Genomic DNA, 205,953 nt, shown 5'->3' on the forward strand with positions numbered 1-205,953 from the left:
GCTCGTTGTGACGCGTCAGCCATACCAACGCCAAAACCACGTCGTCCATTTTGCCTTCGTCGATCTCCATTCCGCCAGGTTACCACGCGCGATCGCACAAGTCCTGCGGCCCTGCTCGGATGGATACGCCTCCCCTGGAGGCTCGTGAGATATTTGCAGAACGCGGCCCCTATAAGGTCGACCTTGATGCGGCGATGAAAACCCGCGCGCAGACGACCGCCAAGAAGTGAGCGATCCTCTGCGACACGATACGAGAAAAGGCTACTCCAAAACCTCGATGACAGTATGCGTATTCGGGTCGATAATCACGCGCCGCTCGTTGACGATCGCGTAGCCATACTTGGGTTGATCCGGCACTGGATAGATCTTGACGGTTTCCGGTAGGGGCTCGCCGATCACGATTTCACGCTCGTAAGCCACAGAAGGGTTTTTCTGTTCAAGCACATAGGTCCTAACCTCGCCAGGAAGGACCACAGTCGTCGACGTGGTCTGTGCAAGGGCAGACACAGCGATTGGCAAGGAAATTGCCAGCGCTGCCAGAGCGGTGTTGCGCATATCACTTCTCCTTGTTTTCCATGACGCCTTAAACCACGCGGAGCAAATTTGGTTCCTGTCGGAAGCGGATTTTGTTGAACATTGGTGATCTTTATGGGGGTGCGGAACCAATGGACTACGCGGGCATTTCGATCAGGATGAAAGTGTTCACCAAGGTCCGAAAGGCAGCCCTTCATGCGCTCCTCCCATTCGTTACGAGATCCGCGGTACGCCCCGATCGAGGCAGAGGTTGTAAATCTGATACCGGCACTGCGCGCGTTTGCACGATCGTTTGCAACTTCCCAGTTTGAGGCCGACGACCTCGTTCAAGACACGCTGTTTCGTGCACTGCGCAGCCTCGACCGTTTCGAACCGGGCACCAACTTGAAATCGTGGCTGTTCACGATCATGCACAACGCGTTCCGCACCCAGTACCGGATCCGCCAGCGCGAGCTGCCTGTCAGCGCCGACTATTTTTCAGAGCTGACGCTGCCGGTGGCGCCAACACAGGATTGGTGTGTGCTCAACACGCGATTGCGAACGGCACTGGAGTCGATCACGCCGGAGCATAGGGAGATCCTGATCATGATAGCTGGCTTCGGGTTGAGCTATCAGGAAGCCGCTGCCATCTGCCGATGCCCCGTCGGCACGATCAAAAGCAGGCTAAGTCGCGCGCGAGAAGAACTTGAACTTGAGATGCACGGCAATCCATTGAATTGAGCTTCAGCGGCACCGGTCGCAGCGGGGCCGATCACTCCGGGTGGTAACCGTATTCGGCTTCGACGATCCGCAGCCCATTGAGATATTTCTCCGTCTCCACCCCTGCAACCAGCGCCTGCTTGAGATTGTCCAAGAGATCGGCATGCTTCACCGGAAGCGCGAGAGCGTTAGATGCAGCTCGCCTCACGAAGGCTGCCTCCGCCTCGGCTAGTCTTTTTGTCAGTGCCACGACGGCACTGACGATCTGGGCATCAAACCCACATTCCCGCAATCTTCCAGCCGACCAACCTGGGCCCTTCTCCAAAACATCGTGTAGATAGGCGACCACCTTTGCATCGATCCCATCCACAGCATTTGCAACGCGCTCACAGTGGGTAAAATAGGGCTTCCCCATCTTGTCAAACTGTCCAGCATGGGCTTCCGCAGCAACGTGCCTGGCAACAATCAGTGCCTCTTCTGCCGGCAACACCAAGCCTTGAGGCGAACAGTTCTCGTTGCCACGTGTCTCAATCATCGATTTATTCCTGGTTATGCGCCCCGCCCGGTGCCGTAACACCCTGCAATCCCGCGCCCGCAAGCGCCGGGTCATTGCGCGCCGCGTCAGCAAGGGAGACGACGCCCACCAGTCTTTTCTCGCGATTGAGGACTGGAAGACGGCGGACCTGAATGTCGCCCATATTGCGGGCAACGTCGGATGGGAACCGATGCTGCAGTTTGAGGTTTGGCATGGATCGCGAGGTCCGCTATGCCGACGCTTGTTCGTTTCGTAATCCTGAACATTGGAATGGGCTTTTTGCTCGGGATGGCGACCGTCGGCGTGATTGTAATAATCGCTCCCGCTTCCCTTGGTCATGGTGAGGTCTTCGTACCTCTTGCTTTTGGACTTCAGGCCTATGCTTTCGGTGCCTCGTTCGGCCTCGGCGCCCTTGCGACCGCATTGATTTCGGGCGCCGAGAACTGACATCGTTCAACTGCGATCGACGAATTTATTGAAGCGGCTTTGTGCCCCGTCCGCAGTCTGCTCCTGATGTAGGAACAACAGCTTGTTGTGATCGAAGATGCGAAAGAACTCCTCCCAGGATATCGGTTCGAGCGTCTCGTTCGGTTCGCCGAAATCAATACGAAGAATGCCATCGTCCGACACGCCCTTGACGCGAGATGGACGCCCCCGGCGGGCTTCGACCCATTGTCGTATCCTGCCATGATCGGCGGTGGTTGAAGTGTCGCCCATTTTTACCTCCTTTAGTGAAGAAGGGCTCTAACCGGCGTTAAATATATTTGTTCCGCGCTGTCTCGAAATCGCAGTGGGACCCAACACCGGGCGATGAGGTCCTTAAGCAGCTCATTTTTGTAGGCAATGGCGTTGACACTACCCGGACCGTAGAGCCGGATGAACAAAAGCCACGCGTTCTCTCAAGGTGCCAACACATATCAAGGAACCGGAACCTGGCGAGTTGCCGGACGAAAGGCGGACACCCAACCCTGATGAGAAAGACGGGCGGCCGCTTCATATCCAATACTGAAAGGCATGCCACAGCTGATCGAAACGGCGCACGTCTTGTCGCTGATGACGTCGGCAATGCGACGTCTATCTCCTGGTGCCAGTGGCCGCACCCGGTAACCCTCGATGGCAAAATGCCGTCCATCAAGGCCAAGTGCTGGTGGCCGCCCGCTCGTCAGGCGATGCGCGCGTCGTCGCTTCCGGTTGTGAACTTGACTATATGGAAGTTGATGCGGCGCCGGCACAAGGTGTCAGTACGCTGGATGAAAGCGCGTTTCGGGATGAAGAGCTCTATACGGTCATTGAAGTCGAGCACGCAAAAACCAGGACTGGTGCGCGGCCTGATGGAAGGTGAGATATCGGTCGCGACGATCAAGCCGGTACAGATCTGAGGGGCGCCCTCAAAGCCTAGATCGGCTCGTGGACGGCGGGGCGGCCCGGACCGGGCTGGAGTCGGAGGAGCAGCTACTCGCCTGATGTCTCCGTCTCTGCCGGCGGCTCCCAGCCGAAGATACTGCGTCCACCCAGGGAGGCAGAACGCCTGAATTCGCCGGCAACGATTTCCTTCAAATCAGGGCCGGTCACGTAATGTTCGAGGCGACGCGCCTGTTCATCAAGGCGTCGAAGCGCCTCGAGCTCTTCTGTGTGACCGAGTTTGCCCTTTGAAACGGCCGACTTCATGACCTTGAGTGTTTCGTCATAGATTTTCAGGGGGACAGGGAAAGGGTGGCGATCCTTGCCGCCGTGGGCCAGTGAAAACCGTGCGGGGTCGGAAAAACGGCATGGTGCCCCATGAACGACTTCAGCGACCATGGCCAGCGCCTCTACCGTTCGCGCGCCCACGCCCGGCGTTAGAAGCAGCTCCTGAAAATCCTTGGGCGCCCGCTCGGCAGCGGAGGCGAGCGTTGCATGCAGACGGCTCATGTTGACGTCCTTTTCCCGCACGTCGTGATGAGCCGGCATGATCAGATGAGGGAGCGACAACTGATCAGGAATGTGTGCAAAGACAGGTTCTGCCCGCCGGACGGCGAGTGCTTCGCGAACAATGCGATCGGGTCCCAATTTTGCAAGCAGATCGATCTGTCCCTCTCGCGATCTCTCTGCCCTTCGGTCGGCGAGATTGACAATGACACCTTGAGTGTTTCCTTCAATCGCCGCATGTGGGGAATCGAGAAAGCTCTCCAGGTTTTCCGACAGCCAGTGGTAGCGCCTGGCCTGTCGTTGATCGCCGTTCATGCCCTGCTGGACGACGACCCATTTTCCGTCGTCGGTGACGATGAAACCGTGCAGATAGAGATCAAAGCCATCCTGAACCGCGGCACTGTCGATCTTGGCAACGAGGCGGCTCACGAGCCGCTCCGCGTCAAGGCCAACTCGATCGCCGATGGCAAGGAGCTCCGACGGGGTCTTACGCGACTGCGCGCCGCGCCCACCGCAAACGTGGATGCCAAGCTCTGCAGACCTCGGCAACAGTCCTCGCTTCAGTGCGCCGATGACGCTGGTTGTGATGCCGGAGGAGTGCCAGTCCATGCCCATGACTGCGCCGAAAGACTGAAACCAGAATGGGTGTGCCATTCTTCGAAGAAATTCGTCTCGACCATAGTGCAGGATGATGGCTTCGGTCATGACGCCCCCGAGCTTGGTCAGGCGATCGCCGAGCCACTTGGGCACGCGCCCGCCATGGAGAGGAAGATCAGCACTTCCCGAACGTTTTGCCATGAGCTTATCCTATTGATCCACAATGGCGGATGGTGCGCTATAGCATTTGCGGCACGAGCCTGGAAGTTCGAGACCGGACGGTCGCTGGCTGGGTAAGGAGCTCGACTACCCTTTCGTTGGCCAAAAGGAGAAAGCGGAAAAACCCTGCTGTTCTCCATCCCCATCGCGTCCGCTTGGCACCGACCGGCGTTCTTGTCCTGAGCATGTCGAGCATCTTCTTGAGGGAGCTTGCGTCCTTTTCACTGAACCCGGTTCCGACCGAGCCGACGTAGGCTCAGTCGGCTCCGAGGGGAGGCGACGGCTTCAAGCGCGCCAGGCAGGGCTCGAGGCGTTCCGGCATGGGATCGAGCGGAAGATTGGGCTGCGCGGGTTCGCGGCGCCGGCGTGTCTGGGATTTAGCGACCTGATCCTTCAGAAGCAGCGGCTTGGCGCGCCTCGTCATTTGCGCGATCGGGTTTCGGCAGCGACCGACTTGCGCAACGCATCCATGATGTTGATGGGCGGATTCCATTTTCACATGCAACAGAGACAAATTGGCCCTGGTTTCAGGAGGATGCAAGTGGCCCGCTCTTTTGTGCAGTTGAGTTTGGACGAACGCCGCGTCTTTGCACGAACGCATGAGAAGCAGAGCAGCCAGGCAGCACAAGGACGAATCGCCCACCCGCTCGACAATCGGCCGTGATTGAGGTTCTTCTCGCCCGAGCTGATGATTGTGTATATCCCATTGACATATCCCAGGGAAGAGCCAAAATGGATATGTCCGATGTATATCCAAGAAGGTGTCGATCATGGAACAGGGATCAGTGTTTCAAAGCAATCGGAGTCAAGCCGTAAGGCTCCCAAAGGCCGTAGCATTGCCAGACGATGTGAAGCGCGTCGATATTGTTGCGGTCGGCCGCACACGGATCATAACGCCTGCGGGCGAGGCTTGGGATAGCTGGTTCGATGGCGAAGCTGTAACAACCGACTTCATGATTGAGCGAGATCAGCCCGCTTTGCAGGAGCGCGACTCTCTATGATGCTGAAATACATGCTCGACACGAACATCTGCATTTTCACGGTGAAAAACCGGCCGCAGCAGGTACGTGACGCGTTTAACCGCCACAATGGTCAACTGTGCATCAGTTCGATCAGTTTGATGGAGCTGATCTATGGCGCAGAAAAGTCGGCTATGCCTGAAAAGAATCTATTTGTCGTAGAGGGCTTTGCCGCACGCCTTGAGGTGCTCAGCTACGACCAGGTGGCCGCAAGCCACACGGGACAGTTGCGCGCCGAGCTTGCTCGGGGCGGCACGCCGATTGGCCCATATGAACAGTTGATTGCCGGGCACGCGCGCTCCAGAGGCCTGATATTGGTAACAAACAACCGCCGTGAATTCGACCGCGTACCCGGTCTACGCGTTGAGGATTGGACCGTTTCGCCCGGGTGAGCCGGTTTCGGTCAAGGTTGCGGAATGCGCCGCAGCCAGGACGAACAGCGACTACGTCCGGGCGGGCAGGATTCTCGGCCCCCTATCTAGTTGCGAACATGCTCGAGCGAACGGTCAGAGTGTGGTGATTGATCGGGCCGAACGATCGTCGCGGTGACAGCGCTACGGCGAATGGGCCCTGCCCTGCGAAATCTGACCGACGATATTGACCGACTTGCCGCTCACTACGCGTCGACGCCGACAGCAGGTGCTCGGCGACCTTGAACGGCAAAGCCTTTCCAGGCGGCATCCTGTGGAGGGAACTTTACATTCAAATTAGTGTTTTCTGATTGAATGGAAGGACTTCACGATGATCCTGATCGCACCCGATGGAGATAGACGATACGAACATGGCCGCGGGGCCGGCGCTGCGGGACTGCTGGCGTCAATTCGATGCGCTGTGAGTTCAGAAACGACTTTCAATACCGAGCGTCTCTGCTTCCGTACCTTGGGCAATATGGTCGTGATAGAAGGGGTGCTGCCGGATACAGACGCCGCCCAAATCATTCGCCGAATAGCCAATGAGATCGCCGGAGAAGAGCATGTCATCGTGCGCGTAACTTGCATAAATCCGTTCGCTTCTTCCGAAACCCTAAAATCCATCCCTCATGCGCCTGTGACCCAAAGCATCACGAAGGGATCGGTCATGGAAAGAACGGCACCGCGCCAGGGTCGAGGCACCGGCAGTCCCTAGCGACGTCGGACGGACGCACCCCAAAGGTATCCTATGGCGCCGGCCGCGATCAAAACGGTAGCGAGGTGGTTCCTGATCCTGTTCTGCGTCGCTTCCAGAACGATGACCGCCTCGGTCACGGCCAAGCGGGACGTGCCGGCAATGATTGCGGCCAGCTCTGCGCGCAGGTGCGCAATATCGGTCCGCAGCGCCTCGAGTTGGGCCTGTCGAACCAGTGCGGCAGCGTCGCCTGGAGCCGTCTCCAGTACCTCGTCGACAGCCACGACTTTTGCGACGTCGTCAGCGCTTTCGTTTCCGGTCTGATCCATCATGACTGTCTCCTCTGGCGTGAAGGCGATGCCACCCAACGGTAGAGACGGCGTGTTGTTCCATCGGAAAGGGCATGTCGCCCATTCACAAATGTCGACCACGTTGACGTGGCGCCAGCACCATGAGTGAACATGTGGCTTTCACACGCGTTAGGATAAGCAACTGCATTTACGGCGACGACGATGCCTAAGCCCGAGGAAAAGTCCGATAACGAACCACGTATCGGCGCCACAGCGGAATTTGCCTACGACAGAATGACCGTGGAGCGCTTCCGCGCGGCATTCCCCCGCGCTCGCTGGAACGAGGAGCAACGGCGTTGGTTCGTACCGGGCAAAACGGCCAGCAAGCGCATTGCCCAGTGGCTCGCGCGCGAGAGGGAAAGCCTCGATCTTCATGCGGATGCCAAGGGTCGCGATGCGTACGCTTTTGAGCCGATTGCCAGCCAATATCTCCAGATCGCCGAGGATATTCACGTACGCACACCTTATTCCAAGGACGTTATTGAGCATCTGCGGGCGATCCCTTGGGCCCGCTGGGACGATGAGATACGCGCTTGGCGCGTACCATTTCGATCCTACGAAGCGTTGCGCCGATCCTGGCCCGAAATCGAGGCGGCGGCTCGCCGAAGCGAACCGGCAGAACAAAAGCGCCGACAGGAGCAGGAAAGGCTTACGCCGAAATACGAGCGCGCGAAGTTGCGCTACGGCGAACGTCGCCGCCGCCGCTATCCGGTTCCAACCGAGGGGCTGCCGCCGATCGGTCGAGCGGTGATGACGTCTTCGTACGGCGTGGTGATTATCACTGACGTGACGGGCGAACTCGCCGAGCCTGGTGATATCATGCGGTTTTATCCGCATGTTGCAGGAGATCCGCGCGATTTTGTCTGGGCCCGATGGCGGCCAGCATCATTGGAAGAACTGGTGGCAACCTGGCCGGCGCGAGAACGGCCGAATGACCTCGAAAAAGGCCGCGGCTGGTGGAGGCCAAGTCTGGACGAACTGCGTATCGCCCGCTCGCAGGCGCGCAGCCTGGAACGCAAAAAACAAAGGAGAATATCACGCTCAAACGAGAAGGAAGGTTCTCTGGCGGCACGGCCAGGCACGCGTTGAGCGCCGCCGGCCTAGTGTCGGAATTATCTCAGGGGCGTGCTACGGCGAAACGGAGGATCGCTCGTTGCAAACGGCGCGGGCGGCTCTGTCTCGTCGGGTGCCCCGATCCCGCGGTGGGTTTCAGGAACAATGACGGCTGTTCCGACCTTTCCTCTTAAGCGGAGGTGGAGTTGCATGACGCGCTATTTTTTGATCTTCCCAACGGTGACGAGGCAGACGCTGGACGAGCAGGGTTTGGAGCCTGCTTCGCGCGACGCGGTCATGCAGTAAATACCCGCATTCTCGTGGATGTTGCGCGGGATAGACTGCCTGACGGCAATGGCACTGAAATCTCCGTGTCAGTACGCACTGACACCGTCTCGTTAGCAACGCTGACATTTCAGAACCAATGGCTTGATTGACGGTCGCGGAATGGTTCCCGGGTCGACAAGTTCCGGTCGGGTTCAGGTGACGCGACGCGGACGATTTGTCCGCGTCGCGCACCCTTTACGATTTGCCGCCCTTGCGGCCGGCTTCGGCGGCCCGCTCCGGATCGTTCTTGAAGTTACCCTTCGAACCTTGAGACGCCTTGGCCGATTTGGTGGATGGCTTTGTCGTCGCACTTCGCTTGGAAGCGTCCCCTGATTTTTGACCGCTGTGGCTCTGTGGTTGATTGGGCACGCGTTGGCTCCTTGAGTTAATGACCCTCGATTCATGCAAGGGTCTCCCCAACCGTACGATCGGCCGCCAGTTCCCTACACTTTCGGTTTTTCACCTCGTCGACCGCTTTATCCGAGCTCGGGATCCCGAATTCGGAACCATCTCCATGCGGCCGCGGTTAGAGGCACATTCGGACGGAGGAACGCAACGTGCGATTTCTACGAGACAACGGCCTGACGATCGTCCTCGTTACCGCGACACTCATAACCCTCATGGGCATGTATATAGCCGGTTGGCTGGCGAACAATGACGAATTGACGGCCCACGGATCGGCCCCGCTAACCTTGGCCCACTATGGCCTAACCGGCCATTTCCTATCGGCCGTCTTCGAGAACTGGGAAAGCGAATTTCTGCAGATGTCGGCCTATGTCGTCCTGACTGCCTATCTCTATCAACGGGGTTCTGCCGAATCCAAGGATCCCGACAAGCGATCTCCTCAAGATGAGGAACTTGCGGCCCGAGAAGAAGATCCCGAGGCGCCGTGGCCAGTCAAGGCAGGCGGTGTTGTGCGGTTCCTGTATGCCTACTCGTTGGGAATTGTCCTCACCGGCCTCTTCCTTGCAAGTTTTGTACTCCATCTTTTCTCGAGCGCCAGAGCGGAGAGTGAGACGTCACACCTGCATGGACAACCAACAACGACGTTCGTGCAGCATCTTGGGAGCGCACAATTCTGGTTCGAATCTCTTCAGAACTGGCAATCCGAGTTCTTATCAACCGCGGTGATTGTCGTGCTTTCGATCTTTCTGAGGTACCGGGGATCGCCCGAATCCAAGCCTGTAGGCGCGCATCATCGAGGGACCGGGTCCTGAGCGCAGCTTTGGCCTATCGGACGGTTCGCCGATGTGATGCGGAGACAGGATCGGGCCGACCGCCGTCGTTCGCGAACGCAGAGAGTTGCTCTTTTGCGGTCGGTGGATATGCCGTTGTGCCAGCCCAATTCCGCAGCTTTGTCGGTAATAGCCAGCAAGGAGCGCGCTCACATCTTTATCTGTACCTGGCACCAATCTCAGCGGCCCTTTGCCGACCCTCGCAATGTGGACCGAATTGATGAGCGTCGTCGGGGTGATTTTCTTGCTCTGTGTGGTGCTCTTCCTGCGCTTTCGGAAGGCCGGGTGGCTTTGAGCGTGACGAGCGCTGCGTCAGCGCGCGTGGGTGCCGGCTTGGCGGTGGGCGTATTCCTCAACGGGACAGAGGGAGATGCCGCCGGCTCTCCGGCGCTGCTATGTTTTCACATGACGGCCTCGTGTCTGACAAAATCCAATTTCGTCTAACATCATGTGCTATCCGCCCTCCATTTCAAGCAAGGACCAGCCAGCCTTGGAGCGAGCAACTTCTGACGGAAACAAGTGGCGACGTGCTTGCAAGGCGATATGTCGACAAATATCGATTCTATCGACTCATTCTTTTCATATGTCGATACTGACGACATAGTCGCAACGGTGTGTCTACTTAGCAGGCGGCGAGCCGAACCCCAGTATTGGGGCCTTCAGCCACTCGCGCCGATGAGCCTAATCCCAAGACAGCTGATCGTTAGGGAGCCGCCCACTCGGGTCATGTACCTCCACTTTGTGCGGCAGGCTGGGCCCCCAGTTCCAAAGCACCAAGTTTCGATCCCCTTCTTCGGCGCCAGGTGCAAAACTGTGCACCAAGATACCCGCCGTACCCCTCGCCCTCAGTCGATCGTATATCGACCAGGATGGGGGTCTCCTTCCTTCGGAAAGCGCAGTGGCCCAACTGCAGGCCATTTCCTCCACAGAGACGCCATTCGCGGCCCGACCAACTTCAGAAGTAAGATCCGCGATGTCATCGCAGTCGACATCGTAGGAACAAAGTACACAGGGGTCGATACGATGGGCAAAACCTTGATTGGCTTCCTTAACCGCGGTCATGACACTGAGGGCGAGATAGAGAGCCGGCACGCCTTTTGGGTTGAATCGTGCGCCCCTTATGGCCGCGCCATCTCCTGAAACGGGTTTGAAAGACCAGCGCGGATCATGCGCACGGTAACAATTGCCCACAAACCTCAAGCGAAGCCCCCAAGGGCCATATGATCGAGGTAATCTCGCACTGCCGCAGCCTTGCCGTCTTTTACCAGAGACTCCGCCGTGCGCCCGCCAAAAGCTGGTAGAGGTTGAGCACGGTACCAAGCCATTGCTTGCTCCTTACCACCAGCCCAATCTGAAACACGACTGATAATCTCCAGCATTTCCCGGAGGCGGCTCTGCGTTTTTGCCCCCCGGCTACGCTCGCTTCTATACAGCGTTTCGCGGGCTAGCCCCGCCGTCTCGGCTAACTGGCTCTTAGACATGCCGAAGCCGGTCGCGACCCGTTCCACAGCGATCTTTCCCGCCCGATCCATATAGGACAGGACCAGTGGACCGCTCTGCTCCAAAGATTTTAGACCCTGAGCCATGATCATTCCGCCATATCGAGTAACTCATTTATTGTGCAAAATATATGGCGTCGCCGGCAACAACGCAAGCGCCAACGAAAAATTCACCGAGGCGCGCGAGCAGGTTCAGGTTGCTGCCATTCAAAGAGCCGTCACCTAGGCGCTTCGAGTAACCACCGGATTCACCCGCAACAGAGCCATCAGAACCGGTCCCAGCGAGAACGCCCCTTGCCGCGTCTTTTCCGCAGCATTTCCATTTCTTCGAGAATTGCCTGCAGGTCACCAATGACAGGTCGTGCGCGGAAGCGTTCAGGGCGAGCAGATGCCGAATTAGGCGCGTCACTCATTGAAACGGTGCAGTGCAGCATTATCTTGTGCAATGCAGCAATAAACATCTGCACAAGGGCCGCTATGACAGCCATCCTGGCCGTTACGGCCCGGAGGTAATTCCACCATGCGCTCCCTATCGGATACTGTGGCACGGCTCAAACAATTCCGCTCAATGCAATCTGTGTTTGATGACGGAGGCCGGCTGGCCCCGTTTGAAGCCTTTGGAACGAATCCGGGCGAACTTGAAGCAAGAATTCACGTCCCAGCAAAGCTGGCAAAGTCGCCGGCACTCGTGGTGGTGTTGCATGGCTGTACCCAGACTGCGGCCACATATGACAAGGGCTCCGGTTGGAGCAAGCTCGCCGACGAATGCGGCTTCGTCGTCTTGTTTCCGCAGCAGACGCGTAGCAACAACGCCAATCTTTGCTTCAATTGGTTTCAGCCGAACGATATAGCACGCGATAGAGGTGAAGCCCTTTCAATCCGCCAGATGATCAAGACCGTCGAGACGCGCAACAACATCGATCGTAGTCGGGTCTTTATCACCGGCCTGTCGGCAGGCGGGGCTATGGCAAATGTAATGCTGGCTACCTATCCCGAGGCCTTCGCCGGCGGGGCGATCATAGCTGGCCTCCCCTATGATACGGCGCGCACTGTACCTCAGGCGTTCGATCGTATGCGGGCGCAAGGTATTCCCGACGAACAATCTCTTCAAAAGAAGCTTCGAGCTGGCTCGCAATCAAACGGTCCTTGGCCTGCGATCTCGGTCTGGCATGGTACGCTAGACGCTACCGTCAATTCCGCCAACGCAGGCGCGATTGTGAAACAGTGGCAGGGCATTCACGGCATAAAGGCAGCCTCTCACTCAGACACATCAAGGGGGCGGCTCGAACGCCGGGCGTGGGTAGATTCGGACGGGAACGAACGCCTCCAGCTCTTTCACATCAAGGGCATGGGTCACGGCACGCCCATAGACGTCAAAAGCGGTTACGGGCAGGCAGGGCCCTACATGCTCGACGTCGGCATTTCATCGACCGAGGAAATTGCGCAGTCGTTCGGAATTGTAGCGCCATGTTTGAGACAGGTAAGCCCGGGCGCCAACATTGACGTCCCGGCCCCAGCGTCGCGCAACGCCGGCAGCCAGCGTCGAGGGGGACCTGCAGACGGTATTCGTCGCACTATCGAAGACGCGTTGCGTGCGGCGGGTCTGATGCGCTAGCGGCAGTAACACCTCAATTTTTGGCAAAGCGTCTGAACCGACAAACAAAATCCGGCCCCCCGCGTTGTCCTTAAGCACAACGTGAAAGGAGACGTCGCGATGACAAAATCAGCAACGGCTGCAAAGCAACGGGCCATCCAGAATGAAGTTGCCGAAGACGACGCCAAGGGAAAGCCAAAGGCGGAAACAGCGATGCAGGCGGGCGGGCGAACATACCCCGCACCGCCCTTTCCGAAACAACACCAGAAGAAACCAGGCGATGAGGCCAAGCTGTCGCCGCCTGCCCTCTATGACGCGCCGTTTTACCTTGGCTCGAACAAGCTGCTCGACAAGGTCGCGATCATCACGGGGGGCGATTCAGGAATAGGCAGGTCGGTAGCGGTTTTGTTTGCACGAGAAGGTGCTGATGTTGTCATCCTCCATCTCGACGAAGACAAGGATGCCAAGGAGACATCAGAGGCTGTGGCGCGCGAAGGCCGGCGCTGCCTAGTTCTGAAGGGTGATGTCAAGAACTCGACGTTTTGCAGGAAGGCCGTCCAGCAGGCGGTTTCGGAGTTCGGCAAACTTGACGTGCTGGTCAACAATGCCGCCTTCCAGGTACATTCTTATGACATAGAGGACCTGAGCGAAGAGCACTTCGACGAAACATTGAAGACGAATCTCTATGGCTATTTTCATATGGCCAAAGCTGCCGTTCCACATCTTCGACCGGGGGCGGCAATCATCAACACCGGCTCGATCACGGGTATTGATGGGCAAAAAAACCTGCTTGACTATTCGATGACCAAGGGCGGCATCCACGCCTTCACACGGGCGCTGGCCTCACAGCTTGTCGCCAAGGGCATTCGGGTAAACGCAGTTGCTCCGGGGCCGGTATGGCGCCCTCTCAATCCAAGCGACAAGGAGGCAGAGGATGTATCGAAGTTCGGTGCCAATGTTCCAATGAAACGACCAGCGCAACCCGAAGAAATTGCGCCAGCCTACGTGTTCCTGGCCTCTGCTCATTGCTCCAGCTACATCACCGGCGAGATACTGCCGATCATCGGTGGCTACTGAAAAACGGTGGGTCGCCCACCATTGCCTTTGCCCCCCGGGGGCCATGGAGTGAACTGTGCCTGGAATTTCAGCTGCGCAAAAATCTCGCGCCGGAGGCACGCGTCTAAACAAGAAAAGCCGCCCACATTACATGGACGGCCTTTCGACTTCCTCGATCAGATCAGCGTTCCACGCCTTGTGTATCTTGCGCGTTCTTCTTCAATCTGGGCCGGGCTATAGGGATCGAGCGTCTGGTCGAACCTGTTCCAGCCCTGCGCACGATAGGCCGAACGACGCTCTTCCAGATCGACCCAGTTGGAGCGCTGCAGGATTGCCTCGGCCCGCGCGACGTCGCCGTCGTTAACGCGCGCCGTCACCAATGTACCGCCACGGCGGACGCCCTCGGCGTAGACATGCGCATCTTCCTCCGGCACGCCGGAGTCCGTGAGCGCACCAATAATCCCACCGACGGCACCACCGGCAATGGCACCGGCGGCGGCACCCGCAGCCGTCGCCGCCAGCCAGCCGGCTGCCACCACCGGACCGACGCCAAGGATCGCCATCAACCCGAGGCCGGTCAGAAGACCGCCTGCGCCGCCGACCGCGGCGCCAATGCCGGCACCAGCACCCGCGCCTTCCGCAGCGCCTTCGGTGTCGTCAACCTTGTATCGGCCTTCGGCATTGCTTGCGACCATGCTGATATCGCCATCGGGAATGCCTGCGGCTTTCAGCGCCCGCACGGCTTCTGAAGCTTCATCATAGGTGTCGAAAAGTCCTGAAACAGTTTTCATGTCGATTTTCCTTGGATGGGTTTGTTGACGTTTCCCGACCAGCATCAGTTGACAACGATGTTGCCCTGATAGTCGAGCGCGACAGTCACGGTCTTACCGTCCTTGGTGGCAGAGGCCCGCCAGATACCCTTGTCGTCCAGCTTCAGTCCGGAAATCGCGGTGTAGCCGTTCTCTTCGAGGCGGGCGCGTGCCTGCTCTTCGGTGAAGCTGTTGGCGCCTGCGACAGGTGCGGTCGGATTGGTAGTGTCAGGGGTGGCGACGGCCGGCGTTTCGGGATTTGGCGAGGGGGTCGCCGTCTGTGCATAAGCGCTCAGGGCGCTTGCCGCCATTAAGGCTGTCGCGACAATCACTCGTTTCATTGGTGTCTCCTTGATGCGTTATTGGACGATGCTGGGACAACGCCGAGCCTCCACATCCGTTCCGAAGCGCGTCAAAAGAAGCTAGTTTATTTTGAAATTACAATGGCTTACAAACGCGATTGCACTCCCCGCCTCCCCTTTCGGGGTGCGGCCCAAACTGCCGAAGCGCTCTCGGTGGCGAGATGCTGGAGACAAACCGCATTCCTCGCCAATGGTTCCCGCGTTGGGCGCCGAAGCAGGCCGCAAGTGCTTACGTTGTCCGCCTCGCTATCCATAACCTCAGCGTTTATCCCGCAGTCCCAAGAACAAACCTTCTGACCTTTTGGATTGGCGGTGGATCGCCTCGGCGCTGTTTCGCTCGCTTCATCGCCGATGTTTCCGGGGCAGCAATTATCAAAGAGACCGCGCCCTGCTCCGCAGGCGCGGTCTCTCATTCTTGCTTTCGTCCTGGCTTCAGACTATTTCTGTGATCGCTCCAAAAGGATGCGCATTTCGTCGAACCTCCTTTTTCGCACCGCGTCCTCCTCCTGGGGTGAATAGCAAGTGTTCGATTGGCAGAACCGAACCAGTGCGAAAGGCGGCTTCGCAGCACGGAATTCACACTCAAACATGTCCGACATTTCCGATTTTGCCACTCCGGCGCGCGTCGAATAGGTCAGCCGAACACCTGGCGGTTTCAGTTCCGGAAAGGACTGAACGATTCCGAGCTGCAGCACTTCAGTCAGAAGGAAGTTTTTTGCGACCGTGGCACATACCGCCTCCAGATCCCCGGATTGGGCGAAAGCTGGAAATGCGACCAGGTTCAACAAGAGCGCGTAGCGTTTCATGCAGTTCCTCCAAGGCGTTATCTGCTGAATAACTAGAGGACGCGCAGCAATATCAATCGCCTAACGAGATGAAATCTCGATCTGGCGTCCGCCCCCTTCACCGCGACAACTTTTCGACGATTTGAGGCGTCCATGCCCGGCGGAAATTCGACTGCTGAAGCAGGCTGGGAGTGCGGCGCTAGAGACCGCCGCAACTCTCAAGGTTTGTCCACGAAGCGCGCTTATCCGATGCGAGGACAGCCCGGCCGATTGGCAAATGCCACGGTAACGAACCGCCCGCGCCGCTCGCCGTCGATGATGATCTGCCTGCGCGTAACGGCCTGGATTTCCGGATCACGAACTCCGAGCCTAGATGCACGACGAAGGGCTTGGCGTGCGCTACAGCCAGGCCGTACGTACTCGTCGTCGTAGTATCGACGCTCTCGATCTCTATCGCGGAGCTCCAGGTCTGGGCGTCCGTCGGGCCCGATGTAGAGGTCCAGGGACTGCGCCGATGACGTGGATGAAGCGGCTGAGAGGGCGCCGACCGCGACCAGGCTTGCCGCCAGAAAGTTGTGAATGGACTTTTGCATGTCCGCCTCCTCAGTGGAGTTCAGTTGAACCTATTGAAAACTGAACGAGGAAGGCGGACGAAGGTTCCCCGATATCGACGGCGGTTGCCGCGCGCCCTATTCGTTTGCCGATCACGATGGCGCGGAAGGGCCGACGACCCGCTGCCATTTTTACGGCGATCCGTTGCAATCGCTGCCGGTTGCCATCACCGCCTTTCTTCTGCCCTTTCCTGGACTAATCTCTTAAACGGAACAATTTCGCCGGCAGGAAATGACCCACTCTGCAGACAGCCCAAATCAGACCGATGGTAAAAGTGCCTACTCTTCGACAATGGGAGCCGGACCAGAAAACCTTCAGCCAGTGGACGAACCGGTTGTACGCCCCAACGAAAGCGGCGAAGTGATCGCATCGTCAGGGCAAGGCGATCCACAAATGACCGAGCCGCACCCACCAGTCTTCACAGAAAGCAAGCGTGCGCTTCGCCATCTTGCATCCGCTTTTCGCCGCGATCTCGGCACGGTCGGACGGCGTTGCTTGGCGGGTTCATCCGCGCTGATCAAGACGCTCAAACCAGCCGCGAGCGCTTCGCGCGCCTGGATCCCGCACGGCTTCATACTGAGGGCGGCATCAACCACAGGCTCCCTTCGCAAATTCATATCCGGTGCAATTAGCGTCATTTCCACGCGGGCATGGCTTCATGTCTTGCGACCTGCACCACGGTCATGGAAAGCCGGGATTTTGATGGTGACGTTGACCTTTGCGATCTTCATGACCGGAATGCTGATCTGGGCGCTGAAGGATGTGCCGTGGGAAGAAATCGCCGACGGCTCCCTAAAACCTGTTGCGGTCCTTGAAGCGGCGGACGGCGAGCCAATCGTAAGACAGGGCCCTTTCCAGGGCCCCTATGCCCGATACGAGGAGTTTCCCGTACATTTGGTCGATGCCGTTCTTTCAATAGAGGATCGGCGGTTCATGGTCCATTACGGCGTCGATCTGAAAGGGATCATGCGGGCGGTGCTGAGAAACTTCCAGGCTGGTTCGGTCGTCCAAGGTGGCAGCACCATTACCCAGCAACTGATCAAAGTGCAGTATCTTGAAAGCGATCGCACACTGAAGCGCAAGCTGCAGGAACTGGTCATCGCATTCTGGCTCGAGTGGAAGCTCGGCAAACGCGAGATCCTCACGCGATACTTGAACTCCGTTTACCTTGGATCCGGCGCGACAGGGATGCCCGCGGCGGCCCGTATCTACTTCAACAAGGACATCGCCGCACTCAACGTTCAGGAGGCCGCGATGCTGGCCGGACTGCTGAAGGCGCCGAGCCAATTGAATCCGATCGACAATTTTGAGGCCGCACGTGAAAGGACCACAACGGTCCTCGACGCGATGGTGGCAAACGGCAAGCTCGGAGCGAAGGATGCGTCCGCCGCCAAGGCAGAGTTTGCCGAGTTGCACCCGACCACCCCGATGCCGCGCTCGGGCAGTTGGTTTGCAGACTGGATCTCGCCCCAGGCCGGCGAAATTGCGGGAGCCTCTCCAGGTTCGACAACGGTGCGCACGACGCTGGTACCACGCCTTCAGCAGCTTGCCGAAGATGTGGTCGCTCGCAATCTTGATAAGGATGGGAAAGCGCTGGGTGCGTCACAGGCAGCACTGGTGGCGATGACGCCCGATGGAGCAGTCGTCGCCATGGTTGGTGGGCGCGACTATAAGACCAGCCAGTTTAATCGCGCCGTCGCCGCCAAGAGACAGCCGGGCTCAACATTCAAGCTATTTGTCTTTTATGCAGCATTGAAGAGCGGCCTTACCCTCAGTGATCAGGTCTTCGATGGCCCGATTGAAGTCGACGGCTGGTCGCCGCAAAACTCGACAGGCCGCTATCGCGGTTGGGTGACCATTGCGGAAGCCTTTGCCCGATCTCTCAATGGCGCAACCGTTGCGCTTGCGCAGGAAGTGGGCATCGAGAACGTCGTCGCCGCCGCAAGGGAGCTTGGTATCGACAGCCCACTAAATCCCGTGCCGGCATTGGCGCTCGGATCATCCGAAGTCAGTCTGCTTGACCTGACGGGTGCCTATGCTTCGATCCGCCTTGGCAAATCCCCCGTCGAACCCTGGGGCGTGATCGATTTTCAGGCGTCGACCCAAGCCAAGGCGTTCCGCGTCGGTCCGCTGGTACCCGCTTCGGCCGATCTCTCTTCTTACCAACAGGATCTGGTGAGCCTCCTGCAGCTCGTGGTCGAGCGTGGCACCGGGCGAGACGCTTCTCCGGGCGCATTTGCAGCCGGAAAGACCGGCACCAGCCAGAACAATCGTGACGCCTGGTTCGTGGGTTTTACGGAAGATCTTGTTGCCGGCGTCTGGGTCGGCAACGATGACGACACGCCCATGAAGGGCGTCACCGGGGGCGCGCTTCCGGCTCGCATTTGGCGGGATTTCATGCAAGCGGCAATGGCGCAACCTGCGCCCCAGATCGACCCAGATACGGGGCTCATGACAAGCCAAAGAGCGCCCGCGGCGTCCTGCAATATCAGCGCTTGCGCCCGGAGCTATCGATCGTTTCGAGCTTCCGACTGTACCTACCAGCCATATTGGGGCGAGCGGCGGCTGTGTGAGCGGTAGGTTTGGCCCGCCCGGATAATTCGCATTTCCAAGCCGCGTAATTTTGTCGTCCTTGACCGTCCGCCTCGCAAGTCGAGGGAACAACTGCTCTTCCAGTGCCATCCCGACTGGGCGAACCGATCATCCCGACGCCAAATCGTGATTTTTCGCTTTGACACTCGCTCAGACGGCCCGATCCGACCAACGACAGAAGTGACGCGTGAACATGAAATCCCATCAATCGGGGTCTGCGATCTACGGACGGATGTTACCTTGAGTACTGCAGTGGAAGTTCTGGGAAGGTTCCGTGAGCTCGCACCCGTCGATAGGCGGGAGCTCGTCGGGCTGTGGCGCGGTTCTGGTGTGCCGACAGGCCATCCGTTGGACGGCGTTCTTGAAAACCTCGGCTGGTTTGGCAAGCGCTTTCACCCGAACTTTCGCGCCGATGCACTTTTATTTCAAATCGGACCCGGTCGATTGGTCGCGGTCGAGCCGGCCCATATCCCCATGGGATTGGCATTGCGCCTGGGATCGATGGGGCGCACGCGCATGGCTCGACATTGCTTTGCGTACCTTCAACGACTGCTGCGGGCGCGTGGGCCGACCGCGACAATCGAGATGCAGGACTTTGAAGGGATAAATTCGGCGGCCATGGTCTATGACCGGCAGCCAATCACGGACCTATTTCGGCGGATCGATGATGTTCGCTTGCTTGGGATGATGTCGTACCAACACGATCCTCGACCGTATTTCTTCACATTAGTGCGTCAGGAATACTCACCCATTTGATACCCAGCTTGTGGAGGATCGGGAGGAGAACTTCACATGACTTCCGGGCTATCAAGCCTATGTCAGGCAGGATCAGCCTACGACGCTGATCGTCTGGGACCGGAAAACGATTACATGCCCGCAGAGTCTGTCCACGCTTAGTCGTATGACCTGCCGGAAGCACAGATGCATCTGATCGCCGGTGCCGGTCATTTGCTGCTGGAAACGCACTTTGACGGCGCACTGGCGCGATTTTCTTAGCCGGCTTCGCATGGAATCGATGGCGCTCAAATTGCCGGCAATATTTCTGGCTGCAGCTGCGTCCGCCATCTATGGGGTTTCGTGCCCTGTCGGTTCGTTGCTGCGATCGACCACTTCGGTATCGGGTCGGTCTTCGCCATCGGCGTGTTCCTGACGCCAATTCCCGCTTCCGTCCTGATACTCGATTTCCTCGTCCTTCCCCGCGCTTTGGTGTTCCTGAGCGGCAATGCGGGCCGCCTCAAGAGCCTCGTCATGAGACGGAAAAGCTTCCGAGAAGACACCGCCCGACTTGTATGCCCAGCCGCCGTCGTGGGGGACGACCTCGTATTTCGTTTTCGCCATTTCCACCTCCGATGCACAAATCCCGTTTTGACGACGCCAAGCTGATTTCTGCGACACCTCCGGTTCACGCCGAAACTGATGCTCCGTGTTTCAACAGCCGCAGTGGGCGCCTTCGAGCCGGACATTCATATTTCAGATAGGGCGCCGAGATCGCATTGGTACCATAGCAGAATCTTCACGTGCACGCCTTCACCACGGCTGTCTGCCGGGGTGCTGACCAATGCATGGACAAGTCTTCCAATCGTGGTCTTCCCGCCCCGGTGGCTGATTGGAACAATGCGCGCCGGCATCCGTTGGGCGTCCATGAACAGAGACAAATTTGTTGCAGCACTTATGGTATCGACATTGATCTGCGGCGGCGCCGCCAGCAGCTCCGAACTTCTGCCAGAGACGATCAATACTGTGGTGCTCGGCACCGTTTCAACAGCTGAATCGTCGTCGGTGCGCGCGGCCGGTCCGGACCCTGCCATCGTGCAGCTTCAGGTCCTGTTGGATCGTGCCGGTTCCTCTCCGGGCGTGATCGACGGGTATTTTGGTGAGAATGTCAGCAAATCGGTGGCAGGCTTTGAGGCGATGAACGGGCTGCCCCCAGATGGCAAGCTCGATCCGGAAGTTATCGCCCGTCTCAAAAACGATGCGCCGGTCGTCCAGAGCTACAAAATCACCGGTGAAGATACGGCCGGTTTGGTGAAAACGATCCCGGAAGATTACGGCGAGAAAGCCCGTATGGATCACCTTGGTTATATGAGCGTGGAAGAGAGGTTGTCCGAGCGCTTTCACATGGATATCGACCTCATAAAGGCGCTCAATCCGCAAGCATCCTTTGCCGTTGGTGAAACGATAGCGGTGACGATGCCAGGGCCGTTCAAGAGCGGGAAGGTCAAACACATCGAAGCCAACAGACGGAAGGCACAGCTTTACGCCTATGGTGAAGACGGCACGCTGCTGGCAGTCTATCCAGCCACGATCGGCAGTTCCGAGACGCCGGCACCGTCCGGCACGCACGAGGTCAAGGGTGTAGCGCGAATGCCCACCTACACCTATGACCCTGAGATCAACTTCAAGCAGGGAAACAATACGCGCGTTCTTACAATACCGAGTGGCCCGAACGGTCCGGTTGGGACCGTGTGGATTGATCTGTCGAAGCCGACTTATGGTATCCACGGAACACCCGAGCCTGCGCTCATTGATAAAGTCGGTTCGCACGGCTGTATCCGCCTTGCAAACTGGGATGTGGAGGAACTGGCCGCAATGGTCGAACCGGGGGTTACCGTCGAATTCGTGGAGTAGTGGCTCACCGCCTGGAACTTAAAACGCGCGCCTCGCCTGCTCACCTTAGCCGTGGAAAAGGAACATCGGGCCGATAATACCGCCGCAACTGTGGCTTTGAGTGCCGCATGGTCCAGTATCTGCGCTCTCATCTCGTGCCTTGGCAACAACCCGCCCGCAGTCTAGCATGGGTCGACCGTGGAGGAGGCTTCGATGACCTCAAGCTTCAACGTTCATGACGCGGCCGGCTATGAGCAACTCATGGGCCGCTGGAGCCAAAAACTCGCGCCGTTGTTCATCGATTTCGCAGGAATTGCCGACGGGGAGAAGGTCCTCGATGTCGGTTGCGGAACGGGCAGCCTTACCTTTGCGCTGAGCAGGGCTGCCGAACTCAGTGAGATCGACGCGATCGACTATTCGCCTGTCTTCGTCGAGGAGGCGGCCCGGCGCAACACCGATCCACACATCAAGATCGGGCAGGCAGATGCCTGCGCGCTTCCCTTCGAGGACGGCGCCTTCGACCGCGCCTTTGCACTGCTCGTACTTCACTTCGTGCCCGAGGCCGACAAAGCTATCGCCGAGATGCGCCGGGTTGTAAGGCCGGGCGGCGTGGTCGCGGCGGCCGTGTGGGACCATTTCGGCGGCATGCCTGGAATGCGCATGATGGTCGATACCGTAGCCGCGCTGAGCGAGGGCGGTCGACAGCTGCGCAACCGGTACTTTTTTCAACCAATGATGCAGCCGGGTGAAATGAAGCGCGCTTTCGTCGCCCAGCATCTTGTAGACGTTGTCGAAACGCAGCTGATGATCCGAATGAACTATGGAAACTTCGACGACTATTGGGCGCCGATAGCCGCCGGCGAAGGGCCGCTTGGAAAGTTTGTATGTTCGCTCGAGGGCTCGGACCGGGTGCGCGTGGACACAGCCGTTCGTTCTGCCTCTGAGGCGGGCCAACGCGATGGGCCAAGATCATTCGCCAACATCGCTTGGGCCTGCCGGGGCGTTGCCCCCTGATCTTGCGACAGTTGGCGGCGGAACACTTCCCCGAAACCGCCATCACCTGGGCGGTTGGCTATAGAGGCGGATGATCGACAGGCTGCAGCCCGGCGCGGGCAGAGCAGAAATGGCCGATTGTGTCAGCAGAAATGCCGCCACACTTGTTACTCCCGTCGTTTGGTTTCCGGTGCAAGACTATCTCTTGTTCAGCAACGAGCGAACTCGCAGCAACGAGGAGGTTGCAATAGCCATGACGACGTCAACGGACAACAGCGAACACGCAGCCATGCAGAGACCACCAGTCGTCTCGGCGCAGGCATGGGAAGAAGCCCGCCAGCAACTGTTGGTCAAGGAAAAGGCTCAGACCCGCGCCCGGGACGCACTGGCGGCAGAGCGTCGGCGAATGCCGTGGATAGCGGTGGACGCCGGTTATGTCTTCGAGGGGCCTACAGGCAAGGCCAGCCTACTCGAACTCTTCGCCGGTCGGCACCAGTTGATCATCTATCGGGCCTTCTTCGAGCCGGGGGTATTCGGTTGGCCCGACCACGCCTGCAGAGGGTGTTCCATGGTCGCAGACCAGGTTGCTCACCTCGCCCATCTGAACGCCCGTGACACCACGCTGGTTTTCGTTTCGCGAGCTCCGCAGGCGGACATTGCGCGGCTGAAGGCTCGGATGGGCTGGCAGATGCCCTGGTACACCATTACCGACAGTTTCGACGCCGATTTCGGTGTGGCCGAGTGGCATGGCACCAACGTGTTTTACCGCGACGGCGGGCGCGTGTATCGCACCTACTTCATCAACAACCGCGGCGACGAGCAGATGGGGAGCACATGGAACTACCTCGACATCACACCGCTCGGCCGCCAGGAAGTCTGGGAGGACTCGCCCAAGGGCTACCCACAGACGCCGACATACAAATGGTGGAATTGGAATGACAGCTACGTCGCGGACGCCGCACCCGACCAGAAGTGGGTCGAAGTGTCGGACGCCGGCGAAGCGGCGTTCCGGGAGAAACAAACCAACACGAAGCCCTGAGTACGTCTACGGAGGAAGCATCCTTTCCTCTCGGCCGCCCTCTTCGTTTCGCTAGTTGCCTGTAACAATTGCAGGGATTCCAGCTGGGGCCAGCTCTGGTCCCGGCCCAAATGCGAGAATGCTGAGCGCGAGAGCGACCAGTACGCAGATGAGTATGAGGAAGGCGAGACCGGCTTTGTCCATCATCATCAGGACCTTTAATATCGGATAATAGACGCAAGAGAAATATGTCAGACCGCCTGGCTGAGGACTGGTGACGTGACTTCCGACTTCACCCGCATCGGAGTTGTCGGGTGCTTGCTCAAGGCGTTCACGAGTCTCCCAGCCACAGCGCCCCGCAGACACCCTACCACCTTCATTGGGCACGGACAGCGGCCGCCGTTCACGTGGCTTTCGACTGCCGCTACCGGAAGCTCAGCCGGTTCCTGGCCGGGATCAGAGTTGCTTGCGACAGCGACAGCACCCGCCTTGCGGCGGGTACTGTCTCATAGGGGCGCATTCCGGTCACTACCGGGAATAGCCTACTGCTGCGCCGGCGCTGCCGTTTGAAGTTTTTCCTGAACCTTCTTGGCAACTGCCGGATCGCTCTGCGCGGCCGATAGGATGGCGGAATACTCCTCGATTGAGACCGGCGAAGCTTCGACGGCCTCCACCATTTGCTTGCTTGCTTCTGTCTGCAGCTTTTCCTTGGTCGCCGCGTCCTTGGTCGCTTCTATTTTCGCAGAATATGTCTGTCTGACCTTGTCGACCTGAAGATAGGCAACCGCGAACGCCTCGATCTTTTGATCGCTGATGGTGCCAGTGCTGTCGGCCTGTCCCTGGGTTGTCGTCTTTTCTTGCATCTGAGCAATCTGCGCAGCGGAAGCAGGCGCGACCGTCATGAAACTGAAAGCCGTGGCAGCCAGCGATGCAGCGAGTGTGTAGCGAGTGATCATATTCATTCCTTCAAGACTTGGACGACGTGGGGCAGCGATACCCTGCCGTGCTCAATCGCTCCTTCCACCGTGCGGAAGGGCAGCGCGTCATTGACAATGGAAGGCTTGAAAGGGGCTGGTGCGGCGGCATCGGGGTCATTTGCTGACCATTGGACGGCAGCTTTGTGGCTCTCGCGGGATGCCAAGGCAGGATTCTATAAGCGCGACCCAGTCGCCCAATAGAGGGGTGCCACTTCTGAAGCGATGACCCTGACGCTCGACGAACCGAATTTGACATGTCGCTGAGAAGTCTGCGACACCGGGTGGTTCCTTGAGGGCAACTTGCCGCTTGGCTATAACTACCCTTTTTAGGCCTTGCGGTCGTGCGTTCGCTGGTCTCATGACGCCTGAAGGCCTAGTAAAACTTTACTAAAAGCGATTTCGGAATTCGAGCGGATGTGACATAGTCGCTCGATGACAACAATGGCCCGATGACAACAATGGAATGACGGCATGGTCACTATCAAGGAAATCGCCAAAAGCGTTGGCGTGTCGTCGGCCACGGTGTCGAGGGTGCTCAATTACGATCCCGCCTTGTCCATCTCGCCCGCGAAGCGCCAGGCGATCATCGAGACCGCCGAGGCTCTGAACTATGAGACCCCGCGCAATCGCAACAAGGCGAACGGACAGGTTGCCCCCAGCCTTTTGACCAAGCTCGTCATCGTGCATTTTCTCGAGCCTTCGGACGAGATTGCCGACCCCTATTATGTCGGCGTCCGGCTTGGTATCGAAAGCCGCTGCCGTGACTTGAGGACGGAGATCGTCAAGGTCTTCCATTCCGATGCGCTGCCCGAGGCGTCCCTGCTCGAAGGCGCATCGGGCGTCATCGTCATAGGCAAGCACTCGGACAACGAGATCGACTGGCTGAACAAGCATGCCCGGCATGTCGTTTTTGCCGATTTCGACCCCAGGACCGACCAGATCGACAGCGTATTTTCCGATGTGGGGCTCGCCACTTGCAAGATCCTCGAGGCCTTGAAATCCAGCGGATACAAGCGCATCGGCTTTATCGGAAGCCACGAAAACCTCAATGGCGCCGTGCAGCACTTCGCTGAGCGACGTTGCGCCGCCTATATCGACTGGCAGAAGAAGGGCGGCACCTTCGCGCCCGAGCTTTTGGCGCTCGCCGACTGCTCGTCGGGTCAGAGCCTTCGGCTCGATACCGGTTATCGTCTCGCGCGCGAACTGCTTTCGCTCACTGAGCGTCCGGATGTGATCGTGACGTCCAACGACAATATGGCGATCGGCACCTATCGGGCGATCCAGGAGTTCGGCCTGTCGATCCCGAACGACGTCGGTGTCATCTCCTTCAACGACATCCCCGTCGCACAGTTCCTGACGCCGTCGCTGACTACGGTGCGCATTCATGGCGAACATATCGGCGAGACGGCCGTCGACCTGTTGCTCGAGCGTCTTTCGGGTCGCAGCTACGGCAAGCAGGTGCGCATCGCCACGGAACTCGTCTGGCGCGACAGTTGCCGCAAGCCCTTGGAATCCCAATCGTTGTGAAGCTGCTCCAGGCGCGAAGTAAATATTTACTAAATCGCCCTTGCGTGTTGCCTGAATTTCGGTAACTCTTGCGCGGACGGCAGGAGAGGAGAACCTGCCCTCAGCAAGTTTCTAGGGAGGAAACGATGTATCGCAAAACGAACCTGTCGCGCGTGGCAGCTGGCGCGCTCGCCGCAGCGAGCCTGCTTGCGTCCACCGCCGCCTTTGCCGGTGAAGTCACGATCTGGTGTTGGGATCCCAACTTCAATGTCGCAATCATGAAGGAAGCCGCGTCGCGCTACAGCGCGAAGCATCCTGAGACGACCTTCAACATCGTCGACTTCGCCAAGGCCGATGTCGAGCAGAAGCTGCAGACGGCCCTATCCTCCGGCACCACCGATGCCTTGCCGGATATCGTGCTGATCGAGGACTATGGTGCGCAGAAATACCTTCAGTCCTTCCCCGGCGCTTTCGCTGAGCTTTCCAGCAAGGTCGATTTCTCCGGGTTCGCGCCCTACAAGGTTCAACTGATGACGATGGACGGAGCCGTCTACGGCATGCCGTTCGATTCCGGCGTCACCGGTCTCTACTACCGCAAGGATTACCTGGAGCAGGCCGGGTTCAAACCCGAAGACATGCAGGATCTGACCTGGGACCGTTTCATCGAGATCGGCAAGCAAGTCGAAGCCAAGACCGGCAAGAAGATGCTCGGCCTCGACGTCAATGATGCGGGCTTCGTGCGTATCCTGATGCAGTCCGCCGGTGACTGGTATTTCGACAAGGACGGCAATCTCTCAATCGAGAACAACGCGGCCTTGAAGGCGGCACTCGAGACCGAGCAGAAGATCCTGCAGGCCAATATCCACAAGCCGGCGGCCGGCTGGACGGAATGGGTGGCGACCTTCACCTCCGGCGACGTCGCCACCGTGACGACGGGTGTGTGGATCACCGGTACGGTCAAGGCCCAGGCCGATCAATCCGGGAAATGGGGTGTAGCACCCATTCCCAAGCTTGATGTCGAGGGCGCTTCGCATGCCTCCAACCTTGGCGGTTCCAGCTGGTATGTTACCGCAGGCTCCGCCGAGAAGGACGAGGCCATCGATTTTCTCAACGAAGTCTACGCCAAGGACATCGATTTCTACCAGAAGATCCTGACGGAACGCGGTGCCGTCGGCTCGCTCCTGGCTGCCCGCAACGGGCCGGCTTATTCCGAAGCCGACGCCTTCTTTGGCGGCGAGAAGGTCTGGCAGAATTTCTCCGACTGGCTGGCGAAGGTTCCGGCGGTCAACTACGGCGTCTTCACCAACGAGGTAGACACGGCGGTGACGGCGCATCTGCCTTCGCTCGGCCAGGGTGCCCCCATCGATGACGTATTGAAAGCGGTCGACAGCCAGGCCCAGGGCCAGATCCAGTAACGGCCCAAAGGCAGGCGGCAACCGCCTGCCTCCTTCGCAGGAGCGGCATGCGGCCATTACGTCCGCCTGCCTTCCGCAATGTCGTCCCTTTTCGTTGAGAGCATCCCATGGCTGCCGGCAAAACAGGCGGATTGAAGCGCTATTACGATCTGAACGGCTGGCTGTTCGTCGCCCCGTCATTGCTTCTCATCGCAATCTTCCTCGTCTATCCGATCTTGCGCTCGCTCTACCTGTCCTTCTTCTCGGGCAAGGGCATGATCATGAAGTTTGCCGGCTTCGGAAACGTCGCGCGGTTATGGAATGACCCGGTCTTCCTCCAGGCGCTGACGAATACCGTCACTTTCTTCGTCGTGCAGGTGCCGATCATGATCACGCTGGCGCTTATGCTCGCAGCGGTCTTGAACAACGACAAACTGAAGTTCATCGGCTTTTTTCGCACCGCCATTTTCCTGCCCTGCGTCGCCTCGCTCGTTGCCTATTCCGTGCTCTTCAAAAGCATGTTCTCCGTCGACGGCGTGGTGAACTCCGCACTTTTGGCGGTCGGTCTCGTCTCGACGCCGATCGGCTGGCTGACGGAACCCTTCTGGGCCAAGGTGCTCGTCATCCTCGCCATCACCTGGCGCTGGACCGGCTACAACATGATCTTTTACCTTGCAGCGCTGCAGAACATCGACAAGTCGATCTATGAGGCTGCGAAGATAGACGGCGTACCCGCCTGGGCCCGCTTCGTCTACATCACCGTACCGATGCTGAAGCCGGTGATCCTGTTTACGACGATCATCTCGACCATCGGCACGATCCAGCTGTTCGACGAAGTCTACAATCTGACCGAGGGCCGCGGCGGCCCGGCGAATGCGACGCTGACGCTCTCGCTTTACATCTACAATCTCACCTTCCGCTTCATGCCGAGTTTCGGCTACGCAGCGACCATTTCCTACGTCATCGTGATCATGGTGGCGCTTCTCTCCTTCCTCCAGTTCTATGCGGCGAGGGATCGCTCATGAACGCCCCCCGCTTTTTCTCAACCGCGCTGCAATACGTCTTTCTCGCGACCGCAGCCTTCCTGTCGATTTTCCCGTTCATCTGGATGGTGATCAGTTCGACGAACACGTCGATCGACATCATCAGCGGCCGAACGGGCATCGGCGAGGCGTTCGCCACCAATGTCGCCAACTTCTTCACACAGGTCGATGTGCCATTGGTTTTCTGGAACTCCACGAAGGTCGCGGTACTTGCCACGCTGCTCACGATCGTCGTGTCGTCGCTGGCCGGCTACGGCTTTGAGATGTTCAGGTCCAAGGCGCGCGATCGCATCTACGCGCTGGTGCTTTTGACACTCATGGTGCCGTTTGCAGCGCTGATGATCCCGCTTTTCATGATGATGGCGAAGAGCGGCCTCATCAACACGCATATCGCAATCATGCTGCCGACGATCGCGTCTGCCTTCATCATCTTCTACTTCCGCCAGTCGACGAAGGCCTTTCAGACGGAGCTTCGCGATGCGGCCAAGGTCGACGGTCTCAAGGAGTGGCAGATCTTCCTCTACATCTACGTTCCCGTGATGCGTTCTACCTACGCGGCCGCATTCGTCATCGTCTTCATGACGAACTGGAACAACTACCTCTGGCCGCTCATCGTCCTCCAGTCGAACGAGACCAAGACGATCACCCTGGTCGTCTCCTCGCTCGCGTCCGCCTATTACCCCGACTACGGCGTCGTCATGATCGGTACGATCCTGGCCACCCTCCCCACCCTTCTCGTCTTCTTCGTCATGCAGCGCCAGTTCGTCCAGGGCATGCTCGGCTCAGTGAAATAGGAAAGTCGTCAATGCGCATTACTGAAAACTTCAATGCCAACTGGGTCTTCCGCGACGGCTTCGAGCCCGCCCGTGTCCATGAGCTTCAGCAGGGCGAAACCGTGCGCCTGCCCCACAGCGCCGTCGAACTGCCCTACAACTACTTCGACGAGACCGACTACCAGAAGCCTTTCACCTATCAGAAGCAGTTTGACTGGCGCCCGGAATTCGAGGGCCGCGAAGTCTCGCTCGTCTTCGATGCCGCCATGGCCGACAGCGTCGTCTATCTGAACGGCAAGGAGATCATCGCGCACAAGGATGGCTACACGCCCTTCGAGGCGCGACTGACGCCGCATCTCACGCGCGGCGAAAACCTGATCACGGTGAAGATCGATGGCTCTGAAAACCCGGAAATTCCACCTTTTGGCGGCCAGATCGACTATCTCTGCTATGCCGGCATCTACCGCGACGTCTGGCTGAAAGTGACAAGTCCCGTCTCGATTGCCAATGTGAAGATCGAGACGCCGGACGCGCTCGCGGCGAAGAAGTCCGTCACCGCCCGCGTCTTGTTTGCCAATCCGCTGGGCCTCGCCCTCTCCGGCACCCTCGCTGCAAAGATCCGCCGCAAGGGTGGCGGCGACGTTGCGGCTGCCTCGATCGAGGTCAGTGGCAACGAGGCCACGCTCACCTTCTCCGAGCTCATCGATATCGAACTTTGGGATATCGACAATCCGGTGCTCTACGCCCTGTCGCTCAAACTCGAGACCGAACACGGTGAAGACGCGCTGACGCAGCGCTTCGGCTTCCGCACGGCACTTTTCACGCCGGAGGGGTTTCTGCTCAACGGCGGGCCGCTGAAACTGCGCGGATTGAACCGCCACCAGGCCTTTCCCCACACGGGCTATGCCATGGGTCGGCGCGCGCAGGAAAAAGACGCCGACATCCTGAAATACGAGCTCGCCTGCAATGTCGTTCGCACATCGCACTATCCGCAATCGAAGTGGTTCATCGAGCGCTGCGACGAGATCGGCCTGCTCGTCTTCGAGGAAATCCCCGGTTGGCAGCATATCGGCGGCGAAGCCTGGCAGAAGGAATCGATCGAGAATGTGCGCCGCATGATCGAGCGGGACTGGAACCATCCCTCGATCATCATCTGGGGCGTTCGCATCAACGAAAGCCAGGACAATCACGCCTTCTACACCGAAACGAACCGTCTTGCCCGCGAGCTTGATCCCACCCGCCAGACCGGCGGCGTGCGCTTCATCACCAATTCGGAACTGCTGGAAGACGTTTACACGATGAACGACTTCATACTCGGCAACGAGGAGCTGCCGGGCAACAACCGTGGACGCGTGGTGCTGCGCGATCGCGTGGAAACGACGGGCATCAGCCGACCGATCCCCTATATGATCACCGAATATAACGGCCACATGTATCCGACCAAGCGTTTCGACCAAGAGCAGCGCCAGGCCGAGCATGTGACGCGCCATCTCTTGATCCTGAACGCCGTTGCCGGCGATCGCGACATTTCCGGCTCCACCGGCTGGTGCATGTTCGACTACAACACCCACAAGGACTTCGGCGCCGGCGACCGCATCTGCTATCACGGCGTGCTCGACATGTACCGGATCCCGAAACTGGCCGCCTATGCCTATGCATCGCAAGGTGATCCGAAGGACAACGTCGTGCTTCAGCCGGTGACCTTCTGGGCACGCGGCGAGCGCAACATCGGCGGCGTGTTGCCGCTGATCGTGCTGACCAACTGCGACTATATCGAAGTGAAGTTCGGGGAATGGCCGGCAAAACGGATCTATCCGGACAGGGAGAATTACCCGCACCTGCCGCATCCGCCCGTCGTCCTCGACCTGCGCAGCGTGACGCCGGAAGAATTCGGCACCTGGGGTCGGGTCTGGCGCGAAGGCACCTTCACCGGCTACGTCGACGGCAAGCCCGTCAAGACGTTGACCCTGCCGGCCGACCCGGTGCCGGCGACGCTGGAAGTCGTCGCCGACGACACGGACCTTCGCGCTTCGGAGAAGGATGCCGTGCGGGTGGTCGTGCGCGCGCTTGATCAATGCGGTAACCTGTTGCCCTATTTCGAGGAGCCCGTCATTCTTTCGCTCGCCGGTCCCGGCCGGATCATCGGCCCCTGCGAACACACGCTGAAGGGCGGAGCGACCGGCTTCTGGATCGAGGCCGGCGAAGCCAAAGGCGAACTTGAGCTGACCGTGAAGAGCCGCCGCTTCGACACCCAGTCCCTCACCTTCACCGTTAGCTGAGTAACCGCCATGGCCGAAGTCCGTCTCACCGATATTCGCAAGCGCTTCGGCGCGCTCGAAATCATCAAGGGCGTCGATCTGTCGATCGAGGCCGGAGAGTTCGTCGTCTTCGTCGGACCTTCGGGCTGCGGAAAGTCGACGCTGCTGCGCATGATCGCCGGGCTGGAGGACATCTCTTCCGGCGAGCTCACCATCGGCGGCGCGGTAATGAACGATGTCGATCCCTCCAAGCGCGGCATTGCCATGGTGTTTCAGTCCTACGCCCTCTATCCGCACATGACCGTGCGCGAGAACATGGGCTTCGCGCTCAAATTCGCCGGAATGGCGAGGGAGGAAATCGATAGCCGGGTCAACGACGCGGCACGCATCCTCGAGCTTGAACCGCTCCTTGATCGCAAGCCCAAGGCGCTCTCGGGCGGTCAGCGGCAGCGCGTCGCAATTGGCCGCGCCATCGTGCGCAATCCTCTCGTCTTCCTGTTCGACGAGCCGCTGTCGAACCTGGACGCGGAGTTGCGCGTGCACATGCGGGTGGAAATCGCCAAGCTGCACAAGGAACTGAAGTCGACCGTCATCTACGTTACGCATGATCAGGTGGAAGCGATGACCCTCGCCGACAAGATCGTCGTTCTGCGGTCGGGGATTGTAGAACAGGTGGGCGCGCCGCTTGAGCTCTACGACGACCCGGCAAACACCTTTGTTGCAGGCTTTATCGGCTCACCGCGCATGAACTTTCTTAAAGGCCGTGTCGCCACTATCGCAGACGGCCATGTGACCGTGGCACTGACGAGCCAGCCCGAAGTTGCGCTGACCCTTCCCATTGCATCGACGTCCGTCACCACGGGTGACGCCGTCACCCTCGGAATTCGGCCCGAGCATTTTTTCGCCCAGGGAATGGGTGACGCGGAGCTCGCCGTCGAAGTCGATGTCGCAGAGCACCTCGGCAATACCAGCTATGTCTATGCTCATGTCTCCGACAGCGAGCGGATCATCATCGAACACGGTGATGTCCGCAAAATCGCAAGTCGCGAGACCTTGACCATCGGCATCGCTGCATCGCGGTCATTCCTGTTCGATGATGAAGGTAATCGTATCAGGTAACGGAATTGGGCGCCCTTCGCGCGAGCCGTCAATCGCCGGTCTAGCCAATGAGAAAGCGACGCCTGCGCGCAATGTGGCGAGTTGCGCGCAGGCCGTCGTCAAAATCCGCAATGGACGAAATCCATTGTGTCAGTTCAACCGCGACCCCTGGGACGAGAAGAGGTGGATCTTCGCCAGATCAGGGGCGATCGCTACCGACTGCCCGGGTCGAACATCCACACGATCGCGGATCACCAATGTCGTATCGACAGCGCCGAGCTTGACCACCAGGTGCGTCTCGGCGCCGGTGGGCTCCACCACGCCGACCGTCGCCGGAATGCCGCTCTCGGCGATGGCCAGATGCTCAGGCCGGATGCCGTAGGTTCGCGCAGCACCGCCGGAATAGCCCGGCGGCAGCGGAAGCGCCTTGCCGTCATCGGTGACGAACCGCCCATCCACGATCGAGCCGTTGAAGAGGTTCATGGCAGGCGAGCCGATGAACGTGGCGACAAAGGTGTTTATGGGGCGGTCATAGAGGTCCAGCGGCCGGCCAATCTGCTCGACCACGCCGCCACGCATGACGACGATCCGGTCTGCCATTGTCATCGCCTCGATCTGATCATGCGTGACGTAGACCGTCGTCGTCTTCAGCCTTTGGTGCAGATCCTTGATTTCGGCACGCATGGTCACCCGTAGCTTGGCATCGAGGTTCGACAGCGGTTCGTCGAAAAGAAACACCTGGGGATGACGGACAATCGCACGGCCCATCGCCACGCGTTGGCGCTGGCCGCCGGAAAGCTGCCTGGGCAAGCGGTCGAGCAGCGGTTCGAGCGCCAGGATATCGGCCGCCTCTTTTACACGGCTTTGGATCGCGGCCTTGTCCTGGCCCTTCAGCTTCAGCGCGAATCCCATGTTCTCCGCCACGGTCATATGCGGATAGAGCGCGTAACTTTGAAAAACCATGGCGATATCGCGCTCCTTGGGCGCGATATCGTTGACGACGCGGCCACCGATGCGGATCTGGCCGCCGCTGATGTCTTCGAGACCGGCAAGCATGCGCAGCAATGTCGACTTGCCGCATCCCGAGGGGCCGACGAGTGTGACGAACTCGCCATCCTCGATGTCGATGGAAACATCGTGAATAACAGGAACGGCGCCATATTGCTTTCTAACCTGTTCGATGGTGACAGATGCCATGGTTATTCCTCCCGTTTGCGCAATCAGAGTTCAAGTTGCCAGATCGTGGCGGCAGCAATGTTGCCCGCCGGCGCTGACAGGCGTGCCGAGCGCACGCCGGTGAAGCCTGGCAGACGCTTCGTCCCCGTCCAGCGACCGTTGTCGGCGAAGACCTCAATGGAGCCGACATCGAGGAAGATACGCAGCGTCGACGGTTGCGCACCGACGGCGATGTAGCGCGGTGTCTCCTTGCCGTTCGGCGGGTCGTAGCGGATGACCAGGCCCTCCGGGCCGAGCTGCACGCCGAGGCCGACGGCCGGATGGTCAAGCTCGAGATGGAATGCCGCACCTGGAGTTGCGAGCTCGATTACGATCTCGACCGCTCCGTTGCCGAGGCTGATAGGCGCCTGCCCCTTGAGTTTGCTGTCGTCGATCAGACCCCGGCGCAGTGTTGCGACTGTTTCGACCGGGGGCGTCAGCAGTGCGTTCTGCTCCAGCAGCAGCTGCCGAGGCAGCGTCATTGCCGTTGGAAAGTCGATTTTTTTTGAGACCTCGGTCCAGTTTGCAAGCCAGGCGATGCCGATCGGCCCGGATCGATCCACAAATGCCTGGAAAGCATAGGCGTCGGTCGCGAAATCCAGCTCCTGCTCGAACTCCTTGACGAAGGTGAGGCCATCGAAGCGGCCGACAGTTGCAGCCGTGATGTTGCGGCGCCCCGTTTGCGGATCGCGGCTCGTCAGCAACCCGAAGATGAGAGCCCAGCGCGTTTCCGGATCTTCGGCCGGCCCGTCAAGCGGCACGATGCAAGGGCACTCCGCCGCCGTCATCCCGAACCGGTCCTCCCGGTGCAGAATGCCGATGAAGGTCCAGTCGGAGGCGCCGTCCGGGTCGCCGCTTTCATAGAGCAAAACGACGCCGCCGGCGCGGTCGCGGCTGCCCACAAGCATCTTCCAGCGACCGTCCGGGCCCTTGAAGACATAGGGGTCGCGGAAGTCGAGCGTCAGGTCGAGACCGGCCGGCCGCTCAGGAAGAATGATCTTTTCGGCGCCAGCCGTGATCTGATCCCGCGACACGGCCGTCAATTGGATCTGCTCTTCGGGTTCCCGATCCTTGACCTGCTCGGTGAAGAAGACCCGGATACCGGGTTCACTCGACGACAGCGGAATGGCCGAGCCCGAAAACGCCCCGCCGCGACCATCGGCGCGCACCGAGAGGTCCGCCGAGGGAAACAGGAAGATCGGCAGATGTCGCCAATGAACGTAGTCTTGCGATACCGCATGGCCCCAATGCATGGTGTTCCAGCGCAGGCTGTGCGGATAGTGCTGGTAGAAGAGATGGACATGGTCGCCGAAGCGGCCAAACCCGTTGGGATCGTTCATCCATCCGAAGGGTGGGCGGAAATGGTAGCTCCCGGCGACCGTCGGTGCCGCATTTTCCCGGCTGCTGTGCAGGATCTGAATGCCCTTGCTGAGGACATCCTGCTGCTGAAAGGCATAGGCAACGGAGACTACCGTTGTGGTTGGGTCATAGGCGAGGACCGCTTGACCGCCCTCTTCCAGTTCCAGGCTATGCTGCTCGAACTCGTCAGCGTTGGAAACCACCAGACGGCTGATTTCACGATCGGCCACGCACGCTGAGATCTCGGCCGGTGCTCCTGTCTGTGTTGCCTTCAGCCAGATGTGGATCGTGGTCGCATCCGCAAGGACTGCGCTGATCGTCTCGATTTCTCCGGCGTGAGCGGGAGCGGTATTTGCATGCGTTGTCATTGATCAACCTTTCACGGCCGAGCCAACGAAGGAACTGACGAACCAGCGCTGGAAGGCAAGATAGAGGGCGAGGATCGGCAGCATCATCAATACCGACGCAGCCATGGCGCGATCCCAATAGATGCTGTCCTGACCGAAGAACGTGGCGATCGCGACGGCGATCGGCCGTGCGTAATCGGTTTGGGTGACGAGGATCGGCCAAAGATACTGGTTCCAACTCTCGATCCCCATCAGGATCGAAACGGTGGCAAGTGCTGGCAGGCTGAGCGGCAGGAAAATCGACCGATAGATGCGGAAGATCGACGCGCCGTCGATCTGCGCCGCTTCGAAGAGCTCCTTCGGAAGCTGCGCGAAGAACTGGTAGAAGAGGAAGATATAGAGCGGACTGGCGATCCAGGGCACGATCTGCACCGCGAATGTATCTGTCATGCCGGCGCGCGATACCATGATGACGAGCGGCATGATGATACTTTCCTGGGGGATCACGTAGAGAGCAATAACCAGCGACAGGATCAGCGCGCGGCCGCGCACGGAACCCCAGGCAAGAACGAATCCTGCCATGGAATTGACGATCAGGCCCGAACCGACCGTCAACGCGAGGATGATCAGCGAGTTCAGCAGATAGCGCCCGAAGGCGAGCTCGCCGGAGAAATTGCCGACCTCCGCGAAATTGGCGAGTGTCGGATCGGACACCCAGAACGCCCTGAAGCTCCCCATGTCGGCCAGGATCTGAAAACGATCGTCCTTCAGGCTGGCGATCAGCAGCATGAACAAGGGCGACACGATGACGAGCGCGATCACAAGGATGCAGGCCGTCTGGACGATGCGCAGAGAACCGACAGCCGAGCGGGTGCGGGTCATCTGCGCCTGCGGTGTGGAGATTGCGATATCAGACATCGAAACGCCTCAGAAGTTGACGCTGAAGCAGCGCGATAACGAGAACGATGAGAAAGAGAATGACCGATACGGCCGAGGCATAACCGAGCTTCTGCTCCTCGAAGCCCGAACGGACCATGTAATGGACCACTGTCTCCGTGCTGCTTTTCGGGCCGCCTTGGGTCAGGATGGCAACCTGCGTATAGAGCTTGAATGCCTGGATTGTCGTAATCACCAGCACGAAGACATGGGTCGGCCGCAAGCCCGGCATTGTCACATGCCAGAAGCGCTGCAGCGCGTTTGCGCCGTCGATCCGGGCTGCGTCGTAGAGCTCATCCGGTATAGACTGAAGACCGGCGAGATAGACGATCATCTGGAAGCCGTAGGCCTGCCAGGCCGATAGCAGCACGATCGAGAACATTGCCCAGTTCGGATCCCCGAGCCAGTCGATTGGTTCAATGGTCCCGCCCGACAGGAAACCGATCACCTGGTTGAATGGTCCGGTTGGGTACTGAAACAGCGTTCCCCAGATGACGCAGACGACGACCATCGACGTGATCGCAGGCAGGAAGAACAGCCCGCGAAAGAGATTTTGAAACGGCATCTTCTGGTGCAGCAGCAGCGCGGTGGCAAACGCCAGGCCGCACTGCACCGGCAGGATCCAGAAGGTGAAGCGCGAGACGTTCCAGAGCGATGTCCAGAACAGATCATCTTTAAGGATGCGCAGGAAGTTACCGAAGCCGACGAAGCGGACCGGCGTTGGCCGCGGCACCAGCGGCTGGTTGGTCATCGCCGTCCAGAAAGACAACAGGAACGGGACGATCAGGAAAATCGTCAGCAGCGCCACCGCCGGCGCAAGCATGCCCATCTCCTGAAACAGCCGGCTCTTGTCCCGGCGCCAGGCGGGACGCGCTGCAACCGCCGGCTCGGCTGATTGTTGCAATGTCATACTCTCCTCCTCCTCCTCACATCAATATGCGGGGCCGGTGACGGGCCCGATGGCGGCAGATCCTTTGTGGCCCCGTCATCGTGGCCCGTCTCCGGTTGTTTATTGCTGCTCGTCGAAGGGCGGGTAGCCGTCGTTTTCCTCGATGTCCTCATCGATCTTGGCTGCCGCCGCGGACAATGCTGTCTTGGCGTCACCGCCATTGAAGATCTCATCCACCGCCTGCATGAAGGTAGACGTGATCACGGGATAGGCGGGGTGCGGGGGACGCGCGACCGCGGTCTTGGACGCCTGTTCGAATGCAACGGCGAGCGGACCGCCGGTGTCGTACAAGGGCGATGCCGCCGCGAAGCTCTTCAGACCCGGATAGCCGGAATCGGCCGTCGCATAATCACGATAAAGCTTGTCCTTCAGCATGAAGCTGACGAACTTGCCGGCGATGTCCGGATGCTCGGAGGCCGTGGTGATGCCCCAGATCCAGGTACCGTTGGGGCTTGCGCCCTTCGGTCCGAACTTCGGCAGCGGCATGACGACGATGTCGTCCTTCATCGAGGCGGCTGCTTCCGCATAGAACCAGTGGCCGCCGAGCGCGAGGGCCGCCGGATGGCCTTCGGCGAAGAACTGGTTGGTGCCGGAGGATTGCGGCACGACCCAGCCATTCTTGACCCAGGTCTGCATCATCGTCAGGGCTTTGACGCACGCGTCGCTATCAAGGGTGCCGGTCGATTTCCAGGTCGTGCGATCGATCAGGTCGCAGCCTGCCGACTGCAGGATCGGGCCGTAGGCGTAGGTGATCCATTCGGTCTTGATGCCGTAGCCGCGAAACGTGTCGATCGGCCACTTGACGCCATCGACCTTGGCGAGCTTTTCGAGGTAGCCTTCAAATTCCTCCTGTGTCCAGGCATCGTCCACCGACTTCGGAATGCGGGCGCCGATCGCTTCGAGATACTTCCTGTTGCCGTAGAGTACGACCGAGGAATCGGTCAGGCCGATCGCATAGAGATCCTTGTCGATCGGATAAGTGCCCTGGGCGATGTTCGATGCGGTCATGTCATCGAGCACATCCTGATCGATGAGAGGCTTGATCGGCTGCAGATAGCCGGACCAGACATAGTTGGCGAGAAACGGCGCATCGAGCTCCATGACGTCGGGCAGTTGCTTGGACATGACCGCGGCGCTGAATTTTTCATTGTAAGCGTCGTGCGGCGCGTAGATCAGCTCGACATCCACGTCCGGATTGGCCGCCTCGAAACGTTTGGCGACCTCGCCATAGGTCGAAACCCAACCCGGATCGCCTTGATGCATGACATGAAGGACGGTTTTCGCCTCGGCAGTCACGCCTGCGGCCGCAAGGGCCACCGACGCCATCAACATTGAAAGTAAACGTTTACCCATCATTGTAACTCCTCCTCGACAGGGTTTGGTTTTTCAGTTTGATCAGACGGATGAGCGCTCCACCAACTGGAACGCGAGTTTGCGCACCTCGCCGGGGGCGGCATTTTCTGAAAGCAGAATGTCTGCCGCCATGCGGCCCATGGCACGGTGCGGCAGAGCCATGGTCGTCAACGGTGGATCGAGCCTGGAAGCAATGTCCACCTGATTGTCGAAGCTTGCGACGGCAACGTCATCCGGAATCTGCGCACCGACCCGACGCAGCGCGGCGTAGACTTCCATCGCGACACGGTCGTTACCGCAAAGGATCGCATCCGGACGCTCCGGGCCATCCATCAGCGCGGTTACATGTGAAAGAACAAGGCTGTGGGCCCTATCGCTATAGATCGCCCGGCGGACCGCCGGCAGAACGCGGGCACGATCTCCGTCGAGCCCGGCTTCGCCGAGTGCGCGCCGGAAGCCGGCTTCACGCAACTCTCCCGCCAGAAGCCCCGGCAGGTTGATGAAGGCAATATTCCGCCGGCCAGCCTCAATCAGATAGCTGGTGATCTCGTGAGCCGCACCGATCTCGTCCGGCACCAGCGACGTCACCTTGTCATTGGCCTCACGGCAATTGATCATCACGCCGACCGTCTCTGCGAACTCCGCCGGAAGCGATACCGTCTTGTGATACATCGCCGCGTAGGCAATTGCGCGTGGGCGGAAGCGGCGCACCTCCTCCAGTACCGAGGCCACATCGCGGCCGCCGCCGAGCGTCATGGCAAAGACCGCCATGTCGGAGGCGCGCGCAGCACCGTCCAGTCCACGGATGATCTCGGTGGCAAACGGTGAGGTGATCAGGTCATCGGCAACGACCCCGATCAGCGGCATCCAACCCTGTCGCATGCCGCGCGCGGCCAAGTTGGTGACATAACCCAACTCCTCGGCGATCTCCTTGATGCGTAGTCGCGTTTGTTCCGACATCCGCGCCGAGCCGCCGTGCAACGCACCCGAAACGGTCTTGATGGAAACGCCGGCGCGCTCCGCAATGTCGCTCAATGACGTTGTCACGGGCAGTCCTTGGGTTAACGGTTACCCATCTCTACTCGATCGGTGTCCTTGAGTCAATCTTGGGTGTTGAATGACCTGCAAGAGCGCTTGCGAAAAGGCAATCATCACCCCTGCCCCACCGAGACATATGCGCACATTTCTTTTCGGCACGTCAGGCAAACGAACAAAGGAAAACCCCGAAACTGGGAGGTTCCGGGGCTTCCTCGCCGCGCGACCGGGAGAAAAAGCTACGCGGCGTGAACCTTTCTTGCGCTTCGCGCCCATTCCGGGATCCAGTTGCCGTGAGCGGCGAGCAGGTCATCGGTAAGCGACCAGATCTGGTCGAGATCGAGCTCGGCGGCCGTGTGCGGATCCATCATCGCTGCATGATAGAGGTGTTCACGGTTCTCGGTCATCATGGCGGCGACCGTCAGTTCCTGCACGTTGATATTGGTGCGGATCAGCGCGGTGAGCTGCGGCGGGAGATCGCCGATAAAGGTCGGCTGTATGCCGTTCTCGTCGACGAGGCACGGCACTTCGGCCGCGCAATTGTCGGGCAGGGAGGTGATGCAGCCATTGTTGCGCAGGTTGCCGTAGATGACCGAGGGCTCGCCCGTCCAGACGGAATTCATGATCGAGGAGGCATATTCCTTCGACGGCTTGACCTCGATCTTGTCGGCAGATCGATAGGCGGCCGCCTGCCCCTTCCACCGCTCGACCTGCTCGATGCAGCGCTTGGGATATTCGTCGAGGGGGATGCCGAACTTTTCGATCAGATCGTCGCGCCCTTCCTTGATGAAGTAGGGCGTATATTCGGCGAAGTGCTCCGAGCTTTCGGTGACGAAATACCCGAGCCGCGTCATCATTTCATAGCGCACCTTGTTCGGGCAGCGCGGGTTCCAGCCGGGCTTGGGCGCGCGACCCTCGCGGTAGGCGCGCAGTAGATCGGGATAAAGGTTGCGGTAGGATCCATCCGGCTGGCGGTGCTCGAACTTGAGGAAGAACGCCATGTGGTTGATGCCGGCCGAGCGGTAGCGGATCTCCTCGTAAGGGATGTTCAGATCCTCGGCGAGCTCCATCGCCGTGCCCTGAACCGAGTGGCAGAGACCGACCTGCTTGATATGAGGGTACTTCTCGGCGATCGCCCAGGTGTTGATCGCCATCGGGTTGACGTATTGAAGCAGGATTGCCTCGGGGCAGACCTCGGTCATGTCGGCGCAGATGCTCCAAAGATGCGGCACCGTGCGCAGGCCGCGCATGATGCCGCCAACGCCAAGCGTGTCGGCGATCGTCTGACGCAGGCCATACTTCTTCGGCACCTCGAAATCCGTGACCGTGCAGGGCTCGTAGCCGCCGATCTGAAAAGCGACGACGACGAAATCGGCGCCGTCGAGAGCCTTGCGCTGGTTGGCGTGCAGCTCGATGGTCGCTTTGACGCCGAGCGTCGAGATCAGCTTGCGGACGACGACCTCGCTTTCCTCGAGCCGCTGCGGATTGATGTCCATCAGCGCGATCCTTGCGCCCGACAGGGCCGGACGCTGCAGCACGTCGCCGATGATGTTCTTCATGAACACGGTCGAGCCGGCGCCGATGAAGGTGATCTTGGGTTGTCTCGTCATGAAATGCCTCTTTTTTGCTAGGCAGCCACTTCGAACGCGGCTCTGACGAGCCGTTCCGTGTAGGCGGTCTTGGGATTTGAAAGAACGTCTTCGACCGGCCCCTCTTCAACGATCTTGCCGTGCTGCATCACCACCACCCGGTGGCAAAGTGCGCGCACGACCTTGAGATCGTGGGAGATGAAGAGGTAGCTCAGTCCCTTCTCGTCCTGCAGCTTGCGCAGCAGTTCGATGATCTGTGCCTGAACCGAGAGATCGAGCGCCGAGGTCGGTTCGTCGAGCAAGATGAACTCGGGCTCCAACGCGATCGCCCGGGCGATCGCGATGCGCTGGCGCTGGCCGCCTGAAAACTCGTGCGGGAAACGCGACAGGATGTTGATCGGGAGGCCGGCGCTGTTCAGCGCGTCGCGGACCCGCTCCAGCCGCTCGTTGCGGGTGGCGCCGAGCCTGTTGACGATCAGCCCTTCTTCGATGATCTGGCCGACCGACATGCGCGGATTGAGCGAGGAGAAAGGATCCTGAAAGACGATCTGCATGCGCGAGCGCAACGGCCGCATTTCGTCGCGGGTCTTGTTCTGGATCGGTTCGCCGTCGAACAGGATTTCCCCGCCTTCGGCGCGCAGCAGCTTAACCAGAGCCTGACCGAACGTCGTCTTGCCCGAGCCGGATTCGCCAACAAGGCCCAATGTCTCGTGCCGGTGGAGCTTCAGGCTCAGGCTGTCAACCGCAACCAGCTCCTTGAGCTGCGGCTTGAAGAAACCGCCCGCCCGCAGCATGAAGGAAACACGTACCGAGCGACCTTCCAGAATGGCAGCCGAATCCGGCGGCATCGGGTTGGCGATGCCCTTCGGCTCGGAGTTGAGCAGATGGCGCGTATAGGGGTGCTGCGGGTCTCCAAACAGCGCCGCCGTGGTGTTGTGCTCTTTAACCTCGCCGTTCTGCATGACATAGACATAGTCGGAGAACTGCCTGACGACGGTCAGATCATGCGTGATCAGGATCACCGCCATGCCGAGCGTCTTCTGCAGATCGCGGATGAGGTTGAGGATCTGCGCCTGCACCGTGACGTCGAGTGCAGTCGTCGGCTCGTCGGCAATCAACACATCGGGATTGTTGGCGAGCGCCATGGCGATCATGATGCGCTGCCGCTGGCCGCCCGACAGCTGGTGCGGATACTGGTTGAGACGCGCTTCCGGATCGGGGATCTGAACCTGGCGCAAAAGCTCCAGCGTCCGCTCAGTCGCCTGCTTGCGGCTCAGCTTCTGATGCACCCGGATTGCTTCGATGATCTGTGCGCCGATGGTGTAGACTGGGTTGAGCGAACTCATCGGCTCCTGGAAAATCATCGAGATGCGGTTTCCGCGCAGTGCCCGGCGCTGGCGATCGGAAAGCTTCAGGACATTCTTGCCGTCATAATCGATACTGGAACGCTCCGACACGCTTGCGCGCTTGGTGAGCAAGCCCATAACGGTGCGGGCTGTCACCGATTTTCCCGAACCGGATTCGCCGACCACTGCGATCGTCTCGCCGCGATAGAGCTGGAAGGAGACATCTTTCACGGCATCGACCAGGCCGCCTTCGACCTTGAACTTTACCGCCACATGGCGTGCGTCGATAATCGGAGAGCCGATGGCGGCGGCGTGATCATGTCGCTGTTCGGGGGCAAGTAAGTTCAAATCCATGAGTGCCATGAGCGCCTCCTCAATAGGGGTCGACGGCGTCGCGCAGGCCATCGCCCAGCGCATTGAACGCAAAGACGGTGATCAGCACGAAGGCGACGGGCGACAGGATCCAGGGATAGGACCCGATGACGGAATAGGTGGCCGTGTCCTGCAGCATCAGCCCCCAGGACATCAACGGCGGCTTGACCGCGAAGCCGAGGAATCCGAGGAACGATTCCAAAAGGACCACGTTCGGGATCGCCAGCGTCACCGCAACGATGACATGGCTCATGACGTTGGGAAAAATGTGCTGGAAGATGATCCGGCGATCGGTAGCGCCGATCGCCATGGCCGCACGCACATAATCTATTCTGGCGAGCGCCAGCGTCTTGCCCCGCACCTCGCGCGACATCTGCGCCCAACCAAGTGCCGACATGACGAAGATGACGAAGGCAAGGAAGACGTTGGTCGGTGCCGTCACGGGGATCAGCGACGTCAGCGCCAAGTAGAGCGGCAGTTGCGGGAAGGCCAGCACCAGTTCGACGAAACGCTGCATCCAGGCATCGAAACGCCCGCCAAAGTAACCCGACACCATGCCGATCGTGGTGCCGACGACGGTCACGATGAAGACCACCGTCAGCGCGATCATCAGGGATACGCGCGAGCCGTGGAAAATGCGCGACAGCACATCGCGGCCGAACTTGTCTGTGCCGAGGAAATTCACCGGTGTCCCATCGACGGCGCCGAAGAAATGCCGGTCGGTCGGCACGAGCCCAAAGAGCCGGTAGCTGAAGCCCTTGACGAAGAAGCCGAGGTCCTTCGGATTGGCATAATCCGGCCCGACGATCGGCTGGAAGGTGATCGGATCGAGCTCGGTGCCCTCGCCGACTTGATAAGTGCGAGGCCAGACGAGCTTGCCGTCCTCATCGGTGATGCTGACCATCTGCGGTGGCGCGAAGGCAACGCCGGTGAGCTTTGGATCGACGGGTGAGAAAAACTCAGCAAAGACCGTCATGACCATCAAGAGGCAGACGAGAACGAGGCCGGCCATGCCGGTCCAGGAGCGCTTGAGACGGCGCCAGACGAGCGCCAGATAGGTTTCGTTGCCGTGATGAGCTGCCGGCACGGCAACGGCGATGATGTCTTGAACGTCGGCTTTCATGCGTGGGCACCTCCACCAAGACGCACCCGGGGGTCGAGCATCGCCAGAAGCATGTCGGCGATGATGTTGCCGACGATGAGCGTCGCCGACAACACCAGCATGAAGGTGGCGGTGACATAGACGTCACCGACCCACATGGAGCCGACGATCGCCGGTCCGACGGTCGGCAGCGCGAAGATGATCGCCGTCTCGATTTCGCCAGTCAGCATGTAGGGCAGAACGACGCCCTGATACATGACCAGCGGATGCAGCGCATTCGGCACGGCATGGCGCAGGATGACGGCACCCTCCGAGAGGCCCTTGGCACGGGCGGTCTCGACATATTGGGCATTGAGCGTGTCGAGCAGGTTACCCCGCATCACGCGCATGTTGTAGGCGAGCCCGCCGAAGGTGGCGATGGCGATCACCGGCCAGACATGCTTCAGGAGATCGACGAACTTGTCGAAGGACCATGGCGCGCCACCGTAGCGGGCGGAATGGAAACTGTTGATCTCGGTGACGTTGAAATGGAAGACCAGGACATAGACGATGATCAGCGCCATCAGGAAACGCGGCACCGTCATGCCCAGAAAGGAAATGCCCGACAGCAGGCTGTCGATCCATGAATATTGCCGCGTGGCAGCCAGGATGCCGAAGGTGATACCGATGATCGATGCGAGGATGTGGCATACCAGCGCCAGAGCCAGCGTGCGCGGCAGCCGCTCACCGACCACCTCTGCCACCGGCTTGTTGTAGAACAGGCTATGGCCGAAGTCGCCGCGGGTCAGGATGCCCGTGATCCAATTGACGTACTGCACCGGCATCGGCTTATCGAGGCCATTGGCGATCTTGTAGGCCTGGGCTTGGGCGTCGGCTTCCTCGAAGGAGGCGCCGCCCTGGTTGATCAGCTGCGAGCGAATGTAGTCGCTGTAGTCGCCCGGCGGCGCCTGGATGATCGCGAACGTGACGACGCTCAGCACGAAGAGCACCGGTATGGCGGATGCGATGCGCACAAGCAGAAATCGGAACATGGCTGTTAGGTTCTCTTGTGTGTTTAAGGGATCGTTCCGGCCGCGATCGGCTGCTGCCGGAACGAACTCTGTGAGGGTCAGTTGATCGGGCCGCCTTCACCAGGCTTGCCCGGCAGCTGTTCGGGGAACAATTCGTAATCTCCCTGCTTGTCGGCAGTGACAAAAACCCTCTCCCGGATGATCGTGTCTTCCGCCCAGTTGAACATGAAGATCGGGGCGCCGCTTGGAATGTTGGAGAAGCGCTTGTTGATGACCAGCGCGCCCGGATACTCCGTCAGGCCGACGGTATCGACATTGGTGGTCGACACCTTCTGGTATTGCTTCATCAGATCGGCCCGCTCGTCATTGTCATTGCTAGCGATGAACTTATTGACGATATCGACGAGCTCCTTTTCGAACGGCATCAGATCAAGCTCACCGCTCTCAGGCACGCGGTGATGCCAACTGGTGCGGGGGCCGGTGGCTGCAAGTTGGGGTGTGTTCTGCACGACGGAGGACAATTCGGCTCCGTTGCGATGAACCATCCAGTCGAAGCGGCCGGCATAGTTGGTTGCGTCCCGCTGCTTGCCGTCCAGCGAGTTCAGGACGATGCGAAGCCCGAGCTTTTCCATCTGGCCGACCACGCCTTCGGCGAGGTTCTTGTCGGTATTGTACTCGGAGGTGACGAGAAGCACGATCTCGACATCCTTGCCGCCCAGCTTGTCGGCGGGGTAGTTGACGAAGCCGTTGCCGTCCGTGTCCTTCAAGCCGGCCTTTTCGAGCAGCGCCTTGGCGCCTTCGAGATCAAAGGGATAGTAGACCGTCGACTGGCGATCATAAAAGCTGGTCCCGGAGGACAGCCCGCCGGGATAGATCGCGGTGAAAGGCCCCTTGACGAGTGACTCCCCGAGCTTCTTGCGGTCAATCGCCATTGTCACGGCCCTGCGGAAATCCGCGTTGCGATTGAGCTCGCGCACGGCCTTCCCGCGCTCATCCGGATCACCCCAGCCGTTGCCGGAAAAGTTCATGTGGAGATTGTAGCCGATCAGGCGAGCGCCGAAGGCAAGGCGCGCGGGTGCCGTCTCCGATGCGGCGCGCTTCAGGGATTCGACGAAGTTTTCCGGCTGTTCGAGGTTGGAGAAGTCGCCTGATCCGGCGATCGCCTGCACATCCCGGTCGGCCCAGGTCGACAGCTTGTAGTGCATCTCGTTGAGATAAGGCAGCTGGTTGCCCGCCTCGTCGACTTTCCAGTAGTAGGGATTACGACGTAGCACGATAATGTCGTCGGAGCGGTACTCGACCGGCACCCAGGCGCCCATAACCGGCGTGTTCATGTATTCCGGCGGAAAGCCGTTCTTGTACTGATCGTAGGTCATATCCTTGTTGTATTTGGGGTGCTTGGTCTTGAGGATATGCGCGGGGCCTGGGCAAAAGGTGCCATAGGCCATGGAATAGAGATGCTGGCGCGGGAACGCTTCCTTGAAGGTCCATTCGACGGTGTTGGCGTCGATGGCCTTCAGCGTCGTGCCCTCCCCGAAGGTTTCCGGCGTCGCTCCATTGAGCGGCGATACGTTCGGATCGACGACGTTGTCCTCCCAGTAGAACATGACGTCTTCCGACGAAAACGGAACGCCGTCCGACCATTTTGCGCCCTCGATCAGATGCATGGTCAGCTTGTGACCGTCGGGCGACCACTCCCAGCTTTTGGCAAGGTTCGGCAAGGGTTCCATATCCTTCGCCTCGACCTGATAGAGCGGCGCGGTACGGGTCAGGCATTCGAACATTTCGATATCGATGCCACCCCAGCCTTGCGTCTGCCCGGCCGAGTAATTCCAGCCTTCCGGGCGTCCGCCGACCACATGGCGCATTGTGTCGCCATAGACGCCGATACCATCAGGCATGTTGCCCGTCTTGAAGACCAGGGGTTCCTTTGGCAGGCGCTCGGCCACCGGCGGCAGCTTGCCGGTTTTCACGAATTTCTCCGTGACCCACTCAGGCTCGCGATATTCCGGCAGCGCCTTGTATTCGAGGATGGAATCGCGCGGCACGTAGGTGATCTTGCCCTGTGCGGGGAATGGCGGCTGTTCGGGCACAACAGTCGGCTCGGAGGCCCAGGCCTGCAAGGCAAAGCTCGATACGCCGAGCATCAAGGCGGTTCGCAGTCTAAAATGGCGCATTGCGTTCATTGTTTCTCTCTCCCTCATGCTTCATACCGGGCCGAAACGGCACGGCTTGCTCCTCAAGCATTTTCTTTATCCGAAGACGCGCATGGGACCCGTGGGAGCGGCTCTCCCATGCTGCCGCATCCCCCACCCTCGCCTCGGCCAGTCAGCCGGCCGCGCGTAACTTCGTTGCTTCCTTCTCGGCGCGCAGTTCCTCGATCGAGCGCACTTCACGGCGGGCAACGCCCCTCCACTCGCGGGTCCTGACCGTTGCCTTGCTCAGACGCTCGCGGGCGGCAGGCAAGGCGTCAGCGTATTGGGGAAGCCACTGCGCCTGGGCGACGACCATCTCGTCGACCATTTGCCAAACCTCTTCGGGCGTGCAGACGGCACCGACCAGGGGATCGTGCAGGACTGCAAGCTTCAGAAGGTCGATGTCGCCGGAGATAGCCGCATGGACCGACATGCGCTGGACGTTGATCGATGAGATGCAGGTGGCCGCACACGCTTCGGGAAGCGTGATGCCCGCGACCATGTTGATGCCGAAGCGATCGACGAAACCGGGCGATTCAATGATCGCATCCGACGGCAGGTTGGTGATCACGCCGTTGTTCTTCACATTGAAGTGGCCGCGGTAGACGCGCCCGGTCTCCAGCGCCTCGAGGATATGGCTGGCGTGCTCGTTGGAGCGGCGGGCCGGATCGATCGGGTTGGCGGCGGCTTCGAGGAATTGCGGGAACTCGGTCTCAAACCAGTTGCGTGTCTCGGTCGAGTGACGCAGATAACCGCCGGTCTCACCATGGATCCAGTCTGACATGTCGATCCAGCGGGTCACCTCTTCGGGCCGTTTGCGATACCACGGCAGGTACTCCGACAGGTGCCCATTGCTTTCGGTCGAATAGACGCCGAACCGCTTGAGCACATCGATGCGCAGCTTTTCTTGGCTGGAAAAAACCGGGTGCGCTTCGAAAGCGGCAATAAGTTCGTCCTTGCCGATCTTGCGGCCGCGCAGCCTGACGTCGACAAACCAGGTCTGGTGGTTGATGCCGGAGCAGATGAAGTCGAGTTCGCCGTCCTTGGCGCCAAGGATCTCGGCGATCTGCTCGCCGCCGTGCTGAACACCATGGCAAAGCCCGATTGCATCGACCTTGCCGTACTCGATCGCCGCCCAGGTGTTCATCGCCATCGGGTTGGCGTAGTTGAGGAATTTCGCGCCCGGTTCGGCCAGTTCGCGGATATCTTTGCAGAAATCCAGGATGACCGGAATATTGCGCTGGCCGTAGAGAATGCCGCCGGCGCAGATCGTATCGCCGACGCACTGGTCAACGCCGTATTTCAGCGGGATCTGGATATCGTCGGCATAGGCGCTGAGCCCGCCGACCCGTACGCAGCTGATGATGTAGCGTGCCCCTGCGATTGCCTCGCGACGGTCGGTCGTTGCCGTGACCTTGGTCGGCAAGTTGTTCGCCTCGATAACTTTGTCGAGGATCGATTTGATCATGTCGAGATTGTGCGCGCTCAAGTCAGTCAGCGCGAATTCGACGTCGTGGAACTCCGGAACGCAAAGAATATCGGTAAAGAGCTTCTTGGTGAAACCGACGCTGCCGGCGCCAATGATGGCAATCTTGAAGTTGCTCATGCTGTCCTCGTCGCTGTTCGTTCGGCCGCGTGAAGGCGATTGGGTAAAATTGCTGCGCCGAGAAGGTTGCGCCGAAGCGCATTTTCCCTCCCAGATTTCTTCTCCCCGATCGTTCAGAACCGGCCATCTTGCGTTGTTGAGAGGCATTATGCGTATAATGCTTGGTGTCGCCAGAGAGGTATTGTGCTTTCATGGGTAATTCTATGCTGAAACGCTTGATCGAGAATGGCCCCGCCATGAAGACGGTTTCGCTACCGCGTGGGCGTCATAGCCTGCACACCATGCCGACGAGTACGGGCTATGAGATCCGCACGGATGCGAGTTACGATTGGGATGGTCGCAAGCGTGGCCAGACGCCGTTCACGGTACTGCAATATACGATCTCGGGCGCCGGGAACCTGCGCTACGAAGCGCGCAACCACCGTGTGCGCGAGGGCGAGACGCTGCTCCTCCTGGTGCCGCATAACCATCGCTACTGGCTCGAGCAGAATGGTCGTTGGGAGTTTTTCTGGATCTCCATGAACGGCGAAGAGGCGCTGCGGATCCACAAGGCCATTCTTTCGACAACCGGTCCCATCCTGAACCTGAAGCCCGAGACGATCGAGCACCTGGCCGACTGCAGCCTGCGGCTGATTTCAGGCGGCGGCGAAGCGCCGGGCAGCGCATCGGCTATCGCCTACGAGGCGGCAATGGCGCTCTATGATGACGTCTTTGGCGCCCATCCCGTATTCAGCCAGGAATACCGGACGATGCAGCATGTCATCCAGCACATCATGACAAACCTTGAGCATCCCCTTCCCGTCGAAACGTTGGCCGAAGTCTCGGGGCTCAGCCGAGCACATTTCTCGCGCGTCTTTGCCGCCAGTGAGGGCATGCCGCCCGCGGAGTTCGTGCTGCGCAAGAGATTACAGCGAGCAACGAAGCTGCTCACAAAGGCGGCGCATCTCTCGGTCAAGGAAGTGTCGATCATGTCCGGTTTCGAAGACCCGAACTATTTCGCCAAAGTGTTCCGTCGCTATTTTGGCGCAAGTCCCACGGAGTTCCGCACGACGGGCATGTATTCGAGTGTCGCTGCCAAGAGCCAGGAAGCGGCAAACCTCTCTCGTGCGGAAAATGAATAGCTGCGGTTGCGGTCAGCGCGTTTCACGTCACAACCTCGTTTTATTGTCCAGTGACGAGCCTTATCAAATTACCCGCGAAATTGTCGCGCCGGCAATCGCTTATGGGTTACCTCCCCGCACCGGTTCGGTGATCCGATACGTCGGTTAACCGCATGCAGCTTGCGTGTTGGCCAGCGAAGGCAGCGCTTTGCACCAAGCCTTCGTTCCTCTTGAAAACGGAGAAGCAACGCAGCCTGCGCATAGCTGCATTGCACAATAAATGTTTTCCAAATGATCAAAAAACGATCATAACGCACATAGCTGATGCACATGGCGGCTTCTCCTCCCAGTGCCGCCGCAGCAGCTGTTCCCCTCTGGAGGTTTTATGACCTTCACACTTCATGGGCCGCGGTTTTCCGCAGGCCCATTTTTTTGCCCGGATTTTTGGTCGATCCCCTCAATCGACGCGGCCGCGCAGCGTGGAAATCCCAATTGTTCGCCCGCTCCATCCGAAAGCCGCCCTGTCTGTCGCGCAGGGTGCGAATAGCTGCATCGTAACGGGCTTGTCTGTTCGGGAGATGATGAAGCCCAGCTTCGAGTAGCCAACGGCTTCAGCGATCTGCTGAAGCGACGTATGCGCAAAACCATGTCGGCAAACAATGCCGCCGCGCGATCTATGATTTCGGCGTCCGATTCGACTTCCGGCAGGCTAAGCATTGAACTGGCGGACGTTGATCACGCCGGTCCCATGCGGCTGCCGCGTGCGCCAATGGCCCTGTCGCTCTGCTATCCGAGATATGGCCGGGCCCGCCTGTTCCGCTTGCACCGGCGTGGCGATCCGGCTCGCGAGCCTGAGCCAGTCTGCAATCGGCACGCGCGCGTTCGATCGCTTAGGACCGACCGGTCGCGGCGACTGGCTCCTCAGCCAGAACGGGCTCTGCTTGCAGATCAGGTTCGAGTTTCAAATCCAACTTCCCCCAGATCGATGTCTTTTGTGTATCGGCCTTCGCCTTGCGGGACGGCTTGATCTCAACGATGAACGGCTTTGTCTGCTGACGCATAGATCCTCCAGGCGACGAATCGCGTTCGAACGATAGCGTTTGGTTCGGTGGACGCAACTACCAGATCAGATGGACCCGCCATCATCCGGCAAAAGACGTGCGAGCGGCGTGGTGACGACCTCGTGGTCAGGCTCACCGATCGGCCTCTCAGTTGGTCTCGTTCGAATCAATTGATCGAATCGTAAAAGGAACGGCGATTCTGCCGTTTCGCCTTGTTGTCGGTGTCGGCCGGCGCAAGAAACGGTTGACAACGGCACGTGAGTGGGCTGGCCAAAGCAAGCGATCGCCGAAAGGAATGTTGACGCCAATGTAGCGTCAACATGCTGATAAATATACGAAAGGCAATGAAGAGAAACTGGCGGGGCGCCGCTTTGACTACAACCTTTAAGTTCTTGTTTTCCCTAAAGCGGCTTGTCGGCTGACATAGAATCGTGTCTCTACTTCCAGACGGAAACAATGCGTCAGACGCGAAGAAACCGTTTTGAAGAGCTCACGATGTTAAAAACCGCGAATCCCCAGTTTGAAAACGAGACGACGTCCGAGCGTATCACACGTCAGGCGACTGCGCTTTCGGACCGGTTGCGCGCCGTCGGTGAGATCGCTTTTCCGCCGAAGGCGATGAAAACCCTCAGGTCGTTTACCTCAGGGGAGGTCGCGCAGATCGTTGGGGTCTCGGACGGTTATCTCCGGCAATTGTCCTTGGACGGTCTCGGGCCGATGCCGGAACTGGGGACCGCTGGTCGCCGTTCTTATACGCTGCGCCAGATCAACGAGCTTCGCGCCTATCTTGCCGAAGCGCGCCCGAAGGAAGCGCTGAAGTTCTGGCCGCGCCGCCGCGAAGGCGACAAGCTCCAGATCATCAGCGTTGCCAACTTCAAGGGCGGCTCGGCCAAGACAACGTCGTCGCTTTACCTCGCACAGGGGCTGGCGCTGCAGGGTTACCGCGTTCTGGCGATCGACCTCGATCCCCAGGCATCCCTGTCTGCCATGTTCGGTTATCAGCCCGAATTCGACATTGCCGAAAATACCACTCTTTACGGCGCGATCCGGTACGACGACGAGCGGGTCGGCATGCGTTCGGTGATCCGTTCGACCTATTTCGAGGGCATCGACCTGGTCCCGGGCAATCTCGAGCTCATGGAGTTTGAGCACGAAACCCCGCGCGCCATGGGCAAGCGCTCCGGACCAGAGGATCTGTTCTTCCGCCGCGTCGCAGCCGCGATCAATGAAGTCGAGGCGGACTACGATGTCGTTGTCATCGACTGCCCGCCACAACTCGGCTTCCTGACCATGGGCGCTCTCAATGCGGCAACCGGCATGCTGGTGACGATCCACCCGCAGATGGTTGATGTCGCCTCGATGAGCCAGTTCCTATTGATGACCGCCGATCTGATCGCTGTCATCGAGGACGCCGGCGCGCACCTGAACTATGACTTCATGAAGTTCGTCGTGACCAGACATGACCCGCGCGACGTGCCCGAACAGGAGATCGTCGGACTGTTGCGCGACCTCTTCGGCAGCGATGTCCTCAAGGCCACGGCCTGGAAGTCGACGGCGATTGCAAATGCCGGCCTCACCAAGCAGTCGCTGTTCGAATTGTCGAAAGGTGCCGTCGGGCGGTCCGTCTATGATCGCGCCATGGAATCCGTCAATTCGGTCAACACCGAGGTGATCGACCTGATTTCGCAGGTATGGCAGCGATGAGTGATTGCGTCTTCCCCTTGCTAGAATTCATTCCCCTTGGGCGGGATGCGTTGTCTGCAGACAACACCTCGCCCCTATCGAGGAGGTCCTTCCATTGAGCAAGCGCACCCAGTCCATTCGCTCGATGTTTGCCGGGCAGAGCGAGCACGCCGTTGACAATGACGTCAAGCGGCCGTCGCTGCCACGCGTGAGTTCCGGCGCAGTGCGCTCACTCAAGGACACCTTCTCCGACGTCGAGAAGGAGTATGAAGTTCTTCGCGCGAAGCTTGCTTCGGGCCAGATCGCCGTGGAGATCGACCCTTCTCTGATCGATCCCTCGCCTCTTGCTGACCGCTTCAGCGAGCAGGACGCAGTCAGTTTCGAGGCGTTGAAGACCTCGATCCGGGAAAGGGGGCAGGAAATTCCCGTCCTCGTCCGTGAGCACCCTTCGGTTACCGGCCGCTACCAGAGCGCCTACGGGCATCGCCGCATTCGCGCCGCTCGTGCACTCAATATCCCCGTTAGGGCCTATGTGCGCACGCTGACCGATGAAGATCTGGTCGTTGCGCAAGGGGTGGAGAACTCTGCCCGCGAAGACCTTAGCTTCATCGAACGTGCGGTTTTTGCGGGGCGTTTGGAGGATGCAGGATTTGCCCGAGCGCTGATCCAGTCGGCACTTTCCGTCGACCGGGCTGAAGTTTCCAAGCTTGTCGCTGTTGCGCGCGCGCTGCCAGGTGAACTTGTTGACGCGATCGGGCGTGCGCCGAAGATTGGTCGCGGCCGCTGGCAGTCGCTCGTCGATGCGATCGGCAACGAGGCGGCATTGAAGCGTGCCCTGGCTGTTGCAACGAAGCCCGGCTTTGCGACACGGGAAACGGACGACCGCTTTATGGTTGCGTTTACGGCGGCCACCAAATCAGAAGAGGGGCCGGCCGCTCAGCTTGCGCCTGAGGTCGTTACCACCGGATCAGGCGCCGAAATCGGAAAGGTGGCCACGACCGACAAGCAATGGCGCCTGTCGATCCGGCGCGATCGCAATGACGGATTTGCAGATTATCTGACGGCGAAATTGCCCGAGCTGTTTGAAGCTTACGAGGCTGCGCTGACGGAAAAGCAGAGCAGCGCCGAATAAGGCGCCGTACTGAAGACTGAAAATTTAGAGGAGCAGCACCGGCGAAAGAAAAAAGGCCCCCGAAACACCGTCTCCGAAGGCCCTTTCTCGTCATTTGGCGATTTCGAGATTCGCACTTCCGGGATTCACAGTCAAGACTCTCTCAAGAGATTTGGCACCGTTTCGGTGACCGTTAGTTCTTTGCCTGAAAAAAGGTAAGGCTGAAATGGACAGGTTATCCGTAACGACGCCATTCGGGCGGCGGCCGATGTCGCTTGCCCTGGTGAAGGGACAGATCAGATCGTCCGGCATCAAAGCCGGAAAGACCGTGGACAAGTGGAAGGTCCTTCGCGACGTATGCGGGGCAAGGACGCTTCTTGGTGTCCAGGACCGTGCTCTGGCTGTGCTGAACGCACTGCTGTCGTTCTATCCGCAAAGCGAATTGGCCGAGGGTAAGGACCTCATCGTGTTTCCGTCGAACGCGCAGCTGACCCACCGTGCCAACGGCATCGGCGGCAGCACGCTTCGCCGCAGCCTCGCTACATTGGTCAATGCGGGCCTGGTTTCGCGCAAGGACAGCCCGAACGGCAAGAGATACGCACGCAAAGACGGCGAGGGCGGCATCGAACAGGCCTATGGCTTCGACCTCGCGCCGCTGTTGGCCCGCTCGGAAGAACTGGCAGGAATGGCGCAGGAAGTTGCGGCCGAACGCCGACGGTTTCTGATCGCCAAGGAGCGTGTCTCCTTGTGCCGCCGAGACATTCGCAAGCTGATTACCGCGGCGATCGAAGAGAGGGCCGCCGGCGATTGGGCTCATGTCGAAGACATATTTGTCGCGCTCGTCGCACGAATTCCACGCTCGCCGAGCCTCAAGGACTTAGCCGCCATCGCCGACGAATTGACGCTTTTGCACGAAGAAGTCGTCAACATGCTGGATGATAACGAACTTTCCGGAAATATGACTGGCAATGCTGTTCTATTTGAGCAGCACATACAGAATACAGAATCCGAATCCTTTAATGAACTTGAACCTAGCTCTGAAAAAGAGCAGGGCGAAAAGCCGGGTGCAGAGACTGGAGCAAAGCCGAAGGGCTTGCAGCCATTCCCGTTGGAGATGGTCTTGCGGGCCTGCCCGGAGATCAAACCGTTCGGGCCAAACGGCGAAGTTTCGAGTTGGCGCGACCTCATGATGGCGGCCGTGACGGTCCGCTCGATGCTTGCGGTCAGCCCGTCGGCCTATGAGGAGGCGTGCGAGGTAATGGGCCCGGCAACGGCAGCATCTGTGGTGGCCTGCATCTACGAGCGATCAGGTCACATCAATTCGGCCGGCGGCTATCTCAGAGATCTGACGAACCGGGCACGTCGCGGAGAGTTCTCGATTGGGCCGATGCTGATGGCACTGCTTCGCGGGGCGCCGACATCCAATCTGGCTTACGCGTCGTGAGCCGCCGTGCGGATGGGCACAGCTGTTTTCGGCTCGAAGCTTCCCTTTGAGAGCTGCACTTGGTGAGTGTCGGAAACAGCGAAGCCATCGCCTCCACAGGGGGTTGCCGCACCAGGGGGCCGGCCGTCTTTCCGCAAGGTTGGCAGACCGGTCGCGGTACGGCGATCGGTTGTCGTCACTACAGCACCTGACCTCCCCTCCTCCATTTTCGCCGCGGTAGGGAATGCCGTTAGTGCGATGGCTGCGACATCATCGGCAGATAGACTGTCGGAGTTGAGGGCTTGTTGCCAGCAAGCTCGCTTCCGGCAAGCAGATAGGCCGAAAGCGCCAAGACCGAGATGAGTAATATGCCAATGGGCAGGCCGGCGGAGGGGTGACGTTCGGGCTTCAGATAGTTTCTATCATCCATCATAGCGACCTCCATTTGCACGACCGGAACGGGGAAAGGGTGCAGCTGGTTCCCGGGAAACGGGCGGAGCCGAGGGACAGGTTCTTGGAATTTGCGACTGGTGACATTCTAGCACCAGGACCGGCGGATCACCTGAGACCGCAGGTAGCATGAGGACTGGATGTCAGGATTGTTCGCGCTCTGTTCTTAGCTATTTCGGGCGTCATCCAAAGAGGCGAAGCGGAAATGTGTTTACACAGGCAATTCCGCGTCCTGGCCGTTCAAAAGCAGATCCGAAAATCCGCGCGTCGCGTTGCGCTATGCGGAAGCCGGTGTTCCGGCTGGAGGCGCCGTGACCCGTCATCCCAAATGGCTGACGGGTTGCGAACTCGCGGGCGTCTGTTACTTGCGCGGCGCGCATTTATAAACAAGTTGCCCTGTGCCGACGGTTCCCAACAACTGACAAGATTGTACGGCTCGTCCGTGTCACATTCGTTCGCCAGGCAATTGGCTGGTTGGCTTTACTCAACCGGCGATCACCGGATCGGCCGCTTTCGCGAACGTCGAGATGCGTACATCCATCTGCTTCCACCGGCCGGGCGGGATCGGCTTTGGGCTCGAGCCGCGGACGAACGGCACCTTGACGCAATTGAAGGAGACATGGGTGCTTCGCTTCACGAACCCGATATGTTTGAAACGCCAGTTGGAAGGTCCCGGCGTGAGTCGTCAGTGTGCCAACCGTCTGATCGCTGTCGCGGCATAGCCGCTCAAGGATCGCCCGTCGCGCCGGATCTGCGGCGCTTTGAACAGGACTTGGTGCACTAGGTCCGCTCGCGGTCTGTCGATCTAAGTAACTACCGCCGAGCTTTGTGTGAAGGAAATCGGTCGCTGCACAGTCCGATGATCATCGTCACACCAGCGGTGTCGCGCCGGAAGATCTCTTGCCGATCGATGCCGTCATGGTTTCACCATGTGTCGATTTCCGCGTGGATACGACGACCGGGCTGAAAGTACTTACCGATCTCGTTGGCACTTGCACTATTTAGCCCGTTGGTGGCGTGGGGCAGCCTTCCACCGCGACATCGCCGCAAAGCCCGAGGCAACCTGACGCTCGTTGGCGTTGTTACACTCGTGGGCCGCCGAAGCCACCTGGGTTAGAACTGCAGGAAACACAGAAGGTGCAGACGATGACAGAAAGCAACAGGAAAAGTGTCGCGAGAGATTCGCCGAGATGGGCAACGTATCCTTTTGCTCGCGGAATTGTGACGATGCTTGTGCGATAGAATTTCGGCGATGGCCGGCCAGAGATACCTGGCCTCGCCCGGATACCAGGGGGTTGAAAAGTGCGCTCTGACTCGCCGCTTGAAGTCTATGAAAATGGCACCGATCGACCAAGGGTTATCCGTCAATGATCATGAATTCATTGGTCGGCAGCTTTGCCCTCAAGCGCATCCTGGACCGATATCGCGCGCTACAGTTTCGGCAAGTGGCCACCGTGTGCAGCCGCGATTAAATGCGGGCATGGAAATGGCAATGTTGATTTCAGCATGGCCGGCCGATCTACCGGACGCCAATGCGTCAGCGGCGGCCTCGTTTCCATTGACATAAGCTCATCCCATTCGCCCGCTCGACGGGCCAGGTATTTTGGCGACAGGTCGATCTTTGCGCTGCAATTCTTTGAAAGTCGCCGCTAACCGGATTGTTGCGGAGTGATATCTGCTGGCTGCTGCCAGGATTTTGCCGGCGATGCGAAAGCGGTATTGGTCATGTTCCGCGATTTTGGCGTCCAGATATCGCGCAAGGACACTCGTGTGTTGTTGACTGCGCAACGCTAACTATGTGTTTCTGCGAGAAATAAGTTTCGTAACGGAAGTAAATATAGGATTTACTTCCGCCACACGCACGCCGGCGAAACACGGCGGATACTGTAGCGTTTGGCTATGGCAGGCGAATCCGGGCAGAATGCCCTTGAAACAACGTTCATCGGCACCAATTTTCGTTTGTCCCACCCCTGCAACATGGCAGGCCGCGAAGTGCCGGAGGTGCCGTGTTGCATGGACGCAAGCATTTCTCGACTGTTGGTAGTTCGAAAAGATCCCGTCACTACGCGCCGCCGGAGGTGACTTTTCGTTAGGACGTTCCCGCGCCTTCCAATTGGAAGGTTCATCGGTACCATCAGGTAGCGACCTTTCACCCTTGCCACTACAGGCATGATGGTTTCCATTTATTCGAACGAGCCGACAGGACATTGCCCACGCGGCAATCCGGCGCGCGCAGGGGTCAATCACCGGTTTCCGAAAACCCGATATCTCGGCGCATCCGGCTCGAAAGGCCATTCCTCCAGTTGCTCAGCCGTTGGTGCGGCCAAGTCGATAGAACGAGCCAAAGGGCGGTTCTCCAGACGAAAGGACGGCAGTGTTTGTCGAGCGATGGCGGCAGAGTACCGGCGAGCAAGAATTCTTTTCGAAAATTCTTTTTCACGCATGGTGTTTAGTCCGGTGCTGCGGACGCGATCGGATGCTCTGAAGATTTGTGGAGGCTTGGGCGCACGGGATTTCGGTTCCGGCGGCGTCACAAGTGCAAACTGCAGGCGTCGACGTTGGCTACCGGAAGCGGCGCACGCGCTCTGTTGAGCGCCATCAGCCGTCCTCCATTGACATTGACGCGCTGAGTAATGCCCGGGCGGCAGAACCAATCTTGAGTCCAGATTGGAATGCTCCGGCGCGACTCTCAAAAGGCCGGATCCGAAAGTGTCGGATTGCAGCCGCAACACGCGCTGGCTTGCGATCGTGCGTCTCACCAGCATCGTGATTGGACAGCGCCACCGACTAGGAACAGGCTAGTGCCGGGCTGGCTTTCGTAACGTCGTTTGATTGGAGGCGACAATGAAGCATCACACCTTAGAGCAGCTGCAGAACATCGCGCAGATAGAGCCATTCTTCGGTGCGCACGAGATGACGCGCCGCCAGCGACTGGAACGTTGGGTCGAGTTGTTGGAGGATATTCGGCATAGGCACCTCGATACGCTTCATGAAACCGAATTCCAGTTCAGTGACGAGCGAAATGCGCTGCGTAGCGACTACTCTCCGATAACGGTCGCCTTCCGCGATCCGGTTCTCCATGCGGCCGGCATGGAGAACGATACCTATGGCGAGGCGAAACGGTTCTTCGAGATCTGTGACGAAGAGCTGCATGACATCGTCTGCTACTGCCGCTTCGGCACGACAGTGAGCGCGGCCTCCGCGGCGCGGCAGGTCCGGGCTTTGCTTTCGGATCGGCCGAAGAGCTTCTGGTCGGCGGTGGCTGCATTTTTTATCGCCTAGGCCCGCACCGCGGCCGCGGTTTGTAACCGATCGAGGTGCTAGTCGAGTGGCGCCAGCCCTTTCCGTGCGGGGCGTATTGACCCAGTTCCGCGCAAATGTTGTGCGCTTAAATGTATCGTGTGGGAATGGTCAGCGTGCCCTTGGATGTCGTGCCCTGAACTGGGTTCGCGTCAGGCTTCCAATAGGCCGGGCGCCGCGCGGCCTATTGGAAGGGTTGTTCCCGGAATCGGGTCAGTTGCGCAGGTTGTCAGCCGACATCTTGCCTGATTTGCGGTCCTCGACCAGGTCGTAACTGATCTTCTGTCCATCGTTCAGACCGCGCATGCCGGCGCGCTCGACGGCGGAAGCATGGACGAAGACGTCCGTACCGCCATCGTCGGGCTGGATGAAGCCGTAGCCCTTCGTCGAGTTAAACCACTTCACGGTACCAGTCGCCATAACGTTCCCCTTTGTCAGTCAGCCTTGGAACCTGGGGTTCGCTCGGCGTTTGTTGCGCCATCGAAACTAGCCCATCGGGCGGAGAAGGGAAGAGGGTGCTCCAAATTTATGTAGTTTGCGCCGGTTCCTTTTTGCGCTTGCTCTAACAGCGCGACAGATAGCCAGCAAAGCTTCCGGATCAAGTTGGCATCAATGGTTGACTTGTTGTCTGCAGACAACAAATGGCTGGGGCCACACCCACGATTTTTGAGGCATTAACGCGGATGCGTGTACGCTATCGTTCGGAAGGTAGTCCGACCTTCGATGTTGTCTGCAGACAACAAAAGCAAGACCGTGCCATTGCCGGGCCAAATGGAACGTAAGGTTCGCAGCCTTGCTCTGCCCTCTTGGTGCGCATGGACGCGGGGTGGGAGATCATTGGGCGAATCTGCGCCGCGAAGTGTATCAGGAAGGCAAGTGCGATAACGCGTGTTGAGTGCGGTCGCGCTCGACGCTGCTGCTGTATTGCGTGCGTTGAGCGGCGTGCGAAAATCTGTACTCCACTCCACTCCACTCCACTCCACTCCACTCCACTCCACTCCAATCGGTCGAACCGTCGTTGTTCGTTCTTTCACTGATTGACGAACGCGTGACTTTTAGGTTTTCGAGGGCTTGGACCGTGGACGATGTTGTCAGCAGACAACATCGGACGAATCGGACGGTCCCAACGGCAGGCTGATGAAGGGAATTGTTAGCCGGGATGCAAGTGGGGCTATGCGTGCTGCGCGTGCCGATCATTGTCGTCTGCGACGGTCACGGATGAGCTCTAGGTGACCGGTCAAGAAGGAATGTTGTCTGCAGACAACAACGCCACTTCCATTCCTGTAGGTATGCTTTGAGGTGGGCGGACGATGGCCATCTCGCGAGCGTTGTTTTAGATCGCCGTGGAACCTGAGATTCTCGTCTGCGTTGTTTTCAGTGGAAAGGAGGCTTCCAATGCAAGATGACACAGCTAAAACCGTCATGGATCGACGCCTCGCCCCAGGCAGTCAGAAGTATGAGGTTTGCTACTTCGCAAAGAAGCATGGCATCAAGGAAAGCGATGCACGACGCATTATCAAACAGCATGGTCGTGATCGAGACGCCGCTGACAGGGCAGCAAGTCGGCTAAGGGGCTAATTGGCCATGGATCACGGGTTAGTAGCCGGCGTAGCTGTGGGCGCAGTCATCGGAGCCGCTCTCGAAGATATCCCTATCGCTATCGCGATTGGCATCGCGGACGGCGCAGCTGTTCACCGACGCGAGATCTCTCTTGCCGAGGAGACGATTTTGGCGGTCTCGCTACAAGTTGCGAGGGCCCGCGAGCCATTACGGCGATAAAGGATCTTCACGATGGCGGGAGGGGAATGGCCAGCTTGATATCAACCGTGGCTCATCCAAAGGATTGGCATCAGATGGTGCTCGGGGAGGCCATGCCTCGCGAAGTTTCGATATTGATACGCTGTCCTTCCAAAAGAGGCGCGGGATCGTTTGTCAAACTGCTTGCATTTGCGGCCAGTAATGCTGGCATCAGGTCATTGGATCTTCCTCCTGGAAGCGGGACTTCGGCGTTGTCCGTGCATGCGATAGCTCTTCGCTTCATTGGTGTGCGCGCGACGTCATCGGACCGTCTTGCAGAGGCGGGTCGTGAGAAGAGCCTTGGTATGGGCAAAGTCATTTTACGTCGACGCAGTGGTCCCTATTCTGCTGGGATCTGGTCGACAGTGCTTCATTCGACCGCCAGAGACCCTTGTCCCGTCATCAGCCGACTGATCCGGTTCCCCTTTGAAATCTGCTGAACTCTGATGTAGGTTTGTTTCGGCGAAACACGATGATCGGCTCTCAGGTCAACCGGCCGCGACTTCGGAGAGACGAAAGCGAAGGCGTCCTGACCTAAGCTCATTACGGAGCGCCAGTTAAAAATTGGCACTCGTTGCGTCTGTTAGGGCACTGCAAAACTTGCCTCTCGCTCACAAAATGCGAGCTTACGAGGGGGGTTGGGGGCCTTCAGTGGAAGTAATCAATCAACGGATAGCTTCGCGTGTCGTCCGAGTGATGGAAGTGAATGCTATCATTGCTTCCGTATGGGCTTATTTCACTGTTAATTCATATTGTTAATAACGTATGCAATTGCACAAGCAACCTGCAAAAAGGGCACCTTTAAGCATTCACGCTGAACCAATGGTCGATAGAAGCGCGCGCTGAGTGTTAGGCAGGGAGGAGGCTCTGGGTTCACTTGGGCTTTCGACGTCCGGGGCGGTTGGCCTCCTGACAGTAGCCACAACCGCATCCTAGAGATCCGGCGCTCCACGTTCGATCGTTCTGCTGGCTGGGACGCGTTGCCGCTGAAATCGCTGACGCCGCCAATCGTTGGCTCTTTGATGTGGTCGCTGCCCTTTGTCTCCTACAAGCCTTCGATTCCCCTTCAGCGTCGCGCCGCCGTGGTGACCAAGTTCAAGATTCTGGCGCGTCGCTGGCGAGGCGTCTGTGGGTTTCGGCATCTGGCCCAGTCCGAGCGCGGGCCCCGCGGCTTGGTCAGACCCGGTAAGCGGGACGCCGCCTGATCGAGAGGCGCACCAACGCCCCGGAGGTCATGGACGTGCCGGCAGTGGAACAGGTGGTCACCACGACCCCGTCCAAGGCGGCCCAGCTCACGCTGTTCTGATCCTCACGCTGCTGGCATTCTCGCAATCGGTCCCGTTCGGGAACCCTGCTCGGACGGGCCTTTTCGTTGCCATTCTGAGCATGAACACCACGGCGGCCGCAGCGGCGGCCATTCTTTAGCGGTGCGTGCGCGCCGGCGCCCTACAGCATCGCAACCGATGACGGGGTTTCGCCCTGACAACGCGCCGCCCGACCGCCACCAGGTCGCCCATTTCCGTGAGGCCCGCGGAGATCCGCAGCAGCTGGCGCCTCAATGCGAATTCGTGGGGCTGACCCGACCGACAATTCCGCCGGGTTTTCCTCACCAGGTTCGCAAGCCCGCAACGAGGGCGATAGAGCCCGGCAATAATCCGGCGATCGCGCAGCATGAGTAATCGGCTCTTTCAGGGCCGTGCGGCGTAGGGGAGCAGGCTGCTACAGGCCGCGGCGCAGGCAAGGGCGAGCCCTCCTACACGTCCGTTTCGGCCCTGCGGGTGCCCGCGCCGCTCGTGGCCTTCCGCTGCTGGAAGCTCCCGCCGCTAAGGCGGTCCAGAAAGGAGCCACTCATGCAAACCAAGCGCGACACCCATCAGATTATCACCGACACCATTCTCGCGGCCCTCGAAAACTGCGGGCCTTGCGAGCGTCCCTGGGTCGGCCAGGCGCTGACCATGCCGGTCAACGCCGTGTCAGGCCACGAATACCGCGGCACAAATGTTGTCATGCTGTGGGTCGCCGCCCAAGAGGCCGGCTACGCGGAAAATCAATGGGCGACCTTCAAACAGTGGTCCGAGAAGGGCGCGCGCGTCCGTAAGGGCGAGAAAGCTACCCCGGTCATCTGGTTCAAAATGCTCGACCGCAAGGGCGACGACGCCGGCGCCGATGACGAGGATAGCCGACACATTCCCTGCGCCCGCCTGAGCTGGGTGTTCAACACCGCCCAGGTCGATGGCTACCAGCCCGAGAAGGCGCGCTCGCCCAAGGACAACCAAGTCTTCCCGATCGGGTTGGCCGATGCGCTGATTGCCGCAACCTGCGCAAAGATCCGCCACGAGGGCGCGCGGGCCTTCTACCGGCCCAGCACCGACGAAATCGTGCTGCCCCCACGATACCTGTTCACCGGCACGTCCACCAGCAGCGCCACCGAGGCGTACTATGGCGTCGCTCTTCATGAGTTGACGCATTGGACTGCACCGCGCCTCGAGCGCGAGTTTGGCAAGCGCTTCGGGGATGACGCCTACGCTGCCGAAGAACTGGTCGCCGAACTCGGTGCAGCGTTCCTCTGCGCCCGACTGGGCGTTTCGGTCGAGCCGCGTGCCGACCACGCCAAGTACCTCGCCAGCTGGATCAAGATCCTGAAAGATGACCGCAAGGCGATCATCACCGCCGCCAGCAAGGCAGCTGAGGCGAGCGACTACCTCCTGGCCTTTAAAGGCGAAACCGAAGCGAGGAAGGCAACCTAACGGTTGCCTGTCCCTTCGCCTCACATGCACGGGCTTGCCTCCGGTGCGGCAAACTCGCACCGACGATCGTTGAGGGGAATAGCCCGGAAGGGTTCGGGATCGCACTTCATGAGCAGCCGAGAGATTTCGCCCTGCCCGATGCTGGCCCGCATCAATTGGGAGTTTTGCGACGATGGCTCATATCGGCAACAGGGCGTCGGGCTTTACATCTGCCACGGATGCATAGGTATGGGTCTCCCTTACACCGGGCAAGGGCAGTATCACCCGCTCCAGAAAGTCCTGAAACATGGACATGTCGGCAATTCTCGCTTTTACGAGATAATCGAAGCCGCCGATGACCATGTGGCATTCCAGAACTTCCGACGCTTTTGAAATTGCCTCGGAGAACCGCTCGAAAACATGCGGAGCGGTGTGATCGAGGCGGACCTGAATGAAAACCACTGTTCCCCGACCAACCTTTTGCGGGTCGAGGATCGCCCTGACGGCCTTTACGTAACCCTCCCGGAACAGACGTTTGACGCGCTGGCTGGCCCCGGTCGGGGACAAGCCGACCCGGTTCGCCAGTTCGAGCGTGGTACGGCGCCCGTCTTCCTGCAGCAGCCTTAGCAGGTTCCGGTCGATAGCGTCGAGTTCGGCAACTTCGTGTTTCACGCAGACTGATCCAAGATTGAGTGATATTCACTTCAAGAATACCGGAATCAATATATTCAGACACGCATGCTTGAGCAATACGATGTGATCGTTGTGGTTTGGTTCTTTCGGTCACCTACCAATAGCCAGACCGGGTCCCTGCCCTCCCGGAGGCAAGTGTGCGTATTGTGATATTTGCAGACAGTGACGGCAGCAAACGGATTGCGATCGTAGCGGGGGTGGCGTTCGTCGCGATTACCACGGTGCAATTCGTTGCCGCTCGCTTCAGCTTGCGCGAACATCTGGCGGCCGCCGATATCGTGGGCTTGCGATTTGCCGGCGCTCTTTTCGTCTTCCTGCCGGTGCTATGGAAGACCGGCACGGCAAAGCTGAGGGTACTCGGTTGGCGCAAAGCCGGTCTGTTGGCACTGCTGGTGGGGTTACCCTACACCCTGATCATCAATCAGGGGCTTACCCATGCCCCGGCTGCCCATGCTGCGGCCCTGTCTCCCGCCTCCATCGTCTTCTTCTCGTTCCTGCTCTCTCGCGTCGTGTTCAAGGACAAGGTTTCCCGCGCGCGTCATCGGCATTATCGCGATAATCGGCGGACTGCTTTTGTTTGTTTCCCACACAAGCGTCGATTCAGGCGACACACTTCGCGGCGATCTGCTCTTTGCGGGATCAGGGATCATGTTCGCGGCCTATGCCGTGCTGGTGAGGCTCTGGTCCGTCGACGCGATAACGGCGACGATCGCGGTTGTCCTCTTCTCCTGCTTGCCGCTGCCCTTGTTGTACACTGTGGCGCCGAGTGGACTGGGGGCCGCATCCATAGCCGAGATCGCAACGCAATTCGTGATCCAGGGCTTCCTTGCCGGTGCGGTTGCGATCGTTCTCTACACGTATACGGTTCATCAACTCGGCCCGCGACAGGCTTCGCTGTTCATGCCGTGCATTCCAGTGACGACGGCCGTGATCGGCATCGTGGTTCTCGATGAATTACTGACCCTCCCCCAGTTCATCGCGATCGCTGCCATAGCATTTGGAATGGTTTTTCCAATGCTGCAAAAATCCTGAGATTCGCTACAAGATGACGGGCGTGGAGATCTCAAAGGACATCGATCAGCGGCTTTGTCTGACACTTCCTCCCTCCCGGCGACCGGTCGTGACCGAACGTTTTCGTTTGGCGCGATGGACGCAGCCGTCTCGTCAGGTGGTCGACACCGTATTCGCGGACCGTCGCGCCTGCGGAAGCTGATCGAGCCTACCACGCCGATTGGGAGGGGAGATTCGTCAGTGTTTGCCATTGCCATGTCCCTCTCACTTGCTGTTGACGGCGCTCCCTCCGCGGGCTCGATGAGGCATGTCTGACCGGAGATCGGCTGCGCCTCGATCGTCCTCCCGCAACGGCAAGTCGCAGTTTTCTTACCCCTGTCAGCTGCGCCGCCATTCCTTGCGCACTAACAAAACTGCGACTTGCCGCCCTCCATTCCATTCCGGCCCTATGGGTGCGGACCGATCGTCCCCGGTCCTTGCGACAGCCATCGAGGCCGCAATGGTGCGGCCCGACACAGCGAAAGGAACTTGGACATGGCAACCATCGGCACCTTCACCTCCACCGAAAACGGCTTCAACGGTTCGATCCGCACCCTCGCACTCAACGTCAAGGCTCGAATTGCCCGGGTCGAAAACCCCTCCGACAAGGGCCCGCATTTCCGCATCTACGCCGGTAACGTCGAACTGGGCGCGGCCTGGCAGAAGACTTCCGATCAGGGCCGCGACTATCTTTCGGTGAAGCTCGACGACCCGAGCTTCTCAGCTCCGATCTACGCCACGCTCGCCGAGGTCGAAGGCGAGGACGGCTACCAGCTGATCTGGCCCCCCCCCAACCGAGTTGGGGGAGCCGCCGGCCCCGCCGCAAGGCAGGGCCGATGCACACAGCATTTACAGCAGTGCTGTAAATGCTGTATTGCTGGCATAGGCGCTATAGTCGACCTGGCGCAGACACCATGGAGATCAGCATGCCCCGTTCCAGTGGTTCATATTCAACGAGCGATCTTTCCCGAAAATCCGGCGATATTATCGCGGAGGCCTTGCGGCATCCGGTGACGATCACACAGCGCAACAAGCCGCGCCTAGTCCTTCTGAACATCGATGACTATGAGCGGCTGATGCGGCAATCCGACGCGCGGTCGGTGGGCACACTCGACACAATGTCGCGTGAGTTGCTCGACGAATTCGAGGCGGCGGTAGACGCCTATGAGGATAGCGACGAGGCCAGCCGATGAGCGGCTACGACGACATCCAGACCGCGACGGTGATCCGCTATCCCTATCTCTGGGCGAGGGAGGCCGGTAAGGGTGAGACTGAGGGCCGCAAGGATCGCCCGGTCGCAGTTGGCGTAAGACTCTCTCGTCCTAATGGAGATTTGGTAGTGTTTTTCCCGATCACCACAAAGCAGCCGGAGAAAGCTCGCTTCGCCGCGGAAATCCCCGCCATCGAGAAACGGCGGGCCGGCCTCGATGCAGATCTGCGCCTCTGGGTCATCCTCGATGAATTCAACAGTCGTCGGCCGCTCATTTTACCTTGAGCCCGAACCACCTATCGGGCGGTTCAGCAAGGCCTTCTTCCTTCCCCTTCTCCGCGAGTTTATCGCGCGTCGAAAGTCGCTTACCGAGATCAGCCGGTCCAAGTAGTGCCCGAAAGATTGACCCGCCGGAGCGCTGGGTTAGGCTGGATCCCACTCTCCGCCGGGAGGAACCATGTGAAGGAGTGGCGGTGCCGACCTTCCAATCTTTCCGATGAGGTTGTGGCGCTCGAAGCCGGTTGATGGTGGATCGCCGGCATGATGACGCCGAGGCACCGCCCGAGGGCTGCTCGGATCTGTCCGGTGGCAAATCATCGACAGCAGGCGACGAAGGCATATGCGTGAGTGCTTTCCGGACCTGCTGCGGCGTCGGGCGGTCACGAAAGCGGCTAACGGCGAATGGGTCGCCGCTGGACCGTGTCGGGGCGATAAAGTCTGCCGGCGAGGACCGCCATCGTCATGTTCCTCCCATTGCAGTCATGGGCCACGTCCTCCGCGGGCTCGATGAGGCATGTCTGATCGGAGAACGGCTCCGCCTCGATCGTCTACCCGCAACGGCCTTCGCAACTTTCTTCCCCTGTCGGAACCAACCCCACTCGACAAGTCGAGCGGGGACCCCGGGTCGCCGCCATTCCTCGCGAAGCAAGAAACTTGCTCCCGGCCGCCCTCCATTTCATTCCGGCCCTTCAGGTGCGGTCCGATCGTCCCCGGTCCTTGCGACAGCCATCGAGGCCGCAATGGTGCGGCCCGACACAGCAAAAGGAACTTGGACATGGCAACCATCGGCACCTTCACCTCCACCGAAAACGGCTTCAACGGTTCGATCCGCACCCTCGCACTCAACGTCAAGGCTCGAATTGCCCGGGTCGAAAACCCCTCCGACAAGGGCCCGCATTTCCGCCTCTACGCCGGTAACGTCGAACTGGGCGCGGCCTGGCAGAAGACTTCCGATCAGGGCCGCGACTATCTTTCGGTGAAGCTCGACGACCCGAGCTTCTCAGCTCCGATCTACGCGACACTTGCGGAAGTCGAAGGTGAAGATGACCTCAAGCTCATCTGGTCCCGGTTGAACCGGGACTGAGACTTAGGTCATGGCCCCGCTACACAGGCGGGGCCTCCCTCGTTCAAATACAGCATTTGCAGCAATGCTGTATCCATTAGAAGACAAACCCCGATGCAGCACACTTGAGATCAACATGTCCCGCATGGATCGTCCATATTCCGCGAGCGATTTGTCACGGAAAACTGGCGGCCTCATCGCCGAGGCATTTGCGCCACCTCGTGGCGATAACTCAGCGCATGCCGCTTGGCGAGCTTGCGCTCAAGCCTGTGTCGGGAGGGCTCCGCCATCAAGTCCGCACGCACGTATCCGGGTGCGGCGGCCATCGGCGAAATCGGAGGCATAGCCGGATAGCTGCAAGCGATCGAAGGGTTCCCGATCTGCAGCCAGGGTAAGTGCTAGGCTAGGGGCCTGCTGGCCGGCAGCAGACGCGCGTAGACGACGACCCTGCCAGCGCTGTTCAAGGCGAGGGTGTAGGTGGGGTGCGGATCGTGTGGAATAGCGCACTCGCGGCCCTCGCGTATTGTCACGTCCCAGCAAGGCGTTCGCAGAACACGCGGGCCCGCAGTCTGAACATCTGATCGAGGTATGCCTCCGATCCGCCGGTGGCGCTGCCCGGCAATGCCGTAATTCTGATCACCCGTGCTTCCTCCTCGTTACGGCGCGTTGAGGAGTGCGGCGGATCCGTCGACGGTACTAGTCGCAGAAATGCGGGCGAGATTTTGCGACAAAGCGCTCGCAGCCGAGGCTCACGGGAAAAAGCGAATCGGTCTTGCCAACCCGAGTTCGAAGGTGACTCGCACCGATGTCGGTCCTTCGCGCAGGGATTGCTGCTCGTTGCTGCCGGTAGAAGAACGCTCTCCCCCGCAAATCTGCGAGCAGGCTCTGGTGGGACTGATGCGCTCTAAGGCAAGGGATTCAAAGGACAATCTGCCATTTTGCGCGAGGAGATCCGACACCCTGTGGGAGCGACGTTATGCTTCTGTTAACCCTATGTTCCTTGCCAGCATGGCAATTTCACCCATAATAACGCTTAGGCAGTCCTTCCGGCTGAAAAACCGTTATTCGAGAGCTCCCCTGCAATGAACGCTAGTTCGCCCTCTGTGGCCCGTGCGCAGCCAATGCAATTCGAGGATCTGATCCTGGAGCAGGGCGATCTGATCTCGAAGAAGCTCCATCTTCTAAGCATGCAGCAGTTCCCACCGAACGCCAAAAAGCTGCTGCGTCAGTTTTCGCTGAATGAAGTCGCGCAGTATCTGGGCGTGTCGCAGAGCACCCTGAAAAAGCTGCACCTTGAAGGCAAGGGCCCCCTCCCCCAGACGTCGACGTCTGGAAGGCGTTCCTATAGCGCCGAGCAGATGGTGGAACTGCGCCAATATCTCGATCAGCATGGTCGCTCGGAGGCTCGCAACTACATGCCGCGACGCCGAGCCGGCGAAAAGCTTCAGATCATTGCAGTCGTCAACTTCAAGGGCGGTTCGGGCAAGACGACGACCGCTGCCCACCTGGCTCAGTACATGGCCTTGACCGGGCACCGAGTGCTGGCGGTCGACCTCGACCCGCAGGCTTCCCTGTCCTCGCTGCACGGCTTCCAGCCGGAACTCGACCAGACGCCATCACTTTATGACGCGATCCGTTACGACGAAGAGCGTCGGCCGATTTCCGAGATCATCTTGCCGACGAATTTCCCCGGTCTTGATATCATCCCAGCCAACCTTGAACTGCAGGAATTCGAGTACGACACGCCGCTTGCGATGTCGAACAGGAACTCGAATGAGGGCAAGACCTTCTTCACGCGCATCTCTCGCGCGCTTGCCGAAGTGGATGACCGATACGACGTCGTCGTGATCGACTGCCCTCCCCAGCTGGGTTATCTCACGATCACGGCGCTGACCGCAGCCACGAGCGTTCTCATTACAATTCATCCGCAGATGCTCGATGTTATGTCGATGGGGCAATTCCTCTTGATGCTCGGCGGCATCTTGAAGCCGATCCGCGATGCGGGCGCCGAGGTGAATCTGGAATGGTATCGTTATCTGATCACCAGATACGAGCCGACCGACGGACCGCAGGGGCAGATGGTCGGCTTCATGCAGACCCTGTTCCACCAGTTCGTCCTGAAGAACCAGATGCTGAAGTCAACGGCGGTGTCGGATGCCGGCATCACGAAGCAGACACTTTATGAAGTCGACAAGAGCCAGATGACACGCTCGACCTATGAGCGCGCCATGGACGCCTTGAACGCGGTCAATGCCGAAATCACTGACCTGGTGCACGCGTCCTGGGGACGCAAGGTCGCCGGCTGACGATCGCGGCGATATGGGATGACCGCAAATGCGGTACTGACAAATGGAGTAACGAGATGGCGAGAAAGAACCTACTGGCAGGCCTGGTCGACGCAGCCGATATTCCGCAGGGAGACATCGCGCCCGCCTATCCGATGCGCGGAGCATCGAAGAGCATGGTTCGTTCGCTCGATGAACTCTCCCGGCAGGCCGACAAGTTCCTCGAGGGTGAGGCGGTCGTCGAACTCGATCCGGAATCGATCGAGCGATCCTTCGTGGCCGACCGTCTGGAGGATGACCGAGACGAATTCGAGGCTCTCAAGCACGCGATTGCTGAACGAGGCCAGGATACGCCAATCCTCGTGCGCCCTCACCCGTCGGTTTCTGGTCGCTATCAGGTGGTGTTCGGACATCGCCGTGCTCGGGCCGCTCGCGAACTCGGCCGCAAGGTCAAGGCCGTCGTCAAGGCGCTGGATGATCGCACGCATGTCATCGCCCAGGGGCAGGAGAATTCCGCGCGTGCCAATCTCTCCTTCATCGAGCGGGCGAGCTTTGCCCATCGGCTGGAAGCGCTTGGATATGACCGCTCGGTGATCTCTTCATCGCTTGCTGCCGACAAGACCGCGATCTCGAAGATGATGACCGTGACCGAACGGATTTCGCCTGTGGTTATCGAGAAGATAGGCCCTGCCCCGTCAACTGGACGCGATCGTTGGCTTGAACTCTCGCTCCTTGCCGGCAAGGCTGACAACGCCGGACAGATCGGTGGAGTCCTCGGCCAGGCTTGGTTTGGCTCGCTCAGCAGCGACGAGCGTTTCAATGCGCTCTTCAACGCGCTTGCTACATCGAAGAAGCCCGTCAGAAAGGCGGTGCTTCAGGTCAAGGATCGCTGGCAGGCCGAAGATAAGGCTGTGCAAGCTCAGTATTCGAACTCCGGCAAGGCCTTCGCGCTTTCAATGAAATCGAAGAATGCCGGACAGTTCGGCAAATACCTCGCAGACAACCTGGATCGGCTTTACGCCGAGTTCCTGTCAGCGAAGGATCGAAAGGAAGACTGAACGCGCAAAAGAAAAAAGGCCCCGGACGGTATTCACCGTGTGGCACCTCTCTTGGCGCGGGCGAACGAAATCGAGGAGCTTGCCGCCGAGGTCGAACGGGAGCGCTTCGAATTGAGGAGACTGCGCGAGCGCCTGACGATCTGCCGGCGCGACATCGCAAACCTGATCGAAATCGCGCTGGAAGAAGGCGTTGCCGGTAACTGGGACAGCATCCACGAACAATATCGACGGCTGGTTGCTTCCGTTCCGCGTGTCGCGACGGTTGCCGCGATCGAACCGATCGCTGAACAGATGGAAATGTTGCGCGAGGAGATCTCTAACCTCCTGGAAGTTCGAGTAAATGCGCAGAATTTGAGCGGCAATCGCGATCAAACTGAGCGGCACATACAGAAAACAAATCCCGAATCAACCCAAGAACTTGAAGCTGGCTCTGGCAACGAGCCGGGAGCGAAGCCGAGCTCGGGCAATAGGCCACGATACGACCCTATAAAGCCATTTCCGCTGGGAAGGTGATGCAGGCTTGACCGACTATTGCCGACGATGGACCAGATGGCACCGTTGGGAGCTGGCGCGATTGTCGTCAGATTGATGCTTGGCGTCAGCCCATCGGCCTACCAGGATGCTTGCGAGGTGATGGGGCCGCAGAATGCGGCGGCGGTGATGGCCTGCATCCTGGAGCGGGCAGAGCATATCAACTCAGCCGGCGGTTACCTTCGAGAACTGACCGCGAGAACGCGGCGCGGCGAGTTTTCGTCAGGGCCGGTGCTGACTGCGCAGATACCAGCGCAGATTGGCAACGCGCGAGGAAGGCGCCATGATTTTGTGAGGCGGTTTGGTGTGGAGTTGCCGGCCGGCAATATCACGAAATTGGAACCGAGATCCAATGAGATGGGCTATGTCAGTGCAAGGTTGGTGGAGGCACGAGGTCGCTGCTGATGGAGCGAGGCCCATAAGTGAAGTGGGATTGGCGGACGATTGAAGAGGTGACGACCACTGGAATTGGTGACCTCTCGGCGCTTTTGGTCGAAGACGCCGCGCTCAACCGCGGATACAGCGGTATTGTGGCTCCCGTGAGAGTTGCCGGCCGGCAATTTCGCCAAATTACGATGAAAAATCAATGTATTGTTCGCGTTTTGAAGTGCCGAAGTGACGGCGCTGAAGCGGCAGGCGCGTAGGATCCTAAGGCGGCCGAGGAGCCATTTGTGCGTTTATGCGGGCTTGTATTGGTTTTAATCTGGGGGACGTTATCGTCGATGTCGGTGATCTCTATGGGGAAGGGGTCAACATCGCGGCGCGGCTACAGGCACTGGCCCAACCAGGCGGTATGATACTCTCAGAGACGGTACGTGAACATGTAGCCGGAGAACTGAATTCTCGGCAAAGTCGCCTTGCAACGGCGATCTGCTCCGCGTCGACAGCGACAACTTCCACACCCGCTTTGTAGAGCCATAGATCGAGTTCCGCGGCACCCGCCTCGCCGAGGCGAGCCTCGATGACGATGGCCAGTTCAAGGATCGTGGCGGCTCAGATGAAACGCCGTGGAGAGTCGAAGCAATGCAATTGATCCCCGGACAGCCCACGTTCGACTGTCAAGTTATGAGCCTCGCCGCACGTCCCTGTTTGCGCTCTCCATCATTGTAGTAACGAGCCGCCTGCGTCACGGACTTGTGCAACGACTGCTGCATCGCTTCGGGGAGGGGGATGCCACGATTGGCAGCTTCAGTCAGATAGCCTGACCGCAATCCATGTGCCGAGAACAGCGTTGGATCGAGTCCCGCCTGTTTGCACCGGCTTTTCAGGATCAGGTTCACTGACTGTGGCGTCAGTGTCCGCCGATCGATATTCCCCCACTGGTCAATGCGTCGGAACACCGGACCTTCGTTGATGCCCGCATCATCGAGCCAGTGTTTCAGCGCCATCACTGGCCGGCCGATCAGCAGCACCTGTTCGCCGCCATCACTCGTTGTCGTCTTCGTGCGACCAAGGTGGATCGACAGACAGGGGAGGCGAGGGGAGTCTGGAACAGATGGATCTGTCCGCACCGGTTCTTCGTCGGTGAGATCCTCGACCCGCAGTCCTGCCACCTCCGATCGACGCCGTCCGCCGGAGGCGAATGCAGCCAGAAGCAGCGCACGATCGCGCAGATCGACCAGGCGTTCGCCGGCACAGGCGGCCAGCAGCTTGGCCAGGACATCGCCGGTCACCGCTTGTCTGCTCTTGCGTTGCCGTGGCCGCGCACTGGCACGGACGGCGAGGCGCAGTGCGGATTTCAGCGAAGGGCCGTCAAACGAACCGGTGAGGCTGCGCCAACGGGTGAGGATCGACCAGCTCGTCAGCCGTCGCCGCACTGTGTCCGGCGCGTGTGGCCCGGCGGCGCGCAAGAGGCGTTGGGAGCGCAAGCCGCTTTCCACCTCCGCTGGCATGCCATGGCTGGGATCCTCGGCCCGCTTAGCCGGGTCCCAGAGGTGATGAGCGACGAATTTGAGAAGCAGGCTTTCGGGTGCAGGCCAGGGGAGGGGAGCGCCGGTTGCGAGCTGGCACCAGGCTTCGAGATAGCCGAGATCCGAAGCAAGCGCCCGCAGCGTGTTGTCGCCCATGCCCTCGCTCGCGAGGTGTTTCAGTGTCGCGACGTCATCATCGGTCAGCAGGGCCGCAAGTTGGTCGCGCCGATCGAACGGCAGGACCGCATCGAGGGCGTCGAGCTCTTCTGAGCGTTTCAGGACGGCATCCGTTGCTTTCTTTCTGGCCATATTGATTCTCTTGCTGGCGTTGGCATCTTGTAAATTTCCGTAAAGTACGTATTTTACGGAAAAATGGAGGTGCATGATGACATCCACCGTCACCGCCGCTGCGGTCTCCAAGAATTTTGGAGCCTATCAGGACGCAGCCGTGCGCGAGCCGTTGATTATCACCAAGAACGGCCGACCGCGCACCGTTCTGATCGCCTATGAGGACTATCTTCGCTTGATGCGGCGCGAGCGCCGAGTCGAGTTGACGAGCGCGTTGGATGCGGACGAGCTCGCTGCAGTCGAAAAATCCACGATGGATCCTGGACTTGACCATCTCAATGCCGAATTGACGAAGGACAAGAATGCTGCCGACTGAGCCGAAGGTCGGCTGGGTCTTCCGCTATTCCTATCTCTGGCACTGGCAACATTTGGAGGGACGAGAAGAGGGTGACAAGGATCGCCCGGCGCTCGTTCTTGCCATCGTTGCCACCTTGGAAGATGGAACGCCGGTGGTCCGCGTACTTCCGATCACGCATACGCCGCCCTCCGACCCGGCCGAGGCAGTCGAGATTCCGCCGGCGACAAAGCGTCGTTTGGGGCTGGATGACGAACGCTCCTGGATTGTTTTGACGGAAAGCAACCGCTTTGCCTGGCCAGGGCCGGACGTCCGGCCGGAGCAGAATGGGTGGCGGCGACGAAACACAGTTGGTTGATGATGTTGTGGGTAGCTGTTGATCGGCGTTGCATTGGTCGAATTTCGGAGTAACGATCGCTCCGGATGGAGGCCCAGGATGCACAAGATCGACCTTGACGGCTTGAGTGAAGCAGAACTGATCGAATTGCACGATGCGGTCGTCGATCGGCTCCACTTTCTGCATCAACAGAAGACGACGCATGCCTTGCTTGAACTGGCGATCGGCGAGCGCGTGGTGTTCGAAGACAATAGCGGCCAGACGCAGGCCGGAATCGTCATCCGTCGCAACCGCAAAACGGTGACTGTGCACGGCGACAACGCCCGCCAATGGAATGTCTCACCGCAGTTGCTGCGAAAGGAAAAGCGACCTGACGAGGTCCAGAGCGGCAAGCTGGTGCCGTTTTCAAGAAAGGCGTGACTTTAACTCGCCATCATGACGAGTTGCGACAAAGGTGGAATTGGCCGTCCTGAGCGAGGCGATCCCCCAGGAAATGATAGAAGGAGATGCCGAGCTTTTGGCAGGTCTTCATCAGCCCGAGCATGACGTCGCGGGCGATGCGACCGTCGAGGCTTATGGTGCCGCCGGAGATCTTGCGCCTGGTAACGAAGGAACGAATATCGTTCTCCGACGCGTTGGTGTGCAGCGGATATACGGGTGCTCGAGAACTTTGAGCAGTTCAGCCTTTCGTCGATGGAGGCTCTGAAGGCGGAACTCGATCGGATCATCGAGACCTGCCAATGCGGCACGGTCGCCGAATGCCGTATCATCGATAGCCTCTCGCCCGGCGGGAACGATTGACCGTGACGCACCAACCGGCGGCGCGGTTACTGACCTTGCATGAATGCAAGCATCTCTTCCGGGGTCACCTTGCCGTCGTTGTTGGCATCGACACTGTCGAAGATCCGCTTGTGAATGGCTGTGACCTCTTCGAATGACAACGCCCCATCCCCGTCGGCATCCGCGATCGCGAACATGATCTTCATCATATGTCCGTGCATGGGTCCCATTCCGCCCATCATTCGGTGCTGGCGGCCGCCCATCATCATCCCCGGCATCGTCTGCGCCTGATCCCGCTGGGCTTCCGGCGATGGAGCGCCGCTATCCCCAGATTGAGCGAAGATTGGAACAACGAAACCGAGAGGGATGAGCATGGCTGCCACCACCATGCCGGCGAATTTTGTCGAAATCATCATGTCCTCCTTCGACTGCGTGGATCGACTGGCGTGAAGCAGCAACGCCAACGCAAGACACAGATGCTGCGATATACTGAAGGATAGCACCCAAGCAGAGTGGTAGGGTTGTTTTTGGTCAAATCCCTGTCTCGGGTATGTCAATTTCCCTTGAGCCTGTAGTGACTACAGGGATTAGATTAGAAGGCCTGAAAAATCTCACCTCTATGGAAATTGGATGGCCATGGCGAGCGAACCAGTCGAGAAAATTCCAGGATCAGGTCCAGCGGTACAATGAGCTGCGCGGATGTACGCGTTAGATTTCATCAAGACACCGGCAACCACAGACGACGCGACCGCCGACGAAGCAACGATGACACAACCGATCGCATCGGTGCAGCCATGTGTCGTTTTGCACTTATATAATGCGTAAATGCCCCTCTAGAGGCTGCTGCGGGCAATATATATTGCTCGGGAACCGTTGACTGCTCTCCAACGTTGAATATTTAAGGTAGATGAGTTCACCGTTAATCGCCTGTGGGCTGATGATTCCTGGATTTGGATTTCGGCGCGGGGCTGATTTCAACGGTCTTCGAAGGGAGAAGATCATGTCCTTTCGAGATATCGTCGTGTATCTGGATGCGGGCGTGCACTGCACCAACCGGGTCCATACCGCGGTCGATCTCGCCGCGAAGTACGGTGCGAGGCTCGTTGGCGTCGACATTAGCACGAAGGCCGCTCTTGAAGGAGAGAGCCGCGATGCGGCGCTCGCCATTCGACAGTTGTTCGTGACCGCACTGCAGGGAACGAATATCGACTTCGAATATCGAAAGGCGCCACCGGATGCACGGACGGCGGAGGAGCTGTCGTCTCATTGCGCCGACTTCCTGATCGCCACGCAAGCGAACCCCGACGACCGTCATCTCTCCAATCCGGCCGTCCCGGAGGCCGTTCTTCTGAGTGCCGGGGTCCCGATGCTGGTACTTCCCGCCGGCTGGAGAGCCGAGAATCCAATAGGGAACAATGTCGTCGTCGCTTGGAATTTCAGTCGCGAGGCAACCCGCGCCGTTCACGACGCCCTGCCGATCCTGAGAGCGGCGCAGAAGGTCTATCTCTTCATTTTCGCACCCAACTACAGTAACGATAACGCGGACGTGCAGGACATCAAGGCGCACCTTGAACGTCACGGCGTGAGGGTCACTTTGGCGGGTTGGCGCGACGGCGGTGAAACGGATATGACCAGCGCCTTGTTCGCAGGCCTCGATCGGGGAGATGCAGACCTTATCGTATGCGGCGCCTTCGGCCACTCACGCCTTTCCGAAGCCGTGTTCGGTGGAGCTACCAAGGTTCTGTTGAGCAACGTCTCCATGCCGGTGTTCATGTCCCACTGACTGGCGGCTGCCGCTGGAATGCACACTGGCGCCAGCAGTGGCTGTCTCAATCGGCAGCGCGGCGGTCTGTGCGTCGGAACACTCGCGCTGCTGCGCATGTTACTCCGGATCTGATCGACTGCACTGTCGAGGAGATGCACATCTTTGTGAAACGAATGCGCCACGCCTGATTGCCGAGCCCGCTTGCCGATTTGAAGAGGTGACCTATAATCGACGCGCAGATGGGGATGGAGTTCCCCGAAACCGCTCGTCGAGCTGATGACTCCTGCCGCATGGAAGTGATGGCAGGAGCATGTCTGACACGCCCCAAGGGCAGAATCGTCCCTCACGTCAAATTCCATACGCATGACGAAACCGGACCGGCGCAATCGCCGGATGGAGGCGTGCGATGGAAAATGTGTGGATCAAGTTCGCCCGGATTGCAAAGGGTCCCCTCTTCCGCCGTGTCCGCGGGTCTCGATCAGCATGTTCAAGCTCATCAGCAGGCCGAAGGCGTTGCTGCGGCGTTCGTCGTCGATGACGGCGTCGTAGACGATCAGGGCCCCGCCGTTCGGCAGCGCGGCAAAGGCCTTTTCCAAGAGCTTCCTCTTCTCGGCAAGATCCCAGTCGTGCAGGATGTGCCCCATCACGATCACATCCGCATTCGGCATCGGGCCGTCGAAGAAGTTGCCGCTTTGGGGGCTCTGTGGGCATTACTGCACTAATACCCGCTAAGGGAAATTGACTTGTTTGGATTGAAGTGGTTAGCGCGGATTGGCCTGAATCGTTCGAGGGGGCGGTCAATTTCGTTCCAGAGGTAGTCGCCGATGAGCGTGATATAAACCAATGGCAGCGGTGCGACCTGGGACAAAAGCCCGCCGCCCTACCTCCTCTGCGTTCCGGCCGCAAGCGGTGCGGGGTCGATCGCGTCACGGCCGACGCCGAGCCATCGAGACGGGGCGTCTCCCCCTGTTAATCCCTGTCAGCTTGCCGGATTGCGCGCGGTGACGATCCACGCCGCGCCGTCGATCATCACCGACCGCTCGCCGGGGCGGTCCGCGAAGGCGGCACGAACCGCGGCCGAGGCGCGGGCGCGGATGTCGTCGGGCTGATCAGCGAGCGCGCGCGACAGCGGGCCGACCTCGAACGCCAACTCCACCGCGTCGTCGATCGCCGCGTCCCGCGTCCCCCCCTCGCCGAATGGGATGGAAGCATCGAATGGCGCGATAGCGATATCGGTGAAGCCAGCCGCCGTTAGAATACGCGCCACCCGCCCCTGGTCGCCAAACGAGAACGGGCCGGGCGCTTCGGGATCGGGCGGCGCGGTCGGCGGGACGATGCCCTTGATCGCGCCCATCGGCAAGCGCACCCAATCGTTCTCGCCCGCGCCGCGCCAGCAGACGAAAGCGACCCGCCCGCCCGGCTTGAGCGCACGGCGCATATGCGCGAATGCGCCTGTCGAATCGTCGAAGAACATCACCCCGAAACGCGAGAACAGGATGTCGAACGCGCCCTCGGGCAGCTCGGCGCTGCTGGCGTCGGCCACCCGGAACAGGGCCGGCGTATCCTGTGGCGCAAGTGCGCGCGCTCGGCCGATCAGCGGTTCGGATATGTCCACGCCCAGCACTTGGCCCCCCGCGCCGACGCGGGCGGCCAGAGCCAGACTCGACGCGCCCGCGCCGCAGCCGACGTCCAGCACGCGCTCGCCCGTGGCGGGCGCGGCGGCTTCGATCGCGGCCTGGCCAAACGCCGCCAGCATGGCGTCGAGCCGGGCCTGGTAAGCGACCCAGCGCTCCCCGCTTTGGCCATTCCAGTCGGCGATCTGATCGGCATTTTGCTCTGCCATGCCATATCCTTGTTCTGATCCGTTCTTAACTAGGCTATCCGCCCGCGTGGTCGTTGCCACCGTGCGCGGCGATGAACATGGCGACGGCCGACCGGCAATAGGATTCGATTTCGTTGTCGTCCTCTGCTCTCGCCTCATCGAAGCGTGCGATAATCAGGAGATCGGATCCTTTGAAAAGCGCGGCAAACAAGCGGGCGGACCGGAGAGGATCGGGCACGTTCAGAACCGCCTTCGCGTGCAACTGACGCAACAGGGCCTCGATTTGGGCGATGACATGGGCGGGGCCGGCTTCGTAATGGAGCTCGCTTAACGACTTTTGATTCGTCTTGTCGGCCATGATCATGGCTTCGACACTGCGGACGTCCGGGCTCAACAGCGTGCGAAGCAGGGATGATCCCACCGCCATGAGCTGATGTTCGGCCGAACCGTCGACGCCTTCAAAAAGTGCCTGGGGTGCAAACTGATGGCAGCGGGCCGCGATGGCCGCGCTGAACAGCGCCTCCTTGTTCTCGAAGTGCCGATAGATGCTGAGCTTGGATATCTTCGCTCGCTGGGCGACCTTGTCCAATGTCGTCGCTTGAAAACCCAATTCCACAAAGAGTTCGCACGCGGCGTCGACTATCGTTTGGCCAAGCGCCTCGTTGGCGGGCCGGCCGCGCCGGCCCTGGCTGTTTTCGGTCACGACAATTCCAGTCCTTGACAGTATCCTAATTCTTGCATTACGATACCATACAGTTTCTAAAATGTGCAAGCCATTGGGTAGGTTTCAACCATGTCCTCCAAATCCGGGCCGCCCGGCGATATCGAATGCGGCACCGTCCGGTCGATCAACACAGTGATGGGCGACTTTCTCGCCAATGCCGAAGCCCGGCTCGCTGCCCGTCTCGAGCGCGTATCGCTGGACGATATTGCGCGCCAGGCCCAGCCCAACCCCCTCCAACCACAACACGGAGCCCATCACCATGGATGACGTCGTCATCATCGGCGGCAGCTTTGCCGGTCTCGCCGGTGCGCTGCAGCTCGGCCGCGCCCGCCGCAAGGTCACCGTTCTCGATACCGGCCTGCCACGCAACCGCTTCGCCAGCCACTCGCATGGCCTGCTCGGTCACGATCACAAGCCACCGCTGGACATCCTAGCCGAGGCGCGGCAGCAGCTAGCGCGTTATCCCACGATCAGGCTGGTCAGTGCCCGGGCCGACAGCATCTCCGGCGCCATCGACGATTTCTCCGTCCTCACCGGCGATGGCGAAAGCCTTGGGGCCCGCCGCCTGATCCTGAGCTATGGCGTCGCCGACCAGATGCCTGATGTTCCGGGCTTTGCCGAAGGCTGGGGCACGTCCATCGTGCCCTGCCCCTATTGCGACGGCTTTGAAGTCGCCGGCCAGCATTGGGGCCTCGTCTGGTCCGGCCCGCAGTCGCACAATTATGTCAGGCTGTACCACGATTGGACCGACACGTTGACGCTCTTCGCCGATGGTCACGACATTCCACCCGATATCCGGGCCGATCTGGCGCGCCGCAACATACCTGTCGTCGATGGCCGGATCACCGAGATCGCCCATCAAGGGGGCCATATCGCCACCGTCAATCTCGATACCCGCCGCAATGTCGCGGTCGACATCCTGTTCGCGCATCCGCGCAACAAGCCGTCCGCAAGCCTGCATGAATCACTGGGCCTCGCCACGGTCGATACGCCCCTCGGCATCGCCCTCAAGGTCGACGAGCGCCGCGAAACTAGCATTCCCGGCATCTACGCCGCCGGCGACCTCGCCAACCCCCTCATGGCCTCGGTCACCACGGCATCATCGCACGGCGCGATGGCGGGCATCTTCGCCCAGCAGTCGATGCTGGTTTGAGAGCACAAATTCCCTTCTCCGGTTGCCGCGGGCTATCATATTCAGAAGGTTGCGGGCAGCGGACGGACCGGGCGCTCTACCTCGCTAAGACCTCCGGCCGCAATCGTGTGGTGACGGAGGCACCTGCCGAGCGACGCCGCCTAGCCCCGCAACCTTCGTGCACTTAAGCGGAATTATGTAGATCCTATGAGCGGGGTGGATAGCGACGAGCACTGTGGCAGGGTGAGGTTGCTAACCACAAACACCCTACCTTGGAGGCAAGCATGCCGTTTGCAGCTCACCGATCCGAAGCGTCAGCCGCTATCCGAACTGATCTTGGCGCAATCTTCGTCTCTTTAGAACTTAGCCAATCAAAATGGTTGATCACGTCGCTGTCGCCGGGGGGTGGCGAGAAGATGTCTAAGCACGCGGTGGCGACCGGCGACGTCACCGGCATGCTGGCGCTTTTTGGCGAACTCAACAGGAAGGCAGAGGCGCGAACCGGAGAGCGCTTTCCGATCATCGTTATCCAGGAGGCCGGGCTCGACGGCTTTTGGATTCACCGCGTGTTGGAAGCCGAGGGGATAGAAAGCCATGTCGTCGATCCGGCCTCGATTGCAACCTCGCGCCGGCGGCGGCGCGCCAAGACCGACAGGATCGACGGTGAAGCGCTGGTTCGCGCATTGCTCGCTCATCAGCGGGGCGAGCCGCGGGTGTGTGCGATGGTCCGAGTGCCGACGCCCGAGGAAGAGGACCGCCGCCGCCTTTCGCGTGAGCGCCAGGCTTTGACGAACGAGCGCATACGGCACGTCAACCGCATTAAGGGCCTGCTGTTCAGCCAGGGCGTATCCGGCTACGAGCCGCTGCGCCGCGACCGACGCGTGCGACTGGAGGAATGCAAGACTGGCGACGGCCGTATGTTGCCTGCACACTTGAAGGCGCAGATCGGCCGCGAACTCGATCGGTTGGAACTGCTGCTCGAGCAGATCAAGGCTGTCGAGGCCGCCCGCGACGCCATGCTCGCTGCCACACAGGTAGTCTCGCCAGCACCGACGATGCTACTCACCCTTAAAGGCATCGGGCCGGAGTTTGCCGCCGTGCTCTGGTCGGAGGGGCTGTCGCGTCACTTCGACAACCGACGACAGGTTGCCGCCTATGCCGGTCTTGCGCCAACGCCTTGGCAGAGTGGCTCGGTCGATCACGACCAAGGGGTTTCGAAATCCGGCAATCCGAGGCTCCGAACCACGTTGATCCAGATGGCTTGGCTTTGGGTGCGTCATCAATCGCACGCGGCGCTCACCTTGTGGTTTAGAGATCGGGTGAAGAAGAATGGTGGCCGTCTCAAGAAGACGACGATTGTCGCGCTCGCCCGCAAGTTGCTCGTCGCGCTGTGGAAATACGTCAATGCCGGAGTCGTTATCGAGGGCGCGGTTATAAAGACGGCCTGATCGGTTACTCGAACTGAATTCTGCAATCTTCCAGGATCCGATTGGTCCTGGCGGATCCAGGTTGGACGAACCGAGCATTTGCTTGGCCCGAAAATGGGCCGCTATGTAGAAGGGTATCGTCCTCCTGAGCCCTCTCCGCTCGCAAGCGGGATGTTGGTGCCGCTGCTCGAACAGCGACCGTATATAAGTTGGATTTGGCTTGGCAACGAGCCGCGTCGCGCAATCGGGCTCAGACCGTGGATGCTGCAATAACCGACGGAGTGCAACAAATGCCATCCTGACGACAGTTCAGTGTTGACCCCCCTCATATAAGCAAATGCCACCAGCCGGTGATCGTGCGCGGTGGCCGTGATGCTCGGGGAATTCCGGCCCAAAGCCTCCGTTTGCGGGAAGTGCAAATTTGGTGACTGCATTCCTTGACCCATCTCATCTCATCCAATATATATAAATGAGTAACAACTCACTCACTTTCAGCTAGCGGAAATATGGCGCGTCCCCTCAGTGAAGAAAAGCGACAGGCACTGCTCAATGCAGCGGCGGACTTTGTCGCCAGCCTGGGCACTGGCGCGTCCACGGCTAAGATCGCAAAGGCTGCTGGCGTTTCGGAGGGGACGTTGTTCACTTACTTTCCAACCAAGGACGATCTGCTCAACCAACTCTTTCTCGAGATCGAGGCCGACCTCACGAATACGATGCTGGCGCCATATCCCGCGGGCGCCTCCACCAAAGACCGGCTATTCGCGGTTTGGAACCGTCTGATCGACTGGGGGCTGGCTCACGCCACGGCGCGCAAGGCCCTTCGCCAGTTGAAGGTGTCGGATCGCGTGACAGCGGAAAGCCGGGGCCGGTGCCACGCCATGCAGTTGGATGCCCGTGCGATGGTTGAAGAGTGTCTTGCCGGCCATGCCGCGCCTGACAGAATAGCCTTCTACATTGATACCATTCTCTTCGACTTGGCCGACATCAGCATCAACGCGATCACCGCCAAACCCGAGGAAAGTGATGCCATCCGACAGGCCGGGTTCGACCTGTTCTGGAACGGGTCTGCAGCCTAAGTTTTAACTGATAAATGAGTATGTAGTCACTCATAGACAAGGGATAAAAATGTCGATTAGCAAGGGTTTCACCGAAGCCGATGTTCCGGATCAGTCCGGCAAGACCTTCATCGTTACGGGCGCCAATGCCGGCGTCGGTTTCGAGATTGCGCGCGTCCTCGCCACCCGACGCGCACGTGTGTTGCTTGGCTGCCGCGATCAGGCAAAAGGGGAAGACGCGATCGCCCGGATCCGAAAGATCACGCCCGCCAGCGAACTAGCATGGCTGCCGCTCGATCTCAGCGATCTTGAGTCCGTGCGAGCGGCAGTCGAAATCGCTGGAAAAGAGCCGCGCCTCGATGGGCTGATCAACAATGCGGGCGTGATGAACCCCCCGCTTATGCGGACGAAGCAGGGGTTCGAACTGCAATTCGGCGTCAACCATCTCGGTGTCTTCGCGCTTACCAGTCTGCTGTTGCCCAAGCTCGCCGAGACGCCGGGCGCGCGCGTGGTCGTGACCTCGAGCGTCGCGCATCTGAAGGCCAAGATCGAATGGGATGATCTGAACGCCGACAAGAGCTACCAAAAGAATGATCGCTACGGCGCCAGTAAGCTGGCGAACGCGCTGTTCTTCTTCGAACTCGATCGTCGACTGCGCGCGGCGAAGTCACCCGTCACGGCGATCGGCGTCCACCCTGGCATCGCCGCAACGAGCCTTGGTCGTCACATGGGGCTTGCCCAGCTCGCAGGCCCGATCGTCGGTCTGGTGCTCAACAGCGCTGACAAGGGCGCGTGGCCGGCGCTTCTGGCTGCAACCGGCAACGCGGCACCTGGGGGGTATTACGGTCCCACCGGCTTTGGCGGAATCCGCGGTGTAGCCGGCAAAGCAAGGCGCGCGCCGCATGCCGAAGATCCAACACTTGCGAAGCGGCTGTGGGAGGTCTCGGTGGCGATGACAGGGATCGATCCCGGCCTCCCGGCCGCGTGATTTCACTCATTGGGCGGCATTGCGCCGCACCTACCTTACTCTTCAAATGGAAACGGTGATCATATGTCGGAAAAAGTCTGGTTCATCACGGGTGCCTCACGCGGATTTGGCCGCATCTGGGCTGAAGACGCTCTCAAGCGGGGTGACAAGGTCGTCGCAACCGCGCGATCTCTGGCCGCTATCGCGCCCCTTGCCGATGAGTTCGGCGACGCCGTCCTGCTTTTGGCGCTGGACGTGACCAACCGCGATCAGGTTGCCGATGTCGTCGCGAAGGCGCACGCGCATTTCGGCCGTCTGGATATCGTCTTGAACAATGCCGGCTATGCGCTCATCGGCGCGATCGAGGAAGGAAGCGAGGCCGAGGTTCGCGCCGAGTTCGATACCAACGTTTTCGGCCCTCTTACCGTTATCCAGGCAGCCCTTCCGCTTCTGCGCGCGCAGCATAGCGGTCATATCATCGGCGTCTCCAGCGTCGCAGGCGTCTATGCCGGCCCGATCATCGGGTTTTATCACGCCTCCAAGTGGGCATTCGAAGCGCTCCATGAAAGTCTTTCGAAGGAAGTCGCGCAGTTCGGCATCAAGGTCACGCTCCTGGAGCCTGGCCCATACGCGACAGACTTTTCGAGCCAGTCCTCGCTGAAGCTCGCCACGGGCATCGACGCCTATGCCGAGACGCGAGCACAGGTCTTCGCCGGCGGCGCAAGCACGAAATTCGGCGATCCTGCTGCGACCTCGGCGTCTCTGTTCAAGGTCGTGGATTCGGCGGAGCCTCCCCTGCGCATCTTCCTTGGCACGGAAGGGCTGCCGGTGGCGCGCGCTGCCTTTGCCGAGCGTCTCGCCGTTTGGGAAGCCTGGGAGGATGCTGCGAATGCAGCACAAGGCGAGCCCAAGAAACAAGCCCTCGACCTTTGATGGGATGGAGCATGAGACTGGAGCGTCTCCGCCCCAGTCTCATGCTCGCGAACTGCGAACTGGCTGCTTGTGGCCGGAGCTTCTATCAGAAGCGGATCGGCGATGGGCTGAGCGGGTGCGTCCCGCCTTTCCCGAATCCACCCGTCACGGACATACCTGCGATCTAAATGAACCGGCAGCTTGGCTTCTCCCAACGGTCAGCGCGGCCGGCCACAACGGTTTTCAGAGGCGGCCCTTCAGACCTGCCTGACCTTCAAGGTGCTGCTTGGCTTTCCGCTTCGCCAGACGATCGGCTTTGTCTCCAGCCTGCTGTCCCTTTCCGGCCTGGATTGGCCCGTTCCCGATTACACGACCCTGTGTCGGCGCCAGAAGATGCTCAACGTGAAAATCCCTTACCGCACCGGCGGCGGCGCACTCCATCTCCTCATCGACAGCACCGGCATCAAAATGATGGGCGAAGGAGAATGGAAGCGCCGCAAGCATGGCCCCTCCTATCGCCGGCAATGGCGCAAGCTGCATCTTGGTATTGACGCTGATACGCTTGACATCCGGGCCATCGAGGTCAGCGACAACCGAACCGGCGATGCGCCTGTGTTGTCGCAGCTTCTCGCCCAGATCCCGGAAGACGAGCAGATCGGCGCTGTCAGTGGCGATGGAGCTTACGACACGCGCGCGTGTCACGATGCGATTGCCGGACGCAGCGCCAGCGCCGTCATTCCTGTGCGACGCAATGCAAAACCATGGAAAGACACATCACCAGGAGCAAGAGCGCGGAACGAGGCGCTGAAAGCGACACGCCGTTTGGGCAGAACCATCTGGAAGAAGTGGAGCGGATATCACCGACGAAGTCTCGCCGAGACGAAGATGCACTGCTTCAAGCTCTTGTGCGGCAAGGTCTTAGCCCGAACTTTCGACAGGCAGGTCAACGAACTCAAGATCTGCGCCGCTATCCTCAACCGATTTGCTCAGACCGGAACCCCGGTCACCGTGCGCGTGCCACAGCCCAGAACCCTACCTGCCAGCACCTCGCCCTCATCTACATTTATGCAACAGAGCCATTCAGAGACGTGGCAATCGCCTGTTCGCCCAGCCTCCGGTCGACGAAATCCCGGTAGATGTCGCGAACGACTGCGATTTCCTCCGGTGGTCCCGGCACGAGAATGACGCGATCGGTCTGGATACTCTTGTGTTCGAGCCGGCGAAGCTCGAACTTCGGGTTTCCCGTTTCGTCGACAAGGAGCCGGCGCAGGCCGAAGCCAGCAGGGCCACCTTGCCGGAATCCTTTTCTGATCAGGGTCGTCTGGCCCATGTGGACCTTGGTCGACAGCACGCGGCTGTGATCTGCAGCCGAGCTTTGTGAGACGAGGAGCTGGATTCTCGATCCGATGTCGCCGTCATTCTGGAATCGTTCGCCGCAGAACTCGATCCGCACTCCGGCTTTCTTGCAGCGATAGGCGTAATATGTGCTTTCGTCGGCATCCTGGAACCGCCCCCAACGGCTGACGTCATAGACCAGAATGAGCCTGAAATCGCGGTCCCACTCTCTACATCTGCAATCAGCCTCTGAATACCCGGCCGCCCTTCGAAGGTGAGACCGCTGATACCCTCGTCCGCATAGGTGCGGACGATGTCGATGTTGTTGCGGGCCGCATATTCTCGGATGGCGTCCGCCTGATTTTCCGTCGAATACTTCTGATGTTCGGTTGACATTCGCAAATATTGGGCGGCTGGCACCGGGCATTCAGCAGAAATTTCCGCGCTATCTGTTCCAATCATGCACACACCTCGCATGGCCAGAGTGAGGTATATGCGGATGCTTCTAACCGTTGCTCACATAACCTTCCGTCCGCGAAACCGTATTGGAGGATCGAGGAAAGATGTTGCACAAAAACGGAAAGGATATTCAGGTCCGCAAGTCTGGCCGCCCCCCAAGATTCGACTATGCTGAGGTCATCAGCGTTGCCTTGCGGTCAGAGATCCGGGACTACGCGACCGCCATAAGGATCATCTCGAACTGGACCGATGCCTCCGAAAGCACCGTGATAAACTGGTTGAGCGGCAGGACAGGGCCGAACGACCTGTATTTGATCCGTCTTCTACGCAAATCGGATGAAGTGTTGCTGACGGTTCTTGGTCTCGCGCAACGTCTGGAACTACTGGACCGATATTATGCGGAAAGGGGCATGGCGGGCGCATTGATGCTGAATGCCCGGCCAAGGAATGGAGGAGCAACTGGAAGTCTGGACCGAACTGTGCGTGTCCCTGTTGATGACCCTGATGACCCCGATCGTGTCCCTGATGGGCACCCTGGTCTGAATATCAGGCAAAGTTGGTTCATACGTCAGCTCAGGTTGAACCCCGAAGTCCGTGCAACACATATTGCGGAGTTTTTCGGCGTATCGGTGAAGACGGGAAAACGCGATATCGCACTGCTCAAGCGGCAGAAGCTCGTATCCTGGTCAGGATCCGCTCGAAGAGGGTGCTACACGCCTTTGGTCTGATGCAATGATGCAATGCTGGGGCTGCGGTTCGATTCCGTTCAAGGCGAGGGATACGAGACATCCGGACTGGGCGGCATGTTGCCGGCTTCCCGTCACCTCAGTCGGGTGGAGATTTCGCGTTACTGCCCTTGATTTGAACGCCCAGGAAGCGTCAGGAGCGGATACTTGGTCAATGCGACCCGAGGGTCTCAACTGGGGCCGACTGCAGAATGGCCGGATTTCGCGGCAAGAAGCCTGAGGCAGACGTTTTCTCTGCCAGATCGGCCAACTAAAACTGGTCGGGAGGCCGGCAGCGCGTAACGACAATATCATTACAGTACTTGTAAAGATGATGTCATTACGCTATATGGGGTGAAGATAGGAGTTTCCATGCCGACGTCACACACCAGTAAAAGCCCGGAAGCCAGCGTGCCGCTGAATATCCGCATTAAGCCGGCGACACGCAACCTGATCGACCGTGCCGCCGAGCTGCTTGGGAAGACGCGCACGGATTTCATGCTGGAGGCGTCCGAGCGCCGCGCCGAGGAAGTGCTGCTCGACCGTGCCATATTCACGGTCAACCCCGAAATCTTTGCAGAGTACCTTGCCCGCCTCGATGCGCCCGCGCAACCTAATGAACGCCTGAAACGCACCATGACGACCAAAGCGCCGTGGGATGAGGCGTGACGCTCAGCGCACCGGCACCACTTGCCGACCATCACGAACTGACCGAATTCCATTCCGGCGTCTCTGAGCTGGATGACTGGCTGCGTCGTCGTGCTCGCGCAAATCAGGCCGGCGGCGCATCGCGCACCTTCGTCGTGTGCGAGGGCAACCGTGTCATCGCCTGCTATGCGCTCGCCTCCGGAGCGGTGAAGCAGCCGGAAGCACCTGGTCGTTTCCGGCGCAACATGCCCGACCCGATTCCGGTTGCCGTCCTCGGCCGCCTCGCCATCGACCAGACCTATCAGGGACGGGGCATCGGCAGGGCATTAGTGCGCGACGCAGGCCTGCGTCTGCTCAATGCCGCCGAAGTTCTCGGCATCCGCGGCTTGCTGGTGCATGCGATCTCCGATCATGCGCGAGCCTTCTATGAGGCGGTCGGCTTCCTGCCTTCACCGTCCGATCCGATGATGCTGATGGTCGGGCTGCATGATCTCAACAGCGCGCTGAATCCCTAACCACGTCAATTCGCTCGGCCTTTGTGGAAGATGCGGTCCGCTCAATCCCGCGCGGCGGTATCGTGCGCAACGAGGCCAGCTCTTTCTCGAGTCGGGTAACACGTCGTTCAAGGTTCAGAATAACCTCCCCCTGAAGATCATCGATTCCGGCGAGGGCTTCTTCCCATTCTCTCCACTTTTCAAAAAAGCGTTTTAGCATGCTGCTGCCTCTGATGTTTATGATGCTCGCGACTGGCTCGTTCGACTTTCAAGCCTGTTGTTATCCCAGAGCGTGGGCTCCGCCGGGATCGCCACATCCGCCGACCGCCTGAGGCCGGTCGCTATGATCGAAACCTTTAGTTTTTCGCCGAGAGTTTCATCAAATAGGCGCCCAGAGTGATTTCTGGATTCGCGTCGACCTGATCACGGAGGCACCGCGCTGCCTCGTAGACGTCGAACAACGTCAGTCCCCGACGGGCCGCGATCGACACGAGAATGCTTCTGGCACCCCTGAGCGTCGCCACCCCGAAAAGCGGGTTTTATAGCGCTTCATCTTCCGGACCTGTGCTGTTTAGGCCGGTCATTCACTCCAACGCCGGAACAGGGCACTCGCATTCACGCCTCCAAACCCAAATCCATTGGTGATTGCATAGTCCATCTGCACAGGCCTGGATTTGTTCGCGACAAAATCGATTCCGTCGCCAGCGGGATCGGGAGCATTCAGGTTCAGCGTTGGCGGTGCCACCTGATCCCTGAGTGCCAGGATCGTGAAGATTGCTTCCAACCCACCTGCGGCGCCGAGCAGGTGTCCCGTAGCGGACTTCGTGCCACTGACCGCGATCCCTGCTGTCGAACCGAACACTGTCTTGATAGCCTCGATTTCTCCGCGATCGCCGAGCGGGGTCGACGTGGCGTGCGCGTTGAGGTGCTGGATCTCATATGGAGAAACGCCAGCCTGCTTGATGGCAATTTGCATCGCTCTTGCGGCGCCGGATCCGTCTTCAGGACCGGAGGTCGCGTGATAGGCGTCCGCCGTTGTTCCATAGCCCACCAGTTCGGCCAGCGGCTCAGCCGCGCGAGCCAGCGCATGGCTCAGGGACTCGATCACCAGGACTCCGGCACCTTCACCCATTACGAAGCCGTCACGCATCATGTCGAAAGGCCGGGAGGCGAGGGCAGGGGTTTCATTGAAGCCGGTCGAGAGAGCCCGGGCGGCGGCGAAGCCTCCGAGGCTTACGGTGTTGATACATGCTTCCGTGCCGCCACAGACGGCAATGTCAGCCTCGTTCGCCCGGATCATGCGGGCCGCGTCACCAATTGCCTGGACGCCGGCCGCACATGCTGTCACCGGAGCTCCCAGCGGTCCCTTGAGACCATGTCGGATGGATATCTGGCCTGCCGCGAGGTTCACCAGGAACGATGGAATAGTGAAGGGCGAAAGGCGCCGCGGCCCTTTCTGGTCGACGGTTCGTACCGCGTCGGTGATCGCTGGAAAGCCTCCGATCCCTGATGCAATGATCGTCGCCGTTCGGAGGCGGTCCTCTTCCGAGACAGGCTTCCATCGGGCTTGCGCCAAGGCCCCGTCCGCCGCCGCCAGCGCGAAGAGAATGAAGCGATCAACCTTGCGCTGATCCTTTGGCGGTAAGACGCTGGCGGGATCGAAACCAGCTTCGGGATCCCCTTCCAGGGAGGGGACAACACCTCCGACCTTGGCGGGGAGATCGCCGACAACCTCGTCAGAAAGACGGCGGATGCCAGACTCGCCCGCCAGCAGGCGGCTCCAAGAGCTGCTGACGTTGGCACCGAGCGGACTGACCGCTCCCATACCTGTTACGACGACTCGACGCATGATGACTCCAAAAGTAAAATCTCGCATTCTCACGGACAGCGGATGCTGAACCGATTTACGAACTTGTTCGCTCGTTACTCGGCCGGCTCCGTGGCCGCGACACGCCCTGCTTCGGCAGCTGCTGCTTCAAGCAGACGGTCTGCCAGCTTCTCATCGGTCACGATGCGTGACAGAGTGACCGCTCCGACCATGAGCGCGAGCATCGCCATGGCCTTGCGGGACGCATCGTCATCGTCACTACTGGCCGGCATCAGTTCTTCGAGAACCTGCAGGTGGGCTTTGATGCCGTCCTGAAACGGCTTGCGAACGTCGACGCTCTGGCGCGCTGCATCGGCTCCAAGGGCGACCAGCGGGCAACCGTCCCCGGTTTCCCCACGGTGTCCCGCCGATAGATAAAGATCGATGACGCCGTGGAGCGGATCCGGGCTCGAGGCAGCGACCGAGGACCACCTGCGGGTCGCGCTTTCCATCGCGCGCCGCGACGCTAGTGCCGCCAAGTCGTCCTTGGATTCGAACTGCTTATAGAAGCCGCCCTGGGTGAGACCGGCACCTTTCATCAAATCCTTAAGGCCGATGCCATCGAAGCCGCGCTCACGAAAGAGCCTGCTGGCGACGTTGATGACCGTCTCTCGGTTCGCTTCGGCCTGGGCGCGACTGACTCTCATGAATATCTCCTTTTAGATTTCAGTTGACATCTATAATGCTTTTAGAGTTAGATTGCAATCTAAGACTTATGCCGCCACCGTCAAGAAGGCCAGTGTCATGAAGCGAAAAATCCTCCTCTCAACCGTGGCAGTGGTCGCCCTCGTCGGTGTTGCCGCTGCAATTTTATTGCTGCCGCCGACGAGCAAGGAAGCCGAGGCCGCGGATCCCCGTAGTCTGGCTCCGCTCGTCAGCGTGACGAAGGTCAAGACCCCCGACACAGTAAGCCGGAGCTTCACCGGCACGGTTGCTGCCCGGGTGCAAAGCGATCTCGGTTTTCGAGTCCCCGGAAAGATTGTCGAACGGCTTGTCGGTCTTGGCGAAGAAGTCAAAGCCGGGCAGCCTTTGATGCGCATTGATGACACCGACCTGCGCCTTGCCCTGTCGGCAAAGCGCAATGCCGTTGCTGCGGCCCGGGCAACATTCATTCAGGTGCAGGCCGACGAGCGGCGGTATGCCGCCCTCGTCAAGAGCGGCCTGGCAGCGTCTCCACAGAGATACGAACAGTCGAAGGCAGCGTTCGATACCGCGACTGCCCAGCTCGCTGTGGCGGAAGCAGAGGCGAAGGTCGCCGAGAACGAGGCGGCCTATGCGGTTCTCGTCGCGGCTGCGGACGGCACGATCGTTGAGACATTGGGCGAGCCGGGGCAGGTGGTCTCAGCTGGCCAGCCGGTTGTCCGGCTGGCAAAGGCAGGACCTCGAGAGGCGCTCGTTTGGTTGCCTGAAAATCTCAGGCCTGAAATTGGTGCCGTAGCGCAGGCCACCATTTATGGCCGGAGCCCGGCCGAAAAGGCGGCACTCAGGCAAATCTCCGATGCCGCCGATCCTCAAACCCGAACCTATGAAACACGCTGGGTATTGCAGGGTTCTGCGGCGTCTGCGCCGCTGGGGGCAACTGTCACGATAAGCCTGCAGAACGAAGCGGCACAGTCACATGCCGAGGTTCCCGTTGGCGCGCTTTTGGACGACGGCGCCCGCACGGGTGTCTGGGTTTTGGATGAGCGGAATTCCAGCGTTCATTTCCGGGAAGTGAAGGTCGAGCGGCTCGGCGAGGAGAGGGCCATCGTCTCAAACCTGACGGCCGGGGAAGCGATCGTTGCCCTTGGAGCGCATTTGCTTCAAGACGGCGCAAGCGTGCGCACCGGCGTGGAAAAAGCAGAGGCGGCCAACTGATGAGCTTCAATCTCTCAGCGCTTGCCGTCCGTGAGCGAGCCGTCACCCTGTTCTTCATCGTCCTGCTGGCCGCTGCCGGCGCCTATGCCTTTGTCAAGCTGGGTCGAGCCGAAGACCCGTCGTTCACCATCAAGACGCTGACCGTTACGTCCGTTTGGCCGGGCGCGACCGCGCGCGAAATGCAGGATCTCGTTGCCGAGCCGCTCGAAAAGCGCATCCAGGAACTCACCTGGTACGACCGTGTGGAAACAACCACGCGGCCGGGTTATGCCTTCCTGACGGTTACGCTCAAGGACAACACTCCGGCGTCGGCAGTGGAGGGGGAATTCTACCAGGCGCGCAAAAAACTCGGCGATGAAGCTCGAAATCTTCCCCCCGGCGTCATTGGTCCTTTTGTCAACGACGAATATTCCGACGTCAGCTTCGCCCTTTATGCCTTGAAAGCAAAGGGCATGGCGATGCGCGACCTCGTGCGACAGGCCGAGACGATCCGCCAGGACATGCTTCACGTTCCTGGCGTGAAAAAGATCAATATTCTCGGTGAGCAGCCGGAACAGATTTTCGTCGAGTTCTCCTATTCCAAACTGGCAACTCTCGGGGTCTCAGCGCAAGACATCGCTGCTGCCCTGCAACGGCGCAATACCGTGACCCCTGCAGGATCGATCGATACGCAGGGCCCCCAAGTTTTCATTCGGTTCGATGGTGCATATGACAGCGTCGAGTCGATTGCCGATACGCCGATCGTCGTTGCCGGACGCGTCCTCAAGCTGTCGGATTTTGCCGCGGTACGGCGCGGATATCAGGATCCCGCCACCTATCTCATTCGCCATGACGGCGAACCCGCCATCATGCTCGGGGTGGTGATGCAGCAGGGCTGGAACGGGCTGGAGCTCGGCAAGGCGCTGGAAGCGCGGTCCGCGACGATTGCGCAGAGCCTGCCGCTTGGCATGACGCTCGCGAAAGTGAGCGATCAGGCGGTGAACATTCAGGAAGCCGTCGGCGAGTTCATGCTGAAATTCGCCATGGCGCTCGGCGTCGTCCTGTTCGTCAGTCTTGTCAGCCTTGGCTGGCGCGTCGGTATCGTCGTGGCACTTGCCGTTCCGCTCACGCTCGGCGTCGTCTTCCTGATCATGCTGGAGACCGGGCGGTTTTTCGATCGCATCACACTCGGCGCGTTGATCCTCGCGCTCGGTCTACTCGTCGACGATGCCATCATTGCCATCGAAGTCATGGTGGTGAAGATGGAAGAAGGCATGGACCGCATCAAGGCGGCCGCCTATGCCTGGAGCCACACGGCAGCCCCGATGCTGTCGGGAACTCTTGTCACTATCATCGGGCTCATGCCGGTTGGCTTTGCCAGATCCACAGCCGGTGAATATGCAGGCAATATCTTCTGGATCGTCGGCTTCGCGCTGATCGTCTCATGGATCGTTGCCGTGATTTTTACACCCTACCTCGGCGTCAAGATGCTGCCCGCGATCAAGCCGGTGGAAGGCGGTCATCACGCCATCTACAACACCCCGAATTACCGGCGCCTTCGCAGCCTCATCGAGTTCGCGGTCCGTCACAAGTTCCTCACCTGCGGTCTCGTCGGCGTCGTCATGGCCGTCTCCGTCGTCGGCATGGGATCCGTGAAGCAGCAGTTCTTCCCGACGTCGGATCGTCCCGAGGTTCTGGTGGAAGTGCGCATGCCGGAAGGAGCTAGCATCGAGACGACGACTGCAACCGTCGAGAAACTGGAAGGCTGGCTGAAGGAACAGCCCGAAACGAAGATCGCCACTAGCTACGTCGGTCAGGGCGCACCGCGCTTCTTTTTCGCCATGGCGCCCGAACTACCGGACCCGGCATTCGCCAAGATCGTCGTGCTGACACCCGATGCGCATGCGCGCGAGGCTTTGAAGAATCGCCTGCGTGCGGCAATCGCCAGCGGACTCGCTCCAGAAGCTTATGTGCGGGTGACACAACTCGTGTTCGGTCCCTACACGCCGTTCCCAGTCGAGTTCCGCATCATGGGACCGGATGCGGACGAATTGTATAAAATCTCCGAACAAGCCCTCGCTCTCATGAAGACTGTGCCCGACGTTCGCCAGGCGAACCGGGACTGGGGTAACCGCACGCCTGTACTGCGCTTTGTTCCCGATCAGGACCGGCTCAACCTTATTGGCCTTTCTCCCGCAGAGGCTGCCCAACAGATGCAGTTGCTGCTGAGCGGAGTGCCAATCACGCAGGTTCGCGAAAACATCCGTAACGTCCCCGTGGTCGCGCGGAGCGCCGGCGAAAACAGGCTCGATCCGTCGAGGCTGGCGGACTTTTCGCTGATGAGCAGGAATGGCTGGCCGGTCCCGCTCGACCAGATCGGCCACTCCGAGATCCGCTTCGAAGAGCCGATCATGAAGCGCCGTGACCGCACTCCGGTCATCACCGTCCGCTCTGACATCAACGAAGCGACCCAGCCGCCGGAAGTATCGCAGCAGGTTCTGAAGGCACTTCAGCCGCTGATCGCCACTTTGCCTGTGGGCTACCGCATCGAAATGGGTGGCAACATCGAAGAGTCGCTGAAGGCAAACGTGGCACTCGTCCAGATTTTCCCGGCCATGATTGCCGCCATGCTGATTGTCATCATCCTTCAGGTTCGCAGCCTGTCGACTATGACGATGGTGATGCTGACGGGGCCGCTCGGGCTCGCCGGCGTGGTTCCAGTCTTGCTCATATTCAATCAGCCCTTCGGTTTCAACGCCATCCTCGGGCTGATTGGTTTGGCGGGCATCCTCATGCGCAATACCTTGATCCTGACGGAACAAATCAAGGAGAATCAGGCGGCTGGTCTCGATGATTATCATGCGGTTATTGAAGCGACCGTGCAGAGAACAAGGCCCGTCATCCTGACTGCCCTTGCTGCCGTGCTCGCCTTTATTCCGCTGACGCACTCGGTCTTCTGGGGATCCATGGCCTACACACTGATCGGCGGCACGGCCGTCGGAACGGTGATGATCTTGCTGTTCCTTCCCGCGCTTTACGCAACTTGGTTCCGCATCAAGCCGCCTAAGAGGGAGTCGCATCAGCAGTCCGGGGAGGAGGCTCCCAACCTTAAACTGGCGATTGCGGCCGAGTGACCCTCATGTCCAGTCTATGCACTCGCCTGGCTGATCCTGGGAAGGAAAAAGACAGCGGCTCAGCATCGATGGTCTGGGACGCCCATTGGGCGTCCCAGGGACATAAGCCGAATAGTCAAGCGCTCGAGCTATCTTCCACGGATTCGGACGGTGTGGTTTTGGCACGGTGGCGCAAGCTTATTCTGGATGTCGCGGAAGAGCACATTCGCCGTATCGGTCATCGCAAGACAACAGTTGCTGACATAGCGTTCAACCTGGGTGTAAGCCGAGCAAACGTGTACCGCTTTTTTCCGACGAGAGCGGCAATCAATGAGAGTGTTTGTGCCCAGATCGCCAACAGGACCCTCGACGTTGCGCGCGAAATCTCGCGCGAGAGCGCTCCGGCAGGCAGCAGGCTTGCTGATATGTTTGCCGCTCTTCATCGACATACTCAGTTGCAACTAGCGGAAGAACGGCACACTCAGGAGCTGTTCGTCGCCGCCATAGAGGGCAAGTGGGAGGTCGCGAAGTGGTACTTCGATGAAATGACGAAGATATTTGAAGCGACCATTCGTGAGGGCTTGGAGGCCGGGGAACTTAAAAGCCGTGATGCTGGTGATGCTGCTCGGTGCGTCATGGCAGCGATTATCTCGTTCGTTCACCCGGGGCTCATAGAGCAACGGATTGGCGGTGACGAGGATGTGGAGGATGAACTCGAAGCTCAGACCCGCTTTGTATTGCGGGCCCTGGGGAACACGCCTGGCCGCCCCTCGGCGTTGGGGAGTTTGCCCAACAGCCCGCCCAAGGGGCGGCAACCTGATGGCAGTTGCGGAAGGCATGACTCAGTTACTTGAAAGGAAAACAGATGCAACACACCGCTGATACGGGAACACAAATCTCCGTTGTTGAAAACTTGGATGCCGCCTCGGGGAAACGGGCCCTCATCACAGGCGCATCAAGCGGCCTTGGGCTCGAATTTGCCGAACTGCTGGCGGCGCAGAAGGTCAATCTCGTGCTCGCTGCCCGGCGAAGGGAGCCAATGGAAAAGCTCGCCGGGGATCTTCGCCGGAAACATGGCGTCGATATCCTTGTTGAGCCCATCGATCTTGCCGCGCCTGGAGCCGCTGGCCGTCTGAAAAGCAGCCTGGATGAGAGGGCGCTAAAGATCGACATTCTTGTGAACAATGCCGGATACGGATTGCACGGCGAATTTCTGGAAACGCCGCTCGAGCGCACGACCGATATGATTCAGCTCAACATCACGGCGCTCACCGAGCTAAGCTATGTTTTCGGGCGAGACATGGCAGCCCAGGGATCCGGGCAGATCCTTCTCATTGCCAGTCTCTTGGCGTTTCAGCCTGTTCCCAACTTTGCTGCTTACGCCGCGACGAAGTCTTATGTGCTGGCCTTTGGAGAAGCTCTGCACGACGAACTTCGTCCGCAAGGGGTGATCGTCACCAGTCTTTGCCCGGGGCATACTGAAACGGGATTCGATGCAGCGGCCGGCGCCCCGGTCTCGGCCACGCTGCGCCTTCTGACGATGAAACCCCGTCCCGTCGCGGTGACCGGTCTGCGAGCGCTGTCACAAGGGCAGGCGTCCGTGATTGCCGGGTTCATGAACAACATCGTTGCATTTTCACATCGCCTGACGCCGCGTTCCATGCAGCGGGCGTCAATGAAGCGAATTCTGGGGCCATAGAAACGATAACGGTTGCCGCCTCGCACGCTGTCGATCTGGGCCCTGCGACATCATGGTTTCTCATCAGGGGTAGGTTTTTGGACGCTGGGTGCTCGCCTAGACCGGGACCCCGCTAACGACGGCGCCTTAGGTGGAGGTGCGGATCACGAGGGTGCCTGGCAGTGTCACCGTCTCAGGCTCCAGCCGACCCGCAATCATCCCAACGATGACCTGGATCATCTCCTGGCGCGGCTGCTCGTATGTGGTGAGGCTGTAGGCTGGCGACCCGCAGAATTCGTAATTGTCGAAACCGACAACGGCGATGTCTTCGGGGATCCGCAAACCAAAACGGCTGCGGATCTCATCCATCGCGCCGAGCGCCAGGATATCATTTTCGCACATCAGAACGTCGACCCGGTCGGCGCGGGCGGTCTGTTCGAGATAGCTGCGGACCGCTACGGCTCCGGCTTCTGCACTGTATTTTTCCGCTGAAAGGACCGCGATCTCGTCGACGCCCTTCTGCTTCCAGAAGTCGGCGAAGTGTTGCCGTCGCCTCAGGGCGGTGGAGAGCGCTGTTGCGCCTGTCATGAAGCCGGGGCGGCGGTATCCCCTTTCGTGCAGATGATCGACGATCTCCCGCAGCGCCAGTTCGGCATCACACACAACGGCCGGCACGCCCTCGATCTGGCTGTCTCTCGCGAGCACGAACATGGGCGGCGTCCCCCGGCCCAATTGCAGATCGCTCAGCGTCTCGCTGCGAAACGCCGTACCGAACAAGATGACGGCGTCGACTTGGCGCTGGTCGGCGTGAAGCAGCGCGTGCACGTGGTCGAAGTGGGTGTTGATATTGATCAGTACGGCAACCAGCCCCTCGGCCTGCAGTCTCTCGGTCAATGTTTCGAGGAAGGGCAACTTCTGAGGGTTGGAAAAGTCATCGACAAAGACGGCCACCTGATTGGTGGAATTCGTCGCGAGGCTGCGGGCAAGCAAGTTCGGCGAGTAGTTGAGCGCTGCGGCCGCTGCGAGGACCTTGCGCTTGCTTTCCTCGGCAATCGACGCACCCGGAGTGAACGCCCGTATGACCGTCCACTTCGAAACACCTGCGGCATCCGCCACTTCTTTCGCCGTCGCCCGTTTGCGCATGGAGCCCCCTGTGAAATGGAATACACATTCCATTTCGAATTTCAGATGAAATGAATGCTTGCTTTTAAATCATCTCTGCGTAATATGCACCTGTTTGCACCCGGTAGCAAAGAAAATGCACCCGGTAGCATTCGCTATATCGCCACCCGGTGGAGTGGTTGGCGACTGGAGGAGGAACAAATGAAATCCATTCTGAAGAAGCTCGCAGTCGGCGCGGTCGTTATCGGCGTCGCCGCCACGTTGACCGTGAGTGCAAAAGCTCAGGAACCGACCATCATCGCGGTAACGCATGGCCAGGCGTCCGATCCGTTCTGGTCGATCGTTAAGAACGGCATCATGCAGGCAGGCAAGGACAGCAATGTCCAGGTCGACTATCGGGCGCCGGAGACCTTCGACATGGTGGCGATGGCGCAGCTCATTGAAGCTGCCGCGAACCAGAACCCTGCCGGCATCGTGATTTCGAACCCGGATCCGGACGCGCTCGGTCCGGCAATCGAGAAGGCGGTTGCCGCGGGCATCCCGGTCATTTCGATGAATTCTGGCATCTCTGCAGCCGAAAAGCTTGGTATCAAGCTGCATGTTGGCCAGGACGAACTTCCGGCAGGCATCAAGGTGGGCGCCAAGCTCAAGTCGCTCGGCCTCAAGCATGTGCTGTGCGTGAACCAGGAAGTTGGCAATGCCGCACTTGACCAGCGTTGCGCCGGCACGGAGCAGGGGTTTGAAGGTGGTAAGATGACGATCCTGCCGACGACCGCCGACCCGGCCGAGATCGAAGCAAAGATCCAGGCGGCACTCACTTCCGACCCGTCGATCGATGTGGTGCTCGGGTTGTCCGCTCCGCTCGTCGGTGAGCGCGCCGTCGTCGTCGTCGAGAAGATGGGTGTTGGCGACAAGGTAAAGGTTGCCTCCTATGACCTCTCGGCAGGCTTTCTCCAATCCGTTGCCGACGGCAAGGCGTTGTTTGCTGTCGATCAGCAGCCCTACCTGCAAGGCTATCTGCCCGTGACGTTCCTGGCACTCAATGCGCGTTACGGAACCATTCCGGCCGGCAACGTGGCATCCGGTCCGAGCTTCGTCGAAAAGGATGCGGCCGCATCCGTTATCGAAAAATCCTCCCAGGGTATCCGCTAGACGGAACCGTGGCAGCTCTCGCTCCGGCGGGAGCTGCCCTCATCGCCCGACCGCTCCGCGCACAGCGTGAACGGGACGGATCGCGCACGGATAACAACTATACTGCTGAGGTACGACCATGACCCTCGCCAACGAACAGAAGGGGTCTGTTGCCAGATCCGACGAGCGGCTGAAGAAGGTATCGACATTAACCGGAGTTCTACGGCGTCCCGAACTCGGCGCCGTCGCCGGTCTGGTGCTCGTAACCGTCTTTTTCCTGCTGACCGCGAACCCCGCCATGTTTACGCTGGCGGGTGTCGTAAACTTCATGGCGCCAGCCGCCCAGCTCGGCATTCTCGCCGTCGGTGCGGCCCTCCTGATGATCGGCGGAGAGTTCGACCTGTCGATCGGCTCGATGGTCGCCTTTGCCGGTCTCGTCTTCGGCACAGCGCTTGTCGTCTGGCAGGTGCCGCTGAGCGTGGCGATTCTTGTCGCGATTGCTTTTGCAGTCTTTATCGGGGTGACGAACGCGCAGCTCACCATGCGCACGGGTCTGCCTTCGTTCATTGTCACGCTTGCCTTTCTTTTCATCTTGCGCGGTCTGACGCTCGTCGGCCTGAAATGGGCAAGCGGCGGCGCAACGCAACTTCGGGGCATGAAAGAGGCTGTGGCCGGCAGCCCGCTCGCACCGCTCTTCTCCGGAGACGCTTTTCCCGGCCTGTTCACCTGGCTTGCGAAGGTGGGTGTCATTGACACCTTCCCGAACGGCACGCCGAAGGTTCCGGGCATCCCGGTCGAGATCCTGTGGTTCGTCGCCATCGCGCTTCTCGCCACCTGGGTATTGTTGAGGACACGCTTCGGCAACTGGATCTTTGCAGCGGGCGGTGATCCGCGCGCCGCGCGCAAGTCGGGCGTGCCGGTTGCCAGGGTCAAGACGACGCTCTTCGTCGTCACCGCCCTTTGCGCCACCCTGGTCGCCATCCTGACGGTGCTCGACGCGGGCTCGACGGACGCGCGTCGCGGCTTTCAGAAGGAGTTCGAGGCGATCATCGCGGCGGTCATCGGCGGCTGCCTGCTGACCGGCGGCTACGGCTCCGCCATCGGTGCCTTCTTCGGATCGATCGTCTTCGGTATGGTGCTGATTGGCCTGACCTACACGTCGATCGACCAGGATTGGTATCTCGTTTTCCTCGGCGGCATGCTGCTGACCGCCGTCGTCTTCAACAACGTCATCCGCAAACGCGTCACGGGAGAACGCTGATGAGCACATCTCAGACGCCCCTCGTCGAGGTGAGGAACCTCGTCAAGCATTTCGGCTCGGTCATCGCCCTCAATGGTGTGTCCATGAATGTCTATCCGAACGAGGTGCTATGCCTGCTCGGTGACAATGGTGCCGGCAAATCGACCCTGATCAACACACTTGCCGGCGTGCACAAGCCGACCTCCGGCGACTTCCTCGTCGATGGCCAGCCCCGGGTTTTCTCCGGCCCGCGCGACGCGCTCGATGCCGGCATTGCCACGGTCTACCAGGACCTTGCGATGATCCCGCTGATGTCGGTGACCCGCAACTTCTTCATGGGGCGGGAGCCTTTGACCGGTTTCGGTCCGTTCAAGCGCATGAACATGGATGAGGCCGACAATGTGACCCGCGACGAGATGCACAAAATCGGCATCGACGTGCGCGACCCACAGCAGGCGGTCGGCACGCTTTCGGGCGGCGAACGGCAATGCGTAGCGATCGCCCGCGCGGTCTATTTCGGGGCAAAAGTGCTGATCCTCGACGAACCGACGTCGGCCCTCGGCGTGGCCCAGACCTCGATGGTGTTGAAGTACATCAACCAAGTCCGCGCCAAGGGTCTCGGCGTGATCTTCATCACCCACAATGTTCGCCACGCCTATGCGGTCGGCAACCGCTTCACGGTGCTCAATCGCGGCAAGACGCTGGGGACGTACACCAAGGACGCGATCGGCATCGAAGAGCTTCAGAATCTGATGGCCGGTGGCAAGGAGTTGCAATCCCTCTCGGAAGAGCTCGGCGGAACGATCTGATCGAATTCACATTCCAGTCTGTCGGTGCGGCACCCTTTGCGCCGCTCCACCCAAAGTCATGTCCAAAAATATGGAATCCACCATGAGTGCGCCCAAGACTTCTCCCTTCCCACTTGCCGCCTGCGCAGAGATGCTTTGGCGCGACAAACCGATCGAGTGGCGTGCTTCGCGCCTCAAGGAAATGGGTTTCGGCGTCGGCCTCTGGAACTGGCCGGAGCACGATCTCAACAAGCTGGAAGCGACCGGCGCGACCTTCACGATCATGAACGGCTACCTCATCGGTCGCCTCACGGACGATGAGGGCGCCGCAGAACTCTTAAGGACGGCGCGCGAGACCGCGCAGGTTGGAAAGCGGCTCGGCGTTCAGCGGCTCAATCTTCACGGCACGGGCCTCGGAGACAGGGGCCTGCCGGTACAGCCGATCGAAGTCGTCACGGGCGCCATGTGGCTAAAGGCACGCGATACGCTTTGCCGCGTCGTGGATATGGCCGAGGAAGAAGGCGTCACGTTTACGCTCGAGAACCTCAACCTCCCGGTCGACCATCCGGGCGTCCCCTTCGGTCGCGCTGAAGACACGCTGGCACTCGTCTCCAGTGTCGATCACCCGCGACTTCGTCTCAATCTCGATCTCTACCATGCCCAGATCGGCGAGGGGAACCTGATCGAGCTCTGCCGCAGGTGCCTACCCTGGATCGGCGAGATCCAGGTGGCTGACGCTCCCGGTCGCTTTGAGCCCGGAACCGGCGAGGTCAACTGGAACGGCATCGCAAAAGCCCTGAATGCCATGGGCTATTCCGGCCCGATTGGTATGGAGGCCTGGGCCGCTGGCGACCCCGAAGAAGCGCTCGAGGCCTTCCGCACCGCGTTCACCATCTGACATTTTTAACCCCACAGGATCAAATCCCATGCCCAAGAATAAAACCGTCAATATTGGCCTCATCGGCGCCGGTCGCATCGGTTCCTTCCACGGTGAGACCGTGGCGCGTCGCCTCGTCGATGCCGAACTCGTCGCCATCGCGGATCCCGCACCGGGTGCTGCCGCCGCGCTCGCCAACAAGCTCGACGTCGAAAGCTCCTACACCGACGTTGCAGACCTTCTTGCCCACCCGGATCTCGATGCCGTCATCATCGCCACACCGGCGCGGTTCCACACCAATGTCCTTGTCCAGGCGGCAGAGGCCGGCAAGGCGATCTTCTGCGAGAAGCCGATGGCGCTGACGCTTGAGGAGGCCGACCGAGCAATCGCTGCTGCTCGCGCCGCTGGCATTCCCCTCCAAGTTGGCTTCAACCGCCGTTGGGATCAGGCCTTTGCGGACGGGCGTGCCGCCATCGATGCCGGCAAGATCGGGGTGCCGCAGCTCCTGCGATCCCTAACCCGCGATCCCGGTCCGTTTGGTGCCGACCCGGCCAGGATCCCGCAGTGGACGATCTTCTACGAAACGCTGATCCACGATTTCGACACGCTGCTTTGGCTGAACCCAAATGCAAAGCCGGTCGAGGTCATGGCGGTTGCCGACGCACTCGTCCGGCCGGATTTCCGCGACAAGGGTTTCCACGACACGGCCGTTGTCACTATCCGTTTCGACAATGGCTCGATTGCTGTCGCCGAGGCGAACTTCTGCGCAATGTATGGCTATGACATCCGCGGCGAAGTGTTCGGTTCCGGTGGTATGGTCACGATGGGAGATGTGCGCCGCTCCAGCATGACGCTATTCGACAAGAACGGCACCTCGAACGATACCTGGCGTCGTGACACCGAGCACTTCGTGCATGGCTATACCGCGCAGCTTGCTTCATTCGTGAGAGCCGTTCGTCGCGGCGAGATCACCGAGGCACCGGGCGGTCTCGACGCGCGTAAGGCACTCGCGATTGCCCTTGCCTGCATCGAGTCCGTCGAGAGGAAGGCGCCTGTAGCGCTGAAATGAGAAACGACTTTGGAGACATGGTCATGAAGGCGAAAGAGGCGACGAGACGTCCTGGTGATGTAACGGAGCTTAGGGGTATGTTCGCATGCAGGACTCTGAAACTTTCGAAGCAGCTTGAGCGGGTTGCCCGTACGGCATTGGCTAAGCCGGACCTTGTCGCCTTTGGCAGCACCCGCTCAGTCGCTGTCGCCTGCTCCGTCTCACCGACCACGGTTGCACGTCTGGCTACCGTCCTTGGCTTTGACAGCTTCCGTGATTTGAAGCTGTTTTTTCAGCAGCATCTGAGGAGGGTGTCTAACTCCTAGAACTGGTGCACTCCTGATGCGAAATGGTGCGTAGAAGGGTGCGATGTCGCTCAGGAACGAGGTCTGCTGCTCCCTGGTGAAGGCCGCCGACGCATCGTAGATGACGTTGGTGTGATAGCCGAGATCGTGGGCGTTGCGCACGGTCGACTCGACGCATTGCCGCAGCGCGAAGCCCATGACGTAGATGTCGAAGATCCGGCTATTGCGCAGGTAGCTGTCGAGCGTGGTCGCGGCGAAGGCGCTGCTGCCGCCGGTGCGCTCGCTGATGGCATATTCGCCGTCGAGCGGTTCGAAGCCTGGGAAGAATTCGGTCTGCTCGCCGAGGAACGAGCCATAGTCGCGCGCCATTTTGCGCAAGCCGTACTTTCCTTCGCCCAGCACCCGGTAGGTCGGTTCGAGCACCATCCTGACGTGGATGACCTCCATGTTGCGACGGCGCGCCTCTTCGAGAACCTTCCTCGAATTGGCGACCGCGAAGTCGAACTGCTCGCGGTCCTGGAACTGGCCGTTGATGCTGCCGGTGAGGGCGAGCCAGTCGTTCTGATATTCGATGAGGATCAGCGCGCTCTTTGCACCGGCTTCATTTATTGCGTGGTCGGTCATGGTGATACTCTTTGGTTAATGATGTTCGGCCGCTCGACCTTGGGGCCGATGTCAGTTTGCGATCAGCGCCTGTTGACGGCGCAGATGCTGGCGGAAGCGCTCGGAGTAGTCTTCGACCACCGCGCCCTTGACGCTGGGGCGCCCCGCCAGCGCCGCCCGCCACGCCGAGACACGCGGGAAGCCTTCGAAGTTCGCCTGCGACACCGCGGAATCGATGATCGCGAAATAGCGGAAGAGCGGGGCGGAGACCGCATCGACCAAGCCGAAGGCGGGACCAGCGAAATACGGCCCCGACCCCAGCTCCGCCTCCAGCTTCTGGGGTCGGTCGCGGAACGCGGCCCGCTTGGCATCCGCGGTCGCCGGATCGGTGGCGTTGAGAAACTGCCAGCCATCGGCCAAGGTCTGCGTGGCGAACTCGATCCACGCGCGCTGCCGAGCGCGCAGCAGCGCATCGTCGGGATACATCGACGCGCCGCCCTGCGTTTCGTCGAGATACTCGCAGATCACCACGCTTTCGAAGAGGATGGCGTCCTCCTCGTCGGCCTGGTGCACCTTGAGCAGCGGGACCTTGCCGGTCGGCGATAGCGCCAGGAACCAGTCGGGCTTGGCCGAGAGGTCGACGTTGATCCGCTCGAAAGGCACACTCTTCTCGAGAAGGACGATCGCGGCGCGTTGAACGAACGGGCAGAGCGGGTGGCTGATGAGTGTTAGGCTGGGGTCGGGCATGATGGCCTCTCAATGGGACGGCAATTACAGATGAAGGAGCGCGAGCGTTAGATCGCCTGACCGCCCGAGATGTCGAAGGTGGTGCCGTTCGCCCAGCCCATGTCGTCGGACAGGATGGCTGCGACCGCGCCGCCGATGTCGTCGGGCTGGCCGACACGGCCGAGCGCGATGGTCTGCGCGACAAAGGCGTTCACCTTCGCATCGTCGCGGACGACGCCGCCGCCGAAGTCGGTCGCGATGGCGCCGGGCGCGATCGTGTTTACGCGGATCTGCCGCGCGCCCAGTTCGACCGCCATGAACTTGGTCAGCGTCTGGATCGCCGCCTTCGCCGCCGCATAGAGGCCGTAGCCTGCCATCGTGACGCGCACGAAGCCCGACGAAACATTGAGGATGCGCCCGCCGTCCGCGATCAGCGGCAGCAGCTTCTGTGTCAGGAAGACCGGTCCGCGCAGGTGCGTGTCGATCAGCGAGTTGAACTCTTCCTCGGTCGCGTCGGCGAGGAGGGAGTACAGGCCGTGGCCGGCGTTGTTGACCAGGAAGTCGAAGCGCTCGCGGCCGAACTCTGTCTTCAGCGTGTCGGCGACCGTCGCGGCAAACGCCGGGAAGCTCGCCGACACGCTAACGTCGAGGGCGATCATCGCTGCCTTGCCGCCCAGTGCCTCGATCTCCTGGCGCAGCGTATCGGCCTCTGCCGCGCCGCTGCGATAGGTGCCGATGATGGCGACGCCGCGCTTGGCAAGATGCAGCGCCATGTTGCGGCCGAGGCCGCGGCTGGCGCCGGTGATGAGTGCGATCTGCTTGGTCATGATCTGTCCTTTGGGTTGGTCTCGCCGGAAGGCCGCACCGCTGCGGCGTGGTTCCGATGCCAACCAGATAGGCCGAGCAGGCCGCGCCCGCCCGCCCAATGCTCGCAATTCATTGCCCGATTGTCTCAAGGTCTTTGATTGTTCGACAAACAGTGCCATAGAAGGCTTATGACCGAGCATCTCCAGCCACATATCGATCTCGCCCTGCGCCATGCGCGATCGGGGGTGACCGTTACGCCGATCCAGCGACTGGAGATCGGCGTGGGACAAGCGACCTCCGGCACGGCGCCGTGCCTCTACCGCTCGATGATCTGCTTCATCCTGCAGGGGGCGAAGGATGTGGCGATCCACGACAATCTGTTGCGCTACGACTCCGCGCAGTATCTCGTCAGCGCGCTGGATCTGCCGCTGAGCGGCCAGATCCACGATGCCGATGACGGCCGGCCCTATGTCGCGGTTTCGCTCGTCCTCGATCCCGCACTGCTCGCCGAGGTCGCGTCTACCATGCCGCCGGTGCGCGACGATGATGCGCCTGGCATCGGGATCGCGATCAATCCGATGACCCCGCCGCTGCGCGACACGCTGTTGCGCCTGCTGGCGTTGCTCGACACGCCGGGCGACATTCCGGTTCTGGCGCCGATGGCGGAACGTGAATTGCTTTATCGTCTCTTGCAAGGCCCACAGGGACACCTGCTGCGCAATATCGCCCGGCCCGAGGGGGCGCTCGGCCGTATCCGGCGTGCCGTCGAATGGATCCGCGACCACCAGAACACGCGGCTGCGTATCGAGGCCTTGTGCGACGCAAGCGGTATGAGCCGCGCCAGCCTGCACCGGCACTTCGTGGCACTGACGGGGCTCAGCCCGATCCAGTATCAAAAGCAGCTCCGCCTACAGGAGGCGCGACAACTGCTACTCTCCGGTGACCGAACCGCTTCAGATGTAGCCTTTGCAGTAGGTTACGAAAGCGCCTCGCAATTCAGTCGCGAATATCTTCGGCAGTTTGGCGCACCACCGGTGCGCGACGTACGTCAGCTCAGGCAGGCGATCGGCAGCTCAGCAGCGGCGTAATCGACCATCTTGCATCGTCTGTGTGATGCTCGGCGGCCGAACGAACGTCCGCTTACGAGAGTTGATGAGGCGGCCATGGGCGACCGAGATGAGGGCGCGAACTTGCCGCCCCTGCGTAACAAATTGGTGGTCCGCTTAGATCGCGTCCCGAGGCAAGTCCACAGTGAGGGAAGGGAGTCCTTACTTCACGAGCGCGGCGGACGGCTTGTTGCTAGGATTCACGTTTGGGCCAAAAAAATCCTGGCCACGTTTGGCGATCAGTATGGTGGTATGGTGGGCCCGGCAGGACTCGAACCTGCAACCAATCGGTCATGAGTCGACGGCTCTAACCATTGAGCTACAGGCCCCACCAGGACGTTTCTAAGCACAGAAAAACCGATGGATCAGTCGCGCAGCGGATGCTTTGAAGAAGTGTTTTGAACCTTGACGCACCAGTGCGGTTCATCGATAATCAAAGTGAACCAAGGAAGGTTAGATCCCATGACCGCTGCGTTTACCGTGCGTGTAAAAGATGAAACCGCGAGCAAGCTGGATCAGCTCGCTGAGAAGCTGGATCGGTCCCGCTCTTATATGGCTGCAGAGGCCATCGAAGCTTTCGTTGAGCAGCAGGAATGGCAGCTTGCCGAGATTGAAGCCGGGTTGACCGAGGCCGACCGGGGTGAGTTCGCCAGCGATGAAGATGTGGCGAAAGTCGTCAGGAAGTACGTCAAGTCTGCTCGCCAATCATGAGTCGGAAGCGTATTCGTTGGACGCTGCGGGCGTTGCGGCGACTTGATGAGATCGGCGCGTATATCGAGAAAGACGATCCGGATGCGGCGGCTCGCGTCGTGGCGCGGATTGTCACTGCCGTGGATGCGTTAGCGGAGTACCCTGCCAGTGGGCGGCCTGGTCGCATCAAGAGCACGCGCGAGCTCGGGCTGGCCGACATTCCCTACATCATTCCCTACCGCATAAGTCGAGACGTCGAGATCCTCACCGTCATGCACGCTCACCAGCAATGGCCGCAGGTTCTCTAGTCACGACCAACAAAACGCGTCGGCGCGATGATCCGCTCATCAGCCTGCCCGTTACGCCAAGGTGACCTGTTCCCGGCTCCGTCCGAAAAGCACGGCGCTCATGCCACCCCACTCCCCGGGACGTCATCACTGGTCAAAATCAGACGGGAAGTGCAGGTTTTCGACGGAAAACTGGAAGCGGTCAGCCCAATCTTGGTTTCCAGTTGCGAATGGATCGCATGACGTGCCACGTTTGTTCCCGTTCTGTGCGTTCAGGATCGCATAATGTATCGACTGGAATGCGCCGTGCTGGTGCTGGGGCAGTATCCGGCCATGTTGCTCAATCGATTTCCGGGATCAACTCAGTTCGCCATGAAGCGCTATTTCCTCTGTCTTGAGGTTGAAGCTGGTCTGCAACACTGGAGGGACCGATGCAAGTCGCCTCACAGAAATGGGGCTCACGCGCTCGCCGTCGAGCTTGCCGCCGAGCACGGTTTCAAGATCACCAATCCGGAGATGCAGCGATACGCGAACCGTTGATTATCACCAAGAACGGTCGCCCGCGGACGGTTCTGATCGCCTATGAAATTATCTTCGCTTGATGCGGCGCGAGCGTTGTGCCGAGCTGACGAGCGCCTGGGACGCGGACGAGCTCGCCGCAGTCGAACCTTCCGCAGGCGAACGTTCGGCGCTACGTGCGGCAAAGATGGGTAGGGTTTTTGGTTTCCGCAACTGCCGCATTGTTGGGTTGAATAAGATGCCAGGGCCAATCCGGATAAGTTGCGTGTAGACGCAAATTCTGGTTGACAACATATTCCTAAAATATCATAAATTGCAGCAAGGCTCTTGGGGGAGTCAGAACAGGTTTCTGCTAAGCCTCGCTACTTAATTACACATTCATTTCAACAACATGACCCGCTAATACCTGCGGTGCGTCATTCGACGTAACCGCTCGCCAGGAATAAACCAACGATCTCTCGCATGAGCTCGACCGCGAGCCTGTGCGCGTTCAATTCCCCTTTACCTTGGACACCATCCAGGGTTTGGTTTGCACCTATGTGAACTGAATCAGGAGAATTATGCAGTTATGACGCAGTCTCAAAACGCACGGGTCTGGGCTAGCCGCGCTTTCATGGATTCGACACGGATCAAAGGCTTTACTGCCGATCCGCTGCCGTCGGGGATGAGCCTCGGCCAGATGGCTGAGTTAAACGAAACCGGCGAACGGATGTCTGCGGAGCATTTTCCGAAGGAGATCTTCGCCAAGTATCCCGACAAGAAGGAAAAGAAGCAGGCGGATCTCGTGCTTGCGGCAGGGGCAGTGGTGGTTTCTGCGGCTTGTGCGGATGTGCTTCGCCAATTCGATCTCGGCCATTCCTCGCTCTATCCGATTAAGCTCTTCCAGCACGACCGCAAGACACCCGTGGAGGGTGAATATTTTTGTCTTAACATCGGCGAGCGCAAGGATGTTTTTCGCCCTGAGCACTCGCCGCTCGTAAAAGTGCTCGGCAGCGGTCGATTGAAGATGCCGCCCTACCTTCAAGATGATGACATTGCCGTAAGCCCTGCAGCACTATGTGGGCCTGACTTATGGGTCAGCCCGCCTTTGATCCGCATGTTCTTTCTTAGTGATCGGCTAACCGAAGCTTTGCGAGCGGCAAAGATGAGCAGGGTCTTTGGTTTCCGCGCCTGCCGCATTGTTCAAGGCAACTAAAATCACCCGGAGGGGGATCGATGGCAGTACCTTTTGCATTCCAGATACACCATATCTTCCCCGCGGAATTGTTTGACGATCCGAGAATTGCGGAGCAACTGAAATCTTTACTTACGGGCACCAACTTCACAATGGACATGGCTGGCAACGAGATCGCACTATTCAGTGATCCTCAATACGCGGCCTATGTCCGGGCACTTACAGGCGTGGATGGCGGCAATGTCTACTATGACAGCGGCTTTGGTAGCTCGGTTCACCGAGGCAGTCACCCGGGATATACCGAGTTTTTGGTCGACCGAATTGATACGATCCTCGATTCCGGCGCCAGCCCCCAAACGCAGCTCTCTGAAATCTACAAACTTCATTTCTTTGCGGCACAGTTGAGCCAAGGGCTCATCACGTTCGAAGGTCAATCTTTAGGGGTAATGGGCACTACGGTCTACGCGGCCACCCTTGCCAGCGCATATGACAATTGGACAGTAACCGGCGCCTCCTTGCAGGCCTACATTACCGGGCTGGATAGGACATTGACCGATGCCGGGCTCGATCACAATTTGCAGGCGCGTCTTAATGCAGTCGATTCATTCATCGAGACCGCGCATGAGATGGGGCACCTTACTCTTGACCAATACAACTTGGCGGTGTCACGCATTTCCTCGGTGCAGCTTGGTCTTGTCCAATCGGGAGGATATCAGGACAACCTCGTCGGGCAACTCAAGGCCAGCACGGCGATAACTCAGATCAGCATTGCCGCAAATTTTCAGGTCAAGCAAGGTCTGGGCATTCAGGTAAGCCTGAGCGAGTTCCTTTCATACCATGTTTCAAACGGCGTCACAAAATTTGCGATGTCGGAGGACGGCTACCTTAACCTCAGCCAATTCGACAAAACGATGGATGCCGTTTCGAACTTCTCAAAGCTGTTGGGAAGTGTGGCTGACAGGCTACCGAACGATCTCTCCCATCTTGATCAGGCCACAGTCGACAAGATGGCATCCATACTCAACAGCACGCTCGTCGGCGTCGGCGGTGGGGTGCTTGGTGACACCGTTGAATTCCTCAATCTGTCTTATGACGCCATCAAAACCGGCGTCCAGACTGGGGATTGGAGCGATCTGGCCGGAGTCATTGCCAACTACGGCGTCTCCGTGGTTCTAAGTGCTGTGATGATCACAACGACCGTCGCTCTCGCAGGCCAGATTTCTGTCGGCACTGCCGCTGTAGTCGCGGCAGCTTGGGCAGTTGGCGGCGTCATCGATGCGATTGTCAACGGCGCGCAACTGCTCGACAAGATTCTAACGGATCTCGGGTTGCTCGATCCGAATGATTTGCCCACTTGGTATGCGGCCCTCTCCCTGTTGTTCAATCCTCCGTCCTGCGAACCCCTCGTGATTGATCTGGACGGAGACGGCATCGAGTTGACGAGTCTTGGTACCTCAGGAGCCTACTTCGACCTGGATGGCGATGGCTTTGCGGAGCGGACGGGATGGGTTGGACCGGATGACGGCCTATTGGTTCTCGATGAGAACGGCAACGGTCGCATCGACGATATCGACGAACTCTTTGGTTCACAGACGTCTTTTGGGTATCAGGAGCTTAAGCTTCTCGATAGCAACGGGGACAACGTCATCAATGCAAACGATGCAGCATTTGGATCCCTGCAGATCTGGAAAGACGCAAACGGCGATGGCTTGTCGACGTCCGACGAGCTTCGTTCGCTGACGGACTACGGCATCAGATCTCTCAGTCTGGAGGCGTCTGCTTCCGGAGCGAACCTAAGCGGTAATACGGTTCTCAGCACAAGCCAGGTAACCTGGAATGATGGTGCGATTACGCAGTCGGCCGAGATCGTGTTCGCACTGTCGCAGTTTCAAAGCCGTTACGTTGTTCCCGAGAACTTCAGCTATGACGCCGAGGTATACGCGCTGCCAAAACTCGCTGGCTACGGAGACGTGCCCGGACTGTGGGTCGCGATGACCCAGGACGGCGCCCTGAAGGCTGAGGCGAAGGCTCTGATCGAGATCGCGCGCAGCGGCAATTTCGGCGACTTCCTCGGCGGTATGGACGACTTCCTCTTCGATTGGGCTGGCGTCGATAATGTGCGATGGATGGAGGAGATAGACGACCTCTATGTTCATTTTGCCTATGATCCCGAAGAACTGGCCGCTTACGTCGGCGACGGATACGCTTCGTCTGGCGGAACACTTCCGCCGAAACCCAAAGGCTATGTGTTCTCCCTCGAAAATATTGACCCCGCAAAGTTGCAGGATTGGCTGGAGGAGAACAACCTCGCTCTGCCGCAAGGTCCGTTCCTGAACGAAAACGGCCTTCAGGGTGTAAGGCTAAATCCGACCCAAACCTACAGCTCGTCGGGTGGTCGGGGCGGAACGCAGATCATACTTTCACCCAGCAGCACGGAGGATCAGCTCCCATCGATTCCCGCGGCTGCACTGGCGTTCTTGCAGAAGATGATGGGGCAGGACTATCGCATCGCCGGCAATTTCATAGCTCCGGGCTCGATTATGGTCGGAGAACCAAGCGCACAGAATGCCGCCGCGCTGATGAAATCCTTCTCCGAACTGAAAGACCACTACACTAGCCACTTCCTCGCTCAGGCCGCGTGGTCCGTTATCGCACGGGAGGGGAATGACGCGGACCTCGGCGCACTTGCGCCGTTCAAGAATATTTTCCTTAATCCGCTGAACCAGCATATTGGCGGGGATGTTAGAAGCTTTGCTCTTGAAATGATTGAGATGTTTAGGTCTGACGGCCTGGGCTCAGACTCAAGCGTGCTCGCGCTTCTATCTGTATTTAAGGATGAAATGCCATCGCTAGCATCGCAGGTCGTAGACCTATTCGATGACATTGATCGCTCGTTAATAATCGATGCATTCGGCCTGAATTCGATTGTCGAGGGAACGAACAATGGAGAGTCACTGAGTGCGAGCGTCGCTGCCCTTGTGGTAGGTTATGATGGAAACGACAGTCAGACAGGCAGCGGCGGAAACGACACCCTGTCAGGTGGCAAGGGAGACGACAGTCTCTTTGGACTGAATGGCAATGACGCTTATGTCTATGCACGAGGCGACGGCCACGACACCATCACCGAGGGTATCTCCAAGGGTACGGCTGACAAGATCGTCTTTGTCGACGTCAATGCCGATGAGGTGTCGCTGACCTATTCCGGCACGGATCTGACCTTCGTCATTGCAGAGAGCGTGGTCGGCGCCGGGAACGGTGGTTCGATCCTGGTGAAGCAAACGCTCGACAGCTACTATTCACGCGGGGTCGAGAACATCGTCTTTGCCGACGGCACCATCTGGGATGCAGCGACGATCCGGTTGAAAGCCATCGAAGCCAGACAGACCGCTGGCAACGACACCATCACCGGCTTCAACACCAACGACACGTTTAAAGGCGGTCTTGGCAACGATGCGCTGACGGGCAATGACGGCAATGACACCTATGTCTATGCCCGTGGTGATGGTCATGACATCATTACGGAAGGGACAAGCGGTGGCACGGCCGATCGGATCGTTTTCACCGACATCGACACCAATCAGGTGTCGCTGACCTATTCCGGCACGGACCTGACCCTCGTCATTGCAGAGACCGTGGCCGGCGCCGGGGACGGTGGTTCGATCCTGGTGAAGCAAACGCTCGACAGCTACTATTCACGCGGGGTCGAGAACATCGTCTTTGCCGACGGCACCATCTGGGATGCAGCGACGATCCGGTTGAAAGCCATCGAAGCCAGACAGACCGCTGGCAACGACACCATCACCGGCTTCAACACCAACGACACGTTTAAAGGCGGTCTTGGCAACGATGCGCTGACGGGCAATGACGGCAATGACACCTATGTCTATGCCCGCGGCGACGGGGCCGACACCATTACGGAAGGGACAAGCGGTGGCACGGCCGATCGGATCGTTTTCACCGACATCGACACCAATCAGGTGTCGCTGACCTATTCCGGCACGGACCTGACCCTCGTCATTGCAGAGAGCGTGGCCGGCGCCGGGGACGGTGGTTCGATCCTGGTGAAGCAAACGCTCGACAGTTACTATTCACGCGGGGTCGAGAACATCGTCTTTGCCGACGGCACCATCTGGGACGCCGCGACCATCCGGGTGAAGGCCATCGAAGCCAGACAGACCTCTGGCAACGACACCATTACCGGCTTCAACACCAACGACACGTTTAAAGGCGGTCTTGGCAACGACGCGCTGACGGGCAACGACGGTAACGACAGCTATGTCTATAGCCGCGGCGACGGGGCCGACACCATTACGGAAGGCACCAATGGTGGCACGGCGGATACGCTGATCCTCAACGGAATCAACCCGAGTGACGTGACTCTGTCACGCAATGGCAACCACCTCACGCTGATGATCGCGGAAAGCGCCGCGGGGGCGGGCGATGCCGGTTCGATCCTCCTGAAGGACAGCCTCGACGACTACTACAGCCAGGGCATCGATCAGATTGTCTTCGCCGACGGCACGACCTGGACCCGCAACACCCTCAGGCTGATGTTGTTGCAGCAGTCGATTACGCCTGGCAACGACATGGTCACCGGCTTTAATGTCGCCGATGTTATCGATGCTGGTGCCGGCAACGACACGATCAGCGCCGGCGGCGGCAATGATACGATTACCGGCGGTCGCGGCAACGACGTCATCACCGGTAACGGTGACAACGACACCTATTATTATAGCCGCGGCGACGGGGCCGACACCATCACCGAGAGGTACAGCGATGGCACGGCGGATACGCTGATCCTCAACGGTATCAACCCGAGTGACGTGACGCTGTCGCCTAATGGCAATGATGTGACCCTGGTGATCGCAGAAAGCATGGCGGGGGGGGGGGGTGCCGGGTCGGTCCTCCTGAAGGACAACCTCGACGACTACTATAGCCAGGGCATCGATCAGATTGTCTTTGCCAATGGGACCATTTGGACCAGAGCAACCTTACGCACCCTGCTGGTGACTTTTGCGGGGACCATCGGCAACGACAGCATCGTCGGTTCTAATGTCGCCGACGTTATCGACGCCGGTGCCGGTAACGACACGATCAGTGCCGGCGGCGGCAATGATACGATTACCGGCGGTCGTGGCAACGACGTCATCACCGGTAACGGTGACAGCGACACCTATTATTATAGCCGCGGCGACGGGGCCGACACCATCACCGAGAGGTACAGCGATGGCACGGCGGATACGCTGATCCTCAACGGTATCAACCCGAGTGACGTGACGCTGTCGCCTAATGGCAATGATGTGACCCTGGTGATCGCAGAAAGCATGGCGGGGGCGGGCGATGCCGGTTCGATCCTCCTGAAGGACAGCCTCGACGACTACTACAGCCAGGGCATCGATCAGATTGTCTTCGCCGACGGTACGGCCTGGACCCGCAACACCCTCAGGCTGATGCTGTTGCAGCAGTCTATCACGTCTGGCAACGACACGGTCACCGGCTTCAATGTCGCCGACGTTATCGACGCTGGTGTCGGTAACGACACGATCAGTGCCGGCGGCGGGAATGATACGATTACCGGCGGGCGGGGTGACGACGTCATCACCGGTAACGGTGACAGCGACACCTATTATTATAGCCGCGGCGACGGGGCCGACACCATCACCGAGAGGTACAGCGATGGCACGGCGGATACGCTGATCCTCAACGGTATCAACCCGAGTGACGTGATGCTGTCGCGTAATGGCAACCACGTTACCCTGGTGATCGCAGAAAGCATGGCGGGGGCGGGCGATGCCGGTTCGATCCTCCTGAAGGACAGCCTCGACGACTACTATAGCCAGGGCATCGATCAGATTGTCTTCGCCGACGGCACGGCCTGGACCCGCAACGCCCTCAGGCTGATGCTGCTGCAGCAGGCGATCACTGGCGGCAACGACACGATCACCGGCTTCAACACCAACGACACCCTGACGGGTGGCCTCGGTGACGACACGCTGACCGGCTACAATGGCAACGACACCTATGTTTATGCCCGCGGCGACGGTAACGACACGATCGACGAAACCGGCAATTTCCTTGGAACGGCCGACAGGCTCGTCTTCGCCGACATCAATGCTGACGCGGTGAGGCTGAGCTATTCCGGTGCCAACCTGACGATCGTCATTGCCGAGAGCGCGGCTGGGGCAGGGGACGGTGGCTCGATCCTTGTGAAGCAGACCCTCGACAGCTATGTCGAACGCGGGGTCGAGAGCATCGTCTTCGCCAACGGCACGACGTGGGATGCCGCCACCATCAGGGTGAAGGCGATCGAGGCCAGGCAGACAGCTGGCAATGACACGATCACCGGCTTCAACACCAATGACACCCTGACGGGCGGCCTCGGTGACGACACGCTGACCGGCTACAATGGCAACGACACCTATGTTTATGCCCGCGGCGACGGTAACGACACGATCGACGAAACCGGCAATTTCCTTGGAACGGCCGACAGGCTCGTCTTCGCCGACATCAATGCTGACGCGGTGAGGCTGAGCTATTCCGGTGCCAACCTGACGATCGTCATTGCCGAGAGCGCGGCTGGGGCAGGGGACGGTGGCTCGATCCTTGTGAAGCAGACCCTCGACAGCTATGTCGAACGCGGGGTCGAGAGCATCGTCTTCGCCAACGGCACGACGTGGGATGCCGCCACCATCAGGGTGAAGGCGATCGAGGCCAGGCAGACAGCTGGCAATGACACGATCACCGGCTTCAACACCAATGACACGCTTGGCGGGGGGCTCGGCAACGATGTCCTCAACGGCGGCGATGGCGATGACGTTCACAATGGGGGGGCCGGCGACGACCTGCTGATTGGCAACAATGGGACTGACAGGTTCGATGGCGGCGATGGCAATGACACACTCGATTTTTCCTATTATTCGGGTAACGCGTCGTTCGATCTCGCGACACCCTTAGTGACTTTCGCCAACGGCACCACGGAGCAGATTCTCAATATCGAAAATGTGACCGCCGGTTCTGGCAATGACACGATCACCGGCTCCGCTGCCAACAATACTCTGAATGGCGGGAACGGGAACGACGCGCTCAACGGCGGTATTGGCAACGATGTCCTAAACGGCGGCGATGGCGACGACGTTCACAATGGGGGGCTCGGCAACGACCTCCTTATTGGCAACGTTGGTGCGGACAAATTTGATGGGGGAGACGGCAGCGATACGCTCGATTTCACCTATTACTCGAGCAATGCATCGTTCAATCTCGCCGCCAGCGTTGTGACGTTCGCTAACGGCAGCACTGAGCAGATTCTCAATATCGAAAACGCGATCGCCGGCTCTGGCAATGACACGATCACCGGATCGATTGCCGACAACACTCTGAATGGCGGGATCGGGAATGATACGCTGACTGGCGCGTCCGGCAACGACACGTTCGTGTTCAAGCCGGGCTTCGGCAAGGACACGATCACCGACTTCACGGCGGGGGCGGCAAGCGACGACGTGATCGAGTTCGGCAATACGGTCTTTGCCAATTTCGAGGCGGTGCTTGCGGCGGCGTCCCAGGTCGGCGTCGACACGCTGATCACGCACGATGCCAACAACACGATCACGTTGAAGAATATCGCCATGGCCAATCTCCATGCCGACGACTTCAGGTTCGTTGCGTAGGATCTGACGCGTGGGATCGAAGACGATTGATCGGCGGCGACCACTGGTCGCCACCGCCTTGACATCGACCCGGCAGGCCTTCGTTGGCGTGGCGGCGCTCAGCGCGGTCACCAACATTCTTATGCTGACCGGCCCATTGTTCATGATGCAGGTCTACGATCGGGTGCTGGCAAGCCGCAGCGTGCCGACATTGGTGGCGCTGACGCTGCTGGCGATCGGTCTCTACCTCTTCCTTGGTTTGCTGGAGGTGCTGCGCGCGCGGATCCTGACGCAGATCGGCCAGAGACTCGAGGAGCAGCTCGGTGGCCCGACATTTGATGCGGTACTCAAGCTGCCACTTCGCATGTCGAAGAAGGAAGCGATTTCCCAGCCGCTGCGCGATCTCGACCAGATCCGACAGTTTATGAGCGGCCAGGGGCCGATCGCCATTTGCGACATGCCGTGGCTGCCGGTCTATCTCGCGATCCTGTTTCTGTTTCACGCCTATCTTGGATGGCTGGCCGTCGCCGGTGCCATGGTTTTGATCGTGCTCACGCTGGCAAGCGAGTTGGTCCTGCGCGCGCCGATGCAGCGCCTTGCTCAGATGACGTCGTCACGAGCGGAATTCATCGAGGCCGGACGTCGTAATGCCGAGGCGCTCCGTGCGATGGGCATGACGGGGCCCTACGCGGCCAAATGGCATGCTGCCAATTCCGATTATGTCGATGAGCAGCGGCGCACGAGCGACGCGACCAGCAGTTTTGCCACCACGTCCAAGATTTTCCGCCTGGCGCTGCAGTCGGCGGTGCTGGCCCTCGGTGCCTGGCTTGCGATCTACCAGCTGGCCTCACCCGGCGCGATGATCGCGTCATCGATCCTGACGTCGCGGGCGCTGGCGCCGATCGAGCAGGCAATCGCGCAGTGGCGCGGATTCGTCAACGCCCGTCAGGCCCGCCGTCGCCTGGAAGACGTGCTCGCGACCTTCTCGGACTATCGCCGGCCGATGCCATTACCGATGCCGAAGCGCACACTCGACGTCGCCACGCTTACGGTTGTTGCGCCGGGAACAACCGTCCCGATTGTGCGTGACGTGGCTTTCGGGCTTTGGGCCGGGCAGGGGCTCGGCATCATCGGTCCGAGCGGATCCGGAAAGTCGACCTTGGCCCGTGCACTGGTCGGTATCTGGCCACCGGCGCGTGGCACTATCCGCCTGGATGGGGCCGAACTCCACAACTGGGATCCGGAAGCGCTCGGCTCTTCGGTCGGCTATCTGCCGCAGGGCGTTGAACTGTTCGACGGCACGGTCGCCGAGAACATCAGCCGCTTTGCGGACAATGCCGACCCGGCGGCAATCATCGAGGCGGCTACACAGGCTGGCGTGCATGAGCTCGTGCTCTCGATGCCGGATGGCTACGACACGCGCATCGGCGCGGCCGGTGCCATTCTTTCGGCCGGTCAGCGCCAGCGGGTCGGCCTTGCACGCGCGCTCTATGGCAAAGCATTCCTGATTGTGCTCGATGAGCCGAATGCCAGCCTCGATGCCGAGGGTGAAGCGGGTCTCACCAACGCGATCATCGCGGCCCGTCAGGCCGGTTCAATCGTGGTGGTTATCGCCCACCGCCCGAACGCACTCGCCGCGGTGGACCAGGTGCTGGTCATGGCGAAGGGCGGCATGGTCGCCTTTGGACCTCGTGATGAAGTCCTGCGCAAAACCACCGTGCGCGCTGTCCCGGAGAGTGCGTGATGAGGGATCAAACAAGCAAGGCGTCACGCGCAATCCGGCGCTACATGCTGATTTCCGGCGTTTCCGTCACCGTTCTCCTTCTTGGAGCCGGCGGCTGGGCCGCGACCAGTAAACTTTCAGGCGCGGTCGTCGGCATGGGCACTGTCGTCGTCGAGGGCAACGTTAAGCGCATCCAGCACCGGGAAGGCGGCATCGTCGGCGAGATCCGGGTGCGCGACGGCAGCCGCGTCAGGGCCGGCGACTTGTTGGTCCGTCTCGACGATACAGTGACCCGCGCCAACCTCGCCATGGTCAGCAAGCAGATCGATCAGCTGATCGCGCGCTCGATGAGGCTTACGGCCGAACGCGACAATGCGCTTCAGATCATGGTTCCCGAGGAGCTCGAGACCCGCCTCGATCAGCGCGAGATCGCCGATTATGTCCAATCCGAACGCGCGCTGTTCGTTGCCCGCCGAGAGACGATCGAAGGACAGAAGGCACAACTGCAGCAGCGCATCGGGCAATTGCAGCAGGAAGCCGATGGACTGACGGCGCGTCGGTCGGCCAAGGACGACGAGTTGCGATTGATCGAGCAGGAAATCGCTGGCATCTCGACCCTGCACCAGAAGGGCTTGATGCCGTTCTCGCGCCTGGCGGAGCTCCAACGCCTCCGCGCCCAGCTCTCGGGCGAGCGCGGACAGTTGACTGCCGAGGTTGCCCGCACCGCCACCCGCCGGACCGAAACCGAGCTGCAGATCCTGCAACTCGACCAGGATCGCCGCTCGGAAGTGCTGACTGAACTGCGTGACGTCGACAACAAGCTGGCCGAACTCTCCGAGCAAAAGGTTGCGGCTCAAGACCAGCTGAAACGCATCGACCTCTTGGCGCCACAGGACGGCATCGTTCATGAACTGGCGGTGCATACCGTCGGCGGCGTGATCTCTGCGGGCGAGACGGTGATGCAGGTCGTGCCGGTCAACGATAGCCTGGTCGTTGAAGCAAAGGTGCAGCCGGCCGACATAGACCAGCTCCATATCGGCCAGAATGTGGTCCTGCGCTTCTCAGCTTTCAATCAGCGCACGACGCCGGAGATCGGTGGTGCGATCACCACGATTGCGGCCAACCTCAGCACCAACCCGCAGACAGGCGAGGTCTGGTACGGCGTCCGGATCAGGATTCCCAAACTGGAGCTCGAACGGCTCGGAGATCTCGCGCTGCACGCCGGCATGCCGCTTGAAGCCTTTATCCAGACGGGCGAGCGCACCGCCTTGTCCTATCTTGTCAAGCCGCTCGCCGATCAGATCAATAGAGCAATGCGCGAGGAGTAACGGTCGGTCCGAGGCTGGGAGGATCTTTCACAGTGCCGTCCGGTTCCCTTTTCCTCGTTTTCAAACATCGACCTGAACGCGAAGAACTCTCTTAATAGAGAGCGGCAACCCTGCGAGGCATTCGGGAGAAACGTCCGTATCCAACCGAAACTATACACTTATTAAGTGAGTAAATATAAACAATTCGCGCAAAGACTTTAGGCATTTTTGATCGAATTGCGTGTGACATGAATTCAATTTTCCGCGTGACCGGTGGTGCGCAAGTTGATGACCGATGGTTTCCAAAAAACTATTTTCTGGTCTCTATCCTGCTGGTCGGCTTCCTCATCGGGGTCGATTTATTCGATGCACCTATCCACAATGGGGATATCGACGACATCCTGAGGGCCTTGCAAGTTCAAGCACTTCTCCAGGATGGCGGATGGCTCAATCCGACAATACCGGGCATACACATGCCCGAGCCGTACATCTCGCCATGGTCGCGGCTAGTCGACTTGCCTTACGCGCTCATCGCCTTAACGCTTCAGTCGACCTTGGGACAAGACGGGGCGCTCACCGTTGCCTTCTTCGTTTGGCCAGCGATCATGGCAGTCCTATTCTGCATCGGATTTGTTGGAGTTCTGGGGCGCATCGCGCCGGGAAGAGGAGAGCCTTCGCCGGCAATCTCCGTCATCATATTCTTCATGCCCTATGCCGTATGGGAGTTCACCCCCGGGGGCCACACTTCGGATTGACGCCGAAGAAATATCAATCGGGCGAGACCGATCATAGCGGTCGCATCTCGAAGATCGGCGATGGGGGTGTGCGCACCGCGCTCTACGAGGCGGCCAACGTCATCCCGACGCGACCGGTCAAAGGCTCCGATCTGAAGGGCTGGGCGTTGGCGGTCGCCAGACGTGCCGGTCTGAGAAAGGCGCGCGTCGCGCTGGCCCGCAAGCTGGCGGTGGTGTTGCATCGCATGCTCAGGGACCGAACCAACTTCATCGCTCATAAGGGAGCGCCAGCCCTGGCGGCTTGATCGGAGGAGACGACAAGACAGGCTTTCGGACGGGCACAGCCATCAGCCCTCCGCAGCAAGGTCCCTTCGCCGGGACGATGGATGGGTTAGGCCGTTATGCGATCAGCAGCACGCGGTGACTGCGCCGTTCTAGATTGGCCAACCGGTCCTCAGCAGACCCCATAGAGCAGCGGCAAAGCTCCGACTGCGGACAGAAGCAAGCACTCGGCGAGGGATTGAGCGCACAAGGGATTGACGCAAAGCCCGTTACAGAAGGATCGCATAATGTATCGACTGGAATGCCGCCTGCGCGCGGCAGATCTGGAAGCTTCCGAATATCTGCCAGGCGACAGCGTCTGGTGGGATGATCGGGTGGGTATCACCCGTGCCTGGTGGCATTCTCAACCGCTGTCTCTGATCGTTCCGCCCGGCATCCGCCTTGGCTGGTCACTCCGTCTGTCGAGCCAGTATCAGCGCTGCTTCCACGCCCCTTTCCAGAATCTCCTCTGCCAGCGAAGGATCTTTGACCGCCCGCGCGATCTGAAGAGTTCCGACCATCAAGCCGAAGATCCCAAGCGCTCGTCGGTCGCTCAGGTCTGAGCCGGCGTCGGGCAACCGCTTCGACAGTTCGGGCGCGACACACTACACACTCAAGAAATGGCTCTGAGTGGAGGATCGTTGCGAACTTAGGGTCCATGCATAGTGGTGAAAATCTGACGCTTGGCACTCGCGTGCCAGCCAAGCTCAGTTTTTCAACTCCTTCTTCAGTTCGTTTAAGAAACGCCAGTCGGTGCCTTCGGCCAAGAGCTTCTCGGGCGAGCTCTTGAGCATCCCGACCTCGTGGAGGCGCAGAGCGTAGAAGCGCAGGGTGTCCTCAGCGCTATACTCACGCCAACCGTAGGGAAGCGCCTTCATGACCTGCAGGGTATGGTCATAACGCTTGGAATAGCCCTGCTCCACCATGAACTGCGCGGACTGCTCTGGCTCGCTGGCGCAGAAATCCGCCGCTTTCAGGATGGCGCGGAGGGCGCGTTTGGTGGCCACCGGATACGTGCGGACGAACTCCCGGTTCCCAGCCAGCATGCAGCAGAAGTATTGCGACCAGGGCCGGTCCACCGTGCTGCTAATCACCACATGGCCGATCTGCTGCTCCCGCATCTCCTGCGGTTCGGGGGGAAACCCCAGGTAGGCATCGATCTTCCCCTCACTTAGGAGGCGGATGGACTCGGGTCCCGGATGCGTGACGAAGTGTATGTCGTTATGGAGGTTCAGGCCCACATAGGCTGTTATACTGGCGAGAAAAACGTATCGGCTGGAATCTAGCGTCGGCACGGCCACGGTCTTCCCCTTGAGGTCCCGGATCGCCTGGACGCGATCGGTCCCGAACAGCTCAAAGCAGCCGACGTGGAGTCCTGCCAGGATGACGATGGGATCCCCCGCCTCCAGGCGGAGAAGGAGCGGGGCAGCGAAATGCCCATTAAGGTCGGCTTCACCGGAGGCGAGGGCCGGCGCGATGTCTGCGGTCCCCCCTTTTTGGAGGAAGTGCACCTCGGTGAACCCTTCGCTGCGCAGCAGTTCTTCGGCTACATACTGGGGGGCTTGACAGATGCTGGGAATCCGGACGAGCCGGATCCGCGTCGTCTCAGGCGGCGGCTCGGCCCACGCCTTTGTCGCCTTTCCGAAAAAGCTCACAGCGCCGGCCGCCGCGGCGCCCGCGACGAAAGTGCGGCGATTCTGAATGATCTGCATCGGACGCTCCTCTCCCCAAATCGCCAAACAGCAAGTCTGGCCGGAACCGAGCAGAACGTATCCCGATTAGAAGCGCACGCGGCGCAGATCGACGAGCGCCTTTCTTGATACGAGGTTGCGCGCTCTAGATCGCTGGCCCGTGCCATCCCAGCCAGAAATGCGAAAGGATACGCCCTATCTGCTCAGAAAGCGAGGCAATAGCCCTGACCAGCCGGTTGTGCCCAATGGCGACCTCGAGCCTCTTCTGGCGTTCGGCAAAAAGGGGCGTCTGCGGGTCCTTCGCATCGGGTATTAAGCGGCGGGTTTGCACCACTAGAAGGGCGGCTGCTCTTGCGGGCGTGCTTGCGGTCCACGAGACATCAAGCGTCTCGCTTGCGCTAGCGGGTACAGCGCAGGACTATCATCTCGAGGAAAACTGACGGAGGAGCGGATGGCGGAACCGAATTCACCCAAAGCTCAAGCGGACCGGGTAGTTGATGTGTTCGGCGAGACTGTGATTATCCGTGGCGATCCGGCAGGTGCGCTTCTTGACGTGGCAGTAATCGAGGAGATTGTCCCACCTTCGGTTGGCGCACCGCTGCACCGCCACAGCAAGGAAGATGAGGTCTCCTACGTTGTCGAAGGGATGTTTCGGTTCTGGCGTGGCGATGAAGTGCTCGACGTCGGTCCGGGCGGCATCGCATTCCTACCCCGCCATCAGGTCCACACCTTCAAGAACATTGGTACAGGCCCTGGCCGCCTTCTCACCGTCATCCTGCCCGCAGGCTTCGAACGCTTCTTCGAGGTGGTTGCGGAGCGACGCTTCGGAGACGAGGACCTGGAAGAGATTGCGACCATCGCGGCTGAGTTTGGGATGGAAATACTGGGGCCGCCACCTGCCTGAGTTGCGGCAAGCGTGAATTCACTGCCCGCCCCCAAAGCCGCAGGCTGGTGCTCATGATCGTCACCATGACGGTCCAAGCCACCGAACAATTTCATAAGCCGGCATCGGGCGGTGGAAACCCTTCAGAGTCAATTCGCCAACAGGAATGGATTCGATGAGTGGCTCGACCGCGCCGAAGACCCGCTGGCTGACGAGAATCTGACGGGATTTGGCCTCCTCGCACAATCGGGCCGCATGGTTCGGAACGGTACCGATGACCGCATAATCCGAGCGCTGGTCGAAGCCGATCTGTCCGATGGTTGCGTGGCCCCGGTCGATGCCGATTCCGAAACCGAGCACATAGCCGCGCTTGCGCCATCGCTCTGAATGCTCGTCAATGGCGTCACGCATCGCCACGGCCATTGAAACAGCTCTCTCGGTGTGGCCGGCGCAGGGCAGGGGGTCGTTGAAAATCACAACAATGCCGTCACCCACGAACCGCTCCAACGTCCCTTCGTGGCGGGTGATTTGTTCACCGAGACAGGAATGGTACTCGCCAAGAACTGTCATCACCTCTTCAGGCTCGGCAGTCTCGGCAAATGCTGTAAAGCCGCGCAGATCGCAGAAAACGACCGTCACCTCGCGGCGGTGGCTTTGGAGAAGCGCGTCGCCATTGCCGGTCGCAACTATGAGATCGGCAACCTGAGCGGGCAGATACCGTCGGAGTCGAGCCATCCGCTCGATCTCCGTGATCTGCTCCGCCACTTTCTGTTCCAGGGATTGGTTCCATGCTGCCAGTTGCGCCGCCTGGTCCTGAAGGCTCCGCGCCTGGGCTTCGACGGTGTCGTGAAGCGCCTTCTGCCGCAGCATCGAGCGGACGCGTGCCAGCAGCGCCTTGTGCTCGAACGGCTTGGTCAGATAGTCGTCGCCGCCGGCGTCCAACCCCTCGATGACATCTCGCGTGTCGGCTTTCGCCGTCACGAGGATGACCGGGATCGATTGTAGCGAAATGTCCTGCTTGAGCAGGCGCACGACGCTGATGCCGTCGAGCTTCGGCATCATGATGTCGAGAAGGATGAGGTCAGGCTTGACGTCGCGCACTTTAGCAAGCGCCTCTTCGCCATCCGCGGCGGTCACCACTTCGTAGCCATTCGCCTCGAGGCGCATGCGCAGGATTTCGAGATTCTCCGGCGTGTCGTCGACGGCGAGAATGCGGGGCGGATCGTGCATGGTGCAGCCTCCCTCAGGCCAGGAGTTCCCGGACCTTTGCCAGCAGTTGGCGCGGGCTGAATGGCTTGGCGACGTAGCCGTCGCATCCTGCAGCCAGGGCTTTCGCCTCATCGCCCGACAACGCGTAGGAAGTGACGGCGATGATTGGGATGTGCTGGAGCGCCGGATCGGACTTGATGCGGCGAGTCGCTTCATACCCGTCCATCACCGGTAGCTGGATGTCCATAAGGATCAAGTCCGGCCTGTGGGCCGCCGCAGCCGCCACGCCGGCGGCACCATCCGCGGCCTCGATCAGTTCATATTCGGTCGTGGCGATGAGATCGCGGACGATCTGGCGATTGTCTTCAGTGTCTTCCACCATCAGGATTCGTTTGCTCATGCGGCTTGAACGTGCTCCTCTGCATCGATTGGTATCGTCATGCGGAACGTCGCACCGGAACCGGGCACCGATTCCACGCTTATTGTTCCGCCGTGCATTTCGACAAAGCGTTTCGAGATAGCCAGACCGAGACCCGTGCCGCCTTTCTGCCGGGTGCTGCTGTTGTCGACTTGCTGGAATTCCTCGAATATGAGCGCCTGGTCTTTAGGCGCAATGCCCGGACCGGTGTCCCGTACGACGATCTCGAAGTGACCATCGGCTGCGTTGGCGAAGATGTCGACAGAGCCCGATTCCGTGAACTTGATAGCGTTGCCGGCAATATTGAGCAGGACCTGGGTCAGGCGGCGCTCGTCGCCGCGGCCGGTCGGAAGGCCGTTCGCAACTGTCGTTGTGAACGCCAGGCCCTTCTCCCGCGCCAGCGGCTCGACGGCAGCGGCGGCGGTGCGAACGATCTGCCCAAGGGAATAATCGTCAAGTGCCAGTGTCAGTTGGCCGGCTTCGATCTTCGAAAGATCCAGCACGTCGTTAATGAGGCCCAGAAGATGGCGACCGTTGGCCTGCACGCGCGCCACCGTCGCTTTTGCCCTGTCCGGAAGCTCACCGTAAATGCCGTCGACCAGCAGTTCGGTGAAGCCCAGAACCGAGTTGAGCGGCGTCCTCAGCTCGTGGCTCATATTCGCGAGGAACTGAGATTTGTGGCGGCTAGCGGCCTCGAGCTCCCGGCCCTTTTCCTCTATCTCGCGGAACAGCTTGGCGTTTTGAATGGCGAGCACCGACTGGGCGGCAAAGGTTTCCATCAGGTGGACAACCTGCTGGTCGAATTCTCCGGGTTTGCGGCGCCTGACGACGAGAGCGCCGACAATCTTGTTCGGCCTGAGCAATGGAACAATCAGCACGCCGCGATATCCCGCGTCGCGGATAATTTTCTGAACGGGAGTCGGCGTTCCTTCACCGAGTTCGGGCACTTGCACAGGTTCGCGGCGCCGAGCGGCATCACCGATCCCTGGATCATTCAGAGAAATGGTCTGCCCCGAAATGGCGGCAACAAGCTCTTCGCTCATTCCATAGGTTGCACGAGGGCGGAACTCTTGCCTAGTGCTGCTGAACACAAAGATAGTACCTGCATCCGTGTCCGAGAGTTGCACGGCCTTTGCGACGATCGTCTGCAGTACGGTGTCGAGATCAAGCGTCGAATTGACGGCCTTGGTGACTTCGCCAAGCGCTTCCAATTCGGCGACGGAGCGCGCAAGTTCGGCCGTGCGCGCCTGGACCTCTTGGAACAGACGCACATTCTCGATCGCGATCACCGCCTGGTCGGCAAAGGTCGTGAGCAGTTCAATCTGCTTGCGGTCGAATGGCCGAATCTCGACCCGACGGATTATCAGGCTTCCGATGGCTTCGTCTTCCCGTAGAAGTGGGGCAGCAAGGGTCGTCCGATGGCCAAGCCGCATCGCCATTTGTCGGCCCGCGGGGAAATCATCGCCTGCGGTGCTAAGATCGCTTACGTGCACGGTCTTCCGGTCTACAAAGGCGCGACCGGCAACCCAGTCACGGCTGATCGGGTATTTCACGAAATCAATCGGGATCGGGCCGTGATGCGCCCTGATTGTCAGCGACTCACCGTCTTTCAGGAGTATGGCCGCGTCGTAAGCATCGCAGAGCTTTGCCGCGCTCTCGGCAACGGCATTGAGGACGGGTTGAATGTCGGTCGGGGAAGCGGCGATCGTGCGCAGGATCGCGCTCGTCGCTATCTGCTGCTCAAGTGTTTCGGTCAGCTCTCGGTTGCGGGTCTCGATTTCCCGGTACAGCCGTCCGAGTTGCGCTGAGGTCTGGTTGACATTGTCGGCAAGCGCCCCAAGCTCGTCCCGGTTGCCGACCGCAACCTGTTGGGCAAAGTCGCCGGCCGCTATCTGACGCAGACGCGCCTCGATCTTCTTAACGGGGTCGACCAGCGACCAGGAGATGACGTAGCCAAGACCCAATGCCAGCAGGATGCTACCCACAGCAAATGACACTACGACCAGTCGCGAGGTATCGTAGGCTCCCTCCGTCACCTCGATTGCCGTCACCATGTCAGCTTCGGCCATGTTGACCAGCTGGTTTGTCAGCCGTTCGAGGCGGTCGGCCGATGGCATGATCTCATCGAGCTGGACTTTGCGTGCCTCCTCTGTGCGGCCGGAGCGGATGAGCTCCGCGACGCGCATCACGCCAGCTGTAAACCGGTCATACTCGAGCCGCACCTGACCGAGCACGCCCGCCTCGCTTGTGGCGACGAATTCCATGCGATCGAGGTCGTAACCGAACTGGCTGAGCTGGCGTAGCGCCGCATCCAGCATTCTCTCGTCTTGGAGCAAAAGTGCCGTCGAGATGCTGTAGAGCTGGTTGGTCGTGTCGTGCTGGACCTGGCGATAGGCTGCGATCCTACGCTGCAGCTTGATTAGTTCGGTTGTCTGATCGTTGACCCCGCTCAACACCTGCAACCCGACCGCCCCGAGCGCGATCAACAGTCCGACGATCGATAGGAACGCGATCAGGAGTTTGGTCTGGACGCGCACCGGCAGACGCGCAACCCAACTAATCAGCCGGGTCGCGACACTACCGGGCTTCATCCACGAGGCTGAGAAGATCACTCCGGAACTCCTCCAAGTCGAAACCAGCGCCGATATACTGCACGCGCAAGCTGCCGCTACGATCCACAAGCGACGTCAGCAGGGTATGATCGACGTCGCCGCTCGCCGTCTTCCTCGCTATGACGCCATACCTCCGCCCCACATCATGAACGACTGCCGGATCGCCGGTGAGAAACACCCAGCCCTTCACATCGGCGGCGAAAATCTGCGCGTATTGCTTCAGCACTTGGGGCGTATCCCGCTCTGGGTCGACGGTGATCGAAACGAAGCTGATCTGCGGCCCGAATGCAGAACCGAGCTTGTCTTTCACGCGCGCCATGTTGTCGGTCAGCATCGGGCAGATGTCGGTACAGGAAGCAAAGATGAACGCGACGGCGACCACCTTGCCGCGAAGGTCGCGGAGTGACACAGGTACACCGTCCTGCGACGTCAGAGTAAAGTCCGGCGCTGCTCCGATAGTCGGCAAGCGCTGGTCGTGCGATGCATCATGCGCCGGCGCTGGCCCGGCTAGCAGCGCCAACAGCAGAACCTGTGCGGGCCACCTCCTCATGACTTTAACTCACGCCTCAGTTCGTTGACAAAGCGCCAATCCGCACCATTGGCGATGATTTCGCGGGGGCCCGACTTGATCATGCCCGTCTCCTGCAGGCGCAGCGCGTAGAAGCGCAGAGAGGCTTCAGCATCATAGTCGTGCCACCTATCGTAGCGGATGTCGTTCAGAGTCTGCAGTGCGATTTCATAGCTGGGGACGAAACCTCGATCGACCAACTGCTGCGCAATCAATGCCGGATCCGACGCACAGAGATCGGCTGACTTGAAGATTGCCCGCAGGATACGCTTGGTCGCCACCGGGTATCTGTTCACATAATCCTCGGTGGCGGAAATCATACAGCAGAAATGCTGTGACCATGGTGGGTCAATGGTCGAATTGAGGATCGTATGGCCGATTTTCTTGGGGCGCAGCATCTGCGCAACGGGTGGTTGGCCGAGGAATGCGTCAAATTTTCCTTCGACGAAGCTGTTCGCCATCGTCTCATCGTTTGGCACGATGACCCATTCGATATCATTGACGGGATCGAGCCCGACATAGCCGGCCATCAGAGCGACTAACACGTACCCCGCCGTCTCGAGGTCAAACACGCCCACCCGCTTTCCTCGCAGATCCGTAATGCTGTGGACGCTGTCGTTGGCGATCAATTCGAGGCATCCAGAATGCAGGCCGCCAAGCACCTTGATCGGTATGCCGGCGTCGATCGACGAGACATGAACAGGCGCGTAGTTCACACTGAAATCCGTTTCGCCGCGTGCAATCCACACCGACTGATCGACCTTTGGGTCGCCTTGCACGTATCGGACATCGGTGAAGCCCTCGGCGCGCAGCAGCTCTCCTGCGGTGTACAAGCCCGCCCAGCAGTAAGCGCCATCGATCCACCGCGGCAAGCGGACAGAGGTCGTTTCCGGGGCCGGTTCCGCAGCGGCGCTGGACGGCCGGACTTTGAGCAGCTCCGCACTTACGGCCGCCGTCAGACCAGCCAGAAAGGTGCGACGATTTTGAATGATCTGCATTGGCCCCCTCCTTTCGTTCGAAAGAGCGCGCCGGCGACCTGCTTACGTCTTCAGCTCGCGTTTCACCTCATTGAGGAAGCGCCAATCGATACCGTTGGCAATGATTTCTTGCGGGCTCGACTTGATCATGTCGGACTCGTGCAGCCGCAGGGCGTAAAACCGAATCGTGTCCTCGGGATCGTATTCGCGCCATTTGCCGTAAGGCACCTCGCTCATCGTCTGGAGGGCATAATCATAGTTGCCGGTGAATCCGCCATCGACGATCTGGCGCGCGACCCGCCGCGGCTCGGCGACGCATAGGTCTGCCGCCCTGAGAATGGCGCGCAACACGCGCTTGGTGGCGACAGGGTTGTTCCGAACGAAGTCCGCATTGCCAGCCAGCATGCAGCAGAAATACTGCGACCAGGGACGATCGATGGTACTGTTTACCACTACGTGGCCGATGTTGCGGGCGCGCAGTTCCTGGGGCTCGGGTGGAAATCCGAGAAACGCGTCTACTTTTCCTTTGATGAAAAGCTCCATGGGCCTGACGGATGGATCGGTCACCCAGCGGATGTCCCTTTGTGGGTCAAGCCCGACATAGGCCGCCATGCTGGTCACGAACACGTGCGGTGTTGAACCCAGGCCTTGTATGCCTACAGTTTTGCCCTTCAGGTCTGTGATGCCGCGAATGCTTTCGTTTCCGAACAACTCGAAGCAGCCCGGATGCACGCCAGCCAGCAGTGTGATCGGGTGGCCCGCATCGATCGCAAGGACAAGTGGTGCAGCGAAGTTCAAACTGAAGTCCACATCACCGCGTCCGATCTGCTCGGCCTGGCCGTAGCCTGCTTCCGCCGTCACATAGCGGACGTCTGTGAAACCCTCCAAGTGCAGCAGCTCCTCGGCGACATACTGGGGGGCGATGCAGATGCCCCTGATCTTCGCCAGGCGGATAGTGCTGGTTTCCAACGGCGCTTCGGCGGCAAACGATTCCGCTGCGCCGACCAAACCAGCGACGACCGCAGACGTCGCGTTTGCCAAGAAGCGGCGGCGGCTTAGCATAAGGTGCATGGTGCTCTCCTTCCCTGGAAAAGCACATCGTTTGGATCACACCCGAATGTTTCGGCAACGGTTCTGGATGATCTGGATCAGAACGATCCCTCGTCAAACTGAAAAGAAAAGATCCTAGTCAGAATCGCGCTAAAAGTGATTTTCAGAGGGCAGAAACGTCTGTGCGAGGTAATTGTCAATGCAGAGTGCAGCAGCACGTTAGTTCCGGCCAGATAACTATACGCCTGTGCTGCTCAGGTATCGAGAAAAAAGCTCTCGTATCAACTTCGCAACACGGCGGCGCGAGTCTTTAAATCCCTGACCCGTCGAGCTCTTGGTCGTCGTCACCTTCCCAGGGTTGCCCGGTCGCGTGCGCCCCAAGCCTAAAGCCAGTGCGCTTAGATTCGCCAGCGATATGCGTCGACATCGTACCCATGAAGCTGAAAAACTTCAGGGGCCGCGGGTTCGTATCCCATCAAGGCGAGCTAGTGTGTCTGCTCTCGGGCCGTGAGGCCACATTCGAATGCTTTGGCTTTCGTGCTTCCGCCATTGCAAGACAATCAGCGTCGTAAAAAACGGGTGGTGGAGACAAAGTTCCACTTAGGCCCCGAGCCGCGTCTCTGCGTAGTTATCGTTGTAGTCGTCGTTTGCGTGGCCGATCTCATGCTTGGCAGCTCGAACCAAGAAGCCTGATCGGGTCAACCCTTGGGCTTCGGCGAACGCATCGATTGCCTTTAGGACGTCTTCTGGCAGAGTGATATTTACGCGAACCGCTCTTTTGGCTTCCGTCTTGACGCCAACTAGAATTGCAACGCCGTCTTGATTCTCCGCGTCTGCCATCACCGCCTCCAGTGTGGAGGGTTCGGGAATTGCTTCGCCGTCTTCGGCTAGACCTTCGATGTGTAGGGCTAAGGCTTCTTCGGCCATAGCTCGCGCATCGTCGAGGTCGGTTCCAGCAGTGATCAGGCCAGGAAAATCGGGAAAGGACACACCGTAATCACTGTCGGCGTCCTTATGGATCAATCCGATATAATTGCGCATGTTCGTTACCTCAGTTTAAGTCCGGCTTGTTTCTCGATACTCTTCAGTGTTCCGATCGGGATGTCCCGTTTCGGGTGTGGAACAGTGACGCGCCCGGGTTTCTCGGGATGCTTAAACTGAACATGGCTGCCCTTGGTGGCGACCTCGTACCAGCCATCCTTTTGCAAGGCCACAATGATATCACCGCTCTTCATTTCCAGATTATACACACGAATGTGTATGGTGACAAGCGCAACGTAGTATGACTCCGGTTCCTCAGTGATAGGTGAGGTTCTCAAATAGGCCACCAATGCGCGACGGACACTTAACGATCGAAGCATGTTCCCGTTATGTGCTTAGAAAATCACATAATGTATCAGGCCTTTATCAACGAAAGACAGCAATAGCCTTGCTATCCATGGGTTGCCATGCGATTCTTCGGGCATGATCCGAGCGAGATGAGAATGTCGGAAACGATGCTTGCAGCGCTTACCAACATTCGGACCGCGGAAGATATGATCGTGGCCTTTCGCGATGAGGAGCAGTGTCGGAGGTTGCTGGAAAGCATGGTGTGGCCGGCTGGGAGAGTTTGCCCTGCCTGTGGTTACAAACGTTCGATCGCGATAGCCGGCCGCGATATGGGCAAGCGGCGTGCGCGTCCGGGTCTCTATCAATGCTCCAGCGGTGATTGCCGGTTCCAGTTCACGGTGACGACCCACACGCCTCTGCATTCCACAAAGCTTCCTTTGCGTGTCTGGCTGAAGGGCATGTGGCTTATGTTGCAGTCGGATAAAGGTTTGTCCTCGGTGCGCCTGGCCGAGGCTCTGGGGGTGAGCCAACCCACAGCCTGGCGGATGGGACACGCGCTGCGTCTCATGGCGGCGCGCGAGCACATGCTCGATGGCACGGTGGAGATCGACCATTTTCATCTCGGTGGGCGACCGAGAAAAAATCCGGACGATCCACCGCCTGGACGAGGCCGAAAAGGTCTGCCAAATACGCAGAAGACACCGGTCATGGCGATGGTGCAGCGACCAGATGACGTCACACCCGGCACTCCGGCCGGTGACGCCCGTGCTGCGGTGGTGACTGGTCTTTCGCTACGTGCAGCGGCGCGTGCCGTCGAAACGCAGATCGAACCCCATGCCCGTTTGATGAGCGATGAGGCGAAGGCGTTCATGGCCATTGGCGAGAACTATGCCAGGCATGACACCGTGAAGCATTCCAGCCGCGAATACGTTCGCGACGCCGTCCATGTCAATTCGGTCGAAGGTTTCAATTCCCGCGTCCGTCGCACAATTGCCGGCGTCTTTCATCATATCAGCCCGCAGCATGCGGACCTGTATTTCCACGAGATCGGCTTCCGCTGGTCACAGCGCATTGTTACGGGCCAGGCTGTGCGGAAAAGCCGAAATGGCAGGGAACGCATGAAAACCCTGTGGTCACGGGTGCCGCCGGCGCTGCAATTGCTGCAAGTCTTTCGCGCTGCTACCGGCCGTCAAATGCGCAGAAGTCCGGATGGTGGGATCATCGTCAAATCAGCAGTCGCTGTCTTTGGTTGTCTAATCGCTCCCCGCAAAACAAGTCTTTTTTGCATTATTTCACTATGGTCCGTTTGCTCGGCTTGTCGCACGTGGCCGCCCGATTTCGATAAACAATCGCGTAGCATGGTCGTTACGTAGGAATGCGTCTTTGAAGTACGTTTGCCAGGAGCACGGTTGTCTTCGCGGTCGGCAACTGAGGCCGCCGCAGTATGGGTTTCGCTGGATAGGTCTTCCAATGTTGATAACGCAGTTCAAGACGTAACCCTTGCTGCAACCAAATACGCGGAATAACCCGACCCACGTCCCGGCAAGGACGTCTCGATGCATCCGAAGCAATGGACGCAATTCTGATAGCTCCTTGACTTACATCATCTGTGCGCTCCCGACGTTTTTATCATCAGTTCAGGCGGTTGTGCCGATAGTTCTCTCAAAGAGCTGACCAGTCTTCAGCATCGTGTGCATGATGACGACGAGCTTTCTCGCCACAGCAATCGCCGCCCGCTTGAAGCCGATCCTTTCCCTCAGCTTCAGGCCCCATCTGCGAAGTGCGCTGTCGGCCTGGGCTCGGGTCAGGATAACCCCAGCCGCTTCGTACAAGAGAACCCGCAGATATTTGTCGCCGCGCCGCGATATGTGCCCGTCATAATCAACTTCACCGGACTGATAACGCCGGGTGGTCAGACCCAGCCATGCTCCGACAGCGCGGGACGTCTTGAAGTTTTCCGGTGCTTCGATTGCTGCCGTGAATGTTGCCGCTGTAACCGCACCGACACCTGGAATGGACATGAGCAATCGGCATGGAGTGCTCGTTCGCGCGGTGGCAACAAGCTGCCGGTCAAGCTCTGCAGCCCGGGTGCGGATACTGCACCAAGCTTCCAGCAGTGGCACGATGATCTGTTCAAGCATGCCATTGCTGGCAAGCAGCCTGCGCACATGGGCTTCAAAGACGCGTCCTGCTCCTTTCGGAACAATGAGCCCGAAGGTTTTCATGAGACCTCGTATCTGATTGGAAAGATCAGTCACAATTTTGATCAACTGACCGCGGGCACCGACAAGGGTACGGGTCAGCATGCTGTTAGAATCCTTCACCCGGACTGCTTTGTAAAAGCCAACCTCGGCAAGATGAGCCAAGCCGTCGGCATCGTTTGCATCGGTCTTGTTCGTCGCCATATTGAGCGCCGCTTTGGCGTGCCGAGCATCAATGCAGATTGCCGGGACACCCTGTGCAGTCAGCTCATGGTAAAACCAGACCGACAAAGGTCCCGTCTCGAATACCACGCGCTTTGCTTTCGGAGCGCGTTCACGGATAACAGCTGCCAGTAATTGCGGATCGGATGCGCATTTTCCACGCCATACCCGCTTGCCATTTCGCCGCACCGAAATCGCGGTGTCTTTCAACGATACGTCGAGCCCGATATATTCTTCCATGGTTGTTTCCCGTTCGATGCTTGGGACAGGCCCCGCGCCATGATCCCGTTTTTCCATCTTGTCGGGGAACAACCACCTTGGCGACGTCGTGGAAATATCCGTTCAGCAGCCAGTAGGGCACCGCTCCCGCGATTACCCCATGTTGATAAAGGCCATGTATCAGAAGGAACTCGATCCCGGCCGGCTGACGTAAGGTCTTAATCTGCTTCGGCTTCCCGCATGATTTTATAGGGATCGGCGCCGATGCTTTACTCACCTTGGGGAACTCGGCTGTCTCCAGGCGGCGCTCGCCGAGTTCAAAGTTAGAAATAAAACTTTGCAGTTGGCCAATGCGCTGGCCTAACGTCAGATTCGCGGCCATCGGCGAGATCACCCGAGCTCGGTCGTCGAGCGGTTGACAGAGGCATGCAGGTGGGCGTGAGATGAACTGCGGCTCCGCGGCAATCCACGACCACGAGGATTCATCGGGGAAGAGATTCGGCAGGTTTGGGCGGAGTTCTTCACATTCTGCGGAGCGGTATGTCGTGTTTCTTGTTCAACCGAGGTTGGTCAATGAGCCTTTCGGGGATGCAGGCCTCCTGCTTGATTTCAATTTCACGTCGCGTGCTATCCTTTTCGATCTCGGCGACCTGGCCCCCCTTCCGGCTGGTACAATTTCCAAGATCCGGCAGGTATTTGCGGGTTTCGGCAAAGTCCGGACAGGGTTTCCGGTAATCTCCGGACACAGTTTTCAGTAATTCCCGGACAGTGATTCCGCTAAATCCCGGACAGTTTTCCGGCGGCGGTTTGACGGTTGGTTCGCGGCTGCGCCGTCTTGTTGGTTAAGCCTCTCACGACAACGTTGAGAGGGGCCGATGCCGAGACGGAAGCAAGCAAGACGAACGACAGTGAGGGATATCCGGACCATTCTGCGCCTGACCCACGAAGAGGGTCTTTCGGTGCGCGAGATTGCCGAGCGGCTGAAGATCGGCAAGAGCTCGGTATCGACCTATTTGCTGCGATCTCGGGAGGCCGGGCTTTCGTGGCCGTTGCCAGTCGGCGCGGACGAGGATGCAAAGCTGGAGCGGCGGCTGTTCGGCCGAGCCGGTCGACCGCCGCGCGATCTCGGCGAGCCGGACTGGGCGGTGGTGGTTCGGGAGCTGAAGCGCAAAGGGGTGACGCTGACGCTTCTATGGCAGGAATACCGTGCCAATCATCCCGATGGTTACGGCTTCACGTGGTTCTGCGAGCAGGTTGCCACCTTTCGGCAGCGCACGAGTGTAGCGTTCCGCAATCGGCACGCGGCGGGCGCCGTGATGCAGACTGACTATGCCGGGCCGACGGTGCCGGTGATCGATCCGGCGACCGGTGTCATCCATCCGGCCCAAATCTTTGTCGCGGTGCTGGGCGCCTCCAACCTGACCTTCGCCCATGCCAGCTTTAGCCAGCAGTTGCCGGATTGGATCGACGGCCAGGTGCGTGCTCTGACCTTCTATGGTGGGGTCACCAAGGCAATCGTGTGCGACAACCTCAAATCAGGGGTGGCCAAGGCCCTTTGGTTCGAGCCGACGTTGACTGCGACGTTCGCCGCCATGGCGGAGCATTACGACACCACGATCCTGCCGACACGCAGCAGGAAACCGCGCGACAAAGGCCGGGTCGAAGGCGCGGTGCTGATCGTGGAACGCTGGATTCTGGCCCGGCTCAGGAACCGCACCTTCTTCTCGCTTGCCGCCCTCAACACGGCGATTGCCGAATTGCTCGAGGAGCTGAACAACCGGACGATGCGCCACGTCGGCAAAAGTCGCCGCGAACTGTTCGAGGAGATCGAGCGGGCAGCATTGAAGCCTTTGCCGGTGATGCCGTTCGAATATGCGGAATGGAAGTCGGCGAAGGTTCACCCGGACTATCATGTCGAGGTCGACAAGACCTTCTACTCGGTGCCGCATCGGCTGATCGGATGCACCCTGCAGGTGCGGCTCACCCACCGGGTAGTCGAGATCTTCCACGATCACCAGCGTGTCGCCAGCCATGTTCGCCGCTCCCAGCGTTCCGGCCACGTTACCATCAATGACCATATGCCCAAGGCGCATCAGCGCTATGCCAACACCACGCCGGCCAATCTGATCGGCCGTGCGACCCAGATCGGCCCCAATGCCGCTATCCTGGTCGAACGCATGATGCGCGACAGGCCGCATCCGGAACAGGGATATCGCTCGGCCATGGGCATTCTGTCGCTGGCGCCGCGCTATGGATCACAGCGCCTCGATGCCGCCTGTGAACGAGCGCTCACCATCAATGCCGTCACCTATTCCTCCGTCGCCTCCATCCTCAAATCCGGCCTCGACCGGGAAAGACCGCAGGCTGAACATGCGGCCCCCACGCCTGCGCATACCAATATCCGTGGCCGATCCTACTACCAGTGAAGGAAGCAAGAATGCTGACAAATCCCACCCTCGACCAGTTGCATGCCCTCGGGCTGACGGGCATGGCCGCCGCCTGGCGCGAATTGACCGAGCAGTCCGGCACCAATGAGCTCAGCCGCGATGAGTGGCTCGGCCTGATGCTCGACCGCGAAGTCGCCCTGCGCGCCGACAAGCGCATCCGTAACCGGCTCGCCTCCGCCAAGCTACGCTTTCCCCAGGCCTGTATCGAAGATATCGACTTCGCCGCCGCCCGCGGTCTCGACCGGCGCAACACCATGGCGCTAGCCCAGGGGCAATGGCTCACCGCCCATGAGGGCCTGATCATCACCGGCCACACCGGCACTGGCAAGTCATGGTTGGCCTGCGCCTTCGGCAGGCAAGCGGCAAGGCTCGGTCACTCCGTCCTCTATGTGCGCGTGCCGCGCATGTTCGAGGATCTCGCGCTTGCCCGCCTCGATGGCTCTTTCCCTCGCCTCATCGACAAGCTCACCCGCGTCCAGCTCCTCATCCTCGATGACTTTGGAACACATGCGCTCTCCGATCAGCAGCGCTTCCACCTCTTCGAAATCGTCGAGGAGCGCTATCAGAGAAAATCCACCCTGATCACAGCCCAGGTCCCCGTGGCAAGCTGGCACGACCTTATTGCCGACAGCACCGTCGCCGACGCCATACTCGACCGCATCGTGCACAATGCTCACCGCATCACCCTCCGGGGCGAGAGCATGCGAAAGCAAAAAAGCGCTCCCCTCTTGACGGCTGCAGAAAACGGCGAAATCAATCAACCCTGATGGTAACCAGGCTGCCGAGGACCAACCTCGTCAAACTGTCCGGACTTTAGTGAAAGCGCCGTCCGGGATTTAGCGGAATCAATGTCCAGCTTTTGCGAAGCGCGCAGGTATTCGTGTCGCACATGCATATGGATCACTTCGCGGGCTTTGACCGGATACTCCGTTTGCTCCTTAACCGGACGGCAGAGCTGCAAATATTCGGTCCTCCCGGTCTGACAGACGCCGTCGAGGCAAAGCTGCGATCCTACACGTGGAATCTTCTCGATGAGACTTCGGAGGATTTCTCGATCATTGCCGCAGAGTGGAATCTCAAAGACGAGCTGACGCGGTCGCGGTTCAAGGCACGCAATAAATTCGCCCGCGATCCGCTCGGGGTAGAGGCGCTTGCTTCCCGACGTCTCCTCATGGAACCTGACTTCCACGTCGAAGCGATTGAGCTCGATCACGGAATACCATGCCTAGCATTCGCGTTTCAGGAAAGCTTGCGGGTGAATGTGCACAAGGCGAGGCTGGATGGGCTTGATCTCCCGGTCGGGCCTTGGCTGACCGGGGTCAAGCAGCTCGTGCGGTCTCACGCGGACCCGGGCACAATCATCACAATCCCGGGTCGCCGCGACATGAAACTGGGTGATCTTCTTAGTGCTAAGGTACTCGTCACCGGTCCCGGAGAGCGTATCTGCTACGCAACGGACCTAGCATTCACCGAGCCGAACCTGTCACGTTTGCTTGCCTTAGCAGAAGAGTCGGATTACCTCTTCATCGAGGGCGGGTTCCTTGATGAGGACGAGGACATCGCAGCTTCCAGGAGGCACCTGACGGCATCTCAGGCGGGAAATATCGCCGCAGCGGCACGCGCGGCCAGATCCGTTCCCATGCATTTCTCGCCCCGTTATCTCGGCCGAGAGCAATTGTTGTTGGATGAGTTTCAGAAGGGACTTACCGCTGGGCTCGCCATCCGGTTCTCTGGCTAGCAATCACTGTGCGCAAGCGTGGCGTTGTGCCGAAAACCGGGAAGTGTCCGCTCGTGAGTTGTCGCTTGGCACTTTATTGGGGTCTTCCTCGATTTGTGTGGTTCATTCGCCGTTAGCGACGATGCCGCTAACGGGCGGGCATGCGAACGAAAACGAAATGGTCGCCCGGGCGAATAAGTGGTCTTGTCGAAAATGCGCGCGGGCGGAACCGACCATGACTCGAAGTGAGGAACGGAGTTCCAGGCTTCGCGCGGGCTAAGCGCGGAAAAACAGGGCTGCAGACTTCGCGACACTGGGGCTGGATTGTACCAGTCACAAGAGGTACCGCGTTTTTGAAGGTCCGGCCGGCTTTCGCGCCGCGGGGAGCTGTGGTGTTCACCGTGCAAGCCAAAATGTCTGCTGGGCTTCTTGGATTACAGAAGCCGCGGTCGATCCCATCAAGGCGATAGATGGGGGACGCCTCTTTCTGGCGACTCCAAAAAGCGGATGATGTCGTCAACCATGCGGGCGTCCCAAAGATCGTTGTGTCCAGAGCCGTCGTAGACCAGCATCTGCTTGGGCTCGGGAGCGGCTTGATATAGAGCCTCGCCCGAAGGCAGCGGGATGATGGCGTCCCGCCGACCATGGATAAACAGCTTCGGCTGCCTCAGCTTCGCTATTCTTAGATCCGAGCGGAAGGGATCCTTGATGAGAAGGGCGACCGGAAGGAACGGGTAGTGCGTCTGTGCGAGCGAAACAACCGACTGGAAAGCAGACACAAGGATGACGGCGAAAGCCGGCCTTTCCCCCGCCGTATGCACAGCGACACCACTTCCCAGCGACTGGCCCAGCACAACGATCTCGCCGTCGGAGCGAGTTGAAAGCCAATCGAACGCTGCAATGCCGTCGGTCAGTAGCCCGTCCTCGCTCGGCGTCCCGGTTGATCCAGGATAGCCGCGATAGGAAATTGCGAGCAGGCCGATGCCGCGCGCGGCCAGCGCCCGAGCGAGAAAGCCATAGTTGCTGACCCGGTCGGCGTTTCCAAGAAAGAACAACACCTTCGGCTGGCCGGGTTCGCCCTGGCTGTAGAGTCCATGAAGCGTCTCTCCGTCTCGCGTTCGGATGTAGACGTTCTCGCCCCAGCTCGCGTGTTCTGGAGGTCGTGTCGTGCTTGCGCCGGGGTAGAGGAGGGTGCGCTGCGACAGATACATCAGGCCGACAAGCGAAATGTAAGCGAAAGCCGCCGTCAGCGGAACGATCAGCAGGAGTTTCGTGGCACTCACAGCATCATGTCCGCCCGTGCGCTCGCCCAATATTCAGAGCCTGCCCTCGACGCCAAATCGTGCCTCCACCCGGATCTTCGAAACGGTCACGATGGCCAAAAGTGGACCTGCTGTCGCTGCGCCCCTGCCTGGCGACAATCAGGGGATCGTAATCTGCTCTCATCAGCCTACAACAAATAGGGACTCGGGCAACTCTTTCGCTTAAGGCAGTGTTTGGCCCCGTCCCGCAAACGCCCGCTGGAAAGGCGAACAGGACATTTCAGCTGGGCCATCTGGCCCGCAACTCCTCCCGCAGCGTGTCTACTGCGATCGAGAGGTGGTCAGGAGCTTAGGTGGGCGCCGCACCCACGCGACTTAATGGACGCTTCGTCTCACGTTGCTTGTGGCGGTGCACCGGCTCCATAACTGCAGCACTGGCGAGCCTAGTCCCAGGGTTCCTTGCGCAGCCCCTTCGGATTTCCCGACCCTGCCGGGCAGCGCCTTGCCGTCAACCGACCTGCCCGCAACGTAAAACTGTTCTAGGTCTTCCCATAAGGCAAAGCGGGCTTGGATGACCAAGATCACGGTGGCGTCGAACTACTCGCTCAACATGAGCGATTTCGATCTCAGCACAATCTATTACAGGACATCATACGTTGAGACGGGGACGCTGTTTCGGGTGGTGTATTCGAACGGTGTTCATTGAGGAGTTCCGCGGCGCACCGGGCTCACCTACAGCGCCTATGGTGAGCCAATAACGGGGACGATTGCAAGCTTCTCCGCCTGGTTTAACGGACAGCGGCTCTTCAATGTGGAGGGCTCGATCGCCGTCACCAAGATTGTCGCCGCCGCGCAGACCGTCGACACCACCAAGGATTACTTCGTTCTCTAATCCAGATGCTGCGATGCAGGCGCTTTTTGGGCACCTATTCCTCAGGCCGATGATATGTGGGCTTGAAGGCCGCTACCGCGGGAAAGCAGATCGGGCGAACGAATTAAGTGGCCGACAATTACCGCTTGGCAACTCTAACTCTGGGGAGGAGGCGCCGACGCGTTGGTTGCGTTCAACGTCTCCTTTCCGGAGGAAAACCAAACGCGGAGGTTGGCATCGGGTCAGTTAAGGCACACTGAAAGCGGCAGCCCGCATATGGCCAAGACGCCTTCTTGACTCGCAAAGTGGACTTCCGTTCGCGCAGTTGATGTTCACGTTTTGGAGAATCTAAGCGAAGTGTTCATGGCAAATTTGCAGGAAGGAGGCTGAGCCCCTACCCTTCAAAACAGGCATGATGCACTTCGCTGAAGGGCGATTTCCTCTGTCTTGAGGTCGAAGCTGGTCTGCATGTTCATCCAGAATTCGATTTTGTCCGTGAACGCAGGTCGAGCAGTGCGACCAGGAAGTGCAGGTTTTGGATTCGATTTCTTCAAGAGCGCCGTGGTCACGGCGACGCGGCTTGGCACCACGTCCCCTGCCTTTATCCATTCGAAATCGGACCTGGCATGGTGGAACTCGACCGGCCCGGGTTGCGCGCGACAGTTGAGCGGTTAAGATCGGGCGAAGCCGCCTGTAAGCGAAAGTTGCCTTTTGACGATGATGAAGTCCAGCCTTGAACACCTGCCTGATGCCAAGAGGCGGGAACTCGCGCGTGCGGTCGAAATCCTGCGCGAGGAGTTCGAGGATGCGTTGAAAGAGGGCACGGCCGAATTCAAGAAAAAGGGGCGGATCCTCAAGGTCATTCTGTTCGGTTCGTTCGCCCGCGGCGACTGGGTTGACGAGCTGCACACGGCCAAGGGCTATCGCTCCGATTACGATCTGTTGGTGATCGTCAACAACCGCAAGCTCACCGACTTCGCCGCCTATTGGAACAACGCCGCCGACCGGTTGCTGAACGATCGGATGCTGAAGGGCATGCAGGTGTCGTTCATCGTGCATTCGCGACGGGAAGTGAACACAGAGCTTAGAGGCGGTCGGGACTTCTACTGCGACATTCGCAAGGAAGGCATCGTGCTTTACGAACTCGACAGCGAGCCACTGGCCGAGCCGCAGCCGATGTCAATCGAAGAGCAGTTCAAGGTTGCGCGAGGGCACTATGAAAGCCGCCTTCCGCATGCTGTCATCTTCATGAAGGGTGCCGATTTCTATTGGAAGGAAGGCCACACCAATCACGCAGCCTTCGAACTGCACCAAGCAATTGAGCACGCCTATTCAACCGTGCTTCTTGTGCTGAAGAACTACGGCCCACCGACGCACAATTTGCGTTCCCTACGTGGCTTTGCAGAAGAACTCGACCGGAGGCTGGCGGACGCATGGCCAAGTGAACAGCAGCGGTACGTAGCTTGGTTCAACACCATTAATGAAGCCTATGTGAAGGCACGATACTCCAAGCATTATCGGATAAGCGATGAGGCACTCACCTTCCTCGCCGAGCGCACTGCGGTTCTCCATGACCTTGTCAAAACCGTGTGCGAAGACCAGCTGGCAAGGTTAGCCAGCGAAATTGCCAGACGAGATCAGAATTGAATGAGTGGCGACTGTGATTTGCCTGATCCGCTCGCCAGGCCGGACAGGGGATGGGCCCCTGAGGTGGCTCTGGAACCACCCCTCGATCAAGCGGAGCGGCTTGCCGGGCCTAGTCTTCCCGGATCCCGGCCGGTGGCCGTCGCTATGCTGATCCTCCGAGGCGAGGCTTTAACCGGCCAAGCCGCGCGCGAACGGGCTCTGGCAGCGTTGCTGCCGGCGCCTGGTGTGCTCATTTTTCGCAAGCGCGCCGCGGAGCGGCGACCACGACATGATCAGTGTCAAACAGCGCTGCCGCTCCCAACTGAAAAATGCCGCTCGCCTGATTTAGCGCGGCTGATTGTTCCGATTGAGCTGGGGAAGCCCGGATCATGTCCGCACTTCCTCCGCTACGTTCAGCCCAGACCGCGCCCCTTCGATGCTGCGTCGCTTGCCACCGAACAGGTCGATCTCCCAGCTTGCATCGAAGCCGGATCGATACGTCGAAGACGTGTTGGCGCTTAAGTTCTCGCCAGCGGGTGTTCGAGACCTGTTGGGGAAGCTGCGCCGCTGCCTGTCGGAAGCAGATTGGCCGTTTCCTGGCGTAGGCTGGCGCGCGCTTCGCGCACGCGCGCCTTCGCCGCCACGACTGAGCGGTTGTTCTCGATCGCCTGGCTGACAAGCGCAGTCAACAGCGGATCGTTGAAACGGGTCCACCACTGCGACAGCTCGGCGGGTTGCGCGGCAATCTTGCCGGCATTGCCCGACCATGTCGCCGGTATCAGCAGGTTTGGCCGCTCGTAGTCAGGTCCGACGACACAGCCCGCGAGAAGCGATGTGTAGAGGACGGTGGATACCAGCTTGATGTGGAATCCGGGTGATCGTTGAGCATGATTTTTGCAGGCATCGGAACTCCGGCCGTGAATTTTCTCTGTGATGCGAAGGAGGGCACTCCCACCCCTCATGAGGGGTGGGTGGCCTCAGCAGCGAGCGGCGCCGCGGCTGCGTCGTCCTCATGCTGCGGTCGCTTGATACGCAGGACCTTGAGGACGAACACGAAGAAGACCGGCACGAAGAAGATCGCCAGCACCGTGGCCGAGATCATCCCGCCGAGAACGCCCGTACCGATGGCGTTCTGGCTGGCCGCGCTCGGACCCGTCGCGATTGCGAGCGGCACGACGCCTAGCGTGAAGGCGAGCGAGGTCATGATGATCGGGCGGAAGCGCAGGCGTGCCGCCTCCACGGCCGAGTCCAGCAGGCTGCGCCCGCTCGCATAATAGTCCTTGGCGAACTCCACGATCAGGATCGCGTTCTTGGCCGAAAGCCCGATGATCGCGATCAGGCCGACCTTGAAGTAGATGTCGTTGGACATCCCCCGCAGCATGATGGCGAGCACGCAGCCGATGACGCCGAGCGGCACTACCAGGATGACCGAGACCGGAATCGACCAGCTTTCGTAGAGCGCGGAAAGGAGCAGTACGACGAACAGGATGCTGAGCGCGAACAGGATCGGCGCCTGCGTGCTCGACTTGATCTCCTCGAGCGACAGGCCCGTCCATTCATAGCCGAACCCCTTCGGCAGTTCGGCGGCGAGGCGCTCCATCTCGGTGATGGCGTCACCCGACGAATAGCCCGGTGCCGGAGCGCCGGACAGGCGCACCGCCGGATAGCCGTTGTAGCCGATGATCTGTAGCGGCCCCTTCTGCCATTCGATGCTCGCGAAGGACGACATCGGCACCATGCCGCCGTTACGGTTGCGCACGTTCAGCTTCATCAGGTCGTCGGTCTGAAGCCGGCTTTCGTCCTGGGCCTGCACGACGACGCGCTGCATCCGCCCCGCGTTCGGGAAATCGTTGATGTAGGCGGAGCCGAGATTGGCGGTGATGGTGTCGTTGATGTCGGCGAAGGTGACGCCGAAGGTGTTGGCCTTCTTGCGGTCGATGGTCATGACAGCCTGCGCCGCGAAGGGCAGGCCCTCCGGCCGGATGCCGACGATCTTGCCGCCGGCGCCGGCCTTGCCCATCAGTTCGCCCGCCGCCTGCTGCAGCGCCGCCTGGCCGAGGCGGCCACGGTCCTGAAGGCGGAAGGTGAAGCCAGCGGAGGTGCCAAGCCCTTCGATCGGCGGCGGTGACAGCGCGAACGACATCGCATCCTTCAGGCCGAAGAGCTGCATGTTGATGCGGTTCGAGATGTCTTGTGCCGCGTTGCCTGCACCACGCTCGGCCCAGTCCTTCAACGTAACGAACATGATCGCGGAGTTCGCGCCGTTGCCCGAGAAGCTGAAGCCCTGGATGGCGACGACATTGGCGACGCCGGGCTCGTCATTGAAGAACCCTTCGATCTGTTCGAGCGTGGCGATCGTCCGGTTGCGGCTCGCTTCCGACGGGCCGAGGACGTCGACGATGATATAGCCCTGATCCTCATCAGGCGCGAAGGCGCTGGGAAGACGCACGTACATGTAGCCAAGCCCCAGGCAGAACGCGAGGTAGACGATCATGAGGCGGCCGGGCCGACGTGCCATGGCGGCAGCCGTGCCGGCATAGCCGTTCGTCAACCGGTCGAACTTGCGGTTGAACCAGCCGGCAAGACCCTTCTTCTCGTGAAGCCCGTGCGGGATCGGCTTGAGGAAGGTCGCACAAAGGGCTGGCGTCAGGGTCAGCGCCAGCATGGCCGAGAACAGGATCGACACAACCATGGTGATGCTGAACTGGCGGTAGATCACGCCGACGGAGCCGGGGAAGAAGGCCATCGGAATGAACACGCAGGAGAGCACCAGCGTGATGCCGACGATCGCGCCGGTGATCTGGCCCATGGCTTTGATCGTCGCCGCCTTCGGCGACAGGCCTTCTTCGGCCATGATGCGCTCGACGTTCTCGACGACGACGATGGCGTCGTCGACCAGGATGCCGATTGCGAGCACCATCGCGAACATGGTGAGCACGTTGATGGAGAAGCCCGTCGCCATCATGATGGCGCAGGTCCCGAGCAGCGCGATCGGCACGACGATCGTCGGGATGAGCGTGTAGCGGACGTTCTGCAGGAACACGAACATCACGACGAAGACAAGCACCATTGCCTCGATCAGCGTGTGAACGACCTTCTCGATCGACGCCTCGACGAATGGGCTCGTGTCATAGGGGATGGTGTAGCTGATGCCTTCGGGGAAGAAGGCAGAGAGCTCCTCCATCTTCGCCTTGATGGCGGTCGCGACTGCCACGGCATTGCCGGACGACGAGAGCTGGATGCCGACATTGGCGGCCGGCCGGCCATTCAGGCGGCTGGAGATGTTGTAGTTCTCCGCGCCGATCTCGATACGGGCGACATCCTTCAAGAGGACGGTCGAGCCGTCCGGATTGGCGCGCAGGACGATCTCGCCGAACGCTTCCGTATCGGCGAGCTGACCGTGAACGAGCACGGTGGCGGTCAGATCCTGATTGAGCGGATTGGGAGCCGCGCCGATCTGGCCGGCGGCAACCTGGGCATTCTGCGCGGCGATGGCGGCATTGATATCGGCGGCGCTGATATTGTAGCCGACCATCTTGTCGGGATCGACCCAGACGCGCATGGCGCGCTGTGCCGAGAACAACTGGGCACGGCCGACGCCGTCGATGCGGCGCAGCTCGCCCAGAATGTTGCGGCTGAGATAGTCGCCGAGCGCGACCTGGTCGCGCCTGCCGTCGGTTGACGTCAGCGTAACGAAGAGCAGGAAGCCGGTGCTGGCCTCCTCGACGGTGACGCCCTGCTGGACGACCGCGCGGGGAAGGCGCGATTCGATGCGACGGATCGCGTTCTGCACGTCGACCGCAGCCAGCTTGATGTTGGTGCCGGACTCGAGCGTCACCGTGATCGAGACGGTGCCCGACGTGTCGGAGGTCGACTCGAAATACTGGAGATCGGGAACGCTGTTCAGCTCCTCCTCGATCAGACGCGTGACGCCTTGATAGAGGTCGGTCGGGGACGCGCCGGGATAGGTGGCGGTGAGGGTGAGTTGCGGCGGGGCGACCTTCGGATACTGCGAGATCGGCAGGAAGGGCAGCGCGATCAGGCCGCCGATCGCGAGGAATATCGCGATCACCCAGGCCATGATGGGGCGATTGATGAAATAAGTCGACATGGGTCCCCTGATCACTTCTGTGCTGCGGTGGGTTGCTGGTCGGAAACCTTCAACGGCTCCGGCGTCACTTTGCCGCCCGGCTGGGCCTTCATGACACCATCCACGATCACGCGGTCTCCGGGTTTCAGGCCGTCCTCGACGATCCAATTGCCGCTGGTGACGCGTCCGAGCTTGACGTCACGTGCTTCAACGGTGTCGCCGTCGCCAACAACGAAGACCTGTGCGGCGCCCTCCATGGTGCGATTGATGGCTCGCTGGGGCACAACGATCGCATTACGGCGAACGGCCTGCTCGACCCGTACCCGCACATAGAGGCCGGGAAGAAGGTCGCCCTTCGGATTCGGGAATTCGCCGCGCAGCGTGACCTGACCCGTCGTCGCATCGACCCCGGCGCTGGAGAACAGAAGACGCCCTTCGTGCCCATAGACACTTCCGTCATCGAAAACGAGCTGGACGCTAATCTGGCCCGGAGCCGGGCTGTCGAGCAGACCTTGTTCGACAGCGCGCTTCAGCTTGAGCAGTTCTGCGGCCGGCTGGGTGAAATCGGCGTATACCGGGTCGATTTGTTGGATCAATGCGAGGTTCTGTGTGCCATCCGCAACGACGAGCGCACCCTCGGTGATCAGGGCGCCGCCGATGACGCCTGTAATCGGCGCGCGTACTTCGGTGTATCCCAGATTGATTTTGGCTTCCTTGAGCACAGCTTTCGAAGCAGCAACATCAGCCTCGGCCTGCTTGACTGTGACTTCGGCCGTTTCGTACTCGACGCCGCTGGCTATATTGCGCTCGCGCAATGTAAGCTGGCGCTTAAGTTGCTGGCGGGAATTTGCCAGCGTGGCTTCAGCCCTCTGAAGCGCCGCTTCCGCACTTTCGACCCGTACGCGGAACAGTTCTGGATTGATGCGATAGAGAACGTCGCCCTCCTTGACGAGTGCGCCCTGTTCGAAAACCCGCTCAAGCAGAATTCCGGACACGCGGGCGCGAACTTCCGAAATACGGGTTGCCGCGACACGACCTGGGAGCTCATTGAGGACGGGTACGGCTTGCTCGGCGACTGTAAGCACACCAACCGTGGCCGGTGCAGCGTCGTCGCCCCACTGCGCAAAGGTAACGCTGTTTGCCGCAAGAAAAATGCCTCCGGCCGCCAAGCAGGCACGGGAGCGGTTACTGATCTTATTCAGTTTCATAATTCCGATCACTAAAGTTCAGCCACGGAGCCCTATTGAGGCTTCCGAAAGCAGGATTTAACTGGGAAAGGGAGGTTCGACGCGCCGGCGGGACGAGCGACCGGCTACGAGTCATTAAGGCGTTTCGGCAAAACGCCTTAGCCTGCATCTTAAACTATTGGTGATCTTTGCCGACATCTTCGCTTCTACCCTCTTCATTGAAGAGGCGCGTGGCTTCGCGACAGAATCCATGCGCCTCAAAAGGCGCCGTAGACTCGCGAAAGCGATTGATACTCACTATGAACTATAGTGAGCGCCGGACCACTACCCGGCCGACCATTATCGGCAACGCTCGCCTTAAACGTCAAATTTTGGGGGTTTGCAAGGAGTTTTTATCGGGCGGGGCCTGTTGAGAGAGAAATAAAGGAACTCCATTGTGGAAATAAGCAGACTTCATGAATAAAATAGTGCGTAATTCGCATTATTTCTGTGCTTAATAAAGTAAAACTTAAGAGATATATGAAATGACTTGGAATATATCTCGGTTTATCAGAATTTTTTAACAGTTTAATGCCGCTGGTGATCGTTGCAGCACGGCTCTTGCTGACTATATCCTGGGCATAACCAAGGCCAACTTTGCGGTTTTCGGTGCGATTGTAAACGCGAGCAGCGCTATGGCGGATCGCAGCTGACGGTTTCGTCCGAGCGTCAGCGGATCATGCTGTCGCTTGGCAGGTAAATGTGAGAATGCGGCTGTTTCAGTTCGATTGGAAAGTCGCCGGTATGGAAAATGGCGATCCCACCCGTTGGGAAACGGGCTTCCCAAAGTAGGGGCGAAAACCGACCAGATAAGGATCGTAGACCATATAGCGCTAGTTGTGACACAGCACAATTAACGCACATAAGGGTACCCCTTCAGCTTTCCATACCCCCCAACAGCCCGGCTCATTGAAAGCCGGTATGCGCTTGCGTATCTTCTTTGCAACCGAAGGAGATTTAAACCATGAGCGCAACGCCTAGCCCATCCATCACCGGCCGTGATTGCCGGTCGTTGTTGCGCAGAAAAACGGCAAATCGGCTAACCCGCTCGACGAGCGACGTCACATTCGCCTTTCCGAACTTCTTGCGGAATTGAATGAGATCGCATTCCCAATGGCCGAACTGCTTGCGCGCAGCAACGGTGTCGGGACGGTAGAGAATGTTGACATCCGGGCTGAACCGCCGGCCATGACGACGCTTGGCATGACGCGGCCGACGTCTGGCGCGGTGCTCCGGCAGATGCCGCCAGAGCTTGATCGCATGCCCATCCGCCGAATAGGCAAACTTGTAGATCGTCTCATGGCTGACAGAAACCGGATGGCGCTCCAACTGCAGCCGACCGGCAATTTGCTGCGGCGACCAGCCATGCATGATGCGCTCAATCACCGATTGGCGCAGATGCGAGAACCGGGCAAGCTTGCGCAGCTTGGCGCGCCGTTCTCGAGCCATATCATTGGCCGTCACGCAGTAGTAGCCGTTGAGGTCCGGCATCTTCTCATCCACAAACGCATTGCGTCGGAGTTCGCGGAAAATGGTCGAGCGATGTCGGTGTAGTTTCTCGGCAATTACGTCAACGCTGATGCCAGTCGATCGCCAGCGGGCAATCTTGCGGCGTTCATCCATATCGATCTGGGAGTAGGTGCGCTTCATGTCACGTTCCTTGCAGGCGACAAACCGTTGTTATCTACTGCAAGTCGCACTTCATCCTTGAACCCAACCAGTCAGGCGCAAAAGCAAAACAAAACTCGGGAGTTTCGCGACATGGTCTAGCCTTGAGCCAAGGCCTCAACGCTCTTTTGTCGCCGCTTCGATTTCGTCAGAACATCAAAGATCACCGCTCCCATGACCAGGCCGCCACCAGCCCACGTGGCCCAGGCGGGAAACTCCCCGAAGGCCAGCCACACCCAAAGCGGCGCGAGTGGGTTTTCCATGCTGCCTATCAGGGCGGAACGCGTGGCCGAGATCAGCCGCGTTCCGATCGTCATCAGCAGCAGGCCGAGACCGAACTGGACGGCTCCGAATAGCACAAGGTCTAACATGACCGGGGCTGCCACCTGCATGGGCTGAGCGAATGGCAGAGCCACAAACGCGCAGAGAAAGGCCGACAATGAGGCGGCCGGGAGCATGGAAGCATGCCGGTTCTTGCGGATGATGACCATCATTGCGGCATAAGATAGCGCCATCGTTGTCGCGAAGGCGTAGCCTGCCAGATAGTCGCTCGAAGCTTGCGGATTGACGATGATCATCACCCCAACCAGGGCTGTGAAGCTTGCCGCCCATGTCGCCCATTCTTCCCGCTCGCCCGCGAAGACAAGGGCGAGCGTGGCGGTCATGAACGGAATTGCGGCGTGGATTGTCATCACGTCTGCCACCGGGGCCAGGCGAAGGGCATTGATAAAGCAGATGGTCGCGACAGTGGATAGGATCATGACCCAGAAGCCAGCCATCCCCATGGCCCGGATCGCCCCCCACAGGTCTTTCCGGTAACGCCAGACCACATAAGCGCCGATGAACAGCCCGCCGAAGATCCCGCGCCAGAACAGGACCGTCCAGACATCGAGCGTGATGAGCCGGGTGAAATACCCGGAAAGGCTATAGGCGATCGCAGAGCCTATAATCAGCAGTGTGCCGAGCCATTTGTTTTGATCATCTTCCATTGCAGCCCCCTTGCATCCGGAGCTTTGTACTCCGATGCTACTGACACCGTTTTGTCAGTGGTGTTTGGAGCCTGCGCGTGCGCCGTGCCGATCGTCTTTTCGATATCATTCAGGCGCTACGCGGAAAGACGCAGCCCACGACAGCCGCTGCGCTGGCGCAAAAACTGGAAGTGACTACCCGCACCATCTATCGCGACATCGCGACCTTGCAGGCTCGTCGGATTCCGATCGAGGGTGAGCCTGGGCTTGGCTATCTGCTACGAAAGGGGTTTGATCTCCCACCCCTGATGTTCACGATGGAGGAAATCGAAGCCATCACGGTCGGAGCAAACCTCGTTCATCGCATTCGCGATCCGAAATTGCAGGAAGCGGCCGAAAGCGTTCTGAGCAAGCTTCAGCATGCCGTCCCGAAGGAACTGCGCTCTTATCTTGTATCTCCCCGGTTCTATGTATCGGAAGGGGACACGGTGCGACCTGGAGGGATCGAACTGCTCGACGTGCGCAATGCCATCCGGACATGTCGCAAAATCGCCATCACCTACATCGACGAGCAACAGCGCCGATCACGGCGCACGATCTGGCCTATCGCCACGGTTTACTATGTCGATGTCACATTGATCGCCGCCTGGTGCGAGCTTCGCGGGGATTATCGCCATTTCCGGGCAGACCGTATCGTGCAATCAGAAGTGCTCGAAGAGCGGTATGCCGCTGATAGCAGCCCTATGATGGTCGAGTGGATGGCCAAGCGTTCGCAGAATTCCTAAGTTTAGCGACAAAATCGTCGGCGCTGATTTTGCAGGGGAATTTCTGTCGCAAAACCCGCGCGCAGAAGTCAGTCTTTTGCAAGGAAGTTTTGCGACACGTTCCATTTCCGTTTCGGCCGACAGACGTTTGGGTCCTTGACTGTCAGGATATGTCGCCGAACTCGGAAGTGTGTTCCTCGCCGCCGATCTCGGCCTTGCGATCGAACCGCGCGACGATCACGCCGCCTACATCGCCTCCTGGCTGAAGGCATTGAAAAACGACAAGCGACTTGTGTTCCAGATGGCTGCCCATGCCGAACGGGCCGTCACCTTCCTGCACGGCGCAGACGGCCGGCAAGAACTCAAATGAAGACGTTGACGACCGCGCCGCCGTCTGAGCGGCAGAGAATGGGCGAGGGATATTCGAGCGCGCCGCCTCGTATCGTTGCACCGAATATCCCCACGGCTGCCACCGTGTGCCAGTATCTACTCTCCTATCGCGGCCGGCGCCATCCACTGAGCGAGGGATGGCCACAGAAACCCGGTGCGCTGAAAAAAATCGGCCCGCAGCCCCGGCTGCGGGGCGATCTTCGGACAGGTCCTCAGGGGCCGATCGTCGAAGTATCGGATCTATCACGACACAGTGCCGAGGGCTTCGGGATTTGGGATCTCATAGAAGCCCAAGGCGGGAGTACAACGACTACCGGGATCGAGGGGAATAGCCATCCCAAGGTCAAGCGGAGCGGCTTGCCGGGCCTAGGCTTGCCTAACGGAGAAGGCGCGACGATTGCCTCGGGCACCGTGCCGACAGGGACTGCGCAGGCACATCCTTTGCGCGCATTAATGGGAGGTATCGAACGTGATGCTGCTCCTGAATCTGCTTCAGGCTATGATATAGTATGATGTATTGCGCAGTAGCTTGATACGCTTTTCCATATCATCATTGCGCCTGCCTGCAGAACGGCCTATATATTATCCTATATATACAGTATCGGATGATACAGGATAATGATATGGCATATAAGACCGAGCACATTACCCGGCAGATACGCGCGGCGCGCGAGGCCATGAAGATGAGTCAGCGCGAGTTAAGTACGCGCTCGGGTCTGACGCAAAGCCATATTTCCCAAATAGAACGGGGCACTATGGAGCCGGGGCTTTCCAGTCTCGTGGACGTAGCGCGCGCACTCGACCTCGAGATCGTCCTTGCTCCGAAAAAACTGATGCCGGCGATCCGTAACATCCTCGAGAGTGCATCGATCACGAGCGATACGCTGACATCGGACCAGCGCAAGCTGGTGGGACGTCTTGATCGGTGGTTGGCAAAGATCAGGGATAAGTTCGCCATCGCCTCGGAAGCAGATACATTCAAAGACAGCCTCGCGCTCCTACGGCATTTGCCCCTGTCGGCCGACGAGCTGGACAGACTGAAGGACGCAACCGTTCACCTCGATCGCTGGCAGACCGATCCACCGACCCGTCAGGAGCTAAGCGAGTTCGTTCGCGCGGTGAGGCAGCTGCGTAATTCGGCGGTGCATCGTGACCGCGATGACGCGGTTCCCCGTTCGGCTTATGCGCTGGATGAGGAGGACGATAATGGCTAAGGTCACGGTGTTGGATGTCAGGCTCTACGGCGAACCGATCGCGACCCTGACCAACCTGCAGGACGGACGCACCATCCTCGCTTTCAACGAGACCTATATCGAAGACGATAAACGGCCGACGCTCAGCCTTGCGTACAAAGACCCGTTCGGTGCCCTCATCACCAAATCCCGGCCATACAACATGGTGGTGCCGCCGTTCTTTTCGAACCTGCTGCCGGAAGGACCGCTGCGCAGATATCTCGCCGATCGTGCCGGCGTCAAACCGACGCGGGAGTTCTTCCTGCTCTGGATGTTGGGGCGCGACCTGCCAGGTGCTGTGACCGTGCATCCCGCCGAGGGGGACGATACGCCCCCGGATGACGAGCGGGCCGACATCGAAGCACGGCCGAATGCGCTGCGCTTTTCGCTGGCCGGTGTGCAGCTGAAATTCTCGGCGTTCAAGAACGAGGGAAAGGGCGGTGGTCTGACCATTCCGGCCGAGGGCACGGGTGGCTCATGGATCGTGAAATTGCCGTCGCAGCAATATAACGGCGTGCCCGAAAACGAGTTCGCAATGATGACGATTGCCCGCATGATGGGCATGGACGTACCCGAGATCCAGTTGGTCGACCTCGATGCCGTGAGCGGCATGCCCCAAGGCCTCGGCGAGCTGCATGGGCAGGCGCTGGCGATCAGGCGTTTCGATCGCACTTCGGATGGACCGGTGCACATCGAGGATTTCGCACAGATCTTCGGCGTATGGCCCGACGACAAATACCGTAAAGGCAATTACCGAATGATCGGTCGTGTTATGGGGATCGAGACGGGTGCAGCCGACGTAGCCGAGTTCGTCCGGCGCCTGGTGTTTAGCGCACTGATCGGCAATGGCGACATGCACCTGAAGAACTGGTCGCTCATTTATCCCGACCGGCGCACGCCAGCGCTTTCGCCTGCGTACGACCTGCTATCGACGATCCCCTATATTGAGGGCGAAGACACGGCGGCGCTAAACTTCTCCCGCACGAAGACTATGGCGGCCTTGTCGACAGACGAGCTTGCGCATCTGGCCGCCAAGGCGGAGCTGCCCGAAAAGCTGGTGCTCGACACGGCGCGCGAGACGGTCGAGCGTTTCAGGGCGGTATGGGAAACCGAGAAGAACAACCTGCCGATGGCCGCGAAAGTCCGCGACACGATTGATGCGCATGCACCGACGATCGAGCTTTATCGCGAGTTCACGCAGTAGCTGGGACATGAGAAGGGTAGGGCGCCATCCGCAGATGTCGCTCTTCGGCTAGGCATTGACCGTGCCGAGCCGTGCCGCCCCGTGACGTAGGCGGACAAGGTCCGCTTCGCCGTGGAATGCAGGTCGTGCTCGAGGAGAGGATTTTGTCGTTAAGCGAATTGTTTCGCGAGCGGGCACGGCACCAAGGCCTCGAACTGAGGCGTCGGGCCCGTCGGCTCCCTTGGTCAATGGAGCGCGCCAGAACAGAAAGACGTTGTAAGTCGGCGGCCGGAAAGTGTTGTAGCCGCTGGGCACGACGCCGTCGTAGTCGGGAGAAAGCAGGAGATAGAGACCGCCCTGTCCCTTGTCAGGGCCGCCGACGCCGACGTCGGTCAGCGCCCGCTGCCAGAAATCCGTGAACATGCCGATCAGACCCGGAAGCGCGACGACGACCAGCGGGCCATCTTTTTTCAGATCAAGGTAGCTCTGCGCGTAGATGACGTCGGCGTTAGGCGTCGGAATGATCGCCTTGGCGTCCATCCGCTTCTTCCAGGTCGGCAGAATGTTATATCCGGAGCCGAACTTCGCTTCAGAGCCATCACGGATCGCGAGCATGTTCACGGCGGCTAAACCGCTGAGATAGACCTGCACGGCGCGCTGGAAGAAAAGTTCGTCGCGCAGTTCCTGCCGTGTCTCCTCGGTCGGGTATCCATTCGGAAAGGGCGCGTCGGCCAAGGCATAACCGACGCCCCACCAGAGCCGTTCACTGAACAGTAGCTCTCGGCGGATCAATTTGCTGAGCAATCGGGTGAAGTCGGCCTCGGATTTTCGCGTCGCCTCTTGTTTTCAATCGTTCATTGCAAGACGGAGCGTCACAAAGCTGTCATAAACGGCGCCAAGCTTCGGGTCGCATTTCATAGAGGCCGTGAAAGATGGCAGAGCAATTCTCGCAGACATGGGACGCCGTCCCACAAGATGCCGCCGGCTGTTCGCGAGTGCGCGTCGCACAGGCAGGTGCGATCTGCTATCGAATCTCAGTGGATAGTCCTCCCGAAGTGCTGCTTGTCGCGAGTCGCCGAAATGGTTGCTGGGGAATACCCAAAGGGCGCATCGAAATAGGAGAAACGTCTGGCGTGGCGGCTGCGCGGGAAGCGATGGAAGAGGCTGGCGTCAAAGGCCGCGTATCGAACGATTCGATTGGCTCGTTTGTCTACACGAAGGATAGCAGCAACCTTACCTATCACCTCGATGTGCATCTTCTCGAAGTTCGGGAAACGCTGTTGGATTTCCCCGAGAGACAGAGCCGGAAACTGCTATGGGCCCCGTTTGAAACGGCGCTTCAGGAAATCTTTCATCCCAGGCTCCGAGATCTGTTGCGGCTCCTCCCTGGCGAAATCCAGATGGGCTGCTTCGTCGGAGGCCTGCGATCACTTGGCTCGCCTTGATCGCACCTGTCGTTGTCTCGCTGATCGGCGCCTGGATTACGACTCATGCCGGCTGGGAATGGAACTTCTTCATCAACCTGCCGCTTGGCCTCCTCGGCGTCGTGCTGGTGGCCTCCTTCGTGCCGCATGCGGCAGATGAAGGCTTGCGGCCTTTCGATCTCGAGGTTTTCTGTTGACCGGCAGCGCGCTCTCGCTGACGCTCGCAGGGCTTGGGGCATCGCGATACCCTCGCTGGTTTTGCCTGCGGCGGTAAGGGACTTGCATCGCATCCTGTGCGATTTCGTGAGGCACCATAAGGTTCCCCGGGAGCCAAATACCAAGGAAAGCCGCGTCGCGCGATCGTCCAGCGGCATCGCCGTCGGCCTCCATCTGGACCGCGACCTGAATGACCAGTTCGCAGAGTGATCTTAGACAGCCGGCTAATTTCGCCCCCGGATGGCTTGTGCTTCCGGGGACGGCGGTCCTGCCCTCAGACGAGGCCGGGCACGACGAACACCGACCAGGCAACGATCGGTCCGATGATCGCGATCAGTGCACTGTAGACCAGCAGTTGCCGCAGCACCTGCTCGCGCTTGTCGTCCGGCGCGTTGGCGACGACGAGCGCGCCATTGGTGGAGAACGGGCTGGTGTCGACGATCGTCGTCGATATGGCGATTGCCGCCACGACGCCGATGGCGCTGATGTGCCCTTGCAGGAGGAACGGAACGGCGAGCGGGATGATGGCGCCGAGCAGCGCGGTCGATGAGGCAAAGGCCGAAACGATGGCGCCGGTGAAGCAAAGCAGCAGCGCCACCAGGAGCGGCATGCCAAGGTTCGATATGCCGTTGGCCACATAATCGACCGTGCCGGCCTTCTCCATGACGCCGACATAGGTGATGATGCCGGCGATCAGAAGCACGGTCGACCAGCTGACCTTGTCGATCGCCGCCTTCTGCGTCTTCGGCGAAATAAGGGCGAGGGCGACAGCTACGGTGATCGCGACCAAACCGACATTGAACTTGAAGACGAGCGCACCAATGCCGAGCGCCGTCAATCCCATCAAAGTGAAGACCTTTTCCGGGGTCAAGCGCAATGTCTGTAGAGTGTCCGCCGCCGTACCGTAGGCGTGCTCCCTGATCGGCTTGGCAGGCGTGCCGCCATGGCCCCGGATCGACGCCGATACACCCTCGGGATGCAATTCAGGCAGAGGACCGGAGACCCCTTGTTTCTGCTTCATGACGTGCGCGCCGCCGAAGACGAAGAAGACCAGCACGGCGATCGCCAGGTTGAAGAAGAAGCTGGAGAGGAACAGCGATGTCGGCGCGAAGGGCAGGCCGGCCTTGACGACAATCTGGTTGGTGATGCCGCCATAGACACTGATCGGCGAGAAGCCGCCGGCCTGTGCGCCGTGGATGACCATCAGTCCCATCATCACCGGATGGATGCGGTATTGCACGGCAAAGCTGAGCGCCACAGGGGCGAGGATCGCCACAGCCGCCGGTCCGAGTGCGCCAAAACCGGTGATGATGGCGGCCACGACGAACATCACCCAGGGGATCCAGGCGACATGTCCGCGCACCAGCCGCACGGCGCATTCGACGAGCCAGTCGATGGTGCCGTTAATCTGCGCGATGGCGAAGAGGTAGGTGACGGCGACAAGCGTCAGGAACAGGTCGCTTGGGAAGCCGGCGAAAATGTCATTGGCCTTCATGCCGATGATCAGCGAGCCGAGCAGGAAGGTGCAGCCGAATGCCAGCGCACCCATGTTGATCGGTTGGACCGTCGCGATGACGAACATGGCGATAAGCAGCAGTATGGATAGGATTTCGATACCCATGATTCCCCTCCCTCCGACGCTTCCAGCGCCGGCAGCTAGTGTTCTTCAAGATTGGATTGTTCCCTGCGCCTTCCTCCCAGAGGGAGCAGGGACGGGTCACGTCGTTATGTGTAAAGGTCGGCGTATTTCTGCCGCAGAACGTTCTTCTGGACCTTGCCCATGGTGTTGCGCGGCAGATCCTCGGTGAAGATGATGCGCTTGGGTTGCTTGTAGCGGGCGAGCCGGTCCTGGAGCGCGCCCAGGATCGCCTTTTCATCGAGCGTCGCGTCGGGCTTGCAAACAACGATGGCGGTGACGCCCTCGCCGAAATCGGGATGCGGAACGCCGATGACCGCGCTCTCGGCGACCCCCTCGAGCTGGTCGATCTCGCCTTCCACCTCTTTGGGATAGATGTTGTAGCCGCCCGAAATCACCAGGTCCTTGCTGCGGCCGACGATGTGGACATAGCCTTGTCCGTCGATCTTACCGAGGTCGCCGCTGATGAAGTAACCGTCGGCGGTGAATTCCGCGGCCGTCTTCTCCGCCATGCGCCAATAGCCCTTGAAGACGTTCGGTCCCTTGATTTCAATCATGCCGGTTTCTTCGGGTGCAACCTCGGTGCCGGTCGCCGGATCGGTGACGCGCACCGTCACGCCGGGCAGCGGAAAGCCGACCGTTCCGGCAATCCTATCTCCATCATAGGGGTTCGACGTGTTCATGTTGGTTTCGGTCATGCCGTAGCGTTCCAGGATCGCAAGACCGGTGCGCTTCCTGAACTCCACATGCGTTTCGGCAAGCAGCGGCGCCGAACCGGAGATGAAGAGGCGCATGTTCGCGACGGCCTGCCGGTCGAGGCGCGGGCTCTGCAGCAGGCGCACGTAAAAGGTCGGGACGCCCATCAGGAGAGTCGCCTGCGCCATCAACGACACGACCTCGTCCGGGTCAAATTTCGGTAGCAGGAACATCGAAGCGCCGGCAAGCAATGTGACGTTGGTGGCGACGAACAGGCCATGGGTGTGGAAGATCGGCAAGGCATGGATCAACCGATCGTCAGCCGTGACGCGCCAGTAGTTGCGCAAGGTCAGCGCGTTTGAGAGCAGGTTGCCGTGGGTGAGCATCGCCCCCTTGGAACGTCCGGTCGTTCCCGACGTATAGAGGATCGCTGCCAGATCGTCGGCCGTGCGTGAGGCATCGACGAAGTCGGCTTGTTCGTCTCTCGCGAGATCGAGAAGCGAGCCGGTACCATCGGCGTCAAGGGTTTCGACAATCGCACCGTGAGGCTCGGCGATCGTTGAGACGCCTTCTCGGGCACTCGAGGACACGACAACCAGCCGCGGTTCGGCATCGCCGATGAAATAGTCGAGCTCGGCGAGCGTATAGGCGGTATTGAGCGGCAGATAAACCGCGCCTGAGCGAAGGCAGGCGAGATAGAGGATCAAGGCCTCGGAACTCTTGTCGACCTGCACGGCAACCCGGTCGCCTGGGCGGATGCCGAGCGTATCCATCGCGCTTGCGATACGGCCCGACAGATCGAGCGCATCCATATACGTCCAGGTACGGCCACCGTTCACCCGAATGAATGGCGCGTCACCCGATGCAGCGGCCCTTATGGCGTCGAAAAGATGGTTGCTCACTTTCGCCTCCTCCGATCCTTGAATTCACCATTTGCGCGAACGGCTGGCAGCCTTGCTGGCGACAGTGCCGCGGCGGCCTTCGCCGTTCTGATTGAGCAAGCCCTTGACCGCCGGTGAGGCAACCACTTCGCCACGCTGCGCCAAGGCCTCGTGGTTGGCGACGATGTCCTCGAGCTGGTAGAGATAGTTGACCATAAGGCCATGCGCCTGCTGCATCGCCTTGGCCGAGCGGTCGCCGAGAAAGTTCAGCCTCTCCAGTCGGGCGCCGTTGCCGAGATGAAACCGCGCCACCGGGTCGATTGGGCGACCCTCCGGTGTCCGTTCCATCAGGAAATAGCGCGCCGCAAGCGGCAGCAGCACGCGCTCCACCTCGACCGCCATGTTCTCGTCATCGGCCCATTTCGGGTCATCGAGCAGCGTCAGAGCCTTGCGATCCGCAGCCGACAGGTCACTCGCGGCATTGTGGGACTTGAGCCACCGGGCAAAGCCTGGAACGGGCGAGAGCGTGACGAAATTCTTCAGCGATGGTAGGTCCTTGCGCAGGTCTTCCACCACCTGCTTGATCAGGAAATTGCCGAAGGAAATGCCGCGCAAACCGTCCTGGCAATTGGAGATCGAATAGAAGACGGCGGTCGTCGCCTCGTCGGCATTGATCTGCTCGCGACCCTCGTCGAGAACGTCGCCAATAGCACTCGGCATCCATCGCGTGAGCGCCACTTCGACGAAGACAAGCGGTTCGTCCGTGAGCCTCGGATGGAAGAAGGCGAAGCAGCGGCGATCGGCGGGGGCCAACCGGCGGCGCAATTCTTCCCAGCCGGAAATCTCGTGCACGGCTTCGTATTTGATGATCTTTTCCAGGATGTGAGCCGGCGTCGACCAATCGATCGGCCGAAGCGTCAGGAAGCCGCGGTTGAACCAGGAACCGAAGAGGTGGGTGAAATCGGCGTCGAGCGCCTGGAAGCCGGTGGCTTGCTCTTTGGAGGCAATCAGCTGCTCACGCATCCGGACGAGCTTGGCCGTACCGCTCGGCGCGTGGTTCAATCGGCGCAGCAGTTCCTGCCGCCGCGGTTCGGCCGCCTGGTGGAGGGCAATAATCGCGGTTGAACTCTTGTCGGCGCGGTAATTTTCAATCGCCTGGTCGAGTTTTGCCGTGTCGGGTCCGAACTTGTCGGAAAGCATTTGAAAGAACCGCTGCACTCCCTCGGCGTCGAGTGCGTCCCAGCGGGCGAGTATTTCGGCGGCAAGGGCCATGCCGGAAGCTTCGCCCCGGCTCGATAGCAGCATCTCGCAGAGAGTTTCGAGATCGGCCTTGGTTGCGACCCCGGAGGCGCGTGAACTGGAAAACAGGAGCTTGCGTCCGCGATCGGTGATGCTCTGCAGCATGTCCGTGAAAAAAGAGGCCTCTGGCATGCCCATTCTCCCCTTCTCAAATCGCTGACCTGGTTGCGTTCTGCTTCCCATCGAGCGGCCTCGTCTGTAGTATGTAAGCTGTCACATTGCGTATACGACGTCAATTGTCTTGTATACAAGATCGATATTTATGTATGAGGAAGCGGAACAGATGTCCGAAAATGTCGGCCGATGGCTTCGGGACGAGATTGAAACCGCAATTCTTTCCAACGAGTTCTCCCCTGGCGAGCGCTTGGACGAAATGGTGCTTGCCAGTCGTTTCGGAGTCTCACGGACGCCGGTGCGCGAAGCGCTGATGCAGCTCGACGCCATCGGCCTGATCGAAATTCGACCTCGCAGAGGGGCCGTCGTCATCGATCCGGGACCGCACCGCGTCTATGAGATGTTCGAGGTGATGGCGGAACTGGAGGGGCTCGCCGGATCGCTGGCCGCGCGTAGGCTAGACGATAAGACCCGCGAAGCGATCGCGGCAGCGCACAGGCGTTGTGAGCTTTCGGCGGAGGCCGGTGACAGCGATGCTTATTATTACGACAACGAGGCATTCCATAAGGCGATCTACGCCGCCAGCCGGAGCGACTTCCTCGAGGAGCAGTGCACGCAATTGCACCGCCGCCTGCGCCCCTATCGACGGCTTCAACTGCGCGTCCGCAATCGGCTCGCGACATCCTTCACGGAACATTGTGCCATTGTCGATGTCATTTTTGCCGGGGACGGGGAGGAGGCGCGGCGCCTGCTCAGGGCGCATGTCGGGATTCAGGGCGAGAGGTTCAGCGATCTGGTTGCAAGCATGGCGACCAGATGACCGACCTCGAACCTCGGACGACGGCAGGGACTGCTATCTTGACGCGGTTCTTCGGCACTCCTCCCGTTCAGCGGCTCGGGACGGGCGCTCCGCCGCGATAGTCGTAAAAGCCCCTCCCGACCTTCCGCCACAGCCAGCCGGGCCGGCATATTTCACCAGCAGCGGGCCGGGCCGGGTACTTAGTATCGGCGAGCCCGCCTTGGAAAACGTTCATGATGTCGAGGCGATGAAGTCGGCGAGTTCCAACGGTCCCATTGGATGATTAGCGCCGAGCTTCATGCTCTGCTCGATATCGACAATCGAACCGACGCCTTCGTAGAGCGTATAGACCGAATCGTTGATCATCTGAATCAGGATTTTCCTGATCTCTATGGGAGGAACTTCCCTCGGGAGACTGTGACTTCCATCTTTGTCTTTATCCCAACGAGTGTCACGTCACCTGCTTCTTCGCGCCGCCGGAGGGCATATGAGAACGACAGAGTTGCCAGCAGTTCGAATCTATTCAAGGCGAAGAAGCTGGTCCGACATCGTGCTCGATGCCAACTGCAACGTCGAGAGGTTTCGCCGTGTTCGGGATTCCTCTGCAACGATGTTGAGGATGAGACCCGCGATCAGTGCCTTGGCTTCCTCATTCCAATGGGCCTCCCCGGACATGGCGGGTTGGTCGCAGACAAGGGCATCGGCTAGCGTGCTGGCGTCTTCCGCGACATCGAGGCCGTCACGGTCGAGAGCATCAAGGGGATTGAACGCGGCAGAAGGCTGTCCCGACACACCAAAAGGATCCAGCACATAGACCGGTCCGAATTTTAGGCGAGCGCGACCGGTGATCTTGGCATTCTCGCCCTTGGGGTCGATGCAGATCACAGAACGATCGGCAGTCAGAAGATTGGGGATGATGGTACCGATTCCCTTGCCGGTCCGCGTCGGCGCCATGGTCAGCAGATGGGCTGGGCCGTCATAACGCAGCAGCTTACCGCTCTTGCCGTTGCGTCCGATCAAAAGCCCGCCGCTGGCAGACGTGAGAGGGGCTATTTCCTTGTTGGTGGCGAAGCGCGCCGAGCCGTGTGTGTCATCATCACCGGTTTCTCCAAAATGCAGAATGATCGGCGCGGTGATGGCCCGAAACGTGACGAGGGCAATGATCGCCAATGTTATGAGGTCCAGGGAGATATACGGGATTGTTCCCGAACCATAGCCGAGATCCTTCAAGGCAAACCGACCGCCCATTCCGACGACATTGAGAATGGCGAGCATGAATAGGATTTGCAGGACGGGTTTCCATACCCGGAAAGGCAATTTGATCAACCCGACGAACGCCCAGATCGGGTCACGAAGAGCGGCGCGTGTCATGTTCCTCGATGCGGCCCATGCTAGGCGGGGATGGATCATCCATTCGTCTCCGCATCGCTCCCTCTGTTCGCGTGCGCGGTTTCCTGTATCAGCAGGCCGGCGAACAGCTGTTTATCAATCTCGCGCGTGAGGAATCCGGGGAGTTCTTGGGCCAACCAATCGGTCAGCGCGCGCGAAACGTCGTCTTTGCCATGTTCGAGGCGATCGAGCACGAGCGCTCCTAGCAAAACCTTGCGCCTGGTGTCCTCAGCGCGCTCCTGTTTTCCCAATCGGGCTTTTAGCGTTTTTCGTTGCGCTTCGAGCTGAGCCAGGCGTTCCTCTATGCTCTTTCGTGCCATCCTGTTTCCTTTCGCTTGTGGACGTCGGGTTTCAGATGAAGGAGGGCGCCTGTCTGCGCCTCTCCCGAACTAGCTAATTCGAACTATCAGTTGCTTCGACGCCTTCGCTGAGACATGCAAAGTCACAGTTTGCGAAATCGAACTCCGGCGATTGCTTTGCAACGTGTTTGCCGACGACATCAAGATTGGCCCAACTGCAGGTGGAGATGTACGCCGCACCACATCGGTTGCCTTCTTGCTGGGGGTGCAAGCGAATTCGTGAACCGGCTGCTTTCGATAAGCAGTACCGTGACGATCTATGTCACTTTGTCGCCGTTGTTCGGGGAGCGCCAATGTCCCGACTCGAGCACCAGCCTCGTCTTGAAGTTTGCGCATTCTGTCGATCCCTGATTTGCTCGACCAGCATATCCGATTGCGCGAGCATCTCAATGAAATTTTGCAATCAAAGGTTACTTTAATCTCAAGCATCCACCTCATATCTCATGATGAGAACCGCTTCATGTAGGGCCTGCCTGAACGTTACATCGCGGCCGAGTTATCGCAGCGAACGAATTTATAAGGGCGCACTTACGAGTTGCTGTGCAACTCGGTGCTTGGTATGGTTGTGCGACTTTGGAGGGTGTCGTTTGGCCATCTACCATTGCAGCATGAAACCGATCGCACGAAGCGGCGGCCGAAGCGCGGTTGCCGCGATCGCCTATCGATCCGCGACGAAGATCGTCAACGAGCGCGACGGCATCGTGCATGACTTCACGCAGAAGCGAGGGGTCGAACACTCCGAGATCATTCTTCCCGATGGTGTCGATGCATCGTGGGCACTGGATCGCTCAACGCTTTGGAATGCAGTGGAGCGCGCCGAGGTTCGCAAGGATGCTCGGGTTGCGCGTGAGTTTGAAATCGCACTTCCACATGAGGTGAGTGCGGCCGATCGTTTGGCACTGACACGCGGCTTTGCGCGGGAACTGGCAAACCGTTATGGCGCCGCGGTGGATTTCTCCATCCACCAGCCGCAAGGCGAAAGCGATATCCGGAATTTTCACGCCCATGTGGTGATGACGACACGGGTGGTGACCGAGCATGGGCTCGGCGAGAAGACGCTGATCGAGCGCGAGAACAAATGGCTCCTGAACAACGATCAGCCGACATCGCATATGCAGCTTCGCGATATCCGACAACTCTGGGAGCACCGTGCAAACCGGCATCTGGCAAGACTCGGATTGGATGTTCGGGTAGACCACCGCTCCCATTTGGAACGCGGTCTCGAGATCGAGCCGACCGAGCATATGGGCGTCCATGCTTCGCAGATGGACCGGCGTGGGCTGGACGTGTCGCGAGCACGGATTGATAGGAAGGCGGCGCGGTCGAATGCCGACCTGATCCGCAGGAAGCCCGAGCAGGTTCTGTCCATCATCACCGGCGAGAAGAGTGTGTTTGACCGCCATGATGTCGCCCGCGCGCTGCATCGCTACATCGACGACGTGAACGGGTTTCGCAATGCCTTTGCGGCGGTCATGGCGTCACCGGCATTGGTCGAGTTGAAGCCTGAGACGGGAAGGGAACTGGCGCGGTATTCGACGCGCGAGATGGGGGAGATCGAGCATGCCATGGTCGCGAGCGCCGAGCGGATGGACCAGTCGTTGCGCCACGGCGTTGAACGGCTTCATGTCGATCAGGCACTGAGCATCCAGAACGATGCGATCAGGGCAAGGCTAGCTGCCTCGCTCTCTGGAAAAGTTGAACACGGTGAAATGGGGCTCACCGATCAGGAGCGGGCGATCGAGCGTTCCGGGTTGAGCGAGGAGCAGCGCGTCGCCGTTGAGTATGTCACCGGTCCGGCGCAGATCGCGGCGGTGATTGGCTTTGCGGGCGCCGGAAAATCCACCATGCTTGCTGCTGCGCGCGATGCCTGGGAGCGGCAGGGTTACCGGGTCCATGGTGCAGCACTTGCCGGAAAAGCGGCGGAGGGATTGGAGGAATCCTCCGGCATTGCCGCGCGCACGTTGGCGTCGTGGGAGTATGGCTGGCAGGCGGGCAGGGGGCAGCTTGGCAAGGGCGACGTTCTGGTGATCGACGAGGCCGGCATGGTCGGAAGTCAGCAGTTGGCGAGGTTCGTGATCGAGGCCGAGGCACGGGGTGCGAAGCTCGTCCTTGTCGGTGATCACGAACAGCTTCAGGCGATCAGGGCGGGATCTCCGTTCCGGGCGATTGCGGAACGTGTCGGTGCTGTCGAGCTTTCCGAAATTCGCCGGCAGAGTGAAGCTTGGCAGCGGGAGGCGTCGTTCGCATTCGCCACCCATCGCACGGGTGAGGGGCTTGTCGCCTATGCCGATCGCGGCGCTGTAAACTTCTCGGAGATTAGGGACGAGGCGCGCGCCGTTTTGGTCCGTGATTATCTCTCCGATCTGGCAAAACGCTCGTCCGGATCGCGGATTGCATTGGCGCATCGGCGCATCGATGTTCGTGCAATCAATGCCGATATCCGTGTGTCGCTTCAGGAGCGCGGGCGGCTGGCTCGAGGCGGACAAGAGCAGGGTGAGCTTGGGCGCGAGGTCGTCTATCAGACCAATGACGGCAAGCGGTCTTTTGCGCCGGGCGACCGGATTGCGTTGCTGGAGAACAATCGCGACCTCGATGTTAAAAATGGGATGCTAGGAACGGTGCTAGCCGTCGGGCCGGGTGCACTACAGATACGTCTCGACGGCGGCGGGCAAAACAATGGCCGTGTGGTATCCATACCCGTGAATAGTTATCAGGCCTTTGACCATGGCTATGCGACGACCATTCACAAATCCCAAGGGGCAACTGTCGATCGCGCATTCGTCATGGCGTCCGGCACTATGGATCGGCATCTGACCTACGTTGCCATGACGCGCCACCGCGATCTTGTGCAGCTCTATGTCGGTCGCGACGAGCTGAAGGACATGAAGGCACTCAGCACCAGCATGAGCCGATCGGGCGCGAAGGAAACGACGCTCGATTACGCGCGCGTCTTTGCCGAGCGGCGAGGTATTGCGGAAGAGTTCGGTGTCCGCAGCGAGATTGCTGTCACCCTTTCGCCAGGTCCGGCTGAGGACCGGTCTGTTGCTCCCGACAAGGCTGATGAGCGCGTTCGCGCGGGGCTCCAGCCGTCGGTCAAAGTTGGTGCGCAGCAGCGCGGTCAGGGTATCGAGATGCCGCCTGAAAAGGTCGAGCCGCTTGTGCCGGCGGTCTCGCGTTATTCCCGCAGCGTCGAGGATGTGGCGCGCGAGAAGGCAAGGCCCGACTTCGAGCGGGCGATGGAGGCGGTGCGGTCCATTGGTCGGCATGTCTATGTCGATCCGGACGGTGTTGCCGGCAAGCTCAGCGTTGCCATCATGGACACGGGCATGGCGGCGCAAGCGCTGGCGGCATCCGTTGCCGAGCGTCCGGAGCAATTTGGACAGCTACGTGGCAAGTCCGGTCTTCTGGGCAACAACAAGGAGCGCAAGGCCGCGCGCCATTACGCCAAGGCGCTGGGCCACCACGTCGCGTCGGCCGGTCGGACCTGGGAACGCCGACTTGAGGCCGAGTGCCAGTCGGAAAAATGGAACCGCGAGAAGCGGGATGTCGTCGAGGTTCCGGGGCTCACACCCCGAAGTGAGGCCATCCTGAAGCAGCTCGACGGCTTGTCGCGATCGGAGAAGCCGAAATTCCTCGAGCAGCTATCCGGCACGCCGGAAGGAAAGCAGGCGCTTGAGGAGGCGAGACAAGTTGCCCAGGCACTGGAGCAGCGATTTGGCAGCGCTGACCCGCGCGATTTGAAGAAGGAAAACCTGCGGCTTGGGCCGGACGTTTTCGCCAACCTTGAACGGATCAAGGCTACGGCCCGCATTGCCGATCGCGCTCAGCGAGCAGAGCTGTCGCGTCAATATGAGCTGAAGCGGAGCCTCAACAAGGGGCTGGGTTTGGGGATGTGAACCGTTTCAACGACGCAGATGACAACTGGGCAGTTGAGGCACGGGTTGATCGTCACGCGCTTCGCAGCAAGTGGGGCAAAGCAATGCTCAATTCTCTGCAGCTACGGCTCAGGTGATGTTGTGCATCTCGGCGCGCGTCGGGATCGTCTGCTGGTATGTGCGGCTCATGTTCTGGACGCCGAGTCCCACGCTCGACACCTCGAGCGAGTCGAGCTTGCGTCGTCCGATCTCTGATTTGGAAGCCCCGGTGGAAGCGGCCGGCCGTGTCGTTGTCTGAGCGACCACCGCGTTTGCGCTAGCCACGACTGTCAGACCTCCCGCTGCCAGCAGCAGTCCACGTCTGTTGAGTTCCATCCCCGTTTTCATCGTCATCTCTGTTCCTTTCCTGGTTTGTGAGTTTTAGAGATCCCGGACCTCACCGCGACTGTTCCCAGAAGCGGGTGGCCTCCGCGATCCAACCTTCCGCGCTGGTACCGACGCCCGTGCCGAACCCGTGGCCAACGGAAGGAAACTTTCGATACTCGACACGCGTGCCGAGCCGCCGCAGTTCGGTGATCCGGCTTTCCATGGAGGAGGGCGGAGCGATGCCGTCATCCGACCCCACGACGACGAAGGACGGCGGTTCGCTGTCAGAGCGGTCTGAATGCGCGGTATAGGCCATGACGACCGCTGCGGGTTTTGGCAGGTCATCCCCGCCGAACGCAGCGACCCCGTGCGATCCGATAGCCGCCGCCATCCGCGCACCGGCCGAGCTGCCCCAGAGGGAATAGCCATTCGTGGCGACATCGAGCCTTTTGCTGTTCTTGAAGACGAAGGAGATGGCGGCTGCGAGGTCCTGCGTGGGGAGCCTGCCGCCTTGGCCGACACGGTATTTCAGGACAAGGACGTTGTAGCCCAGTCGGTTGATTTCCACCGCGTAGGGAAAGCCCTCGTGGACGGAGCCGACATATGCGAACCCGCCGCCCGGCGAGACGACCGCGAACGGCGCTCCTGGCCTGCCGCGGAAGAAGAACAATCCAGTATTTGGCCTTGGTTGGGTCGTCACGTTTTTCGGCATCGGAATAGATGTCGTAGAAGACTTGGTTCCCGCCTGCCGCGTCTTCGATCATGCGGTTTAACCCGCCGAGCACCGTCGCGGTCTCGACGGCGCTGTGGTAGGGAAGCAAGTCGCCGATGTCGCGCAGCTCCATCCGCTCGTCGTAACGGCGATCGTCCCAAGGCAGGACGTGACGCGCGTAACCCAAGAATGAAGGGTGGAGCAGGATATCCCCGACCGTGCTTTTGGCGGAGAGATGACGCCGTTCGGCGTTCTCGGAACGCTCGGACGTCGGCATCGCGGTTTCGGTCCTTCCAGTCGAGGGGTCGAATAGCAGTGGCAGAGCCGCCAGGAGGACGGTCTTCAGGCTGCTCAATGGCGGACTCCCTTCAATGGTTTCCGTCGGCGCATCGATCATCCACGTGCGGCCGTGTCACGAGATGGAGGACAAGTTCTTTGGTCTCCGGCCCGAGCGGCGCTGGCGTGTTGATCTCCCAAGACGTGGCTATGGCATTGAACTCGAAACAGGAGGTCAATACCTCCATGTCAGCGCCCGGTCATTTTCATGGCCGCTTCGGGAAGGCGGTCGCCGACGATTTCGATCTTCGCGAGGACCGCGTCGATTTCCGCGCGGTCTGCCGAGGTGAGTTCAAGACCGATGCTGCCGAGGTTCTCCTCGAGGCGATGCTGCTTGGTCGTGCCGGGGATCGGGACAATCCACGGTTTCTGGGCAAGCAGCCATGTGAGCGCGACTTGGGCAGGTGTCGAGCGCTTGTTCTCGGCGATCACTTTGATCGCATCGACCAAGGCGAAGTTCGCCTTGCGCGCTTCCGGCGTGAAGCGCGGAACGTTGTTACGGAAGTCCGTTGGGTCGAACTTGGTGTTCTCGTCGATCTTGCCCGTCAGGAAACCAGCGCCGAGCGGGCTGAATGGCACGAAGCCGATCCCGAGTTCCTCGAGCGCGGGGAGCAGTTCGGCTTCAGGACCGCGCCAGAACAACGAGTATTCGCTCTGGACAGCTGTGACGGGCTGAACGGCGTGCGCACGACGGATGGTACCGACACCCGCTTCAGAAAGCCCGAAGTGCTTGACCTTACCTTCCGTGATCAGGTCCTTCACCGCGCCCGCGACGTCTTCGATCGGAACTGCCGGATCGACGCGGTGCTGGTAGAAGAGATCGATGCGGTCAGTCTTGAGCCGCTTGAGGCAGGCTTCGGCGACGGCCTTGATATGCTCCGGACGGCTGTTCGTGCCGCCGCGGCGCTCACCCGTCGCGAGATCGATATCGAAGCCGAACTTGGTGGTTATGACGACATTGTCGCGGATCGGAGCCAGCGCCTCGCCGACGAGTTCCTCGTTGATGAAGGGTCCGTAGGACTCGGCTGTATCGAACAGCGTCACGCCTTGGGCGTGGGCGAAGCGGATCAGCTTGATCATCGCGTCCTTGTCGGCCGGCGGTCCGTAGAGGGCGCTCATGCTCATACAGCCGAGGCCGAGGGCAGAGACTTCAAGGGTTCCGATTTTGCGTTTCTGCATTGCTGTCTTCCCTCGATTAGGCCGTGCACTTCGCGGGCACGGTAGCGGGGTTTACCTGCCGCGATGCCGCAGGCACGATGGTCAGGACTGCGACCACCAATGTGAGGACCAGCATCACCGTCCCGGCGTCGAAGGCGTGCGATACACGGTAAGCTGTGAGTTCCGGCCCGTTGAGGCCCGATGATCCGATAGCCGCGATGGCGATCAGCACGCTCAGCCCAACGGAACTTCCCATCTGGTGTGCGACGTTGACCGCGCCAGACGCAGCTCCGGCATCCGAATGATCCACCCGGGCAACACCGGAGGATGTCAGGGGGCTGAGGGTCAGCCCCTGGCTGATCCCGATCAGGATCATCGGCAGTGCGACGGCGGTCCAGTAGTTGGAGCCGACACCCGCACGGCTCAACCAGCCCATGGCGACGATGCCGATAAGCATCCCTACGACGAGGATCGTGTTGCGGCCGAAGCGGCGGATAAGGCGCGGGACAATGATGGCAATCGGTACGTGCAGCATCGTGGCCGGGACGAAGGCGAGACCCGTGAGCGCCGGACGGAAACCCGCGACTTCCTGCAGGTAGAGGGTGGTGAAGAAGAAGAACCCGACCATTGCCCCGAGATAGAGGACACGCGCGCCGTAGGCTCCCGAACGCTCGATATCCGAAAACAGGCGAAGCGGAAGGATGGGTTGCTGGGCACGGCGTTCAATGAGTACGAAGAAGGCAAGCAGGATGATTGAGGCGATGAGGGTTGCGATGGTGGTCGTGTCCCATCCTGCCTTGGCCGAACGGATGAAGCCGTAGACAAGCCCGCTCATGCCGACCGTCGAGGCGAGCGCTCCGGGGACGTCGAAGGCTCCGGGCCGCTTTTCCGTTTCAGGAATGTGCGTACGCGCCGCGAGGATCATTGCGATCCCGATCGGCAGGTTGATCAGGAAGCCGACACGCCACGACAGCCAGTCAGCGAGAAGGCCACCGACAATCAGTCCGAGAGTGGCGGAAACGCCAGCTGCGGCGCTGTAGAGAGACACCGCCCGGACGCGTTCCTCGCCTTCATCGAAATTGGTCTGCAGCAGGGCCAGCGTCGAGGGTGCGAGGATGGCCGAGCCTAGACCCTGGATCGCCCGCCAGGACAGCATCCACTCCGATGAATGGGAGGCTCCGATGGCGACGGAAGCCAGTGTGAAGATCGCCATGCCGACAATGAACATCCGACGGCGGCCGAGGATGTCGCCAGCCCTCGCTCCAAGGAGAAGGAAGCCACCGAAAGTGAGCGTGTAGGCACTCTGCACCCAGGCCAGCCCAGCATCTGTGAACCCGAGCTCGTGATGGATTTTCGGAAGTCCGGTCAGCACGACCGAGATGTCGAGGACGATCATCACGTAACTGATCAGGATGATCGAGAGAATCGCGGTTTTCTGCGTAGGGGAGACGGTCTGTTGTTTGTCTGGCATCGGGTGTTCCGTTCTGCGCTTGGCAAGGCCGTCCTCCACGGCGAAGCTGCGGTGTCCATGCCAGAAAGATATATTCCTTGCCGACCTTTTCGATTAGGAGCACTAATCGGGATGAAGCTATAAGGACGCCTAATGAATGCCGCAGGAGAACTTCAACGATTTGGTCGCCTTCGTCACGGTCGCCCGCGAGGAGAGTTTTACCCGGGCGGCCGTCAAGCTCGGCGTCTCGCAGTCCGCGTTGAGCCAGACAGTGCGGGGCCTTGAGGAGCGGTTGGGTCTGAGACTGCTGACAAGGACGACACGGCGCGTCTCACCGACGCCTGCGGGAGAGCGCCTCCTTCTGACGGCGGGGCCGCGGTTCGATGAAATCCAGACAGAACTGTCGGCACTCAGCGAGATGCGGGACAAACCTGCCGGAACCGTCCGGATCACGGCGGGTGAACACGCCGCGATCTCCGTTCTCGCACCCGCACTTGAAAAAATTCTTCCCAATTACCCGGACGTCAAAGTCGAGATTACCGTCGACTACGGACTGACGGACATCGTCGCGGAACGTTATGACGCGGGTGTTCGGCTTGGTGAGCAGGTCGCCAAGGACATGATCGCCATCAAGATCGGACCGGAGATGCGCATGGCCGTCGTGGGCGCGAAGTCGTATTTCCAACACAATCCGTGGCCCGAGACACCCCAGGACCTCACGGCCCACAACTGCATCCAGATTCGCATGCCGACCTATGGAAACATATTTCCATGGGAGTTCGAAAAGGACGGGCATGAGGTCAAGGTCAGGGTCGAAGGCCAGCTCGTCTTCAATAACTTGGGAATGCGTCGCGACGCCGCGCTACGCGGCCTTGGTCTGGCGTATATGCCCGAGGACCAAGTGGTGGATGAGGTCCGCAGGGGTGACTTGATCCGGGTTTTGGAAGACTGGTGCGAGCCGTTTTCGGGCTATCATCTGTACTACCCCAATCGAAGGCATACCTCTCCGGCATTTGCGGTTGTCGTCGATGCGCTTCGCTTCCGGGGATAATGCACCAGCAACGTCACCGGTTTCTGCGCCCACGTTGTGTCGTAGCCATGTTCTGTGATCGGCCAATGTTGGGCGCACGTACGGGTCAGCTGGTTGAGATCACGCGCACTGGGCGTGCTCCAATTGCGGAGGACGGCTTTATCGAATCGAAGCCAAACTGCGCGGCCTCGACGCAACGGCTACAAGCAGGACCAGATTGATGAACTCATACCTGGGAACAAATCCGTTCTCCTGTAGCAAGTACAGACAATGACAACTGTCGGCCCAAAGCCGACCTTAGCGCGCATCTGGAAGCCGACGATGCCGCCCATTCTGGGCCAGGTTCAGCATACTTGCCAATTTCATCGCGTAGTGCGCAGAGCATACGTAAAGCACGATGATCGAAGCGATGTGGAGAAAGAACCCAACGGAGGGTTGGCTGAAATCCCAGAAGTTCATCGTTATCTCGGCCATAAGTCTCGATCTGATACCGATCACGAATGAACTATGGATACCATAGGCGGCAATGGCGACGGCCAATGTGCGAAGGACAGCGGTCCTGACATTGCTCCGGTCACTGATCCGGAGCCATCCACTCGTCACGCCCATGATCATTGACCATCGCATGCCAATGTGGACGGAAACGATGATGAGCGCCCAATACGCGGCGAGCCCATGAATTTGACGGGCGCTATAGCCTCCGCTGAACGGCAGGAAGCTGAACATGCTGCGCGATATCATGAGGCTCGTCACCAGGAGCGCCAGCATAGTCGAGAGCAGAGCGACGATGACGACGATGTTGACCCATCCACGCAGGTTGTTACGGCCGCCCATCGAAGCCCTTGCATACCAACGTCGGTTGAAAGTGTTGTGGGCGATCAGCAGCGCGAACATGACCGTTCCGATGATCTCATGCGCCACGTTGCCGAGCCGATCATAGGCCAAGGCTGCCATCAGCAAGCCGCCCGCAGCGAAAGTCATGCCCAGCCGGATGGGAAGCGAGGGTGTCACGGAAGATAGTCCCGCATCCGGTCGATCGTGAACATGAAGTCATTGCTGGCCTGCGACTGATGGCACGACTCGCATCGGTCAGCAATCGCGGTCCGGTTCACCTGCTTGTCGAGGCCGAACTGTTGGAAGTGCCAGTCGCCTGTACGACGCTCTTCTTCGACGTCAAGACCCCAGTCCACGCCCTTATGCATCACGAAATAGCCCGTGAGTTTGTAGTCCGTCCAGATGCCGAGCACCAACCGGGTGCCGGCTGGCAGTGGCTTTCCGGATTTCGAGAGCTCGATCGTTTCGGGAAGAGCGAACGCTTCTTCCTTCGATGAGCCACGGTCGTAAGTCGCATAGAGGTCGAATTTGTCGAAGTCCGCGGGAAAGGTGGCGCGATTGGTGTCCGCCCTCGCTCCGACCCCAAGCGGAAGAAGGATCGTGACGGTGACTGCGATGAGGGAAATTATGCGCGTAGAGAGCATGAAGAGCCTTTCTCGGTACATTGATTTTCGGGCCAGTCATAGCCAGAGGCGGCAAGGCTTGGCCGAGCACCGCCTGGGTGCCCAGCATGACAAACGTCCTGCGGCTAGGCAGAGACGTCGACCAGTTCCATCTGCATCTCGTTCATGCGACCGCCATGTACCGTGATCTTGGAAAGGGCCGCATCGATCTCGATGAGGTCTGCAGGCGTGAGTTCCACGCGCAGCGCGCCGAGGTTCTCGTTGAGATGATCGACGTTTCGTGTGCCGGGGATCGGAACGATGAACGGTTTCCGGGCAAGCAGCCATGCAAGTGCGATCTGCGAAGGCGTCGCGCCCTTAGTCCCGGCGTACTTCTTCAGGAAATCGATGATCGGCATGTTCGCAGCAAGGCTTTCGCGGCTGAACCGCTCGAAGGTCGTGCGGAGGTCGGTCTTCGGGTCCAGCTTCGTGTTGCCATCCATCTTCCCGGTGAGGTAGCCCATCCCAACTGGCCCCCACGGAACGAAGCCGATGCCGAGTTCCTCGCAGGCAGCGAGCACACCATTGGTTTCCGGGCTTCTTTCCATCATGGAATATTCAGTCTGCACGGCGGCGACCGTCTGAACAGCGTGCGCCAGCCGGATCGTCTTCGCGCTCGGTTCGGAGAGACCGAAAAGCAGAACCTTGCCTTCCTGGATCAGGTCCTTGACCGCGCCCGCGACGTCTTCGATCGGCACGTTAGGATCGACGCGATGCTGGTAGAACAGATCGATACGATCGGTCTTGAGGCGCTTCAACGAAGCCTCGGCAACCTGCTTGATGCGCTCCGGCCGGCTGTTCAGTCCGATTGTGCCGTCGAGGGCGAAACCGAACTTTGTAGCAATCTTCACCTGATCGCGGATGGGCGCGAGTGCTCCGCCGACGAGTTCTTCACTGGTATACGGACCGTAGACTTCGGCGGTGTCGAAGAAGGTCACACCGTTGTCATGCGCCGTGCGCAGCGTCTTGATGCCCTGGGCGATGTCCGCGGGCGGGCCGTAATTGGCGCTGATGCTCATGGCTCCCGCGCCAATTTCCGAGACTTCAAGCGTTCCGAGTTTGCGGGTCTTCATATTGGTTTCCTTGGTCTGCTTGGATGTTGCGGCCCATGCCATTGACCCAAGGGGCAATGCTGCGCCAACGAGCGCGGCAGTCGTCAGGAAGTCTCGGCGGTTCAGCGCTGAGCGGCTTTCTGCGTTCGATCCGGTCGGTTCGTTTGTTTTGTGCATGATCTTCTCCTGGTTCTCACGGTCTGGCGGAGGGCGATCAGTTGCCTGGGGCGGCAACTTCGTCGAAACTCAGAGAGGTCGAGAGCTGCCGATGGGCATCGATCTGCTTCCGGAGGCTGATGATCTTTTGTTCTGCGGTGCCGATGGCATCTGCACCTGCGATGAAGCGGGCTGGCAGTTCGTCCAAATTGGTGAGCGTCAGCAAAGCCCGGGCAAGCTTGGCGGGGTCACCGGATTGCTTGCCATTGTAGGACTTCCAGAACTCCAACTGTTGTGCCCGCCGCTCGGCATAGTCCTCGATCGAGGGGACCGCGTAATTGGTCGACTCCTCGGTCAGAAGCTCGGTGCGGAAGAAACCCGGATTGACGATCATGGTCTGAATGCCGAATGGCGCGACCTCGGCCTGGATCGACTCCATCCATCCTTCAAGCGCGAACTTGGAAGCTGCATAGGCGCTTCCGAATTCGAAGCCGCCAAAACCCGCGCTCGACGATATCGAGATGATTTTTCCGGCAAGCTGTTTGCGCATGACGGGAAGGACGGCGCGGGTGACGTTCATTGGGCCGATGAGGCTCGTCAACAGTTGCATGTCCATCTGGGCGGGAGTCAGTTCCTCGAAATATCCAGCGAAGAAGCTCGCGGCGTTGTTGACCAGCACATCGATGTGGCCAAAACGTTCGACCGCCGACTTCACCGTCTGCTCGGCATCCACGGACTTGTTCACGTCGAGTTTGACGACAAGCAAGTCTGCGGGCTGTCCAATGGCCTTGGCCACCTTCTCGGGATCACGACCAGTTGCAACCACCTTGTGACCCGCCGCCAGAGCGGCCTTTGCGAAATCCAACCCCATGCCGCGCCCGGCACCTGTGATCATCCATACGTTGCTCATAGCCACATTCCTTCGTTGTCTGAAGGCAAGATAGGTCACGCGGAGAGTGCCGATTAGGCGGTATTATCTGCATGTACTTAGAAACCGCGTTTCTAAATAGGCGCTTTTGACGACAACGCCTGGTAGCGATTCCTCGGCTGCCAGGCGGCTTTCTGATGTGACTTTCCTGGAGACAGAACTGATCGAGCTGTCAGACGGCGTTGATGTGCGTGCCAAACCAGTCGAGCACGAGCTGCGGGTTCTGGCCAAAGTAGTTGTATCCCTGGAAGCGCTGATCCGTGCCTTCGATCCAGAACAGCTTCTTATCCTTCGACGAGATGGTGTCGTAGATTTCCTGGACATTGGATGGCTTGGTCAGGAAGTCATCACGAACCTGGGCGACGAGGGTCGGCACGGTAACCGCCTTGGCATATTCCATCGGCCAGACGTCCGCGAGATGAAATCCGGTCCGCTTGTGGAACGCGACGTCGAAGCGTTCCAGGCCGTTCTCGATCTTCTGGTTTTCGACCGCTGTCTGGACGAATACGCTCGGCGAGACTGGCTGCAGCGCGATCATCGCCTTGATGTGTTCGAACTCCGCCGGGTGCTTCTGCATGCCGACGATGGTTGCATTGGCTCCGAGGCAGCGGCTGTAGAGGACCGTTTTCATGTCCTTGGTGTCGGGCCTGGATTTGGCGTATCGCATCGACCCGACGACATCACGATATTCAAGGACCCCGTGGCCGTTGACGCCGCCGCTGCCCGTGCCGCTGCGGCCGTGGTTGCGCATGTCGTAGGCGATGATGTTGTAGCCTGCATCATGCAGGACCTTGTATTCCGGCAGGAAGTTCACCTCGAAGCCGCCGAAATTGGTCCACGGCTCAAGGTGGCCCGGATATCCGTAGCGATTGCAGGGCATGGGATGGTTGCAAATGATCAGGCGATCTGAATCGGCGGGAATGAACCAGCCCTCGATCGTGACGCCGTCCATCGCGGGGAAGAAGATTTCCTCGTAGTCCATGCCATACTCATGCGGCCAGCGCAGAATGGGAGTGCGGGTCGAGTGCGCCATCAGATCGGCCATGCCGTTGATAAACTCTTCTGAGTTCGTGTCGGTCACGGCCGTTGTCGCTTTCACGTCTGCGGCCTGCGCGCTGGCAGAGGCGGCGGCCATGATAGGAAGGGTGGCGAGTGCCGCGCCGGCTTTCAAAAGCTGCCGACGGCTGCTCGACGCTGCACTGTCCTGTTGAAGGGTGGTGTCACTTGGGTTGCCCATTTCCGGCTCCTTCTTGACGAGAGGTCGATGTGTGAGGGAACTTGCGGCGGCGCACGGGTCGTGATCCGCGTCGTTGCCCGTCACTGCTTGGGAGGAACGAAGCCCTCGGTGATCACGACCGAACCTTCGGTCGAGGCTACGCGAAACTTCCTTGCGGCGGTGTATTCCGGCGAGTCGTAGAACCGTTGGGCGTCCGCAACGCTCGGGAACTCGGCGATGGCCATGACGGACTGTGGCTTGCCTTCGACTGCTGTCGCATTCAGGTTGAAAACGATGACCTTGCCGCCGAACTGCGGAGCCAGCGGGCCTGCCTCTTCCATATATTTCTGGAAGCCAGCCTGATCCTTGATCGTGTAGTTGGCGATCATGTAACCGGGTGCCTGCGCATCCTGTGCATGACCAGCAGAGCCGAAAGCCAAGGCGATGGCGATCGCTGCGCCGAATACGAGTGTCTTCATGTTAGATGTCCCTTTGTGTCGATTGGCCAAGTTTCTCCGTCGGCACGATCAGGCGGATCGTGTCCCTCGGAGAAACAGAGAATGTGTGAGAAATCCGGCGGCGTTTCCGTCCAGCTTTCATGACGTGGACTGTAACTGGGATCGATCCGTGCGATTAGACGGCATAATCTGCATAAAGCTAGAAACCCCAGAGATAAATCCGTTCCGCAGTTCGAGGTGCTCTGTAGGAGGACCCACCGCGCTGTGACGGGCAGCGCATTAGTCTGCTGCGACTATCCCTTGTAGCGGAGCGCTTCGAGCAGGAGTGCGAAGGCCGGGGTGTGCTGGCGTCTGCTCGGATAGTAAAGGTGATAGCCGGAGAAGGGCTGACACCAGTCCTCCAGTACGCGCACCAGCCGTCCTTCCGCGAGGTGGTGGGACACCTGGCTTTCGAACGTGTAGGCCAACGCCAGCCCGTCGAGGGCGGCCGCTTCCAGCATTTCTCCGTCGTTGAGAATGAGCGGTCCATTAACCCGGACCTCAAGCTCGACACCGTCCCGCTCGAACTCCCATGCAAAGAGGCCGCCGCCCGTGGTCTGGCGATAGCTGGCGCAACGGTGGTCGCCAAGGTCGCGCGGTGTTTCCGGTGCCTTGTGTCTGGCGAAGTAGGACGGCGAGCCGACGACAGCCATGCGCAAATCCGGGCCGACCTTGACCGCCACCATGTCTTTCTGGACTTGCTCACCCAGGCGGATGCCCGCATCGAAGCGGCCCGCGACGATATCGGTCAGTCCTTCCTCCAGACTGATTTCGACGGAAATGTCGGGATAGTCAGGGAGAAGCTTCGACAGCACGGGCCAGAGCACGGTTTTCGCCGCATGCCGGAATGTGGTGATGCGGATCGTTCCGGCGGGTTTGTCGTGAAGCGCCGTCAGCGCCGCGAGTTCGCTGTCGATGTGGTCAAAGGCAGGCCTGAGGCCATTGAGCAATTTTTCTCCGGCATCGGTCAGCGACAGGCTCCGGGTCGTTCGTGACAGCAGCCGTACTTTGAGGCGTTCCTCCAACGTGCGGACAGCATAGCTCAATGCGGACTGGGACAGCCCCAGCTTGGCGGCGGCTCGGGTAAAACTACCTTCTTCGGCGACTGCTATAAATACGGCCAGGTCGCTGAAGTCGCCTTTTCTCATTTATCAATCCCATTTCTAACTCCATACGGATTATAGGGGCAGCGGAGTAAAGTAGCAAACTCTGCGATGGCAAACCGTGTCCCGAGAATACGATGTGGGGGTTCTCCTTTTGGCGCAGAGTTGCCATGGCACTCCACGTTTGTTGGCATTTGTTATCGAGTACAGAACTTATCCTGCCCGGTGCAATCGCGCACCGGTAACCTTGGCCTTTCCGTTTCGGGCCGCGCGCGCTCGCCGGCATCAATCGGTCAATACATACAGATCGACTTGTCTTTGCCTGTTCCGAACGTTCGTGGAGCCCAGGTATTTGAGGCCGCAATCGCTGCCCGCCGCAATCGCCGTCTCTCCGCTCAAGAGACAACTCGTGCCATACTCCTTGTTGAGGGACTCCAGCCTCTGTGCGAGATTCACGGTGTCTCCATATAGGGTGTACGACAGTCTGTCGTCGCTTCCGACGGTTCCGGCGGCCACCGGTCCACTGGCCACGCCTATGCGAAGCCTTAGCCTGTGTCCCCCGAATTCGCTTTCATCTGTAAGCCGTAGAATATCGCGCGCGGCCGCGACCGCCCGTTCAGCATGGTCGTCGACTGGCAGCGGCGCATTGAAGGACGCGACGAAAGCGTCACCCATGTAGCTGACGACCAATCCGCCATTTCCGGCGACCACCGCAGCCGTGGCCGAAAACAGTTCGTTCAGGACGGAGATGAGGACTTCGGGCGGCAGCTTCTCCGCGATGGCGGTGAACTCCTCCACGTCGGCGAACAGCAACGTGGCGTCTCGCATCTGCGGACGCAGATATCCCTCGTTACTGGCCAGTTCCTGGACAACGTGAGGGGGAACATACTTGCCGAAGATGCGCTGCATGCGGCGGCGTCCCGTTTCCGCGACGGCCCTGGCCTGTACCACATGACGTGCACGGTGAACCGCAAGAGCCGCGATCCCGGTGACCGCGCCGATGATGAGGACTTCTTGCAGTCGCGAAGCCATGCCCAAAAAGCTCGGGCTGAGGACCACCGAATAGAAGGCGTCCCTGTTGGGGGCGAGTGGAAGGTCCTCGTAGCTTAGAAAATCCCCCATGTTGAAGATAATCCAGGCAATCGAGGCCACGAGCCCCGCCACTGACCATGCTCCCGTCCAGATAACAAGCCGTGGCGAGAGAGTCAGTACCGACGCGACAATGACGATGTAGTAGAAATGAACCCTGCTTGTCAGGAAGACCAGATTTTGAGGGACGTCGTCACCACTGCTGAGAGGCGCGAATGATATGACGGCGGAGATCAACAGGGCATCCATTGCGAAGAACGCGAACCGTGCTGCGATCTCGTAGCGGGTGTCGACTGCCGCCAGCGGCAGGAGGCCAATTGCGGCGAAGAGCAAGAATAGACCAGCGATCCAGAGATTGTTCGGATAGTAGTAACCCCACAGCGCCGCTCCCGCCATCAGCGACGCTGCCACGGTCCGACCATACACCGCGAGCTTGAATCCCCTCCGCTCAGCGAATGCAAGTGCGCGGCTGGTCGGCTCGGCCAGTGTTGGCGTGCTGTTTTCCAAGACATATCTCCACGACACTTGATGTGGGCCGCCGGAGCCAGTGAAATTACTACGACGGTGCAAGCGCGCAAACTTTGAAAAATGGACGATCTTGTGGCGGCCCTCGACTGCGGAACTGCTTGAAGAATGTGCCGTCATCAGCGCCGGACCACTATTTGCGGCGTTTTGAGGTTGATGCGCCCTCCCAAACCTCGTCGATAATCTAATCAACAATTCGTGATTGATTAGGACAGCTAATAACCTCATCCGGTTTGTGACGGCTAATCCTGCCGGCTCGGTCGGGATATCGTTTCTCATCGCAATCCCGGGAAGAGCATGATGAGACACGAATTCAAAACGCTGGCGTCAGTACTGATACTTCTGCCTGGTCTGGGTGCATCGCTTCCGGCATCCGCCTCCGACGTTGCCAAACCGGAACCGCTCGTCATACAGGAGCAGGGCAGTTTCGCAGCGGGCGGCAGCGCAGTAACCACGCCTGGCACGTTCAATAACAACGCCCCGACGTCGGAAGGCCAGACGCTTCATGGCGATCATCTCTACGCCTTCTACCAGGTTCCGCAAAACCCGAAGCCCCTCCCGATCGTCATGCTCCATGGAGCGTTCCAGTCTGCCCGCAGTTGGGAGACGACCCCGGACGGACGTGAAGGTTTCCAGAACATCTTCCTGCGTCGAGGATTCCCTGTCTATCTCGTAGACCAGCCACGTCGCGGGCGAGCCGGAAACAGCACGGCGGCGGCGACGATCGAGCCGACGCCCTACGACCAACTGTTCTTCGACCAGTTCCGTATCGGCAAATGGCCCAACTACTTCGAGAACGTGCAGTTCGACCGTGATCCCGAAACGCTCGAGCAATTCCTTCGCTCCGTCACGCCGAATACGGGTCCATTTGACGCCAGGATCGTCTCCGATTCGATGTCGGCGCTGTTCGACAAGACGGGGCCTGGTGTCCTGTTCACGCATTCCCAGGCAGGGGGACCTGGCTGGCTGACGGCGATCAAGAACCCGAACATAAAGGGCATCGTGGCGCTCGAGCCTGGCAGCGGTTTCATCTTCCCGGACGGTGAGGTTCCCGCCGACATGCCCAGTGCGGCCGGCACACTCAAGGCCGAAGCCGTCCCCGCCGCGGACTTCGAGAAACTGACGCGCCTGCCGATCGTCATCTACTACGGTGACAACTTCCCAACTGAGCCGACAGCCGAGCGCGGCCAGGACAACTGGCGTGTGCGGTTGGCGATGGCCAAGCTCTGGGTTGACACGGTCAACAAGCATGGCGGCGACGCGACGCTCGTTCACCTCCCGGAGATCGGAATCAAAGGCGGCACGCACTTCCTGATGTCGGACCTGAACAACGTCGAGATAGCCGACCAGGTCTCGAAATTCCTCGCCGACAAGAAGCTCGACTGAACCCCGGACAGGCGACGTCATTGCGCTGCCCGTGATGAAAGCGACCGCAGTTCCGACATCGGAATATTCCGTCCACCAGGAGTATCGATATGAAAAACACCCCGATCAAAGCCACGATGGTGGCCGCGATGATGATCTTCTCTGCCGACGAGGCAATGTCCGACGACTATAGGAAGAATCCGTTCACCCTTGCATACGCTGGAGCGATCACGGCGAACGAGCCCGGCAAGGTCAACATCCATCCAGTACAGTACAAGCTGAACGGCGTTGATATCGCGGCGAACGTCTACACCCCCGCCGGCTACGATCCCGCCAAAACGTATCCCGCCATCGTGGTGGCGCATCCGAATGGCGGCGTTAAGGAACAGGTTGCCGGGCTTTACGCCCAGCGCCTCGCGGAGCAGGGTTATATCACGATCACGGCGGATGCGGCCTATCAGGGCGCGAGCGGCGGTCAGCCCCGCAGCGTCGACAAGCCCGCCAACCGGATCGAGGACATCCACGGCATGGCGGACTTCATCACGCGCTATGCCGGGGTCGACGCGGAGCGGCTTGGGCTTCTTGGTATCTGCGGAGGCGGTGGCTATTCATTGGCCGCTGCAGAGACCGATAAGCGGTTCAAGTCGATCGCCACACTGAGCATGTTCAATTCCGGGCGCGTCCGTCGCAACGGTTACAACGACAGCCAGCTTGACACTATCCAGGCACGCATGCGGCAAGCGTCCCTCGCACGGGCGCAGGAAGCCGGCGGCGGCGAAGTCTTGTATTCCGGCGACGCCAACCTGACGGACGAACAGATCGCCGCGCTTCCGTTCGACCTCTATCGCCAGGGCTACGAATATTACTGGAAGACGCACGCGCATCCGAACTCGACCTTCAAATACACGACGAGCAGCCTTGTGGACCTGATGCGGTTCGACGCGACCGACCAGATAGAGCTGATCGACCAGCCTCTCCTCATGATCGCCGGGAGCAAGGCCGACAGCCTTTATATGACGGAGGATGCCTTCGCGAAGGCTACCGGCACCAAGAACAAGGAAGTGTTCAAGATCGAAGGTGCGACGCACATCGAAACCTACTGGGTACCTAAGTACGTGGACGCCGCGATGAACAAGCTGACACCCTTCTACACGACCACCCTTTCGCAGGAGACGCTGGCTCAATGAAACTGAAATCGTCTTTCATCGCCATGGCAATCGTCGTTGCAGGCACAGCTCATTCTCCGGCTTTCGCCCAGGAGCAGCCATCTTCAAACCTTGAGTCGGCCAGATCGCGCACCCAGCAACTGATGGGCGGCATCGCACCCAAGCTGGCCGATCTCACCGACGATGTTCTCTATGCCGACATCTGGGAACGTCCCGAGCTTTCGAAGCGGGACCGCAGCCTCGTCACTGTCAGCGCCCTGATCGCCCTCAACCGTCCCGACCAGTTACGCTCCCATCTCATCCGCGCGCGGGACAACGGCCTGACGGAAGCCGAGCTCGTCGAAACGATTACCCACATGGCCTTCTATTCCGGTTGGCCGAGCGCGGTGTCTGCCGTCGCAATCGCCAAGGACGTCTTTGCGGAGAAGTAGGTTCATGCGCACGAAATCTGCCATCACAGTCGCCCTGGCGCTCAGTGCCACGACGGCATTCGCCGAACCCGACCGGGCCGTTTCGGTCACCCGCGCCGGATCGCAGGTTCCTACAAAGGGATCGCCCGACAACTTCACCGGGGCCGTTAAGGTGGAATCCCGCTTCCAGGCAACGCCGCCTGCGCGTGTCGGCGGTGGCCTCGTGACCTTCGAACCCGGGGCGCGAACCGCCTGGCACACCCATCCCCTCGGTCAGATCCTGATCGTTACGACTGGGTCAGGACGGGTGCAGCACTGGGGAGGTGAAATTCAAGAAATCGGGCTCGGCGATACCGTTTGGATTCCCCCCGGCGTGAAGCATTGGCACGGGGCAAGTCCGGAAGCCGGCATGTCGCACATCGCCATCTCCGAAGTGTTGGACGGAAAGTCCGTGCAGTGGCTGGAGCACGTTTCGGACAAGCAGTACGGCGGATCGGTCGATTGATCGAGGCGAAATCGAGGTAGTTCATGAACAGTATCGCAAAGACATTTGGTGCCGCGGCGCTTGTTGCCAGCACTGTCCTTCTCGTCGGCATGCAGGTCCACGCGGAACCGAACCGCACGACGATGCCGGATGTCGGCAAGCTGATCCACTACACCACGGTGGAGCGTGGCGAGGTCACTGAACACATCATGACGACCAGGGAGGCCATCGAGGCGGTCCAGCGGGGAGAGCCAATCCCCGCCGGCACACATGTCGTGCTCGTCGATTACCGTGACGGAAGCGTCTTCCGCTACTTCGTCATGGAGAAGGGCAAAGACTGGGGCCTCGACTATGACGAAGCGCGCCGAACGGGCGACTGGCAGTTCCAGTGGTACAAGCCGGACGGTTCCATCAACATGGAAGAGAACACCGCGCGCTGTCAGCGGTGTCACACCTCGCGGGCTGACAGGGACTTCCTGTACACGTTCAACGACATGCGGCGGTTCGAATTCGAATGAACGGTGTCTTCCGCGTGCGCCTGATCCTTGATTTCATTGCAATCTGCTTGATCGTCGCGTGCCTGGCCTATTGGTGGCTGGACAACTTCGCCCATGAGATCTTTGGGACGGCCCTGTTCGCGCTGGTGATCGTTCACAACGTCTTCAATCGGCGCTGGTACGTAGGTGTGGCGAGGCGGAAGATGGATGTCGTTCGCGTCGTCAACATCGCAACGATCTTCGGTATGGCCGTCGCAATGACGGTCATGCTGGTGACGAGCCTGCTGATATCTCGCGACCTCTTCCCCTTCATAGCCCGCGACGGTGTCTTCGCCGCCAGGGAAATTCATATGTTTACGGGATACTGGGTACTGCTAATCATCGCCCTCCACCTCGGGACGCGCTGGCAGTTGGTGATGAACGTCGGCCGCGGATTGGTCTGTCTGTCCGATCGAAATCTCTATCGCACTGCGATCCTGCGATTAGTGGCGGTCGTCGTGGCGGCGTGGGGCGTGAGAAGTTCGCTGGAGATGGGGTTCGGGTCCAAATTGCTTCTAGAGTACTCTCTGGATATGTGGGACTTCAACGAGTCGAGTCTTGGGTTCTTCGTCAACTACGGCTCGATCGTTGGCCTCTACGCTGTCATTACCCACTACGGGCTGCTTATATTTAGGGTCGCACCCGGTCAATCAGTGGCCGACGCTAGCGGTAAAACGCAACTCGACCAAAAATCTTCCAGTGAAGTACAATTCAGAATCGTCAAAGATTCCGGTGGTCCGATTGCTTAAAGTGGTGGCCGGCAGTTCGTTTCCGCTCAAGAGCGTCATTCTTGCCGGCTGTTGCGGACATAAATATTTCATGGTCCGACCGACGCAATTACAAAGGACCTTGGAGGCCAAATCGGTACCCTGTCTCAGTGAGTTTTCGCCACGATTGACAAGGCTTCGTGGGTGAACCGATCTGTCAAAGCTTGGAAGGTCGAGCCGCTGCTCAGGCTTGGTGTGCATTCAATATAGCAGCTCTATCGGGCTAACCACGAACGGGAAGGTGTGGATCTGTCCCGCACCCTCCAGGTTCGTTGCCTTAGCTGAAGGAACGACCGGTCACTAGCTTTCGAGCTCCACAAGGCCGGCATGAGCAAATTTCGGAGTTCGCGGGCCGTAAATCGAAGGCGAATTTCTACGATTTCGAGTTATGAGCTGCATTTTAAGCTAGGGTCATGCCGCCATCGACATGAAGCTCGATCCCGTTGACAAAGCTTCCTGCATCGGAGGCGAGGAAGAGTGCGGCGCGCGCCAACTCTTCCGGTTGGCCGAGACGGCCTGCGGGGATCAGGGAAGCCATGTAATCCTCGAACGCCGGCCGCTCGGCCTCCGATACGCCCAGCTTGGCGAGGATCTCGGTCTCGACCGGTCCCGGGCTCAGGATGTTGACGCGGATCCGCCGCGACTTGAATTCGAGCGCCCAGTTTTTCGCAAAGGCGGCGGTTGCTGCCTTTGAACCGGCATAGACCGTATGATCCGGGAGGATCTTCGTGGCCGCGAGCGAGCTCGTAACGATGATGCTTCCGCCGTCGCGGATCAGAGGGGCGATTGTCTGCACGCCGAAGAACACGCCGCGCGTATTGATTGCGAAGTGCCGGTCATAGTCTTCCGGAGTCACCTCGGCGGAGGGTGTGAGATTGATGACCCCAGCATTGGCCATATAGATGTCGAGCCCGCCGAAGCGGCTCTTCACGGTGTCCGCCAGCCTGCGATGATCCTCGAGGTCGGCGGCATCGCCCACGAAGCCGATGGCCGACGGACCAATTTCTTGCACCGCGCGGTCGACGACATCCTGTCGCCGCCCGGTAATGATGACCTGCGCTCCTTCTTCCGTGAACAGCCGAGCAGTCGCCTTGCCGATCCCGCTATTTCCGCCGGTGATGACGGCGACCTTGTCTTTGAGGTGTTGCATTGTTTATCTCCTTTCAACGAGAAATTAGATAAACGCTGCCACCCTGCGTCATTAGATCATGGGCGGGCACATGATCTGTGCCGCGGAGGCGCAAATGCCGAACCTGCTCAACGAGATGCCCGGATTGATGGCTTTTGTGCGGACGGTAGAGGCCGGATCGTTCAGCGCGGCGGCCCGCGATCTGGGGACGACACCGTCAGCGGTGTCGAAAAGCGTGGCGCGCCTGGAAAAGAAGATTGGCGCCCGGCTGTTCCTGCGCTCCACACGCGCCCTGATGCTTACCCAGGACGGGCAGTTTTTCTTCGACCGCGTTGCGCCGCTGTTGCGGGACCTGGATTCAAGTGAAGAGGCGATCAGGTCCGACGTTGCGCCCTCGGGCCGCTTGCGCATCAGCATGCCTAACGAAATGGCGCCTCTACTGCTGCCGCGCCTCTTCGGAAGCTTTGCAGCCGACTATCCGAACCTGCATCTCGAAGTCGGACTGACGGATCGGTTTGTCGATCTGATCAGGGAGGACTACGACGTTGCGCTGCGCGTCGGAAATCCCGCTCCGGCGGACCTCATGGTTCGTCACCTGGCCAACCTGCCAATGACGATCGTCGGGTCTCCGACCTTTCTGAAAACCTGGGGCAATCCTGCAACTGCCGAAGCGCTGGCGGCTCTGCCCTTCGCCCGCTATGTACTGGGTGGCGTCACGCAGCCTCTGCGTCTGCCGGATGGGACGAGTTTCATTCCCTCCGGGCGCGTCGATTGCGACTCAGGAGCCGCACTCATTCAGGCTGCGCTCAGTGGGCTGGGAGCGGCCTATCTTCTGCGATGTCTGGTCGCGAAAGACCTGGAAGGCGGCACGCTTGTTACACTCGCGACGGGGTTCGCGTTCCCCAGCGCTCCCTTTAATGCCTTGCACGCCTTTGGACGCACGGTGCCGTTGCGCGTAAAACTGGTCTGCGATTTCATCGCCCGCGAGGCAAAAGCCCTCGAAGCCATCTGAGCAACTGATGTTGGGGTTGGTCAGATTCCAGGTCCTCCGCTCTCGCGCATCGTCGGGGGCAAGGTCTCCCATGCCCTGATCAGCTCGCCGATGGAACGGACCTCCATCTTGCGCATGACATTGGCACGGTGCAGCTTGACCGTGACTTCGCTGATGCCGAGGTCGAAGGCGATCTGTTTGTTGAGGCGTCCGCGCGTCACCACCTCGCGCAGGATTTCACGCTCGCGATGCGTCAGCGTCCCTAAACGTTCAAGATTGCGCTTGACGATGATCGCTTCCGCGCGCCGGGCCCCATCCAACGCGATAGCGGCTATCACCGCATCGAGCAGCGTCTGGTCCGACACCGGCTTGGTGAGGAAATCCACGGCGCCCGCCTTCATCGCTTGAACCGTCATCGGGATGTTGCCATGACCGGTCAGGAAAATGATGGGTTTGGCAATGCCACTCTCGGCCAGACGGTGTTGCAGGTGGAGCCCGCTTGCTCCTGGCATATGCACGTCCAGGATCAGGCAGCCCGGGCTATCCAATATGTCAACGGCGTTGAGCACTTCCTGGGTCGAGGCGAAACTGACGGGCTGGAAGCCAGCTGAGAGGATCAACTCCGACAAACCCTCGCGCACAGCTGCATCGTCATCGACGACAATGACAATGGGTTCGGCTGCATTATTCTTGTCCTGTGGTAACAGGAGGGCTGATTTTCCGGCCGACTGATTAATTCTCATGTCACCCTCCATCTCTCGATTTTTGCAAGGCCTCGCTTATGGCGATGAGCAGGGCAGGGGCATCGAAGGGCTTGCGGAAAAAGCCGTTAATGCCCTGGGCGCGGCCCTGATCTGCGATTTCGTGGCGGCCTGTAACCAGGAATACCGGCAACTCCGGACGCGCCTTCTTCACCCGGTCACGAAGTTCGAAGCCATTCATGCCGGGAATGCCGATGTCGGTGATGAGCAGGTCCAGGCCCGAAAGTTCGTGGTCGAGGAGGCCGCTCGCCGAACCGAAGCAGCAGGCCGCATATCCGGCGGATTCCAGAAGCTCTTCCAGCGACTCAAGCAGCCTCGGATCGTCGTCGACAACCGCGACCATCGGTCTTGTTTTCTCCATGCTTAGTATCCTCCTGCTCGGCGGGAGTGGGTGATGGGTATTCCCAATCGCTCAGCTATACGCACGAGATCGGCGAGCGATGCCGCCGGCGTTTTTTGCATCACATTCCTCCGGTGGATTTGCAGCGTGACTTCGCTGATCGACAGTTCCGACGCCGCCTGCTTGTTTAGGAGGCAGCTGACCACGAGCGGCAGCACCTCGCGCTTCCCTGGCGTGAGTTCAAGATATCGTTGTCTCAACTCGCTCAGTTCAGCCCGTTCGGATCGCTTTTTCCGGTCCTTCATGGCACGCACCGAAGAGGGATGTCGCGATCTCCGGTGAAGAAAGCGATTGGCGGATGATCTCCCTCGGCGATCTGCTCCATTGATATTGGGCAACTCGACATCAAGGCTCAGACGAGCGGGGACATCCGACTTCTCGGCAGTCACATACTCGCCCGCCGACCCGAAGGCGACGGTGCGCATGCCATAGGTCTCCGGGAGTTCGCCAAGCGCCTCCGTGATGCCCCCGTCGTCGTCGACAATGAAAACAACATAGTTATCCGTCGTCATGTCGCCGCTTTCGTTACAATTGGTAAGGTGAAAATGAACCGTGCGCCGCGCGGTTCATTTTTTTCGGCCCATAAACGTCCGCCATGTGCTTCGACGATCGAGCGACAAATGGCGAGACCCATGCCCATTCCATTTTCCTTCGTCGTGAAAAAGGGCTCGAAGATGCGGTCGGGAAACGCGATCCCGTTTCCATAGTCGCCTATTTCAGTCTGCACCTCGTCGCCCACTCGATGCGTGCGCACATCGAGGGCTTTTTCTCCTTCGATGGAATCCATTGCCTCCATGCCATTGCGAATGAGATTGACGAGGACCTGCTGTACCTGGATGCGGTCGACCGTAACCGGCGAAAGGTTGCTTTCCACGTCGATGTCGATCCGGATACGACGGCGCAAGGCCTCTCCGGCGACCAGGCTGCACGCTTCCGAGATGACGTCTGAGAGAACCAGAATGCCTCTGTTCTCCACCGATTGCTTGAAGAGGGCTCGAACCCGGCTGACGACTTCCGCCGCTGAATTGGCGTCGCGGATGACACGTTCGGTCGTGATCTTGGCGCGTTCGATATTGACAGGATCTGCCGAAAGCCAGCGGTAGCATGCATGCGAATTGGCGACGATCGCCGCCAGGGGCTGGTTCACCTCATGCGCGATGGAAGCCGAGAGCTCGGCAAGGCTCGCCGCCTGGCCGGCGCGCGCAAGCCGCTCCTGCGCCAGTCGCAATTCTTCCTGCATCCGAACCTCGCGGTCGACATCCAGGCAGATGACATTCCATTGTACGATGGCGCCGTCCTCGTTGCGCATCGGCGCGGCGCGCGTCTCGATCCAGCGATATTCGCCATCGAAGCGCCGCAGACGATGTTTCCTGAGATAAGGTTCGCCGCTTGCCAACGAAAGCGCATATTGCTCCTTGACGCCGGCAAGGTCATCAGGATGGACGCCGGCGTCGAGCGTTGCATCCAGCCGTGATTTCTCCCCGCCGTCTAATTCTTCAAGCTCATAACCGAGGAAATCGCGGAGTTGCTGGCTTCGATAGACCGGCTCGCCGTTTGGCGCAGCGCAATCGATCATGGCCGGCAGTGTTTCCACCAGTTGCCAGAGAAAGCGTTCCCTCTCGCGCAATGCCTCCTGTGCGCGCATCTCCTCTTCGATGTCGATTGAAGCAAAGTACCACTGTACGATTGCGCCGTCCGCGCCCCGCAGCGGCTGAGCGCGCGCCTCGATCCAGCGATAGCCGCCGTCTTTCAGGCACCGGCGAAACCGGTTGACGAAGGGCTGGCCAGTCGCAAAGCCTTTTTTTGCCCGCGCAAACATTGTTGGAAAGTCGTCGGGGTGAGCCACTTCCCGGGCCAGCGCATCGAAATCCTTGATCTGCGCCGTCGGCGCACCAGCCTGGTCCTGATATCGCTTACTGACATAGGTCATCTCGCCCGATGGCGCGAAGCTTAGGATGCTGAAGGGCACGGCCTCGATCATCTGCTCCAGCTGCTGCTTGCTGTTCCGCAGCGCTTCTTCAGCCTGCATAAGGTCGTCGATGTCGTGCGAGAGGCCGTACCACTGAAGGATGCGTCCGTCGTCATCGCGCATCGGCTCAGCGCTGCCTTCCACCCAGCGATAGACGCCATCCGCGCGTCGCAGTCGATATTTCATGGAGAATCGTTCGCCGGTCGCAACGCTGTGAAACAGCGCCTCGCTCATGCGTGTTGCGTCGCCCGGATGTACGACAGCCCCAATGACAGCAGCCAGAGGATGAACGCCTTCAACATTCACGCTGCCGGCGTTCAGGCCCAGAAAATCAATCAGTCGCTGGTTAAAAAAGTCTGGTACGCCGTCGGGCGTCAGCCGCCAGAGATAGCTGGGAACCATGTTCACGAGCTGCGAGAATTCCCGCTCCCGTGTGCGCAATGCCTCCTCGGCCTTTTTCCGCTCCGTGATATCGATAAAGCCGACCAGGCTCTTGTCGGCAATGGCGCCGGGGCGGGCGGTGGCGAAAACGACGTCCATGACGCTGCCGTCCATCCGCGCCACCCTGGTCTCCTCCTGGAAGACCTCTTCGCCGCGATAGCGTGCTTCGATGGAGCGGCGGATGGTGGCAAGGCCCGGCTGCCAGTAGCGAGTGATCGGCCCGCCCATTTCTTCCGCGCTCTTTGCGCCAAACATGTTGACGACATGCTGGTTGACCTCTTCGACTTCCAGGGCTTCCAGCGCGCGACTGAGGAATTCGGGATGCCCGTCAATGTAGGTTTCGAGACTGGTGACGCCCTGTGCCCGCAATTCCTTAAACATCGGTATAAGCTTGCCTGCGTCTACCTGGGTAAGCCCGATCGGCATATAGTGGAAGAGTTCGCGATAGCGACGCTCGCTTTGCCTGAGCGCCTCTTGCGCTCGGACCTCATCATCGATGTCGATGGAGATTGCAAACCATTGCAGGATGGCTCCGCTTTCATCCCGCAGAGGTTCCGCACGGCCATCGACCCACCGATAGACGCCGTCCGCACGGCGCATGCGATATTTCATGGAATAGGGTTCGCTCGTGGCCAAGGACTGGCGAACCGCTTGCAGCAAGCTGTCCGCATCGTCGGGATGGACGAGGTTCCGTACGGCCGTCACCAGTCGGCTTTCATTCGGCTTGTCCAACTGTTGCAGGTCAAGCCCGAAAAAGTCGATAAGGCGCTTGTTGAAGAAGGTCGGCTCGCCTTCGGGGGTCAACCGCCTGATATGAACCGGGACCATGTTCACGATCTGAGAGAGCTCCCGCTCTCTCTCCCGCAAGGTGGCCACGCTTTGGTGCAGGTTCGACAATGCCAGCTGATGCTGGCGGGATATGGCGGCGACGATAAGCGCTGAAAATGCCGAAATCGCCAGAAAAAGCTGTAGCATGATCTGCCTGTGGCGCTGGGTCTCGGGATCGCCGACAAACGGACTGGTGCCGGATATCGTGAATATCGCCGTGATCAGCGTGAGGAGGACCAGGATGACGACAGCCCCCTTGAGCTCGAAGCGCACTGCAACCCAAAGCAGCGGCGGCATGATGATGTAAGCAAAGGGTAGGTAGCCGCTGAGCGAAAGGGCGGCGACGCCGAGGAAGATCAGCCCAAGGACGCAGGCTTCAGCCAATCGGGCAGCCGAGAATTCAGCTTTGTCGCGCCAGTTCTGGATCACAATAAATGCCAGCGGTGCAACGATCAAAGCGCCGGTGGCGTCTCCGATCCACCAGAGCGGCCAGGCGCCGGTGAAGGTTTGCGAAAATATGCCGAACCAGGCGAGTGTCGCACTTCCCACGGTCGCGCTTACTACCGGCGCAACTCCGGCACACAGCACGACGAAAGCGAGAACCTCCTGAATGGTTTCCAATCGGATCGATCGCTTCAAGGTCCAGTTGACCAGCGAGGCACCGACCACTGCCTCAAGCGCATTGCCGACATATATCAGCAAGGCGGCAGGGAACGGGCTGTGGAACCACAGGACATTGCTGAGCAGCTCGGCGAAACATCCCGCTAGCACCCACCACGGCCAGGTCTTCCTCGGAACAAGAACGAGCGTGGCAATGAAAAGCCCGCTCGGAGCCCAAAAGGAGATACCGGTTCCGGGAACGATTGCTAGAGCCTGAGCGAAACCGCAACCCAGAACGTAGGCTACGATAAAAAGACCCAGATGCCGAGGGTGGGGACGATACGGCCAGACGGGCATCATCGGTTGCTCCGACAAAACAAATGAAACCTGAGACCGCCAGCGTTTCGAGCGATTTAATCTCGATATTGGCGCTGGCGGTCCCGCGTCGCACCCTAGTCTGGCCACCGCGCCGCCGCAACTTGCGGAAATCCATGTTTTGGCACCGTACCGTCTCCTTGGGAAAGGGCGCCGAGCCTCAATCAATGGCCCCGATATGTTGATCGCGAAGGCTATTGGAAAGGCCGCAGCAGCAGCTTGCCAGACGAGTGATGTCTCGTTGCTATCTCAGATGGAGCGATGGTGTTCATGACGGTGTTCCTACTCGATATCGAATGCCCGTGAAGCGGCCGAGAACTACGTAAAGGACGATCCCGAAGATCAGGATGTCCTTGAGGATCATTGCCGGACGTTTCTCTTGCGGCCGCATTCCACTGACCGGCGAAACCCCGGGCGATTGCCGCATGCGCATGCTTCAGCAGCAATTGCTCTACAGCGGCAGCAATCGTTCTGGCGCAGCCGCAGATCGGTTTCGATAGATCATGAGAGGACACGCCAGCATTGAGTGTGTCGCCGATCGCTAAAGACTTCACCAGCATTCACTCCGCTTCCCACGCAGGAAGCGTCCACCCAGGACATAGAACAGAGGAGTCTTCAAAGATGAACCAGATGATCAACAACACTCAGGAGGCAAGCATGAAACTGGACAACGTCTCACATCCCGCCAGACCGGCACCCGAAGAGTTGGTCCCGTCGCGCTACGCGGTGCGGATCGGCGAGATTGAAGTCCTGGTGATCAGCGACGGGGTGCTACCGCTCCCAACCGCGATGTTGGGCCACAACGCCGACCCGGCCGCCCGTGCCGCCTGGCTGGGCGACATGTTTCTGCCGCAGGACGCGTTCGACTGGGCGCTGAACGTCGTCGTAGTCCGTAGCGGCGAGCAGACCATACTCATCGACGCCGGGCTGGGACTCGACCCGGACTTGAACTTGCCACGTGCTGGGCAGTTGATGAAGCGGCTGGCGGCCGCCGGCATCGACCTTGCATCCGTGACCGACGTGGTACTGACCCACATGCACATGGACCACGTTGGCGGGCTGCTCGTTGACGGGGTGAAGGAACAGCTGAATCCGGACCTGCGGATCCACGTTGCCGCTGCCGAGGTCAAATTCTGGGAGTCGCCTGATTTCTCCCACGTCTCCATGCCGGCGGGCTTCCCGGACGCGCTTCGGGCGGCCGCCAAGCGGTTTGCCAAAGATTATCAGAGCCAGCTGCGGCTGTTCGAGGATGAGCATGAGGTGGCGCCGGGCGTGGTCGTCTCCCGTACCGGCGGCCACACCCCCGGGCACAGCGTGGTCCGCGTAGCCTCGGGCAACGACCGGCTGATGTTTGCCGGCGACGCCGTGTTCGCGGTCGGGTTCGACCACCCCGACTGGCACAACGGTTTCGAACACGACCCCGAGGAGGCGGCTCGCGTTCGGGTCCGGCTTTTACAGGAGCTGGCAGCGACCGGCGAACTGCTGGTGGCAACGCATATGCCGTTTCCTTCGGTTGGCCATGTTGCGGTCGACGGCGACGCCTTTCGCTGGGTACCGGTCTTCTGGGACTATTGACCGCTTGTTGAATTAAGGCCGAACCAGAACGTGCACCCTTGAAGGCCGTGTCCAGCTCGGCCTTCAAGCCCGAGCTTCAACCAGGTCTTCACCTATCCACTTATTGAACCACGCGCACCGCATTGGGCGCGCAGCAAATGGAGCGTCTTATGAAAATCGTGATTATCGGCGGAACCGGCCTGATCGGTTCAAAGACTGCAGAGCGCCTGCGCAAGAAAGGGCATGAGGTCATTGCCGCTGCCCCGAAAACCGGCGTCAATACCCTCACCGGCGAGGGCTTGGCGGAAGCACTGAAGAATACCGAGGTAGTGATCGACCTGGCGAACTCGCCCTCCTTCGAGGATAAGGCCGTGCTCGAATTCTTTCAGACGGCAGGCAAGAACCTGATGGCAGCGGAAATCGAGGCCGGCGTGAAACACCACGTCGCGCTCTCCATCGTCGGCACAGATCGGTTGCCGGATAGCGGCTATCTTCGGGCCAAGGTTGCCCAGGAAAAGATCATCCGGGCAGCCGGCATTCCCTATACGATCGTGCGTTCCACACAGTTCATGGAATTTCTCGGCGGCATCGCGCAAGAGGGCACGGTCGGCGACACGGCCCGCTTGTCGACGGGTTCCCTACAGCCGATCGCGTCCGACGACGTCGCCGATTTCGTGACGGAGGCGGCCCTTGCCGCGCCGGCTAACGGCATCATCGAAATCTGCGGCCCCGAGCGCGCGCGACTCTGCGATTTCGCGGCGCGCTACCTCAAGGCGATCGGAGATTCCCGCACCGTTATCGCAGATCCGGATGCCCGGTATTTCGGGACCAAACTGGAAGACGGTTCACTCGTCTCCGACAATCACCCTCGCATCGGCCGCATCGGTTTCGATGATTGGTTTGCGACAACGCCCAGAAAATAACGATCGGCGTATGGGCCGTCTAATAGGCAGCCCGGTGCCTCAGTCACGAAAGGACGATAGACATGATCAAGTCATTGCATTTTGCCGTTGCGTTGACGGCTCTCCTATCAGGTTCGGCTCTTGCACATGATACGCCGGGTGGCGGTGAGGGCGCGAAGGTTACACTGGTCTATGAGCATGAACTGCCGAACGTTCCCGGCAAGAGCATGAAGGGCGTTCTCGTCGAATATGCTCCGGGCGGTTTCTCGGAGGGCCATACACATCCAGCGTCCTCCTTCATTTACGCGACCGTTCTCGAAGGCGCGATCCGCAGTCAGGTCAACGACGGTCCCGTCACTGTCTATAGCGCCGGTGAAAGCTTTTCGGAATTGCCGGGCGATCGCCACGGTGTCAGCGAAAACGCCAGCAAGACCAAGCCGGCAAAGCTGCTCGCTGTCTTCGTGGTCGATACCGCTGAGCAGGAACTGACCTTCCCGATCAAGGAATAGGCTATCAGGCCGGGCCCGCAGTGCTGGTGCCCGGCCGCTTTTTGACGCAACCATAATCGGTGATTCCTGCCATGTTTGGTGATGACAATTTCGTGCCGCTTGTTCTGGTCAACCTTCTGGGAATTGCCGGCATCGTCGTGTGGCACATCCAGGGCAGCACCCGTCCGACGGGCCGTCTGATCGTCCAGATTCTGTTCTTCACCAACATGAGCCTCGTGCTCTACCTGGGGGGTATCGCTCCGCATCGGCCCGACGGTATCTACATGCAGGGTTTTGGCGCGCTGCTTTCAAAATCGGCCAGAATCCTGTGGTGGACCCATCTCGCCTGGACGGTCATCGGCTTCATCCAGATCTACGTCAGGTTGAACCGCAAGCCACGTGAGGCACATCTCATCCAGGATATGGCCATTGCCGTCATCTATCTCGGCGTGGCGCTTTCCGTCATCGGTTTCGTCTTCGGCATGCCGGTCGGCACCTTGGTTACGACCTCTGGCGTCATAGCCGTTATCTTCGGCCTTGCGTTACAAAATACACTCGGCGATGTCTTTTCCGGCATCGCGCTGACACTCGGCAGGGCCTATGCAATAGGCGACTGGGTTCAGTTGACCGACGGAACCGAGGGGCGCGTCATCGAAACCAACTGGCGCTCCACCAACCTGCTGACCGTTACGCACAACGTCGTCGTACTACCGAACAGCATCTTGGCAAAGCAGGGCGTGACAAATCTCAGCCGCCCTGACGAGACCCACCAGATCGCGTTGCGTGTGCGCATCGCTGCCACGCAAAGGCCACGCCTTGTCGAGGAAGTCATGTGGTCTGTGCTGCAATCCAGCGTCCTAATCAACAAGAATCCGCCGCCGGTCGTTGCCCTGAAAGCAATCGATGCGATCGCCATCGAAGTCGAGCTGCAGTTCCGCGTCGACAGCGTCGCCATTCGAACGCCTGCCAAGAATGAGATCGTCGACCTGCTTCATGACCAATGCAGAGCAGGCGGGCTTTCGCTGGCCATCCCTGCTGAAAGCCTTGCTTTCGTGCCGGCACCGATCGACAACCAATACTTGCCGTGAGTAACGACACGCACGCATCCCGGCCGGTCTAGGTCTGGATGGCCTGTTCCGGTGGGCACTGGGGCGACCTGCCAGAGCGATTTGGCGATTGCCGCACTGTCAAGCGGCGCCTCTATTGACTGGGTTGAAAGGGGCAATGCTGCAGGATCTCTTCGACAGCCCAGCCAGGATGCGATTTCGAATGGTTGTGCGTGTATGCCACAGTCATTCGCGCTCATCGGCATGCCAGTGGTACGCGCAGTCAAAAGGGGGGGCCCGATGCTGAAGGTCTGGGACCGTTTCAAGGCAGGCTCAGGCACCAGGCCCCATGTCGCGACCGACAGAAGAAACGATCGATGAGTTGACGGGGTGCTCCGCGAGCAGGCCGGAATATGGCGAGCTGCGCTCTTGCACAGAGCGCAGCTCGTGTTGTGATGCGATCAGAGGTCCGTCACACGCTCCGGATCGGCGGAAGCCAGCGCAGCGGCGCGCTCGGGCTGCGGCGGATAGATCCAGACGGTGTTGATTTCCTGCTTGGTCGCCTTCGCTTTCTCGCCGACCATCTCCACCTTACGATCCCAGCCTCGGGTAAAGAGGGCTCCGGCATCGCCGAGGTCAAGGCAGGTGACATAAGCTTCCTGATGATATTGCCGTGCTTGCACGCCCAACAGTTCCGCGGCGGCATTGTTGCCCGCGAAGGCGCCCATGCGTGTGGCGTGCTGGCACGACATCAGTGCGTAGTTGCCGCAGTCGTCGCAAGCGGCGCGCGCCGCATCCCCGGTGGCGAAGACACCGGGCACGGACGGCACGCGCAGGCAGCCGTCGACCAGCAGCCGGTCGAACTTGTCACGCTCGCCGGGAATTTTGGTGGTCAGCGGATTGGCCCGCATGCCTGCCGCCCAGATCACGGTCATGGTTTCGATATGCTCGCCGGTACTCAGCGTAACGCCGGATTCATCCAACGATGAAACGCCAGCATTGAGCCGCGTTTCCACGCCGAGCTTGCGCAGCGCCTCCTCGATGATCGGGCGAGGAGCTTCGCCCATGTCGGGGGCGACCGCGCTGCTGCGATCGATGATAATGACACGCGGATTGGCAGTTTTGTCGAAGAGGATCCGCAGCCGCGAAGGCATCTCGGTCGCAGCCTCGATACCTGTGAAACCGGCGCCGGCAACAACGATGGTGTCGCGCGCCGCCGAGGCCGGCATCTTCGCAAGCTCGTGCAGGTGGCGATCGAGGGCAATGGCGTCATCGAGGTTATCGACGCTGAAGGCGTATTCGGCAAGGCCGGGAATATTCGGGCGGAACAGCCGGCTGCCGGTGGCGAGCACAAGGCGATGATACTGAAGGGACTTTCGTTCGCTCTTGGAATTGACGAAGTCTACGGTGCAGGCTTTCGTGTCGATCGCTTCGACGCTGCCCTGCACGTAGGCGACATCGACGGCGTCAAATACATCCTGCAGAGGTGCCGTCAGGGTCTCGGGCTTGGGCTCGTAAAGCCGGGGGCGGATGACGAGTGTCGGTTCCGGGGATACCAGCGTGATTTCGAGCTCTTCGGGCGAAACGCCTTCGATATCGCGCAGACGGGCTGCGGAAAGTGCGGCGTACATGCCGGCGAAACCGGCGCCTACAATCACAAGTCTCATGTTATTCACTCCGTGGTCTGTCGTTTCAAAGGGTCGCGCGTCACCGTTGCCGCTCCCAATGGGCGGTAATCGATGGCGCGCGGATTGGTGAAGCGACGTTGCTTAGGCGGTGACGAAGGCCAGCATGTCGGCATTGACGACATCTGCATGGGTCGTGCACAACCCATGCGGCAGTTTCTCGTAGATTTTCAGCGTGCCGGCCTTTAGGAGCTTCGCCGACAACGGAGCGGAGGCGCCGATCGGGACGATCTGGTCGTCATCGCCATGCAACACCAGCGTCGGCACGGTGATGCTCTTCAGGTCCTCGGTGAAATCCGTCTCCGAGAATGCCTTGATGCCTTCGTAATGCGCTTTCGCGCCACCCATCATGCCCTGACGCCACCAATTTGAGATGACCGCCTGCGAAGGCTCGGCACCCGGGCGGTTGTAGCCGTAGAAGGGGCCACTCGGAAAATCGCGATAGAACTGCGAACGGTTGGCGGCCAGCTGGCTGCGCAATCCGTCGAATGCCTCGAGCGGCAAACCGCCGGGATTGGCTGCGGTCTTCAGCATCAACGGCGGCACGGCCGCAATCAGGATCAGTTTGGCAACGCGGCCCTTGCCGTAGCGCGCGACATACCGTGCGGCTTCACCGCCGCCGGTAGAGTGGCCGACATGGATCGCGTTGCGAAGATCGAGGTAGTCGATCAGTGCGGCAACGTCGGAGGCGTAGTGATCCATGTCGTGACCGTCGCTCACCTGGCTCGATCGGCCATGACCGCGGCGATCATGAGCGATCACGCGAAAGCCGTTGCCGAGGAAGAAGAGCATTTGATTATCCCAATCGTCGGAGCTGAGTGGCCAGCCGTGGTGAAAGACGATCGGTTGCGCGGACTTCGGTCCCCAGTCCTTGTAAAAAAGTTGAACGCCGTCGCTGGTTGTAATGGAGGTCATTGTGTTGATCCTTTGTAGAATATTTGTTTCTGCGCCGCCCGTCATCGAATCGGATGGACAGTTGCTAAAATCGGGTATGCAAGCCGCCACGGGTCGCCGCGTTGCGACTGACCCGTAGTCGTTGTCCCAGACCGTCCTTTGTCTCCGCAGGATCAATTGGTTGGGCGCAAGGATGGTTTAGCGAAACAGATCTGCGGCTGCGCCAGAGGGATTGGCGCGATTGCAGCGCAATTGCGGTTTAGCGGATGCGCAGCCGCTCATCGCCCGGCGTTTTACCGGTCAGCTTTCGAAATGGGGCGGCCAAGGCTGTTTGCGAGGCGCAGTCAAGCGAGGTTGCGACCAAAGCCATACCAGCGAGATCGCGCGGCATGGTCGTCGCGTGTTCGAGCCGATGGCGTGGCAGCGAGGAACGCGACTGTTCCGGAATCTGAGGCTAAGGCGAAAGGAGATTACGGTCAGCCGTGGCGGCGCCGCCAATCGGTCGGTGTTTCACCGGTCAATTTACGGAATGCAGCTGCGAATGCTGTTTGCGAGGCATAACCGAGGGAGGCTGCGACCAACGCGATCGAATTTTGAGGATCGCGCAGCATGTTTATGGCCTGCTCGAGCCGATATTGACGCAGCCAGTTGTGAGGCGAAAGCCCCGTGCTTTCCTTGAATGCGCGACAGAAATGAAAACGCGACAGCCCGGAATCGGCAGCGAGGGCGGCGAGGGAGACGTCCGCATCGGCGTCCGACCGCAATCGCTCGATTGCCCGGCGCAGCACGTTCGGTGCGAGGCCGCCGAGCGCCGGCCGATAGCTCGGTGCCTTGCCGGTATGTGCAGCCAGCAGGCGCGTGGCCAACAGATCAGTCAGCTGCTGCCTGAACAGTGTATCCAGTGCCCCATTGCCTTCCAGGACATCGGCTGCGCTCAGGAGCAATCGGGATGTAATGAGGTCCGGATGCGCCGTTCGCTCCAGAAGATCGGTCGGCGTAAAAATATCGGTTTCGTCAGCAATGCGTGTCAGTGTCGTGCGAGGGAGATAGAGCTGAACGACATCAACCGGTTTTGGAATGTCCCATCGGGAGCTTGATCCAGCCGGGATGATGATCACAACCCCGCGACGAAACGTTCCGCTCTCGACCGATCTTCCTGACCGCCGTTCCATGCGCTGTATCGCGCCGTTGTAAGCCATGATGACGTGGTCGGTCATGGGCTCGACGACGTCATGCAAGGGGCCATGATTCCAGTGGGCGATTGCACCGCCGGAGGGGTCTGCCGCAAGATGAATTGGCGCAGTCCGGAGAACGCGCGACATCTCGTTTGCAGGATTGTGGTCAGCAGCCGGCATTTCGTCCCGGCGCGCCTCGATTGTCTCAACCGACGAGCAAGGCAAGCTCATGGTTGCGCGCTCGCTGACTGACGCTGCTTACGCACGATCCCGCCAACAATCGCAGGATCATTGAGCATCCACCCATGGTGCCCGACGTTGTCAGTCCTACTACCCATGACACCCCCAATGTCGCGAACGGTGCTTTTGGTTGTTCGCGCGTTGTGTGATGCAGGGGAAATATCAAAAACTTTTGAGGCGGAAACCTATTCTCCAGGATAGGTTGCCTTCGCCATGGGGCTCGTTCTTAGTCACACGGGCCCGAGCGTCGCGCGATGGATGTGCCGCCCGCCTGAGGGGCCGATGTAAGGCATCAGGCTGTTTTACGCCGCGAGTTCTTTAATCCCTGACCTGTCGAGCTCTCGCTCGTCGTCGCCTTCCCAAGAGTGGAGGTATCGAGGTGCGATTGAGATTAGCCGAGGGCATCGGCATCCAGCACTTCAATTCCTGCTTGGCATATCAATGATCCGGCCGGGCGAGGAATCAGGCGCGCGCCAGCCTTCTGCACCGAACTGATCGCCATTCTACCGATACGCAGGTCAACTTCTGCTGCCCCCCGGTTCGGACGGGCGGATTGTGAGGATCCGACGGCCGTTTTTTTCGGCGGCTGGCCATGTCGCGCCAAGAGTCCTCCCGCTCGGCCATCTATTTTGGGGCCTTTTGGATCGCATAATGTATCGATCGGAACGTCGATGTTTCGGTTTCTTGCGCTCTGACTAAATAGCCAAGCGTATGCTAGGCCCGCCATCTCCACTGTAGTTGCCGTCGATGAAAATGACGCCAGCGGCTTCGAGCGCCGAACGAATGTCAGCAACCGCGCGCGCGGCATATCGGCCGGTCGCTGGTGAGGGCGGGGAAGTGAGGGGCGAGGTCCCGAAAACCTCGTTGTCTGCGATCAGCCGGCCGAAGAAGGGCAGGCGGGTGCGGCAGGATCGAACGACTGAATTTATTTGGTAGCGACTGTCGTGGCTCTTCTCGATTCCCTACTTGCTCGGCGCGAAGCGCCCTTCACGCCACCACAATCGGCACTTTGGTCGGCGACGCCTTGACCCGGTTGTAGAGGTCGATGACGTCCTGGTTGATCATGCGCACGCAACCGGAAGATGCTTGAGTGCCGATGGTCCACCATTCGGGTGAGCCGTGCACGCGATAGCCAGTGTCGTGGCCGTCCTTGTAGATATAGTGTGCGCGGGCGCCGAGCGGGTTGTCGAGGCCACCCGGCTGACCGCCCGTCCATTTCACCAACTCCGGCTTGCGCGCGATCATCTCTTTGGGCGGCGTCCAGGTCGGCCATTCCTTGGTGTACTGGATCTCCGCGCGGCCGTTCCATTCGAAGCCGGCCTTGCCGATGCCGACGCCGTAACGGATCGCTTCGCCGCCTTCCTGCACCCAATAGAGATGCCGCTCGTTGAGCCGCACCACGATCGTGCCCGGCGCCTCGCCGGTCGGATCGATAACGATCTGACGACGGAATTCCGGCCTGACCTTCTGGAATGGGATTGCCGGGATCACGATGCCGTTGTCGGTCAGCGAGGCATACATCGTGCTATTGTTGGTGATGTTGCTGTCGACGCTGATCGGTGGGATCGGGCGGATCGAACCGGTCGGCATGTGGTCAACGCCCACAGGCGGCATACCACCCGACGGCTCGATTGGTCCCAGCGATGGGAGTTCGAGCGTCGGAGAGCAGCCGGAGGCGCCAAGCAGGGTCATGACACCGAGGCCCGAAAGCACGGCGCGGCGGGAGACGGCGTAGCCGGACTCTGGTATAGTGGCGCCGGAGGACAGCGTGTGATCTTGCGGCTTACGCATGCACTCTTTACCCCCAAACGAACGGTCGGCATCATACCCACCGGATGGGCAGATTTTCACAATTCATGATTAAAGAAGCGTGAATCATTAACGGCGGTGCCCAGACGCTTCTCATTTGCAAGTGCAGGTCTTGTGGCACCATCTTGAGGGCTCGAGCGGCTGGATGGCATAACCCGCTGCTCGTCGGAGCCGCTACATTTTGGGTCCTGCGGGAGCAGTTCTGTGCTCCAGTGATCCCAGAGCGAGCAGCATGGGTCCGTGGTTAGGTTCTCTTCAAGAGCAGAGATTCTATGGTCGGCTTCCGGCCCATTGCGGACGTGGTCAAGGGATGCTCCGCAACATGCGTTGACAGTCTGGCATCCGCATGCCGACGCTGCCATGAATGAGCTTTATCAAGGGAGGTATCATAATGCAGAAGAATGCGCCGGATTTCAGCCTTGACGGCAAAGTGACGTTCGTGACGGGAGCGAGCCGTGGCATCGGTCGTGCTTGCGCAATTGCCTGTGCCGCAGCAGGGTCCGATATCGTCCTGGGAGTCCGCGACATCGCGGCGTCGGCTGGCCTGGTTAGCGAACTCGAGAGCGCCGGAGGCAAAGTCCTCCCGGTTGAGCTGGACATTCCCAATAAGGCCCATATCGCACAAGCAGTGGATGCGGCCCTTACAACGTTCGGTCGGATCGACGTCCTCATCAACAATGTCGGAGTGGCTCCCGGCAATCTCGCGGAACTTGTTGAGGAAAAGGACCTTGACCAGATACTCGATGTCAACATCAAGGGCACCTTTCTGATGACGCAGGCAATAGGTCGGCATATGATCGAGCGTAAAGAGGGCCGGATCATCAACATCAGTTCGCAGGCCGGTACAGTGGCACTGCGCGGCGAGGCGATCTATTGCATGAGCAAGGCGGCAATTAATCACCTGACGCGCTGCCTTGCAGCCGAGTGGGCGCGCTACAACGTCACGGTAAATACCGTATCGCCGACCTTCATCCACACCGATGGCACCGCACCTTTCCTATCCAATCCCGACAATCGCCAAGCGACGCTCGGTCACATTCCACTCGGCCGGATCGGTGAAACCGACGATGTAGTGGGTGCCGTGGTCTTCCTTGCGTCACCGGCTGCGAGCCTAATCACCGGCGCGAACCTGCTGGTGGACGGTGGATGGTCCGTCGCCTGAGGCGGGGAGGGGGGCTGCGTTCGGCGACGGTCCTCACATCTCAAGCGACTTGCGGGGGGCACACGAAATGTTACTGGCCAGGCTGTGCGGGAAAGCCGAAATGGCCGGGAAAGCAGGGAAACCCTTTTGTCGCGGGGGCCCCCGGCGCTGCAATTACTCCAAGTGTTCAGCGCCGCTACTGCGCAGAAGCCCGGATGGCGGCATCACCATCAAATCGGCCATAGCGGTCTTTGGTTGATAAAGGTCAAGGAACGGCGCGAACCCGCTTTCTCCAGGCGGGGGCGGTGTAAATTTCTCTGTCGCCCTTTGCCCGTTATGGACAGCTCCGAATTGGCTCAGTGTGCTTGGTTCAAAACGTGAAGGACTCGACGCATTTTTGTTCTTGGCGGGTGAGTGACCTCTAAGTTTCAAAACGCGTCGCGAGTTGGAAAGGCGATTGATCGCGTGCCAATGTTCACGGCGGCATGCCTGCCTTCAGGAGCCCATGTCGGAACAAATCCAGTTGCTCCGGACGCTCCAGCAGCAGCCCTCGCCTGATGAAGTTGTCGGTCGAGAAATCGGAACAGAGACCTAGCAGATGGCTTTTTGCCTTTTCGGTCGCGATCGGGTCACCTGCTTGTGCGTAGCAGGCGACCAGGCGCGCGCATGTGAATGGGCCCGGGTTTGGTAGTTCTTCTAGCGCGGCAGCGGCTTCCGCGTAGCGGCCAGCAAGATAGAGGGCGTTGCCAAGGGCGGCGCTATACCATCGCGGCGGAAACGGATTTAGCCGGAACCCTTCCTCGATCCATTCCAGCGCTTCATCGAGTTTGCCGCGTCGGGCCAGTAGGCCGCCCATTTGCACCAGTGTGTTGGCGTCGTTGGGATTCATCTGATAGGCCCGACGATAATGTCGCTCACCCAACTCAAATTCGCGTCGGTTAACGTGAATGAGTGCCAGCAATCGCTGGCAACCACTCTCGCCTTCGTCGAGGGTTACCGCCCTACGTGCCAGGGCCAGCGCTTCGTCAAGAACGTCGGATGGTGAGTTGGCGTAGCCGTTCAGCGCAATTTTCGCTAACGCGAGATGGGAAAGTGCCAATCCGAACTGCGGATCTCGCTCGAGTGCCGCATTGAACATCGTGAGCGCCTGTTGATTGTCGTCCTTTTCATAGCTGCGCATATGCACCAGACCCCGCAGGTAATACTCGTAGGCGGCCAGGCTGGTTGTCGGTTTTCGCAGTGCCTGGCGAACATCCGCGCACTCGATGTGTCCCACAAGGGTGGCGACAATCGTCCGGGTTAGTTGATCCTGAACTGCGAATAGATCCTGAACATCGCGGTCGTAGTGTTCAGACCACAGCTGCGTTCCGGAAACCGCTTCGACGAGCTGGGCCGCAATTCTTAGTCGCTTACCTGCGCGGCGAACGCTGCCCAGGACAAGGTAAGTCACGCCCAACTTCTTGCTGATCTCATTCAGGTCCGAGTGCCGGTCGCGAAAGCGGAACGACGAGCTAGCATCGATGACGGTGAGCGAACGAAACCGCGCAAGGCCGCATATGACATCCTCAGTCATCCCGTCACTGAAAATTTCGTCGTGCTGCGATCCGCCCAAATTCTCAAACGGCAGAACAGCAATAGATGTCGGCCTGGCCAGAGAGCCTATCGATGGTCGGGCTAAAGGTGCGTCTCCCCAATGCCAGACATGGAGGGGACGGGCGATGTTCTTGAGTGATATCTCGCCGCCGTCGACAAATTCAGAGTGGCGGCCTGAGGTAAGCTGACGGTGAACGAGGTCAGAAATACATATGCCACCGGGCTCGGCCGCCGCCTCCAGGCGGGCTGCGACGTTTACACCACCTCCCAGGACATCGTCACCTTCGATCACCACATCGGCGAGATTGATGCCGATCCTTAAAACAAGCGGGAAATCAACTCTCTGGTTTTGCCGACGGGACTCAAGCTTCGATTGAATTGATATCGCACAATCCACCGCCTCCACGGCCGAGCTGAAGACGACGAGGGAGCCATCGCCCATCAACTTGACTATCCGCCCCCCGCGGGCATCAACATTGGGGTGAAGAACTGAGGATTGCAGCCGTTTTATAGACCGAACTGCTCGCGTTTCGTCGGCTTCCATGAGACGCGCATAGCCGACGACATCGGTCGCCATAATGGCCGCCAGCCGCCGTTCGACGCGTTGCTTCGCCATCGCGGGTCTCCGCATGAGATGACGGAAGATATTATCGCACTCTCAAGTACTGCAAAAGGTGCCGGCTGCAAGTTACTGCCAGTGCGGGCGCGTACTCGCATGGCTGAACCGCAACAATCCCTACTGGCGTGCCGGCTGGTCGGAATCATAGCTGATTAGGACTTTGGTTTTCTACCTGAGCGCAAAGGCGGCGGGCGCGACGAATTCGTGTCCACTTGAGCAAACAGTTCGACGACATTTACCCCGAGGACATTCGCCAGAGCCTCTAGGTCGTGTGGACACTTACCTGATCCAGAGGACGATGGCTGCGATTGTGACGACGGCTCGGTAGTTTTGTGCCGTTTTCTCGTAGCGCGTGGCTACTCTGCGGAACTGTTTGAGTTTTGAGAAGCA

173 protein-coding genes, 1 tRNA gene, 21 pseudogenes and 1 riboswitch are annotated in these 205,953 nt (G+C 59.6%); of the genes and pseudogenes, 101 read left to right on the forward strand and 94 right to left on the reverse strand.

The window, feature by feature from the left end; all coding sequences use genetic code 11:
- Positions 1-261 precede the first annotated feature (261 nt).
- Positions 262-555 (reverse strand): DUF1236 domain-containing protein, encoded by a 294-nt coding sequence (locus AC244_RS13525; RefSeq protein WP_053249359.1) that lies wholly within the window; start codon positions 553-555, stop codon positions 262-264.
- 174 nt (positions 556-729) lie between these two features.
- Between AC244_RS13525 and AC244_RS13530 the strand changes: the two genes are divergently transcribed.
- Positions 730-1,254 carry a sigma-70 family RNA polymerase sigma factor gene (locus AC244_RS13530; RefSeq protein WP_053249360.1) on the forward strand — a complete coding sequence of 175 codons (525 nt, stop codon included), beginning with the start codon at positions 730-732 and terminating at the stop codon, positions 1,252-1,254.
- A 31-nt stretch (positions 1,255-1,285) separates the two neighbouring features.
- Here the strand turns inward: AC244_RS13530 and AC244_RS13535 are convergent, their stop codons facing one another.
- The gene (locus tag AC244_RS13535; protein WP_053249516.1) at positions 1,286-1,720 is read right to left on the reverse strand and encodes an HD domain-containing protein; all 435 of its coding nucleotides are present in this window, start codon (positions 1,718-1,720) and stop codon (positions 1,286-1,288) included.
- A gap of 52 nt (positions 1,721-1,772) precedes the next feature.
- Positions 1,773-1,946 (reverse strand): annotated as a pseudogene (locus AC244_RS13540) (CBS domain-containing protein); the annotation flags it as partial.
- Positions 1,947-1,999: 53 nt separating this feature from the next.
- Here AC244_RS13540 and AC244_RS13545 point away from each other — a divergent pair.
- Complete coding sequence (locus tag AC244_RS13545) at positions 2,000-2,215, forward strand: hypothetical protein (RefSeq protein WP_053249361.1); 216 nt, start codon at positions 2,000-2,002, stop codon at positions 2,213-2,215.
- Between the two features lie 6 nt (positions 2,216-2,221).
- Here AC244_RS13545 and AC244_RS13550 read toward each other — a convergent pair whose 3' ends face one another.
- Entirely contained in the window at positions 2,222-2,485 is a 264-nt protein-coding gene (locus AC244_RS13550; RefSeq protein WP_053249362.1) for a hypothetical protein, read from the reverse strand.
- Positions 2,486-2,739: 254 nt separating this feature from the next.
- Here AC244_RS13550 and AC244_RS13555 point away from each other — a divergent pair, with 254 nt between their 5' ends.
- On the forward strand, positions 2,740-3,147 hold the full coding sequence (locus tag AC244_RS13555) for a hypothetical protein (RefSeq protein WP_053249363.1): 408 nt from the start codon (positions 2,740-2,742) through the stop codon (positions 3,145-3,147).
- 73 nt (positions 3,148-3,220) lie between these two features.
- On the opposite strand, the gene AC244_RS13560 is transcribed toward AC244_RS13555, so the two are convergent.
- Positions 3,221-4,474 carry a DUF763 domain-containing protein gene (locus AC244_RS13560; protein ID WP_053249364.1) on the reverse strand — a complete coding sequence of 418 codons (1,254 nt, stop codon included), beginning with the start codon at positions 4,472-4,474 and terminating at the stop codon, positions 3,221-3,223.
- A 277-nt stretch (positions 4,475-4,751) separates the two neighbouring features.
- Positions 4,752-4,916 (reverse strand): annotated as a pseudogene (locus AC244_RS38035) (ATP-dependent DNA ligase); the annotation flags it as partial.
- Positions 4,917-5,262: 346 nt separating this feature from the next.
- Between AC244_RS38035 and vapB the strand changes: the two are divergent.
- The 3 genes from vapB to AC244_RS36380 all read left to right on the forward strand — a co-directional run bounded on the left by vapB (position 5,263) and on the right by AC244_RS36380 (position 6,636).
- The gene (gene vapB / locus AC244_RS13570; RefSeq protein WP_053249366.1) at positions 5,263-5,493 is read left to right on the forward strand and encodes a type II toxin-antitoxin system VapB family antitoxin; all 231 of its coding nucleotides are present in this window, start codon (positions 5,263-5,265) and stop codon (positions 5,491-5,493) included.
- Entirely contained in the window at positions 5,493-5,903 is a 411-nt protein-coding gene (vapC, locus tag AC244_RS13575) for a type II toxin-antitoxin system tRNA(fMet)-specific endonuclease VapC (protein WP_053249517.1), read from the forward strand. The genes vapB and vapC overlap by 1 nt, the downstream gene beginning before the upstream one ends.
- Positions 5,904-6,252: 349 nt before the next feature.
- The gene (locus AC244_RS36380) at positions 6,253-6,636 is read left to right on the forward strand and encodes a hypothetical protein (protein ID WP_152975943.1); all 384 of its coding nucleotides are present in this window, start codon (positions 6,253-6,255) and stop codon (positions 6,634-6,636) included.
- On the opposite strand, the gene AC244_RS13580 is transcribed toward AC244_RS36380, so the two are convergent.
- Complete coding sequence (locus tag AC244_RS13580; protein WP_053249367.1) at positions 6,633-6,947, reverse strand: hypothetical protein; 315 nt, start codon at positions 6,945-6,947, stop codon at positions 6,633-6,635. The two genes, AC244_RS36380 and AC244_RS13580, sit on opposite strands and share 4 nt — an antisense overlap.
- Before the next feature lie 180 nt (positions 6,948-7,127).
- Between AC244_RS13580 and AC244_RS13585 the strand changes: the two genes are divergently transcribed.
- Positions 7,128-8,054: a hypothetical protein gene (locus AC244_RS13585; RefSeq protein ID WP_053249368.1), complete on the forward strand. Its 927-nt coding sequence runs from the start codon at positions 7,128-7,130 to the stop codon at positions 8,052-8,054.
- A gap of 486 nt (positions 8,055-8,540) precedes the next feature.
- Here the strand turns inward: AC244_RS13585 and AC244_RS35160 are convergent, their stop codons facing one another.
- Positions 8,541-8,714 (reverse strand): KGG domain-containing protein, encoded by a 174-nt coding sequence (locus AC244_RS35160; protein ID WP_152975944.1) that lies wholly within the window; start codon positions 8,712-8,714, stop codon positions 8,541-8,543.
- Positions 8,715-8,902: 188 nt separating this feature from the next.
- Between AC244_RS35160 and AC244_RS13590 the strand changes: the two genes are divergently transcribed.
- Positions 8,903-9,562, forward strand: coding sequence for a DUF6766 family protein (locus AC244_RS13590; protein ID WP_053249369.1), 660 nt, complete (start codon positions 8,903-8,905; stop codon positions 9,560-9,562).
- 699 nt (positions 9,563-10,261) lie between these two features.
- On the opposite strand, the gene AC244_RS35165 is transcribed toward AC244_RS13590, so the two are convergent.
- Both AC244_RS35165 and AC244_RS13600 read right to left on the reverse strand, forming a co-directional pair.
- The gene (locus AC244_RS35165) at positions 10,262-10,780 is read right to left on the reverse strand and encodes an RES family NAD+ phosphorylase (RefSeq protein ID WP_082366842.1); all 519 of its coding nucleotides are present in this window, start codon (positions 10,778-10,780) and stop codon (positions 10,262-10,264) included.
- On the reverse strand, positions 10,777-11,166 hold the full coding sequence (locus tag AC244_RS13600; protein WP_053249518.1) for an antitoxin Xre/MbcA/ParS toxin-binding domain-containing protein: 390 nt from the start codon (positions 11,164-11,166) through the stop codon (positions 10,777-10,779). Before AC244_RS13600 ends, AC244_RS35165 begins: the two co-directional genes overlap by 4 nt.
- A 433-nt stretch (positions 11,167-11,599) precedes the next feature.
- Here AC244_RS13600 and AC244_RS13605 point away from each other — a divergent pair, with 433 nt between their 5' ends.
- Together AC244_RS13605 and AC244_RS13610 are read left to right on the forward strand one after the other, a co-directional pair.
- Complete coding sequence (locus AC244_RS13605) at positions 11,600-12,694, forward strand: alpha/beta hydrolase family esterase (RefSeq protein WP_053249371.1); 1,095 nt, start codon at positions 11,600-11,602, stop codon at positions 12,692-12,694.
- Positions 12,695-12,793: 99 nt separating this feature from the next.
- Positions 12,794-13,750 carry an SDR family oxidoreductase gene (locus AC244_RS13610; RefSeq protein ID WP_053249372.1) on the forward strand — a complete coding sequence of 319 codons (957 nt, stop codon included), beginning with the start codon at positions 12,794-12,796 and terminating at the stop codon, positions 13,748-13,750.
- Positions 13,751-13,905: 155 nt separating this feature from the next.
- Here AC244_RS13610 and AC244_RS13615 read toward each other — a convergent pair whose 3' ends face one another.
- The 3 genes from AC244_RS13615 to AC244_RS13625 all read right to left on the reverse strand — a co-directional run bounded on the left by AC244_RS13615 (position 13,906) and on the right by AC244_RS13625 (position 15,706).
- Entirely contained in the window at positions 13,906-14,520 is a 615-nt protein-coding gene (locus AC244_RS13615; RefSeq protein ID WP_053249373.1) for a hypothetical protein, read from the reverse strand.
- 44 nt (positions 14,521-14,564) lie between these two features.
- Positions 14,565-14,879 (reverse strand): PepSY domain-containing protein, encoded by a 315-nt coding sequence (locus tag AC244_RS13620; protein WP_053249374.1) that lies wholly within the window; start codon positions 14,877-14,879, stop codon positions 14,565-14,567.
- A 458-nt stretch (positions 14,880-15,337) separates the two neighbouring features.
- Positions 15,338-15,706: a hypothetical protein gene (locus AC244_RS13625; RefSeq protein WP_053249375.1), complete on the reverse strand. Its 369-nt coding sequence runs from the start codon at positions 15,704-15,706 to the stop codon at positions 15,338-15,340.
- A 1,293-nt stretch (positions 15,707-16,999) separates the two neighbouring features.
- Between AC244_RS13625 and AC244_RS13635 the strand changes: the two genes are divergently transcribed.
- Both AC244_RS13635 and AC244_RS13640 read left to right on the forward strand, forming a co-directional pair.
- Positions 17,000-18,877, forward strand: a complete 1,878-nt coding sequence (locus AC244_RS13635) for a PBP1A family penicillin-binding protein (protein ID WP_053249377.1) — start codon at positions 17,000-17,002, stop codon at positions 18,875-18,877.
- A 252-nt stretch (positions 18,878-19,129) separates the two neighbouring features.
- Positions 19,130-19,645 carry a DUF4334 domain-containing protein gene (locus AC244_RS13640; protein WP_053249378.1) on the forward strand — a complete coding sequence of 172 codons (516 nt, stop codon included), beginning with the start codon at positions 19,130-19,132 and terminating at the stop codon, positions 19,643-19,645.
- A 309-nt stretch (positions 19,646-19,954) separates the two neighbouring features.
- Here the strand turns inward: AC244_RS13640 and AC244_RS13650 are convergent, their stop codons facing one another.
- The gene (locus AC244_RS13650) at positions 19,955-20,227 is read right to left on the reverse strand and encodes a DUF2188 domain-containing protein (protein ID WP_053249380.1); all 273 of its coding nucleotides are present in this window, start codon (positions 20,225-20,227) and stop codon (positions 19,955-19,957) included.
- Positions 20,228-20,530: 303 nt separating this feature from the next.
- Between AC244_RS13650 and AC244_RS13655 the strand changes: the two genes are divergently transcribed.
- The 3 genes from AC244_RS13655 (at position 20,531) to AC244_RS13665 (ending at position 23,528) form a co-directional block, all read left to right on the forward strand.
- The gene (locus AC244_RS13655; protein ID WP_053249519.1) at positions 20,531-21,517 is read left to right on the forward strand and encodes a L,D-transpeptidase family protein; all 987 of its coding nucleotides are present in this window, start codon (positions 20,531-20,533) and stop codon (positions 21,515-21,517) included.
- Between the two features lie 192 nt (positions 21,518-21,709).
- Positions 21,710-22,510: a class I SAM-dependent methyltransferase gene (locus AC244_RS13660; RefSeq protein WP_053249381.1), complete on the forward strand. Its 801-nt coding sequence runs from the start codon at positions 21,710-21,712 to the stop codon at positions 22,508-22,510.
- A 232-nt stretch (positions 22,511-22,742) separates the two neighbouring features.
- Complete coding sequence (locus tag AC244_RS13665) at positions 22,743-23,528, forward strand: DUF899 domain-containing protein (protein ID WP_053249520.1); 786 nt, start codon at positions 22,743-22,745, stop codon at positions 23,526-23,528.
- Between the two features lie 521 nt (positions 23,529-24,049).
- Here the strand turns inward: AC244_RS13665 and AC244_RS13670 are convergent.
- Complete coding sequence (locus AC244_RS13670; RefSeq protein ID WP_053249382.1) at positions 24,050-24,463, reverse strand: DUF4168 domain-containing protein; 414 nt, start codon at positions 24,461-24,463, stop codon at positions 24,050-24,052.
- A 492-nt stretch (positions 24,464-24,955) separates the two neighbouring features.
- On the opposite strand from AC244_RS13670, the gene AC244_RS13675 reads away from it, so the two are divergent.
- From AC244_RS13675 to AC244_RS13700, 6 genes are all read left to right on the forward strand, one after another.
- Positions 24,956-26,011, forward strand: coding sequence for a LacI family DNA-binding transcriptional regulator (locus tag AC244_RS13675; protein WP_053249383.1), 1,056 nt, complete (start codon positions 24,956-24,958; stop codon positions 26,009-26,011).
- A gap of 125 nt (positions 26,012-26,136) precedes the next feature.
- A complete protein-coding gene (locus tag AC244_RS13680; RefSeq protein ID WP_053249384.1) occupies positions 26,137-27,405 on the forward strand; it encodes an ABC transporter substrate-binding protein in 1,269 nt (422 codons plus the stop codon).
- Between the two features lie 107 nt (positions 27,406-27,512).
- Positions 27,513-28,409 (forward strand): carbohydrate ABC transporter permease, encoded by an 897-nt coding sequence (locus AC244_RS13685; RefSeq protein ID WP_053249385.1) that lies wholly within the window; start codon positions 27,513-27,515, stop codon positions 28,407-28,409.
- A complete protein-coding gene (locus AC244_RS13690) occupies positions 28,406-29,221 on the forward strand; it encodes a carbohydrate ABC transporter permease (RefSeq protein ID WP_053249386.1) in 816 nt (271 codons plus the stop codon). Before AC244_RS13685 ends, AC244_RS13690 begins: the two co-directional genes overlap by 4 nt.
- Positions 29,222-29,232: 11 nt before the next feature.
- Positions 29,233-31,479: a glycoside hydrolase family 2 protein gene (locus AC244_RS13695; protein WP_053249387.1), complete on the forward strand. Its 2,247-nt coding sequence runs from the start codon at positions 29,233-29,235 to the stop codon at positions 31,477-31,479.
- A 9-nt stretch (positions 31,480-31,488) separates the two neighbouring features.
- Positions 31,489-32,577, forward strand: a complete 1,089-nt coding sequence (locus AC244_RS13700) for an ABC transporter ATP-binding protein (RefSeq protein ID WP_053249388.1) — start codon at positions 31,489-31,491, stop codon at positions 32,575-32,577.
- Between the two features lie 129 nt (positions 32,578-32,706).
- Here AC244_RS13700 and AC244_RS13705 read toward each other — a convergent pair whose 3' ends face one another.
- The 12 genes from AC244_RS13705 to AC244_RS13760 all read right to left on the reverse strand — a co-directional run bounded on the left by AC244_RS13705 (position 32,707) and on the right by AC244_RS13760 (position 48,970).
- Entirely contained in the window at positions 32,707-33,753 is a 1,047-nt protein-coding gene (locus tag AC244_RS13705) for an ABC transporter ATP-binding protein (RefSeq protein ID WP_053249389.1), read from the reverse strand.
- A 23-nt stretch (positions 33,754-33,776) separates the two neighbouring features.
- Positions 33,777-35,498 (reverse strand): glycoside hydrolase family 32 protein, encoded by a 1,722-nt coding sequence (locus tag AC244_RS13710; RefSeq protein ID WP_053249390.1) that lies wholly within the window; start codon positions 35,496-35,498, stop codon positions 33,777-33,779.
- Positions 35,499-35,501: 3 nt separating this feature from the next.
- Positions 35,502-36,395, reverse strand: coding sequence for a carbohydrate ABC transporter permease (locus AC244_RS13715; protein WP_053249391.1), 894 nt, complete (start codon positions 36,393-36,395; stop codon positions 35,502-35,504).
- Complete coding sequence (locus tag AC244_RS13720) at positions 36,388-37,323, reverse strand: carbohydrate ABC transporter permease (protein ID WP_053249392.1); 936 nt, start codon at positions 37,321-37,323, stop codon at positions 36,388-36,390. Before AC244_RS13720 ends, AC244_RS13715 begins: the two co-directional genes overlap by 8 nt.
- Before the next feature lie 99 nt (positions 37,324-37,422).
- Positions 37,423-38,715 (reverse strand): ABC transporter substrate-binding protein, encoded by a 1,293-nt coding sequence (locus tag AC244_RS13725; protein WP_053249521.1) that lies wholly within the window; start codon positions 38,713-38,715, stop codon positions 37,423-37,425.
- Positions 38,716-38,757: 42 nt separating this feature from the next.
- Positions 38,758-39,762 carry a LacI family DNA-binding transcriptional regulator gene (locus AC244_RS13730; RefSeq protein ID WP_053249393.1) on the reverse strand — a complete coding sequence of 335 codons (1,005 nt, stop codon included), beginning with the start codon at positions 39,760-39,762 and terminating at the stop codon, positions 38,758-38,760.
- A 227-nt stretch (positions 39,763-39,989) separates the two neighbouring features.
- Positions 39,990-41,360 carry an alpha-glucosidase/alpha-galactosidase gene (locus AC244_RS13735; RefSeq protein ID WP_053249394.1) on the reverse strand — a complete coding sequence of 457 codons (1,371 nt, stop codon included), beginning with the start codon at positions 41,358-41,360 and terminating at the stop codon, positions 39,990-39,992.
- A gap of 17 nt (positions 41,361-41,377) precedes the next feature.
- Positions 41,378-43,048 (reverse strand): ABC transporter ATP-binding protein, encoded by a 1,671-nt coding sequence (locus tag AC244_RS13740; RefSeq protein ID WP_053249395.1) that lies wholly within the window; start codon positions 43,046-43,048, stop codon positions 41,378-41,380.
- A gap of 10 nt (positions 43,049-43,058) precedes the next feature.
- Positions 43,059-44,180 carry an ABC transporter permease gene (locus tag AC244_RS13745; RefSeq protein WP_053249396.1) on the reverse strand — a complete coding sequence of 374 codons (1,122 nt, stop codon included), beginning with the start codon at positions 44,178-44,180 and terminating at the stop codon, positions 43,059-43,061.
- A complete protein-coding gene (locus AC244_RS13750; RefSeq protein ID WP_053249397.1) occupies positions 44,177-45,190 on the reverse strand; it encodes an ABC transporter permease in 1,014 nt (337 codons plus the stop codon). The genes AC244_RS13745 and AC244_RS13750 overlap by 4 nt, the downstream gene beginning before the upstream one ends.
- A 77-nt stretch (positions 45,191-45,267) precedes the next feature.
- Positions 45,268-47,346 (reverse strand): ABC transporter substrate-binding protein, encoded by a 2,079-nt coding sequence (locus AC244_RS13755; RefSeq protein WP_152975954.1) that lies wholly within the window; start codon positions 47,344-47,346, stop codon positions 45,268-45,270.
- Between the two features lie 151 nt (positions 47,347-47,497).
- On the reverse strand, positions 47,498-48,970 hold the full coding sequence (locus tag AC244_RS13760; protein WP_053249399.1) for an alpha-glucosidase/alpha-galactosidase: 1,473 nt from the start codon (positions 48,968-48,970) through the stop codon (positions 47,498-47,500).
- A 191-nt stretch (positions 48,971-49,161) separates the two neighbouring features.
- Here AC244_RS13760 and AC244_RS13765 point away from each other — a divergent pair, with 191 nt between their 5' ends.
- Positions 49,162-50,091 carry an AraC family transcriptional regulator gene (locus tag AC244_RS13765; RefSeq protein WP_053249400.1) on the forward strand — a complete coding sequence of 310 codons (930 nt, stop codon included), beginning with the start codon at positions 49,162-49,164 and terminating at the stop codon, positions 50,089-50,091.
- Positions 50,092-50,960: 869 nt separating this feature from the next.
- Here AC244_RS13765 and AC244_RS37505 read toward each other — a convergent pair.
- Positions 50,961-51,131, reverse strand: a complete 171-nt coding sequence (locus AC244_RS37505) for a hypothetical protein (RefSeq protein WP_202596073.1) — start codon at positions 51,129-51,131, stop codon at positions 50,961-50,963.
- A 495-nt stretch (positions 51,132-51,626) separates the two neighbouring features.
- Here AC244_RS37505 and repA (AC244_RS13770) point away from each other — a divergent pair, with 495 nt between their 5' ends.
- From repA (AC244_RS13770) to repC (AC244_RS13780), 3 genes are all read left to right on the forward strand, one after another.
- Positions 51,627-52,835 carry a plasmid partitioning protein RepA gene (gene repA, locus AC244_RS13770; protein WP_053249401.1) on the forward strand — a complete coding sequence of 403 codons (1,209 nt, stop codon included), beginning with the start codon at positions 51,627-51,629 and terminating at the stop codon, positions 52,833-52,835.
- Between the two features lie 94 nt (positions 52,836-52,929).
- A complete protein-coding gene (repB, locus tag AC244_RS13775) occupies positions 52,930-53,946 on the forward strand; it encodes a plasmid partitioning protein RepB (RefSeq protein WP_053249402.1) in 1,017 nt (338 codons plus the stop codon).
- A gap of 205 nt (positions 53,947-54,151) precedes the next feature.
- Positions 54,152-55,369 carry a plasmid replication protein RepC gene (gene repC / locus AC244_RS13780; RefSeq protein ID WP_053249403.1) on the forward strand — a complete coding sequence of 406 codons (1,218 nt, stop codon included), beginning with the start codon at positions 54,152-54,154 and terminating at the stop codon, positions 55,367-55,369.
- A 229-nt stretch (positions 55,370-55,598) separates the two neighbouring features.
- Here repC (AC244_RS13780) and AC244_RS13785 read toward each other — a convergent pair whose 3' ends face one another.
- Positions 55,599-55,781, reverse strand: a complete 183-nt coding sequence (locus tag AC244_RS13785; RefSeq protein ID WP_234716927.1) for a hypothetical protein — start codon at positions 55,779-55,781, stop codon at positions 55,599-55,601.
- Between the two features lie 2,861 nt (positions 55,782-58,642).
- On the opposite strand from AC244_RS13785, the gene AC244_RS13790 reads away from it, so the two are divergent.
- Positions 58,643-59,080 (forward strand): hypothetical protein, encoded by a 438-nt coding sequence (locus AC244_RS13790; RefSeq protein ID WP_053249404.1) that lies wholly within the window; start codon positions 58,643-58,645, stop codon positions 59,078-59,080.
- Positions 59,081-59,311: 231 nt separating this feature from the next.
- Here AC244_RS13790 and AC244_RS13795 read toward each other — a convergent pair whose 3' ends face one another.
- Positions 59,312-59,518 carry a cold-shock protein gene (locus AC244_RS13795; protein ID WP_053249405.1) on the reverse strand — a complete coding sequence of 69 codons (207 nt, stop codon included), beginning with the start codon at positions 59,516-59,518 and terminating at the stop codon, positions 59,312-59,314.
- A 3,227-nt stretch (positions 59,519-62,745) separates the two neighbouring features.
- On the opposite strand from AC244_RS13795, the gene AC244_RS13810 reads away from it, so the two are divergent.
- A complete protein-coding gene (locus AC244_RS13810) occupies positions 62,746-63,642 on the forward strand; it encodes an ArdC family protein (RefSeq protein WP_053249408.1) in 897 nt (298 codons plus the stop codon).
- Between the two features lie 177 nt (positions 63,643-63,819).
- Here the strand turns inward: AC244_RS13810 and AC244_RS13815 are convergent, their stop codons facing one another.
- A complete protein-coding gene (locus AC244_RS13815; protein ID WP_053249409.1) occupies positions 63,820-64,293 on the reverse strand; it encodes an Lrp/AsnC ligand binding domain-containing protein in 474 nt (157 codons plus the stop codon).
- Between the two features lie 669 nt (positions 64,294-64,962).
- Here AC244_RS13815 and AC244_RS38040 point away from each other — a divergent pair.
- The 9 genes and pseudogenes from AC244_RS38040 to repC (AC244_RS38050) all read left to right on the forward strand — a co-directional run bounded on the left by AC244_RS38040 (position 64,963) and on the right by repC (AC244_RS38050) (position 72,195).
- Entirely contained in the window at positions 64,963-65,346 is a 384-nt protein-coding gene (locus AC244_RS38040; protein ID WP_234716928.1) for a DMT family transporter, read from the forward strand.
- Between the two features lie 513 nt (positions 65,347-65,859).
- Positions 65,860-66,162, forward strand: a pseudogene (locus tag AC244_RS13825) (DUF736 domain-containing protein); the annotation flags it as partial.
- Between the two features lie 128 nt (positions 66,163-66,290).
- Positions 66,291-66,557: a type II toxin-antitoxin system prevent-host-death family antitoxin gene (locus AC244_RS13830; RefSeq protein ID WP_053249411.1), complete on the forward strand. Its 267-nt coding sequence runs from the start codon at positions 66,291-66,293 to the stop codon at positions 66,555-66,557.
- A pseudogene (locus tag AC244_RS13835) lies at positions 66,554-66,965 on the forward strand (hypothetical protein). The gene AC244_RS13830 and the pseudogene AC244_RS13835 overlap by 4 nt, the downstream one beginning before the upstream one ends.
- 663 nt (positions 66,966-67,628) lie before the next feature.
- The gene (locus tag AC244_RS13840) at positions 67,629-67,937 is read left to right on the forward strand and encodes a DUF736 domain-containing protein (protein ID WP_053249412.1); all 309 of its coding nucleotides are present in this window, start codon (positions 67,629-67,631) and stop codon (positions 67,935-67,937) included.
- Between the two features lie 1,061 nt (positions 67,938-68,998).
- Positions 68,999-70,222: a plasmid partitioning protein RepA gene (gene repA / locus AC244_RS13845; protein ID WP_053249413.1), complete on the forward strand. Its 1,224-nt coding sequence runs from the start codon at positions 68,999-69,001 to the stop codon at positions 70,220-70,222.
- Positions 70,223-70,278: 56 nt separating this feature from the next.
- Positions 70,279-71,259, forward strand: a complete 981-nt coding sequence (gene repB, locus AC244_RS13850) for a plasmid partitioning protein RepB (protein WP_053249414.1) — start codon at positions 70,279-70,281, stop codon at positions 71,257-71,259.
- A gap of 51 nt (positions 71,260-71,310) precedes the next feature.
- Complete coding sequence (locus AC244_RS38045; RefSeq protein ID WP_053249415.1) at positions 71,311-71,772, forward strand: helix-turn-helix domain-containing protein; 462 nt, start codon at positions 71,311-71,313, stop codon at positions 71,770-71,772.
- 36 nt (positions 71,773-71,808) lie between these two features.
- Positions 71,809-72,195, forward strand: coding sequence for a replication initiation protein RepC (gene repC / locus AC244_RS38050; RefSeq protein WP_234716929.1), 387 nt, complete (start codon positions 71,809-71,811; stop codon positions 72,193-72,195).
- A 432-nt stretch (positions 72,196-72,627) separates the two neighbouring features.
- Here the strand turns inward: repC (AC244_RS38050) and AC244_RS38055 are convergent.
- Together AC244_RS38055 and AC244_RS13865 are read right to left on the reverse strand one after the other, a co-directional pair.
- Positions 72,628-72,783: pseudogene (locus AC244_RS38055) on the reverse strand (type II toxin-antitoxin system VapC family toxin); the annotation flags it as partial.
- A gap of 65 nt (positions 72,784-72,848) precedes the next feature.
- Positions 72,849-74,009, reverse strand: a complete 1,161-nt coding sequence (locus tag AC244_RS13865) for a site-specific integrase (protein WP_053249417.1) — start codon at positions 74,007-74,009, stop codon at positions 72,849-72,851.
- A 76-nt stretch (positions 74,010-74,085) separates the two neighbouring features.
- On the opposite strand from AC244_RS13865, the gene AC244_RS13870 reads away from it, so the two are divergent.
- The 4 genes and pseudogenes from AC244_RS13870 to AC244_RS36390 all read left to right on the forward strand — a co-directional run bounded on the left by AC244_RS13870 (position 74,086) and on the right by AC244_RS36390 (position 75,481).
- The gene (locus tag AC244_RS13870; RefSeq protein ID WP_053249523.1) at positions 74,086-74,364 is read left to right on the forward strand and encodes a type II toxin-antitoxin system Phd/YefM family antitoxin; all 279 of its coding nucleotides are present in this window, start codon (positions 74,086-74,088) and stop codon (positions 74,362-74,364) included.
- Positions 74,351-74,662 (forward strand): annotated as a pseudogene (locus tag AC244_RS13875) (plasmid maintenance toxin (PemK-like)); the annotation flags it as partial. The gene AC244_RS13870 and the pseudogene AC244_RS13875, both read left to right, overlap by 14 nt.
- A gap of 117 nt (positions 74,663-74,779) precedes the next feature.
- Complete coding sequence (locus AC244_RS13880) at positions 74,780-75,100, forward strand: hypothetical protein (protein ID WP_053249418.1); 321 nt, start codon at positions 74,780-74,782, stop codon at positions 75,098-75,100.
- 237 nt (positions 75,101-75,337) lie between these two features.
- Positions 75,338-75,481, forward strand: a complete 144-nt coding sequence (locus AC244_RS36390; RefSeq protein ID WP_202596074.1) for a hypothetical protein — start codon at positions 75,338-75,340, stop codon at positions 75,479-75,481.
- 26 nt (positions 75,482-75,507) lie between these two features.
- On the opposite strand, the gene AC244_RS38060 is transcribed toward AC244_RS36390, so the two are convergent.
- Positions 75,508-75,873, reverse strand: coding sequence for an EF-hand domain-containing protein (locus tag AC244_RS38060; RefSeq protein ID WP_053249419.1), 366 nt, complete (start codon positions 75,871-75,873; stop codon positions 75,508-75,510).
- Between the two features lie 587 nt (positions 75,874-76,460).
- Between AC244_RS38060 and AC244_RS13890 the strand changes: the two genes are divergently transcribed.
- Positions 76,461-77,243, forward strand: a complete 783-nt coding sequence (locus AC244_RS13890; RefSeq protein WP_053249420.1) for a universal stress protein — start codon at positions 76,461-76,463, stop codon at positions 77,241-77,243.
- A 214-nt stretch (positions 77,244-77,457) separates the two neighbouring features.
- A riboswitch (Fluoride riboswitch) is annotated at positions 77,458-77,518 on the forward strand.
- Positions 77,519-77,689: 171 nt separating this feature from the next.
- On the opposite strand, the pseudogene AC244_RS13895 reads toward AC244_RS13890, so the two are convergent.
- From AC244_RS13895 to AC244_RS13905, 3 genes and pseudogenes are all read right to left on the reverse strand, one after another.
- A pseudogene (locus AC244_RS13895) lies at positions 77,690-77,917 on the reverse strand (methyltransferase); the annotation flags it as partial.
- A gap of 287 nt (positions 77,918-78,204) precedes the next feature.
- Positions 78,205-79,068 carry a class I SAM-dependent methyltransferase gene (locus AC244_RS13900; RefSeq protein ID WP_053249422.1) on the reverse strand — a complete coding sequence of 288 codons (864 nt, stop codon included), beginning with the start codon at positions 79,066-79,068 and terminating at the stop codon, positions 78,205-78,207.
- A gap of 34 nt (positions 79,069-79,102) precedes the next feature.
- The gene (locus AC244_RS13905) at positions 79,103-79,750 is read right to left on the reverse strand and encodes a TetR/AcrR family transcriptional regulator (protein WP_053249423.1); all 648 of its coding nucleotides are present in this window, start codon (positions 79,748-79,750) and stop codon (positions 79,103-79,105) included.
- Positions 79,751-79,840: 90 nt separating this feature from the next.
- Between AC244_RS13905 and AC244_RS37140 the strand changes: the two genes are divergently transcribed.
- The 7 genes and pseudogenes from AC244_RS37140 to AC244_RS38065 form a co-directional block, all read left to right on the forward strand.
- Positions 79,841-80,038, forward strand: coding sequence for a hypothetical protein (locus AC244_RS37140; RefSeq protein WP_161807863.1), 198 nt, complete (start codon positions 79,841-79,843; stop codon positions 80,036-80,038).
- Complete coding sequence (locus AC244_RS13915; protein WP_053249425.1) at positions 80,031-80,924, forward strand: NAD(P)/FAD-dependent oxidoreductase; 894 nt, start codon at positions 80,031-80,033, stop codon at positions 80,922-80,924. Before AC244_RS37140 ends, AC244_RS13915 begins: the two co-directional genes overlap by 8 nt.
- 263 nt (positions 80,925-81,187) lie before the next feature.
- On the forward strand, positions 81,188-82,351 hold the full coding sequence (locus AC244_RS13920; RefSeq protein ID WP_053249426.1) for an IS110 family transposase: 1,164 nt from the start codon (positions 81,188-81,190) through the stop codon (positions 82,349-82,351).
- 485 nt (positions 82,352-82,836) lie between these two features.
- Positions 82,837-83,406, forward strand: coding sequence for a TetR/AcrR family transcriptional regulator (locus AC244_RS13925; RefSeq protein ID WP_053249427.1), 570 nt, complete (start codon positions 82,837-82,839; stop codon positions 83,404-83,406).
- 49 nt (positions 83,407-83,455) lie between these two features.
- Positions 83,456-84,373 (forward strand): oxidoreductase, encoded by a 918-nt coding sequence (locus AC244_RS13930; protein WP_053249428.1) that lies wholly within the window; start codon positions 83,456-83,458, stop codon positions 84,371-84,373.
- A gap of 63 nt (positions 84,374-84,436) precedes the next feature.
- The gene (locus tag AC244_RS13935) at positions 84,437-85,285 is read left to right on the forward strand and encodes an SDR family NAD(P)-dependent oxidoreductase (protein WP_053249429.1); all 849 of its coding nucleotides are present in this window, start codon (positions 84,437-84,439) and stop codon (positions 85,283-85,285) included.
- Between the two features lie 183 nt (positions 85,286-85,468).
- Positions 85,469-86,281: pseudogene (locus AC244_RS38065) on the forward strand (IS5 family transposase); the annotation flags it as partial.
- Positions 86,282-86,575: 294 nt separating this feature from the next.
- Here the strand turns inward: AC244_RS38065 and AC244_RS35210 are convergent.
- Entirely contained in the window at positions 86,576-87,076 is a 501-nt protein-coding gene (locus AC244_RS35210; protein WP_321166227.1) for a recombinase family protein, read from the reverse strand.
- Positions 87,077-87,162: 86 nt separating this feature from the next.
- Between AC244_RS35210 and AC244_RS13950 the strand changes: the two genes are divergently transcribed.
- The 3 genes from AC244_RS13950 (at position 87,163) to AC244_RS13960 (ending at position 88,946) form a co-directional block, all read left to right on the forward strand.
- Complete coding sequence (locus AC244_RS13950; protein WP_053249432.1) at positions 87,163-87,786, forward strand: hypothetical protein; 624 nt, start codon at positions 87,163-87,165, stop codon at positions 87,784-87,786.
- Positions 87,787-88,155: 369 nt separating this feature from the next.
- Positions 88,156-88,452, forward strand: coding sequence for a DUF1778 domain-containing protein (locus tag AC244_RS13955; protein ID WP_053249433.1), 297 nt, complete (start codon positions 88,156-88,158; stop codon positions 88,450-88,452).
- The gene (locus AC244_RS13960) at positions 88,449-88,946 is read left to right on the forward strand and encodes a GNAT family N-acetyltransferase (protein WP_053249434.1); all 498 of its coding nucleotides are present in this window, start codon (positions 88,449-88,451) and stop codon (positions 88,944-88,946) included. Before AC244_RS13955 ends, AC244_RS13960 begins: the two co-directional genes overlap by 4 nt.
- A gap of 335 nt (positions 88,947-89,281) precedes the next feature.
- Here AC244_RS13960 and AC244_RS38840 read toward each other — a convergent pair.
- The 3 genes and pseudogenes from AC244_RS38840 to AC244_RS13970 form a co-directional block, all read right to left on the reverse strand.
- Positions 89,282-89,452, reverse strand: a pseudogene (locus AC244_RS38840) (hypothetical protein); the annotation flags it as partial.
- Between the two features lie 53 nt (positions 89,453-89,505).
- Positions 89,506-90,774: a beta-ketoacyl-ACP synthase II gene (gene fabF, locus AC244_RS13965; protein WP_053249435.1), complete on the reverse strand. Its 1,269-nt coding sequence runs from the start codon at positions 90,772-90,774 to the stop codon at positions 89,506-89,508.
- 74 nt (positions 90,775-90,848) lie between these two features.
- Positions 90,849-91,439 carry a TetR/AcrR family transcriptional regulator gene (locus AC244_RS13970; RefSeq protein ID WP_053249436.1) on the reverse strand — a complete coding sequence of 197 codons (591 nt, stop codon included), beginning with the start codon at positions 91,437-91,439 and terminating at the stop codon, positions 90,849-90,851.
- Positions 91,440-91,536: 97 nt separating this feature from the next.
- On the opposite strand from AC244_RS13970, the gene AC244_RS13975 reads away from it, so the two are divergent.
- The 4 genes from AC244_RS13975 to AC244_RS13990 are packed head-to-tail and all read left to right on the forward strand — an operon-like array spanning position 91,537 to position 97,440.
- Positions 91,537-92,649: an efflux RND transporter periplasmic adaptor subunit gene (locus tag AC244_RS13975; RefSeq protein WP_053249437.1), complete on the forward strand. Its 1,113-nt coding sequence runs from the start codon at positions 91,537-91,539 to the stop codon at positions 92,647-92,649.
- Positions 92,649-95,762: an efflux RND transporter permease subunit gene (locus tag AC244_RS13980; RefSeq protein ID WP_053249438.1), complete on the forward strand. Its 3,114-nt coding sequence runs from the start codon at positions 92,649-92,651 to the stop codon at positions 95,760-95,762. The genes AC244_RS13975 and AC244_RS13980 overlap by 1 nt, the downstream gene beginning before the upstream one ends.
- A gap of 5 nt (positions 95,763-95,767) precedes the next feature.
- A complete protein-coding gene (locus AC244_RS13985) occupies positions 95,768-96,595 on the forward strand; it encodes a TetR/AcrR family transcriptional regulator (RefSeq protein WP_152975946.1) in 828 nt (275 codons plus the stop codon).
- An 11-nt stretch (positions 96,596-96,606) separates the two neighbouring features.
- Positions 96,607-97,440, forward strand: coding sequence for an SDR family NAD(P)-dependent oxidoreductase (locus AC244_RS13990; protein WP_053249439.1), 834 nt, complete (start codon positions 96,607-96,609; stop codon positions 97,438-97,440).
- A 126-nt stretch (positions 97,441-97,566) separates the two neighbouring features.
- Here AC244_RS13990 and AC244_RS13995 read toward each other — a convergent pair whose 3' ends face one another.
- Positions 97,567-98,562 (reverse strand): LacI family DNA-binding transcriptional regulator, encoded by a 996-nt coding sequence (locus AC244_RS13995; protein WP_053249440.1) that lies wholly within the window; start codon positions 98,560-98,562, stop codon positions 97,567-97,569.
- A gap of 180 nt (positions 98,563-98,742) precedes the next feature.
- Between AC244_RS13995 and AC244_RS14000 the strand changes: the two genes are divergently transcribed.
- The 6 genes from AC244_RS14000 to AC244_RS35225 all read left to right on the forward strand — a co-directional run bounded on the left by AC244_RS14000 (position 98,743) and on the right by AC244_RS35225 (position 103,951).
- On the forward strand, positions 98,743-99,693 hold the full coding sequence (locus AC244_RS14000) for a sugar ABC transporter substrate-binding protein (protein WP_053249441.1): 951 nt from the start codon (positions 98,743-98,745) through the stop codon (positions 99,691-99,693).
- Between the two features lie 118 nt (positions 99,694-99,811).
- Complete coding sequence (locus AC244_RS14005) at positions 99,812-100,933, forward strand: ABC transporter permease (RefSeq protein WP_053249442.1); 1,122 nt, start codon at positions 99,812-99,814, stop codon at positions 100,931-100,933.
- A complete protein-coding gene (locus AC244_RS14010; protein ID WP_053249443.1) occupies positions 100,933-101,721 on the forward strand; it encodes an ATP-binding cassette domain-containing protein in 789 nt (262 codons plus the stop codon). The genes AC244_RS14005 and AC244_RS14010 overlap by 1 nt, the downstream gene beginning before the upstream one ends.
- A gap of 82 nt (positions 101,722-101,803) precedes the next feature.
- A complete protein-coding gene (locus tag AC244_RS14015) occupies positions 101,804-102,598 on the forward strand; it encodes a hydroxypyruvate isomerase family protein (protein WP_053249524.1) in 795 nt (264 codons plus the stop codon).
- Positions 102,599-102,626: 28 nt separating this feature from the next.
- Positions 102,627-103,646, forward strand: a complete 1,020-nt coding sequence (locus tag AC244_RS14020) for a Gfo/Idh/MocA family oxidoreductase (RefSeq protein ID WP_053249444.1) — start codon at positions 102,627-102,629, stop codon at positions 103,644-103,646.
- A 77-nt stretch (positions 103,647-103,723) separates the two neighbouring features.
- Entirely contained in the window at positions 103,724-103,951 is a 228-nt protein-coding gene (locus tag AC244_RS35225; protein ID WP_234716940.1) for a MurR/RpiR family transcriptional regulator, read from the forward strand.
- Here AC244_RS35225 and AC244_RS14025 read toward each other — a convergent pair.
- Genes AC244_RS14025 through AC244_RS14035 form a run of 3 tightly spaced genes read right to left on the reverse strand, consistent with a single transcriptional unit; the run spans position 103,847 to position 106,086 of the window.
- On the reverse strand, positions 103,847-104,554 hold the full coding sequence (locus AC244_RS14025; RefSeq protein WP_082366848.1) for a cysteine hydrolase: 708 nt from the start codon (positions 104,552-104,554) through the stop codon (positions 103,847-103,849). The two genes, AC244_RS35225 and AC244_RS14025, sit on opposite strands and share 105 nt — an antisense overlap.
- A gap of 51 nt (positions 104,555-104,605) precedes the next feature.
- Positions 104,606-105,280: a glutathione S-transferase family protein gene (locus AC244_RS14030; RefSeq protein ID WP_053249445.1), complete on the reverse strand. Its 675-nt coding sequence runs from the start codon at positions 105,278-105,280 to the stop codon at positions 104,606-104,608.
- A gap of 47 nt (positions 105,281-105,327) precedes the next feature.
- Positions 105,328-106,086 (reverse strand): SDR family NAD(P)-dependent oxidoreductase, encoded by a 759-nt coding sequence (locus tag AC244_RS14035; RefSeq protein ID WP_053249446.1) that lies wholly within the window; start codon positions 106,084-106,086, stop codon positions 105,328-105,330.
- 168 nt (positions 106,087-106,254) lie between these two features.
- On the opposite strand from AC244_RS14035, the gene AC244_RS14040 reads away from it, so the two are divergent.
- Positions 106,255-107,154 carry an AraC family transcriptional regulator gene (locus AC244_RS14040; RefSeq protein WP_053249447.1) on the forward strand — a complete coding sequence of 300 codons (900 nt, stop codon included), beginning with the start codon at positions 106,255-106,257 and terminating at the stop codon, positions 107,152-107,154.
- Between the two features lie 271 nt (positions 107,155-107,425).
- Here the strand turns inward: AC244_RS14040 and AC244_RS14045 are convergent.
- Positions 107,426-107,501: transfer RNA gene (locus AC244_RS14045), tRNA-Ile, on the reverse strand.
- Between the two features lie 133 nt (positions 107,502-107,634).
- On the opposite strand from AC244_RS14045, the gene AC244_RS14050 reads away from it, so the two are divergent.
- The 11 genes and pseudogenes from AC244_RS14050 to AC244_RS37150 all read left to right on the forward strand — a co-directional run bounded on the left by AC244_RS14050 (position 107,635) and on the right by AC244_RS37150 (position 122,133).
- A complete protein-coding gene (locus tag AC244_RS14050; protein ID WP_010875306.1) occupies positions 107,635-107,883 on the forward strand; it encodes a CopG family ribbon-helix-helix protein in 249 nt (82 codons plus the stop codon).
- A complete protein-coding gene (locus AC244_RS14055) occupies positions 107,880-108,170 on the forward strand; it encodes a type II toxin-antitoxin system RelE/ParE family toxin (protein ID WP_053249448.1) in 291 nt (96 codons plus the stop codon). Before AC244_RS14050 ends, AC244_RS14055 begins: the two co-directional genes overlap by 4 nt.
- Positions 108,171-108,434: 264 nt before the next feature.
- Positions 108,435-108,689 (forward strand): hypothetical protein, encoded by a 255-nt coding sequence (locus AC244_RS37145; protein ID WP_053249449.1) that lies wholly within the window; start codon positions 108,435-108,437, stop codon positions 108,687-108,689.
- Positions 108,665-108,939: pseudogene (locus AC244_RS38070) on the forward strand (type II toxin-antitoxin system prevent-host-death family antitoxin); the annotation flags it as partial. The gene AC244_RS37145 and the pseudogene AC244_RS38070, both read left to right, overlap by 25 nt.
- Positions 108,940-109,236: 297 nt before the next feature.
- The gene (locus AC244_RS14065; protein WP_053249450.1) at positions 109,237-109,863 is read left to right on the forward strand and encodes an imm11 family protein; all 627 of its coding nucleotides are present in this window, start codon (positions 109,237-109,239) and stop codon (positions 109,861-109,863) included.
- A 20-nt stretch (positions 109,864-109,883) separates the two neighbouring features.
- Entirely contained in the window at positions 109,884-117,506 is a 7,623-nt protein-coding gene (locus AC244_RS14070; RefSeq protein ID WP_082366849.1) for a beta strand repeat-containing protein, read from the forward strand.
- A gap of 10 nt (positions 117,507-117,516) precedes the next feature.
- Positions 117,517-119,229, forward strand: a complete 1,713-nt coding sequence (locus AC244_RS14075; RefSeq protein WP_234716931.1) for a type I secretion system permease/ATPase — start codon at positions 117,517-117,519, stop codon at positions 119,227-119,229.
- Positions 119,229-120,536 carry an HlyD family type I secretion periplasmic adaptor subunit gene (locus AC244_RS14080; protein ID WP_053249452.1) on the forward strand — a complete coding sequence of 436 codons (1,308 nt, stop codon included), beginning with the start codon at positions 119,229-119,231 and terminating at the stop codon, positions 120,534-120,536. Before AC244_RS14075 ends, AC244_RS14080 begins: the two co-directional genes overlap by 1 nt.
- A gap of 227 nt (positions 120,537-120,763) precedes the next feature.
- Positions 120,764-121,270 carry a hypothetical protein gene (locus tag AC244_RS36400; RefSeq protein WP_053249453.1) on the forward strand — a complete coding sequence of 169 codons (507 nt, stop codon included), beginning with the start codon at positions 120,764-120,766 and terminating at the stop codon, positions 121,268-121,270.
- Positions 121,252-121,554, forward strand: a pseudogene (locus AC244_RS14090) (transposase); the annotation flags it as partial. The gene AC244_RS36400 and the pseudogene AC244_RS14090, both read left to right, overlap by 19 nt.
- A gap of 264 nt (positions 121,555-121,818) precedes the next feature.
- Entirely contained in the window at positions 121,819-122,133 is a 315-nt protein-coding gene (locus tag AC244_RS37150) for a hypothetical protein (protein WP_053249455.1), read from the forward strand.
- 144 nt (positions 122,134-122,277) lie between these two features.
- Here the strand turns inward: AC244_RS37150 and AC244_RS14100 are convergent, their stop codons facing one another.
- Positions 122,278-123,282: an ABC transporter substrate-binding protein gene (locus AC244_RS14100; protein ID WP_053249456.1), complete on the reverse strand. Its 1,005-nt coding sequence runs from the start codon at positions 123,280-123,282 to the stop codon at positions 122,278-122,280.
- 430 nt (positions 123,283-123,712) lie between these two features.
- Here AC244_RS14100 and AC244_RS14105 point away from each other — a divergent pair, with 430 nt between their 5' ends.
- Entirely contained in the window at positions 123,713-124,165 is a 453-nt protein-coding gene (locus tag AC244_RS14105; protein WP_053249457.1) for a cupin domain-containing protein, read from the forward strand.
- 60 nt (positions 124,166-124,225) lie between these two features.
- Here the strand turns inward: AC244_RS14105 and AC244_RS14110 are convergent, their stop codons facing one another.
- From AC244_RS14110 to AC244_RS14145, 8 genes are all read right to left on the reverse strand, one after another.
- Positions 124,226-125,374: a response regulator gene (locus AC244_RS14110; protein WP_053249458.1), complete on the reverse strand. Its 1,149-nt coding sequence runs from the start codon at positions 125,372-125,374 to the stop codon at positions 124,226-124,228.
- A 13-nt stretch (positions 125,375-125,387) separates the two neighbouring features.
- Positions 125,388-125,753 (reverse strand): response regulator, encoded by a 366-nt coding sequence (locus AC244_RS14115; RefSeq protein WP_053249459.1) that lies wholly within the window; start codon positions 125,751-125,753, stop codon positions 125,388-125,390.
- Entirely contained in the window at positions 125,750-128,257 is a 2,508-nt protein-coding gene (locus AC244_RS14120; RefSeq protein WP_210168147.1) for an ATP-binding protein, read from the reverse strand. Before AC244_RS14120 ends, AC244_RS14115 begins: the two co-directional genes overlap by 4 nt.
- Positions 128,258-128,348: 91 nt before the next feature.
- A complete protein-coding gene (locus tag AC244_RS14125) occupies positions 128,349-128,903 on the reverse strand; it encodes an SCO family protein (RefSeq protein ID WP_161807865.1) in 555 nt (184 codons plus the stop codon).
- 26 nt (positions 128,904-128,929) lie between these two features.
- Positions 128,930-129,949, reverse strand: coding sequence for an ABC transporter substrate-binding protein (locus AC244_RS14130; RefSeq protein ID WP_053249462.1), 1,020 nt, complete (start codon positions 129,947-129,949; stop codon positions 128,930-128,932).
- Positions 129,950-129,991: 42 nt separating this feature from the next.
- Entirely contained in the window at positions 129,992-130,999 is a 1,008-nt protein-coding gene (locus AC244_RS14135; protein ID WP_053249463.1) for an ABC transporter substrate-binding protein, read from the reverse strand.
- A 579-nt stretch (positions 131,000-131,578) separates the two neighbouring features.
- On the reverse strand, positions 131,579-132,019 hold the full coding sequence (locus AC244_RS14140; RefSeq protein ID WP_053249464.1) for a type II toxin-antitoxin system HicB family antitoxin: 441 nt from the start codon (positions 132,017-132,019) through the stop codon (positions 131,579-131,581).
- 5 nt (positions 132,020-132,024) lie between these two features.
- Positions 132,025-132,213 (reverse strand): type II toxin-antitoxin system HicA family toxin, encoded by a 189-nt coding sequence (locus AC244_RS14145; RefSeq protein WP_053249526.1) that lies wholly within the window; start codon positions 132,211-132,213, stop codon positions 132,025-132,027.
- A 249-nt stretch (positions 132,214-132,462) separates the two neighbouring features.
- Here AC244_RS14145 and AC244_RS14150 point away from each other — a divergent pair.
- Positions 132,463-133,557: pseudogene (locus tag AC244_RS14150) on the forward strand (IS1595 family transposase); the annotation flags it as partial.
- 387 nt (positions 133,558-133,944) lie between these two features.
- Here AC244_RS14150 and AC244_RS14155 read toward each other — a convergent pair.
- Positions 133,945-134,970 (reverse strand): IS110 family transposase, encoded by a 1,026-nt coding sequence (locus AC244_RS14155; RefSeq protein ID WP_053249465.1) that lies wholly within the window; start codon positions 134,968-134,970, stop codon positions 133,945-133,947.
- Positions 134,971-135,824: 854 nt separating this feature from the next.
- On the opposite strand from AC244_RS14155, the gene istA reads away from it, so the two are divergent.
- From istA to AC244_RS14175, 3 genes are all read left to right on the forward strand, one after another.
- The gene (gene istA / locus AC244_RS14165) at positions 135,825-137,375 is read left to right on the forward strand and encodes an IS21 family transposase (protein WP_053249467.1); all 1,551 of its coding nucleotides are present in this window, start codon (positions 135,825-135,827) and stop codon (positions 137,373-137,375) included.
- Positions 137,376-137,386: 11 nt separating this feature from the next.
- Positions 137,387-138,163: an IS21-like element ISRsp2 family helper ATPase IstB gene (gene istB / locus AC244_RS14170; protein WP_053249468.1), complete on the forward strand. Its 777-nt coding sequence runs from the start codon at positions 137,387-137,389 to the stop codon at positions 138,161-138,163.
- A gap of 128 nt (positions 138,164-138,291) precedes the next feature.
- On the forward strand, positions 138,292-139,134 hold the full coding sequence (locus AC244_RS14175) for an MBL fold metallo-hydrolase (RefSeq protein WP_161807866.1): 843 nt from the start codon (positions 138,292-138,294) through the stop codon (positions 139,132-139,134).
- Positions 139,135-139,571: 437 nt separating this feature from the next.
- Here the strand turns inward: AC244_RS14175 and AC244_RS14180 are convergent, their stop codons facing one another.
- The gene (locus AC244_RS14180) at positions 139,572-140,396 is read right to left on the reverse strand and encodes an alpha/beta hydrolase (protein WP_053249527.1); all 825 of its coding nucleotides are present in this window, start codon (positions 140,394-140,396) and stop codon (positions 139,572-139,574) included.
- Between the two features lie 1,570 nt (positions 140,397-141,966).
- On the opposite strand from AC244_RS14180, the gene AC244_RS14190 reads away from it, so the two are divergent.
- The gene (locus AC244_RS14190; RefSeq protein ID WP_053249528.1) at positions 141,967-142,893 is read left to right on the forward strand and encodes a nucleotidyltransferase and HEPN domain-containing protein; all 927 of its coding nucleotides are present in this window, start codon (positions 141,967-141,969) and stop codon (positions 142,891-142,893) included.
- A 497-nt stretch (positions 142,894-143,390) separates the two neighbouring features.
- Here the strand turns inward: AC244_RS14190 and AC244_RS14195 are convergent, their stop codons facing one another.
- From AC244_RS14195 to AC244_RS14215, 5 genes and pseudogenes are all read right to left on the reverse strand, one after another.
- Positions 143,391-143,834, reverse strand: a complete 444-nt coding sequence (locus tag AC244_RS14195; RefSeq protein ID WP_053249471.1) for a hypothetical protein — start codon at positions 143,832-143,834, stop codon at positions 143,391-143,393.
- Positions 143,831-146,983 carry a multidrug efflux RND transporter permease subunit gene (locus AC244_RS14200; RefSeq protein WP_053249472.1) on the reverse strand — a complete coding sequence of 1,051 codons (3,153 nt, stop codon included), beginning with the start codon at positions 146,981-146,983 and terminating at the stop codon, positions 143,831-143,833. Before AC244_RS14200 ends, AC244_RS14195 begins: the two co-directional genes overlap by 4 nt.
- A gap of 11 nt (positions 146,984-146,994) precedes the next feature.
- Positions 146,995-148,170 carry an efflux RND transporter periplasmic adaptor subunit gene (locus tag AC244_RS14205; protein WP_053249473.1) on the reverse strand — a complete coding sequence of 392 codons (1,176 nt, stop codon included), beginning with the start codon at positions 148,168-148,170 and terminating at the stop codon, positions 146,995-146,997.
- A gap of 996 nt (positions 148,171-149,166) precedes the next feature.
- Positions 149,167-149,838, reverse strand: a pseudogene (locus AC244_RS14210) (IS30 family transposase); the annotation flags it as partial.
- A 116-nt stretch (positions 149,839-149,954) separates the two neighbouring features.
- On the reverse strand, positions 149,955-150,845 hold the full coding sequence (locus AC244_RS14215; protein ID WP_053249474.1) for a DMT family transporter: 891 nt from the start codon (positions 150,843-150,845) through the stop codon (positions 149,955-149,957).
- 77 nt (positions 150,846-150,922) lie between these two features.
- Between AC244_RS14215 and AC244_RS14220 the strand changes: the two genes are divergently transcribed.
- From AC244_RS14220 to AC244_RS14235, 4 genes and pseudogenes are all read left to right on the forward strand, one after another.
- Positions 150,923-151,609 (forward strand): helix-turn-helix transcriptional regulator, encoded by a 687-nt coding sequence (locus tag AC244_RS14220; RefSeq protein WP_053249475.1) that lies wholly within the window; start codon positions 150,923-150,925, stop codon positions 151,607-151,609.
- A gap of 151 nt (positions 151,610-151,760) precedes the next feature.
- Positions 151,761-151,958, forward strand: a pseudogene (locus AC244_RS14225) (zincin-like metallopeptidase domain-containing protein); the annotation flags it as partial.
- Between the two features lie 643 nt (positions 151,959-152,601).
- Positions 152,602-153,192, forward strand: coding sequence for a helix-turn-helix domain-containing protein (locus AC244_RS14230; RefSeq protein ID WP_053249477.1), 591 nt, complete (start codon positions 152,602-152,604; stop codon positions 153,190-153,192).
- On the forward strand, positions 153,185-154,414 hold the full coding sequence (locus AC244_RS14235) for a type II toxin-antitoxin system HipA family toxin (protein ID WP_053249478.1): 1,230 nt from the start codon (positions 153,185-153,187) through the stop codon (positions 154,412-154,414). The genes AC244_RS14230 and AC244_RS14235 overlap by 8 nt, the downstream gene beginning before the upstream one ends.
- 48 nt (positions 154,415-154,462) lie before the next feature.
- On the opposite strand, the gene AC244_RS14240 is transcribed toward AC244_RS14235, so the two are convergent.
- On the reverse strand, positions 154,463-155,128 hold the full coding sequence (locus AC244_RS14240) for a DUF1254 domain-containing protein (RefSeq protein ID WP_234716933.1): 666 nt from the start codon (positions 155,126-155,128) through the stop codon (positions 154,463-154,465).
- A 197-nt stretch (positions 155,129-155,325) separates the two neighbouring features.
- Here AC244_RS14240 and AC244_RS14245 point away from each other — a divergent pair, with 197 nt between their 5' ends.
- Positions 155,326-155,838, forward strand: a complete 513-nt coding sequence (locus AC244_RS14245; RefSeq protein WP_082366850.1) for an NUDIX hydrolase — start codon at positions 155,326-155,328, stop codon at positions 155,836-155,838.
- Positions 155,835-156,014, forward strand: a complete 180-nt coding sequence (locus AC244_RS14250; protein WP_053249480.1) for a hypothetical protein — start codon at positions 155,835-155,837, stop codon at positions 156,012-156,014. The genes AC244_RS14245 and AC244_RS14250 overlap by 4 nt, the downstream gene beginning before the upstream one ends.
- Before the next feature lie 293 nt (positions 156,015-156,307).
- On the opposite strand, the gene AC244_RS14255 is transcribed toward AC244_RS14250, so the two are convergent.
- The 3 genes and pseudogenes from AC244_RS14255 to AC244_RS14265 form a co-directional block, all read right to left on the reverse strand.
- Positions 156,308-157,654, reverse strand: a complete 1,347-nt coding sequence (locus AC244_RS14255) for an SLC13 family permease (protein WP_053249481.1) — start codon at positions 157,652-157,654, stop codon at positions 156,308-156,310.
- Between the two features lie 104 nt (positions 157,655-157,758).
- Complete coding sequence (locus AC244_RS14260; protein ID WP_053249482.1) at positions 157,759-159,267, reverse strand: malonate--CoA ligase; 1,509 nt, start codon at positions 159,265-159,267, stop codon at positions 157,759-157,761.
- Positions 159,221-160,677: pseudogene (locus AC244_RS14265) on the reverse strand (malonyl-CoA decarboxylase). The gene AC244_RS14260 and the pseudogene AC244_RS14265 overlap by 47 nt, the downstream one beginning before the upstream one ends.
- 151 nt (positions 160,678-160,828) lie before the next feature.
- Here AC244_RS14265 and AC244_RS14270 point away from each other — a divergent pair.
- The gene (locus AC244_RS14270; protein WP_053249483.1) at positions 160,829-161,479 is read left to right on the forward strand and encodes a GntR family transcriptional regulator; all 651 of its coding nucleotides are present in this window, start codon (positions 160,829-160,831) and stop codon (positions 161,477-161,479) included.
- Between the two features lie 210 nt (positions 161,480-161,689).
- Here the strand turns inward: AC244_RS14270 and AC244_RS38845 are convergent, their stop codons facing one another.
- The 3 genes and pseudogenes from AC244_RS38845 to AC244_RS14280 all read right to left on the reverse strand — a co-directional run bounded on the left by AC244_RS38845 (position 161,690) and on the right by AC244_RS14280 (position 163,167).
- On the reverse strand, positions 161,690-161,824 hold the full coding sequence (locus AC244_RS38845) for a 3-hydroxyacyl-CoA dehydrogenase family protein (RefSeq protein WP_414735926.1): 135 nt from the start codon (positions 161,822-161,824) through the stop codon (positions 161,690-161,692).
- 159 nt (positions 161,825-161,983) lie between these two features.
- Positions 161,984-162,868: pseudogene (locus AC244_RS14275) on the reverse strand (type IV secretory system conjugative DNA transfer family protein); the annotation flags it as partial.
- Entirely contained in the window at positions 162,865-163,167 is a 303-nt protein-coding gene (locus AC244_RS14280; protein ID WP_053249484.1) for a hypothetical protein, read from the reverse strand. The gene AC244_RS14280 and the pseudogene AC244_RS14275, both read right to left, overlap by 4 nt.
- A 626-nt stretch (positions 163,168-163,793) precedes the next feature.
- Between AC244_RS14280 and traA the strand changes: the two genes are divergently transcribed.
- Entirely contained in the window at positions 163,794-167,102 is a 3,309-nt protein-coding gene (traA, locus tag AC244_RS14285; RefSeq protein ID WP_053249485.1) for a Ti-type conjugative transfer relaxase TraA, read from the forward strand.
- A gap of 114 nt (positions 167,103-167,216) precedes the next feature.
- Here traA and AC244_RS14290 read toward each other — a convergent pair.
- The 4 genes and pseudogenes from AC244_RS14290 to AC244_RS14305 form a co-directional block, all read right to left on the reverse strand.
- A pseudogene (locus tag AC244_RS14290) lies at positions 167,217-167,474 on the reverse strand (aldo/keto reductase); the annotation flags it as partial.
- A gap of 43 nt (positions 167,475-167,517) precedes the next feature.
- Entirely contained in the window at positions 167,518-168,147 is a 630-nt protein-coding gene (locus AC244_RS14295; protein ID WP_234716935.1) for an alpha/beta hydrolase, read from the reverse strand.
- 537 nt (positions 168,148-168,684) lie between these two features.
- The gene (locus tag AC244_RS14300) at positions 168,685-169,674 is read right to left on the reverse strand and encodes an aldo/keto reductase (RefSeq protein ID WP_053249488.1); all 990 of its coding nucleotides are present in this window, start codon (positions 169,672-169,674) and stop codon (positions 168,685-168,687) included.
- A gap of 16 nt (positions 169,675-169,690) precedes the next feature.
- Positions 169,691-171,124, reverse strand: a complete 1,434-nt coding sequence (locus AC244_RS14305; RefSeq protein ID WP_053249489.1) for an MFS transporter — start codon at positions 171,122-171,124, stop codon at positions 169,691-169,693.
- Between the two features lie 136 nt (positions 171,125-171,260).
- Here AC244_RS14305 and AC244_RS14310 point away from each other — a divergent pair, with 136 nt between their 5' ends.
- Positions 171,261-172,154: a LysR family transcriptional regulator gene (locus AC244_RS14310; RefSeq protein WP_053249490.1), complete on the forward strand. Its 894-nt coding sequence runs from the start codon at positions 171,261-171,263 to the stop codon at positions 172,152-172,154.
- 276 nt (positions 172,155-172,430) lie between these two features.
- On the opposite strand, the gene AC244_RS14315 is transcribed toward AC244_RS14310, so the two are convergent.
- From AC244_RS14315 to AC244_RS14350, 8 genes are all read right to left on the reverse strand, one after another.
- Positions 172,431-173,087 (reverse strand): DUF4405 domain-containing protein, encoded by a 657-nt coding sequence (locus AC244_RS14315; RefSeq protein ID WP_234716936.1) that lies wholly within the window; start codon positions 173,085-173,087, stop codon positions 172,431-172,433.
- Positions 173,088-173,140: 53 nt separating this feature from the next.
- Positions 173,141-173,611, reverse strand: coding sequence for a cytochrome P460 family protein (locus AC244_RS14320; protein WP_234716937.1), 471 nt, complete (start codon positions 173,609-173,611; stop codon positions 173,141-173,143).
- Positions 173,612-173,715: 104 nt separating this feature from the next.
- Positions 173,716-174,858: an aldo/keto reductase gene (locus AC244_RS14325; RefSeq protein ID WP_082366853.1), complete on the reverse strand. Its 1,143-nt coding sequence runs from the start codon at positions 174,856-174,858 to the stop codon at positions 173,716-173,718.
- 37 nt (positions 174,859-174,895) lie between these two features.
- Positions 174,896-175,747, reverse strand: a complete 852-nt coding sequence (locus tag AC244_RS14330) for an SDR family oxidoreductase (protein ID WP_053249492.1) — start codon at positions 175,745-175,747, stop codon at positions 174,896-174,898.
- A gap of 190 nt (positions 175,748-175,937) precedes the next feature.
- Positions 175,938-177,002 carry an alpha/beta hydrolase family protein gene (locus tag AC244_RS14335; protein ID WP_053249493.1) on the reverse strand — a complete coding sequence of 355 codons (1,065 nt, stop codon included), beginning with the start codon at positions 177,000-177,002 and terminating at the stop codon, positions 175,938-175,940.
- 80 nt (positions 177,003-177,082) lie between these two features.
- The gene (locus tag AC244_RS14340) at positions 177,083-177,460 is read right to left on the reverse strand and encodes a DUF1330 domain-containing protein (protein ID WP_053249494.1); all 378 of its coding nucleotides are present in this window, start codon (positions 177,458-177,460) and stop codon (positions 177,083-177,085) included.
- 272 nt (positions 177,461-177,732) lie between these two features.
- Positions 177,733-178,626 carry a LysR family transcriptional regulator gene (locus AC244_RS14345; RefSeq protein WP_053249495.1) on the reverse strand — a complete coding sequence of 298 codons (894 nt, stop codon included), beginning with the start codon at positions 178,624-178,626 and terminating at the stop codon, positions 177,733-177,735.
- A 240-nt stretch (positions 178,627-178,866) separates the two neighbouring features.
- Positions 178,867-180,177, reverse strand: coding sequence for an adenylate/guanylate cyclase domain-containing protein (locus AC244_RS14350; RefSeq protein ID WP_234716938.1), 1,311 nt, complete (start codon positions 180,175-180,177; stop codon positions 178,867-178,869).
- A gap of 318 nt (positions 180,178-180,495) precedes the next feature.
- Here AC244_RS14350 and AC244_RS14355 point away from each other — a divergent pair, with 318 nt between their 5' ends.
- The 6 genes from AC244_RS14355 (at position 180,496) to AC244_RS14380 (ending at position 184,905) form a co-directional block, all read left to right on the forward strand.
- A complete protein-coding gene (locus tag AC244_RS14355) occupies positions 180,496-181,581 on the forward strand; it encodes an alpha/beta hydrolase (RefSeq protein ID WP_161807867.1) in 1,086 nt (361 codons plus the stop codon).
- Positions 181,582-181,670: 89 nt separating this feature from the next.
- Positions 181,671-182,747: an alpha/beta hydrolase gene (locus tag AC244_RS14360; protein WP_053249497.1), complete on the forward strand. Its 1,077-nt coding sequence runs from the start codon at positions 181,671-181,673 to the stop codon at positions 182,745-182,747.
- On the forward strand, positions 182,744-183,157 hold the full coding sequence (locus AC244_RS14365) for a carboxymuconolactone decarboxylase family protein (protein ID WP_053249498.1): 414 nt from the start codon (positions 182,744-182,746) through the stop codon (positions 183,155-183,157). The genes AC244_RS14360 and AC244_RS14365 overlap by 4 nt, the downstream gene beginning before the upstream one ends.
- A gap of 4 nt (positions 183,158-183,161) precedes the next feature.
- Positions 183,162-183,641, forward strand: coding sequence for a cupin domain-containing protein (locus AC244_RS14370; protein WP_053249499.1), 480 nt, complete (start codon positions 183,162-183,164; stop codon positions 183,639-183,641).
- 23 nt (positions 183,642-183,664) lie between these two features.
- The gene (locus tag AC244_RS14375) at positions 183,665-184,138 is read left to right on the forward strand and encodes a cytochrome P460 family protein (protein ID WP_053249500.1); all 474 of its coding nucleotides are present in this window, start codon (positions 183,665-183,667) and stop codon (positions 184,136-184,138) included.
- Positions 184,135-184,905, forward strand: coding sequence for a DUF4405 domain-containing protein (locus AC244_RS14380; RefSeq protein ID WP_063934106.1), 771 nt, complete (start codon positions 184,135-184,137; stop codon positions 184,903-184,905). The genes AC244_RS14375 and AC244_RS14380 overlap by 4 nt, the downstream gene beginning before the upstream one ends.
- Before the next feature lie 418 nt (positions 184,906-185,323).
- On the opposite strand, the gene AC244_RS14385 is transcribed toward AC244_RS14380, so the two are convergent.
- Positions 185,324-186,073: an SDR family NAD(P)-dependent oxidoreductase gene (locus AC244_RS14385; protein ID WP_053249501.1), complete on the reverse strand. Its 750-nt coding sequence runs from the start codon at positions 186,071-186,073 to the stop codon at positions 185,324-185,326.
- 58 nt (positions 186,074-186,131) lie between these two features.
- Between AC244_RS14385 and AC244_RS14390 the strand changes: the two genes are divergently transcribed.
- Positions 186,132-187,064, forward strand: a complete 933-nt coding sequence (locus tag AC244_RS14390; protein WP_053249502.1) for a LysR family transcriptional regulator — start codon at positions 186,132-186,134, stop codon at positions 187,062-187,064.
- 20 nt (positions 187,065-187,084) lie between these two features.
- On the opposite strand, the gene AC244_RS14395 is transcribed toward AC244_RS14390, so the two are convergent.
- The 5 genes and pseudogenes from AC244_RS14395 to AC244_RS37155 form a co-directional block, all read right to left on the reverse strand.
- Positions 187,085-187,786 (reverse strand): response regulator transcription factor, encoded by a 702-nt coding sequence (locus tag AC244_RS14395; RefSeq protein WP_053249503.1) that lies wholly within the window; start codon positions 187,784-187,786, stop codon positions 187,085-187,087.
- 1 nt (position 187,787) lies between these two features.
- Positions 187,788-188,165, reverse strand: coding sequence for a response regulator (locus tag AC244_RS14400; protein ID WP_053249504.1), 378 nt, complete (start codon positions 188,163-188,165; stop codon positions 187,788-187,790).
- 2 nt (positions 188,166-188,167) lie between these two features.
- A pseudogene (locus tag AC244_RS14405) lies at positions 188,168-188,716 on the reverse strand (response regulator transcription factor).
- A complete protein-coding gene (locus AC244_RS14410) occupies positions 188,713-192,402 on the reverse strand; it encodes an MASE1 domain-containing protein (RefSeq protein WP_053249505.1) in 3,690 nt (1,229 codons plus the stop codon). The pseudogene AC244_RS14405 and the gene AC244_RS14410 overlap by 4 nt, the downstream one beginning before the upstream one ends.
- A gap of 209 nt (positions 192,403-192,611) precedes the next feature.
- A complete protein-coding gene (locus tag AC244_RS37155; RefSeq protein ID WP_161807868.1) occupies positions 192,612-192,977 on the reverse strand; it encodes a hypothetical protein in 366 nt (121 codons plus the stop codon).
- Between the two features lie 61 nt (positions 192,978-193,038).
- Here AC244_RS37155 and AC244_RS14415 point away from each other — a divergent pair, with 61 nt between their 5' ends.
- From AC244_RS14415 to AC244_RS14430, 4 genes are all read left to right on the forward strand, one after another.
- Positions 193,039-193,992 carry an MBL fold metallo-hydrolase gene (locus AC244_RS14415; protein ID WP_053249506.1) on the forward strand — a complete coding sequence of 318 codons (954 nt, stop codon included), beginning with the start codon at positions 193,039-193,041 and terminating at the stop codon, positions 193,990-193,992.
- 149 nt (positions 193,993-194,141) lie between these two features.
- A complete protein-coding gene (locus tag AC244_RS14420) occupies positions 194,142-194,894 on the forward strand; it encodes an SDR family oxidoreductase (RefSeq protein ID WP_053249507.1) in 753 nt (250 codons plus the stop codon).
- A 62-nt stretch (positions 194,895-194,956) separates the two neighbouring features.
- Entirely contained in the window at positions 194,957-195,382 is a 426-nt protein-coding gene (locus tag AC244_RS14425; RefSeq protein WP_053249508.1) for a cupin domain-containing protein, read from the forward strand.
- A gap of 71 nt (positions 195,383-195,453) precedes the next feature.
- On the forward strand, positions 195,454-196,449 hold the full coding sequence (locus tag AC244_RS14430; protein ID WP_053249509.1) for a mechanosensitive ion channel family protein: 996 nt from the start codon (positions 195,454-195,456) through the stop codon (positions 196,447-196,449).
- 419 nt (positions 196,450-196,868) lie between these two features.
- Here the strand turns inward: AC244_RS14430 and AC244_RS14435 are convergent, their stop codons facing one another.
- The 5 genes and pseudogenes from AC244_RS14435 to AC244_RS14450 all read right to left on the reverse strand — a co-directional run bounded on the left by AC244_RS14435 (position 196,869) and on the right by AC244_RS14450 (position 202,192).
- Positions 196,869-198,074 carry an NAD(P)/FAD-dependent oxidoreductase gene (locus AC244_RS14435; RefSeq protein ID WP_053249510.1) on the reverse strand — a complete coding sequence of 402 codons (1,206 nt, stop codon included), beginning with the start codon at positions 198,072-198,074 and terminating at the stop codon, positions 196,869-196,871.
- Between the two features lie 102 nt (positions 198,075-198,176).
- Complete coding sequence (locus AC244_RS14440; RefSeq protein ID WP_053249511.1) at positions 198,177-199,007, reverse strand: alpha/beta fold hydrolase; 831 nt, start codon at positions 199,005-199,007, stop codon at positions 198,177-198,179.
- Between the two features lie 455 nt (positions 199,008-199,462).
- Positions 199,463-200,392: a helix-turn-helix domain-containing protein gene (locus AC244_RS14445; protein ID WP_053249512.1), complete on the reverse strand. Its 930-nt coding sequence runs from the start codon at positions 200,390-200,392 to the stop codon at positions 199,463-199,465.
- 311 nt (positions 200,393-200,703) lie between these two features.
- A pseudogene (locus AC244_RS35250) lies at positions 200,704-201,025 on the reverse strand (hypothetical protein).
- Between the two features lie 363 nt (positions 201,026-201,388).
- Positions 201,389-202,192, reverse strand: coding sequence for a L,D-transpeptidase (locus AC244_RS14450; RefSeq protein WP_053249513.1), 804 nt, complete (start codon positions 202,190-202,192; stop codon positions 201,389-201,391).
- Between the two features lie 409 nt (positions 202,193-202,601).
- Here AC244_RS14450 and AC244_RS14455 point away from each other — a divergent pair, with 409 nt between their 5' ends.
- Together AC244_RS14455 and AC244_RS36420 are read left to right on the forward strand one after the other, a co-directional pair.
- Entirely contained in the window at positions 202,602-203,372 is a 771-nt protein-coding gene (locus AC244_RS14455) for an SDR family NAD(P)-dependent oxidoreductase (protein ID WP_053249514.1), read from the forward strand.
- A 63-nt stretch (positions 203,373-203,435) separates the two neighbouring features.
- A pseudogene (locus tag AC244_RS36420) lies at positions 203,436-203,610 on the forward strand (IS1595 family transposase); the annotation flags it as partial.
- 216 nt (positions 203,611-203,826) lie between these two features.
- On the opposite strand, the gene AC244_RS14460 reads toward AC244_RS36420, so the two are convergent.
- Both AC244_RS14460 and AC244_RS35255 read right to left on the reverse strand, forming a co-directional pair.
- The gene (locus tag AC244_RS14460) at positions 203,827-205,560 is read right to left on the reverse strand and encodes an adenylate/guanylate cyclase domain-containing protein (RefSeq protein WP_053249515.1); all 1,734 of its coding nucleotides are present in this window, start codon (positions 205,558-205,560) and stop codon (positions 203,827-203,829) included.
- Between the two features lie 282 nt (positions 205,561-205,842).
- A pseudogene (locus AC244_RS35255) lies at positions 205,843-205,953 on the reverse strand (IS5/IS1182 family transposase); the annotation flags it as partial.

Source organism: Ensifer adhaerens, from assembly GCF_001270265.1.
Classification (GTDB): domain Bacteria; phylum Pseudomonadota; class Alphaproteobacteria; order Rhizobiales; family Rhizobiaceae; genus Ensifer; species Ensifer adhaerens_B.

Coding starts and splice junctions, on each gene's coding strand:
- AC244_RS35225 (WP_234716940.1), top strand. CDS start 103,724: ATGTTCGCATGCAGGACTCTGAAACTTTCGAAGCAGCTTGAGCGGGTT.
- AC244_RS13525 (WP_053249359.1), bottom strand. CDS start 555: ATGCGCAACACCGCTCTGGCAGCGCTGGCAATTTCCTTGCCAATCGCT.
- AC244_RS13785 (WP_234716927.1), bottom strand. CDS start 55,781: ATGATGGATGATAGAAACTATCTGAAGCCCGAACGTCACCCCTCCGCC.
- AC244_RS13705 (WP_053249389.1), bottom strand. CDS start 33,753: ATGGCATCTGTCACCATCGAACAGGTTAGAAAGCAATATGGCGCCGTT.
- AC244_RS13580 (WP_053249367.1), bottom strand. CDS start 6,947: ATGATGGATCAGACCGGAAACGAAAGCGCTGACGACGTCGCAAAAGTC.
- AC244_RS14315 (WP_234716936.1), bottom strand. CDS start 173,087: ATGGCAGCCTTGGCCTATGATCGGCTCGGCAACGTGGCGCATGAGATC.
- AC244_RS38845 (WP_414735926.1), bottom strand. CDS start 161,824: ATGATCAACGATTCGGTCTATACGCTCTACGAAGGCGTCGGTTCGATT.
- AC244_RS14190 (WP_053249528.1), top strand. CDS start 141,967: ATGAAGTCCAGCCTTGAACACCTGCCTGATGCCAAGAGGCGGGAACTC.
- AC244_RS14400 (WP_053249504.1), bottom strand. CDS start 188,165: ATGGAGAAAACAAGACCGATGGTCGCGGTTGTCGACGACGATCCGAGG.
- AC244_RS13975 (WP_053249437.1), top strand. CDS start 91,537: ATGAAGCGAAAAATCCTCCTCTCAACCGTGGCAGTGGTCGCCCTCGTC.
- AC244_RS14040 (WP_053249447.1), top strand. CDS start 106,255: ATGACCGAGCATCTCCAGCCACATATCGATCTCGCCCTGCGCCATGCG.
- AC244_RS13670 (WP_053249382.1), bottom strand. CDS start 24,463: ATGATCACTCGCTACACACTCGCTGCATCGCTGGCTGCCACGGCTTTC.
- AC244_RS14070 (WP_082366849.1), top strand. CDS start 109,884: ATGGCAGTACCTTTTGCATTCCAGATACACCATATCTTCCCCGCGGAA.
- AC244_RS14445 (WP_053249512.1), bottom strand. CDS start 200,392: ATGAGCTTGCCTTGCTCGTCGGTTGAGACAATCGAGGCGCGCCGGGAC.
- AC244_RS14105 (WP_053249457.1), top strand. CDS start 123,713: ATGGCGGAACCGAATTCACCCAAAGCTCAAGCGGACCGGGTAGTTGAT.
- AC244_RS14080 (WP_053249452.1), top strand. CDS start 119,229: ATGAGGGATCAAACAAGCAAGGCGTCACGCGCAATCCGGCGCTACATG.
- AC244_RS13935 (WP_053249429.1), top strand. CDS start 84,437: ATGTCGGAAAAAGTCTGGTTCATCACGGGTGCCTCACGCGGATTTGGC.
- AC244_RS14425 (WP_053249508.1), top strand. CDS start 194,957: ATGATCAAGTCATTGCATTTTGCCGTTGCGTTGACGGCTCTCCTATCA.
- AC244_RS14440 (WP_053249511.1), bottom strand. CDS start 199,007: ATGACCTCCATTACAACCAGCGACGGCGTTCAACTTTTTTACAAGGAC.
- AC244_RS13900 (WP_053249422.1), bottom strand. CDS start 79,068: ATGGCAGAGCAAAATGCCGATCAGATCGCCGACTGGAATGGCCAAAGC.
- AC244_RS13920 (WP_053249426.1), top strand. CDS start 81,188: ATGCCGTTTGCAGCTCACCGATCCGAAGCGTCAGCCGCTATCCGAACT.
- AC244_RS13930 (WP_053249428.1), top strand. CDS start 83,456: ATGTCGATTAGCAAGGGTTTCACCGAAGCCGATGTTCCGGATCAGTCC.
- AC244_RS13690 (WP_053249386.1), top strand. CDS start 28,406: ATGAACGCCCCCCGCTTTTTCTCAACCGCGCTGCAATACGTCTTTCTC.
- AC244_RS13865 (WP_053249417.1), bottom strand. CDS start 74,009: ATGGCCAGAAAGAAAGCAACGGATGCCGTCCTGAAACGCTCAGAAGAG.
- AC244_RS14155 (WP_053249465.1), bottom strand. CDS start 134,970: ATGGAAGAATATATCGGGCTCGACGTATCGTTGAAAGACACCGCGATT.
- AC244_RS13700 (WP_053249388.1), top strand. CDS start 31,489: ATGGCCGAAGTCCGTCTCACCGATATTCGCAAGCGCTTCGGCGCGCTC.
- vapC (WP_053249517.1), top strand. CDS start 5,493: ATGCTGAAATACATGCTCGACACGAACATCTGCATTTTCACGGTGAAA.
- AC244_RS13790 (WP_053249404.1), top strand. CDS start 58,643: ATGAAGCATCACACCTTAGAGCAGCTGCAGAACATCGCGCAGATAGAG.
- AC244_RS13615 (WP_053249373.1), bottom strand. CDS start 14,520: ATGAAAACTGTTTCAGGACTTTTCGACACCTATGATGAAGCTTCAGAA.
- AC244_RS14130 (WP_053249462.1), bottom strand. CDS start 129,949: ATGCAGATCATTCAAAATCGTCGCACCTTTCTGGCTGGTCTGACGGCG.
- AC244_RS14205 (WP_053249473.1), bottom strand. CDS start 148,170: ATGAAACTGAATAAGATCAGTAACCGCTCCCGTGCCTGCTTGGCGGCC.
- AC244_RS14100 (WP_053249456.1), bottom strand. CDS start 123,282: ATGCAGATCATTCAGAATCGCCGCACTTTCGTCGCGGGCGCCGCGGCG.
- AC244_RS13760 (WP_053249399.1), bottom strand. CDS start 48,970: ATGAGCAACTTCAAGATTGCCATCATTGGCGCCGGCAGCGTCGGTTTC.
- AC244_RS14345 (WP_053249495.1), bottom strand. CDS start 178,626: ATGAGAAAAGGCGACTTCAGCGACCTGGCCGTATTTATAGCAGTCGCC.
- AC244_RS13950 (WP_053249432.1), top strand. CDS start 87,163: ATGTTGCACAAAAACGGAAAGGATATTCAGGTCCGCAAGTCTGGCCGC.
- AC244_RS13660 (WP_053249381.1), top strand. CDS start 21,710: ATGACCTCAAGCTTCAACGTTCATGACGCGGCCGGCTATGAGCAACTC.
- istB (WP_053249468.1), top strand. CDS start 137,387: ATGCTGACAAATCCCACCCTCGACCAGTTGCATGCCCTCGGGCTGACG.
- AC244_RS13870 (WP_053249523.1), top strand. CDS start 74,086: ATGACATCCACCGTCACCGCCGCTGCGGTCTCCAAGAATTTTGGAGCC.
- AC244_RS13840 (WP_053249412.1), top strand. CDS start 67,629: ATGGCAACCATCGGCACCTTCACCTCCACCGAAAACGGCTTCAACGGT.
- AC244_RS13720 (WP_053249392.1), bottom strand. CDS start 37,323: ATGACATTGCAACAATCAGCCGAGCCGGCGGTTGCAGCGCGTCCCGCC.
- AC244_RS13995 (WP_053249440.1), bottom strand. CDS start 98,562: ATGCGCAAACGGGCGACGGCGAAAGAAGTGGCGGATGCCGCAGGTGTT.
- AC244_RS14050 (WP_010875306.1), top strand. CDS start 107,635: ATGACCGCTGCGTTTACCGTGCGTGTAAAAGATGAAACCGCGAGCAAG.
- AC244_RS14055 (WP_053249448.1), top strand. CDS start 107,880: ATGAGTCGGAAGCGTATTCGTTGGACGCTGCGGGCGTTGCGGCGACTT.
- AC244_RS36380 (WP_152975943.1), top strand. CDS start 6,253: ATGATCCTGATCGCACCCGATGGAGATAGACGATACGAACATGGCCGC.
- AC244_RS14215 (WP_053249474.1), bottom strand. CDS start 150,845: ATGGAAGATGATCAAAACAAATGGCTCGGCACACTGCTGATTATAGGC.
- AC244_RS14025 (WP_082366848.1), bottom strand. CDS start 104,554: ATGACCGACCACGCAATAAATGAAGCCGGTGCAAAGAGCGCGCTGATC.
- AC244_RS38060 (WP_053249419.1), bottom strand. CDS start 75,873: ATGATTTCGACAAAATTCGCCGGCATGGTGGTGGCAGCCATGCTCATC.
- repC (WP_234716929.1), top strand. CDS start 71,809: ATGGCACCGTTGGGAGCTGGCGCGATTGTCGTCAGATTGATGCTTGGC.
- vapB (WP_053249366.1), top strand. CDS start 5,263: ATGGAACAGGGATCAGTGTTTCAAAGCAATCGGAGTCAAGCCGTAAGG.
- AC244_RS14015 (WP_053249524.1), top strand. CDS start 101,804: ATGAGTGCGCCCAAGACTTCTCCCTTCCCACTTGCCGCCTGCGCAGAG.
- AC244_RS14330 (WP_053249492.1), bottom strand. CDS start 175,747: ATGAGCAACGTATGGATGATCACAGGTGCCGGGCGCGGCATGGGGTTG.
- AC244_RS35210 (WP_321166227.1), bottom strand. CDS start 87,076: ATGCGAGGTGTGTGCATGATTGGAACAGATAGCGCGGAAATTTCTGCT.
- AC244_RS14340 (WP_053249494.1), bottom strand. CDS start 177,460: ATGAAGACACTCGTATTCGGCGCAGCGATCGCCATCGCCTTGGCTTTC.
- istA (WP_053249467.1), top strand. CDS start 135,825: ATGCCGAGACGGAAGCAAGCAAGACGAACGACAGTGAGGGATATCCGG.
- AC244_RS13765 (WP_053249400.1), top strand. CDS start 49,162: ATGGGTAATTCTATGCTGAAACGCTTGATCGAGAATGGCCCCGCCATG.
- AC244_RS37155 (WP_161807868.1), bottom strand. CDS start 192,977: ATGCTGGTGAAGTCTTTAGCGATCGGCGACACACTCAATGCTGGCGTG.
- AC244_RS14000 (WP_053249441.1), top strand. CDS start 98,743: ATGAAATCCATTCTGAAGAAGCTCGCAGTCGGCGCGGTCGTTATCGGC.
- AC244_RS14395 (WP_053249503.1), bottom strand. CDS start 187,786: ATGAGAATTAATCAGTCGGCCGGAAAATCAGCCCTCCTGTTACCACAG.
- AC244_RS14135 (WP_053249463.1), bottom strand. CDS start 130,999: ATGCACCTTATGCTAAGCCGCCGCCGCTTCTTGGCAAACGCGACGTCT.
- AC244_RS13735 (WP_053249394.1), bottom strand. CDS start 41,360: ATGACGAGACAACCCAAGATCACCTTCATCGGCGCCGGCTCGACCGTG.
- AC244_RS14415 (WP_053249506.1), top strand. CDS start 193,039: ATGAACCAGATGATCAACAACACTCAGGAGGCAAGCATGAAACTGGAC.
- AC244_RS14390 (WP_053249502.1), top strand. CDS start 186,132: ATGGGCGGGCACATGATCTGTGCCGCGGAGGCGCAAATGCCGAACCTG.
- AC244_RS13655 (WP_053249519.1), top strand. CDS start 20,531: ATGAACAGAGACAAATTTGTTGCAGCACTTATGGTATCGACATTGATC.
- AC244_RS13605 (WP_053249371.1), top strand. CDS start 11,600: ATGCGCTCCCTATCGGATACTGTGGCACGGCTCAAACAATTCCGCTCA.
- AC244_RS13830 (WP_053249411.1), top strand. CDS start 66,291: ATGCCCCGTTCCAGTGGTTCATATTCAACGAGCGATCTTTCCCGAAAA.
- AC244_RS14300 (WP_053249488.1), bottom strand. CDS start 169,674: ATGCAGAAACGCAAAATCGGAACCCTTGAAGTCTCTGCCCTCGGCCTC.
- AC244_RS14245 (WP_082366850.1), top strand. CDS start 155,326: ATGGCAGAGCAATTCTCGCAGACATGGGACGCCGTCCCACAAGATGCC.
- AC244_RS37145 (WP_053249449.1), top strand. CDS start 108,435: ATGTATCGACTGGAATGCGCCGTGCTGGTGCTGGGGCAGTATCCGGCC.
- AC244_RS13600 (WP_053249518.1), bottom strand. CDS start 11,166: ATGGCTCAGGGTCTAAAATCTTTGGAGCAGAGCGGTCCACTGGTCCTG.
- AC244_RS14450 (WP_053249513.1), bottom strand. CDS start 202,192: ATGCGTAAGCCGCAAGATCACACGCTGTCCTCCGGCGCCACTATACCA.
- AC244_RS14460 (WP_053249515.1), bottom strand. CDS start 205,560: ATGGCGAAGCAACGCGTCGAACGGCGGCTGGCGGCCATTATGGCGACC.
- repB (WP_053249414.1), top strand. CDS start 70,279: ATGGCGAGAAAGAACCTACTGGCAGGCCTGGTCGACGCAGCCGATATT.
- AC244_RS13890 (WP_053249420.1), top strand. CDS start 76,461: ATGTCCTTTCGAGATATCGTCGTGTATCTGGATGCGGGCGTGCACTGC.
- AC244_RS14195 (WP_053249471.1), bottom strand. CDS start 143,834: ATGAGGGGTGGGAGTGCCCTCCTTCGCATCACAGAGAAAATTCACGGC.
- AC244_RS14355 (WP_161807867.1), top strand. CDS start 180,496: ATGAGACACGAATTCAAAACGCTGGCGTCAGTACTGATACTTCTGCCT.
- AC244_RS14380 (WP_063934106.1), top strand. CDS start 184,135: ATGAACGGTGTCTTCCGCGTGCGCCTGATCCTTGATTTCATTGCAATC.
- AC244_RS14280 (WP_053249484.1), bottom strand. CDS start 163,167: ATGGCACGAAAGAGCATAGAGGAACGCCTGGCTCAGCTCGAAGCGCAA.
- AC244_RS14305 (WP_053249489.1), bottom strand. CDS start 171,124: ATGCCAGACAAACAACAGACCGTCTCCCCTACGCAGAAAACCGCGATT.
- AC244_RS13740 (WP_053249395.1), bottom strand. CDS start 43,048: ATGGCACTCATGGATTTGAACTTACTTGCCCCCGAACAGCGACATGAT.
- AC244_RS36400 (WP_053249453.1), top strand. CDS start 120,764: ATGAATTCAATTTTCCGCGTGACCGGTGGTGCGCAAGTTGATGACCGA.
- AC244_RS14310 (WP_053249490.1), top strand. CDS start 171,261: ATGCCGCAGGAGAACTTCAACGATTTGGTCGCCTTCGTCACGGTCGCC.
- AC244_RS13625 (WP_053249375.1), bottom strand. CDS start 15,706: ATGAAACGCTACGCGCTCTTGTTGAACCTGGTCGCATTTCCAGCTTTC.
- AC244_RS14145 (WP_053249526.1), bottom strand. CDS start 132,213: ATGAAGAGCGGTGATATCATTGTGGCCTTGCAAAAGGATGGCTGGTAC.
- AC244_RS14230 (WP_053249477.1), top strand. CDS start 152,602: ATGGCATATAAGACCGAGCACATTACCCGGCAGATACGCGCGGCGCGC.
- AC244_RS14270 (WP_053249483.1), top strand. CDS start 160,829: ATGTCCGAAAATGTCGGCCGATGGCTTCGGGACGAGATTGAAACCGCA.
- AC244_RS13810 (WP_053249408.1), top strand. CDS start 62,746: ATGCAAACCAAGCGCGACACCCATCAGATTATCACCGACACCATTCTC.
- AC244_RS13980 (WP_053249438.1), top strand. CDS start 92,649: ATGAGCTTCAATCTCTCAGCGCTTGCCGTCCGTGAGCGAGCCGTCACC.
- AC244_RS13545 (WP_053249361.1), top strand. CDS start 2,000: ATGCCGACGCTTGTTCGTTTCGTAATCCTGAACATTGGAATGGGCTTT.
- AC244_RS13955 (WP_053249433.1), top strand. CDS start 88,156: ATGCCGACGTCACACACCAGTAAAAGCCCGGAAGCCAGCGTGCCGCTG.
- AC244_RS13725 (WP_053249521.1), bottom strand. CDS start 38,715: ATGGGTAAACGTTTACTTTCAATGTTGATGGCGTCGGTGGCCCTTGCG.
- AC244_RS14320 (WP_234716937.1), bottom strand. CDS start 173,611: ATGCTCTCTACGCGCATAATTTCCCTCATCGCAGTCACCGTCACGATC.
- AC244_RS14435 (WP_053249510.1), bottom strand. CDS start 198,074: ATGAGACTTGTGATTGTAGGCGCCGGTTTCGCCGGCATGTACGCCGCA.
- AC244_RS13710 (WP_053249390.1), bottom strand. CDS start 35,498: ATGACAACGCATGCAAATACCGCTCCCGCTCACGCCGGAGAAATCGAG.
- AC244_RS13695 (WP_053249387.1), top strand. CDS start 29,233: ATGCGCATTACTGAAAACTTCAATGCCAACTGGGTCTTCCGCGACGGC.
- AC244_RS14235 (WP_053249478.1), top strand. CDS start 153,185: ATGGCTAAGGTCACGGTGTTGGATGTCAGGCTCTACGGCGAACCGATC.
- AC244_RS13925 (WP_053249427.1), top strand. CDS start 82,837: ATGGCGCGTCCCCTCAGTGAAGAAAAGCGACAGGCACTGCTCAATGCA.
- AC244_RS13985 (WP_152975946.1), top strand. CDS start 95,768: ATGTCCAGTCTATGCACTCGCCTGGCTGATCCTGGGAAGGAAAAAGAC.
- AC244_RS13555 (WP_053249363.1), top strand. CDS start 2,740: ATGAGAAAGACGGGCGGCCGCTTCATATCCAATACTGAAAGGCATGCC.
- AC244_RS13610 (WP_053249372.1), top strand. CDS start 12,794: ATGACAAAATCAGCAACGGCTGCAAAGCAACGGGCCATCCAGAATGAA.
- AC244_RS13755 (WP_152975954.1), bottom strand. CDS start 47,346: ATGCGCCATTTTAGACTGCGAACCGCCTTGATGCTCGGCGTATCGAGC.
- AC244_RS14325 (WP_082366853.1), bottom strand. CDS start 174,858: ATGCACAAAACAAACGAACCGACCGGATCGAACGCAGAAAGCCGCTCA.
- AC244_RS13620 (WP_053249374.1), bottom strand. CDS start 14,879: ATGAAACGAGTGATTGTCGCGACAGCCTTAATGGCGGCAAGCGCCCTG.
- repA (WP_053249413.1), top strand. CDS start 68,999: ATGAACGCTAGTTCGCCCTCTGTGGCCCGTGCGCAGCCAATGCAATTC.
- AC244_RS13970 (WP_053249436.1), bottom strand. CDS start 91,439: ATGAGAGTCAGTCGCGCCCAGGCCGAAGCGAACCGAGAGACGGTCATC.
- AC244_RS14035 (WP_053249446.1), bottom strand. CDS start 106,086: ATGACCAAGCAGATCGCACTCATCACCGGCGCCAGCCGCGGCCTCGGC.
- AC244_RS13650 (WP_053249380.1), bottom strand. CDS start 20,227: ATGGCGAAAACGAAATACGAGGTCGTCCCCCACGACGGCGGCTGGGCA.
- fabF (WP_053249435.1), bottom strand. CDS start 90,774: ATGCGTCGAGTCGTCGTAACAGGTATGGGAGCGGTCAGTCCGCTCGGT.
- AC244_RS14110 (WP_053249458.1), bottom strand. CDS start 125,374: ATGCACGATCCGCCCCGCATTCTCGCCGTCGACGACACGCCGGAGAAT.
- AC244_RS14020 (WP_053249444.1), top strand. CDS start 102,627: ATGCCCAAGAATAAAACCGTCAATATTGGCCTCATCGGCGCCGGTCGC.
- AC244_RS14370 (WP_053249499.1), top strand. CDS start 183,162: ATGCGCACGAAATCTGCCATCACAGTCGCCCTGGCGCTCAGTGCCACG.
- AC244_RS14010 (WP_053249443.1), top strand. CDS start 100,933: ATGAGCACATCTCAGACGCCCCTCGTCGAGGTGAGGAACCTCGTCAAG.
- repC (WP_053249403.1), top strand. CDS start 54,152: ATGGACAGGTTATCCGTAACGACGCCATTCGGGCGGCGGCCGATGTCG.
- AC244_RS13675 (WP_053249383.1), top strand. CDS start 24,956: ATGGTCACTATCAAGGAAATCGCCAAAAGCGTTGGCGTGTCGTCGGCC.
- AC244_RS13715 (WP_053249391.1), bottom strand. CDS start 36,395: ATGTCTGATATCGCAATCTCCACACCGCAGGCGCAGATGACCCGCACC.
- AC244_RS14420 (WP_053249507.1), top strand. CDS start 194,142: ATGAAAATCGTGATTATCGGCGGAACCGGCCTGATCGGTTCAAAGACT.
- AC244_RS14360 (WP_053249497.1), top strand. CDS start 181,671: ATGAAAAACACCCCGATCAAAGCCACGATGGTGGCCGCGATGATGATC.
- AC244_RS14065 (WP_053249450.1), top strand. CDS start 109,237: ATGACGCAGTCTCAAAACGCACGGGTCTGGGCTAGCCGCGCTTTCATG.
- AC244_RS14365 (WP_053249498.1), top strand. CDS start 182,744: ATGAAACTGAAATCGTCTTTCATCGCCATGGCAATCGTCGTTGCAGGC.
- AC244_RS37150 (WP_053249455.1), top strand. CDS start 121,819: ATGTATCGACTGGAATGCCGCCTGCGCGCGGCAGATCTGGAAGCTTCC.
- AC244_RS13680 (WP_053249384.1), top strand. CDS start 26,137: ATGTATCGCAAAACGAACCTGTCGCGCGTGGCAGCTGGCGCGCTCGCC.
- AC244_RS13685 (WP_053249385.1), top strand. CDS start 27,513: ATGGCTGCCGGCAAAACAGGCGGATTGAAGCGCTATTACGATCTGAAC.
- AC244_RS13560 (WP_053249364.1), bottom strand. CDS start 4,474: ATGGCAAAACGTTCGGGAAGTGCTGATCTTCCTCTCCATGGCGGGCGC.
- AC244_RS14410 (WP_053249505.1), bottom strand. CDS start 192,402: ATGATGCCCGTCTGGCCGTATCGTCCCCACCCTCGGCATCTGGGTCTT.
- AC244_RS13530 (WP_053249360.1), top strand. CDS start 730: ATGCGCTCCTCCCATTCGTTACGAGATCCGCGGTACGCCCCGATCGAG.
- AC244_RS13635 (WP_053249377.1), top strand. CDS start 17,000: ATGGTGACGTTGACCTTTGCGATCTTCATGACCGGAATGCTGATCTGG.
- AC244_RS13745 (WP_053249396.1), bottom strand. CDS start 44,180: ATGAAAGCCGACGTTCAAGACATCATCGCCGTTGCCGTGCCGGCAGCT.
- AC244_RS14140 (WP_053249464.1), bottom strand. CDS start 132,019: ATGCGCAATTATATCGGATTGATCCATAAGGACGCCGACAGTGATTAC.
- AC244_RS14200 (WP_053249472.1), bottom strand. CDS start 146,983: ATGTCGACTTATTTCATCAATCGCCCCATCATGGCCTGGGTGATCGCG.
- AC244_RS14375 (WP_053249500.1), top strand. CDS start 183,665: ATGAACAGTATCGCAAAGACATTTGGTGCCGCGGCGCTTGTTGCCAGC.
- AC244_RS14455 (WP_053249514.1), top strand. CDS start 202,602: ATGCAGAAGAATGCGCCGGATTTCAGCCTTGACGGCAAAGTGACGTTC.
- AC244_RS13665 (WP_053249520.1), top strand. CDS start 22,743: ATGACGACGTCAACGGACAACAGCGAACACGCAGCCATGCAGAGACCA.
- AC244_RS14335 (WP_053249493.1), bottom strand. CDS start 177,002: ATGGGCAACCCAAGTGACACCACCCTTCAACAGGACAGTGCAGCGTCG.
- AC244_RS37505 (WP_202596073.1), bottom strand. CDS start 51,131: ATGCGTCAGCAGACAAAGCCGTTCATCGTTGAGATCAAGCCGTCCCGC.
- AC244_RS13990 (WP_053249439.1), top strand. CDS start 96,607: ATGCAACACACCGCTGATACGGGAACACAAATCTCCGTTGTTGAAAAC.
- AC244_RS14175 (WP_161807866.1), top strand. CDS start 138,292: ATGGATCACTTCGCGGGCTTTGACCGGATACTCCGTTTGCTCCTTAAC.
- AC244_RS37140 (WP_161807863.1), top strand. CDS start 79,841: ATGTCCTCCAAATCCGGGCCGCCCGGCGATATCGAATGCGGCACCGTC.
- AC244_RS13585 (WP_053249368.1), top strand. CDS start 7,128: ATGCCTAAGCCCGAGGAAAAGTCCGATAACGAACCACGTATCGGCGCC.
- AC244_RS14030 (WP_053249445.1), bottom strand. CDS start 105,280: ATGCCCGACCCCAGCCTAACACTCATCAGCCACCCGCTCTGCCCGTTC.
- AC244_RS14430 (WP_053249509.1), top strand. CDS start 195,454: ATGTTTGGTGATGACAATTTCGTGCCGCTTGTTCTGGTCAACCTTCTG.
- AC244_RS38040 (WP_234716928.1), top strand. CDS start 64,963: ATGTTCGCGGCCTATGCCGTGCTGGTGAGGCTCTGGTCCGTCGACGCG.
- AC244_RS13750 (WP_053249397.1), bottom strand. CDS start 45,190: ATGTTCCGATTTCTGCTTGTGCGCATCGCATCCGCCATACCGGTGCTC.
- AC244_RS13880 (WP_053249418.1), top strand. CDS start 74,780: ATGCACAAGATCGACCTTGACGGCTTGAGTGAAGCAGAACTGATCGAA.
- AC244_RS13915 (WP_053249425.1), top strand. CDS start 80,031: ATGGATGACGTCGTCATCATCGGCGGCAGCTTTGCCGGTCTCGCCGGT.
- AC244_RS14115 (WP_053249459.1), bottom strand. CDS start 125,753: ATGAGCAAACGAATCCTGATGGTGGAAGACACTGAAGACAATCGCCAG.
- AC244_RS13550 (WP_053249362.1), bottom strand. CDS start 2,485: ATGGGCGACACTTCAACCACCGCCGATCATGGCAGGATACGACAATGG.
- AC244_RS13795 (WP_053249405.1), bottom strand. CDS start 59,518: ATGGCGACTGGTACCGTGAAGTGGTTTAACTCGACGAAGGGCTACGGC.
- repA (WP_053249401.1), top strand. CDS start 51,627: ATGTTAAAAACCGCGAATCCCCAGTTTGAAAACGAGACGACGTCCGAG.
- AC244_RS14005 (WP_053249442.1), top strand. CDS start 99,812: ATGACCCTCGCCAACGAACAGAAGGGGTCTGTTGCCAGATCCGACGAG.
- AC244_RS14385 (WP_053249501.1), bottom strand. CDS start 186,073: ATGCAACACCTCAAAGACAAGGTCGCCGTCATCACCGGCGGAAATAGC.
- AC244_RS14255 (WP_053249481.1), bottom strand. CDS start 157,654: ATGGGTATCGAAATCCTATCCATACTGCTGCTTATCGCCATGTTCGTC.